119 protein-coding genes and 5 pseudogenes (1 of these 124 running past the window's edge) are annotated in these 173536 nt (G+C 46.4%); 99 read left to right on the top strand and 25 right to left on the bottom strand.

The genetic code is table 11. From position 1 onward, the window contains the following. The first annotated feature begins 485 nt into the window (after nucleotides 1-485). The 7 genes from J2Z66_RS02350 to J2Z66_RS02320 all read left to right on the top strand — a co-directional run bounded on the left by J2Z66_RS02350 (nucleotide 486) and on the right by J2Z66_RS02320 (nucleotide 3875). Entirely contained in the window at nucleotides 486-806 is a 321-nt protein-coding gene (locus tag J2Z66_RS02350) for a PadR family transcriptional regulator (protein WP_209969569.1), read from the top strand. A 2-nt stretch (nucleotides 807-808) separates the two neighbouring features. After that, nucleotides 809-1156: a DUF1048 domain-containing protein gene (locus J2Z66_RS02345; RefSeq protein WP_209969458.1), complete on the top strand. Its 348-nt coding sequence runs from the start codon at nucleotides 809-811 to the stop codon at nucleotides 1154-1156. A 9-nt stretch (nucleotides 1157-1165) separates the two neighbouring features. Next, nucleotides 1166-1543, top strand: coding sequence for a DUF1048 domain-containing protein (locus tag J2Z66_RS02340; protein ID WP_209969455.1), 378 nt, complete (start codon nucleotides 1166-1168; stop codon nucleotides 1541-1543). After that, nucleotides 1527-2285: an ABC transporter ATP-binding protein gene (locus J2Z66_RS02335; RefSeq protein WP_209969453.1), complete on the top strand. Its 759-nt coding sequence runs from the start codon at nucleotides 1527-1529 to the stop codon at nucleotides 2283-2285. The genes J2Z66_RS02340 and J2Z66_RS02335 overlap by 17 nt, the downstream gene beginning before the upstream one ends. After that, nucleotides 2286-3053, top strand: coding sequence for an ABC transporter permease (locus J2Z66_RS02330; RefSeq protein WP_209969450.1), 768 nt, complete (start codon nucleotides 2286-2288; stop codon nucleotides 3051-3053). Nucleotides 3054-3477: 424 nt separating this feature from the next. Next, a complete protein-coding gene (locus tag J2Z66_RS42400) occupies nucleotides 3478-3675 on the top strand; it encodes a hypothetical protein (RefSeq protein WP_245375197.1) in 198 nt (65 codons plus the stop codon). Between the two features lie 8 nt (nucleotides 3676-3683). Beyond that, the gene (locus J2Z66_RS02320) at nucleotides 3684-3875 is read left to right on the top strand and encodes a hypothetical protein (protein ID WP_209969447.1); all 192 of its coding nucleotides are present in this window, start codon (nucleotides 3684-3686) and stop codon (nucleotides 3873-3875) included. A gap of 459 nt (nucleotides 3876-4334) precedes the next feature. Here J2Z66_RS02320 and J2Z66_RS02315 read toward each other — a convergent pair. Together J2Z66_RS02315 and J2Z66_RS02310 are read right to left on the bottom strand one after the other, a co-directional pair. After that, a pseudogene (locus J2Z66_RS02315) lies at nucleotides 4335-5325 on the bottom strand (IS110 family RNA-guided transposase). Nucleotides 5326-5904: 579 nt separating this feature from the next. Then, a complete protein-coding gene (locus J2Z66_RS02310) occupies nucleotides 5905-6606 on the bottom strand; it encodes a hypothetical protein (RefSeq protein ID WP_209969444.1) in 702 nt (233 codons plus the stop codon). Nucleotides 6607-6839: 233 nt separating this feature from the next. On the opposite strand from J2Z66_RS02310, the gene J2Z66_RS02305 reads away from it, so the two are divergent. The 3 genes from J2Z66_RS02305 to J2Z66_RS02295 all read left to right on the top strand — a co-directional run bounded on the left by J2Z66_RS02305 (nucleotide 6840) and on the right by J2Z66_RS02295 (nucleotide 9154). Next, nucleotides 6840-7208 (top strand): BlaI/MecI/CopY family transcriptional regulator, encoded by a 369-nt coding sequence (locus tag J2Z66_RS02305; protein ID WP_209969442.1) that lies wholly within the window; start codon nucleotides 6840-6842, stop codon nucleotides 7206-7208. A gap of 1 nt (nucleotide 7209) precedes the next feature. Further along, complete coding sequence (locus J2Z66_RS02300) at nucleotides 7210-8286, top strand: M56 family metallopeptidase (protein WP_209969440.1); 1077 nt, start codon at nucleotides 7210-7212, stop codon at nucleotides 8284-8286. A 292-nt stretch (nucleotides 8287-8578) separates the two neighbouring features. Further along, nucleotides 8579-9154: an RNA polymerase sigma factor gene (locus J2Z66_RS02295; RefSeq protein WP_209969438.1), complete on the top strand. Its 576-nt coding sequence runs from the start codon at nucleotides 8579-8581 to the stop codon at nucleotides 9152-9154. 629 nt (nucleotides 9155-9783) lie between these two features. On the opposite strand, the gene J2Z66_RS02290 is transcribed toward J2Z66_RS02295, so the two are convergent. After that, complete coding sequence (locus tag J2Z66_RS02290) at nucleotides 9784-9948, bottom strand: hypothetical protein (RefSeq protein WP_209969435.1); 165 nt, start codon at nucleotides 9946-9948, stop codon at nucleotides 9784-9786. Between the two features lie 157 nt (nucleotides 9949-10105). On the opposite strand from J2Z66_RS02290, the gene J2Z66_RS02285 reads away from it, so the two are divergent. Then, nucleotides 10106-11221 (top strand): sialidase family protein, encoded by a 1116-nt coding sequence (locus tag J2Z66_RS02285; protein ID WP_209969432.1) that lies wholly within the window; start codon nucleotides 10106-10108, stop codon nucleotides 11219-11221. 541 nt (nucleotides 11222-11762) lie between these two features. On the opposite strand, the gene J2Z66_RS02280 is transcribed toward J2Z66_RS02285, so the two are convergent. From J2Z66_RS02280 to J2Z66_RS02265, 4 genes and pseudogenes are all read right to left on the bottom strand, one after another. Next, nucleotides 11763-13601 (bottom strand): DUF8034 domain-containing protein, encoded by a 1839-nt coding sequence (locus J2Z66_RS02280; protein ID WP_209969429.1) that lies wholly within the window; start codon nucleotides 13599-13601, stop codon nucleotides 11763-11765. 26 nt (nucleotides 13602-13627) lie between these two features. Beyond that, nucleotides 13628-14314 (bottom strand): GntR family transcriptional regulator, encoded by a 687-nt coding sequence (locus J2Z66_RS02275; RefSeq protein WP_209969427.1) that lies wholly within the window; start codon nucleotides 14312-14314, stop codon nucleotides 13628-13630. A gap of 36 nt (nucleotides 14315-14350) precedes the next feature. Further along, entirely contained in the window at nucleotides 14351-15106 is a 756-nt protein-coding gene (locus J2Z66_RS02270; RefSeq protein WP_209969424.1) for an SDR family NAD(P)-dependent oxidoreductase, read from the bottom strand. Between the two features lie 329 nt (nucleotides 15107-15435). Beyond that, nucleotides 15436-15861 (bottom strand): annotated as a pseudogene (locus J2Z66_RS02265) (M48 family metallopeptidase); the annotation flags it as partial. Between the two features lie 533 nt (nucleotides 15862-16394). Between J2Z66_RS02265 and J2Z66_RS02260 the strand changes: the two are divergent. The 3 genes from J2Z66_RS02260 to J2Z66_RS02250 are packed head-to-tail and all read left to right on the top strand — an operon-like array spanning nucleotide 16395 to nucleotide 18071. Continuing rightward, nucleotides 16395-16748 (top strand): MmcQ/YjbR family DNA-binding protein, encoded by a 354-nt coding sequence (locus J2Z66_RS02260; RefSeq protein ID WP_209969418.1) that lies wholly within the window; start codon nucleotides 16395-16397, stop codon nucleotides 16746-16748. Then, entirely contained in the window at nucleotides 16745-17716 is a 972-nt protein-coding gene (locus tag J2Z66_RS02255) for a 3'-5' exoribonuclease YhaM family protein (protein WP_209969414.1), read from the top strand. Before J2Z66_RS02260 ends, J2Z66_RS02255 begins: the two co-directional genes overlap by 4 nt. 4 nt (nucleotides 17717-17720) lie before the next feature. Next, nucleotides 17721-18071, top strand: coding sequence for a VOC family protein (locus J2Z66_RS02250; protein WP_209969411.1), 351 nt, complete (start codon nucleotides 17721-17723; stop codon nucleotides 18069-18071). A gap of 4 nt (nucleotides 18072-18075) precedes the next feature. On the opposite strand, the gene J2Z66_RS02245 is transcribed toward J2Z66_RS02250, so the two are convergent. After that, the gene (locus J2Z66_RS02245; protein ID WP_209969408.1) at nucleotides 18076-19641 is read right to left on the bottom strand and encodes a M56 family metallopeptidase; all 1566 of its coding nucleotides are present in this window, start codon (nucleotides 19639-19641) and stop codon (nucleotides 18076-18078) included. A gap of 2 nt (nucleotides 19642-19643) precedes the next feature. After that, nucleotides 19644-20018 carry a BlaI/MecI/CopY family transcriptional regulator gene (locus tag J2Z66_RS02240; protein WP_209969405.1) on the bottom strand — a complete coding sequence of 125 codons (375 nt, stop codon included), beginning with the start codon at nucleotides 20016-20018 and terminating at the stop codon, nucleotides 19644-19646. Between the two features lie 318 nt (nucleotides 20019-20336). Between J2Z66_RS02240 and J2Z66_RS02235 the strand changes: the two genes are divergently transcribed. From J2Z66_RS02235 to J2Z66_RS02215, 5 genes are read left to right on the top strand one after another with little or no spacing between them, the layout of a single operon-like run. Next, nucleotides 20337-21260, top strand: a complete 924-nt coding sequence (locus tag J2Z66_RS02235) for an ABC transporter permease (protein WP_312894337.1) — start codon at nucleotides 20337-20339, stop codon at nucleotides 21258-21260. Between the two features lie 23 nt (nucleotides 21261-21283). Continuing rightward, the gene (locus J2Z66_RS02230; RefSeq protein ID WP_209969402.1) at nucleotides 21284-22165 is read left to right on the top strand and encodes a carbohydrate ABC transporter permease; all 882 of its coding nucleotides are present in this window, start codon (nucleotides 21284-21286) and stop codon (nucleotides 22163-22165) included. A 19-nt stretch (nucleotides 22166-22184) separates the two neighbouring features. Beyond that, the gene (locus J2Z66_RS02225) at nucleotides 22185-22937 is read left to right on the top strand and encodes an SDR family NAD(P)-dependent oxidoreductase (RefSeq protein WP_209969399.1); all 753 of its coding nucleotides are present in this window, start codon (nucleotides 22185-22187) and stop codon (nucleotides 22935-22937) included. Between the two features lie 22 nt (nucleotides 22938-22959). Then, complete coding sequence (locus J2Z66_RS02220; protein ID WP_209969397.1) at nucleotides 22960-24849, top strand: beta-N-acetylhexosaminidase; 1890 nt, start codon at nucleotides 22960-22962, stop codon at nucleotides 24847-24849. 40 nt (nucleotides 24850-24889) lie between these two features. Beyond that, nucleotides 24890-26434 carry a N,N-dimethylformamidase beta subunit family domain-containing protein gene (locus J2Z66_RS02215; protein WP_209969393.1) on the top strand — a complete coding sequence of 515 codons (1545 nt, stop codon included), beginning with the start codon at nucleotides 24890-24892 and terminating at the stop codon, nucleotides 26432-26434. On the opposite strand, the gene J2Z66_RS02210 is transcribed toward J2Z66_RS02215, so the two are convergent. Continuing rightward, nucleotides 26435-28708 (bottom strand): helix-turn-helix domain-containing protein, encoded by a 2274-nt coding sequence (locus tag J2Z66_RS02210; RefSeq protein ID WP_209969390.1) that lies wholly within the window; start codon nucleotides 28706-28708, stop codon nucleotides 26435-26437. It abuts the gene before it with no gap. A gap of 311 nt (nucleotides 28709-29019) precedes the next feature. Between J2Z66_RS02210 and J2Z66_RS02205 the strand changes: the two genes are divergently transcribed. The 3 genes from J2Z66_RS02205 (at nucleotide 29020) to J2Z66_RS02195 (ending at nucleotide 39382) form a co-directional block, all read left to right on the top strand. Next, on the top strand, nucleotides 29020-30558 hold the full coding sequence (locus J2Z66_RS02205) for an ABC transporter substrate-binding protein (RefSeq protein WP_209969387.1): 1539 nt from the start codon (nucleotides 29020-29022) through the stop codon (nucleotides 30556-30558). Nucleotides 30559-30713: 155 nt separating this feature from the next. Continuing rightward, nucleotides 30714-36659, top strand: a complete 5946-nt coding sequence (locus J2Z66_RS02200) for an S-layer homology domain-containing protein (protein WP_209969385.1) — start codon at nucleotides 30714-30716, stop codon at nucleotides 36657-36659. Between the two features lie 32 nt (nucleotides 36660-36691). Then, a complete protein-coding gene (locus J2Z66_RS02195; RefSeq protein ID WP_209969382.1) occupies nucleotides 36692-39382 on the top strand; it encodes a discoidin domain-containing protein in 2691 nt (896 codons plus the stop codon). Nucleotides 39383-40346: 964 nt separating this feature from the next. Here the strand turns inward: J2Z66_RS02195 and J2Z66_RS02190 are convergent. After that, nucleotides 40347-41114 carry a phytanoyl-CoA dioxygenase family protein gene (locus J2Z66_RS02190; protein WP_376774354.1) on the bottom strand — a complete coding sequence of 256 codons (768 nt, stop codon included), beginning with the start codon at nucleotides 41112-41114 and terminating at the stop codon, nucleotides 40347-40349. A gap of 181 nt (nucleotides 41115-41295) precedes the next feature. Between J2Z66_RS02190 and J2Z66_RS02185 the strand changes: the two genes are divergently transcribed. From J2Z66_RS02185 to J2Z66_RS02165, 5 genes are all read left to right on the top strand, one after another. Then, the gene (locus tag J2Z66_RS02185) at nucleotides 41296-42207 is read left to right on the top strand and encodes an AraC family transcriptional regulator (protein ID WP_245375239.1); all 912 of its coding nucleotides are present in this window, start codon (nucleotides 41296-41298) and stop codon (nucleotides 42205-42207) included. A gap of 1164 nt (nucleotides 42208-43371) precedes the next feature. Then, the gene (locus tag J2Z66_RS02180) at nucleotides 43372-45174 is read left to right on the top strand and encodes a putative phage tail protein (RefSeq protein ID WP_209969376.1); all 1803 of its coding nucleotides are present in this window, start codon (nucleotides 43372-43374) and stop codon (nucleotides 45172-45174) included. A gap of 83 nt (nucleotides 45175-45257) precedes the next feature. Beyond that, the gene (locus J2Z66_RS02175) at nucleotides 45258-46136 is read left to right on the top strand and encodes an AraC family transcriptional regulator (RefSeq protein WP_209969373.1); all 879 of its coding nucleotides are present in this window, start codon (nucleotides 45258-45260) and stop codon (nucleotides 46134-46136) included. A gap of 44 nt (nucleotides 46137-46180) precedes the next feature. After that, a complete protein-coding gene (locus J2Z66_RS02170; RefSeq protein WP_209969371.1) occupies nucleotides 46181-48949 on the top strand; it encodes an S-layer homology domain-containing protein in 2769 nt (922 codons plus the stop codon). A gap of 414 nt (nucleotides 48950-49363) precedes the next feature. Next, the gene (locus J2Z66_RS02165; protein WP_209969369.1) at nucleotides 49364-50281 is read left to right on the top strand and encodes a VanZ family protein; all 918 of its coding nucleotides are present in this window, start codon (nucleotides 49364-49366) and stop codon (nucleotides 50279-50281) included. Between the two features lie 47 nt (nucleotides 50282-50328). Here the strand turns inward: J2Z66_RS02165 and J2Z66_RS02160 are convergent, their stop codons facing one another. Together J2Z66_RS02160 and J2Z66_RS02155 are read right to left on the bottom strand one after the other, a co-directional pair. Further along, a complete protein-coding gene (locus J2Z66_RS02160; protein ID WP_209969366.1) occupies nucleotides 50329-51750 on the bottom strand; it encodes an MFS transporter in 1422 nt (473 codons plus the stop codon). Nucleotides 51751-51868: 118 nt separating this feature from the next. Then, a complete protein-coding gene (locus J2Z66_RS02155) occupies nucleotides 51869-52324 on the bottom strand; it encodes a MarR family winged helix-turn-helix transcriptional regulator (protein WP_209969363.1) in 456 nt (151 codons plus the stop codon). Between the two features lie 209 nt (nucleotides 52325-52533). Between J2Z66_RS02155 and J2Z66_RS02150 the strand changes: the two genes are divergently transcribed. After that, on the top strand, nucleotides 52534-53649 hold the full coding sequence (locus J2Z66_RS02150; RefSeq protein ID WP_245375238.1) for a GGDEF domain-containing protein: 1116 nt from the start codon (nucleotides 52534-52536) through the stop codon (nucleotides 53647-53649). On the opposite strand, the gene J2Z66_RS02145 is transcribed toward J2Z66_RS02150, so the two are convergent. After that, nucleotides 53646-54035 (bottom strand): hypothetical protein, encoded by a 390-nt coding sequence (locus J2Z66_RS02145; RefSeq protein WP_209969360.1) that lies wholly within the window; start codon nucleotides 54033-54035, stop codon nucleotides 53646-53648. The genes J2Z66_RS02150 and J2Z66_RS02145 overlap by 4 nt on opposite strands. 269 nt (nucleotides 54036-54304) lie before the next feature. On the opposite strand from J2Z66_RS02145, the gene J2Z66_RS02140 reads away from it, so the two are divergent. Further along, the gene (locus J2Z66_RS02140; RefSeq protein ID WP_209969358.1) at nucleotides 54305-54991 is read left to right on the top strand and encodes an SGNH/GDSL hydrolase family protein; all 687 of its coding nucleotides are present in this window, start codon (nucleotides 54305-54307) and stop codon (nucleotides 54989-54991) included. A gap of 69 nt (nucleotides 54992-55060) precedes the next feature. Here the strand turns inward: J2Z66_RS02140 and J2Z66_RS02135 are convergent, their stop codons facing one another. Further along, entirely contained in the window at nucleotides 55061-55954 is an 894-nt protein-coding gene (locus J2Z66_RS02135) for a helix-turn-helix domain-containing protein (RefSeq protein WP_209969354.1), read from the bottom strand. Between the two features lie 119 nt (nucleotides 55955-56073). On the opposite strand from J2Z66_RS02135, the gene J2Z66_RS02130 reads away from it, so the two are divergent. From J2Z66_RS02130 to J2Z66_RS02055, 17 genes are all read left to right on the top strand, one after another. Further along, the gene (locus J2Z66_RS02130) at nucleotides 56074-58020 is read left to right on the top strand and encodes an ADP-ribosylglycohydrolase family protein (protein WP_209969352.1); all 1947 of its coding nucleotides are present in this window, start codon (nucleotides 56074-56076) and stop codon (nucleotides 58018-58020) included. 590 nt (nucleotides 58021-58610) lie between these two features. Beyond that, nucleotides 58611-58748: a hypothetical protein gene (locus tag J2Z66_RS02125; protein ID WP_209969349.1), complete on the top strand. Its 138-nt coding sequence runs from the start codon at nucleotides 58611-58613 to the stop codon at nucleotides 58746-58748. A 181-nt stretch (nucleotides 58749-58929) separates the two neighbouring features. After that, nucleotides 58930-60531: a LamG-like jellyroll fold domain-containing protein gene (locus tag J2Z66_RS02120; protein ID WP_209969347.1), complete on the top strand. Its 1602-nt coding sequence runs from the start codon at nucleotides 58930-58932 to the stop codon at nucleotides 60529-60531. Nucleotides 60532-60573: 42 nt separating this feature from the next. Next, complete coding sequence (locus J2Z66_RS02115) at nucleotides 60574-61995, top strand: neutral/alkaline non-lysosomal ceramidase N-terminal domain-containing protein (RefSeq protein ID WP_312894336.1); 1422 nt, start codon at nucleotides 60574-60576, stop codon at nucleotides 61993-61995. Nucleotides 61996-62193: 198 nt separating this feature from the next. Next, nucleotides 62194-65022 (top strand): heparinase II/III domain-containing protein, encoded by a 2829-nt coding sequence (locus J2Z66_RS43735; protein ID WP_209969341.1) that lies wholly within the window; start codon nucleotides 62194-62196, stop codon nucleotides 65020-65022. Between the two features lie 251 nt (nucleotides 65023-65273). Next, the gene (locus tag J2Z66_RS02105; RefSeq protein ID WP_209969338.1) at nucleotides 65274-66926 is read left to right on the top strand and encodes an extracellular solute-binding protein; all 1653 of its coding nucleotides are present in this window, start codon (nucleotides 65274-65276) and stop codon (nucleotides 66924-66926) included. A 93-nt stretch (nucleotides 66927-67019) separates the two neighbouring features. Then, entirely contained in the window at nucleotides 67020-67931 is a 912-nt protein-coding gene (locus tag J2Z66_RS02100; RefSeq protein ID WP_209969335.1) for an ABC transporter permease, read from the top strand. 15 nt (nucleotides 67932-67946) lie between these two features. Next, entirely contained in the window at nucleotides 67947-68822 is an 876-nt protein-coding gene (locus J2Z66_RS02095) for a carbohydrate ABC transporter permease (protein ID WP_209969332.1), read from the top strand. 113 nt (nucleotides 68823-68935) lie between these two features. Beyond that, on the top strand, nucleotides 68936-75016 hold the full coding sequence (locus J2Z66_RS02090) for an S-layer homology domain-containing protein (protein WP_209969329.1): 6081 nt from the start codon (nucleotides 68936-68938) through the stop codon (nucleotides 75014-75016). A gap of 52 nt (nucleotides 75017-75068) precedes the next feature. Beyond that, nucleotides 75069-75467, top strand: a complete 399-nt coding sequence (locus J2Z66_RS02085; protein ID WP_209969326.1) for an ABC transporter permease family protein — start codon at nucleotides 75069-75071, stop codon at nucleotides 75465-75467. A 14-nt stretch (nucleotides 75468-75481) separates the two neighbouring features. Further along, entirely contained in the window at nucleotides 75482-76006 is a 525-nt protein-coding gene (locus J2Z66_RS02080) for a DUF2179 domain-containing protein (RefSeq protein ID WP_209969323.1), read from the top strand. Nucleotides 76007-76298: 292 nt separating this feature from the next. After that, complete coding sequence (locus tag J2Z66_RS02075) at nucleotides 76299-77924, top strand: LamG-like jellyroll fold domain-containing protein (protein WP_209969321.1); 1626 nt, start codon at nucleotides 76299-76301, stop codon at nucleotides 77922-77924. 62 nt (nucleotides 77925-77986) lie between these two features. After that, complete coding sequence (locus tag J2Z66_RS02070; protein ID WP_209969318.1) at nucleotides 77987-78259, top strand: HIT family protein; 273 nt, start codon at nucleotides 77987-77989, stop codon at nucleotides 78257-78259. 77 nt (nucleotides 78260-78336) lie between these two features. Next, nucleotides 78337-79971 (top strand): response regulator, encoded by a 1635-nt coding sequence (locus J2Z66_RS02065; RefSeq protein ID WP_209969315.1) that lies wholly within the window; start codon nucleotides 78337-78339, stop codon nucleotides 79969-79971. Next, nucleotides 79952-81751, top strand: a complete 1800-nt coding sequence (locus J2Z66_RS02060; RefSeq protein ID WP_209969313.1) for a sensor histidine kinase — start codon at nucleotides 79952-79954, stop codon at nucleotides 81749-81751. The genes J2Z66_RS02065 and J2Z66_RS02060 overlap by 20 nt, the downstream gene beginning before the upstream one ends. 128 nt (nucleotides 81752-81879) lie before the next feature. Continuing rightward, nucleotides 81880-82011, top strand: a complete 132-nt coding sequence (locus J2Z66_RS43315) for a hypothetical protein (protein WP_281068773.1) — start codon at nucleotides 81880-81882, stop codon at nucleotides 82009-82011. 93 nt (nucleotides 82012-82104) lie between these two features. Continuing rightward, nucleotides 82105-83160 carry an S-layer homology domain-containing protein gene (locus J2Z66_RS02055; RefSeq protein WP_209969308.1) on the top strand — a complete coding sequence of 352 codons (1056 nt, stop codon included), beginning with the start codon at nucleotides 82105-82107 and terminating at the stop codon, nucleotides 83158-83160. 439 nt (nucleotides 83161-83599) lie between these two features. On the opposite strand, the pseudogene J2Z66_RS43970 reads toward J2Z66_RS02055, so the two are convergent. Next, a pseudogene (locus J2Z66_RS43970) lies at nucleotides 83600-83976 on the bottom strand (HIT domain-containing protein). Between the two features lie 115 nt (nucleotides 83977-84091). On the opposite strand from J2Z66_RS43970, the gene J2Z66_RS02040 reads away from it, so the two are divergent. After that, nucleotides 84092-85201 (top strand): DUF418 domain-containing protein, encoded by a 1110-nt coding sequence (locus J2Z66_RS02040; RefSeq protein WP_209969305.1) that lies wholly within the window; start codon nucleotides 84092-84094, stop codon nucleotides 85199-85201. A gap of 86 nt (nucleotides 85202-85287) precedes the next feature. On the opposite strand, the gene J2Z66_RS02035 is transcribed toward J2Z66_RS02040, so the two are convergent. Together J2Z66_RS02035 and J2Z66_RS02030 are read right to left on the bottom strand one after the other, a co-directional pair. Next, nucleotides 85288-85956 (bottom strand): HAD family hydrolase, encoded by a 669-nt coding sequence (locus J2Z66_RS02035; protein WP_209969303.1) that lies wholly within the window; start codon nucleotides 85954-85956, stop codon nucleotides 85288-85290. Between the two features lie 31 nt (nucleotides 85957-85987). Beyond that, nucleotides 85988-86974, bottom strand: a complete 987-nt coding sequence (locus J2Z66_RS02030; protein WP_209969300.1) for a ribose-phosphate diphosphokinase — start codon at nucleotides 86972-86974, stop codon at nucleotides 85988-85990. Nucleotides 86975-87185: 211 nt separating this feature from the next. On the opposite strand from J2Z66_RS02030, the gene J2Z66_RS02025 reads away from it, so the two are divergent. The 30 genes and pseudogenes from J2Z66_RS02025 (at nucleotide 87186) to J2Z66_RS01885 (ending at nucleotide 127809) form a co-directional block, all read left to right on the top strand. Then, complete coding sequence (locus J2Z66_RS02025) at nucleotides 87186-87917, top strand: DUF6081 family protein (protein ID WP_209969297.1); 732 nt, start codon at nucleotides 87186-87188, stop codon at nucleotides 87915-87917. 315 nt (nucleotides 87918-88232) lie between these two features. Next, nucleotides 88233-89384 (top strand): Gfo/Idh/MocA family protein, encoded by a 1152-nt coding sequence (locus J2Z66_RS02020; protein WP_209969295.1) that lies wholly within the window; start codon nucleotides 88233-88235, stop codon nucleotides 89382-89384. Nucleotides 89385-89575: 191 nt separating this feature from the next. Further along, the gene (locus tag J2Z66_RS02015) at nucleotides 89576-92173 is read left to right on the top strand and encodes a carbohydrate binding domain-containing protein (protein ID WP_209969292.1); all 2598 of its coding nucleotides are present in this window, start codon (nucleotides 89576-89578) and stop codon (nucleotides 92171-92173) included. Nucleotides 92174-92326: 153 nt separating this feature from the next. Further along, nucleotides 92327-94666, top strand: coding sequence for a carbohydrate binding domain-containing protein (locus J2Z66_RS02010; RefSeq protein WP_209969289.1), 2340 nt, complete (start codon nucleotides 92327-92329; stop codon nucleotides 94664-94666). A gap of 216 nt (nucleotides 94667-94882) precedes the next feature. Continuing rightward, complete coding sequence (locus tag J2Z66_RS02005) at nucleotides 94883-96025, top strand: S-layer homology domain-containing protein (protein WP_209969286.1); 1143 nt, start codon at nucleotides 94883-94885, stop codon at nucleotides 96023-96025. A gap of 160 nt (nucleotides 96026-96185) precedes the next feature. Then, a complete protein-coding gene (locus J2Z66_RS02000; RefSeq protein WP_209969283.1) occupies nucleotides 96186-96455 on the top strand; it encodes a hypothetical protein in 270 nt (89 codons plus the stop codon). 886 nt (nucleotides 96456-97341) lie between these two features. Further along, complete coding sequence (locus J2Z66_RS01995; protein ID WP_209969281.1) at nucleotides 97342-99090, top strand: sensor histidine kinase; 1749 nt, start codon at nucleotides 97342-97344, stop codon at nucleotides 99088-99090. 4 nt (nucleotides 99091-99094) lie between these two features. Beyond that, nucleotides 99095-100564, top strand: a complete 1470-nt coding sequence (locus J2Z66_RS01990; protein ID WP_209969278.1) for a response regulator transcription factor — start codon at nucleotides 99095-99097, stop codon at nucleotides 100562-100564. Between the two features lie 110 nt (nucleotides 100565-100674). Continuing rightward, nucleotides 100675-102405, top strand: coding sequence for an extracellular solute-binding protein (locus J2Z66_RS01985; protein ID WP_209969276.1), 1731 nt, complete (start codon nucleotides 100675-100677; stop codon nucleotides 102403-102405). 166 nt (nucleotides 102406-102571) lie between these two features. Next, nucleotides 102572-103477 carry an ABC transporter permease gene (locus J2Z66_RS01980; protein ID WP_209969272.1) on the top strand — a complete coding sequence of 302 codons (906 nt, stop codon included), beginning with the start codon at nucleotides 102572-102574 and terminating at the stop codon, nucleotides 103475-103477. A 49-nt stretch (nucleotides 103478-103526) separates the two neighbouring features. Further along, nucleotides 103527-104405 (top strand): carbohydrate ABC transporter permease, encoded by an 879-nt coding sequence (locus tag J2Z66_RS01975; RefSeq protein WP_209969270.1) that lies wholly within the window; start codon nucleotides 103527-103529, stop codon nucleotides 104403-104405. Nucleotides 104406-104674: 269 nt separating this feature from the next. Further along, on the top strand, nucleotides 104675-105706 hold the full coding sequence (locus tag J2Z66_RS01970) for a Gfo/Idh/MocA family protein (protein ID WP_209969266.1): 1032 nt from the start codon (nucleotides 104675-104677) through the stop codon (nucleotides 105704-105706). A gap of 132 nt (nucleotides 105707-105838) precedes the next feature. Then, on the top strand, nucleotides 105839-107575 hold the full coding sequence (locus J2Z66_RS01965; RefSeq protein WP_209969263.1) for an extracellular solute-binding protein: 1737 nt from the start codon (nucleotides 105839-105841) through the stop codon (nucleotides 107573-107575). Between the two features lie 228 nt (nucleotides 107576-107803). Beyond that, nucleotides 107804-108349 (top strand): DUF1003 domain-containing protein, encoded by a 546-nt coding sequence (locus J2Z66_RS01960; RefSeq protein WP_209969260.1) that lies wholly within the window; start codon nucleotides 107804-107806, stop codon nucleotides 108347-108349. 129 nt (nucleotides 108350-108478) lie between these two features. Further along, nucleotides 108479-109183, top strand: a pseudogene (locus tag J2Z66_RS42390) (DUF3900 domain-containing protein); the annotation flags it as partial. Then, a complete protein-coding gene (locus tag J2Z66_RS43730; RefSeq protein ID WP_312894348.1) occupies nucleotides 109163-109942 on the top strand; it encodes a DUF3900 domain-containing protein in 780 nt (259 codons plus the stop codon). The pseudogene J2Z66_RS42390 and the gene J2Z66_RS43730, both read left to right, overlap by 21 nt. Before the next feature lie 43 nt (nucleotides 109943-109985). Further along, nucleotides 109986-110645 (top strand): YdeI/OmpD-associated family protein, encoded by a 660-nt coding sequence (locus J2Z66_RS01950; protein ID WP_209969252.1) that lies wholly within the window; start codon nucleotides 109986-109988, stop codon nucleotides 110643-110645. 918 nt (nucleotides 110646-111563) lie between these two features. Continuing rightward, on the top strand, nucleotides 111564-112913 hold the full coding sequence (locus J2Z66_RS01945) for an extracellular solute-binding protein (protein WP_209969247.1): 1350 nt from the start codon (nucleotides 111564-111566) through the stop codon (nucleotides 112911-112913). A gap of 56 nt (nucleotides 112914-112969) precedes the next feature. After that, entirely contained in the window at nucleotides 112970-113860 is an 891-nt protein-coding gene (locus tag J2Z66_RS01940; protein WP_209969243.1) for a carbohydrate ABC transporter permease, read from the top strand. Between the two features lie 39 nt (nucleotides 113861-113899). Beyond that, nucleotides 113900-114727 carry a carbohydrate ABC transporter permease gene (locus J2Z66_RS01935; RefSeq protein ID WP_376774353.1) on the top strand — a complete coding sequence of 276 codons (828 nt, stop codon included), beginning with the start codon at nucleotides 113900-113902 and terminating at the stop codon, nucleotides 114725-114727. 82 nt (nucleotides 114728-114809) lie between these two features. After that, entirely contained in the window at nucleotides 114810-116606 is a 1797-nt protein-coding gene (locus J2Z66_RS01930; protein ID WP_209969240.1) for a cache domain-containing sensor histidine kinase, read from the top strand. Between the two features lie 4 nt (nucleotides 116607-116610). After that, nucleotides 116611-117798: a response regulator transcription factor gene (locus tag J2Z66_RS01925; RefSeq protein ID WP_209969237.1), complete on the top strand. Its 1188-nt coding sequence runs from the start codon at nucleotides 116611-116613 to the stop codon at nucleotides 117796-117798. 132 nt (nucleotides 117799-117930) lie between these two features. After that, nucleotides 117931-119670 carry an S-layer homology domain-containing protein gene (locus J2Z66_RS01920; protein WP_209969234.1) on the top strand — a complete coding sequence of 580 codons (1740 nt, stop codon included), beginning with the start codon at nucleotides 117931-117933 and terminating at the stop codon, nucleotides 119668-119670. A gap of 32 nt (nucleotides 119671-119702) precedes the next feature. Beyond that, nucleotides 119703-121979, top strand: a complete 2277-nt coding sequence (locus tag J2Z66_RS01915; protein ID WP_209969231.1) for a hypothetical protein — start codon at nucleotides 119703-119705, stop codon at nucleotides 121977-121979. A gap of 175 nt (nucleotides 121980-122154) precedes the next feature. Continuing rightward, nucleotides 122155-123150 carry an N-acetylglucosamine kinase gene (locus J2Z66_RS01910; RefSeq protein ID WP_209969228.1) on the top strand — a complete coding sequence of 332 codons (996 nt, stop codon included), beginning with the start codon at nucleotides 122155-122157 and terminating at the stop codon, nucleotides 123148-123150. Next, on the top strand, nucleotides 123150-124469 hold the full coding sequence (locus J2Z66_RS01905; protein WP_209969549.1) for a 6-phospho-beta-glucosidase: 1320 nt from the start codon (nucleotides 123150-123152) through the stop codon (nucleotides 124467-124469). The genes J2Z66_RS01910 and J2Z66_RS01905 overlap by 1 nt, the downstream gene beginning before the upstream one ends. A 149-nt stretch (nucleotides 124470-124618) precedes the next feature. Continuing rightward, nucleotides 124619-125173 carry a UbiX family flavin prenyltransferase gene (locus tag J2Z66_RS01900; RefSeq protein ID WP_281068782.1) on the top strand — a complete coding sequence of 185 codons (555 nt, stop codon included), beginning with the start codon at nucleotides 124619-124621 and terminating at the stop codon, nucleotides 125171-125173. Continuing rightward, nucleotides 125161-125925, top strand: a complete 765-nt coding sequence (gene pxpB / locus J2Z66_RS01895) for a 5-oxoprolinase subunit PxpB (protein ID WP_312894346.1) — start codon at nucleotides 125161-125163, stop codon at nucleotides 125923-125925. Before J2Z66_RS01900 ends, pxpB begins: the two co-directional genes overlap by 13 nt. After that, the gene (locus tag J2Z66_RS01890) at nucleotides 125922-126932 is read left to right on the top strand and encodes a 5-oxoprolinase subunit C family protein (RefSeq protein ID WP_209969221.1); all 1011 of its coding nucleotides are present in this window, start codon (nucleotides 125922-125924) and stop codon (nucleotides 126930-126932) included. Before pxpB ends, J2Z66_RS01890 begins: the two co-directional genes overlap by 4 nt. 40 nt (nucleotides 126933-126972) lie before the next feature. Further along, nucleotides 126973-127809 carry a LamB/YcsF family protein gene (locus tag J2Z66_RS01885; RefSeq protein ID WP_209969217.1) on the top strand — a complete coding sequence of 279 codons (837 nt, stop codon included), beginning with the start codon at nucleotides 126973-126975 and terminating at the stop codon, nucleotides 127807-127809. 383 nt (nucleotides 127810-128192) lie between these two features. Here J2Z66_RS01885 and J2Z66_RS01880 read toward each other — a convergent pair whose 3' ends face one another. Further along, a complete protein-coding gene (locus tag J2Z66_RS01880) occupies nucleotides 128193-128357 on the bottom strand; it encodes a hypothetical protein (RefSeq protein ID WP_209969214.1) in 165 nt (54 codons plus the stop codon). Between the two features lie 232 nt (nucleotides 128358-128589). Here J2Z66_RS01880 and J2Z66_RS01875 point away from each other — a divergent pair, with 232 nt between their 5' ends. The 11 genes from J2Z66_RS01875 (at nucleotide 128590) to J2Z66_RS43725 (ending at nucleotide 151192) form a co-directional block, all read left to right on the top strand. After that, nucleotides 128590-129390 carry a response regulator transcription factor gene (locus tag J2Z66_RS01875; RefSeq protein ID WP_209969212.1) on the top strand — a complete coding sequence of 267 codons (801 nt, stop codon included), beginning with the start codon at nucleotides 128590-128592 and terminating at the stop codon, nucleotides 129388-129390. Continuing rightward, the gene (locus tag J2Z66_RS43305; protein ID WP_209969209.1) at nucleotides 129387-131201 is read left to right on the top strand and encodes a sensor histidine kinase; all 1815 of its coding nucleotides are present in this window, start codon (nucleotides 129387-129389) and stop codon (nucleotides 131199-131201) included. The genes J2Z66_RS01875 and J2Z66_RS43305 overlap by 4 nt, the downstream gene beginning before the upstream one ends. Nucleotides 131202-131412: 211 nt before the next feature. Next, nucleotides 131413-132363 (top strand): ABC transporter permease, encoded by a 951-nt coding sequence (locus J2Z66_RS01865; protein ID WP_209969207.1) that lies wholly within the window; start codon nucleotides 131413-131415, stop codon nucleotides 132361-132363. A 23-nt stretch (nucleotides 132364-132386) separates the two neighbouring features. Next, nucleotides 132387-133274, top strand: coding sequence for a carbohydrate ABC transporter permease (locus J2Z66_RS01860; protein WP_312894335.1), 888 nt, complete (start codon nucleotides 132387-132389; stop codon nucleotides 133272-133274). Nucleotides 133275-133327: 53 nt separating this feature from the next. Next, nucleotides 133328-134932: an extracellular solute-binding protein gene (locus J2Z66_RS01855; protein ID WP_209969204.1), complete on the top strand. Its 1605-nt coding sequence runs from the start codon at nucleotides 133328-133330 to the stop codon at nucleotides 134930-134932. A gap of 74 nt (nucleotides 134933-135006) precedes the next feature. Beyond that, a complete protein-coding gene (locus J2Z66_RS01850; RefSeq protein WP_209969201.1) occupies nucleotides 135007-136710 on the top strand; it encodes a glycoside hydrolase family protein in 1704 nt (567 codons plus the stop codon). Between the two features lie 116 nt (nucleotides 136711-136826). After that, nucleotides 136827-139943: a cadherin-like beta sandwich domain-containing protein gene (locus tag J2Z66_RS01845; RefSeq protein ID WP_209969198.1), complete on the top strand. Its 3117-nt coding sequence runs from the start codon at nucleotides 136827-136829 to the stop codon at nucleotides 139941-139943. A 58-nt stretch (nucleotides 139944-140001) separates the two neighbouring features. Further along, nucleotides 140002-142002 carry a glycosyl hydrolase family 28-related protein gene (locus J2Z66_RS01840; RefSeq protein ID WP_209969195.1) on the top strand — a complete coding sequence of 667 codons (2001 nt, stop codon included), beginning with the start codon at nucleotides 140002-140004 and terminating at the stop codon, nucleotides 142000-142002. Between the two features lie 395 nt (nucleotides 142003-142397). Continuing rightward, complete coding sequence (locus J2Z66_RS01835) at nucleotides 142398-142910, top strand: DUF1003 domain-containing protein (protein WP_209969191.1); 513 nt, start codon at nucleotides 142398-142400, stop codon at nucleotides 142908-142910. Nucleotides 142911-142940: 30 nt separating this feature from the next. Further along, nucleotides 142941-143447, top strand: a complete 507-nt coding sequence (locus tag J2Z66_RS01830) for an RDD family protein (protein ID WP_209969188.1) — start codon at nucleotides 142941-142943, stop codon at nucleotides 143445-143447. 845 nt (nucleotides 143448-144292) lie between these two features. After that, the gene (locus J2Z66_RS43725) at nucleotides 144293-151192 is read left to right on the top strand and encodes a DUF8202 domain-containing protein (RefSeq protein ID WP_209969185.1); all 6900 of its coding nucleotides are present in this window, start codon (nucleotides 144293-144295) and stop codon (nucleotides 151190-151192) included. Nucleotides 151193-151403: 211 nt separating this feature from the next. Here J2Z66_RS43725 and J2Z66_RS01820 read toward each other — a convergent pair whose 3' ends face one another. From J2Z66_RS01820 to J2Z66_RS01810, 3 genes are all read right to left on the bottom strand, one after another. Next, a complete protein-coding gene (locus J2Z66_RS01820; protein ID WP_209969183.1) occupies nucleotides 151404-152951 on the bottom strand; it encodes a histidine kinase N-terminal 7TM domain-containing diguanylate cyclase in 1548 nt (515 codons plus the stop codon). Nucleotides 152952-153075: 124 nt separating this feature from the next. Continuing rightward, nucleotides 153076-154791: an ABC transporter ATP-binding protein gene (locus J2Z66_RS01815; RefSeq protein ID WP_281068781.1), complete on the bottom strand. Its 1716-nt coding sequence runs from the start codon at nucleotides 154789-154791 to the stop codon at nucleotides 153076-153078. Next, nucleotides 154778-156559, bottom strand: coding sequence for an ABC transporter ATP-binding protein (locus J2Z66_RS01810; protein WP_209969176.1), 1782 nt, complete (start codon nucleotides 156557-156559; stop codon nucleotides 154778-154780). The genes J2Z66_RS01815 and J2Z66_RS01810 overlap by 14 nt, the downstream gene beginning before the upstream one ends. 448 nt (nucleotides 156560-157007) lie before the next feature. On the opposite strand from J2Z66_RS01810, the gene J2Z66_RS01805 reads away from it, so the two are divergent. Next, complete coding sequence (locus tag J2Z66_RS01805) at nucleotides 157008-158039, top strand: NAD(P)/FAD-dependent oxidoreductase (RefSeq protein WP_209969173.1); 1032 nt, start codon at nucleotides 157008-157010, stop codon at nucleotides 158037-158039. Nucleotides 158040-158186: 147 nt separating this feature from the next. On the opposite strand, the gene plsY is transcribed toward J2Z66_RS01805, so the two are convergent. Further along, entirely contained in the window at nucleotides 158187-158810 is a 624-nt protein-coding gene (gene plsY / locus J2Z66_RS01800) for a glycerol-3-phosphate 1-O-acyltransferase PlsY (protein WP_209969170.1), read from the bottom strand. Nucleotides 158811-159162: 352 nt separating this feature from the next. Here plsY and J2Z66_RS01795 point away from each other — a divergent pair, with 352 nt between their 5' ends. The 4 genes from J2Z66_RS01795 to abc-f all read left to right on the top strand — a co-directional run bounded on the left by J2Z66_RS01795 (nucleotide 159163) and on the right by abc-f (nucleotide 166493). Next, nucleotides 159163-163647: an AAA family ATPase gene (locus J2Z66_RS01795; RefSeq protein WP_209969165.1), complete on the top strand. Its 4485-nt coding sequence runs from the start codon at nucleotides 159163-159165 to the stop codon at nucleotides 163645-163647. Between the two features lie 150 nt (nucleotides 163648-163797). Further along, on the top strand, nucleotides 163798-163962 hold the full coding sequence (locus J2Z66_RS01790; protein WP_209969163.1) for a hypothetical protein: 165 nt from the start codon (nucleotides 163798-163800) through the stop codon (nucleotides 163960-163962). Nucleotides 163963-164329: 367 nt separating this feature from the next. Beyond that, nucleotides 164330-164473, top strand: a complete 144-nt coding sequence (locus J2Z66_RS01785) for an RAxF-45 family protein (protein WP_209969160.1) — start codon at nucleotides 164330-164332, stop codon at nucleotides 164471-164473. A gap of 100 nt (nucleotides 164474-164573) precedes the next feature. Next, a complete protein-coding gene (gene abc-f / locus J2Z66_RS01780; RefSeq protein WP_209969157.1) occupies nucleotides 164574-166493 on the top strand; it encodes a ribosomal protection-like ABC-F family protein in 1920 nt (639 codons plus the stop codon). Nucleotides 166494-166611: 118 nt separating this feature from the next. On the opposite strand, the gene J2Z66_RS01775 is transcribed toward abc-f, so the two are convergent. Both J2Z66_RS01775 and J2Z66_RS01770 read right to left on the bottom strand, forming a co-directional pair. Then, nucleotides 166612-167220 carry a transglutaminase-like domain-containing protein gene (locus tag J2Z66_RS01775; protein WP_209969154.1) on the bottom strand — a complete coding sequence of 203 codons (609 nt, stop codon included), beginning with the start codon at nucleotides 167218-167220 and terminating at the stop codon, nucleotides 166612-166614. Between the two features lie 38 nt (nucleotides 167221-167258). Continuing rightward, on the bottom strand, nucleotides 167259-167513 hold the full coding sequence (locus J2Z66_RS01770; RefSeq protein WP_209969151.1) for a hypothetical protein: 255 nt from the start codon (nucleotides 167511-167513) through the stop codon (nucleotides 167259-167261). 430 nt (nucleotides 167514-167943) lie between these two features. On the opposite strand from J2Z66_RS01770, the pseudogene cas2 reads away from it, so the two are divergent. The 6 genes and pseudogenes from cas2 to J2Z66_RS01740 form a co-directional block, all read left to right on the top strand. After that, nucleotides 167944-168227 (top strand): annotated as a pseudogene (gene cas2, locus J2Z66_RS01765) (CRISPR-associated endonuclease Cas2). A gap of 340 nt (nucleotides 168228-168567) precedes the next feature. Next, the gene (locus J2Z66_RS01760) at nucleotides 168568-168825 is read left to right on the top strand and encodes a YqkE family protein (protein WP_209969148.1); all 258 of its coding nucleotides are present in this window, start codon (nucleotides 168568-168570) and stop codon (nucleotides 168823-168825) included. Between the two features lie 154 nt (nucleotides 168826-168979). Continuing rightward, entirely contained in the window at nucleotides 168980-171088 is a 2109-nt protein-coding gene (locus J2Z66_RS01755; RefSeq protein WP_209969145.1) for a methyl-accepting chemotaxis protein, read from the top strand. Between the two features lie 50 nt (nucleotides 171089-171138). Further along, a complete protein-coding gene (locus J2Z66_RS01750) occupies nucleotides 171139-171927 on the top strand; it encodes a TIM barrel protein (RefSeq protein ID WP_209969143.1) in 789 nt (262 codons plus the stop codon). Nucleotides 171928-172144: 217 nt separating this feature from the next. Continuing rightward, nucleotides 172145-173023: an ABC transporter ATP-binding protein gene (locus tag J2Z66_RS01745; protein WP_209969139.1), complete on the top strand. Its 879-nt coding sequence runs from the start codon at nucleotides 172145-172147 to the stop codon at nucleotides 173021-173023. Continuing rightward, nucleotides 173020-173536, top strand: partial view of an ABC-2 transporter permease gene (locus tag J2Z66_RS01740; RefSeq protein ID WP_209969136.1) — the 5' end (the start) only. Its footprint extends 1859 nt past the window's final position; 517 of the gene's 2376 nt are visible here — the first part of the coding sequence; the start codon lies at nucleotides 173020-173022; its stop codon lies off the right edge, out of view. Before J2Z66_RS01745 ends, J2Z66_RS01740 begins: the two co-directional genes overlap by 4 nt.

The raw sequence follows: 173536 nt of genomic DNA, 5'->3' as shown, positions 1-173536 counted from the left end.
CAAATTCGATGCACGATTCAAAAGCTACTTTAATCAATATGGCAATGAGGATTTAGCAGATTTTCTTTACAGCGCAATTATGCAAAATATCAATCGGTAATCATCTCAATGAATGGTAAATGCTCAACAATCACTCCCCAAGGTAGCTTGGACCATGACGATCGTCTATGTGGCCTACAAATGCATGACTCCGATAGTTATTGTAAGTTTGTAGGTCAGTGGGGGCGTGCTACACTGAAAGAAATGAGCCCACTTGTTATGAAAATTAATGATTAAGCTAACGGGTACATTAGTTGAACTATACAAGGAGCAGTTGCCGCGGCAGTTGCTCCTTGTTTTTATTACGCTAACGGGCAGGATAGTTGAACATGTAAAATCCGTGTCAGAGCAAAACGCTATTGACAAACCATCTACTACGTGTTACTTTATAGCAGTAGTAAGTAACACTGCATACCAGTCATACAGAATAGCAAGGGGTGATTGTGCTGGAAAACCTAACGGAAATGCTCAAAGGCGCGCTTGAGGGCTGCGTCCTTGAAATTATAAGCCGCAAAGAAACCTACGGCTACGAAATCACGCGGCGGCTGAACGCCCTCGGCTTCACGGACGTTGTTGATGGAACGGTCTACACCATCTTGGTGCGACTTGAGAAAAATAAGCTCGTGGACATAGAAAAAAAGCCGTCCGATGTGGGACCGCCGCGTAAGTTTTACGCGCTCAACGACGCAGGGCGCGAAGAACTGCGCCGATTCTGGGCAAAATGGGAGTTTGTTTCATCAAAAATTAACGAGTTAAAGGAGGAGTAATAATGAATTTTTGGGAAAAAATTACGGGCAGCGACATGACTAAAGAATTGAAAACTTTTGAATCGCGAGTCAAAAAGCTGCCGGCTGATTATCAAGTGGCATGGAAAAAAATTAATGCCAATCTTTGGCCGCACTCAGATTTCACCGGTCGCAACCTCATGCCAATTCTTGACGGTGTGCTTGGCCTGCTCGAAGAAACGGCGGCGGACGGTCAGAGTGTCCAAGAGGTTTTGGGTGACGATATCAAAGGCTTCTGTTCAGCGCTGGCCGGCGAAGAAGGGGCAAAGTCTTATCGCGACAAGTGGCGCAAGCAACTCAACAATAATATCGCAAAAAAATTAGGTAAATAGGAGGATAAAATGAGCATACAAGATATCATCGAAGGCAAAAAAAAGTGGCGAGCGCACGTGGCGCGTGTCAAAGCGCTCCCGCAAGATTATCAGATTGTTTATAAAGAGATTCAAAAATATCTCTTTAAGGTCGGCCCTGTTGAGCTAACCGACGGGACGGGTTTGCTCTCGGGGATTATCGATCTTTTTGAAGAGGGCGTGGCCTTGGGAAAAGGTGTGCTCGAAGTGACGGGCAGTGACGTAGCGGCTTTCTGCGACGATCTAATCAAAGATTCAAAAACTTACGCTGACATCTATCAAGAATCTGTTGACCAAGAAGTTAACAAGGCCATGAAAAAGGTTACGGATATAACAAAGGGGGGATATCGGGATGGAAAAAGCAATTGAAATGAAAGGTCTGCGAAAGTCTTTCAAGGACACAGATGTCTTAAAGGGCGTCGATTTTGAAGTGAAGCGAGGTGAGATTTTCGCCCTGCTCGGCTCCAATGGGGCAGGCAAGACGACGGTTGTCAAAATCCTCACCACGCTGCTCAAACAAGACAGCGGAACCGCCATTGTAAACGGATTCGATGTCGCGTCAAAACCCGAGAATGTGCGGCAAGCGATCAGTCTGACCGGGCAATTTGCCGCCGTGGACGAAATATTGACCGGACGGGAAAATCTGATCATGATTGCCAAGCTACGATACCTCAAAAATCCGCGTCAGGTTGCGGACGACTTGCTTAAACGCTTCGGCTTGACAGACGCCGCCGACCGCAGGGCGTCTACTTATTCGGGTGGTATGCGCCGCAGGCTCGACATCGCCTTGAGCATTGTGGGAAAACCGCAGATCATTTTCCTTGACGAGCCGACCACTGGGCTTGACCCCGAGGCGCGCATCGAGGTTTGGAAGATTGTCAAGGAGCTTGCCGACGGCGGCACGACGGTACTCCTAACCACGCAGTATCTGGATGAGGCCGAGCAGCTTGCCGACCGAATTGCCATTCTGCACGAGGGTAGGATTATCGCCAGCGGCACGCTCTCGGAGCTAAAAAAGCTGTTCCCACCCGCAAAGGTGGAGTATGTTGAAAAACAGCTGACATTGGAAGAGATATTCCTCGCAATCGTCGGCAAAAAGGAGGAAAAGTAAATGGAGGCGGCAAAGAATCATTTCTTCACCGATATTAGCGTTATGCTTGGACGTTCCATGCGCCATATTTTCCGCAGTATGGACACCATCATCACGGTCTGCATCACTCCGATTGCGATGATGCTGCTGTTTGTCTATGTGTTAGGCGGTGCCATTCAAACCGGAACGGATAACTATGTGAATTACCTGTTGCCAGGCATACTGCTTATGGCTATCGCAAGCGGAATAGCCTATACGGCTTACCGCCTATTTATGGATAAGCAGCGGGGCATATTCGAGCGGTTTCACACCATGCCGATTTCACGTTCCGCCTTGCTTTGGGGGCATGTGCTGACCTCTCTGGTGTCCAACGCCATAACGGTGATCGTCATCATTCTCGCAGCGTTGATTATGGGTTTTCGTTCGTCCGCGGGAATACTGCCATGGCTTGCCGTAGCAGGCATACTCGCATTGTTTACGCTGGCCTTAACTTGGGTCGCGGCGATTGCCGGACTGTCCGCAAAAACGGTGGAAGGTGCAAGTTCGTTTTCCTATCCACTTATCTTCCTGCCGTTTATCAGTTCGGCGTTTGTGCCGACCGAGTCGATGCCGTCGGTCGTTCGCGCCTTTGCCGAAAACCAGCCGGTGACCTCGATCGTGAACGCCATCCGTGCGCTACTGTCAGGTCAGCCGGTGGGCAATGAGATATGGGTCGCTCTTGTGTGGTGCGTCGGGATTTTGCTCGTAGCCTATTTCTTTGCAATGAGGGTATATAAAAAGCGGGTGTGAAAAAACATCATTGTCCGAATGAAGTCCGCGCAAACCGCGGACTTTTTGTTCTGTGTTTATATTTACTTAAAAGTGATAAGATCACTGAGGGATTGTTTATATTCAACTATCGACCGATTTATGCTAATAAGTTTAACAGTTTCTGGGCGTAGATTACGCTAACGAGGAACTTTAGCGCAATAAATACGAAAAGTCGGCAGCCGGTGTTACGGCTGTCGTCTTCTCAACTAACGGGCAGGGGAGTGGAGTAACTCAGTATAGAAATCAGAAGTCATCAGATGATTGTCTATTTTTTGCGAACACGTTGTGTTGACAATGTATTTACGAGTAAGCATTCACGTTATTTTTTCTTTGGTGATAGATTTATCGTATTCATTTCGTATTACATTGTAGGTACCAATAATCATGTAAGGAGGTGGACAAATTGAAAATCACAGAGAACAATGTTGTACAACAAATACAAAACAAAAATGAGAATGCGATTCCTTTCATTATCAAGCAATATGGCGTTGGGCAATCTATAGAAATAAATAATTCTATGTATACAATTTACAATGATGTTGAAATTACAGAGATACCTATCGGGGAAAATATCAATTCCATATTGAGTACAATCATTTAGACCAAGAGATGCCGATTAATAATCCTTGGGTTTTTGATATTGCTGTTCCAACTGAACAGTTAGCAACAACAAGTGAAACTATTCATTTTAATCAAGAAGTACAGCTTGGCAATGGACAATCTATTCGTTTAGATAAAATAATCGTGACACCAATTTCAACGATACTTTATTATGACTGGCCAGAACATTTAAAATTGTAAATGAATCTGGGGCTGAAAGACTACCAAACTCTTCCACTATTTCTCCTGAACTATTTTATAATCGATATGAACCAATTGACTTACAATCAGAGAAATACTATTTAGTGCCGTTTGTGTCGTCAGATAACTATCATGCAACTGATCCAGGTGAAGTGTTGGAGCAAGAGCAATCTATACTGATCAATCCATAATAAGAATAGGTGGCGAATTGGAGATACTATTGATTATTGCATTAACGGAAACAATAGTGAAAAACACCGTTTTTTTGCTTCTCAGCTAACGGGACACGATAGTTGAGGAGCTTGCATTGCCGCAGCTCATTTTTCATTTATTTAAACTACTATGAAGATTCATTGCACCAAAGTATGGAAAAAGGCAGCACTAAAGAAGACGCAGCTCGTTCATTTTTTTTAAAGGGGAGAGCGCCTGAATATCTTTTTATTACAGCTTTATATAGATTCAAGAGGCTTCTGGTTCAGTGATGGTAACGGAGTAGCCTAGTCCTTCAAGTCTGCGTAAAGCATGCCGCACAATGGACTGTCGCCTTTGCTTATCAAAGTAGTCTTCCCCTAGATCAACATACATTTCTTTACGAGTTAGTAGGTAATAGGAGATTCTTAACATGGCATGAGCGACTACAATTCCTGCTCGTTTCCTTCCTTTTCGCGCTGCTGTACGTCTATACAGTGCGCCAAGGTAATTGGTTTTTAATATCTGCACCGATTTCCGTTAAGATTTGTTCAGCCATGCGTGTCGATATGCCGGGGAATTGAATCCAGTCGCTCGATGTCCTCTTGGTATGAACTTACACGCCGCGCAACTTCTTGATCCAGCATATCCATTTGTTCCGTTAGAAAATCGATGTGGGCTTGTGTAACCTTGAAGGGCTAGTTCGAGTTCAGACTTCTTCCGTTTCAGCGTACGTTGGGCCATGCCGGCAAGTTCTTCAGGATCGTCAATGCCTTCAGCAATCGCGCGAAGCATGTTTTTGGATGAAACGCCCATAATATCTGAAACAACAGAGCCCAGCTTGATATTGGCTCTTTCCAGAACTTTTTGGATCCGATTATGCTGCCGGGGACGTTCTTCGATAATGCTCCTGCGATACCGAACAAGCTCTCTTAGCTCCCGTTGAGCACGGTCTGGAATGAAACTGGCTTTAATCAATCCATGACGAAGGAGCTGGCAAATCCATTCTGCATCTTTAACATCGGTTTTACGCCCAGGTACTGCTTTCATATGCTGAGCGTTGACAACTAAAAATTTAGGTGTCTTCTGCTTCGATTAAGTTCACAATTGGCTTCCAGTATACACTCGTACTCTCCATGGCCACATGAGTACATCCGTGCAGCTTTATCCAATCCACTAGCTTAAGCAGGAAAACAGTTTTAGTCGAGAATGTTTGAATCTCCTTTCCTTCAGATGTCATAAAGACGCAAAGAAACAGAATTTTTCTTTATGAATTACGACCCGAGTTCCCTTGGGTGATTAATACAAATGAAGATCGGCCAGCTCAATTGCTGCGCCGGTTTTTTTTTACTAATCAGAAAGTATAGAATTTAAGGGGTACCCTATTTCAGAAAAGTTGTTAGAACAAAGAGATGGAGACGAATGTACTTAAACGAATCTGTCATGAGAATTGGGATGTATTCTACAGTAAGCATATGGAACGAATATGTCAGGTGATTACAAAGGAAGTAGAGAAGTTCCTAGGCGGGGCGGAATATGTACAGGAGGGGAGACATATCACGCTTGGTTTGAGTCTGTCTACAATATCGTTTTGGCTAAGCATTTCGGGTTAAAATGGGAGGGAGAGTTGTGCATTCAGCCAAGCGAGACCATAGAAAGCAAGCTGGATTTACATCGTTAATCGTTATTCTGAAAAGCAAAAAAACGTAAGTTCCAGGACCTCCTTCAGTCCCGGTACTTACGCTTTTTTTTAATGAAAGAGGTAGAGTGTGGTTCAACATAACTGTTCCTTAGAAATAACTACTTTTGGGATAACCTCTTCCCGACCAGCGAAGGCAGATTATGTTGGGTCATCAACTACACTCATTTGCGCATATCCGGTTGTGCTGTACGTACTCACCCGAGCCCCATAGGCTGTGCTGGAATTTGGGTTAGTAAGATATATTTTTCCACCTAACGACATGTTGTTATAATAACCCACGTCCGCACCAGTGTCGATATTCGTGTAACCGCCATTCCAACTTGTACCTGGTAAAGAGTCAGCTTCCATTGTAACTCTGTTGACGCTTGAGAAAAAGGTGTAGAACGGCAGTGTCGCCGAAGTATTCGATGGCTCAAATAGGTAGACAAAACCTACATAATTTGCCACTGGGATCTTCTTGAATTCTTGATTCTCCACCTGAGCTAATCCTTCATTGCGCACATCCTCATTCAATTTAGGAACATCCCAACCCGGAAACAGATCCGAAAATTCAGGAAGCTCTTCATTCGTTCCATCTGGAAGTTCAGCCGAAACCTGACCATCAACAGTCCAAGAAGTGCTGTAAATGATAGTCTTCCTAGCATCCAAGATGGCGTCTTTCCATTCCTCGGGCGCTGCGTCAAGATCGGAATACGCGAGTTGTTCCGATGACAGGGAAGCGTAGGAGTTCTGTTGATCACTCGCAAGCGCAAAGCTTGGAGCCATGAGGACGACGAGTAGAGCGAGAATCGAAAATACCGAGAGAGCCATTTTTTTCATAACCAGTTGCCTCCATTTCATTTAGTATTAAACTCTTGGTTTACCACTTCATTACATATATGTATTAATATATCGATTTGGGGACAAGTTTCTTCAACTATTTTTAAATAGTGCTTCTTTTATAACAATCCAGATTTTATGTTGGATTAAATTTTCAGCAATTATCAAATTTTTTTAAGAGGTTTGACATTTGTTTAAGGCAAATGTAGAATATATTTAAGACAAACGTCTTAAAGGAGTTGATGGGTTGAACAATGAAAAAACTGCCGGATGCGGAGTTTGACATTATGAAAGTGGTGTGGGCCAAAGATACGCCATTAACGACAAATATCATTATGCAACAGCTTGGAAATGAAAGGGGATGGAAAGCGCAGACGGTCATTTCGCTTATGTTTCGGCTAGCGGAACGTGGCTTCATTCGAATTGAAAAAAATGGAAAGATGTCCAATTATTTTCCCCTTATTAGCAAGGAGGAGTACTTGAAATTTGAAACCGGCGACTTTATGGAGCGTTTTCATGCAAATTCCTTCGTCAGCTTGGTTTCTACGTTGTATGCCGGGGAGGAGTTAAAGAACAGTGACCTAGACCAACTGGCAAAGTGGCTGAAAGAAAAGAGGGATTGATATGCAGGGATTTTTAACTAACCTGCTCCAAAGCTCTGTTTCTATGTCGTTGATCACGCTTGTTTATGCGGCAATACTGCCTCTTCTATCAAAACGATATGCAGCAAAGTGGAATTATATGGTTTGGTTACTGGTTGCGGCAGGCTGGGTATTTCCCTTTCGTCCACGGATTGACCTATTGTTTCTCCCTGTGCAAATGCGAGATATCCCTCTAACGCAATCAATTATTAATGACATGCCGTTTATGGACGTAGGCGATAATGTAAGCACTCGAGCGACAATCCCTTTTTGGTGGGTGCTTGCAGTGATTTGGGGGTTAGGTTTTGTAAGTATCGTATTGTATCATGTTCTGCGGCATGGTCGCTTTATGAAGATGGTTCGCCGATGGAGTGAGCCTGTAACCGATTTGAAGGTTTTGGGGATTTTGGACAATTTAAGCTCGGAACTGGGAATTAAAAAACATATTGGGATAAGCGTGTGTGAGAGCGTTTCAAGCCCTATGCTCGTTGGTTTATTCCGTCCTGTCATTTTACTACCTCCTTTTAAAATTTCAATTGATGAATTATCTCTGATTCTAAAGCACGAGTTGATTCATTTCAAACGGCATGACCTCTGGTACAAGGCAATGATTCTGACGGCAACCGCGTTTCATTGGTTCAATCCGGTAGTTTATCTTATGGCAAAAGCGGCAGCGGAACAATGTGAAATCTCCTGTGATTCATTGGTTTTACAGAACGCAGATTTTCATCAGCGAATTCAATATGGTGAATCCATTATTGGTGTTGTCAGGAATGGAGCAAAGCTCCAAACAGCAATATCAACTAATTTTTATGGAGGGAAAAAAGGTATGAAAAATCGTATTTCTTCAATCATGGACTTAAAGCGGAAGAAGGCTGGCGTTTTAATCCTTTGTATGGCGCTGATTGGAATTTTATTAACCGGGACCGCGCTAGCTTCAACTAACACAGATCAAGAATCTATTACTACTGTTGTTTCTGGGACTAATAACAGCGATAGCAATATTAGTAACGAAGTAATCCGCCTCAAGGAGTCGTTGCGAAACCTCTACATCGATTAATTATAATTGCACCAAAATAGTCTATCCGGCAAACCCGTTCTAACTTTAAGTGGGAGATAAGGCATAAGGGAAAGACAACCTTTGTCGGATTACTTTTTTGCTATATAATGGTTATGTTTTCCTTTTAAGTTGTTTATAGGATGAAGGCAAACACCAACACTTAAGGCCCAATCTGTGGGGCCCCTCCAATGCTGTGTTCAATTTGTCAGCGTTCCCAAACAATGGAGCAGACATAGCAGGATTCCACAGCGGCCCATATTGCCCGTATGCAGTAAGCTCCCGCCGGAGGTCGATGATTTCGCCATCAAAAGAGGCCATACTACATAATGATGCCGAAAATAGAAAGGAATACTGTAAAAGAGAAGGTGGTGAGAAGATAGCGCTAAATAATAACCAAAGTCGCGCCATTAAAGCATTATATATGGAAATGTATTATTTATTGTTGGCATATGCACAAAGCCCGCTGAGCGACCGCTTACTGGCCGAAGAAGCTGTTCAGGAGACATTCAGAATTGCGTGTGCTAAAGCCGACAAATTATTATCTAGCCCCAATCCGAATGGTTGGCTATTAATTACGCTAAAGAATGTTATTACTAACAAAGTTCGTAGTCGGGCATATCACAACAGTAAAGTATTTTCTTCCTTGTACTTCGATGAAAACTTCATCCCTGGAGATACTCACGTCCCGAATGTCGATTTTATGTACTCTGACTTGGCCAATAGTGAAGACTATAAATTGCTTAAAATGATTGTTCTGGATAGGTATTCAATGTTGGAGGCGGCCCAAGAAGTTGGAATATCCGTGGAGGCTTGTAAAAAACGAGTTCAGCGAGCGAAGAAGAAGTTGAAAGAACGTTTGAAGGTTTAACCTAGAATTCAGTGCTTGACTTTCAGATCAGTGGCTGGTTGAGGGATACCATAATCTCCTCGACGAATTTTGAAGCGTCTTTTGTAGATTGAGGCGGGGCGTAGGCGTTTTCGAAGAAAGTGCCCCCCATTACGCTAACCGGGTCGATAGTTTGATGCCGATAAGGCTGCCAAGTGGCAGCCTTTTTTTCATTTATTGGAAAGTATAAGTTGTTGGTAAAGATCTGGGTAAATACTTTTAGAATGAGTTAAACGGACAGTCAAAAAAAATAAATTACAACGCCTCTTAATAAGAGACAACGTATAGACTTTAAACACCGGACATAGTATACTTTCTTCAGATTTAGGCCGATAAGCTGGGAGTCGACAAAATTGAATACCCTTATGGGGGATAGCATGTACAAGTATAAGGTGCTAGTTGTTGATGACGAACACAATATAAGAGAGCGTGTAGTGAATAAGATGCCTTGGGCTGATATCGGGTCAAAGAATATATTAACAAAAATTATGATGAATTAATCCGTGTTGAGGAGGTGGTCGGCAGCCTGCATTTGAATCCGAATTATTTCAGTTTGCTTTTTAGGTGTGAAACCAGTTAGAAGTTTGTTGATTATGTGAATGAAATTCTCATCAAAAAAGAATAATGGCCTGATAGACAGGATTACAGTCCTGACGAAGAAGAAGCAGTACAGCTCTAGCCAATTGCTTTTCGAGTATTCGGTTGATGACCGGGTCCTGGCTGGGACTTATCAACGTGCGCTCTGCAATCACCATCCTATCCATTTGTCCGATCATTCTGGCTTATCCTTGGGAACAACGTTACTTTATTAAAGGCATCATGCTGGGATCATTAAAAGGATAAAGGTAAAGCGCAGTAAAGTGATAAACTACTTATAGCAGGGCCAGCTATCATCCAGCTATCATTTTGAACATGAAAAGGAGCAAAATAAGTATGAATCGATTGCAAGTAATCAAACACGTTGAGATTTGCCAGGATCAGCATTACAACTGTTTCCCCAGCGCTATTAAACAAGGTGATGGCACCATCGTTGTAGGCTTCAGACAAGCTACCGATCAGCGGCGTAACTTTGGGCACAACACGCATGTCGATCCGACATCAAAAGCGGTGTATGTGACATCCCTTAATGGAGAGACCTGGGAGCGGCCGCAAATTATTTATGACGATTTTTTTTACGGGGTTCAAGATCCGTGTCTGAATTTGCTGAAGGACGGGACGATATTCGCTACCTTTTTCATGTGGAAAGTGTTTGATGCTGCTGATGTTGCACAGTTAGAACCTAGTGATCATCAATTATTCGGCAAATGGGTTGGCCGGCTGGATCGCGTATACTCGATTCGTTCGACGGATGGGGGAGCTACGTGGGATGAACCGATTCCGTTTCCTTACCAACTCGTTGCGCTGCGGGGCTGCTGCGTGGAAATGGACGATGGATCGATTTTGGCACCGCTTTATGGTGCCGCAGAAGCAGAGAGAACCGAGGGAGTAGAAGGAGCAGGCACGTCAAAAGTAGTTATTGTACGAACAGAGGATCAGGGTAAAACGTGGACGAACTGGTCGACGATTGATGGATGCGATGGCTATGATTTTCAGGAGCCGCATCTGTACCAGACGGAATCGGGCAAGCTGGTCGCGTTTATCCGAACCCATAAGAAGGAGATTGAACCTGGTCAGGAAGCGGACAGAGGTCCCTTGTACACTTCTGAATCCCTGGATAACGGGAAAACCTGGAGTCGTCCACAGGCAAGGCCTTTCTATTCGGAAAGCCCGTTTCAAGCGGTACGTCTGCAAAGCGGCAATGTGCTGTTGACCTACGGCTATCGGCACGAGCCTTATGGCATACGGGCAGCTATCCTTGATGCTGAATGCAACGAGATTAATGAGGCTGAAGACATCATCCTCCGTGAAGACGGAATCAGCACTGACATTGGTTATACGAGTGCTGTTCAATTCGACGATGGCCGAATTTTAATTACGTATTACTACTATGATACCGAAAATAGCTTGAGATATATTGCTGGTACTATTTGTGAGGAAGTAGTTAAGTAGATAGAAGAGAGTTTTATTGATCAGAGTGTCAAGTGCCCAATCCCAAGCGGCAGCATATATGCGAAAAACCGCCCACAAATGTGCTTGAGTGTGCCTGACAACATTGGTGAGTAGCCCGGACTCTCCCGAATTGAGCATATGTTTCAATTAGCGTGTTTTTCATCGTTAAAGTAAGGATGTAGAGAGAAACTGGTGCTCTTAACGATGAGAAAAATCGTTAAAGTAGTAGTTCCTCTCGGTTGTGAACACTGGCGAGGCCATTCTTCATACCCAGCCTATTTGCTCCAGGAAATCTCCTCTAATCAAGAGAAAAACCTTTGCTGGCTGTCCGTTTGAGCTTGGTGTTCGTGCGGTTGTAGTTGGAAGAGGGAAGGGGGGCTGATGAGCGTCAGCGTCAGCCTTTAAAGATTTGTCCCAACCCCCTCATCCATTCCATTCAAGGGAACAAATCTTTAACAGCGGCTGGAGCCCACATCCATTCCCTCCGCAACGCACCCGAGTGTCAAACACGCTCCTCAAAGGACGCCGTCAGGCCTCTTTCTCAAGGATTTCGACCTTGAAGAGTCAAAGCATAACTGGCCTGCTCATTCCATGGCGTGTCATAGGTTGGCTGATTTACGTATCTGCTCGTGCCAAGCTTTAGCTGTACGCCGGCTCCTGGGGCCAGCTCAACTTGCAGCCATTTGCTGTTCACGTCAACAACCTGCAGAACCTCCTGCTTCTGGTTCATGATGACGGCCTGGGTAAAGCTGTGCTCGCCGAACCCGCCGGCCTGAATGATGACCTGCTTTTCTGCGGATAAGTCCAGATTGATCAGGGTTAGTGTGGTCGAGTCGCTTTCCAGCTTTTCCACTAATGCAGCTACCTGCTCAGGAAGTCCTGGACGCTTCAGCTGACCATCAAAATAACGAACGCGGGTATGAAGCAGTCCGCCGTGGTAAATATGCATGGGTGCTCCTAGTGTAGTTTGCACTAAGCCCTCTACGATCATTGGAGTCATAAGCTGCCAGTGGTGCACGTCCCAGGTACTTGGGTCGCCTTGCTCGGAACGAATTTTTTCCAATTGACTTAGAATAACCTCATAATTTGCGCGTAAAATTTGCTCGGGATAGTCCGCGTTATTGCCACGAATATATTCATACCAGGGGCCATGATTGCCAATAAAGCCTTTAGAAACATTAGCTGTAGCCTCGCTCCAGGCTTCTCCGCTGCGAATTCGCTCCATCCGTTCCAAGTCACGGTCATCCATGGATATTGTCCAGCAATAAAGCGGATACCACGGATTCATCGGCCGATAATCACTCCATCCGCTATCCAGATGCTTGTGCGGAATCACGGATTGACCGTCCTGCTCCTGACGCAGCTCCCAGAGCATATCCAGCTGTGATCTGACCAGATCGAGATGATGCATCTGCTGATTCATAAGGACAGCGTTGCACCCGGCAATAGTGAGCGGTTCGATGATCGTAAAAGCCCCATGCGGCCAGCGCCATCCATAATAGCCACCCCACCATTTGCCATCCATATGTTCTCCGATTTCTCCGGATAGTCCGATATTGTCTGGCGTAATGCCACCATTTTGCTCCGTACGTTCCTTCCAGGCATTTAAGTATTCAAGTACCCAGTTGAGGTATTTCTGATCTCCTGTGTACATGTAAGCATTGGTTATCAGGCTCGTAGAGGTTAGATTAAGCGGTACATCGCCCTTGGCCATACGGCTGTTGATTCGTTCCAGAACTTCGGTATAAATGCCGTCATCCGTCCACTGGCACTTGGGGCCGGGCACGCCGGGTATGTCCTCAAAGGGAGGGGGATAATTATCCAAAACCTCGCGGTGTGTGCTCCAATCTTCGGCGGTTTGAAGAAACCGGGGCCCACGACTGCCATTGATGGGGGAACGAATAAGCTTTTTCTCTTTATCGTAGTTAAGCGACTCCGGGTCGTCTCCGGTGTACATGTCGGCGAAACGAATGGCTCTTTGGCGGTCCTTCAAAATAGTAGGATCAGCCAAGCCAAAAAAGTAAATATACAGGGAAGCTTCACCATGATGCATCCAATCGTAATAAGCGTCAAATTCCCGATGAATTTGGCCGTATTCCGTCCACTGCCAGGTGAAGGCATCCCAAAGCTTGCGTGAAACCTGATTTAACTCTTCTTTGCCTCCTAGGGCATAGAGCAGCGGGAAATTCATGAAGCCCTCGTAGGGATCATCCGAACCATCCATTCCCGGCCATTCATCCCGCCAAATTAACGTCCCGTCCGGACGGGTGTAGGTGTCTACGAACTCATCCGAAACTTGATTCAAAATATCAAAAATTTTCCGCTGCCAAAGCGCCCAATGGGGAGGAAGCCATTTCTCCGAGCTGCTTACTGTTTTCATAACGAGATCATCCTTTCGTGATCATGCTAAATTTGTCCGCCGCTTTGCTTAATAATTTCAAGCAGATTTTGTTTGGAATATTCAAGGTGTGCAGAAATCGCCTTCTTGGCGTCATCAAAGGAACCGGCCTGTATGCATTCATAAATATGCAGATGCTGCTGGAAGGAGCGATTTAGCATTTCACGTGTTAATTTGGATCCGGCAATATTCAAAAAGCGATGATGCATCAAGCTTCTATAAATATCAATATTTTTCTTATTGCCCCCAAGCTCTACGAAAATAAGATGGAAATCCAAATCAAAGCTGGACTGCAGGTATACATTCGGATCGGTGTCCTCCAGAGCTCTACGCGCTTCTTCCACATTTAGTTGTAATTTCTGCAGCGTGCCCGCATACTGCTCCTTAGGTGCCTGAGTCAACTGCCCGACTACCCAATAATCGATCATAAGCCTGCTGTCCAAAGTATCCAGAATGTTATCTTCTTCAATTGCAACAACGAATGTGCCTACTTTGGAAACTGTTTTTACAAGCCCCTCCATTTCCAGCCGATTTAAGGCATCGCGGATAGGCGTCCGGCTAATACCAAGCTGCTCCGCAAGCTCAGGTATCGACAATTTCTGATTCGCACCAAACTCCCGTCTTAAAATAAGCTCTTTAATCAGGGTATAAGCCTGATCCCAGACTTGGGTGACATTCAATTTTTGAAGCTGCATCTTATGTATCTCCTTTCATTCATTAATGACATTTATTTAGCCAATAAAATAACCGCCATCAATTGGAATCTCGGCCCCGTTAATCCAGGAAGACTGTTCACTACATAGAAAAGCGATGCCGTCAGCGATTTGCTGAGGTGTGGCGATATTTTTCTTGCCTTGAATTAAGCTTTGGGTTTCTTCGGGGCTGTAATTTTGCTGCTCAAACCATTTATTTAGTAATGGAGTGGTGGTTCCCCCGGGCATTAAAGCATTCACACGAATATCGCTGCTGCGCAGATCCAAAGATAAGCCGCGTGTCATATGATTCAGAGCTGCCTTCATAGCATCATAGACCAAGTTGTTAGGACAATTAACAAGCCGGTTGATCGAACTAACGTTAACCACGGTACCCTTGCTTGTCTTCAACAAATCTAATGCCGCCTGAACAATGAAAAAAGGTGCTTTAACATTCACAGCAAACAAGCGGTCCCAATCTGTGTGCTCTATATTCTCCAGAGGTTTACTGCAAACGAGCGCTGCGTTGTTGACTATAATGTCCAGCTTTCCAAATTGCTCACGAATACGTCCGATAATCCGGGCTGGAGCTTCCGGCTCCAAAAGATTTTGCGAAATGAATATGGAATCCGGCTGTAGAAGCCGCACCTCATTCAAAGCATCGGCTCCACGCGCTTCATCCACTCCATGCAAGGCAAGCCTTACTCCATGCTGAGCTAAAGTCACAGCGGCAGCTCTGCCGATCCCGGTCGTCGATCCTGTTACTAAAGCCACTTTTCCATTAAGGTCCTGCACAGGAAAACTCACTCCATTCCAGATTCATATATGTTGTATACAACATATATGAAATAGTAAGGGAACTGATGCTATAAGTCAATAGGTTTTTTAGCATTTTGGATACAATCATTTTTTGTGAATATAGATGGTGATGAAACGCTTAGGGGAGCTATTCAATTGGCGCAGATATGTAGGTGTATGTAGGTGTAAATAGGTGGATGGTAAGAGTGAGAGCTAAGGGAGAGCTAAGGGAGAGCAAGGGGAGTGCTAGGGAAGTGCAAGTTTATAATAGAGATAGGAAGAGATAAACCGAACTAAACAAAAAGCCAAGCCTATCCCGGCCCTGATTAAAAGGTCAGAGCATATCCATAAAGCTCCAAAAATTTCTGCTTTTCTTTATAATCCGGCATAATACTTCCCAGCCGACGCCAGAATGAGCGGTCATGATTCATATGCAGCAGATGGCACAGCTCATGAATGATTACATAATCGATAACCTCAATCGGGGCCATAGCCAGACGATAATTAAAGGATACCTTCTTGGCGGAGCTGCAGCTTCCCCATTTGTTTTCTGACTCTATGACTTCAATCACCTTGGGTTTTACTTTTAATTGTGTCTGATAGATGGGGATTCTTGCAGCTACAATCTTTTTGCAGCTTGAGAAATAAAACTTCTTCAGACTCGTATAGAGCTCCGCTTCATTCAGCTCCCCCGTCTCTATTAGCTCATGAAGGAAATACACCTTCCCCAGATGAAGAAACTTCTGCTCTTCGATGCCATGTTTAAGCTTATTTTTCATTACAACCATCGTTTCTATAAGTTATTTGTACATACGGACATAGGAGACCTTATTTGCAACAAAAATCCCTATTTAAGAATGCTTACGGACATCAGATCTCTTATTCGTACAAAAAGGATCCCATAAACCCATAGATAAGAGGAATAGCGTACCTCATGTCCGTAACGATCCAAAATGACATTAAAATTCACGAATAGCGGATCTGATGTCCGTAAGCATATAAATTCTACGCAAAAATACAACAAATATCAATAATTGGACTAGCCGGGTGGAGCTAATTTGGATTCATTTGGGTTGGATATGCGCACCTTACTGCTAGCATTTTTCATTAATTTCCTATACTTAAGAACTGGCGTTTGCTATACTGGAAGTGGTTAAACGTATAGTCAATATAGCGATTTTCGGCAGCAAAATCAACTATTCATGCTTGGCTAATAAGCTTTTCCCAGAAGCGTGAAATTGAAAAGAACCACATTATACAGCATACAAGGGAGGAGGCATGTATCTTGAATCCAAACAACTTACAGCTCGTTCGTAAGCTGGCACATTCCTTTCCAGGGACAGAAGAGGGGACAGCCTACGGGACGCCCGCGTTCCGGGTTCGTGGCAAAATACTTTGCCGGATCCAGGATGATGAAGAAACTCTGGTTTTGAAGATGGATTTCGAGATGCGTGACTTTTTGCTGCAGGCAGACCTTGAAACATATTACATAACGGACCACTACCAAGGTTACCCCTATATACTTGTGCGCCTATCCTTAGTAAAAGCAGAGGAACTGCGGCAGCACATGGAACAGGCTTGGCGTCATCTCGCGCTGAAGCGGGTTGTGGCTGAATATGACAGGGAGCGATTAAGATGACTCTTATTAAAACATTCTCAGCAGGCGATGAAATCGTAGGCTTCTATTTGCTGAAAAGCGCGGATGTTAAGCAAACGAATACGACTCCGCCTAAGGATTATTTTGATTTTGTGTTTATGGATCAGAGTGGGGAAATTGGAGGGAAGCTGTGGGACGTATCTGCAGTGGATAAAGAAACTTATTTTCCGATGATGCTGGTCAAAATTCAAGGGCTTGTGCAGCTGTATAAAGAGAAGCCTCAGTTAAAAATTATGCGTATCCGCAAGGCGGAGGATGAAGATGGCGTTGCTTTGGCAGATTTTATTCGTTCTGCGCCAATTCAACCGGTAGATCTTTTATATGTGATCAAGCAGACTATTTCAAGCATTCAAGACGCCGAAATCAAAGCTATTGTGGAGTACATACATGCCAGGGCCGAGGACAAGCTCATGCACTACCCCGCGGCAAAAGGAATTCACCATGCCTACTATGCAGGATTAGCTTATCATATTGTCCGGATGCTGGAGCTAGGAGAATTTATTATTAAGCAGCGGCCGTTTCTTCAGCCGGATCTTATTCGCGCAGGGATTATCCTGCATGATATAGCCAAAACCGAAGAAATGAACGCTGAATTAGGGGTAGCTACGGATTACAGCCTTACAGGCAGGCTGCTCGGGCACATTTCCATTGCTTCCAACTGGATTGTGGAGGCAGCGATCCAATTAGGGATCGGGACATCGAATCTGAATATAGTCGCCTTGCAGCATTTGATTTTATCGCATCATAATTTGGGGGAATGGGGCAGCCCTGTGCAGCCGCAGCTGCCCGAGGCCGTGGCGCTGCATTATATCGATCAGCTGGATGCCAAGCTGCAGGCCGTAGAGGATGCGATTGACATTACACCTGAATCCGAAGAATGGACAGCGCCTGTCCGGGCGGTCGAATACAAGCAAATCTATTTAATGAAGCGGAAAGAGAATGGAGGTTGAACCTGTGACAGTTAAACGAATCGTTACCAATATAAAGACTCCGGATGTGGCAGCGGCAAAGCGCTTTTATCAAGACGTGCTTGGCCTTGATTTGTTGATGGACCATGGCTGGATTGCCACTTATGGCTCGGCGGAACAAATGAGCGTCCAAATTAGTTTTGCCTCGCAGGGAGGTTCGGATACCGCCGTGCCGGATTTATCGATTGAAGTCGATGATGTGGACACGGTGCTGGAGCTAATGAAAGCTGCAGGTTTTCCAATTGAATATGGTCCTGCTGATGAGCCTTGGGGTGTTCGCAGATTTTACGTCCGTGACCCCTTTGGCAAGCTTGTGAATGTTCTTGCTCATGTTTAAGCTATTATTGAGGAATTGCCTTCATGAGCAATAACTCTTCTATTTCTTCCAAGAGCTCTGGAATGGTTTTCGTTTTCTTCTGGTACTCGTTCTCAATCTTTGCAAGCCGTTCTTTTTTATATTCGCTCAGTTTAAGAAAAACTTCGTATTGCGGGCTGTTGCTTTTCTTGTAGGAAAGTAGCAGCTTACTGCTGTCTCCCAGTACCGCATTCGCCCCCGCAATTTTGCTTTCCAGCTCCTGTCTTGGATAGTCGGGGTCAACTTCTTTTGCAAGCAATCCCACCTCCCCAGCGATTTCTTTCACCTTCTGCTCTTGCGCAGCCGTTTTTTCAATTTCCTCTTGGGTTTGAGAAGGCATGGCTGCTAATTTTGCTTTTTCCGTTTCGAACGCTGCCTGGAGCTGGGTATAGCGTTCTTTTTTTGCGGCAGAGTGGCTAATGGGCGTAATAGTGTCAGTGATGTTAGTTTTAGTGTTGCCGTTGCTGTTGCTATCAATTGTCTTATTCTGAGGCAATTCCTTGGCATTCGTTAAAGCCAGGACGGCAAGGAATACAAGTACCACCAGTCCGGGAAGTGACCATTTCGACGAGCTTTTTTTAAATAGTTTAATCATCATGATTCTCCTCTTAAGTTGTGACCGGTCAGATGAAAAATTTGTGACAGCAGGTGTTTTCAGAGTCTGTGTGGTTCTTTCGATCAATTTAATAATGGTGTTTCCATATTCCTTTACTTCATCAGCTGGCAGCTGGGAGATCGCTATTTCGTCGCATGATAATTCCTGGTCTTCGCGCAATCGTTTGTAGGCATACCATAGTAATGGATTAAACCAATGCAAGATCAACAGGCCTGTCATTAACCAATTTATACATATATCCTTACGCTTGTAATGAACCAATTCATGAAGGAGGATATGTCTGATTTCATTGACACTAAATGGATCTGGATCAGGTAGTAATAATTGTGGACGTAAAAATCCATGCAGCGTAGGTCCTTCGACTTCATTCTGGATCCATATGGGAATGTTTCTTTTAACGCGCAGGGTTCTTTTGCATTGCTCCAGGATACTTGAAATATGATCTGGCGCAGCAATCCGATTCTTTTTCATTTTCAGGTTAAACTTCCTGTTCATCCAGAAAAGATAGGCTGCAAATGCAAGCACGCCAACTACCCATACTGCCAGTAAAGCTGCATAACCCCACGGAAGCTTACTAGTGTCACGGCCAGACTCTTCGAGAAGCTCAGTTCCTTGCCCAGTAATAAGTGTAGGTTGCTCCGGTGTTTGGATGCCCTGTATAACAGTGTCGCTTTGTCCAATGTGTAAAATGGATACCTGGCTTTGCTGGTTCGTAAACGAGAAAAAATTATACATACTAAACGAAGTTTCGGGCGTCCATGGCATTATCAATCTTGCTATACATACAAACCAGAGGGCGTACTGCCATCTTGCTGTAAGCTTGCCTTTCAACAGGAATTTAACGACGAACAGGAGTACGACCAAAATAGAAGACATTAAAGAAGTCATTAAAATCCAATTGAATAAACCGGAAAGTGCATCAATAAAGGTATTCATCTTCACTTCTTCCTCTCATCGAGTATCTGTTTCAGTTCCTCGATATCTTCAGCCGTTAATTGGTCCTGCTTTAAGAAATTAACGAGCATTGGCTTTAATGCTCCTCCATAAAGCCGCCTAAGAAATGAATGACTCTCCGCGCTCAGACATTCCTCTTCACTGACCAGCGGAAAGTAATAATAAACTTTTCCTTCCTGATTAAATCCAAGCGCTTTTTTCTTGACCAATCGGCTAATCAGTGACTTTATTGTTGCTGGCTTCCAAACCGTATTATCGCCAAGCACATCGATAGCATCATTAGCTGTCGCCGGGGATTTAGACCAGTAAATTTTCATGACCTCCCACTCGGCTTCTGAAATATGCGGCAGCTTATTCATAGTGGTCTCCTCCAACAATTACAATCGTAATCGGTTTTTCTATTTTTTTAAGATTACATGCGTAATCGTTATTTGTCAAGTGTACTATCTTACTTCAAAAAGGATGTTAAATGTCCCACAGCTAGTCCAATACCTGATTTCAGAACAAAAATCTGCTTTGAGAACTTCGTTTTTACTCCATAAAGAACTCAAACAGCGTATTAGAACTGGTTTTTCCAACAGGCAGAAACTAATATATAGCCAAGAAGCAGCAATGCCCTGCAAGGTTTGCAGAGCTAGGGTTGAATTAAATCTGGTTAAAGGAGTGTAAAAACATCAGTGAACAAGCGGCAAGGATCACCTCTCTCTCAGTCTTATAAAAAGAATATACAATTAAGTATATTAGCACTCCCGGCAATACTCCTTATATTTGTCTTCTCGTACGTTCCAATGGCAGGTATATTTATTGCTTTCAAAGACATTAATTACGCGAAAGGGCTGTTTCATAGTCCTTGGGTTGGTTTTGAAAACTTTAAATTCTTTTTTTCTTCCAGCGATGCTTGGCTAGTTGTGAGAAATACGCTCTCCTACAATATTATCTTTATTGCTGTGGGGACGTTCCTTTCTATTGTGTTCGCCATTTTGTTGAATGAGGTTTTAAGTACAAAGCTGGTTAAAGTATATCAAACTATATTTTTCTTCCCTTACTTCTTTTCATGGATCATTGTCGCTTATATGACTTATTCCTTCATTGGACCTTATGGAATGATCACTTCGTTATTAGAAAAAATGGGTATTAATTTCGATTTCTACACCCAATCCTGGGTCTGGCCCATCCTATTAACGTTAATCAATGTCTGGAAGGGTCTCGGTTATATGAGCATTATTTTCTATGCGGGAATTATGGGGATTTCACAAGAATATTTTGAAGCAGCATCCATTGATGGAGCCAGCAAATTTCAGATGATCCGCAACATCACGGTTCCGCTTCTAATGCCGTTAATTACGATTATGACTCTATTATCGATTGGGAAAATCTTTTATTCGGATTTCGGTTTGTTCTTCTTCGTTCCGAGGGAGATTGGACAGCTGTTTCCAGTGACACAGGTCATTGATACTTATGTTTACCGCATGTTAAAGGTTTCCGGTGATTTGGGCATGTCCTCGGCCGTGGGATTATTTCAGTCAACGATGGGCTTTATCGTAGTTTTGCTTAGCAATTTTATCGTGAAAAAAGTAAATGATGATAATAAATTATTTTAAAAAAACGCAAAGGAGGCAGGCCCATGGTGTTCAGGAAAATAGGACCACAGGTATTGATCAATCTCTTGTTCATTTTATTTAGTCTCGCTTGTTTGTTTCCGCTGGTCGCTGTTCTTTCCGTTTCTTTAAGTAATGAAACAGATATTCTTAAAAACGGTTATCGGCTGTTTCCAAAAATGTTTGATATGTCGGCATACGCCTACATCTTATATAAGCCCTTGCAGATTTTAAATGCTTTCAAAGTTTCGCTGTTTGTCAGTTTTTTTGGGACGTTTGTTTCTTTATTAGTCATTGCCGGAATAGCTTATCCTTTGTCGCGTGAAGATTTTAAACTGAAAAACAAGCTCAGCTTCTACGTTTTTTTTACGATGCTGTTTAATGGGGGACTGGTTCCTACCTACATGCTAATTAGCAACTATCTGCATTTGAAAAACACCATTTGGGTGTTGATTCTTCCTTATTTGGCGGTTCCCTGGTTTATTCTGCTCCTAAGGTCTTTCATGCAGAAAATACCACACAGCATTATTGAATCCTGCATGATGGATGGAGCGAGTGAGTTCAGAATCTTTTTTCAAATGATTCTCCCGCTTGCCAAGCCCGGGCTTGCTACGGTTGCCTTATTTACACTGCTGCAGTATTGGAATGATTGGTGGTTAAGCCTGCTCTATATAGAGAAGGAAAGTCTGGTGCCGTTGCAATTTATGCTGTACAGGATGATGAATAACATTGCGTTTCTGACTAACTCAAGCAATATGATGCCCCCAGCAATGAAAAATGTGATATTACCATCAGAATCTGCCCGTATGGCGATGGCGATTCTGGCAGCAGGACCTATGCTGCTGGTATTCCCTTTTTTCCAGAAACACTTTGTTCGGGGGCTTACGGTTGGTGCAGTAAAAGGTTAACTTGAAAGGAATGAACAGGATGTCGCGATTTAGCAACAAGATAGCTTTAGTGACCGGAGCAAGCCGCGGTATTGGCAAGGCCATTGCCGGGCGTTTCGCTGCCGAAGGTGCAAAGGTGGCGCTAGTTTCCCACAGTATGGAGGAATTAAATCAAGTGGAGCAGCAATTTATTGCTGCGGGTTATGAAATACTGCCCTTATTGGCCGATGTTTCCGATGCCGATCAAATCGAAAGGGCTGTTGAACAGGTCATTTCTGTATGGGGCCGTATCGATATTCTCGCTAATAATGCCGGAATTGCTTGGGAAGAAGACTTTCTGGAGCTTAAGCACAGTAATTGGCGCAAAATGCTCGACGTCAATTTAAACGGAATGTTCTATACGGCACAGCAGGTATCCCGGCAGATGGTCAAACAAGGTGGGGGTATCATTATTAATATGTCTTCAACCAATGGGATTGTAGGTGAGGCCAAATACGCACACTACAATGCATCGAAGGGCGGCATTGTTTTATTGACGAAAACGATGGCGTTAGAGCTGGGAAGCTATAACATTAGAGTGAATGCGGTTTGTCCAGGCTATATTCAAACTCCGATGTCTGAAGTGATCGACGACGCTGAATTTGTTGAAGCCTACATTCGCAACAAAATACCGCTTGGAAGAGTGGGCATGCCGGAAGATGTAGCTGGGGTATTCGCCTTTCTGGCTTCCAATGATGCGGCTTTTATAACGGGTACAACGATTGTAGTCGATGGTGGGCAGTTGGCCTTTTAATATTTGAACGGGAGGAATAGAAGTGAATTTGCATTTTATTTTGGAGGATTCAGAGCTGGAGGCTGGCATACAAATATTCGCAGCAGAATTTCAATTCACCGTAAGCGAAGACGGCATGCCCGTTCAAGTGACACAGAAAAACGAAAACAAAATTGTAGTCGTGTATGAGGGAGATAAGGCCCATATTCACTACGAGCATAAGCATCAGTTTTTTCGGGCGCTGGGACTGCTGCTGGAAAGTTTGCAGCATGAACAAGAATGCGACATAACCGAAGTGCCTCAGTTCAGCATGAACGGTCCGATGATCGATATCTCTCAGGGCAATGCTGTGCTGCAAGCAGACACGCTAAGACGGCTCATTACCAAGATGGCTGCTATGGGTCTAAATATGCTGATGCTGTATGCTGAAGACAGTTTTGAGGTCGTGGAGCAGCCCTATTTCGGATATATGAGGGGCCGGTATACGCAAGAGGAGATTCGGGCATGCGACGATTATGCCGATCAATTCGGCATTGAGCTGATTCCCTGCATTCAAACCTTAAGCCATTTGAGCGATGTACTGAAATGGAACGACTTCAACGACATCAAGGAGGATCGGGAGACGCTGCTCGTGGGAGAAGAGAAAACCTACGCATTTATCGAGCAGATGATCGTTGCGGCGACGAACCCGGTCCGGACGAAGCGAATCCATATTGGCATGGATGAAGCCTTAAAGCTGGGGCAAGGGAATTACCTGCTCAAAAATGGACTGCGCTCCAAATTCGAGATCATGAACGAGCATCTTGCCAAAGTGCTGCAGATCACGGAAAAGTACGGCTTGAAGCCGATGATATGGAGTGATATGTATTTCCGTGCAGGGGCGGGAATGAGTGATAATTATGACCGGGATATGGTTCTGCCTGCGTCTATTTTGGAGGAAATGCCCAAGGGCATCCAGCATATTTACTGGGATTATTATCATTACGATGTGGATTTCTACATCGATTTTATCCGCAAGCATAAGCAATTTGGCTCAACCCCTATTTTTGCCGGCGGTATTTGGAATTGGAAGGGCTTCTGCTTGAATTATGGTGCAACCTTTGCAGCTACCGATGCAGCGATGACGGCCTGTAAAAAAGAAGGTATAAAGGAGATCATCGCTACCTTATGGGGGGATGACGGGACGGAATGCCATATTTATTCCGCGCTCCTTGGGCTGCAGCTGTTCGCGGAGCATGGTTATGCTGAACAACTGGATGAAGGAAAACTGAAGCGGAGATTCGAATTTTGCACCGGAGGTCATTACGATGATTTCATGGATATCCGGTTTGTCGACGAAATTCCCGGAACTTCCGAAGGGAATCTCGAAACGGCAAATCCGTCCCGCTATTTGCTGTGGCAGCAGGTCTTAATGGGCATGTTCGATAAAAATATCGACGGGCTGCCGATAGCTGAGCATTACGCCAAGCTAGCTCTTCACTATGCGCAGGCTGTGCAGCGGAATGGAGAATGGGGGCAAGTATTTGAAATTTTACAAAGGTTATGCCACGTACTTGCTGTCAAATCGGAGATTGGTCTGAGAATCACCCGCGATTACAGGGCTGGAGATGTAACGTCCCTGCAGCATTATGCACAAGTGGAACTGGTTGATTTGATTGCCAGGGTGGAAGATCTGCGGGAATGCCACCTGAGTCAGTGGCATCAGTTGTATAAGCCCTTTGGCTGGGAGGTCATTGACTTCCGTTACGGCGGGCTTCTGGCCAGCTTAAAAACGACGATCCGCCGGTTGGACGATTATGCGGGCGGAAGGACTGGGCGCTTGGAAGAGCTTGAGCAGGAGCGCCTGCTGTACCAAGGACAGGAAGGCATCGTAGACTGCTATTGGTATAAAGGAATGCCAACAGCGAGCAGACTTGCTCAGTCGGCAGACTAGGCGAAGGCTAATAACAAATAGCTAACTGGAGTGAACGATCATGGCAAATCAAACAGCCAATGAAACAGCCAATGAAACAGCCAATGAAACAGCCAATGAAACAGCCAACGAAACAGTGAAGGAAAATCTGATGCCAGGAACGTTGGACTGGCAGCTAACCCGGTATCAGTTCGATGATCCGCAGATCTCTCAAGGAGGTGTAGAAGGAAGTGCCTCTGACAGCAATTTAAGCGATTTGCTCCACGGCGCCCGCTCCTCGGCGATTGAGGGCTATGCTTCCCGCACCAGTGTCTACCCTGGCGAAGGCATCGACCTTATGGTCAGCACGTCTCCGGCATGCCCGTTCACCGTGGATATTTACCGGCTGGGGCATTATGGTGGCACTGGAGGCCGGCATATGCTGCACCTCGGCCCATTCGGCGGAGAAGAACAGCCAACGCCCCTGGAGACGGTAGAACGGCTCAGAGAATGTAATTGGCGGCCGAGTGTGACTCTGCAAATTCCCGATGATTGGGTCAGCGGTGTTTATCTGGCAAAGCTGACCAGGGATGTACCGATGGGTGCCCAGAGCTACATCATTTTTGTAGTGAAGCAGCAGCGTAAGACGGAGGTTCTCGTCCAAGTGAGCGATCTGACCTGGCAGGCGTATAACAAATGGCCAGCGACCAGCTCCATTTACGACAACGGGCTTGGGCCTTGGTATACGGGTCCTAATGTTCGTGTCAGTTTTGACCGGCCGTATTCTAAATATTTCCAGGTTGTTGACTCGCCTTTATCCAGCGGCTCAGGAGAGTTTCTCTTATGGGAGTTTCCCTTGGAATACTGGCTTGAGGCAGAGGGTTATGATGTCACGTATTGTTCCAATCTTGATCTTCACAGTGACCCCAGCCTCTTGGAAACCTGTCAGGTTTTTATTTCCTCGGGACACGATGAATATTGGACTAGAGATATGTATCAGCATGCAGCTGCAGCTCGGGATAGGGGGGTCAGCCTGCTCTTTCTTTCCGGGAACGCGGTCTATCATGAGATCATTCCTTATGAAAGCAACGCCACAGGAGGGCCGCTCCGGTCATTTGCCCGTAAACAGCGGTTCTTGGATGAACATGAGCTTATGGGGGCGGCTTCGCATGCTGCGGGATACGGAGACTGGACGGTGGCTAAGCCGGAGCACTGGGTATTTACAGGCACTGGCATGAAGGCGGGCGACAGCATACCGGGGTTGATCGGCTGGGAATATCACGGCGTGCCGTTCAAGGAAATAGAAGGCCTGGACATACTGGCCCATAGTGATTTGATAGGAACTCAGCCGGAAGAAGCGCTCGTAGGCTTGGATGGCGAGACGAGGATGGACGATGGCAGGCATGCAGCTGTCATCTACCCGGGTCCGCACAACAACTGGGTGTTTAGTGCCGGGACGATTTGGTGGGCGCAGGGATTAAGCAGCCCGCCGGGTCACATTCCGGCATCGGGAACGTTTGGGCGGGTGCAGGGACCCGATCCAAGGGTCAAGCGAATTACCCGAAATTTGATTGACCGCTGTCTGGGCATATCCGTGCCCGGCATGGATAGGCCTGACACGGATTAATCAGGGCTGCGTGGAGGTGGGGTCATCCTCACCTTTGAGCGCCTTGGATTGACTTCTGTATTGAATAGGCGTCACGCCATAAACCTTTTTAAACAGGGTGAAAAAGTGGCTCCGGCTTAAAAAACCGCAGCTTTCCATAATCACATTAATGGCCTCATCTGAGGTTGCGATTAAATCCCGCGCAGATAAAAGCCGAATGTTGTTGATGTAATCGGTGATAGAAATAAGCCGGTGTTTCTTGAAAAGCTTTCCTACATAGGAGGGAGATAAATTGACCTTCTCGGCAATAGTAACCAATGACAAGGCTGGATTAGGGTAATCCTGCTGAATAATTTGAGCGACCTCTTCCACCAGCTTGATATATTTATTTTCTTTTTTGGCTTCCAGCTCCATAGATAAATGTTCGAACAGATCCAGAAAGTCGGATTGTATGTTTGCTAAGGTTTCAATCTTCTGCACCTTGGCCAAATAAATATTCAAGTTGAAATTGACTTGGATGGCATAATTGGCTTCCAGCACTTCAATCGCTTGGCGAATGGACAAAAGCAAGCGAATGATGACGGAGTTTATAAGGGTAAAGCTGTATGTTGACGCATATTCGATGATGCCGGACAGTTCTTTCTTGGCATCGGTTAATTGACCTTGAATTAAGGCATCTGTCATTCTTTTATCCTGGTCCAGGGGGTATTTGAAATCGTCGGTAAGAATATTTAAGTTTTCATGGAAAATCAACGAATTATGACCACAAATAAATCTGTAAAAGGATAGATCCAATGTTTTTAAATAGTGATGATTCAGACCGGCTAACGATTCAAAAGCTTCGCTAAAAGTAATGGAGATTGAAAGGTTCAGGTATTGCCTTGTATTAGCTTGAATTTCTTGGAACTGGGCAATCAGCTGTTCATTTCTGGAAGGAAGCTCTGCTGAGCTGTAGCTGATCAGTACAACAATTTGATCTTCTTCCATATCAATACATTCATGCTTATAGACACCGGCAAGCAGCTCGGAGACGATATTTATGACACCATATTTGAGCAGTCCGCGATCCGTAAGGTTGAATTTGGAGCAAAATTCCGCATAGTGATCCAGCTTTATGAGTATGATCAGCAAGGAATCGGCAGGCTTGAGCGCAATATTGTAGGCGGTGAGCTGCTTTTCCAAAGAATCCGTAGAAGCAGGCTCATCCAAATAAACCATTTTTCGCAAAAAGTCTTGCTTCTTGTTGTAAGTATTGTTGCGCTCAAACACGTTATAGTTTTGAATAACCAATTTGATCGGGATATACAGCTTTCGTGAAAAATACAACGATAAAGCAATGCTCCCTATAAGGAAGAAAAGTACCAGAAGATATGTTTTTTGCTTCATCTTGACTATATCCTGCACAATGTGCGAGTAGGGCGTAATGCTGATTAGTTTCCAGTCGAAGACATCGGTAGCTGCATAGGTTACAAATGAATCGACACCATCCACATCAGTTCGAAGATGTCCAGTGGGCTCAGCAGAAGCGTTGATGGTTTGAATAAATTCATTTTCTTTTAAATCGCTTAGCAATGGATGTATGGAATCACTGGACAACAGAATCCCATTGCGATCGATCATAAAAATCCGACTTTTTGACTGATCCGAGGAGCTGAAGCTTTTTCTAAGCCATTCCTCAGAAATATTCAGGATGATGGCTTCACTTACTTTTCCACTCTGCACTTGAGAATCAAAAAACAGATAGGAATACACATAAATGAATGCGTCCGGATCATCCGAACCTGGTTCTGATAACGGGCTAGGAATCTTGCGCAGTATGATGCTATGCGTTTTATTGTTTCGAATGTCATCCAAAATAGGAAAAATGCCTTGATCGTTAAACGAGCTGCGGTCATAAATAAAGTTCATGCTCGGTACAGCTTGAATATTGTGACCATTATAAATATAAATGGATTGCAGGAATGGATAAATATTTTTATAGAATTGCAGCTTTCTTTCATATTTAATGTAATCCTCAGAATGTATATCGGTATACAAGAGGTCTTTAATCGTATCATCAAAAAAAGCTGTGGTTGCTACTGAATTGGCGGTTTTTTCCATGAGGCTGACGTTGCTGCTTGTGTGTTGCAGGTCCGTTTTTTGCTGATTATAGACCATTTCCAGAGCAAATTTTTCGAAAATTCGTCCCTGGAATGAGGATTGTACAAAAATCACCAGCAGTGTGCTCAATAAAAAGGGCAGTAGTATAGTTAAAAAAAGCTGGAATGGATTTTTAACAATAAACTTTTTAATCATATCGCAACCTCCTATACCTAAAGACTAACCTGAAAGGCGAAGATAAATCAATCGAATAATGAGCTCAAGTAGTAAAATACTAAAATCAGAACAAAAAGTGACTCTGAGAACTTCATTTTTACTCATTTTTACTCTAAAGAGAACTTGGGCAGCGTTTAAGAACTGGCATTTTTCAAATGAAAAAACTAATATTTATATTATCATAATTATCGCAGACGGGAAATTACTTTCCCCTCGCCACCAGGCTCGCTTAGATATGGGCTGCAGCCCATTTTAAGATATAGTACACATACGAAAGAGGAGGATACAAAATGTTGAGAAGTTTTAAAATTTCAAAAGTGGGGATCTTCGCAACAATTATGGTACTTGTTCTAAGCATGCTGCTTGCTGCTTGTGGAACGCAGAAAGAAAGTGTAAGCGCTGTAAGCGAAAAGCCGGCAGAGACACCAGCAGGCTTGCCGGAAGTTAAGCTGACGTGGTATTTCCCGGGGGCCTTTCCACAAGCGGATCAAGATTTGATTTTTGCTGAAGTTAATAAAGTGCTGAAGGCAAAAATCAATGCGACCGTAGATTTCAAACCATTTGGTTTTGGTGAATATGACCAGAAGATGCAGGTGGTTATTGCTTCAGGAGAACCGTATGATATCGCCTTTACTTCGAACTGGATGAACAATTACAGCCAGAATGTAGCGAAAGGGGCCTTTTTGCCACTGGATGATTTGCTTGCTGAGTATGCGCCGAAAACATTTGCTGCAGTTCCGAAATCATTTTGGGATGCTGCCAAAGTAAAAGGGCAAATTTACGGCTTTATTAATGAGCAGATCGCTGCCAGAACTCCCGCTGTCGTCGTTTCGAAAGAAGAAGCTGAGAAGTATAAGCTCGACATTCCTGCTTTGAGCGGTAAGCTTAATCCCGATAACTTGAATCAGCTGGAGCCTTTTATTGAAAGTGTAAAGAAAGATTTTCCGCAAAAGGGTTTTTACACTTCGTTGGTTCAATTGGACGGCTTGTTCTTCAATCTTGAGCCTATTGCCGGAATCCAGATTCCAGGAGCGGTTGATTTCTCAGATTCAACACTCACTGTAGTCAATCAGTATGAAACTGAGGGCGTGAAAAAGTATGCAGCGCTGATGAGAGACTGGAATGCCAAAGGATATTTAAACTCGAAGGATCGTATTTCCAAAAAAACGGAAGATGGCACAGAAGCCAAGACAGGAAAAGTTTCAGTAGGTATTGGCGGCTCTTATAAACCAAGCGGTGATGTCGAGTCCACTGCTGAGGCAGGGTACGAAAGAATCCAGTTTCCTTCCGGAACGGCCCACTTGACAACTAATGGCATCATTGCCACCATGCAAGCCATCAATAGAAATTCGCAAAATCCGGAAAGAGCGATGATGCTGCTTGAATTACTGAATTCAGATAAAGAGCTGTACAATCTATTGAACTTCGGAATCAAAGATAAGCACTTCAAGCTGGATGCGGATGGATTCATGATCAAAGAAGGCGATGAGGCTAAAGCCTATGTTCCCAATGTACCTTGGATGTTTGCTACCAATTTCCTTGCTTATGTGGAAAAAGGAATGCCTGCGAATGTGTGGGAGGATACGAAGAAATTGAATGCGGACGCATTGCCGTCCCAGCTGTTAGGTTTCAGCTTCGATGCTGAGCCTGTGAAGGCTGAAATCGGAAAAGTAAGTGCGATCTTTGACGAGTACTCCAGAGCGATCGATTTGGGTGTAAGCACAGAAGCGAAATACAATGAGTTTCTGGCCAAGCAAAAGGCTGCAGGGGCTGACAAGATCATAGCTGAGATGCAAAAACAAATTGATGCCTGGAAGACCACCAAATAATTGCAGACTTGCGGCAGCAATGACCCTCGTATAGGTTAGCGAATTCATAGCGATTTCGTTGTCGTCCCAGCCCGATTCATGATCGGGTTGGGCGTATATGTGGGTGATAGGGTTTGTCTATGCGTATAATCAAATGAATGGAGGAATTGCAAACGATGAAGGGTTTAGCCGGAAAATGGATGAAGGTATTGCTCAGCGTGGTGCTTTTTTGTTCAACATTAGTTATGTTCGTCTCCACGTTACCGCAAAGCGCTTATGCTGCAGCACCGGTATACCTTTACGCATCACCCGCTGGTAGTGGAATGGCATGCTCCATTGAATCCCCTTGTTCTCTTACGGATGCGCAGGCAATGGTCCGTACGATGAATACAAGCATGACAGGAGATATTATCGTTTATTTACGCGAAGGGACCTACAGTTTATCTTCCACCTTTGAACTAACTTCACTAGACTCCGGGACAGGGGACTATCAGGTGATTTATCAAGCCTATCCGGGAGAAACTCCTGTGCTAAGCGGCGGGCAAACTATCACGGACTGGAGCTTGTTTGATGATGGGAATAACATTTATCGTTCTTATGTCGGCACTGAATTAAACACGCGTCAGTTGTATGTGAATGAGGCTCGGGCAACAAGAGCACGCGGTGCTCAAAACCCGGCTGGCTTCACCAAAACCTCCACGGGTTTTACGGCTCCAGATGCCAGTATGTCTGGCTGGGGAAATCAAAGCCATATAGAGATCGTGGGCCTTAACGCATGGAAAAGCTTCCGCTGCCCGGTTTCATCGATTTCAGGGACGGTTGTTACGATGCAGAACCACTGCTGGAACAATTCGCAGCTGGCGAATACGCCCGGACTAAACTCGATAGCCTGGATTGAAAATGCCTACGAGCTTCTGAATGCAGAAGGTGAGTGGTATTTAGACCGGACAGAGGGATACTTATACTACAAGCCTCTTGCTGGAGAAAATATGGCTTCTGCGGTTGTTGTGGCACCGGTTCTAGAAACATTGGTTCGTGGAGCGGGGACGCTGGATGCGCCGATTCAGAATGTGCAAATGAAAGGCCTTACTTTTGCCTATGCGACTTGGCTGCAGCCAAGTACAAACGATGGCTATGTTCCGCTTCAAGCGGGGTTTACCTACACCGGGTTTCATGATGTGGCTTCCCAGAAATTAACGAAGCCGCTCGGTAATATTGCTTTTCATGCGGCCAAATCCATCAAACTTGAGAACAATACATTCACCCATTTAGGTGGGGCTGGTGTAGTTTTCGAATATGGAAGCCAGCACAACACGATTGCCGGAAATGTGTTTAAGGATATTTCATCAAGCTCCATCATGATTGGTGACGTTATCGCAAGCGCTATCAACCCGGCTGATATCAGGGAGCGCAATAGCCATAACACGATTGCCAACAATTATATCACGAATGTGAGCGCAGAATACGTGGATATGCCGGGCATTTTTGGCGGTTATACCAGTTATTCAACGATCACGCACAATGAGCTGTCAGACCTGCCCTATACAGGCATTTCTCAAGGCTGGGGCTGGGGAACCAATTCCTACGCTCAGAACAATCAAATTACTAACAATTACATTCACGATGTGATGAGAGTATTAGGCGATGGCGGAGGCATCTATACCTTAAGTGCTCAGCCGGATTCAACGATAAGCGGGAATTATTTGCAAAATATGTATGGCTCTTATGGAGGCTGGGGCATTTATCCGGATGAAGGCAGCGCCTATTTTCATATTAACAACAACGTGATCAAACAAACGGGAAGATGGATCTCCATGTGGACAGGGACGATTCATGACAATATCGTTGAGCATAACTATTCGGATACAGCGAATATGGCTAATGCCTGTACGAATTGCACACTTACCAATAATATGATCATCACGGATGGTAACTGGCCTGTTAGGGCTCAGAACATCATCAGCCAGGCAGGACTGGAACCGGACTATTGGAAGCTTTCACCTTTTACCAGCCATCTGGACAGCACTTGGCCCCCATTGAATCAGGATGGGTATGCAAGTAAGGTATGGACTGCGCCAACGCGGGGCTATGTGAAGCTATCCGATACAGTAAGCAGTGAAAACATTACAGTATTTGGAAGCGTATACAATAATGACGGGGTTATATGGGGACCTCAGGAAATATCGCAGGGAGAAGAGCAAAGCTACCAGCTTTACACGAAGGTGCTTAAGGGTGATCAGATCCGTTTTGTTGTTCAAGCCGAGGGGAATCCTGATTTGAACCATGTTAGCTGGAATCCTAACGTTAAATTCGAAGCCGTACCTGCAGCCTGTGAATTTACCCAATTTAATGTTCCAGGACAGTTGAAATCCAAAATTAATACGGGTACGAAAGAAATTCTGATAAGTGTACAAGAGGATGTAGATATTACAAATTTGACGCCCGATGCCATTATATCGGAGGACTGTCATAGTACCCCGAGCACTGCAGAGCCTAAGGACTTCAGCCAGATGGTATCTTATCAACTGCAGGATGCTGAAGGAGCTGTCAGTAAAACATGGAAAGTATATGTGACTAAAGAGTCAGCTGGCTCCGTCGTACGGGGTTATAACATCCACCAGGAAATAGCCGATTTGGACAATTGGTATGTGGATAGTGCTTCCTTAAAAGAAGGTGGAGAAAACAGTATTTCCATCAGCAATGGCTCATCGGTCTATATGGGAAAAACGTTCAAGAATGAACTGCTGGAGTTCGAGATGAAATCGGCTTCTGCCGGCGGAGTCGAATGGCCAGCGATCAGTATCCGGCAGAAATTAGCAGATAAAGTGCTATGGGATCCGGCCAATGAGGGGTATATCCTGGTTTTTAAAGCGGATGAGATTGAGCTGCAGCGCTTCAATGGCGGTGTGCGCACCGTATTTTACGGCAATGTAGATGGGATTGTTGGTAGTGAAGGCACGATGCCTAATCATGTGTTCGAGATGGATAAGAAGCATCTGGTGCAGTTCGGCGCCACGAACACAGATGAGGGGATCAAGCTTGTTGTGTACGTAGACGGCAAGAAGGTGATCGATTATGTCGATAGCGGGGACGGCAAAATTAGTGCTGCAGGATATATGGGCGTATATGCCTATTCAGCGCCTGTAACCATAGGATCGGCACCTGTTATTTATAAACTCAATCGTGAAATTGATGATGTGGATAACTGGTATGTGGATGGAAGCACGGTCAAGGATGGGGAAGAAGGAAGTATTCTTATCAGCAACGGCTCTTCCGCTTACAGTGGAAGAACGTTTGAGAATGAACTGCTGGAGTTCGAGATGAAATCGGCCTCCGCAGGGGGAGTTGAATGGCCGGCCATCAGCCTCCGGCAGAAATTAGCGGATAAAGTTTTATGGGATCCGGCCAATGAGGGGTATATCCTGGTGTTTAAACCAGACGAAATTGAGCTGCAGCGCTTCAATGGCGGTGCACGTACCGTATTTTACGGTAATGTGGACGGCGTAATTGGAAGTGAGGGCACGCTGCCGAATCATGTATTTGAGATGGATAAGAAACATCTGGTGCAGTTCGGTGCGATAAACACGGAAGCGGGCGTAAAGCTTACCGTTCATGTGGATGGCAAGAAGGTGATCGATTATCTCGACAGCGGAGACAGCAAAATTAGCGCTGCGGGGTATATGGCTGTGTATGCGTATTCGGCCCCTGTAATGATAAGCAGGCTGGTTGATGACCATCCGGATCCTGAAGATCCGACACCAAGGCCAGGTGAGAATTTGGCATTAAATCGCAAGGCAACGGCTTACTTCGCAGATGGAAACAGGGCCAGCATGCACGCAGGCTTTGAAGCGGCAAAGGCCGTTGATGGTAAAGAGAACACCTTTGCATTGGCAGAAGGCCAGCACTTATGGCAGCTGCAGGTAGATTTAGGAGCCAGGCACACTATCGACAGAATTGTTGTGAAAATGCCGGAGACGCTGTATGCTACCGAGTTTGATATTCAAACCTCCACGGACGGAGCTGCTTTTACAACGGTCAAGCAAGTAACGGATTTCACTTCGGGGACGAGTGATAATAAGATCTCAGAGACGATTGCCAGATATGTCAGGATCGTTGCCGTGAAGCCGGATGGTCCTTATCAGACGGGGATCGAAATGGCCATTTCTGAATTGGAGGTATACAATCCGATACCGGACATTATAGACCCTTCGCCAAGGCCGGGTGAGAATTTGGCACTTAATCAAGCGGCAACCGCCTATTTCGCCGATGGCAGCACAGCCACTATGTATGCCGGCTTTGAGGCAGCTAAAGCCGTTGACGGAAATACCTCCACCTTTGCGTTAGCGGATGGGTATCATCTGTGGCAGCTGCAGGTAGATTTAGGAGGCAGGCACACTATCGGCAGAATTGTGGTGAAAATGCCGGAGACGTTGTATGCAACTGAGTTTGATATTCAAACGTCGACGGATGGAACTACTTTTACAACCGTTAAACAAGTAACGGATTTCACTTCAGGAGCAAGTGATAATACTATCACGGAGACAAAAGCCAGGTATGTCCGGGTCGTGGCTGTGAAGCCGGACGGACCTTATCAGACCGGGATCGAAATGGCTATATCCGAATTGGAAGTATACAATCCGGAGCCGACGACGACGCAGGTGCCGACAACAACACCGGAGCCGACAACGACGCCGGAGCCAACGAGGACACCAGATCCAACAACAACGCCGGCACCGACAACGTCGCCAGCACCGACACCGTCGCCAACAGCGACTCCCAAGCCATCACTTCCTGCGCTGGAGCCAGGCATTGCTGGTGCTGTTAAGAAAGAGCTGGATGCTGCGCTTCAAGATTTATTGAACACTAAGCCTATAGGCGAGGATGCTCAAGCCATACTCAAAAAAGCAGCAAACGCTGTTAAAGCTGCTATTGAAAAGCAAGCGGAAATCAAGCTTAACCAATTAGTCACTACAGCAGGTGATACGGCTGTATTAGATCCGGATGCAAAGCAATTCAGTGACGTATTCGCTGCAATTAAACGGCATGCAGCTGAATTAAACGCACAATTAGCCCTGCTTTTTCCAAAGGCTGAACCTGCTAAAATAACGGTAACGCTTGATTTAGGCAAACAAGCTTCTACAAATGCGAAAGTCATAATTCCAGCAGATTTAGTCCAGAAGGCTAAAGACGCTGGTATTGCGACTCTTGCAGTGAAGCTGAACGGAATTTCGCTAGCGATTGATGTTCAGCAATTGAAGGGGAACACGACCTTGCACATGTTGAGGCAAGCGCCATCCGCGGCAGCGAATACTGCAAATGTAAAAGCAGTTGCAGATGTATATGATTTTGAATTTACAAACGATGCGAACAGCAAAATTATATTTACAAAGCCTGTTATCATCAAATGGGCGATTGACCAAACGGCAAACATAAATACGGATTTACTTGTGCTCGCCAAGCTGGTTGATGGGAAACTGGAGTTTTACGGCGGCAAATATAATCCGGCAACGAAAAACTTTGAAGCTGAGAGCAAATCGTTCTCCACCTATGTGATTGTTGAGAACAAAGTGGATTTTAACGATATTGCCAGCGTGCAAGCCTGGGCAGGCAAGGAGATTGGGATTGCAGCCGCCAAGGGAATTGTGCAGGGCCGGGGCAGCGGTACATTTGCGCCGAATGATAAAGTAACCCGGGCAGAGTTTGCAGCCATGATCGTCAAAGCATTCCACCTGGAAGATGACGAAGCTGTTTCAGCCTTCAGTGATGTTAAAGCGGATGACTGGTTTCAAGCCTCAGTAGCTGCGGCGGCCAAATCGGGAATTATCAACGGGCGTACCGATGATACATTCGCCCCGATCGCGACGATAAGCCGTGCTGAAATGGCAGCCATTGCCGCCAGAGCTCTTGTGCTTGTCCAAGGCTATACGTATACAACAGAATCACAAATGGCACTGCTGAAATTTGGTGATGCGAAGGCCATTCATCCCTCGTTAACCGATGGAGTCGCCCTAGCCTTGAGTCAAGGCATCATGATTGGAAGCTGTGATAACAGCTTTAATCCTAACGGTTCGTCTACACGTGCTGAAGCTGCCGTAGTTATTTCAAGATTGTTAAATCAATAAAGCGATAACTATATTTTTTGGAGGTATGGTATATGAGGAAGGGATTATCCGGAAAATGTATCAAAGCATTACTCAGCATGGTGCTTGGGTGTTCAGCTTTACTATTAACCGTGTCCTCGTGGCCGCAGAGTGTTCATGCGGCTGCAACCTATCTATACGCATCACCTACAGGCAGCGGCAGTGTATGTACTATTGGATCTCCTTGTTCTCTTAGCGGTGCTCAAGCTAAGGTTCGCACTTTAAATACGAGTATGACTGGAGACATTATCGTTTATTTACGTGGCGGGACTTACAGCTTATCCTCAACCCTCCAGCTGACTCAGCTGGATTCCGGGACAGGAGGCTATCAAGTCATTTATCAAGCCTATCCAGGAGAAAAACCTGTACTAAGCGGCGGGCAAACCATCACAGGCTGGAGCCTGTTCGATAGCGGGAAAAACATCTACCGTTCTAATGTCGGCACAACCTTGAATACACGGCAGTTGTATGTGAACGAGGTTCGCGCAACAAGAGCACGAGGCGCTCAAAACCCTGTAGGCTTCACGAAAACCTCTACAGGGTTTACGGCTCCAGATACCAGTATGTCTGGCTGGGGAAATAAAAGCAGTATGGAAATAGTAGGCTTTAATTCTTGGAAAAGCTTCCGCTGCCCAGTGTCCTCGATATCTGGAACAGCCATTACTATGCAAAACTATTGCTGGAACAACTCGCAGCTAAGTGATACTCCCAGCTTGGACTCGGTTGGCTGGATTGAAAATGCCTATGAGCTTCTGGATGCAGAAGGGGAATGGTATTTAGACCGGTCAGCCGGATACTTGTACTATAAGCCGCTTACTGGTGAAGATATCGCTTCAGCCATTGTCGTTGCACCGACCTTAGAGACACTGGTCAGTGGCACGGGGACGCTGGATACACCGCTTCAGAACGTGCAAATCAAAGGTCTTACCTTTGCCTATGCCACCTGGCTGCAGCCGAGTACTAGCGATGGCTATGTTCCGCTTCAAGCGGGATTTACCTTCACCGGATTAAATGATGCTGCTTCCCAATACTTAACGAAGGCGCTGGGAAATGTAACTTTTCATGCGGCAAAATCAGTCAGATTGGAGCGAAATACCTTTGTTCATTTAGGTGGAGCGGGCCTGGTATTTGAATATGGCAGCCAGAACAATACCATTGTTGGTAATGTGTTTAAGGATATTTCTTCCAGTGGAATTCTGATCGGCGATGTTACGCCAAGCCATGTCAATCCTGCGGACAGCAGGGAGCGCAACTCTTATAACACGATAGCGAATAATTACATTACGAAGGTAGGGGCGGAATATTTTGATGCGGTGGGTATTTTTGGCGGCTATACGAGCTACTCAACCATTACCCATAATGAACTGGCTAACCTGCCCTATTCAGGGATTTCCCAAGGCTGGGGCTGGGGGGCCAACTCATATGCGCAAAACAATCAAATTACCAACAATTACATTCATGATGTGATGAAAGTACTCGGCGATGGAGGAGGCATCTATACATTAAGCGCTCAGCCAAATTCAACAATAAGCGGAAATTATTTGCGGCATATGTATGGTTCTTATGGGGGCTGGGGGATTTATCCGGATGAGGGCAGCGCTTATTTGAATATCAACAACAACGTCGTTACAGAAACTGGAAAATGGATTTCGATGTGGACACTTTCGATTCATGACAACACCGTTCAATATAATTATTCAGACACTGCGAATATGACTAGCATATGTACAAATTGTACGGTCAACAATAATACAACCGTTACTAACGGAATTTGGCCAACTGCAGCACAAACGATCATGAGCAATGCTGGACTGGAGTCCGCCTATCAGGATATCAATCCACCACCGGCAGTAAGCGAAAATCTGGCGTTAAACCAGCCGGCAACTGCCTATTTCTCGGATGGAATCACAGCCACCATGTGGTCTGGATTTGAGGCAGCAAAAGCCGTTGACGGCAACGAAGCTACGCATGCACTGGCAAACGGTCAACACATCTGGAAGCTGCAGGTAGACTTAGGCTCCAGTCAAAGCATTGGCAGAATTGTTGTGAAAATGCCAGCGACGCTGTATGCCACGGCCTTTAATATTCAGACATCGACGGACGGGAACACCTTCACAACGGTCAAACAAATAACCGGATTTAATTCGGGTACAAGTGATAACATGATCACGGTGAGAAAAGCCAGATACGTCCGGGTCGTCGCTGTAACTCCGAATGGTCCCTCCCAGACTGGGTTACAAATGGCCATATCCGAATTGGAAGTGTATCATCCGGCGCCCACACAGAATTTGGCATTCAACCAGGCAGCCACCGCATATTTCTCCGATGGAAGCACAGCCACCATGTGGTCGGGATTTGACGCAGCCAAAGCGCTCGACGGAAACAGCACTACGTATGCGCTGGCGAACGGTCAGCATGTCTGGAAGCTGCGGGCCGATCTGGGATTCAGCCAAGCCATTAACAGAATTGTAGTGAAGATGCCAGCAGCTCTGTATGCTACTGCGTTCGATATTCAAACGTCGACAGACGGGTCAGCCTTTACAACCGTCAAACAAATAACGGGATTTACTTCGGGTACGAGCGATAATACCATCACGCAGACCAATGCCAGGTATGTCCAGGTGGTCGCTGTGACCCCGAATGGTCCCTCCCAGCCCGGTGTGGAAATGGCGATATCGGAATTGGAAGTATATTTGGTTCAATAGCTGTTGAGTTGAATGGAATTGAGTTAGGTTGAGTTGTGAGTCGCCATTACACGCTGTATTGGATGCATACAGGGTGCGATGGCGGCTCTTTACCATGACGACCCTGCCTCCGCAAATTTAGTGCCGGGGACAGTTGTATTAGGATTTGGGTTTTTCTGAGATATGTACATAGACAGGAATAAGAGCTCAACCTGCTATTGGGGCAGAAAGATTCATAAGTACATCTAAGCGTGCGATGCACTTAACGATGTTTTTGAGGCTGTCGATTAACTGTGTACAACTCAAAACGTTTACTGAAATCGATCAAAACTTGCCACTTAAACCTGTTTAAATCGACTTTTCGGGGTGAAAAGCGACGTTTTTCTCACAAAAAATTGATTTTTAGAGGTTCGTATTTTTAATCCACAGTTAATCGACAGCCTCTTTTTCATCGTTAAAGTAAGTGTTCCAGGTCAATCCGTCACGTTAATGATGATTTTCATCGTTAAAAGAGGGCAGATGGCCTCTCAGGGTAGTTAAAGGGATTTTTACGATGTTTTTCATCGTTAAATGAAGAATAAGGAGAGGACCCAGTGCATTTAACGATGAAAAACATCGTTAAAGTAGCAGATCCTTCTCAGCTGCGTGCTCATCATTCCTAGCGTGAATGTTTGTTTCTGCAAGGAGCAGCGGGTAATATTTTGCCTCTGGAAGGGTTTTGCGAAATGAAGGTACTGGAAGTGGAATTCGGAACAAAAGTAGCGCTAAAAAGCGATAGAGTCCATACTTAACCCAGCGGTTATACGCGATCCGCTGTTTGCTACAGCTATGGCGTTTTTCAATCTTAGACAAAAAAGGAGATCGCCCTTCCGGCCCAATATGGTCAGGTGACAGGCGATCTTCTTACGTTCTGGCAAATAAGTATAGCGTCTGTTCTTCTTATCACTCGTCTTAGAAAGAACTATCCAATGATGTTCTCCTCTGACTAGGACTTGGGCTGGTATTCCCGGAAAATGGGGTTTTCACCGCATACCATCAAACCCTGCCCCCAGTTCACATGGACATTCTGCGTTGGAGGGTCCAACGGATCTTTATATTGAAACAATATATTCCGTCTGGGCCGCTGACTCCGGTTCACATCCGATCCGTGGATGGTCAAATAGTTGAAGAACAGCACATCCCCCGCCTTAGCCGGGCAAGGAGTGCCCATGCTGATTGGATACTGCTTGTGGTTCAAAAAATGCATGCCGACATGCTCCATCGGACCGTTCTTATGCGTGCCGGGAATGACGCGGATACAGCCATTTTCAGTATCTGAATCGTCGAGATGAACGCTGGCAGCGAGCATGGTGTGATTTTTGTGGGGAAAATAAGGGTAATCCTGATGCAGCGGGAAGGCAGCTCCTTTTTCCGGCGGCTTGACGAGCATTTTGGAGTGATGCAGCTGAACGTTTGCACCTATGATATTTTGCAGCACGGCTACCATATTGGGATGGGATAGGGCCCGGGTAAAGGCGGCGTCATGGTAGTGGACATCGTGGAAGCCTTTGAGCACCAGTTTTTTGAGCTCTTCCGGGGGCAGGTAGTCTCCCTGCCAGGTTGCGCTTTTATCCAGCTTGGCTGCTGCTGCTTTGTGGATAATAGATTCCACCGCATCCTGCATTTCCTTCACTTCTTTGGCATTAAAAACCCCTTGTACCAGCAAATATCCATTTTCATTGTAAAATTCGGCCTCATGTGCTTTAATCAACATAATCATCTCCTTATGGAAAAGCTTTTATTGCTGCTTTATATGTTATATTATAAGGATGAATTGGAGATATATCTTTGCAGGATGAAGTCATAGTTTTGTAATATAAGGACATCTCAAAATAGAAGGCGAAAAAAAGACGGACAAATTGCTTGAGATTTATTTTCGGGAGGGGTGTTCAGTGATGTTCAACAAAGCGGCAAATGATTACTTGGATGCTTATGCCCGTCATCCCGCAGGCAGTTTGGCGGCGTTTCACGTCCATTATTGGGGACATGATCCTATGCATCTTGATAATCTGGTTCATAGTCATTCTTTTTTTGAGCTTTGCTATGTGCTTTATGGGGAAGGAAGCTACTGGGAGGAAGGTGCGGAATATGTGTTAATGCCTGGAACCTTGTTCTGCTCTCGACCGCAGCACAGCCACCAGATCCGCAGCCAGAAGGGGATGTATCTGCTATTCGTCGGTTTTGAATTAATAGAAGCTGAGACTTCTGAGGAAGGAAAGCGATTGTTTGATCAATTAGCGGTAACGGCGGATATCGTGATTCACCAGTCTGGTGAATCCGCTGCGGCTCATATTTGGCGGGCGCTTATGCTCCACGCAGAAGCACCGAGCCTTACGGACAAAGAGCTATTGGGCCCCTTAGCTTATAACTTGCTGCTTTCGCTGCAAGCTTTGTTTTGTAAGAGCATGCTAAGTCCCGCGAAGCTGCCATCGCGCAGTTCTGCCGCTCAAATGCTGGTGAACCGGGCTCTGATGTTTATTCACGATAATATAGGACAGCCGTTAAGCTTGGAGGAGGTAGCCCGTTATTTGCACATTTCACCCCGGCATTTATCGCGGCTTTTCGCCAGATTCGAGCAGACTTCCTTTACAGATGTTGTGAAGCAGGAGCGGGTACGGAAAGCTGCATTTTTGCTGCAGCATTCAGCATTGTCCATTAAAGAAATTGCTGACGCTTCAGGCTTTTCTTCTGTACATTATTTTACGAAGGTGTTTGCTGAGGAGAAGGCCCAAACGCCGGGCGCTTATCGCAAAATGATGGCTGGTACGGCGGGCAGCTTTCAGCTGGATGAAAGAGATTTGTCGTAGCGTGAAAAAGGACCACTAGCCTGTCAACTTGTGGAAACCCGCTCAGAAGTAACAATTAGACGCTGCTTATTCGAACGTATCGGGTGGCAGGAAATCAAGGTAAGGAGGGATTTTCCTGGTACGGGTCCAAATGTCGATGATCTATGGCCGGCAATAGCAAAGTTAGGGTTCTTCCCCTCTATTTCTCCACTTTCGGGCTTTGTGAGATCGTGGCAGGTTCGGCACTTTTTAGCTGAGAGGGGAGGGATCAGGGGCAATGTTGTCAGGATAAGCATGCCAAATGTGTGCGCTTTTCCGCTACATTTGGCCGACTTCGGCCGCGGCAAGCATATTGTGTACGATTTTTCACCTACATTTGGCCGCTTCGGCCATGCTTAGACACATTGTAGTTGGATTTTCGCTTTCATTCGGCAGTTTCGGCTCGCGCAAGCACATTGTGGGCGGTTTTCCGCCTACATTTGCCGCTTCGGATTGGGCCTGCCTACTAATTGGGGAAATCGTTAAAGTAAGGATGTGGGGGAACTTTATGCTTTTAACGATGAAAAACATCGTTAAAGTTCGCTAAAGTAGTAGAACCTCTCTGTTGTGCCCGCTGGCGGGACCGATCTTCAGTCCCAGCGGCTTGGCCCGCGGGGAAATCTCCTTCCATCCAGAGAAAAAGCCTTGCTGGCTGTTCGTTTGAGCTTGGTGTTCGTGCGATTCGTGCGATTGTAGCTAGAGAGAGGGAAGGGCTGTGGGCGGAAGAGCGGTAGCGTCCGCCTTTAAAGATTTGTTCCTACCTCTCATCTATACCAATAAAGGGAACAAATCTTTAACAGCGGCTGGAGCCCACAGCCATTCCCTCCACAATGCACCAAATTCATGAACACGCACCTCAAAGACGCCGCAAGAGACTGTTGACAAATTACCTTATTGACGAAATTGACGTTTGAGAACCCGCATAAACACTGGGTATCTAAAAGTCATTTTTCGTAAAATTGGCTTTTGTCAACAGTCCCGCAAGGCGTTTTTCTAATTTTTGTAAGTTTGTGAAAAGAAACATTCTTCCATGCATCCGTCTGTTTTGTCCATATTATTTAAAGCAGGAATTTTGTAATGTGAGAATTATCAGATGTTAGTGAGCGTTTACATTAACGCTGAGCAAAGAATCGGGAGGAATGTGAAATGTCTGAAAAATCAGGGGAAATACAGTGTAAACAGTCAGGTACGGAGGGTGCAGCAGTGGCTAGGGAGAATCTGATCAGTAGGAGGAAATTGTTGAGTACATTAAGCATAGCTGGTGCGGCACTGGCAGCAGGAAGTGTGCTTCCAGGTGCGGCTTGGGCCGAAGGTCTGGAAGGCAATGATCGGGAGAGAAACAAGTTGAAGGACCTGCTGGATGCAAGTTTTTGCTTAGCGATAACCATCGCCGAGCTAAGGGCATTAATAAACCCACTAGCCCATTCAGTGTATTTTGTCAAAGATAAAGGTAAAGAGGGGAATTTCTATTACGATACACTTGACACGACTACGGAGGACGATGCTGCATTGACCATCGTATCGGCATCAGGCGCGAGATTCAAGCGATATATCGGGGATCAACTGAACCCGAAATGGTTCGGCGCAGTTGGAGATGGAATTACGGATGATACGGACGCTTTCAATAATACTATTAAAGCTGGTTTATCCAGCGGCATACGTAAAATGTCAGTTCCGACCGCGAAATATAAAATTACAGGTACGATTTTGGTGCCCGCAAGCTATGAAATCGAGTTGAACTGGTCTGTTATCGAAGGAGCAGGCATCGGAATCAATAATATTTTTGAAACAGCTTATGCGGATAACGGCGACATTATTTCCAATATAGGAGTGCCGGGAGATAATCAGCCCTATCGGGTTATTTGCACGATAATCCGAAATGCAACGATTATGAATTGTAACAAAGCGTTTAATTTGTGGAATTTCAATGAGGCAAGCGAGTTATCTAATTTTTATTTTTATGATTGCACATGGGCCGTTTATGCAGCCCGCTGCTGGTACAGCCGGTTCGTAAACATGTTATCCCGGGGGACGGCGAATGACGCTGCCAATGCGGTCTACTATTTCGGTCAATTCGTAAACGTGCAAAAAATAGATAGCTTGTTTGCAGTCGGCAGGAAACTTGGATTTGAATTCGCTGGAGGTGCGGATGGTCTTCTTATCCAAAATTGTTCGGCTGAAGGTTGTGTGGATGGCCTGAAGTTAACCAGCGAATGCAATGTGATGACGATTGATACTTGTTATTTTGAAGCTATATCGGGAGTTGCCATTGATTTGGGCAGCTCGGCCAAAAGGGGGATGCGCATCGATAACAACTGGTTTTATGAAGTTAACGTCGCTTGTGTGAGCGCTGCCGGACTAACAAATGGATATTTCGGACCTAACAATCGTTTGGCAAGCGGGAACTGTATCGTCGATTTTGCGGAACATACAACGAATCAGGTGACGGTTGAAATCAGTCAGCTGTATTCGATGCTCGGAACGAATCAGCCTCCGGCTATTCCTGACAATTTCAAGCTCGGCAGTAAAGTGAATGTAAGATTTATTCAATATTTGAATCAAGATTCTTCAGGTCATGCTTATTCGAAAGCGGAAGTTCATAACGGTCTGATTCCTTTCCTTTATTCTGGAAACAGTGGATCGAGTGCGGGTCAAGTTCCATTCTGTACAGTGAGTAAAAGCAATGAAGAGAATTTTACGATTCATGTGGATACGAAAATTGTTTTTCAGAATAAAACGTCTCTAGTGGCATTTCATTTAACCATTGATGATAATAACGGCAGTTATAGGCTGCAGGGTATTATATTTGGGGATATGGCCAATGATTTTGGGACTTCAGGCAAATCGATTGCTGCTGTTAATAACAATGGGTATTTACGATTGTCAATCTCCGAATTCAATCATCCGAACGGGATGTATTCATGTGAAGGAATCGTCAGAATCGTGTAATGCTAAACATCCGCTGTTCCAAGGAGAACATACTCTCTTGTCGAATACATTACACATATATGTATTCTTAAGAGGTGGGTTAGATGGCGCATGTTGATCACTATTTGTCATTTAATACGTTTTCTGACGAAGGAGAGCTATCCGTGCTGTTTGCAGGAAATGGGCAGACTGGGCCGGGTCATTCATTCGGTCCGCAAATGGTGGACTATCACCTTGTTCACTATATTACTTCGGGCAAAGGGACGCTTATTCAAGGAAATCAAGTATACGAATTAAAGAAAGGCGATTGCTTTTTCATTTTTCCCGATACGGTTGTAAGCTACGCAGCCGACCATGAGGAGCCTTGGAGCTACCGCTGGATCGGATTCGACGGAACTCACGCTGATAAGCTTCTAAGCTTTGTCGGAGTTGGAGTGGAGCGTCCCGTGGTGTATTCCATTCGTTCCCGGCGCATTCCAATTATATTTCATCAGATGGAAAAGATACTTCGCCAAGGAAATACGTTCAGCGATTTGGAAGCGAATGGCATGATGCGGATATTACTGGCTAAGCTTGCTGAGGAAATGAGACATGCCGAAAATATGAATTTGGAGCAGGCAGATGTACCGCATATCATCATCAAAACCATTCGTTGGCTGACTTTGCAATGTCATAGGTCAATCTCGATCGATAGTATGGCCCAGGCTCTGTGCTATAACCGGACATATTTGTCACGTGTTTTCAAGCAATATACCGGGTTATCGCCAACCCAATATTTGCTCAAGGTCAGGATGGAGAGGTCCTCTCACTTGTTGAGTAAACAGCTCTCAATTGAGGAAATTGCTTTTACTGTCGGTTTTTCCGATCCACTATATTTCTCTAAACAATTCAAAAAATTTCATGGGTGTACACCTACAGAATTTCGTAGAGATTTAATGAAATCAATGATGGGGAGTAAGTACAAGGATCAGAATAAGGCTTAGTCCCCATGCGATTAAATTTCTAATAAAAGGAGGAGGGGCGATCAATGAAGCTTCGAACAAATTCTTGGCTGTATAGAATAGGGGTAGGGATAATCGTGATTGCTCTGTTTACAGGTGTGATTCCAAGTCCTATATTTTTGAACATAGCAAAGGCTTCCTCGACGATTCAGGCAGGAAAAGGACCGCATGCGATCGCTGTAAATCCGGTGACTGGCAGAATCTATATGGCTAATGCCTTCAGCGATAATGTGACTGTTCTGGAAGACAGTGAAGAGGGGATGTCTTTGATAGCTACGATTGAGGTAGGAACAACCCCCAACGCCATTGCGTTGAATCCTGTGACAAATAAGATTTATGTAGCGAATGCAGATAGTCATAACGTAACGGTGATCGACGGTGCAACAAATCATGTAAGTACAGTAGAAGCGGGGCAGACTCCCTTTGCGTTAGCGGTAAATGCAACAACGAATAAGGTTTATATCGCAAACTTGGGGAGCAATACGGTGACTGTTATCGACGGTGCGACGAATAGCAGTCAAACTGAGACTGTATTAGTCGGGGAAAGTCCATTTGCAGTTGCTGTTAATGAGGCCACTAATAAGATCTATGTGGCTAATGTGGATAGTGACAATGTGACGGTGATTGACGGTTCAACTGGCACAACGCTTACTGTGCCAGCAGGGACAGGTCCCAATGCCTTGGCGGTAAGTCCAATAACAGGCAGTGTGTACGTTGCCAATTTTTTTAGTAATAATGTCACTGTAATAGATGGAACAACGGGAGGGATCTCTACAGCGGAGGTTGGGATAGCGCCAGTCTCGGTGGCAATCCATGGTGTAACCGGGAGCGTCTATGTAGTCAATACGGGCAGTAATAATGTGACGATCCTTGACCGCGAAGACCTCAATCATCCCATTACCGTATCTACGGGACAAGGATCTGGTCCTACAGGATTGGCTATCAACGAACATACGAATCGGGTCTACATTGCGAATTATGATAGCAATAGTGTTACAGTGCTTGATGGAAGCAATCATGAAATATCAACGGTGTCAGCAGGAGAGAATCCGGTTGCCGTTGCAGTCAATTCGAAACTGAATAAGATCTATGTGGCAAATTTTAATGGTGACAATATGACGGTCTGGGCGGAGGGCCGTGCTTTGGATGCGGATCTAAGCAGCCTGACGGTAAGCGAAGGAACGCTCAGCCCAGCTTTTGCTCCAGAAGTATCGGTGTATGCGATGAACGTTGGCTATTCTGCAAGCAGCATAAGCGTTACGGCAGTAACCTATAATCCACTTACAACTCTGATGATCAACGACCAACCGCAAGGAAGTGGCGTACCGCTTAGGGTGGACTTGAGAGTGGGCAGTAATATTATAAACATTACTGTTATGGCTGAGGATGGGCTCAGCATTAGAAGGTATACGTTGACCGTGACCCGTAATGGGCCTAGTGCTCCTACGCCAAATGATAAAAGTGAACCGGGATTTAATCCCACAGAATCATTGGACCCGGCAGGGGTGACGGAGGAATCGGACGGTGTGCTGCTTGGTAGTGATGCCGCAACGGTTACTACACAAACGAAGGCAAATGGAAAGACAGCTGTTGAAGTTTTACTGCGGACTGATTCGCTGATGAAGGCTTTAGAAGTTATAAAAGGCAAGCAGTTGAATGCACAAACCATTAGGCTTCCAGTATCGGGAACGGATGCTATTCGTACGGTGGGAATACCGGCCAAGGTATTTGTAGCAGGAAAGACTGCGAGACCAAATGCTGTTCTGTTAATTGAGGCAATGAATGCTGTATACAACCTTCCGTTAAATTTCCCTGAACTAGTTTCATTTTTACAGCTTCTTGGGGATGATTGGGAAGACGCGATCGTCTATGTGACGATGGAAACTATTACAGGTGCTGCCGCTGAGCAGATTAGAGGGCAAGCACTGGCAGAGGGGATCACTCTTGCAGGAGATATTCTTGAATTTACGATCATGGTGAAGAAGGGCGGCAGCGAGCAATTATTTTCTGATTTTGGAAATAAGTACATAACAAGAAGCCTTGTCATTCATGATCTGCTTGATCCTGCCCAGGCAACGGCCGTACGTATCGACCCGTTAACAGGTAAGTTATCCTTCGTGCCTTCTTTATTTAAAATGAATAACGGGATAACGAAAGTTAATATCTTTCGTACTGGCAGCAGTCTATATGCGGTTGCCCAATCTAAGAAAACTTTTGCGGATTTGCAGCAGCATTGGTCGAGAGCTGATGTGGAGCTGCTTGCTTCTAAGCTTATTGTACAAGGGACTTCCGATAGTACCTTTGCACCGGAGCTTAAAATTACTCGCGCGCAGTTCGTTAGTCTGATTGTCCGCGCACTTGGGCTGGAGGAAGTATTGCTTAATGAAGAGAATTCGGGGAACTTCGGAAAGTTTACGGATGTTAGAGGATCTGACTGGTTCGCAGGAGCGGTTGAAGCAGCGGAAAAAGCACAACTTGTCAGCGGATTTGAGGATGGAACCTTCCGTCCTAATGAAACAATCACTAGAGAGCAAATGGCCGTCGTTGTCTCTCATGTGCTGACGTATGCAGGTCAGCAAGCAGCGGTAGCGGATAAGCTTAATCCCCTGCTGACAGGGTACGAGGATAAAGCGGCGATTAGCTCTTGGGCAAGAGTCGCGGTAGCGCAAGTGATTAACTCTGGCATCATGACGGGGTTAACAGACAGCACCTTTGTTCCACAGAGCATGGCAACGCGTGCTCAGGCCGTTGTTGTCATTAAGAGGATACTCCAGGGAGCAGGATATATTAACTAATTCCGATTTGAGGCAGGCGCTGGCGAACTTTCAGGATAAATAGCTGATATAGGCGGCCGCCATTACACTCTGAATCAGGGGTGCGATGGCGGCCTTTTTGCCATAATGATCGTGCTTCCGCAATTTTAGCACTTGGGAACTTGGGACAATACTTAAGGATTTGAAATTTTCTGAGATATGTACATAGACAGGAATCCCTATCCCTACATTTGCAGCTTTTTTACTGGATTGGCACTGGTCGGTTTTTCTGACATGTACAATTTTGTAGATAGATCAGAAAAAATTTTTCTGCGATACAAGTTGAGCTCTTGCTCTTTTTCAAAATTAAGGGAATTTTAAGAAAACCTTAAGAGATTTCAATAAAATTGTTGAACGGGAGCTGATATACTCAAAGGAAAAATGAGGAATTTGAGCATGAAGCAAAGAACAATTAACGGCTTGTATTTTGTTATTAGTTTAATGTTTGTGATTTATTTGTTTGTACTGCTGCGTATTATATTGTTTAAAGGCGCACCCTTGTATCATTTATTTGGCGGTGCCGGATTAGGCATCCGGTCGCTGAATTTGATTCCTTTTGCCTCCATAGTCGATATGCTGTTAGATGCTACCCTGGATTGGATGAGGCTGGCTCAAAATCTATTAGGAAATATAGTCCTATTTATGCCTCTGGGCGTATTTCTCGCACTTCTTTATAAAAAGGCCCTTAAGAGTGTTCTGCTGTGCGGGCTGGGGCTGAGCTTATTGCTTGAAATTATTCAATTTGTTTTTATTTTGGGCAGCAGTGATGTGGATGATATCATTTTGAATGCAGCTGGCACGGCTGCCGGGCTGTACCTGTACAGGTTAATGGAGAGGTACTTCCAGCATAGAATTCAGATTCTGACGGCAGCGGCCGTGATTTTTCTTATTATGGGTGTTGCGGGCTTTGGTCTATTGCTGCAAACGAATAGCGATTTATTCAAGTATAAGCCTACGGAAAGAATTGTACATAACGAACAACTTGTCAAAGACATAGAAGGGCAGGAAGCTGCTGTAATCGGTAAAATCAAAAAGCTGGATGCAGCACAATTAACCGTTGAAAGTGTTGTTGTAACGATGAACGGAAAAGCAGAGAACAAGGAGCTGAAGGTGACCCCTGACACGAGAATCATCCTGGCTGCCGGCACTCAGGAATTCTTTTTCAGTACATTAGTGAAGGAAACGACGGATTATTCCTCTATCAGCTACGACAATTTCAAAGGCAATTTTAAATCATATGCAGAAAAAGTAGTCAAAGTATGGAGCGCCGATGGCATCCAAGCTTCTTCGATCTTGATATATACTTGGCAATAACAATTACATTGTAGAAATACATATTATCTATCGAACTATCGAGGACTTCATTGGGAGCGCCTTTTACGGTCCCGATGAATAGCGTATCCGAGCAGAGTAATAACGCCGATGCATACATACAGATTGATTTCAAAAACGGACTGATATGACGCAAGCAGCTCCGCTTGCCCTGGCTGCCCGGCCCCCCTCGGAATAACACCAAGTCCTAGCGCCGCCCCAATAACCATACCTGCATTACGGGTTAATGCAATCATGCTGCCTATTGAGCCGATATGTTCTGCAGGAGCATGCTTCATAATGAAGCTGTTATTGGGGGAGGCTATGAGTCCCATTCCTAATCCGATTAATGCGAGCACTGCAAGCACCCCGATTACAGGTAACTGTCCGAGATATAGAGCCAATAGGGCAAATCCGCTTCCCATGCCGCCTAATCCCAGGAACATAAACCTTCTGGAGCCATAACGATCGGACAAATAACCGGCAACAGGGCCTGCCAAGGCTAATGTGATTGGATAAGCGGCCAGCATGTAACCAGCAGTTGACGGAGAGAGGCCAGCGGTGCCGGATAAATAGAAGGGAATGACGACGAGAAGGGTATTGGCCAGCATGAAAGAAGCACAGCTAACGATCAAGCCGTAGGACACAGCCGAAATACGGAGAGCCCTAATCGGTAAAAAAGGAAACGTTTGACGCTGCTCCCACAGCAGCAGAATCAGAAGCGTAATGAGGGCAGCGGCGAATATGAATATCGTTTGAACAGACAGCCAACCCCACGAACTTGCATTCGAAATTCCGAAGATTACGCTACTAATCCCTACCATAAACAATAACGCTCCAACTTTATCGAATGAATCAGACCTTCTTTTTTGCCCGCCGACCGGAATGTAGCGAAATGCGAGCAAAGTGGCGGCTGCGGCAGCAGGAACATGAATTAAAAATAGCCACTGCCAGCTGAACCACTCCGCAATCCATCCCCCGAGAATAGGACCGGTCATCGCGCCAAGAGCGACGGCCGTACTGACGATACCGAGAGCCCGTCCTCTATTTTCCTTGGGCACATGCAGGGTAATCAAGGCGATATTTGTAGCTTGAAACATGGCGGCACCAACTGCCTGCACCATCCTAAGCACAAGAAGTACAGAGATATGAGTGGAAAAAGTGAGCAAGATAGAGCTGATAGTAAAAAACACATAACCGAGATTATGAATGCGCCGAAACCCGTAACGATCCCCCATCTTGCCCATTACAGGAAGCAAGGCGGTGATAACAAGCAAATACCCCGTCGTAATCCACTGCACCTTTCCCAAGTCTGTCTGAAAAAACTGTGTAAATTGAGGGAGTGAAACATTGACGATGCCAGCTGTAAAATGAGAAATAAAGGCCCCCATGCATATAGCCATCATCATAAAAAAACGATGTTTACCTGTAAAAGCATGCGCCCGATGCGGCCGAATCCCGGATGTACTCATGATGGTCACAACCTTGCTTTATAGTTTAGATACTATACTAAATAATCAAAAAAAAAATTCATGGCAGATTGGACTCTTATTGGAGGTCATATATTCTTTGTCCAACTCTAAGCCAACATTATTTTTGCAAAAAGTCGTTTAGTTTTTCGATGCAGGTTTCAAAGATTTCGATCTCCTGGTCACTCAATTGAGAGCGAAGCTCATCGTAAAATTGTAAATGTACTTCTTCGTGGGCTGTGAAAGCTTCCCTTCCTTTTTCGGTTAGTGCAATCACACTTGCTCTTAAATCAGAGGGATGCGGCGAACGCGTTACTAGTGCTTTGGCTTCGAGACGTGCGACAATTTGCGTGATGGCTCCTTTAGTAACACCGAGTCGGGCGGATAGCTCGCTCATTAGCACGCCTCCGTCAAAGCCGATAGCCTCGATCGTGTGTATTTCGCTTGGCGTTAGTGAGCCGGCATTGCCAAAGGTTTGAGGCTGTCGTTCAAGGCGGCGAAGCTGCAAAATCAGTCGGCCGAGATTGCGATTTCCTCTATTTATTTGGTTAGATTGAAAGAGTGGTTTATTTTCCATGTTCTTAGTTTAGATTCTATACTACTTGTTGTCAAGGCGGATGAATTTTTAACAACTGTGAACGCCTAAATCCTTTGCTATTTGAAAGACAAGTTGATAAACTTGAAATTGAAGTTGACATATGCAAGTTGACCTATGCATCAAATTTTTTGATAAGTTTATTTTCGATGTATACACAAGAATAAGTCTGCGAGGTGAATGCATTGAAAATGAGAAGCTTTCCAAGTCCATCCTACGCTCAGCTGCAGAGACAAACCAAATGGATCAAATGGTTTATGCGCACGTATTGGATTGTAATCGCCGTGCATTTTGCCGCGCAGCTGCTGTCATTTCTTTTACTGCCGTATCCTTCGGATGCCCATAATTTTTATTATTATATTTTGCTTTATCCGACGATTCTTATGAGCGCAGTTACCGTACTTGCCCAATATATTCAGCATGTTTCCGTCAAGTATTCCTTCTATGCCTTATTTATAGCGGGTACGATTATCTCTATGTATATTATTCATTTAAATATGGATATCCGAATCATTCCGGCAACTATACTACTGCCCATTGTGGCCTCCACCGTGTTCTTCAGGATTAACCTGACTTTATTTACGGCTGGTTTGCAAATCATAGCCTTTGGTATCCTTTACAAATGGGACCACTTGTTCAGGCTTTATCTCAATGACTTTGATTTAATTGCAATTCCCATTTTTATCATAATTTGTACCCTGGTTGCCAGCATCATCATTATCAGCGGCCGCGAGCTAGTGAATGACCTGGAAGCGACGATGATAGCCAAGCAGGAATTAATAGCCCAAAATACGATGATGTCGAAGCTGGCAAAAACAGATGCCCTCACCAGCCTGTTCAATCATATTTCTTTTCATGAGTTCTATGAGAAGGCTTTGGTACACGCGGAGAAAGGAACGCCATTCCATCTTGCCCTGATTGATATCGATAATTTCAAGAAGATCAATGACACATACGGACACAGAACTGGAGATATTGTATTATCAAAGGTTGCCCAGTTAATCAGAGACAATATGTCCCCTGCCGATATCGCTGCCCGATATGGTGGTGAGGAATTCGCCGTCCTTTTGTTCGAGCAAACGTTCGAAGAAGCCTATAAGCTGATGGAAAATATGAGAAAGAAAATTGCCCAGACCTCTCATGAGGAGCTAGGCAACAGAAGTGTTACAGTAAGCATCGGACTCAAAAGCTATTCCCCAAATGATACAAAGGTAAGCTTGTTTGAGGATGTGGACGCCTTGCTCTATGCCGCCAAGCGTTCCAGCAAGAACAAGACGGTAACACCGTTTCATCCTGCTCAATATTAGCTCATTTGTTCTACTTGTATCGTTTCCTCTTGATCATTCCATTTAATATGAAGTTTAAAATGATCTTCATTGACATATGGCGTATCAGGCGTATCTGTAGAAAACTTGCCATTTATTTTCAAGCCCTTCAAAGAGGTAGCACTACTTTCTTTGCTTGCTTGAAAATTTTTGCTGTCCATAAAAGAAAAGCTAATCTGGCTGTTTTCAGGCCCTTTTTCTTGGCCGAGATACCGGATCTGATAGGACTTTACCGTACCCGATTGATTAACCGAGCAAGTAACGGACCACGTTGCGCTTTCTCCCTTAAACTCCGTGGTTTTCGTACATCCCACCAAGCCTAATAAACTTATTACGAACAAGCTTACTATAAAAGTTCTCACTCGCATTCGCATAATCTCCTTAACCCCTATGGGCTGTTATTTTCGATTTGGTCATTCCTATATTGTAAAACTTTCCGTTTTCTCACATAACAGACTTGCGCATGGTTTTAACCCTGGGCTATGGTCTAGGAACAGGAAGCATTAGGGCCGAATTCAGCATCCAGCTGTTTGGTCGCTATCGTCTTGGCATGGTATACTATGGATACTGCTAGATCGTACGGTACCATACCTGGTTATTGAACACAGTTATTAGAAGCCAAAAAAGGATGGTTAGAATGAGCGCCCAACTATTGAAATTGAAAGAAGCTATGAGCAAGCAGGAGTCTTTTACTATAATTACTTATGGGGACAGCTGGACCTTTGGCAGTGTTGCGGAGGGGTATTACCCAGAGATGAGCATTAGTGAATCAGAGGTGATTTATGGTTCGTGGGCCGAGCAATTGAAACGCTTTTTGCAAAAAAATAATCCCAATGTCGATTTTCGCAATCAGGGTGTACCAGGCTGGCAAAGCGTTCAAGGGGCAGAAGCGTTCGACGAAAGGGTGCTTGCTTTTAAACCGGACTGTATCATTTTAAACTTTGGAATTAATGATTGGAAAAACTTCGCCAAACTAGAACAGTTCCAAGTTATGATGGAACAAATGATTATGAAATCGAAGCAGAGTGGATGTATGTGTTTGTTATGGATCAGCGGGCCGTTATCGATTAGCAGTGGAGAAACTTACGGTTGGCATTCGCCGATTCAGGATCAGGATTTTCCACATGCATTTTCGGATTTCACGGAAACTTTATATCAGCTAGCGGACAAGCATAAGCTTCTAGTAGCAGATGCCCAAAGGGATATTATTGACTTATGGGAATCGGGCACGGACTTGTCCGGCTGGTTCTACGATGCCATTCATTTTACCCAGAAAGGGCATGACAGGATATTTGAAAGTCTGAAACGAACATTATCCATGTGAAATATAATATAAACTTACATAAACATAACCGCATCCTCCTTTGGATAGCGGTTATGTTTCGTTTCGAACTCATCTACTGCGGTACTCTGAGGGCGAAATGCCTACCTTTTTTTTGAACAGCTTGCTGAAGTGGAAAGGGTCCTCCATGCCGACCTCAAGGGCGATCGTTTGTATGCTTTTATCCGTGCTGTTGAGCAAATATTTGGCTCGCTGTACTCGCAGCTGCTGGATGTACGTTCCGATGGTGATGCCTGCGTATTTTTTGAAGACGTTGCAGAGGTATTCATATTTGCGGTCGAGAGCTTCCTCCATTTCCTCTGTGGTGAGATTTCTCTGGTAATTGTTGTCCGCCATGCTAATAATGCTGCGGTAAATGACGTAGGAAGCGGGGAGTGATGTATCCTGACGGACATGCCCAAGTGAATCGCTGCTTAGCAGCTCCAGCATACTCCCCAGCAGCAGGGAAAGGCGGTAGCGGTAGTAACCTTTGGAGTGCGTCAGCTCCTGCACTAACTGCTCAAACATACCTAGCAGCTGAAACCGGTTAGAGGATCGAAAATGGCGCGGAACAATGAGCATATCCTGATGGTCCTGCCCTGTGCGGAGCTCGGCCGGGCCATGCACAGCGGGGCCATACTGCAAGGGTGGCTCTGATTCAGGCTCCTGTGCAAAATCAAACACTTCAAGCCCAGGTGAAGCGGCAAACTGAACCCAGTAAAATTCCCCAGTCATATGCTCAGAGTTCCAGCCTTTATGCTGCTCCCAAGGCTTGAGCAGAAACGTATCTCCAGCATGCAAAACAAACTTCTCATTTTCCGACTGAAAATAAACAGGACCCTCTGTGACCGCAATCAGCTCATAATAAGGGTTGTAATGCTGAAATTGGGGGAATGCAGCGCTGACTTTGTGCAAATTCGCCCATTTGATATCCAGAAAGGTGGATCGGGTCATTGTATAATACATGGCTACCACTCACTTTTTTTAGGGATAAAATGCAATGTAGTCAATGGAGTATTGGAGGACTGCTGCCTATAATGGAAGAGTGATCTAATAATCATGATTATAGAACGGAGAATGAGCCAGTGCAAAATAAATCTGAGAATCAGCTTACGCTTTATGAGCAGGAATATTATACAAAGGTCTATGGAGGGTGGCTCGGCAAAAATATCGGCGGTACGCTGGGCGCCCCGCTGGAAGGACAAATGAGTCTGCTTGATCTGACATTTTACTCCAGTCTGCCGGACGGCCCGTTAGAAAATGATGATCTGGATTTGCAGCTCGTTTGGCTGCATGCCTTGGAGCAGTACGGAGCAAGGTTGACGGCCAAGGAGCTTGGCCAGGAGTGGATGGAGCATATCTTTTTTCCCTTTGATGAATATGGTTACGCACTTACGAATTTGCGTCGCGGGTTGGTTGCTCCTGTTGCGGGCTGGTTTAACAATCCCTTTACGAATTGCATGGGCTCACCTATCCGCTCTGAAATATGGGCAATGGTCGCTCCTGGCGCTCCTGGAGTTGCGGCTTATTATGCTTATCAGGATGCCATTGTAGATCATGCGGGAGGCGAGGGCGTATATGGCGAGATGTTCTTCGCAGCTATTCAAAGCGCGGCTTTTGTGGAAAGCGACCGGGGCAGGCTGATCGATATCGGCCTTAGCTACATTCCGGAGCAGTGCAGAACCGCTCAAGCCGTCAAGGATTTGCTGCGTTGGCATGAAGAGGGGAAAGACTGGATTGAAGCCAGAGAGCTGATTCTGAAGCATCATGGTCATGATAATTTTACGGATGCACCGCAAAATATTGCATTTACGATCTTGGGCTGGCTGTATGGGGAAGACTTTGGCGATGCCATCCTGAAAGCAGTCAATTGCGGCTATGATACGGATTGTACGGGTGCTACGCTTGGTGCGATTCTAGGTATCATTGGAGGTGCAGCATGTCTGCCTGGCAAATGGGTGGAGCCTGTTGGGGACCGCATCGTCGTGAGCCCGCCGATCAAAGGCTTTCCAGCACCAGCCAATCTAGACGAGCTGACGCTTAGAACAATGAAGGCTGCTCGAGAGGTACTGGCGGTCTGGGATACGGGAGTTGCCATCGAGCCAGGAAATGGAGCGGCGGTTGGCAGCTGCAGCCAATCTTACGATCCCCGCTATTTGTGGAGACTTAGCGTTACAGAGAATCGCTATTTGCTTCCGCAGGGCTCCATTAGCAAGGATGGCTTGGAGTTGGCCATCGATTATGGACAGGAGGGTCCTTCTATAGGTAAGCAAGCTTCCAGAACCTTAGGCATTCAACTGACAAACCACTCACAGGAGAAGTGGACAGGGCGGTTAAGCTTAACGCTGCCTGCCGGGTGGTCGGGTCCTGAAGGTCAGCTTTTTGAGCTGTTACCGGGAGCTGTGCTGGGATGGTCGCCTGAGATTAGCTCCGATAACAGGGTTCAGCCTGCCTATAAGCTTTCTCTCAGCGTTGAGAGGCTGCATAACGGATTTATTTGGAACCGTGAAGAAGTATCCTTTTCGCTTGTGGCCTCCACGCACTGGACGCTTGCGGGTCCTGGCGGAGAAGAGGAGCCGGTCATTTGCCCTGGCAATCGGATCGCTTTCGAGCGGCTGACTTCATTGGAAGAGAGTGGCGAGCGGCTAGCAGCCTCAATGGACAGAGGTGATAGGGCTGATCGAGGTGAGCAGCATGAGAACGGTGGTGTCTACAGGGCATCAGCACGACTAGTCGTGCCTACGGAGCGTGACCTTCGGCTGATTGTTGCCACGGCTTCACCAGTCAAGGTCTCATTAAACGGAACGGTGCTGTGCGATGATCCTAATGTGACTCAGTTTATGCCGGCGTATCACCGTGCCCCCGCGAGCAAAGCGGCTGAGCTGAGGATACCGGCTGGAGAGCATCAGCTTGTTATTGAGGTTACGAAGCTGAAGGATTTGCCACTGGAAGTGTACGTACTGCCTGTTGCTAATGGCACTCAGATTGTTCCGGGGTCGTTTTACTATTATACGGATGTTTGGTTTGCTTAATTGTTTGTGGAAGAAAGAGTGACTGGTGAGTTGCTTGGAGAGTGCTTGGAGAGTGTTTGAGGAGTGCTTGAAGAATGAATGAAGAGTGCCTGATGGCACTCTTTTTTTGGCATAGCGCGCCTAGCCAAATAAAATCGACTGGTACATTCGAAAGAGTCTGACGCTGTTTTGGAACAAGAAACGCAATTGTCGTAAGAAGCACGGGAAGTCCAGATTAGCGGGCAATGTCGCTCAGCAATGGGGTCTGAAGAAAAGTGGGTAGTTGCCAGTGGCAAGAAAGTGGAAATCTCCCAGAAAATATTGGGATTGTGCATGTTCGATTTGTCGGCCAACTGTTATCGTAAAGGAGAGCGCAGGAGGCCGAACTGCTTCATGTATTCAATTCAGTCAAACGAGGTTGGAATAGGAGAGAAGCTGATCATGACCATACATGCACAACGGATTGGTCACAAATCGCTGGAACGGATTTGAACGATACGGCGACTTATGGCCTCCACGGCGGGGGATAAGCAGATCGATGAACTGTCGACTCGAACTTATCGCAGTATCTTAGTAAGAGAAAAGAAGGGTGGATGAACAGGGGGAGAACGGTGAATGAGCATGAATACAAAATAACTGACTATCGTTTGGGGACCGGCAAGTCGGATATTACGCCTCCCTTCGCGCTTCCGTTTGCTGGCTTCGCTCACCGCAGCGGGGATTACACTGGAGTATCCCGGCGGTTATGAAAGCAAAGATTCTTTGTATGTCTTCGGTTGCCCTTCTCCGTTTGCGCTGGTGTTAGAGGAGGTTATACACAGGACAATCCATTCACTTCTGAGTCGGCTTGATCTTATAGAAACAGCTGCGGGATGAAACGATCCTGTCCTGCAGAAAACATCCAAAAATAAAAAAAAAGGAATGATTGGGATGAAAAAAACAGGAACTGAAACAAGCAATGCGACAACAAGTCGAGTAGGGTACTGGCCGTTGAGAGAGGACAGCCATGATGTCTCGTCAAATCAGAATCATGGTCAGGCAGAAGCTGTACAATTTCTGGACGGAGCTATCTTCGATGGACAGCAATCCGCGATTGTGCTGCCGGATTCGGAACTGACAAGCGGCACCCATCCCTTCACCCTGTCGATGGAATTCGAAATTAATGATGAGCGGGGAACGCTTCCTGGAGGATTAATCAGCAGGTATATGGAAGAGCAGATGACGGGATGGCATTTATCCGCGCTCACACAAGCAGGTGTAACGACCACGCAATCGAACTGGCGGAACTTGCAGTTTGGCTGGAGCTTGCCGGCAGCGGCGGAGCAATGGCGGGATCGTGGAGCCCCGGGCAACAGCCGTATGATCTGCGCCTTATGTGTGTATGACGGATCGCTGTATGCGGGGGTGTTCGATAATGCGCGTGATAACAAAGGGCATGTGTACAAGCTTGGTGAGCATGATGAATGGATAGACTGCGGCAATCCGGATGACAGCAATTCGGTATATTCGTTAGTCGAATATAAAGGCAAGTTGTATGCGAGTACGATGCGCTACAAGGCTTCCGGATCATCTCTGCCGGAGTCGCCCAATCTGGAGCCGGGCGGTAGAATCTACCGATATGAGGGGGGGCAGACGTGGTCCTTGTTCGCTGATGTGCCTGGAACGGATAGCCTGCTATCGATGACAGTTTACCAGGGCAAGCTGCTTGTGATGTCATTCTATGCCCCTGGTGTGTATGCCTTCGATGAGGATGGCACATGCCAGGATCTGGGTGCGCCAGGGCCGGAAGGAAAGACGCGGACGATGACTATGGCTCCTTATCGGGAACGGTTGTATATTGGGTGTAACGAGTTGCAAGGCGTATATAGCCGCACGTTAGAAGAAGATTGGGTATATGAAGGCAAGGTAGAGAAATGCGACCAAGTCTATTGTTTTGCAGTACACTATAACCGTCTGTTGATGGGTGTCTGGCCGGAAGCGCGCATGCATCGCTATGAGGGCGATCAAAAGTGGAGCAATTATGGATTGATGGGTTCAGAACTGGAAGTGATGGGGATCTCCCTGTTCAACGGAAAATTGTACGGCGGCACACTACCAGGCGGTCATGTATACCGTTATACCGGCGATGAGTCATGGGTGCTGTCCGGCGTTCTGGAAGAGCCGAATCCGGATATTCGCTATCGCCGCGTATGGACAATGGCTGTATATGGCGGCGAGTTGTATGCAGGTACGCTGCCAAGCGGCAAAGTGTGGAGTTTGCGGAAAGATCCGCTTGCGACACTGGATCGTTCCGTATCAGATGGGTGGCATCGTGCCGTGATCACGTATGACCTGGAACACATCTCCCTCTATCTGGATGGAGAACTTGTCTCTTCTGCACCGATCGACCCGTCGAAGCTCAGTGACTTGAGCCCTACACCGCTCGTGCTGGGCAAAGGACCACAATCTCATTTTTCCGGAAAGATTCGTGAAGTAGAGTTGTTCGACACGGTCATGTCCAAGCAAGAAATAGCAGATTTATATCACAGGTAATGTTCAATCCGTACGATAGCCATGATTTGACGGCCGCACGCAATGGCATTGAACGGCACTGAACGGGGGAGAAGCATGAGGTTTAGCTACGCAAGTGAAACGATGACGCCGGAGCAACCGTTGTTTATGCACGGCTTTGGCCATAGAACGGGGAAAAGCGTTGGCGTGCTTGATGAGCTCTATGTGAAGGTCACGCTGCTGGAGGCGAACAAGCGACTGTTGATTGTCACGCTGGATGCGCTCGGCTCGGACATCAGCTTTGTTAACGGCGTCAAGGACGCGTTGCAGGAACGGTTTGGTCTGCAGCACGAGGATGTGCTGATCAACTTTTCGCATACGCATTACTCAGTGTTTCTAACTGGAGAAGATACTTCAAGACGGCTGCCGGGATTGTACAGCATTGCTCAGAACGGTTGGTCTGACCGAAATGACGGTTTGGACTATGCGGAGGATGTCAAGCTGTTTCGCCATATTCTCGACATCATCGTCCGTCTTGTCGACGATTGCAGCCGCAATATGATCGAAGGCGAGCTGCAGGTCGGCTCGATCCAATCCGACTTTGCCGTAAGCAGGCGCAGACCGGACGGGAAAGGCGGGGTGGAGTGGAAGCCGTGGAAGCCGTATTATGAAGGTGAGATCGACAAGGAGCTGCTTGTGCTGAAGCTGACAGATAGTGGGGGAGCAGTGAAGGGCATCTTGTATAACTACGGCTGCCATCCGACCGGCATGATGGATTACATGAAATTTTCCAACGATTTTGTCGGTCATGCGTCGAGTTTTCTTGAAGCAGAGTTTCCGGGAGCGTTCGCGATGTTTCTGCAGGGCTGCGGCGGGGAACTGAAACCACGCATGGGGGCAGACGGCGACCAGTTCCGCCCGCTGAGCTATGAGGAAATCACGGAAGCAGGCCAGGGGCTGGGGCGGGAGATTGCCGACCTGCTCCGCGTGGGCGAGTTTCGCACGGTGAACTGCGCGTTTCGGACGGCGCTTCTCGAGCCGCTGCTATATACGGAGCAGACGTCGGCTTCCTTCTACGAACCGATGGCGCACAGCGAGGATTCATCGCCATTTTATAGAGGTGCAGCCAGACGCACGATTGCGGCGATTGAGGACGGGAGCATTCAGGATCGGCTGCCGCACTACATCGCGCTGTGGCATCTGGATGCCGATACGCGGCTTGTGGCGATGGAAGGCGAAGTGTCGACCGAATATTCACTCTTAATCAAGCGGCTGCTGAAGCCTTGCACAACGCTGACGCTTGGATACACGAACGGCGTTTGCAGCTACATCCCGACCCGCAAAATGATCGCCGAGGAAGGCTATGAGGCAGCGTGCAACTTCTTCTTTAATTTACGAGGAAATTTTGTCCCCGAAATCGAGGACATCATTGTCGGGCAGATCGTAAGAGGCGAGCAAGCTTTAAGCGAACTATGCTTGCTCGATCCTGGTGTTGACCCCCTTTAGCTGCAGGTAGTTTTATTATAGATCAAGCATAGCCTTAGAGGGGGGGACAACGCGCCCCTCTATATTTTTAGGTGCGATCCAAAAAATAGCGAACCTGATGTTGTCCTTGGCATACGCGTCAATACGCTTTTTTCGGGCAACCAATGGTCTATTATTTTTTTGATCGCGTCTAAGGTACAGCGCATAGGGAGAAAGGACGTGAACCGGAAGATGGAGACGAGGAATGACAATCGAGGAGTACAGGCCGACAATGTCATAGAGCCGATCGTGAAGTCAGGAGCACACGAAGATATATCGGGGGCTCGAGGCGGGAAAAGAGGGAGCGTGTTTTTTGGCGAGCAAGTGCTGCAAAGCATACGACTGCAATGTCCCCTCGGTTCAACGGATTACGAGCAGGCAGTGAGGGAAGCGGAACGATTCGCCGCATGGACGGATGAGGAACTTTGGAGTTTGATGTATGGGTCGACGCTGAAGCGTTCGTATCATGTGTTTTCCAACGGGTATTGCCCGTCATGCCGGGAGCCGGTTCCCATGTACAATTGGAAGCTTGACGTCATCCGGTATCCTTGGAAGGTGGAATGTCCGCAATGCGGGGAACATTTTCCGAAAAATGATTTTCACCGCTTTTACGAATCGGGACTTGGAGAGGACGGCGTTTTTGACAGCGATTTGGCCGACCGTCAGCTGTTGTACAATCCGGAAGCGGACAGCGAAAAATGGGTGCCATTTGGCGTGGACGACGGAAATGGTTATGCTCAAGACGGGCATCGCTGGTATTTTGTCGCCTATTATTTGCTGTTCGGACATTGGGAATTGCAAGTACTGGAAGCTATCAGAAGCTTGTCCCGGGCTTACGTGATTACTGGCAGGAAGGCGTATGCGCACAAGGCGTTCATCTTGTTGGACCGGCTGGCCGACTTGTTCCCGTCGTTCGACTTCAAACAGCAGGGGATCATTTACGAGAAGGAGCATTACGACGACGGTTACCTCTCCTATTGGTTTCGCTCCTGTACCCATATTCGCGATTTGGTGATCGCTTACGACATGGTGTTTGACGGTGTGCGCGGGGATGAGGAGCTAGTCGCGTTCATTCGGCAAAAGTCGGAGCGGGTGGCAAAGACGGCGTCGAAACGGTCGCTGGACGAGATTTGCCGACATATCGAAACGCATATATTTCGCGACGCCCAGCACCACCGCAACAAGCTCGAGTCCAACTTCCCGATGACCGACACGACGATTACCCTGATCCGAGTGGTGCTGGGATGGCAGTCGGATCGGCCGGGAATTGAACGGACAATTGCCGAACTGGTTGATCGTGCAACGGCGGTGGACGGTACTACCGGCGAGAAAGGGATGGTGGTGTACAGCGCGTATGCTTTGTTCGATCTGGCGATGTTCCTGTCCTTGTTTGAGCAGCTCGAGCCCGGCTATATAGCCGCCGTCGCCGCTGAGCATCCAGCACTGAAGGATGGTTATCGCTTTTTTGTAGACATGTGGTGTCTGGAGCGTTATTATCCCCGTATCGGCAATACCGGTTCTTTCGCCATGCCCGACCGGCAGTACGCAGTGTTTCATTATCGCCACGAATTTTTTACGACTCAGCTTGATCCGGATATCGAATACTTCTTGTGGAAATTGTATGAAATAACTAGAGATGCTGATTTTGCCCGTGTTATTTACTTGAGCAACGAACGCCATATCGAACGGTGTTTGACCAAAAGCTTGCTAACCCCGGAGCCGGCACGTTTTCGAGACCAACTGGCCGCCTTGATCGGAGAGCGCGGTTGCCGGCTGGAGCAGAGGAGCGTCAATAAGGAGCGGTGGCGGCTGGCTGTGCTGCATGCCGGCGAAGGCCGAGACAAGCGCGCCTGCTGGATGAAATACGATTCCGGCGGCGATCACGGGCATAGCGACGGCATGAGCATTGGTTTGTTTGCCAAAGGGCTGGATCTGATGCCGGACTTCGGCTATGCACCGGTACAGTACGGGTTGTTCGAGGACGGGCCGGAACGCCCTTGGTACTATTCAACGGCTGCGCATAACACCGTAGTGGTCGATGGGGGCAATCATCGTCGGCATGAGGGACTCGTCTCCGATATAGGGACATCGACGTTGTTTGCCGGCGGCGGGAAGCTGCAGGTTATAAAGGCCAGAGCGCCGGAGATGATCGCAGGTCAGCGGTTCGAACGAACGATAGCGGCGATCGAAATCTCCGCCGAGCATTCGTATTTCCTCGATATGTTTCACGTCGAAGGAGGTAGCGAGCATGTGAAATATTCGCGCAGCACGCTCAGCGAGCTGACAATCGACGGAGCTGATCTCCTTCCAGTGGGCGATTCGGCTTCGTCATTTGGCAACGACCGAACTGCGGGCGGAATGATGAAGCAGTTCGCGACAGCCGGGGTGACGGCTCCGGGTCAATGGCGAGCCATATGGGAAGTTGACGACAGTCACTTCCGGGTTAATGAGCCGGGCGAGCGGGTCGCGCTGAACTATATCGATTTAACCGAGGACGCCGAACTGCTGACCGCCCTCTCGTGGGTTGATCTGTGGGCGAACACAGGGGATAATAAGGCAACTGGGCAGCAGTCGGCCTGGATTCCGACGGTGATGATCCGAAGACAAGGGGCAGAACGACTGAAGTCGGATTTTATCGGAATCTATGAACCGATAGATGAATCGGGCTCGAGACTGCTCGCCACGAGCAGCCGGCGGCTCGGGCAGGATGGCTGGGCGATTGAGGTGAAGCTGGATCAAGAACGTGACGATCTGCTGCTTGTTGCTGACCGTGAAAGCGGGTACACGCCTATGGTCGACGGAGTAAGACGCTACGAGCTGGAGGACGGCCGGCAAGTCACGACGAATGCCGAGCTTGTGCTGATCCGGCGTCACCATGGCATCGTGCAGCATGCGGCCATCGTGAACGGCAGTTCGCTGCATGCCGATGGAATCTGTCTGGAACTGGGCAGCGTGCAGCGCTATGCGGAAGTCAGCGGCGAGGCGGCGAGCTACCTAACGCTTGAATGAGAAGCTGCCGTGGGCTTGAACATAGGAGCGTGCAGGCCGGATTAATCAGAATGGATCCGCTATTTTTTTGATCGCGCCTAAATAGGGAGATTGTGAAGGCTGAGGTGAGATTGTACATGGCCAAACAAGGATATTTGCGGGGCTGAGTGTGCGATTATGCTTGATTTTGTGGATATTCTCAATGTTGCGGGCGGAGGAATAGGCTTATACTGAAAGAGAAATAGACAAATATTAAGGGAGGCAAAGAGGCAATGAAAAAATCATTAAAACTGCTTAGCACATTGCTTGTCGGGGTTTTGGCGGTGGGCACGGTGCTAACCGCGTGCTCTTCCAAGCCGGACAAGGGCAGTAGTAGTCCTACGCCGGGGAGCGCGTCGCCAGCAGTGAGCAGCGAACCGAGCAAGGTGCCGGAGAAGAAGGTTCCGCTGAGCCTGTTCATGTATGGTGCGAGAGTAGATGGGTTAAATCCGAGTGATAACCCCATTGTCAACAAAGTCAAGGAGATGACCAATACCGATTTGAAGGTGGAAATGGTGCCGCAAGCCGATTTTGACACCAAGTTCAAATTGATGCTGGCCTCCGGAAGCTTGCCGGATATCGTTCAAAGCTCGGGTACGACCGATCAATCGTACGAGGCTGCCCGAGCCGGTGCCTTCATTGATTTGAAAGCGTATTACGACAAATCGCCAATCATTCAGAAATATGTGACACCAGAAATGATGGAATTGTCCAAAGATCCGGTGACTGGGAATTATTGGCGGATCCCGATGGCGTATGATAAAGCACCTCAAGGCAGCGGAGTCATAGCCCGCTATGATTTGGTGGAAAAGTATAATAATGGCGTATGGCCGGAGTCGGTTGAGCAATGGGTCGATCTGATGCGTGTGATCAAAAAAGCGAACCCGACAAAGTCGGTCTTCACCAATCGAAATTTGGGTGATGCGCTGTTCTCCTATGGCGGCACGCCGATCTTCGATCTGTACGGAGCCAACCCGTACGAATTTCGAATCATGAATGGAAAGGTAGTTCCCAATGTAGTCTTGCCCGAATACCGCGCGGCTGTAGCGGTCATGCGTCAGCTATATACCGAGGGGATATTGGACAAGGACTTTGCCAGCGTCACCTCCGATCAGTACTGGGCGAAAATCGAGAAAGATCTCATTTTGCTCGACAGCAATGCGACTCCTGGATTGCTGTGGAATGCGAACCATGCGGCCAACAATATTAAGGATGGGCGCAAATACATGTTCATTCCCGATCTGAAGAAACCGCCGGCCGAGTTGGCCGATATGAAATATACGTACGGATTCCGCAACTCGCCGATTCTTACAGAAGGGCTGTTTATTTCATCCAGCAGCAAGGATCCAGATCGCGCCTGGAAGGTGATCGAAGCGTTTACTTCCGACGAACTGGTGGAGGATATTTTCTGGGGTGAGGAAGGCAAAACCTTTAAGGTGGAGAACGGCAAAAAGGTACCGGGTCTGAAAGCTCTTAGCGAAGAGTGGACACGTTATTCGTACTATTACGCCTTTGTCCCCGGTTATGAAGGAGCACCTGATCTGGGTCGAGCCAAGACCGAGCTTGCGCTCGGCGAACAGTACACGAAGGAAGTCTATGATAGCATCGATCATCGTATGCAGAAGGCTATGGAGAATGGATTCGGCGATTTGAACGGCTATGTGCAGCCCGAAGCAGTAGCCCTGAAACAATCAGAATCGATGCAGCGCATTAATCAGTTTACCGTCAAGACGATTATGGGCGAGCTGTCGATTGAGCAGTTCGATCAAGAAGTAGCGAAGTGGGAGAAGGACTACCGCGGCTTGATGTATGACGAGATGCAAAAGTATCTGGATACGAACAAAGAGATGCTGAGAAACATGGGAATCAAGCGGGTGGATTGGTAATAACGGCTGTAGGCGCTGGGAGCGATAGTGCCAGTGTGCGCACTGGCACGCCGTTCTATTTGCCGCAGATTAGCTGAAGTGGGGAGAATACTGATGAAAACTAGAACGAAAAACCGGATAAGAAAGACAGTCCCGCTGTATGTGCTGCTCGCACCGGCGATGGTCGCGCTTTTTTTGTTTAATTACATGCCGATGTACGGCATTATTATCGCCTTTCAGGACTATTCGGTGTTCAAAGGCGTGCTGGGCAGCGATTGGGTCGGTTGGAAGCATTTTTCTTACTTTTTGCATGACCGAATGTTCTGGGTAGTTATGAAAAATACGCTGATCATCAATTTTTATGATTTGCTGTTCGGTTTCACGTCGCCCATCGTGTTCGCTTTGCTGGTGTCAGAGCTCTATCAGAAAAAGTTCAAAAAACTGGTGCAGACTATTTCGTATTTGCCGCATTTTCTTTCCTGGGTCGTCGTATCTGGCATCATGTATCAAATTTTGTCTCCGACGGATGGCTTGTTCAACAAGATGCTCGTAGGGTTGTTCCATATCGAACCGATTCATTTCATGATGCAGGAATCGACGTTTCGCAGCATTCTCGTCATCGCGGACATCTGGAAAGGGGTCGGCTGGTCGGCAATTTTGTATTTTGCTGTTATTGTTGGTATCGACAAGACGCTATATGAGGCGGCCTGGATCGATGGCGCGGGTCGCGTTCGGCAATTGATTCATATTACGTTGCCACACCTGGTGCCGATGATCGTGTTACTGCTACTGCTGCGCTTGTCGAGCATGTTCGGCATTGGCTTCGAACGGGTGTTTTTGCTGCAAAATGCGATGGTGTATGAGGTTTCGGATGTTATCAGCACCTATATATACCGGATTGGGCTAGTAAAGTCACAGTACAGCCTGACAACTGCGATCGGCTTGACCCAGAGTGTACTCGGCTTTCTGCTGCTGGTTTCCTCCAACAGAGCGGCGAAAAAGACAGTCGGAATGGGACTTTATTGATAAGGAGTGTGGGCGATGAACTATCGATCCCCGTCGCGAATTGTATTTGAAATAGTCAACATCATCCTGATGATCGTATTTTCACTCTCCATCCTCATTCCTTTTTTCAACGTCTTGGCCATTTCGGTCAGTGATGCCAAGGCGGTCAGACAAGGGCTGGTCGGTTTGTGGCCGGTTGGTTTCCAGTTAGACGCCTACAAGCAGTTGATTAGCAATTATACATTTATGCGTTCCATGCTAAACACGGTTTTTCTGACGGTAACGAATACATCACTGGTTATTCTGTTTTCATTATCTTCCGCTTATGCCCTATCAAGTAAAAATTTGATCGGCAGAAAGCCGATTTTCTACTATTTCATCATTACGATGTTTTTCAGTGGAGGACTAGTGCCGACGTATTTGCTGGTCAACAATTTGGGCTTATACAATACGTACGGGGCGCTTATTTTTCCTTCAGTGGTCAGTATTTTCTATATTATTGTGTTCAAAAATGTGATCGACCAGTTGCCCAAGGAGCTACTTGAATGTGCAGAAATCGATGGTGCCGGCGACTTTAAAATATTGTTCAAGCTCGTGCTGCCTCTTGTGCTGCCGATGACGATGGCGTTTGTCATCTTCAGTGCGGTCGGCTACTGGAACGAATGGTTCAGCGTGCTGATCTATACTCGCGATCAAGCGCTATGGACACTGCAATATCAGCTGCGCGACCTGCTGACTACCTCGGAGCTAAGTAAGGAGAGGATGCAATTTTTGCCCGATCTGATGGCGGTGGATCCGAGAAATCTGAAAATGGCGGCATTGATGCTGACTGTGCTGCCGATTATTGCGATTTATCCATTCGTGCAAAAATATTTCATTCATGGCCAATTAGTCGGAGCGGTGAAAGGCTAAGCCGATGATCCGCGCTCGGCGAATGGATGAAGGGATATTTACAGAAAGGCTTTGAGCATTCACGCAGGATGAATGGCCATATCAGAAATGTTAATTAAAGGAGATGGATAGTCATGGAACTAAGGAAACGCCAACTCAAGCCGGTTATGGCGCTCTTGCTCGTAATGAGTATGTTGATGAGTATGGTACATGTACCAACAACGAGCTATGCTGCAGAACCGCAAATGATTAAGTATGACTTCAGGAAGGCAGGTATTAACGATACGCCAGGCATACCGGAAGGCTTCGTTGTAGAAGGTGCAACAAGTAATTATCCCAAAGTTGAACAATGGGATTCTTTCGGGATCGCGCTTCAAACGAGTCTGGAAGTCCCTTCAAGAACGATTCAGCTTCCGATACCTGCCTCCGGTACGTATCAGGTGTACTTTAAAGGTTATCAGTCAGTAGGATCCGGCATTGGCCAGTTGGAAATAGATGGAATGAATGTGGGGAATTATGATTTTTATGCAGCTGATTATATGATGGGATCGGAATTGGAATTAGGAAAGGTTAATCTGAAGTCGGGCATCCGTAAGCTAAAGTTTACAGCAGTAGGCAAGAATGATGCTTCCACATGGTATTATATGCAGCCTAGCGAGTTAAAGCTGTTGGAGCTCGCTCCGGAGTTGGAATCCGTTTCAATAGCTGCGCCGACAAGCTTACTTGCCGTCAATGAACAGATTCAGTTGCAAGTATCAGGATTGTTGAGTAATGAGAATGCCGCCGACCTTACTGGTGCTGAAATCGTATTTGAAAGTAGCGATGACGCGGTTGTCAGTGTGGATCAAGATGGGATGGTAACCGCGCAGCAATATGGCAACGCCACAATCAAAGCCACAGTAACGCTGGATGGGATTGCGAGAGAAGGTACCGTTGCCTTGAACGTCCTGGCCGGCATGGGTCGAATTGAAATGTCTGTAGACAACACGAGTATCCATGTAGGCCGCCATTCGTATGTAACCTTGAGCGCCTTTGCAACGGATAGCACGTTGATTGATTTGAACGGCGTCAGCATTGGATTTAACAGCTCGAACCCTGCTGTCGCTTCCGTTGATAACAATGGCATTGTTGTAGCTAAATCGGCAGGGAAGACGACGATCAGCGCTTCAGTCACATGGTCTGGAATAACGACAAGCGATAGTCAAGAGGTTGAAGTTACGAATAAGCAAATAATTCCGCAAAATATTCCTGTTTATGCGGATAAATGGAGCATAATCCATGCTGCCGCAGAGACACCGCAAATCGACGGCTTATTAAATGAATCGACATGGAATGAAGCGCGAACACTATCCGGATTTGTCACGGCTTTCGAGAATCACTCGTCGGCGCTGCAGACTGAAGTTAAGGTTTTGTACGATGCGGATCATATATACTTTGGATTACAGGGAGCGCTTTCGGAAGCAACCGATTCCGATTTCGTGGAGCTGTATATCCTCAGTAAAGACAGTAAAAAAATGTACATAGCTCCGCTTTCAATCAATAATGGAAGAAGGGTTATATCCGAACATCATTATGGAGGAAGTACAGTAAAAAATCTCAGCTCCAGTGTCAAGGTGAACCAGAATAATCGTAACTGGACGGCCGAAGTCGCGATTCCGCTCAAATCCGTCAAAATGCAGGGTATTGGATCAGGGGAAGAGCTTCGGATCAACGTAGTGCGTCATCAATCATATTCTGCTCCAGTAAGCTCCTGGTTCCCCTTGAAAACGACAACATATCAGGATGTAACGGGTGACAATGGATTCCTGTACTTCATAACCAATTCGGATCAAGAAGGGCGCTTCGGCAAGCTTTACCTGGATCGGGTTCCCGAAGACCCGCAAATAAGCACCGACAAAGTATTCGTACCCTGGTATCCGAATCAACTGACCATGGCCTACCTCGGCTATATGAACAAACGGGTAGTTATACCTGACAATGAGTTCGATATAAGCAACGAGCAATTACAGCTCAAATGGATCACGCCATCCGGGGTAACCTATTTGTTGGATTCGCCATCCATTGAAAAATCGGGCAATCAGGTGTCGATTGAGTTTGTTCATCCTAGGGCATCGGAAGACGGTAGTTATCAATTACAAATGGTCGCTCATTCCCCATCGACTGCGAACACGCGAATCGCGCTCATCAGTTTCGACAGGGAAGATATGATTCAAGCGGGAGACCGGACCTTGAACGAACCAGATTATACGGCGCCTCCTGTACAGTCTGTTGATCTAACGCCTCCATCTCCAGAGGTTCAACGATTGCTCGCTTTGATTCCTTCAAATACAGGGGTATTCTGGGCAGGTCTTCCGGACCAACCGGCGCTGTCTCCGTATCAGCTATTTGACTGGAATCCGGAAAATCCTGATCAGTTGACAAGCAAGTATAGCAGTCTGGTTTATCCGAATGCGCAATACCCAGAGGATAAAATGCTGACCGCAGTCAATCGGAAAGGAGAGACAGTTGAATATCCTTATTACGAAAATAATGAAGGCAAGAAATTCTTTATTACGGCGCATCTATGGTATAAGAAGCGGGAATATGTGATGAACCAGGCGGAAATACTGGCGAAGACGGACCCGGTCGGAGCTGCCCGAATCCTGTATAAGTTAGCTCAAGCCTATGAGGGATACGTTCCGGTGTACGATGACCCTTGGAATAGCAAACCGCTAAGCAATATTTCCGGACCACCAAATCCATACTATGGTGGAATATGGGAATGGTGGTATTTCATGGATATTAAGTCGTTGAATCGCTTATCACGGGCTTACGCAACGGTCAAATCGACGAATGCCTTTGAACGACTATCGCAGGAAGCAGGCGAGAATGTTCGCGCCAAAATTGTAGAAGGGATGTTTATACCTTCGGTTGAATTTGTCCGCACATACGCAAACAGGAATACGAACATGGATTATCATGTATGGCAAGGATTATTAGAAATGGGCAGGGCTATTGACAGACCGGATTATGTTCATGATGCGATGGAACGTTTAGCCGTATCCGTCTCGAGCCAATACTTATTTGATGGCTTCTGGAATGAAGTTTCGATGTCCTATCACGATCAAAGTGCTGGTGGCAGCGCGATCGTCGCAGGCATGCTGAACGGATGGACGGATCCCGCAGGATTTGTATCTCAGCGAACAGGGGAAAGATTGCAAAACCTAAACATGGATGAGCAGCTTCCGATTTTGAAGAAATCGAAAGATCTGCTGAGATCGCTAACATATCCGAATGGGAAATACGTGCCTCTCGGGGATACATGGGCATATGGGGGACAAGCCAATCCGATCTTAGGTTCCCTATTGCAACCCGCAGCAGGAATCGCTCGCCTTGCGCTGGGGGATGGCATGAATCAATCGCAACTCTACATGACATTCAGCCCTAAATATGGCCATGATCATTATGACCCGCTCAACCTGAACCTGTATAGCAATGGCCAGGAGCTGATTCCCGATTTGGGATATACCCATACGAAATATCGGCAGTGGGCGACATCGACGATGGGACACAATACAGTCGTCGTTGACGGCAAAGATATGCAGGTGAATTCGCAGAGTCAATCGGGCGGTAGTTTGGCGTTGTTTGCCCCCGCCGACGATATCGTGAAGATTATGGAGGCCAGAGAGGAGAAAGGCTACGCTGGCGTGGATGAGTATCGAAGACAGCCATGGTATATTACCTTCCCTGGGGGCAATGGAGACGAGGGTTATGTTCTCGATATATTCAGAGTGTCGGGAGGGAGCCGCCACGAGTATACGCTGCAAGGCGATGCCAACCATGACGCGGTATTTGAAACGGACATGAATTTGACGGATTACGGCCCTTATCTGTTACCCGCCGGAACGCAAGTTGTTCCGCCGACGAATGAGTATGAGCAGGGATCAGCCGGTAACGAGTACTACGGTTATATGTACCTTCGCGATGTCAAACAGGCGGAATTGTCGGATGACACGTATTCGATGACTTTGGTAACGAAGGAAAATGAGGATAATCGCAGCAATTTGCAAATTACGGGCTTGCTGGAGCCGGGACACAATGAGTTGTTCTTGAGCCGCTCCCCGTCGATACGCAATACGCGAGTCAGCAATATTGACACGAACGATCGCGCGGACGAGTTTACCATGCCCAAGTTCGTTTTGAGACGGGAAGGCAACAATTTGAAAAGTACGTTCGTGACAGCGCTGGAGCCTTATGCTGCCGGAGTGAACGCGAAAATTCAGAAGGTGGAACGGCTGGAGCTGGATCAGGCGCAGGAGGGCGATGTTGCTGTTGCCATTACGTACGGAACGACAAAGGATATTATTCTCAGTTCGCCGCAGGGGTCCGAGACACTGCTAGTCGCCGGAAATATCAAGCTGGATGGAAAAATGGGTTTTATTCGTCTTGAAGACGGCATTGTGACGAAAATGATGTTGATGGATGGTACCAGCCTGAAATATGGAAACGTCGAAGTAAGCGGTGCCGGGGCGATTGTCGGCGATATTCAGAAAGTGCTCCGCAAGGCCGAAGGCGCACCTTATGACGCGTTCGTAACGGCTGCGGACGTTCCGGTCAATATTCAAGGCCAATATATTGTGGTTGACCATCCTGACGGTACTTCACACGGTTATTTGATCCAGAGCATCGTGAAAGACAGTGGAAAATCGGTTATTCAAATCGAGGGTGAACCCGGGTTTGAAGTATACCCTGACGGTATTTCGCAATTGAAGTTTTTCCCTGCTACGGGATGGACAGGGGCTCATACCTTCCGGATTTCGAATATTGAAACGGATATGAGCGACGATGTCCCTACTGTCGACTCCATTCATCTTGGCGCGATCCCAGCTATGAAAATCGGCGCGACGGCGCAGTTGAGCGTAACGGCCGCATATAGCGATGGAACGATAAGGGATGCGTCCGCGGACGCTCTATTCGAGAGCAGCAAGCCGGAAGTGGCAAGCGTAAACGCTAGTGGCGTGGTGAAGGCGCTGCGTTCAGGGGAAACGAGCATTACGGCAACCTTAAACGGTAAAATAGCGAATGTGCAGATCACCGTCCTGTCGTCCGACTCGGGCAATAATCAAGATGAGAATTCCGGCGGAAACACTTCGCCTAATCATGGGCAGGATGGCGTGCAGCCGGATTTGAACGGGAATGTAATAATCTTACTGGAAGAAGGGAAGCCGGAAGTATCCGTGGCAACTGATGTATTGGCCGTTGCAAAGCAACTGACCGTGATCCAAGGCGATGCCGCGGTGACGCTGTCAAAGGATGCAATCAAGCAAATCTTGCAGCAGATGGGGGCATCGGGAGTAGGCAGCGGCAATCAGGTTCAAATGTCCTTGAATGCCAACTGGGGCAATGCTGAAGAGCAGGCGCTCGCACGGGCAAGAGAACAAACCTTTGCCTCGTTAACTGCTGCCAGTAAAGTATACGATTTTCAAATGCATGCAGAACCGTCAGGAGTAAAGCTTGAATCGCCGGTTACGGTAAGATTAGCCTTCGATCCGCAGGCTGATGTCGGCTTGCTCGGTGTTTATATGCTTGGTGAGAACGGGAAACTCGTATACGTGGGCGGCAAGATTAAAGACGGCCGGATCGAGGCGGAGCTTGCTCGTCCTGGCAGATTGGTTGTTCTGGCATACGACAAAACGTTCGACGATGTACCGGCCAATCACTGGGCCAACAGGATGTTGAAGGAAATGGCTGCTCGTCATTTGATCGAAGGCGGGAGCGATACTAAATATGAGCCGTCCCGGAATGTGACCCGCGCAGAGTTCACAGTCTTGCTTGTCCGTATTCTCGGGCTGAAAGCAGGAGGAGAACAGCGTTTCGTAGACGTGGATTCGTCTGCTTGGTATGCAGATAGCGTGTCGGCCGCTGCAGCCGCAGGGCTTGTCAGAGGGCGTGGAGACATGAGCTTTGAACCTGACCAAAACATCACCCGGGAGGAAATGGTTGTCATGCTCGTTCGGGCTTACATGTTAACGCATGGCAATCCACTATCGACTGGAGCCGTGTCTCGGTTTATCGATCGCAATCAGGTAAGTACATGGGCACAAGCAGATTTAGATTTGGCCGCGCAACTGGGGTTGGTAAGCGGAAGAGGAAACAGTCAATTTGCTCCGAAGGTATTGATGAATCGGGCTGAGGCTGCCAACGCTGTCTATAATTTGCTTAAGTTACAGGTGTAAATTGGCACGCTGATTTGGCTGAACAACCGATTAACGTGGGAGGCAAGAACCGGTGAATGGCAAGGTTGTGACCGGGCCGAATCCCAACGCTCCCAATGATACCGAGGTGACAGTTGTTCCTCGTTACATTTTTCAACGTATTGGCGATTTCGGACAGCGATGCGAAGGCGATCTGACAAGGGATGGTCGGATTGTGGCCGATTGGTTTCCAGTTAGAGCCTACAATCAATTGATTAGCAATTATACATTTATGCGCTCCATGCTAAACACGGTTTTTCTGAAGGTAACGAATACATCACTGGTCATTCTGTTTTCGTTATCTTCCGCTTATGCCCTATCAAGTGAAAATTTGATCGACAGAAAGCCGATTTTCTACTACTTCATCATTACGATGTTTTTCAGTGGGGGACTGGTGCCGACTTATTTGCTGGTTAATAATTCGGAAAGATAAGGTGGAGAGACGCCATGCAGATTGTTACGCTTCTGCTCATATTTGCTATCAACATTACGTATGTGGCGATCAACACGCTTCGCGTTATTCTGGTCATCAAGCGATATCGCGTTCTTGCCTCTGTGCTCAGCACGGTCGAGGTACTCATCTACCTCGTCGGACTGAACATTGTTTTGCAAGATATTACGAATATCGTGAATTTGATCGTGTATTGTATCGGCTGGGGCAGTGGTATTTATGTCGGCAGCCGCATTGAGCAGTTACTAGCGCTCGGTTACTCTTCTTTTCAGATTATCACTTCAAGCTCCGCTAGCCCGCTGTTGGATGAACTCCGCCGGCGAGGCTTTGCTGTTACCAGCTGGATGGCAGACGGCCGCGACGGACCGCGACTTATGATGTACGCACTTGTTCGACGCAAGCGGGAGGCGGAATTGAAGAGAACGGTGGAGGAGATAGAGCCGAAGGCGTTCATCGTTTCTTACGATCCAGGTTCGATCGGCAACGGCTATCACATTGCCAATGGTTCGAAACTTCTGTAGAGTGTTTACCTTCGGTTAAAATATGGAGATTCTCCAAGAAAATCTTTGGAATGTGCATGTTCGTCTTTCCAGTCAGCCTTTATTGTAAAGGGGAGAGGGGAGCATCCCGCAAAGATATATACGGAAGAGCGAATGGAAGGCTGGCATCTCTCCGTATTGACGTAAGCCGAGGTGACATCGGCTCAGCCGAATTGGCGTATTTGCAGGCGGGTTAGAGTACTACGAAGTCGTAGGATCAGTGGCGCGTTTTGAGATTGAATGATGACAAAAGCAAATATGGGAGGAATGGCAGATGAACAAAACGGACGGGAGCATGCAGGAGGAGCGTTCCGCCAAGGGACGCCGCATCGGTTATTGGCCACTGCGAGCCGATTGTCGGGACGCTTCGGGAGAAGGCCGACATGGCGAGGCGAGCGGTCAGCTTGTATTTGACGAAGAGGGCGCAGTATTTGATGGTATTGACTCGGCGGTCGTGCTGCCAGTATCGGCAGAAACGGACGGAAGCCGTCCGTTCAGCTTGGCGCTGGAGTTTCGGGTGAAGGACGGCAAAGGCTTTTTGCCTGGCGGTTTGGCCAGCGTTTATTCGGAGGAGCGGATGGAGGGCTGGCATTTGTCAGTGTTGACGCAGGCGGGAGTGACGTCGACCCAGTCCAACTGGCGTAATCTGCAATTCGGCTGGGGCACCGCGAGCGGCGAGGATGTCTGGAAGGATTGGGGCAGCCCAGGGGACGGGCGGATGGTAAGTGCGCTTTGCGTGTACGGCGGCCATCTGTATGCGGGTACGTTCGACAACGCCGTCGACCACCGTGGGCGGGTATTCCGTCTGGACGAGGCGGCGGAGACGTGGATCGACTGCGGCCATCCGGACGAGAGCAATGCCGTTTACGCGTTGGCCGAGTTCAAGGGAGAGTTATATGCGGGCACGATGCGTTACCGCGCCAGCGGCTCGTCGATTCCGGGTTCGCCCAATGAAGAGCCGGGCGGGCGGATTTTTCGCTACAAGGGCGGTCGGGAATGGGAATTATTGGGGGAGTTGCCCGTGCCGGACAACGACAGTATTGGAGCAATGACCGTCTACGACGATCGGCTAATCGCGATGTCATTCTACCCGCACGGGGTGTTTGCTTACGACGAGCACGGCAACTGCGAGGAGCTCGGCGCACCGGGACCGGAAGGCAAGACGCGCACGTTTAATCTTGCGCCGTATCAAGGCGATCTGTATATCGGCTGCAACGAAAGCGGCGGCGTATACCGACGCAAGCTTGATGAGCCGTGGACGTATTGCGGCAACGTGCCGCAATGCTCGCAGGTATACTGCTTCTCCACGTTCCACAATCGGTTGTTGATGGGCATCTGGAACGAGGCAAGGATGCTGCGTTATGAGGGCGGGACGGAGTGGAGCGATTACGGACGGATGGACGAGGAACTGGAAGTCATGGGCGTCTCGGTATTTAACGGCAAGCTGTACGGCGGAACGCTGCCAGGCGGTTTCGTATACCGTTACAACGGCGAGCGCAGCTGGGAGAAGATCGCCGAGCTGGAGGAGCAGGATCCGAACATTCGCTACCGCCGCGTCTGGTCGATGGCGGTATGCAGCGGTAAGCTGTTTGCCGGCACGCTACCAAGCGGCAAAGTGTGGAGCTTAAGCCGCGACCCGCTGGCGACGTACGATGAGTCGCTGGCCGACGGCTGGCACCAAGCTATCGTGACGTACGATCAGCAGCGGCTGGCGCTGTACGTGGACGGTCGGCTCGTCTCCGAAGCGGCATGCGATAGCGGAACGATCGACAGCTCCGCGCTGGCGGGTCTGCCAGTTACGCTCGGTAAAGGGCCGCAATGTCATTTTTCCGGCGTGATGCGGAAGGTTGAACTGTTCGACGGCGCGTTGACGGCGGAGGAAATTGCTGCATTAGAGTAGGAGGACAGTGATATGAGCGAAACTCACAATTGTTTCTATGTACAGATGAATACAAAGGCTACATGAAAGAAATATGTAAGCTTCAAGTATCGACGGTGTATCTGAATAACGAGCAAGAGTATCAGGGCCGCTGTACAGTGGTTTTGAATGCTCATAAAACCGAACTATTCCAGTTGGAAGATGAAGAACGCAATCAATATATGAGCGATGTGGCCAAGGTTGCGGAGGCGTTAAAGGAAGAATTTGCTGCGGAGAAGATCAATTATGCGGGTGTACGGCGATCTCGATTCGCATATCCATTTTCACGTTGTACCCAAAACCAAGTAAGTCCATAATCTGCGTGCGGCGAGCATATTGCCAATGGTTCGCAACTTCTGTAAAATGCGAGTAAACGGATACGCAGGAGGCTTGGATGATGTATCGCGTAATTATTGCTGAGGACGAGCCGTTGGCGCGGCAAGCCTTGATCGCGGCGATTCAATGGGAGGATCACGGGATGACGATCGTCGCCGAGGCAACGAATGGTCAGGAGGCTTGGGACGCCTACCGTGAGCTCAACCCGGACTTGATTATCACCGATATTCGGATGCCTGTGGTGAACGGGCTGGAGTTGATTGAGCGTATTCGCAAGCATGATCGCAGCACGAAAATCGTCGTCTTGTCCTGCCTGGACGAGTTCGACCGGGTTCGAAAGGCGTTTACGCTTGGAATAAGCGATTACATTTCGAAATTGACGATGACCACTGACGAGATGCAGCATCTCCTCTCCCGTATTTCGCAGGAGATGTCGCTCGTCCCCGAGGTGAAGAAGCGTCCGGCCGATTCGCTGGAGCAACTGCAGGTGAAGGAAAACTTGCTCAAGGACTTTATGTTTCGCAGCCGGTTCACCGTTCAGGAGTTTCTATTGTTTGCGGGCGATATGGGCTGGCGTATTCATCACACGAGCCCGATACTGCTTTGCTTGATTGAGATTGACGACTATTCGAAGCTGCTGGAGCGCTATAAGGATGATTATGGGCTGCTCACGAAGATGAGCGTGCTCAACGTATTGGACGAACTGCTCAATGAGTGCGCCGTGGGTGAGGTCATCTATGATAACCATAATCGTTATATCGTCGTTTTCAGCTCACGCAGGCAGCAAGGCGATGAACAGTTTCATGACGAGCTGCGCGATGCGCTTGAGCGTATTCGGTTCGCGTTTGCCGACTATTTCGACGCGACGCTCTCGATCGGCGTCAGCGAGGTGTATACCGGATATGTCAATTTGCGTGTCATGTACCGGGAAAGCCGATCGGCGCTTCGGCGCAAATTTGTGCTGGGAGCGGCCCGAACAATCGGCGCCCAGGACGATTCGGAGGATGAGCTCAGCAGGGAAGCGGAGCGGGCGTTCACCGAGATGATGAACGGATGGCATATGGCGCATCCACAATTGGAGCAGCAACTGAAAGCCAGCGTACACGAATTTCTCAGGCGGAATGAATGGGAGCAAGGCCCGGTGATCGACTTTTTTCAGCTGCTGCTGCAAATGCCGATCCACGTGCTAAAGCTGTCGCGAGAGTATGCCTGGGATCATTTCCAGCATTATTCGTCCCGACTGCGCCAGGCGAATTCATTGCGGGAAGCGTGCGAAACATTTACCGAGTACACGCATCGGACGTTGCAACTGCGCGAGGTGAGTCCGGTGTGGAGCCGCGAAGTGATGGAGGCGATTCGTTACATGGAGCGCGAATATCGCGAAGAGGTGACGCTGAACAAGCTTTCCGCCCATGTCAAATTGAGCTCGAACTACCTCGGCGCTATGTTCAAGAAGGAAACAGGTTTCAGCCCGATCGAATATTTGATTCAGTACCGGATTGTCAAAGCGAAGGAACTGATCGCCGAAACGGATCACCGCACCTATGAAATTGCTGAACAGGTGGGCATTTCGGATTACAGCTACTTCAGTCGCATGTTCAAGAAAATGGTCGGTGTGAGTCCGAGCGAATATCGCAAAATGCACCGATACAACGATAGATGGAGTGAGGCGGATGATGAGGATCAAGCTTAAGCATCAGCTCAATCTCATGTTTATGGTTATCGGATGTTTCATTTTAACGATAAGCTCGATTGCTATTTATTATCAAATCATGAGTACATTGAAGGAAAAATCGGAGCGCTCGACGGTGTCGCAGTTTCAGCACATGGAGAGAACGCTTCTTTCTTTCCGCCAAGAAGTGGAACGGCAATCGGTCGATCTGCTGCTGAACCCGCTTGTTCGTGAGTTTCTGCGCAATCAAGATTCAGCCGTTGACCACTTATTCGCCGGTTTGGAGCTTGCCAAATTATTTAAAGCGGCCAAATTGCAAAACAGCTGGCTGGAGTCGGTTCTGTTGTTCGCGGGTGATGGCGATGTCGTCAGCGAAGCGCAGTCGAGCCCGCTGTACCAGCAAGGTCGCAAAGACATGCCGTTTTACCGTTCCAATATGCATCAGGCCAGCACCGCGCAGTCGTTCCGAATATTCTGGTACGGCGGCCGACAACTGGTCGACTTTGTGTCGCCGGATGTTATGACTGATGACAAGCATACGCCGCTGATCTCTACGGTTCGTTATATCGAAATATCCCAGACGCTGAGGAGGGGTGGCACCCTGGTTTTGAACATCAGCGAGCAGGCGCTTGCTTCGCTGTATGAAAGCTTGGCCGCTTTGCCTGATGAGACTGCATATATTGTGGATAAAGAGGGCACGGTCATTTCCAGCCTCGACAAAACCGGACTAGGCAAGCGCAGCGAGGTCGTTGACAAGTTGGATACGGAACGTCAGTTCGGTAGTATTTCGTACAAGCCGGAGCAGGCCGATGCTCGCCAGGTGGTGTACTACGAACTGGAGAGCAGCGACTGGGTGTTGATCAAGGAAATTCCGATCAAGCTGTTTAACGGGGATTTGCAGAAGCTGCAGCGTATTTTGGTCATCGCCTTGATAAGCAGTCTTGCTTTGATGATGCTATTTTCCAACTATTGGACCCAGCTCATCTTGAAGCCGCTACGCCAACTAACCGATCAGATGCAGAAGCTGCAGCACGGGCAACTGGGCGTTCAGGTCGAAGGGCTTCCGCATAATGAGATCGGATTGCTAAGCCGGCAGTTCAACCGGATGTCGCAAAGCATCGTTGATCTGATTCAGCGCAGCGAGGCGATAGAAGCGAAGAAGCACAATCACGAAATCAAGGCGCTGCAGGCGCAGATTACGCCGCATTTTCTATACAATACGTTGAATGTGATCAAGTGGATGGCCGTTGCCCGCAAAGCTGACGATATCGCGGACAGTGTGGTGGCGCTCGGCAATATGCTGATGCCGTTCTATAAATATACGTCCCCTCTCTGGAGTCTGGAGGATGAAATCGCCTACATTCATAACTATGTGAAGCTGATGAATCGCAGATACGGGGAAGGCATCCACTTATCTTGTCGAGTGCCGAATCATCTGCTTCAAGCGCAGGTGCTGAAGTTTATGCTGCAGCCAATTGTAGAAAATGCTCTTCAGCACGGGTTTGAGCTAAAGCAGTTTCAAGGGCGAATCGAGATCGATGTGTCCGAAGAGGAGGGACGGCTGCTCGTCGCCGTCGAAGACGACGGTATCGGGATGGATGAGGAGCAACTGAAACGAACAGAGCTTCACATGAAGCGGGAGTATGCCGAGGAGGACAGGCAAGAATCGATTGGGCTAAACAATACGCATTCCCGGCTGAAGCTGCATTTCGGGTCGGAATACGGCATTCAATTGAGCAGCCGACAGGGGAAAGGGACGATCGTCCTGTTGTGCTTGCCCATGCTTAAGGAGGAGTCGTGAGATCCTGTCGGCAAAAGTGTGGGATTCTCCCAGAAAATCTTGGGATTGTGCATGTTCGATTTGTCAACCAGCCGTTATTGTAAAAGGAGTACAGGACTTCGCACTTTGCGTCTATGATGGCAGCTTGTATGCCAGCACGTTCGACGACGCCAGCGATGGCAAGGGGGGTACTGCCTTGTAGCGGACGGTTCCTGGCGAAGCTGCGGCAGCAATATGGTGCATTCGATCGTGGAATACAAGGAGCGCCTCTACTGAACTGATGATGGGAATTTGGCGCGAGGCGAGAATGTACCGGTACAACGGAGTGGGATGACTGGACCGATTGCGGAATGATCGATGATGAACGGGAGGTTATGGGAGTTTCGGTTTACAACGGCAAGCTGTATGGCGATTTGTATGCGGTTACAACGGCGGAGACTCTTGGGAACGGGTCGGCATATTGGAGGAGCAGGACCCGGATATCAAATATCGCCGGGTTTGGTCTATTGCGCGACGAGGCGGCGGTCGGGAAAAATGCACGGCTTTCCATCCATATAGAAAAGCAGCCGGATGGAGGCTCGGGCGGCTTGCTGCGGCAAGAATCAGACCGGATGAAGGCCGACCTGAGGGCGGCCGGGAATACACTCGACATTAGGATGGAATGGTTGACGGACTCAGGCAATCGATTGCCGATTGTCTCCTTGAACGATTCGGTCATCCTCCGTTTCCCGCTTCCGTCCGGAGCGGAACGTGAACTGCTCGGGCTTTATTTCATCGGCAATGACGGACGCCTCGTCTATGCCGGCGGCAAGCTGAACGGAGAGTGGGTGGAAGCGGAGCTGCACCGGACCGGGCAGTATATGCTTCTGGAATACGACAAGGAATTTGTGGATGTGCCGTCTTCCCATTGGGCGAACCGGGTAATCAAAGCCTTGTCGGCGCAGCACGTGATTGAAGGGGTTAATGACACGGAGTTTAACCCGCAGTCGGCTGTAACGCGTGCGGAGTTTATCGCGCTGCTCGTGCGGCTTTTGCAGCTGAAACCGGTGGATGGTGCCGCTTTTGCGGATGTACCGTCCGGCGCTTGGTACGCGGAAGCGGTCGGAGCCGCAGCGGCGGCGGGCTTGACCGAAGGGGCTGACGGCAATCGCTTTATGCCGGAAGAAGAGGTGAGCCGGGAGCAAATGGCCGTAATGCTGTTGCGAGCCTGCGAGATCATGACAGGTCGGAAGACAGGCGGAGCAAACGGGAGCGTTGACAGATTTGCGGATCAAGCGGATATAAGCGATTGGGCTCAGCTTTACGTTCGGGCGGCCAAGGAGATGGGGCTGGTCCACGGCAGGGAAAGCAATCGATTTGAGCCCCTGCAGCCGGTCACCCGCGCGGAAAGCGCACAAGCTGTTTACAACTTGTTGGGATTGCTCCATTAACGGGAAGGGCGGCAGCGGGAAGCTGTCGTCCCTTTTCGGATAATTTCTGGAAAAAGCCTGTAAGCCGCAATTCGGCCTACGGGCTTTTTGCGTACGCCCAGCATGGGCGTCATCTATACGGTGAAAGTCCGGAATGGGGGATGGCAAGCGCCTACCATTAGCCAAGAGCAAGGGGGGATGTCGCGAGGCGGAATCCGAAGGAAGCTGGAGGCAAGGGATTTTAACGATGTTTTTCATTGTTAAAGTAAGATTGTGGGGAAGAACCCGTGCTTTAGTGATGAAAAATATCGTTAATTAGCATGCTGTTTTTTTTTGTACAAATTGAATGTATTGCGGCCAAGATATCAGGCGTAGCCTGCACGTACGCATGTTTTGTAATCATAACTTTGGCATAGGCATATAAAGGGGGAGCGACAGGCTTGCTGTAAAGATATTGTTATTAGTCTAGTGCCGACAGCAGGTCATCAAATTTTTCTCGCCATTCTGGGTGGGTCGTCCATTGTATATCCTGATTATCACCAAGGCTTCTCGGGACGATGTGGAAATGAAGGTGAAACACATCTTGTTGTGCCTCGTGTCCAGAACTGTTAATTATTTGAACATTGTTGATTCCTAGTTTTGTGTTATACAGCGTAGCTATCTTTTTAACACCTCTCATAACATGAATGAATTCATCTTCTGGTGTATCAAAAATGTTCTCATAATGATTTTGGGAATAATTAACGTGTGGTATTCATTCACTGGATTAATATCAAGAAAAGCGTAAATGTAGTCATTTTCAAAAACCTTCCAGGAGTGTGCTTCTCCTTTAACGATTTTACAACAAAAAAAACTGATTGCAAAAGAACAGCAATATCATTTATAATCAACTTACCGAACGGTAAGTAAATAGACTAAACGGGTAAAAAGTAAAGAAAGGAGAGTTACCAAAATGAGCCAATCAACATCAACACAGCGCATTACCGCTCTTGATTATGCGAGAGCTTGGGCGATTTTTGGGATGATTATCGTTAATTATAAGCTTGCGATGGAGGCAGAGGACGATGGCTCAGCTTGGTTGAGAGTAATAGCGAGTTTGTTTGAGGGGAGAGCTTCAGCGTTGTTTGTGGTACTGGCAGGCATAGGAATAGCCTTAATGACCGCTAAAGCAAGAAGTTCGCTAGATAAGAACCTCATTCGTCAGAACCGGAAAAGCTTGTACAAGCGATCTGTTTTTCTATTGGTAGCTGGTATACTTTTGTTGCTGATGGGCTGGAATGCTGATATTTTGCATTATTATGCTGTGTTTATGCTTGCTGCCTCGGTCCTGATCACTGTATCAGACAAGAAAATACTCGGTCTTTTCGTGGTAATTTTGATAGTGTCGCAAGTAGGTTTGATTGTATTTGACTACGGTAAAGGTTGGGATGCCAGTTTTCATGAATATGCGGATTTTTGGACGCTGAGCGGACTTATGCGAAATCTTTTTTTTAATGGATTCCATCCTATTTTTCCTTGGCTGTGCTTTTTTCTGATCGGTATGTGGATTGGTAGGAGGCGGTTGCTGGAGGTGGGATACCGACCAAAGGTTCTGCTCTATTCATTGTCAGGTACTGTGTTTTTTGAGGCTGTTTCCTACTTTCTGATCCGATGGACCTCAGGAACTCTAGGGACTTCAGCGACCTCAGCTGTGCTGGATCAAGAAGCCGCGTATTATTTTTTTACAACGAAACCAATGCCGCCAACGATGCTTTATGTTCTTTCAGCAACATGCTCGGCAATAGCTATCATTGCGATCAGTCAATATGTGGTCCATAAACTCGAAAATTCCCGTCTAACGCAGGCAATTATCCATACCGGACAGCTATCGTTATCCCATTATATCGGGCATGTAGTGATCGGGTTGGGTTTCCTTGAGGTGATTGGGTATTTGGAGAATGGAAGACTTTCTTTTGCAGTGGCATATGGGTGTGTCTATTTTATTTTCGCTATCATTTTTTCGTATATTTGGAGAAAGTGGATGAAAAGAGGCCCCGTCGAGCTGATTATGAGAAAACTGTGAGGAGCTTTTTGCGCGTGAGGCCTGTTCAGCCTTCTCTTCATTGAGAAGGCTGCTTTTGCCGATTGTGTGTAATGGTTGAAGGAACTCTACTGTGCCTGATGCTTAATGTGAGCTATGATTTGCTGCAAATCCATTTCTAGCATGGAGTGAATGCGAAGGGTATAGTCGTCAAATATTAAATGTTTGGTGACTTCGTTTGGAACGATGATGGTGTGCAGGTTTGCCTGTATCGCGGCTTTAGCGCCGTTGGGGGAATCTTCAAAAGCTATCGCATTCTGAGGAGAAACGCCCAAATAAGCTAATACGTTTAAATAAAGCTCCGGGTCAGGCTTCACATGTTGAACATCTTCATGAGTTCGAATGCAGTCAAAGTATCCCGCAAGATTCAATTCTTCTAAATTTGGCATGACCCAATCGTAAGGAGCACTGGATGCCAGGCCAATTTTCAAACCCAGCTTTTGAGCTGCTTCCAAATACTGTACGACACCTGGGCGTGCCTTTTCGTTTTGAATCAATATGTCATATTTTTGTCTTCTTAATGTTCTCAATTGTTCACGATTGATGGGCTTTCCAATGCATTCTTGCAGATAGAAGTAAGGGTCAAATGCATTTACATGTCCGCCTATTCTTTTGCAATATAATTCTAAGGGGAGTTCAACACCATGCTCTTTTAAAACTTCTTGAAAAGAATAAAATTCATAGGTTTCTGTATCTCTAATCAAACCATCAAAATCAAATACAACGGCTTCGATCATGAACCACACTCCAATTGTTATAGCTTCAGATCTAACGGTTTTTTATCCCAATAGAATACTGCAGCACCTTGTCCGGGACAGAGTCGAATAACGAACTGATCGATTCCCGATTATGAATTCTCATAATGGCTTCCGCAAACAAGGGGGCAACCGAGACAATTTTAATTTTCTGGGAGCTTAGCTCAGGGTGTTCGATGGAATCTGTACTGATAATAAGCTCGATTGGGCTGTTATCCACCTTTTCGGCACCAGACTTACTTAGCAGAAGATGGGATAAGCAGGCAAAAATCCGCTTCGCGCCGCGTTCCTTCAAGCCTTCCGCCAAGTCCACCAATGTACCGCCAGAGATGCTGAAATCATCCACGATCAGGGCATTTTTGCCTTCTACGTTGCCGATAATTTGTAAGACCTCGGCTCTTTCATCATGAAATTTTCTGGTTTTGTCGCCTATGGCTACAGGTGCTTTAAGGGCTGCAGCATAATTTCTTGCCTGCTTGGCAAAGCCCACATCGGGTGAAACTACTACAAAATCTTCAAAATCTAAGCTTTTCACATATTCACAAAGCAGTGGCAGAGCAAATAGATGGTCTACTGGTTTTTTAAAGAAGCCTTGAATTTGTGGGCTATGTAGATCCATGATCAGTACTCTATCTGCGCCTGCCAGTTCAATACAATCAGCACAAACTCTGGCTCTTATCGATACTCGGGGTTCATCTTTTTTATCACCTTTGGCATATCCGAAATAAGGAATTATAACAGTTACCGAATTAGCGCTTGCCCGTTTAAAGGCATCCATCCAAAACAGAATTTCCGTGAACTCATCATTCGGATTTAAACCAATAGGCTGCACCAAATATACATCCTTGTCCCTTACCGTCTCACCGGCTTTGACGAATAAATTTCCATCAGAGAACTTGATGACCTCAGAAATTCCTAGCTCAATGCCCATATATTCACACATTCTCTGAGCAAAAAGCTTCCCCGTGCTTCCACCAAATACTTTAATTTCTCCATCCATGCTTGTTGACCTCCTATACTATCTATATCATCTATACCATCCGAGATTCAATTATTCCTTATATTGTAACCTATTAGCTTCAGCGCGTACAATTGTTCCAATGATTCCCAGCCTAAGGGCTATTAAGATTGAACATCCTTCTAAACTAGCTTACAATGTGGATAGGCTTGAAAAACATTCTCAATGAATAGAAAGAATGGAGTGCTGAACGATGGCAAAAGCATGGACGGTCGGCGATTTTGATTCGATATTAGAGGAAGGGAAAGTATGGCAAATTGGTGCTTTCCCGCTGCCGGATGGCAGCTTATGGCGCTACAGGGAGCCTAATGCGGTAGTTATTGTACGCAATGGCATTTTATATGTACGAGCTCCGCTTTCGCGCAGTCACGATACGGTACAAATTCTCGATAATGCCAAGCATATGTATTTCTCTGCGCAGCCTGTCGAAGTACCGGAAGCGGGAGAAATCAGTTTTGAGGTGGATATTCGCGCCCGTGCTCAGCATACGGCACCTGGCGATTTGTACGATGGCTTCGTCTCGTTGAATTTGCTTGATTTTACGACTGGCGGGGCGCTTGATTTCTTCGTCAGCAACGACCAGTATGCCAGTGTATACGGGGTGCTGCCCTTCCCTGGGGTAGAGGTTCCGGAAACGGAGCGCACCAAATATTTTTGCATTTTCAAGGAAGCACGCGAGTTTGCTCCGCGGGAGTTTAACACGTATCGCATCACCTATAATCGGGCCAAGGATGAGGCTGTCTTCTATGTCAATGGTACCGAGGTGCGCCGCGAGCGTGATGTGCCGGTGAAGTTCAATCAGTTCCGCATCGCGCTGGGCCTTATGACCGAGAAGGATATCACGCCTGAGGGCAGCGTTTCTGTGCATGGACAAGTTATCGCAGGTGAGTGGTCACCTGTCAGAGTGGCTATTACTGAAGAGTAGGTTGCTCCCATTCATCGCAGGGGGGCTCGTAGGGGTTCATCAACAGGCCATCTAGCGCGATGCCCCTCCCTGCATATAAAAAATAAACATACACGCACTAAAATTCAGACATATGCATGCGGAAGAGGGGAGTTTATAGTTACAATGTAAAGTATGTATGCGTTATCAAAGCATCAAAAAAATTTTATCACACATCATATATAATATAGTTTATATTTAATATAAGATGTGTTTTACAAAGAATCCATTCTGGATTTATTGTTGAAAGCATCTTTCTGATTACTTAATAATCATGAAAAAACGGAGGATGGAAAAGTGACAATAAAAATTGGTATCGTAGGGGCAAGAGGTCTCAGCACGCTGCAGGGATTTAATTCGATTCCCGACACAGAAGTCGTGGCGCTTTGCGATTTGGATGAAGATTATTGTAACATGCAAGCCAAGCAATATGGAATTCCCCATACGTTTAGAGTTTATGAGGATATGCTGGAATCGGACATCGATGCTGTAATTGTTTCTACACCGATGCAGCTGCACGTGCCACAGGCCATTCAGGCGTTGGAGCATGGCAAGCATGTGATGAGTGAAGTGACCGCTGGCGTCACGATGGATGAATTGTGGTGGCTGAAAGAGGCGGTAGAAAGCTCCGGAAAAGTATATATGATGGCAGAAAACTATTGTTATATTCCGGAAAATCAATTGATTTTAAATATGGTGAAAAAGGGCTTGTTCGGTGAGGTTTATTTTGGCGAGGGTGAGTATCTTCACAATCTTAAGGATCTTGCTTACCGGTTTAATCGTGCAGGCGCAGCAGAAGGCTCTAGCCCTTCCTGGCGTAAGTATTGGCAGCTTGGCAAACGTGGTGCTTTTTATCCAACTCATAGCTTGGGTCCTGTCATGCAGTGGTTTCAAGGGGACCGGATTAAATCGGTTTCCTGCTTCGGTACTGGCTGGCATACGGATAAGCGTTTCCGTCAGGAGGACACTTCCCTAACCCTCTGCCAGATGGAGAGCGGCAAATTGATCAAGATTCGTCTGGACTGCATTTCTAACCGGCCTCATAATATGAGCTACTATACGCTTCAAGGGACTAAAGGCAGCTTCGAGGCTCCTCGTGGACTTGGGGACCAGCACAAAGTGTATTTGGCTTCGGATAACGAGCACCCGGATCAGGCAGAGTGGCGTCCGCTCACCGAGTTTTATGAGCATTTACCTGAGCGCTATAAAAATGTTACTGAAGAACAAAAATCCGCTGGACACTGGGGCGGGGACTACTTCATCGTAGAGGATTTCGTCAATGCCATGAAAGGCTTGCAGAAATCAGCGATAGATGTATATGATGCATGCGAATGGACCGCTGTAGCTCTGCTGTCTGAGCTGTCCATTATGAACGGCGGGCGGACCATCGACATGCCTGACTTTCGCAAAGGTTCCTCGTACGCAGACCAGATAATCAAGCTTCCATAAGTATTTCGTAGAGCAATCCGTAATTTGGAATTCGTTCAAAGAGTCCATCAACAGGATTCCCCAAGTATTTCATGAAAGGGGTGAGGCTTCCTACGTAATCGACAGCTTTATGAAATTCCCTTCAGCAATGAAGGGGAGCTTGTGCTGTGGAATGTATGCGTTTTCAAATAAGCGAAAGAGGAGAGTTGTTTATGACAAGCTTGAAAGGTCCAAGCAAAATTGTATCAATTGGATTCATGGTCGCACTGGGACTCATACTGAGTATGGTAGTAAATTCACTAAGGGTTTCAGCTGAAGCTGAGGATTTCAAGATAGGAGTGTTTTGGGTACCGCCAGCAGCTTATACCAATGCTACTCAGTACGATTATTTACAGGAAGCGCATGTAAACTGGATTATTAATGTGGCCTCAACAGATCTGAACTCGGTGGCAATCAATGAAACAATGCTAGATCTCGCTGCTGAAAGAGGAATGAAGGCGGTTGTTGCAGATTCGAGGTTCGATAAAGTGTATAACAATACAGCTACAGATGCAGAAATTGATGCGATGGCAAATGATTATAAAGGGCACCCTGGACTCGGGGGATATTACGTCATGGACGAACCAGAGTTTGCCAACATAAGTTATGCGGGACACGCGTACAATCGATTTTTATCAAACGATCCGGATTCATCACCTTATTTAAACTTATTGCCGTATGTTTGGAATAAGCCACAGTATGAGCAGTATGTCGATGATATTATTGATGCGGCTGACCTCAAATATTTAACTTTTGATAACTATCCGTTTAAGGTGGGCTATGACGCGTTCGATGATTACTATACAAATTTAAAAATCATTAGGGAAAAAGGCTTAACAAATAACTTGAAGATAGCTGCTTATATTCAGGCATGTGGTTATGTAGATATGAGACTTCCAGTGGAAAATGAATTAAGATACAACGTATTTACATCCCTGGCGTATGGCGCGAAATCCTTATACTGGTTTCCTTATTGGCATCCGGGTGTCCCCTTCTCAGGGGCGATTATCAATGAAGATGGGACAAAAACAAGCCTCTATGAGCCATTCAAAAACTTGAATGCACAAATGAAAGCGTGGGGCCCGACTTTAATGAAATTGACATCCATGGATGTTTATCATTCGGGTACTATGGCCGCAGGAACCATTGGTGTGCCTTCCGACTTTCAATGGCAGCCTAATGCTATAACGGATAACGTCATTTTATCTTATTTTACAGATGCAAGCGGCAGGAAATATGTAATGGCAGTAAACAGAGATTATACGAACTCGTTAACCTTGACTTTCAATCTTAATCCGAAGCCATCGACTGTAACAGAGGTTTCCAAAACTACAGGGTTAGAAGTAAGTACGAACTATAATCCTTCAACAGGCGTGATATCGGCAGCATTTGCACCCGGGGAGGGAAGGCTTTACGCTTTGCCCGCCGATGGAACAGGTGAACTTCTTACGAATCCGGGTTTTGAAGCTGGCAAGATGGGATGGAAGACTTACAACGCCAGTACGCTGACATCCGTTACCACTCCTGTGAATACGGGCTCCAAAGCCCTTGGAATCAGTGCAAGGAGCACGAATCATACAGGCCCCATGCAGGATATCAAATCTATACTGTTAAGCAGCGGGCAGGGAACCTATAATTTTGGGGCTATGCTGCGCACGGAAACGGGTACGCAAACGATGTACGTAAATATCAACATCAATGACAGCACGGGTGATCATTACTATAACGGGTCTTTTGAAAGTGTCGGTAATGGAAGCTGGGTAAGATCATCAGGCTCAGCCAACCTTACATGGACGGGCAAGCTGAATTATGCGCGGATTTATACGGAATCAGCATCAGGAACGGGTAATTATTTGGTTGATGACTTCAGTCTCAAGAAACCAGAGCTGCTTGCCAACCCAGGGTTTGAAGATCGTGCGACGGGCTGGTCAAGTTACAACAGCAGTACGCTGACCCCGGTCACATCACCTGTAAAATCTGGCTCCAAGGCACTTAAAATAAGTGACAGGGCAAACAACTACACAGGTCCAATGCAGGATATCAAATCCATTTTGCAAGGCAATGGGCAGGGAACCTATAACTTTGGGGCGAATCTGCGGACTGAAGCGGGTACACAAACCATGTATGTAAATATATTCGTCAATGACAGCACAGGCGATCATTACTATAACGGGGCTTTGGTCAGTGTGGGCAGTGGGGCCTGGGTGAACTCGGCGGGTTCGGCAAACATAACGTGGACGGGAACGCTGAATTATGCACGCATTTACACGGAATCCCAGTCGGGAACAGGCAGCTATTTTGTCGATGACTTCAGTCTTAAGAAAGCAGAATTGCTTGTTAATCAGGGGTTTGAGGAGGGGGCGACGGGGTGGTCGAGTTACAACAGCAGTATATTGACTCCGGTTACAACTCCTGTTAAATCGGGCTCCAAGGCACTCAAAATAAGCAGCAGGGGGAGTAATTATACAGGACCGATGCAGGATATCAAATCGATATTGCAAAGCAATGGTCAAGGAACATACAGCTTTGGGGCGAATTTGCGGACTGAAGCGGGTACCCAGCCTATGTATGTAAATGTATACGTCAATGACAGCGCAGGTGATCATTATTTTAACGGGGCTTTGGTCAGTGTAGGCAGTGGAGGTTGGGTAAGCTCATCGGGTTCAGCAAACATAACATGGACGGGGACGCTGAATTACGCGCGGATTTACACAGAATCGCAGTCTGGAACAGGGAATTATTTCGTGGATGATTTCAGCTTGAACAAATAAAGGAGGTGATGTTACCGATCAAGGCCGATCAAGGCCGATCAAAGCCGGTCTAAGCAGATCAGGGCTTGTACATGCATGCTAAGTTCTAAAAGTTCTACCCTGGAAAGTGAGTTCGGATTCTGAAAATGGATTGTTCAAAGGAGAGATATGCTGATGCAAAATGTAAAGGGCTTAAGAAAAATGTTATCCGTTGGTTTACTGGCCATGATCGTATTCCTGCTGAGTATGGCTGTGAATACTGCGCAGGCTTCTGCTGAAGATGATGATTTTAAAATAGGGGTATTTTGGGTGCCGCCGGCAGCTTTTACGAACGCTACTCAATACGATTATTTACAAGAGGCAAATATTAACTGGATCATCAATGTCGCATCTACAGATTTGAATTCAGTGGCCATCAACAAAAAGATGCTGGATCTGTCCGCTGAAAGAGGAATGAAGGCCATTGTTGCAGATTCAAGATTTGATAAAGTCTATAACAATACAGCTACTGATGAAGAAATTGATGAGATGGTCGCGGATTATAAAGGACACCCTGGACTCGGCGGATATTATGTTATGGACGAACCAGATTTCCACAATATCAGCTATTCGGGTCATGCGTACAATAGGTTCATATTGAAGGATCCTGATTCAGAACCGTATTTAAATTTATTGCCTTACGTGTGGAACAAGCCGGAGTATGAACGATATGTGGATGAAATTATTGCGGCAACCAACTTAAAAATATTAACTTTCGATAACTATCCGTTTCGCACAGGCTTTGACATTATGGATGATTACTATACGAATTTAAAAATTATCAGAGATAAAGGATTAGCCAATAATTTGAAAACAGGTGCTTATATCCAAGCCGCTGGTTATTTTGATATGAGAAAACCAGTGGAAAATGAGTTGAGATATAATGTATATACCTCTCTTGCATATGGCATGAAGTCCTTATATTGGTTTCCGTATTGGCATCCGGGTGTTCCCTTCATAGGGGCGATTATCGATGTAGACGGGAACAAGACAGACTTGTATGAGCCGTTTAAAAACTTGAATGCACAAATAAAAGCGTGGGGCCCGACTTTAATGAAATTGACATCCCTGGATGTTTTTCATTCAGGCACTAAGGCGGCAGGAACCATTGGTGTGCCTTCTGACTTTCAATGGCAGCCAAATGCGGCAACCGATAACGTTATTTTATCTTATTTTAAAGATGATAGTGGCAGAAAATATGTAATGGCCGTTAATAGAGACTATACGAACGCGTTAAACCTGACTTTCAAGCTTGATCCGAAGCCTTCGGTAGTAACTGAGGTTTCCAAGGTAACTGGCTTAGAAGAAGGAACGAACTATAATGCTTCAACGGGCGTGATATCGGCTGATTTTGCACCTGGAGAGGGCAGACTGTATGCATTGCCAGCGGATGGAACGGATGATGAGCTTCTTACGAATCCTGGTTTTGAAGACGATCTGACGGGATGGACGCCTTACAATCCTAGTATTTTGACGCCAGTTACAACTCCTGTGAACTCAGGTTCCAAAGCACTTGAAATCAGTACAAGAAGCATGAACTATACCGGCGCGATGCAGGATATTAAATCTATATTGCTAAGCAACGGGAAAGGAACGTATGACTTTGAATCGATGCTGCGCACAGCCTCGGATACACAAACGATGTATGTAAATGTATTTATCAATGACAGTGAAGGTGATCATTACTATAATGGATCTTTTGAAACTGTGGGCAAGGATAGCTGGGTAAGATCATCGGGCTCGGCCAAGATTGCCTGGACCGGAGAGCTGAATTATGCACGCATTTACACGGAATCGGATCCGGACTCGGGAACAGGTACATATTTCGTGGATGACTTCAGTCTCAAGAAACGGAAACCGCTGACTGTTCAAAAAAGTAAATTAACCGCTAGTGCAAGCTCCATCCTGACAGGGACTGAATTTAAAGTTAGCTATGGACTCAGCGATGTCACTGAGGAAGTATATGGGCAGGACATCAAGCTGGATTATGATCCTGCTGTCATGGAATTTGTCTCTGCCAAATCCTTAATTGACGGGATTTCTCTAGTGGAAACCGTTAAGGAGCCGGCAGGTAAGCTTCGTTTGATCTTGGCCAGTCAAGGCTCGACGCATGGCTTCAGCGGTAACGGGCAAATCGTCGAACTAACCTTCAGAGCGAAAAGTGTTACGCAAATGACTGCAGGCGTGATCGCAATTAAGAGCGCCGCACTTGGAGATGAGCTGGGGATCGAAACGCAAGCAGCGTTGTCGTCCGTCAGTGTGCTGGTAACGGTACCAAGTTCAGGCGGGGATACGAAAACAGACATCAATCAAGACGGAAAAGTGACCGTAGGTGATTTGTCCATCATTGCTGCCCATTACGGTAAAGACAGCAGCAGTCCGGATTGGCTGAAAGTGAAGAAAGCGGACATCAATGGAGACGGCATAATCGATATTCTCGATCTCGCAGCTGTTGCCAAGAAGATATTGGAATAGCGGACGATGGATAGATGAGTGACAGGGAGGGAAGTCCCCTTCCTGTTTTTTAAACATGAAAGCGGAAGGTGGGCTTTAACGATATAAAACATCGTTAACGAGCAGAGTCTGGCTAAAATTAATCCGATTGCGATGTAAAACATCGTTAAAAAAAGTTTTGAATGCGCCCACATCAAGTATGCCGCAATTCGGTTACCTTACAGGAAGGATGATTTTATGCAATTGCAACGTAATCAAATGCACCTTACTCAACCGCAACCAAATCAACTGCATCAAATTCAACCACAACCAAATCAACTGCATAGAAAAAAACGCAAAACGGTCAATTCCATGGTTACTTTTTTGACCACGTATTTATTAATTGCTTTGCTTTGCCTGTCATTACAGCCAGCAGCAACCGCCTATGCGGAGACGGCTTCCTCCTTTCTTTTAACGGCTAATAAGCCTACTGATGGGAAAATTACCATAACTATGAGTGGTACAAATATAAAAGATTTATATGGCTATGAGGCTCGGGTTACGTTTGATCCTGATCAACTTGAGCTGATGGAGGCCAAGTCCAGCTTGGACGGTTTTTCCGTATCGCCTATTATTAAGAACAAAGAGATCATCCTGGCTCACACCAAAATTGGCAATGTAACCGGTGAAAGTGGGGATATCACTATAGGCACTCTGACATTTAAGATCAAGAAGCACGGGACATCCACCGTAAAGTGGGAATCGATCAAGGCGGTAGACCACAATTTATCTGATCAAACTTATACAATAGGAAAGAGCGTGTCCGTCACTTTAGTGAAAAAAGGTTTTTTAGATCTGGAGGGTCACTGGGCCAAGGCAGATATTGAGCTGCTCGCTTCAAAAGCTATTATTGAGGGCATGGATGAAGAGCATTTTGTACCGCAAGCCAATGTATCGAGAGCACAGTTTGCCGCATTGATTTCTCGGGCATTGAAATTGAAAATAAATACGAAGCAAAGCCCCTTCACCGATGTTGCGGCTGGGTCCTGGTACGAAGAAGAAGTGAATAAGGCCTATGCGGCAGGTATTATTCAAGGTATGACAGAAACCAGCTTCGCTCCCGAAAAAGATATCACAAGGGAAGAAATGGCCGTGATGATTATGAGAGCGAGTTCTTATGCGTCTGGTGCTGCAGGAAGTGAGAAGCATGATACCTTTGCAATACAATTTGCAGATTCTGAAGCGATAAGTGTGTGGGCCCGAGAGCAGGTTCAAGCAGCTGTTCGTGCAGGTATTATTAATGGCAGAGCGGAGAATAAGTTCGTGCCTCAGGATCAGGCGACCAGAGCGGAAGCAGCTACAGTTATTAAAAGATTGCTATCAGCCTTAAGTCTTCTTTAAAGGCTCTAAAATCAACGACAGCGGTTTTCGACCCCGCTGTCGTTTGATTTCTTTTAGAAAAGTACGGCTAGCTATCTCCGGCCGAATGTAGGCGGAAAACCAACCACAATGTGCTTACACGTGGCCAAAGCAGCCAAATATAGGTGAAAAACTGACCACAATGTGCTTACGGGGGCCGAAGCAGCCGGATGTAGTCGAAAAACCGACCACAATGTGCCACAATGTGCATTCGCAAGCCGAAGCGGCAATTGTAGGCGGAAGACCGCACACATTTGGCCAGCTTAACCTGACAACATTGGAAGAGCGATATAACGTCCGGATGTCAAGATTTGTTCTCACCTCTGCATCCATTCGCCCACAGTCATTCCCTCCTCATCGCACTCAAGTCACGAACACGCACCTCAAGGAAGCCGCAAGACGTGTTTCTTAACATATTATAAGTTTTGGGATGCCTGGAGTGAAAGGAATCATTCACATGATGCAGCTTTACAATGATGATGTGCTTGGTGTGATTGTTCATTCACCAAGGGAATCAGAAAGGAAGCACAGATTTCCCTGTCGCCACTATCCCCTTCCCTCAGGAAGCAACCTCTATTGGCAGCCTTTTTGAGCGTTAGCAGCAGCCCGCCCTCCGGCGAAATATGCGTGTGCTCTACTTAACGATGTTTTTCATCGTTAAAGTAAGTGTTCCAGGTCAATCCGTCACGTTAACGATGATTTTCATCGTTAAAAGAGGACGAATGGCCTTTCAAGGTAGTTAAAAGGGATTTTAACGATGTTTTTCATCGTTAAAGTAAGGATGTGGGAGGGCCCGGTGCTTTTAACGATGAAAAACATCGTTAAAGCTGCAGGTCCTCCTCAGCTTCGCGTGCTCTCATCTCCAGCGCCTGCTCCCACTAGGAAATCTCCTCTGACCAAGAAAAAAAACCTTGCTGGCAGTCCGTTTGAGCTTGGTTTGAGCTTGCTTTGAGCATGGTTGGACTTGATTTCAGCTTGGTTTGAGCTCTGTTCGAGCTTGGTGTTCGTGCGATTCGTACGATTGTAGCTAAAGAGAGGGAATGGCTGTGGGTGGAAGAGCGTAGCGCCCGCCTTTAAAGATTTGTTCCAACCCCTACATCCATTCCATTTCAGGGAACAAATCTTTAACAGCGGCTGGATCCCACAGCCATTCCCTCCCGTAACGCTCCCAAGTCCCTAACACGATCGCACCTCAAAGGACGCCGCCACGCGTTTTTCTTAAATCAAAAGTTTTCAGTAGCTCCCCAAGAATCCAGCTGGTATTATAAGGGTGAGATGCATTTGTTAGGAGGGGAAGGATGAAGTATTTCAAAACACGCCCGATTAAGCTCCAGCTGCTGATCATGCTGTTTATGGTTGTGCTGATTATTATTTTGGTCATGGCCATGACTTATCAGCAGTCAACGAAAATCATTTATCAAAAAAATGAAGAGTATTCCGTGGAATTATTGGATAAAATCACCGAGTATGTGCAATCTCAAATGGGCCAAATCGATGGCTTGATTGAGAATACGATCTATAATGTGGATATCCATTATTATTTGAAGGCAGTCGAGCAGATGGACAAGTACGATCTTTTTCAAAAAGTAGATACACAGCTTACGACGATCAGCCAGCTCGAGCAGGGCATTATTGATATTACCATCGTCGGTGAAAACGGGAATAATGTAAACGTGATGCTGGATAGCCTCAAACGGCAGGCCGTTATGGATACAGTCGCAGAATTATCGTTGAAAGCGAATCAGCAGGCGAAGCCTTACTACACAGGGTTGATTCATACGAGCAAGTTTGAGAACCGTTTTATTATTGGCTCCAGAATTAATGATATATTTCCGACTACTACTCTGGGCTATATGGTCGTTATTCTCGATTTGAATGCTATTTTTCCTAAGTTTGATACGATGCTGGAGAATGGGTTTGGCCATTTTTATGTGTTGGACCGCAATGGTATCATTTGTGCTAGTAACGATAAAACGAAAATCGGAGAAAAGCTGGAAGCATCGTCCTATACCGGTAAGCAGAAGCAAACGATTGTACACGAGATGGATTTGCCGGATATTCAAGGGAAAGTCGTTAATGTGTATTCCAAGTCGGATCTCTTCCGCGGGATGGATGAAATTCGCCGTGTGTATGTATGGATTCTTATTCTCTTTGTACCATTCTTATGTGTCTTCTTGTGGATGATCAGCCGCAATATGATTGAACCGATTCGCAGCTTTATGAGATTTATTCAAATTATCAAAACAGGCACGATTTATCACACTCAAAAGAGGCTGAAGGTGACAGGCTACCACGAAATTATGATTATGGCGGATAAATTTAATGAAATGCTGGATGAAATCGACGGGCTGACGGATGAAGTCGTTGCATCGAAAACGAGAATTTATGCGCTGGACATGATGAAGAAGCAGGCAGAGCTTGCTTACCTGAAGCAGCAGGTGAATCCTCATTTCTTGTATAATATGCTGGAATCGCTTAAAGGGATGGCAAGCGAAATTGGCGCTAATGAAATCAGAGAAATGGTTTCTGCCTTAGGCCGTATGCTGCGCTACAACATCAAAGGTCAGGAAGAAGTCAAGCTTAGGGAAGAGCTGTCCATCGCACAGTCCTATATTATGCTGCAGCAGTTCAGATTTGAGGGCCGTTTTGAGGTTCATGTTGATTTTCAGGAAGACATTCTGAATGGCAGGGTCATTAAGATGATTTTGCAGCCGATTCTGGAAAATGCCATTACGCATGGACTGGAAAGCAGGATGGAGAAGGGAAACTTATGGCTTAGGGGATTCAGGAATGCAGACGGGGATATCGTCATTCAGGTGAAGGATGATGGGACAGGCATAAAGCCTGAACAGTTGGAAGTCTTTCTTGCTGAATTGGCAGTGGAGGGAGATTTCATCGACCGGATCAAAAACAATGAGCACTTGGGAATCATTAACGTTCATAACCGTCTAAGGACAACCTACGGTGAGCCGTATGGCCTAAAGCTCGAGAGTGTTCTGGGCAAAGGAACGGAAGTTATTTTACTATTACCGTGGAAAGAGGTGTGAGGTTATGTACAAGGTAATGCTGGTAGACGATGAAAAATGGATCATAAAGAGCTTGAAAACGAGCATTGACTGGCATGCGCACGGTTTCGAGATTATAGCTGAAGCTTCCAATGGGTTCGAAGGCTTGGAGAAGATTAAGCAGCTGTCTCCCGACCTGGTATTCACGGATATTCGCATGCCTGGCATGGATGGATTGGAGCTGATCAGGCAGACGAATGAATTAAACAAAGGCATCAGCTTTATTATTACATCAGGCTATAAGGAATTTGAATATGCCAAAAAAGCGATCCAATACGGAGCTCTGGACTATTGTCTCAAGCCGTTTGAAGAGGAAGAGATCATAGACATTTTAAACAAGTTCAGTAGTGATCAGCAGGCCAAGCATACGATGGTGCAGACAGAATTGCTCAATTTGCTTCAAGACAATGAAGAAGCCTCCCCCCTGCATGTAAAGGATTGCCTGAGAAGGCTCGGGATGACGTGGAGTGAGGAGAAGGGAGCGACGGTTATAGTCGTTGCCGGTTCGGGGGAATTTGAGTTTGAATTGCCAGCTTCTGTGGAAAGACCCTATATTACTTTAAGGACTGGCCGGAACAAAAAGGTATATGTAATCCAGGGAGAAGCTGCAGCGGCTCTTAGGGGAGCCTCCTTTAGTGAAGGATTAAGCGACAACATTCAAGGCATTGGAATAGCAGCTTGGATTCAAGATACGACAGCGATTATGAACGCCATTACAGAGGCGAATACAGCAGCACATCATTTCTTTATCGCCGGGGAGAAGGGGGTATGGACGGCCTTTTCACCGAAAGGCAGAATGGAAGAAATGACAGAGCTATTGCGGAAGCTGAGCCGTACCCAGGATGCAGCTTGCATACAGGAGATTTTCGAGAAAATAGACAGTTTCATCGCGGATGGCGATTTTACGATACATCGGGCTTTGCATGTTTATAATATGGTTTTGTTTAGCGTGTATCACCTTGCTGAAGAGCAATTCTATTCATATGAACAGTTGTTGAATAAATTTAATACGCTGGAAGAAATGAAAGCTTATTTACAAAAGCTGATTATTGAACCCAAATCCGAGCAGCTGCCCGAGAGTAATAAAAACCCCAAAAACATAACGTTTCTTAACATTCTCAGTTATATGGATGAGCATTTCAGGGAGGATATTTCGCTGCAAAGCATTTCCGAGAAGCTGCAAATCAATTTAAGCTATGTGAGTCAATTGTTCCGCAAGAATGGCTCAGAAACTTTTTTGCAGTATTTAACGAAAAAAAGAATCGCCTGTGCCTGCGAGCTGCTGAGGAATTCCTCCCTGTCTATTCAGGAAGTTTCCGAGCAGGTTGGATATGCGGACTACTTCCATTTTGCCAAAACCTTTAAGAAAAGCATGGGGCAAACCGCAACCCAATACCGGGAATCTGCAGGAAAGCCACCGGGAAGCCCGAACAGCGCGCCGATGACTAAAAAATGAACATACCAGCCCTAAATTCCTGACATACGTTTAGCTGTAACGAAAGCTTATAATAACGATGTAAACGTTTTCTGGGAACATTAAAAAAATGAAATCAGGGGGAATTGGTGTTGAAAGTTACCGGAAGAAATGTGCTTACCTTGTTTATGGTTTTCAGTCTTATCTTTGTCATGGCGTGCGGCTCAAGCAATGAGCCAGCAGCTTCTCCAGCTGCCACTAACACGCAAGGGACACCAAGTCCAAGCGGTACAGCCGAACAGAAAGAAGAGTATACGATTAAAATACTTGCTCAGGAGAACAGCCAGATTAAAAGAAGTGACGAAACCAAAATCGGAAAAATCATTAAAGAGAAATTCAATATGGTGTTCGAGTACGTGCAAACTCCAGGCAACTATGCCGACAAATTGAATCTGATGCTGGCTGGCGGAGATTACCCGGAAATCGTGCTGATTCAGGACAATCTTACGTTCGACAAGTATGTACGCGCAGGTGCGCTGCTGCCTCTTGAGGATTTTGTCAAAAACTCTCCAGAATTCGCCCAAACATACAGTGTTCAATTACCTTTGTGGAGATTATCGGCCTTTGACGGAAAGCTGTATAAATGGGAAGCTGGCGTACCTGCCGACTTCAAAAACAATGTGGAGGTTCTGGATGTAGGCATCCGGACGGATGCACTGGAGCAGCAGAGCTGGCCTAACCTGCTTTCGACAGATGATTATATTAAATTCCTTAAGCAAGCTTTAAAGGATAACCCTACGACGAATGGCCAGAAAACACTTGGCATGATCGTGCCATTCGCAGAGCCATGGGGGATGCAGGGAATTTCCGGTATGATGTATGAAAAAGGCGGCCGGTATTCCACAGCTGCAGGAAACTTAGGTGTCATTTGGAATCAGGTGGACAGCAAATTTGAAGATTATATGACAAACGAATATGTGAAAGAAAATCTGCAATTTTTCAATAAACTATACCGTGAAGGCATTCTGGATAAGGATTCCTTTACAGATAAGATGGATCAATATCAAGAGAAATTAAATAGCGGCAGAGCATTGTCTGCCTGGTATGCGGTTTGGGGAATATCTGCCGTAAACCAAGGTTTAATAGATGCCGGCCGCAAGGAACTGTATATCAATATGCCGATTCGCAGCCCGCTGCAAATCGAACGCAACGAGAAACGGCAAATACGTGTTGAAGACACTCGTCCATTCTCGATCTATGCCATCACGAAAAACGCCAAACATCCTGAGCGTATTGAGGAACTGCTGGCCTGGGCCAACACGGAAGAAGGCCGTATCCTGCTGCAATCCGGGGTAGAAGGCGATGAGTATACCATTGTAGATGGTAAACGCACGCCTACAGAAGGCTACATTAAGACACTGAAGGATGCGGATGCGGCAAGAAGCGTTGGTTTTGGATTGTTTAACTTCCTAGGCGGCGTGTACACGGATGCGCCGGATGGTGTCCCTTACTCCATGGGACTTGATCCTAAGCTGCAGGATGATTTGAATTTGATTCCAGGCATGAAAGAGGCCTATACGAAGCTCGGCTGGGAGAATTCCAAATCTTACTTTTTGGAAACGGGCGAAGCTGCCCATACAGGCATAGCGGGCACGATTGCTATTGACACGACTTCAGCGCTTGGCGCGCTGCACCAAAAAATCGTTGATTTCCGCTCGAAAAATTCGGCGAAGCTGATCATTAATCCGAAAACAGATGAAGAATTTGAGGCGCAGTACCAGTCGGTCATCAGTGAATATAAAAAGCTGAAGCCGGAAAGTGTTGTTGATGAGTACAACAGACTTTACCAAGAGAAGCAAGGGGAATTGGAAAAATTGAAATAATGATTGGCATTTTTATTCACTTGATGGGCATAGGTAGTTGAGCTTGGGGACATAGAGATGTAGAGGCATAGAGACATGACCTTACCTAGATGCAAAGATGCAAATTTAGGTCTCTATGTCCCACCAAGCTTGTTTCAAACAACATACAGAAAGGAGTCTTGCGATAATGGCAGCTAGATTATTCAGACAGCGGGATTTATATATGATGCTGCTGCCGGCTGTTTTGCTGGTATTTGTTTTTTGGTACGTTCCCATTTTGGGCTGGATTATTGCTTTCATCAATTTCAAGCCGGGCTTCAGTTTATTTCCTGCCGAGTGGACTGGGCTGCAGCAGTTTAAGGACTTTTTTATGCAGAGTACGGATTATATGTACCTGCTGCGCAATACACTTTCGATCAATATAGGGTCACTAATAACGAATTTGTTTACAGCATTCGTATTTGCCATTTTGCTCAATGAGATTCGTTCCAGATTTTTCGGGAAGCTTGTACAGACCATTACATTTTTTCCTTTCTTTGTTTCGTGGGTCATTATTTATTCACTCTCCAGCGCATTATTTGCTTCTTCCTCTGGAGCCATAAATGAAGCGCTTGTGCAGTGGGGTGTCTTGGATGAAGGCGTTAATATATTAGGGGACCCCAAGTATTCGTGGATCTTCATGATCCTTTTGAGTGCATGGAAATATCTGGGCTATAACAGCGTGATCTTTATTGCGGCCATTGCTTCGATTCCAGCAGAGCATTATGAGGCGGCAGAAATAGACGGGGCTAACCGTTTTCAGAAAATATGGCATATTACCATTCCAGGATTAATTCCCACATTAATCGTGCTGCTCATCCTGAACAGCGGTTGGATATTAAATTCGAATTTTGAGCAATTCTATCTGTTCACCAACGGAACGAACTGGGAGAAGATGGAGGTGCTTGACATGTATATCTATAAATATGGTCTGAAATTGTTGAATTATCCTTACGCGACTGCGGTCGGTATTATGAAGACGTTCATTAGTCTGATGCTCATTATTGGTGTCAATGCCATCTCCAAAAAAGCAACAGGAAAAGCTATATTCTGATAATAAGATATTCAGATATCCATATGATCTTATGAGATGGGAGAACGGTATGAGGGGAAGATCTGTAAGCGGAACGATTTTCGATAGTATCAATCACTTGTTTATGCTTCTTATTCTATTGGTTATGATGATTCCTTTTGTATATGTAATCAGTTATTCGCTCAGTACCCCCAGTATGCTGAAGGGAGGCATCGTGCTTTTTCCTGTAGGGTTTACATTCGATTCTTACAGGAAGGCTTTCGCCGATCCGGCGGTGCTGAAGGGAGTCTACATTTCGGTGGCGCGTACGACAATCGGACCTGCCGTCATGCTGCTTTTTACCTCGATGGCTGCTTATGTGCTAACCCGTGCCGAATTGGCCGGCGTCCGATTTTTTCGCAAGTTTTTTGTTTTCACGCTTTATTTCAGCAGTGGCATGATCCCGATGTATCTGTTGATGGGATATTTAAATCTTAAAGGAACCTTTCTGATTTATATTCTTCCCACAGCAATTTCAGTGTTCAATATGGTGCTGATCAAAACGTATATCGAAGGTTTGCCGAAGGAGCTGGAGGAAGCAGCTGTTGTCGATGGGGCTAACAATTTCCAGCTTTTCTTCAAAGTCATTTTCCCGCTGTGTATGCCCGTATTTGCTGCAGTAGTTTTGTTTGATTGTGTGAACCAGTGGAATGCGTTTATTGATACGCAAATTTATAACACGATGTCACCGAACCTGTATCCCCTGCAGTATGTGCTCTACAACACGCTGAATCAGATTAACTCTCTGGACCAGCTGCGAGAGCAGGGGCAAACTCAGATGACTGCAATCACGCCGCAAACTTTTAAGATGGCCATCACAGTCATTACCGTTCTGCCGATCGCTTGTGTTTATCCGTTTTTGCAAAGATTTTTTATCAAGGGTTTGTTGGTTGGTTCGATTAAGGGATGATTTAATACAATACTTCACATCAATGGGCTCTGAAAAGGGCTGGGTGTTCTACAACAGTAGGATACTCAGCCATTTGCAGGGCTTTTGGTTTTTTCAGGAAGAATGCGAAATCGCTGTTTTTTTTATATAAAAAATGAACATACGAAGGCTAAAACTCAGACATATGCTGTAAAATAATGAAAGTTTATAGTTAGGATGTATATATTGTATGCGTTCTCAAAAAATGGAGGTATAATAATGACAATAAAAATTGGTATCGTGGGTGCAAGTTGCAAGCTAAGCAGCATGGTATTCCTAATACGTTCAGAATCTACGAGGATATGCTTGAATCGGATATCGATGCAGTAATCGTTTCTACACCGATGCAGCTGCATGTACCTCAAGCCATTCTGGCATTGGAACATGGGAAGCATGTTATGAGTGAAGTGACTGCAGGCGTAACTATGGATGAATTATGGTGGCTGAAAGAAGCAGTGGAAAGTTCGGGGAAAGTATATATGATGGCAGAAAACTATTGCTATATTCCTGAAAATCAGCTAATTTTAAATATGGTTAAAAAGGGATTATTTGGTGAAGTTTATTTTGGCGAGGGGGAGTATCTTCACAATGCCCGGAATCTAGCTTATCGATTAAATCGCTCAGGCACAACAGAGGTCTCAAATCCTACCTGGCGCAAGTACTGGCAGCTTGGCAAACGTGGTGCTTTTTATCCAACGCATAGCTTGGGGCCGGTCATGCAGTGGTTTCAAGGTGATCGGATTAAATCGGTTTCTTGCTTCGCTACTGGCTGGCATACGGATAAGCGCTTTCGCCAGGAGGACACATCTTTAACGCTTTGTCAGATGGAGAGCGGTAAATTGATCAAACTCCGTCTTGATTGTATTTCTAACCGGCCGCACAACATGAGCTACTATACGCTTCAAGGGACCAAAGGAAGCTTTGAGGCTCCGCGTGGACTTGGTGATCAGCACAAAGTGTACTTGACTTCTTTTGACGAGCATGCAGAGCATGCCCAGTGGCATCCGCTCAGCGAATTTTATGAACATTTGCCTGAGCGTTATAAAAATGCTACTGAAGAGCAAAAATCTGCTGGCCACTGGGGTGGGGATTATTTCATCGTTGAGGATTTTGTCAAAGCCATGAAGGGCTTGCAGAAATCGGCGATCGATGTATATGATGCGTGCGAATGGACTGCAGTGGCACTGTTATCCGAGTTGTCAGTAATGAACGGCGGGCGAACGATGGATATGCCTGACTTTCGAAAAGGCACATCATACGCAGAACAGATTATCAAGTTCTAATATATACGTGGAAGTGGATAATAATTGAACATAGGGGTGCTAAATTTCTGACATACGCAATCATACAGCCTGAGTTTATAATCAAAATGTAAACGCTTACCATTTTACAATTTATCACTAGGGGGAAAAAATTTGAAAGCTAATGGCAGGAAACTATTAATGTTAGGCATGATTATCATTCTTGTATTTGTAATGGCCTGCAGCTCAAGTACCAAAACCCCAGACTCATCAGCGTCACCTGGAGGTAAGGATTCAACAAGCACTCCGACTGGGAGTCATTCAACTAAAAAGGAATATACGATTAAAGTACTTTCTCAAGTCAAAGGTCAAATTAAAAGAAGTGATGAAACCAAAATTGGCAGAATCATTAAAGAAAAGTTCAATATAGTGTTTGAGTTTGTGCAAACTTCCGGAAATTATGCAGATAAACTGAATTTGATGCTGGCTGGAGGTGATTATCCGGAAATTGTTTCGATTAAGGATAATGACACCTTCGACAAATATGTACGTGCTGGAGCTTTGTTAGATCTCGAAGATTTTGTTAAAAACACACCAGATTTTGCTGAGAGGTATAGTAAGCAGATTCCATTATGGAGATTATCCGCATTTGACGGGAAGTTGTATAAATGGGAGGCAGGCGTACCGGTTGATTTCAAAAACAATGTAGAGGTGCTTGATGTTGGAGTCCGGATCGATGCTCTTAAGCAGCAGGGATGGCCTAATTTACTGTCGACAGACGATTACATTAAATTCCTTAAGAAAGCGCTCGAAGATAACCCTACTACGAATGGCCAGAAAACACTTGGAATGGTTGTTCCTTTCGCAGAACCATGGGGAATGCAGGGAATAGGAGGTATCATGTATGAAAAAGGCGGCAGGTATTCTACAGCTGCAGGAAACTTGGGTGTCATTTGGAATCAAGTGGAAGGCAAATATGAAGATTATATGAAGAATGAGTATGTAAAAGAAAGTATAGAGTTTTTCAATAAGCTTTACCGCGAAGGCATTTTGGATAAAGATGCGTTTACAGATAAGGGAGATCAGGTCAGTGAAAAGCTAAACAGTGGTAGGGTCTTGTCTTTGTGGTATGTGGTGTCGGGAATAACTGAGACCAATCAAGGTCTAATTACAGCCGGCCAACCTGAGTTGCAGTACATCAATATGCCAGTGCGCAGCATGAAGCAAATGGAACGCAATGAAAAACGACAAATTCGTGTTGAAGATACTCGTCCTTTCGCTATTTTTGCTATTACAAAAAATGCCAAGCATCCAGAGCGAATTGAGGAACTGCTGGCATGGGCCGCTTCGGAAGAAGGCCGGATATTACTTCAATCCGGAGTGGAGGGTGATGAGTATACGATCGAAAACGGCAAACGCGTGCCAACAGATGCTTACAAAAAACTGCTACATGATGCTGATGCCGCAAGAAGTATTGGTTTTGGATTGTTTACCTTTCTGGGAGATGTTTACTCGAATGCACCAGATGGAGTGCCTTACTCTATGAGTCTTGACCCGATGATTCAGGATGAATTGATTCTGACTCCTGGAATGAAAGATGCTTATACTCAATTAGGATGGGCTAATTCTAAGGAATACTTCTTGGAAACTGGCGAGGCTGCTCCTACAGGCATAGCGGGTACCATTTCCATAGACACGACCTCGGCACTAGGTGCTTTGCACCAAAAAATAGTGGATTTCCGCACGAAAAACTTCGCAAAGCTGATCATAACTCCGAAGTCTGACGAGGAGTTCGAGCAGTTGTATCAATCCATCATCAGTGAATACGAAAAGCTGAAGCCGGAAACTATTGTTGATGAATACAACAGGCTTTACAAGGAAAAGCAGGCTCAACTGGATCAGCTGAAATAAAGAATGAAAAAGTAGACAAAATAAAAAAAAACAAGCTCTCAGCGCGTGCCGATACTTTATCGGGGCGCGTTGTTTTTTGCACTCATACATGAATCTGCCCTTCTCCTAGCCCGTTTGTGGCAATACTTTCCTTATGGGTTACAAGCGTTTTAAACTAATTATCATCGGGTAATAAAAATTTAGTTCATTGGCTTAATCCTATATGGATAAGGAGAGGATCATAAAGTTATGGAAGAAAATAAAGTGAAAACTACCCGAACGGATGATACATTGATCATTGAAGAAATGGATCCCGATAAACTTAGCGGCGAGCACATCAAAAGAGTCCAATATATGGTAAAGGAATATAAAGGAAGTATAAAGAGGCAGTTGGATATCGAGGATAATAAAAGAATTACATGGTCGGAACGTCTGGCAGATAAAGTGGCGTCTTTTGGCGGGAGCTGGACATTTATCGTTTGGTTCGCGATTTTTCTAGGCTCCTGGATCATCTGGAACATCGTTAGTTTTACATTCCATTTTGACCCGGCTCCATTTATTCTATTAAATCTTATTCTATCTTTTACAGCAGGTTTTCAAGCACCTATTATATTAATGAGCCAAAATAGACAGCAGAAAAAAGACAAGCAGGACGCGATCATGGATTTTGCCATTAATTTCAAAGCAGAACAAGAAAATTTAGAGTTGCAGCAGGCCATTCATCGGATGGAAGAGAAGCTTGAGCGATTAGAAGAATTAATCGTTGGTTCGGCAGGAAAATACCATAAAGGTTGAACCTTGGCGCGTGCAATTGTGATTGTAGTCGGAATGGAGTCTGCGCATTTTCGTCGTTTTATAGTATAATAGAGATTCGCTGCAAAATGGCAGGTGGGTTTAGACTATGATTCGATAAGGGGAACAAATATGGATTTTTCTGTACACTTTCTATCTTTTTTCGTTATTCAGACGGAAGGCGGCGACGCCGCTGCTTCTGGCAAAACATACAAGCACTACCGCACAATGGACGGCGATACCTATGAGCACAGTGAGATCAAGCATTTTCTAGACGGTGAATTTACTCGTATTTGCAAGCGCAAGGTGGAGAAAAATCCGAACACGGAGCAGGCTCCGACCAAGATTGGCCGGTTTATCGTGGAGCCCGGGCATGAGCTGGACAGCAATCCGAACTACAATTTATTTCAGCGCCTGCGCCTTGTGACCAAGATGGAGGATTTCAAAAATCACTGCGACGACATGATACGTATCTATATGGAAACGAGTGCGGTAAGAGGTGGAGCGTTTATCGTGGCGAGTGCCCGCCTGACCCGTTATTTCGAAGAGCCGTTTCTGTTTGTGATGAAGTGTGATTTTGAGCCGAAGGTAGCCCGGATTTCGGACGAGACCAGCTTGGTTGCACAGGTGGATATGGCCATCAGTGCCCGCAGTATGAAGTCCATTCAGTATCCGTTCATGCCCGAGGAGGGAATGCTGGAGGAGTATGAGCTGAAGGTTCATCAGGCATCACATGCGCGTTATTTCGAGGATTTTCTGAAATATGTATCTTATGAGAAATCAAAGCCGGAAATTGTAAGCGAGCAGGTCATTGCCATGGTTCAGGAATATATGGAGCAAAATCAGTTGCTGGGGACGAGCCCTGATCCGGCTTTTGCCGCCATGCAAGGGCAAGGGGAAGCAAATACCTATACCTATGGGCAGTCAGCCGGGGAATTGGGACAGCTGAGCCGAATTGACAATCCGGAAGCATCGGGACCAGGGGAGTCATATGGGCAATATGGACAAAACGATCAATATGACCAGTCGGGACAACCGGGGGAGCTTGGGCAAATGGCCCCAGGATATCAAGGGCAGCCTGATGAAGCAGGCGAATATGAGGATTTGAGGACGTCCGGTGACGGGAATATGGAACGGCAGACGGGAAACAGCGGGATTTTGCATGCAGCGCCTGCAAGAAATCAGTGGAGCCCAGAACAGGCAGGGCCCGGCAAGCGAGGGCAGGATAATGATGGATATGAAGCGTGGGAGCGGGAGCGCCAAAGCTTTGAATTGTGGGCGTACAGCGAGAAGCGGGATCTTCAGGAGAAATGGGATCATACGCAAGTTGTGGAAGCGGCAGCCAAGCTGACGGAGCACAACGAGGAATTGGAGCTTAAATTCCGCCTGGACGGCATCGCGATCAAAGGAAACCTGGCCGACTACGGTAACAGCATCCACATTGCCAGACATAACGGACGCTACGTCGTACTTATTGAAGGCGATCAGTTCCAATTCGACAAGGGCGTCTCGCCGATTGAGCTGCTCAAGCCGGAAGGACTCGACCAGGTGATTAAGAGACTAGGGGAGAAAGCGGACGACGGACTGCCGTACTAAGCTTTATGGGGTTGAACACTGAAGCTGAGGGGGACGCCGCCAAATGAATGCCGAACTGCACAAAAAAATGAGAATCGCTGCAGGACAATCTATTTTGATGCTAAATCTGCCAGTAGGATATAAGGAGCTTCTTCTTCCGCTTCCCGAGGAGACGGAGCTGTCTCATGAGCCGGTAGGTGAATACGACGTTGTGCTGTTGTTCGTAAGCAGTGTGGCCGAGTTGGAGGCATGGGGCCCTAAGGCATGCGATGCGGTAAAGCATAATGCGCTGTTCTGGATTGCTTATCCCAAGAAAAGCTCCAAAATGAAAACGGACCTGAATAGAGATTCAGGCTGGGATGTAATTTCCGGCAAAGGGTTCGAGGGAATTGCACTGATCTCAATAGATGATACCTGGTCATGCATGCGGTTTCGTCCTTCCGAGCTCGTTAACACGACAGGAACAAGACAAGAGCGGCTAACTACGGGGACGAAAGTAACGGTAGACCCGACTCGGGCGGTGGAGGTACCGGATGATTTGCGCCATGCCCTGCATGAGGTGCCGGAAATCGAAGCTTTTTTTGACGGGCTGGCCTATAGCCACCGGAAAGAATATGTCCGCTGGATCACGGAGGCCAAACGGGAAGAGACTCGCCGAAGCCGGATCGAAAAAGCGCTGGACAAGCTGGGCAAAGGCATTAAAGCGCCACAGTTGAAGGAGTAGTAAGTGAGGCATGAGTAGTTCGTATTCGTATGTTTCGTATGTTCCAGGAAAAGAAGCAATTTAAGAAAGCCATGTAAAAAGCCATGTTAGAAGCCTGTCGGTAGATCGAGAGATCCCGGATAGGCTTTTTTTGAATTTTACTGATAGCAGCAGTGGGCCTCTCCCGAATGGGGGGCGTGTGCTTGACTTAACGATGTTTTTCATCGTTAAAGCAGGTGCTCCAGGACAAATGGTCACTTTAATGATGATTTTCATCGTTAAAAGAGGACAAATGGCCACTCAGGGGGCTAAAAAGAGATTTTAACGATGTTTTTCATCGTTAAAGTAAGGTTGTGGAGAGGAACTGCTGCTTTTAGCGATGAAAAACATCGTTAAAAGTAACAGCTCCATTCTCAGCTGCGCGCTCTTCATTCCTAGCGCTACGCCAGCTAGGAAATCCCCTCTATATCAAGAGAAAACCCTTGCTGGCTGTCCGTTTGAGCTTGGTGTTCGTGTGATGCGTGCGATTGTAGCTAAGAGAGGGAATGGCTGTGGGCGGAAGAGCGGTAGCGTCCGCATTTAAAGATTTGTTCCTACCTCCTCATGTATACCATTCAAGGGAACAAATCTTTAACAGCGGCTGGAGCCCACAGCCATTCCCTCCGCAACGCACCCAAGTCACGAACACGTACATCAAAGGACGTCGCAAGGCGTTTATCTTACAACAAGCAACATCTTTAAAAAACAAACATTACATCTTGAGTTTATGCATAGTTTGTAAACGCTTTTACCCTCATAATGAGGAAGTAGCAACGAAGCATTAAAGAAACAGTCAAGCAAAGAAATTGGGAATTATTTGGTAAAAAAGCGGTTCGGAAATGGTTCGAAAATGGATTGAAAAGTGTTTTGAAAATGTACCGTACAGGGAGGGTTTCAAAAATGTTGTCAACATTCAAGCGGACGGCTTTCGTTCTGCTGAGCATTGCCCTTGTTTTCTCGCTAGCTGCTTGCGGCGGCGGGAACAGCAGCCAGGTCCCAAGTGAAGGGACTACGAAGCAAGAGGGAGGCGGCGATTCAGGAAAAGAGTCACAAAAGGAAGTTAAGCTGACCTTTCAAAACGCCTATCCCGATGAAACGAACATTCAGCACCGGGTAATGCGCAAATTGATTGATGATTACACAGCAGCCAATCCGGCTATCAAGATTGAAATCGATTCGTTAAATATGGATCAGCAGAAAATCAAGCTGAAAACACAGGCAGCGTCCGACAGCATGCCGGATATTACAGTTGTTAATGCCAGTGCGCAAATGGAACCGTTCGTTACAGGAGGCAAGCTGGCTCCGCTCGACGACATTCTTGCCCGCGAGGGGCTGGGAGACAGCTTCCAGACTGGGATTCTCGATTATTACAAATTTGATGATCACATCTACGCTTTGCCTGACGGTAATAACGTTGCTGCCGTTTACTACAATAAAGAGCTGTTCGAGCAAGCAGGGGTAGCGGTTCCTAAAACCTTCGAAGAGCTGGTGCAGGCTGCGAAAACCTTTAACGAACGTGGCATCATTCCGATGGTTGTTGGCGAAAAGGAAACGTGGACGGGCTCCTACTTTTTTATGAACATTGTTCTGCGTCTGGCAGGTCCTGGTTTCTTGAACGAAATTCTTGCGGGTAAAAAAGATTTTATGGATCCTGCTTTTGTAGAATCGATTGCCAAAATGAAGGAATTTATTCAGGTTAACGGATTTCAGGAAGGTGCTACCTCTTATGATTACGATATGGCTGAAAACTTGTTTATAACAGGGAAGACAGCGATGTATTTCATGGGCACATGGGCTACAGCGGCCATTGAGGATAGCGATATTGTCGATAAAATTGGTGTTTTTGCTTTCCCAACCGTGAATGGCAAGGGAGATCCGAATGAATTTATGCTCGGTCCCGGAACAGGCTTTGCCTTGGCAGCGAACAGTCCTCATCTGGCGGAAGCAAAGGATTTCCTGCACTATTACATGCTAAATTATCCGAAGGTTTCTTTTGAGATGAAAAATGCGGTTGGTCTTGCCCAGAAGGTGGAGGGTGACTTCCAGGCTGCTGGATACTCAAAGCTTGCTATGGATGTGCTGGATATGTTCAAAAGCGTGAATGGCGGCGATATCGCCTTCGATAACACGATGGACCCAAGTACAACTCAAGTTCATTTAAACAGCATTCAGAATTTGTTTGCTTCCAAAATCAGTCCGGAGGAAGCGGCTAAAGAGCATCAAAATGCATTCGAAGAAAATAAACAGTAAGCAAATTTATAAATGGAATTTCCGAAGGTAATTTATGGATAGGAGATAAAGAGAATGTGAATATTGCCAAAGTATCGTGGCGTGCCATTGCCATTTTCGTGCTGCCCTGCCTCTTGTTATATGTCGCGATTGTATTTGTACCTATTATCATTTCGCTGTACTACTCTTTCTTTCAATGGAATGGGATAGGTGCTGCGACGTTCGTCGGATGGTCGAATTACATAAATATGCTGACCAAGGACGCTATCTTCTGGCCGTCCGTCTACCGGACGCTGCTGTACGCAGCCTTTTCCATGGCTGAAATTCCAGTTGCCCTGCTGCTGGCCGTCTGGCTGAGCCGCTATGTGAAACGTCCGAATTTCCTTGTATCCAGCTTCTTTTTGCCCGTCATTTTATCCGTAGTCGTTATCGGGCAGCTGTGGAAATCGATTTACAGTCCCGCCTCTATGGGTGGACTCTTAAATGATGCTCTGGCCTGGCTCGGACTGGGTGAGTGGGCGCGACCGTGGCTGGCTGATCCCACCTTTGCGATTTATGCGCTGATTTTTGTCTCGCTGTGGCAGTACCTTGGCTATCACTTGCTGATTCAGTTCACCGGGGTACAGAACATTCCGCAGGAAATTTATGAAGCGGCCAAAATCGATGGTGCCGAAGGCTGGACGGTAGACCGCTACATTACTTTTCCGCTCGTGGCGCCGGTTTTCAAAATTTCCATGGTGCTGGCGGTGATCGGCTCGCTGAAAACACTCGATATCGTCATGGTGATGACGGGAGGCGGACCTGGGAACGCCACGGATGTAATTTCGAGTCATATGTACAAAAGAACATTTTCTTCGCTGGAATATGGCTATGGAAGTACAATTTCAGTCTTTCTGGTGGCAGCCTGCCTGCTGGCAACTCTGCTGCTCAACAAAATATTCAAGCGATCAGAAGATGCGATACAATAATCCGTTTCCATTGCACGGAAGAGAGGGCGTACATTCACGGTGTTGAGATATTTAGGAAAACCGGCGGTTTGGACCGTATTCATCCTGCTGTTCTTTACACAGGTATATCCGCTGCTCTGGCTGCTGCTGTATTCATTTAAGACGAAAAAGGAAATTTTGTCGGGCCGGTTTTTCTCGCTGCCGGCCGAATTCCAGTGGAGCAACTATGCTCAGGCGTATGAGTCTGGTCACTACTTGCGCTACTTGTTTAACAGCCTGTTCGTTGCCAGCATAACGGTATTCGTTACACTGCTTCTCAGCTCGATGGTGTCCTATGCGATTACACGCTTTGGATGGAGATGGGGCAAGCTGGTGATGCTGGTCTTCATGACAGGTATTATGATTCCGCTGCAGTCAACCTTGCTGCCGCTCGTTGTTCTATTTAAGAAAATGGGCATTTTAAATACACATTTGTCGCTAATTTTACCGTACATTGCCTTTGCAATTCCGATAGCTATTTTCATCTTAAGCGGTTTTTTCAATACGGTACCTCGTGAGCTGGAGGAGTCAGCGGCGATTGACGGGGCGTCGGTGTACCGGACCTTCTTCAGCATTATGCTGCCGATTATTGTTCCGCCGCTTACAACAGTAACCATTTTGACGTTTATCGACGTGTGGAATGAATATATTATGGCATCTACTTTCATTTCCAGTATTAGTCTAAAAACACTGCCGTTTGGAATTTACAGCTTTTTCAGCCAGTACTCGACGAATTATGGAGTCATAGGGGCTTACCTGATTTTGGGAATGCTGCCGGTCATGCTGGTTTACTTTGCACTCTCTGAAAAAATAACTAAAGGCATGGTCGCCGGAGCTATTAAGGGCTAAGTGGTTTCGTGATATAATGAGGCATCATTTATTTCGACATGTTTCTACATCATACAACATACGGAGAAAAAGGTGCACCATTATGAAGCTGCTTCGCCCCCGTTCGATCGGAACCCGAATTTTTCTATTATTTGCCGCCAGCTTTTTTTGCCTGCTCGTTATTTTATCACTTGTTTATTATGAGAGCTCTTCAGGCCGTGTGAAAAAAATGCTGGATGATGCGGCCGCCAAAAATGTGATGCAGGCTCGCGATCATGTCGATTTGCTGCTCAAGGGATATGACAGCTTGGGTAAATCGATTGTTACTAATCCGGATATTCAGCGTCTGCTCGGGCGCAAGCAGGAAAATCCAGCCGTACGCGCGATTAATGAACGAACGATCACGAATGCGCTGGGAGCCATCTATTATGCATGGGATGATGTGATAGGCATTCACGTGCTCGGCATGGACGGTGCGGTGTATAGCTATGGCGGACTGACACAGGTTATTGAACCGGGCTTTGCTAGCAGCGAGTGGTACCGCCGTTTAAATGAGTCTGGCGGGGAAACCGTCTGGCTCGGCATGGAACGAAATTCTGTAATCGAGAAGAACGGAAAAGGAAGCGTTTTCGCTTTTGGCCGCAAGCTCTATAATTTGAACCGTTCCGAAACGGTTGGCCTGGTTCTGATTGAGATGAAGCCGCGGGTGCTGAAGGGCATCCTGGAGAATATGAATTTTTCCGGGCAAATGGATTCCTTTCTCGTCCATGACGGACAGATCAAAGCGCATCCCGACACGGAGCTTCTGCAGACCTCCTTTGAATATCCTTTACCGGCGGCAACAGTCAGAGAGCAAAGCACGAGCTCCGAGACGGATAGCAAAAGGCTGATTGCTTCAGCGCTTGCTATTAATGATTGGCAAATGGTCAGTGTGATCAAGCTTTCTGTTTTGCAGGTAGAGCTTAGCTCGATGAAGCATTATTTTATCGGTTTTACGTTAGGGCTGATGGTGCTGTCGCTCCTGCTCACTTTTTTTCTCTCGGTTAGTGTTACTGCGCCCTTTAAGCAGATGATCCGGTATATGAAAAAAGCGAAGCGGGGCCGTTTCGAGGAAATACCGAAGGTGAAATCCTACATTGAAATTGAAGTGCTGACAGATGTATTCAATCAAATGGTGCATCAAATCGACGAATTGTTCGTCAGGGTGAAGGAAGTTTCTGAAAGCGAAAAAATTGCCCAGCTTAACGCGCTGCAGTCGCAGGTCAATCCGCATTTTCTCTACAATACGCTGGATATGATTTATTGGATGCTGGATGAGAAGGAAAATGAGCAGCTTTGTAACGTTATCTTGGCTTTGTCGGGGATATTCCGCTACAGCAGTAATTGGTCGAAAGGATCAGAAGCTACGATCCGCGAGGAGCTGGAGCAGATCCGCAACTATGCGTTGATTACTCAGATGAGGTTTGAGGACAAGCTGGTATTCGAATGGGATCTGGACCCGTCTTTGATGGATTTGCAATTGCCCAAAATGTCGCTGCAGCCTATCGTCGAGAACGCTGTAATTCATGGAATCGGCAAGAGTGGAGGGTCCATCCGAATTGGGATGCGGAGGCAGGATGATAAAGTGCTGCTTATTGTCGAGGACACGGGCTCAGGGATGTCCATTGAAGCGGTGGAAGAAATGAACAGAATTTTTAACCAGGATCGCCGTTATAAGGACAGATCGGAGCATACAGGGTCCGGTATAGGACTTCTTAATGTGCATCGTAGAATTGCTTATCGCTTTGGCGGAGAGTTCGGATTGCATCTAACATCAGGCGGCTCAGCTCGCGGTACTACAGTCAGCGTGTCTTTACCGTTAAATCATTTGGAAGGGTCCGGCAGGTCACTGCAGGGGTGAGAGCATGCGGATATTAATTGTTGATGATGAATGGACCATTCGTGAAGGTATCAGGCGAACGGTGGAGACTGCTTTTCCGGCTTGGATGGTCGGGACAGCCGAATCAGGCGAACAGGCGCTGTCCTTGCTGGAGGAAGCTGACGTAGATGTCGTGTTTCTTGATATTATGATGCCCGGGATGAGCGGCCTCGATCTGCTCCGGCAAGGCGTACAGCTGCATAAGACGATTCGATGGGTCGTTATTTCGGCATATTCTGATTTCGAATTTGCCCAACAGGCGCTTCGTTACGGAGCCAAGGACTATATACTCAAGCCGATAGGAAAGCCAAAAGTGATTGAGCTGCTGCAGACCTTGGAAGCGGAGCTGGAGTTGGAACAAGCAGCCCTCCTGCAACGCGAGCAGGTTCAGAATCAGCTTTTGGACGCGCGGGAAGCTGTGTTTCAATGTTGGGCTGCCGGGTTGGACGCGGCAGATGGCCGGTTCGATCTGGGATCGCTGGCAGCGGAATACGCAGACTGCATGCTGATTTTGTACCGTATGGAATCCGCACAGGATGAAATGCAGTGGCATGTTGATGCCAGGCAGGAAATGGCCGCGTGGATGAACAGGCACGGGAAAGGATTTGTGGTCAGCTTCGGGCGCAGCACGCTGCTGGGTGTATTCTCTCCATCAAGCTCAATGGAGCGGGTACAAAGTCAACTGCTCGAGTCGCTTCCGGGCAGTGTCCAAGGGAAATCACAGCTCCAAGTATCCCATTTACTCCATACCTTCGGAGATATTCCGGATCAAGTCGCTGCGATGCTCAAGAACGAGGCGCAAATGGGTGAAGATCCTCCCTACGAAAATCATAATGAGATTATTGAAGTGTCCATGCAATATATAAAAAATCATTTCAACGAAAATCTCTCGTTGGAGAAGGTAGCTGCTGCCGTTTACTTGAATCCGGTATATTTCAGTCATCTCTTTAAGAAATCGACTGGGACCGGTTACAAGGAGTTTGTGATGCAGCTCCGAATCGAACATGCCAAGCAGCTGCTTGGCACCAGCAGCCTCAAAGTAACGGAAGTTGCTGAAAGGGTCGGTTATCAAGATTTGCGGCACTTTACCCAAGTATTCCGCAAGCTGGTGCAAATGACACCAAGCGAATACAGGGGCGCACTGAAGGAAGAACCTGGGAAGAGTATGCGTTGAAAAAGGAAATTCCCCATGCATGTTGACTTCATGTTGGTTTAATGTTCGTTTACGTCAGGGACGGCGAGAGCCGTCGCTGTTAGTGAATATAGTCGGTTCAAAGTATATTATGCGGCAGGAGGAGCAAAAAAAATGAAAAAAATAAAGAAATCGATGGTGCTTTCATTAGCACTATGTATGGGGCTGACCTCAGCGTCCGCCGTTGCCGGAGCGCAAGAGACCTTACCCGCCTGGGCCGAGAAGCAAATGCAAAGCTGGGTGGCAAGCGGGCTTTTGCAGGGAGATGAAAGCGGCTCTCTGAGACCCGGAGCTTCCATTACAAGAGCGGAATTTATTGCTCTGGTTAACCGGGTGTTCCGGTTTGAAGCAGCAGCTGCTCAAGCCTTTCCAGATGTGGAAGCGAGCAAATGGTATGCGGTGGACATCGCAACAGCCTACCATGCGGGTGTTATTGAAGGGGATGACAAGGGCCGGATGAATCCGCTCTCTGCCATTACCCGTCAGGAAGCGGCTGTGATGCTTGCCAAGGCTTTCCGTTTGCAGTCTCAAAACGCTGGTGCGTATGAAGCATTCAGCGATGCAAAGGATATTGCGGTTTGGGCGCAGGAAGCCGTGAGCGCGATGAAGGAGCAGTCTTTTGTAACAGGCAGGGAAAATAACAGCTATGCGCCGAAGGCTTCCATTACCCGTGCTGAAGCGGTAGTTATGATGGACAATACGATCGGCAAACTGATTGGCAAAGCGGGTACATATTCAGACACTGTGGCTGGAAACATGGTAATCCATACAAGTGGCGCGAAGTTAGAGGGAGCCGGGGTCGGTAAAAATCTTTATCTTGCGCCAGGGATCGGCAGCGGTGACGCAGCTTTGAGTCATTCCAAAGTAGCGGGCAACGTTTATGTGCAGGGTGGCGGCGATCACAGTATCACGATTGCTGACAGCACCATAGGCGGCAGTCTGGAAATCGACAAGCAATCAGGTGATGTCCGCGTTGTGCTGCAGGGCACCACTGTGATCCCGGAGATTGTTGTCCGCAGCGGCGGTATACTGGTGAACGAAATGGACAGCCAGCTTGCGAATGTAGTTATCGAGGCGGGAACGGACGGCAAAACTTTCATCGTAAAAGGAAAGATTGCTCATTTGACGATTGCTTCCAATGTCAGGCTCATTCTGGATGGCGCTGTGATCGACAAGCTGGACATAACAGCGAAAGCCCAAGGTGCGCAGATTGAGCTGAATGCTTCCTCATCCGTGACTGAGGTTGATGTTAATGCCCCGGTATCCATCACTGGAAAGGGCGTAATCAAGCAAGCGGTTATCTCTGTGAACGGAGTCACCGTTGAGCAAGAGCCGCAAAAGCTACAGCTGAAAAATGGAGTGAAGGCGAAGGTTGCCGGCACGGAAAGAACCAAGGATAGTGCGACGTCAGGATCGAATCCGGGAACAGGATCGAATCCCGGCAATCCCGGCAATCCCGGCACCGATCCTGGGACAAATCCAGGAACGAATCCAGATCCGGTCGGCAGTGTGAAGACATATGGCAAGCGTGAGGTTGGCGTGCCTGGGGCACTGCAGGATTATGATCGCATTTTAAGTGGAGAAGCGGTTATCGATTTCCGGTTTACATTCCAGCATTCGATTTTCCCGGTAAGTGAAAAGGTAGTGACGTCGGCAGTCGATGCACAAGGCAAGGTTTGGTCTGCCACAGAAAATCAACTGAAATATTACGATCCTTACGGCACTAACGCAGAGGAAGTCAAAGTTTATGAAACGGGAACTTATTTCGAGGGCTCGATCAAAGCACTGCTTATTGATGGCAGCTACCTGTGGATTCTTACTGATCAATCTGTTTCCAGAGTCAAATACATGTAACTTTACCCTACGAAACACTAAGGAGGATAACGATGAACAAGTTTGGAAGTTGGATCAAATGGATCAGCCTGACCCTGATATTGTCGATGGCTTTGCCGCTTCAGGCGTTCGCGGCTGCTGCTTATAAACCTGTCGAGCTGCGCTCGACGCTGCAGAAAGAAATGGCTTACTATAACACAACAGAGTTTGCCGCACTGCCTGTTAGCCAAGAGGTTAATGAGGCATTCCAGACTTCTCTGGAAATTCCGGACAATGTGGAGCTGCTGAAATCGATTGGTGATGCTCATGTTAAGGCGTTTGCCCGTGATGGCGACACGTTATGGGCTGGAACGGACCGTGGTGTTATCCGGTTCAATTTCAAGGAGAAGGATAAAGCGGACTATGTACAGTATATGAATGGTCCGCGTTATCTCTATAACAGTACTGGCGGGAATGACAGCGATATTGTGACAGGTCTGGCTTCAGACGGGAACAACGGCATTTGGATTCGTAACGTGAACGGTGTTGTGCATGTCACGATGACGGAGAGAACGCTGAAAGGCAAAGCGGATATTTACGAAGAGATGACCCGGGCGATCATTGACCGGCGTGGTATGACCTCTGATGGTCCTTATCAAATTGTAGATGGCGCCTATGTGGGCAACCCGGGGACGAAAGATAACGACGGTCTATGGACTGCGGAATATGTGCTTGGGGAAATTTACAGGTACATGACAGCCAAGAAGGAAAACAATACTACAGAGATGGCTAAGGCCAAGGAAGCGGCAACAAGAGGGGCTAAAGCAGTGATGCTGCTATCATCAATTGCTGGACGCGGCGATGGCTTTCCTGCCCGATCTTATGTAATCAATGATCCGAACAACCCATTAAACGAGCGGAATACGATCAGCGGCGGCTTGTGGTTTGAGAAAACTGGCGTAGAGATCGATGGCAAGAAATATGCTGTTGCTGTTAAGTCAAAGGATTCCGTTAAAGCAAGCAAATATATCGTTGACGAAGCGCATGCAGAGGAAGCCAAAGCCGCTTATCTGACAGCAACAGGCAGAAGCTATGAAAGCGATTATGGCGAGCAGGTTTCCCCTGTCGTGCTGGATAAAAACAATTCGAACAATGTGGTGTGGCAGCTAAAATCGGAAATCAAGGAAGAGCTTGACCCGATGCTTTCCAAGCTGTACACAGATGAGGGCTATACGGACCAGCAAGTGATTTACAAAGCGGACACTTCATCTGACGAGGTAGTCGGACACTTCCTGTTATTTTATTATGCAGGCCGCTATCTGTTCGATGGAACCGGGGCGGAAGACGAGCACCTGAAGAAGCTTACGATTGAGTTTGCCGACCGGATGATGCACCATATCGTCACCAGCGGTTTTATTCTGAAGGATGCAACAGGACTGAGCACCTCATGGTCCAAATGGTTTGCCGAATATTATTGGGAATGGGAAGGTCATGATCCTGCCAATGGGCATGCTTACGGATATGAAGATGCCCCGCTTAATTCAATTGAGCTCATGAGCTTTTTGAAAAGCTCGATTTACCTGACCTCCCTGGATGAAACGTACAGTGAACATAATGCCTTATACCGCCAGGTTTACGATGACCTGTGGAATCGTGATTATGATCCGGAAGTCGACGGGGATGGCAAAGGCTATATTCGTATGGCTGAGGATTACATCCGCCGCCGCTTAAACATTGTCGACGTTGAGTTTGAGGGTTACGAGGGGATGCAGGGAATTCTGGATCGCAGGGACTGGCCGCTCACGATTAACTACTCCGATGAGAATCTGTTCTCCCTGTCGTTTCTGCCGCTGATCGATAATGAGCTTCAGGAAAATCCGGATTCGCAGCGGGTCACCGATCTGAGAAGGATTCTGGATGACTGGTGGATCAATATGGAGCGCGAGAAAAATCCGCTGTATACGTTTATTTACCAATACACGAACCAGCATAAAGCTAATGTGGATTTGCAGGGAGCATCCTGGTTCCTGTACCGCCTTCCTCAGGTGCAGAATAATATGGCCTCCAACAATTTTTACCGGGATGATGTGCTGCTGCTGGCGGATTACAACATGAGAGACGATGATAACTATCAAACGAACCGGAGATTGGCGCCGGACGAAACACGCTTGATCAAGTTTAACAATAATCCGTTTGTTGTCTGGGAAAATGTGACTAATCAAGATATGTCTACCCCTGAACTGGTTACCTATAACGGAACTAATTACAATTCCGGGAGCATGTATTCGAGCACTTGGTTTACTCTCCCTTACTGGATGGGTCGTTACTACGGTATGATGCAGGGTGAATAAATAAGAGGCTCAGCACAGCTGAACGCCGGTTTTGCCAAGCGCCGGGTTTCCTTATGGCGGGACATTGTTCCCACGGAGGGCACCTGGCGCTTGCAGTTTGCCGGCAGCAGACTTATTCGAATTTGAATCAGGAAGATGAGAAATAAAAAGCAAGATGAAAAGGAAGAGGAAGCTGATGCGAATAGTTATGGGGGTTGACGGCGGCGGGACGAAGACACATGCCGTTATCGTTGATGAAAGCGGCAAGACGCTGGGGGCCGGTATTTCTGGCTGCGCCAACTATCAAATCAATGGAATCGAAGCTGCTCTCGGCAGCATAGACATGTCCATGCGAATGGCACTGGATGAAGCTGGACTCTGTGCGGAAGATATTGATTTTGTACAGTATGGACTTTCGGGTGCCGATCGTGAAAGTGATTTTGCCATTCTGAATCGCGCCTTATCCAGTCTGCCTTATGCAGCCTGGGATGTCGTATGCGATACGATGGAAGGACTCCGGGCTGGCGCCGGTGATTACGCGGGCGTTGTTCTCGTTTGTGGTACCGGAACGAACGCGGCAGGCAGAAGCAGCATGGGCAAAGCGATTCAAACCGGTGGCTTCGGTTATTTGTTCGGTGATGGGGCGGGGGCTGATTGTATGGCTGTAGAAACATTCCGTGCTGCGATCCGCTCCTGGGAGCTGCGGGAAATACCGAGCCGCTTAACGGCATTAGTGCCGGGGTTCTTTGGATATGCATCCATGGAAGAGACAGTAACGGCACTGCTCGATCAAGATGCGACAGAGATTCCGAATGAGCTGACGGTTGTGCTGCATGAGGCGGCTGCGGAAGGAGATGAGCTAGCCATACTGCTGCTGCAAAGAGCAGGACGCGAGCTGGGTCTGGCAGCGGGGTCAGTCGTCCGCAGGCTTGGCGGCTTGCCGGAATTGTCAGTCCTGCCAATCGTACTGGTGGGAAGCATCGTCCAAAAGGGGAGAAGCCCCTATCTTCTGGAGGCATTAAAGGAAGCCTTCAGTGAGCTGACCGGGCGTCAAGAGAATGCTTACAAGCTTGTAATTCCAGAGATGGTTCCAGTATTCGGTGCCGTGCTGCTGGCCATGGATCAGCTTGGCATCAAGGTGACAGAGGAAATGGAGCAGGCATTTATTAGTGGTGGAGGAGAGTATGTATGATGAAGCAAAAAGAATTGAAAATTGCTGTCATTGGCGGCGGATCATCCTATACGCCTGAGTTGGTGGAAGGTTTAATTAAAAGGTTCAGCGAGCTTCCTGTGAAGCAGCTGTACCTTGCAGATATCGAAGCGGGACGGGAGAAGCTGGAGATCGTTGGAGCGCTCGCAAGGCGGATGGCCGAGAAGGCCGGAGTTCCGATGGAAATCAAGCTGACGCTGGATAGGCGGGAAGCCATTGAGGGGGCGGATTTCGTAGCTACCCAGATGCGTGTCGGATTGTTGGAGGCAAGATCGCGGGATGAGCGTATTCCTGCCCGCTATGGCTTGATCGGTCAGGAGACGACCGGGGCAGGCGGTTTCGCCAAAGCTTTGCGGACCGTTCCCGTTATTTTGGACATATGCCGTGATATTCGGGAGCTGGCTCCAGACGCTTTTATGCTAAATTTCACTAATCCTGCGGGTATCGTTACAGAAGCTGTGCTCAAGTATGGAGGCGGTGTGAAGACGATCGGGCTTTGCAATCTGCCAATTGGCATTCGTATGCAGGTGGCTGAGCTCTATGGGGTGGACGATTCTCTTGTCGATATTGAAACGGTTGGCATAAATCACTTGAATTGGACGACGCGCGTCCATTTGGACGGAGTGGATATCACCACTGACTTTCTTGAGAAGGCAGCCGGGTCCAGCGGACTTACGATGAAGAATATCCCGGATCTGGATTGGGACGCAGGGCTGCTGAAAGCATTGAAGGCTCTGCCATGCGCTTATCACCGCTATTATTATATGAGGGACGAAATGCTTAGCGAGCAGTTGGAGAAGCTGCATACGGTCGGAACACGGGCTGATGTTGTGAAGCAGGTAGAAGAGGAGCTGTTTGAGCTTTATAAAGATCCGGATTTGAATGTCAAGCCATCTCAATTGGAGCAGCGCGGCGGGGCTTATTATTCGGAGGTAGCTGTCCGCCTGATGACCTCGATTTACACGAATAAAAAAGATATCCAAACCGTTAACGTGCGAAATAATGGCATCATTTCGTTCCTTCCCGATGAGGTATCCATAGAAGTGAACGCGGTTATCGATGCGGACGGCGCTCACCCGCTGCAGTTGACCCGCACACCGGGAGCCCATATCCGCGGCATGCTTCAGGTAGTGAAGGCTTACGAAGAACTGACTGTGGAAGCGGCAGTACATGGTGATTATGATACAGCGCTGCAAGCGTTGACGATTCATCCATTAGTGGGGACTGCTGCTGCTGCCAAAGCGATCCTGGATGATATTTTAACTGAAAACCGAAGCTATTTACCGCAATTTTTTCAGTAAAGCATTTTGACCAGACTTTACTTCGTTCTCTTGAGAAGAATGAAGGCAAGTCTGGTCAATTTTGTTTCAGGGATTTATTCGTATGTCTTCATGTTTTATAGTATGATAATGCTGATAGCTGTGTCTTAAAAGTAAAAAGGGGTTAGATGATGAAGCTAATAGTAGGATTGTCTGGAGCAACGGGCGCCATTTATGGAATCCGGCTGCTTGAGGTGCTGAAGGAGCTTGGTGTGGAAACGCATTTGATCATAAGCTCATGGGCCCAGAAAACGATCGCGATTGAAACCAAATATACGCTTGATGAGGTCAAGAAACTGGCTGCTTTTGTTCATCAGGAGGGCAATCAGGCGGCTATAGTATCCAGCGGTTCATTCAAAACGGACGGGATGGTTATTTTACCGTGCAGTATGAAAACCCTTGCTGCGGTCAGCCATGGATTTGCCGATAATCTGTTAGCCCGCTCTGCGGATGTAATCCTGAAGGAGAGGCGGAAGCTGGTCATTGTACCACGGGAAGCACCTTTAAGCGAAATTCATTTGGAAAATATGCTGCGTTTGGCCCGGATGGGCGTCGTTATTTTGCCACCGATGCCGGCCTTTTACAATAAGCCGGAAACGATTGATGATATCGTGCTGCACACCGTTTCACGAATATTGGATCAATTTGGAATCGATAATTCCGTCAGCAAACGCTGGCTCCATTAAAAAAAGGGGATGTTCCTATCCGTTATCTGGACATATCCCCCTTCGGGGATAGCGCCACTATAGTTAAGCTTGGCAAGCATGCAGATATAGAAACAAATACGAAGATCAGAGCTTTTTCAGCTTATTTGGCTGAGCATCCTTTTGAGGGACTGATTGAGCTTGTGCCTGCTTTTACTTCGGTCACTGTGTACTATGATCCTATGCGCATTCATCTTGTGTATAACAGGAGCATGCAGGCGGAGCGTTCGCGGTATCCATTTGAAATTGTAGAGGAATTATTGAAAAATAGTCTGGAGCTAATGAACGATTACGCAGTTCCAGAGCCGCAGGTTGTTCAGATTCCCGTGTGCTACGATGAGGAATTTGGTGTCGATTTGGCCCATGTGGCGAAGTACAATGGATTAAGCAAGGATGAAGTGATTGCTATCCATACTTCAGGTGAATATTTGGTGCATATGCTCGGATTCGCCCCGGGTTTTCCTTATTTGGGTGGCATGGATAAACGGATAGCAGCTCCGCGGAGACAAACTCCCCGCTTATCGGTTCCGCCTGGAACCGTTGGAATTGCAGGAGAGCAGACGGGCGTATATTCCGTTGAAACTCCAGGCGGCTGGCAGCTGATTGGCCGGACGCCGCTTACGCTGTTTGTTCCGGGCGAGCAGCCTCCAACCTTGCTGGAAGCAGGGAATGTAATTCGCTTTTACCCCATTTCCCGCGAGGAATACGGGTATATGAAGGGACTAGGGATATGACGATTGTTGTGCAAAAGCCGGGTCTGCTGACCACCTTGCAGGATGCAGGGAGATTCGGGTATCAGAAGTATGGTGTTATAGCCAGCGGTGCCATGGATGCCTTTGCCCATACGACAGCCAACCTGTTGGTTGGCAATGAGCAGTCAGAGGCTTCATTGGAAATGACGGTGATCGGGCCTACGCTCTATTTTGAGGCTTCCGTCGTTATTGCTGTATGCGGGAGCCCTATGTCGCCCACCGTGGATGGAATTCCGGTGCCGATGTGGAGGCCTATTTATATGCGTCCGGGCAGTTCCCTTCAGTTTGGTGCTGCGAGTCAGGGAAGCCGCTGTTATTTAGCCGTTGCAGGCGGTTTCGATGTGCCGCGGCAGATGAATAGTTATGCTACCTATTTAAGAGCAGGCATTGGCGGCTTCGAGGGGCGCGCGTTGGATGTAGAGGACCGCTTGCAGTTCAAGCCGGCGTCTGTGCTGGGAGCGAAAATTGCTGCTCATTTGGAAAATAAAGGGATTGGGAGTGAGTCGCCCTTTATTGCTGCTGCATGGCGCGTCTCCAACACGATTATGCCCGATTATCGGCCAGACCCTGTCGTTAGAGTGATACCCGGTGCGCAGTATGATTTATTCGAGCCTGAAAGTCTTTACGAATTAACGAATTCGAGCTTTCGCGTACAGCCTAAGTCCGATCGGATGGGTTACCGATTGGAAGGGAAGCCGCTGCAAATGCTTGTGAATAAGGAGATGCTGTCTGAGCCCGTTACATTTGGAACTGTGCAAGTTCCTCCGGACGGCCAGCCCATCGTCTTAATGGCAGATCGTCAGACCACAGGCGGGTATCCGAAAATAGCGCAGGTAATCACCGTGGACCTCCCCCTGATGGCTCAAGCCCAGATTGGCAGTAAAATCCGCTTCCAGCTAACCGATCTTCGAGATGCACAGGAATTGCATTTGCTCGCCCAATATAATGTGCAATTATTGAAAGCAAGCATAGATATGAAAATAAGATGAAATCGTTTGGAATCTGTTGATGGGAAGCAGGGGTGCAAATATGAAAAAGGAAATAAAAAGGACCTATGTGGACCTTAATTGTGACATGGGGGAAAGCTTCGGGGCGTACACACTTGGCAGAGACGCCGACATCTTGCCTTATGTGACCTCGGCCAACATCGCCTGTGGCTTTCATGCCGGTGATCCGGGAACGATGCGGAGAACAGTGAAGCTGGCTCTTGAGCAGAACGTGGCTATCGGAGCTCACCCGGGCTTGCAGGATTTGATCGGCTTTGGCCGGAGAAAGATGGAGATATCTCCCCAGGAAGCCTATGATTTGGTTGTTTACCAGATCGGATCGCTCTGGGGCTTTGTCCGTGCTGAAGGCGGTACGCTGCAGCATGTGAAGGCGCATGGAGAGCTGTACAATATGTCTTCAGGAAATAGTGCTTTGGCGGAAGCTGTTGTAGAAGCGGTTTACAAGGTAGATCCTGAGCTAATATTGTTCGGACTAGCGGGGAGCGAGCTTATTAAAGCTGGCGAGAAGGCGGGGCTTCGCACGGCTAGTGAGGTATTCGCTGATCGTACCTATCAATCCGATGGCTCATTAACACCAAGACGCCAGCCTGATGCTGTCCTGACAGATGAGCAGGAAGCGCTGCAGCAGGTCATTCGCATGGTCAAAGAAGGACGAATTGTATCAAGACAAGGTATTGAAATTCCTATTAAGGCAGATACGATATGTATCCACGGTGATGGTACTCATGCGCTGGAATTTGCTCAGACTATCAACGATTCATTGTCCAAAGCGGGGGTTATCCTGCAACCGATAGGGAGGACTGTGAGGACTGCGAGGACTGCGAGGACTGTGTCTGACGCAAGGCAAGAAAAGTTTTGAATATAACTTAGGGTTGCTTATGATTGCTGGCGGTATGAGCAGTATTAAGAATAGAGAGCAGCCCCTCCTAAGGTCGGAATTCCGATTTAAGGAGGGGCTGCTCTCTATTCTCATTAACAATTCAAATTGCTTTAATACTTTATAGTGATGAAATATCGATAAGGGGTGCTTAATGGGGAAGAGCGATCGGCCAATCCCGCACCAGGTTTATACTTTCACTTAACGATGTTTTTCATCGTTAAAGTTAGTGTTCGAGGTCAATCCGTCACGTTAATGATGTTTTTCATCGTTAAAAGAGGGGGATGACCTCACTTGGGGTATTAAAAGGGATTTTAACGATGTTTATCATCGTTAAAGTAAGGATGAGGAGAGAGCTGGTGCTTTTAACGATGAAAAACATCGTTAAAGTAGCAAATCCTTCTCAGCTGCGTGCGCTCTTCACTGCCAGCGTCTGCGCCCGCTAGGAAATCACATTGAATCAAGAGAAAAACCCTTGCTGGTTGTCCGTTTGAGCTTGGTGTTCGTGTGATTCGTGCGATTGTAGCCATTCCCTTCCTCCACGGGCCAACGTCACAAGTACGCTCCTCAAAGGACACCACAACGGGGCTTGGGCCTACTAAGGAGGGGGAAATTCCAAGCTGCTGAGAGGCAAGTTTTGATTGATTTCGGATGTCCTATATAAAACGATTGACTTTTCTGGTTATCTTAGGAATAATTTGGACATAAGACCGTTGGTTCAGCGATTTTTACGAATGAAGGGTTAGGGGAGGTCTGACAAAGATGTATAACATTTTGGTTGTTGATGATGAGAAAATCGAACGGGAAGGCATCAAATTTTTGATCAAAAAGCATGGGCTGCCCTTAAATGTGGAGGAAGCCGAAAACGGGAAGAAAGCGCTCTCGATCCTGCAAAGCAGAAAGGTAGATATTCTCCTCACAGATATTAAAATGCCGTTTATGGATGGGCTGCAGCTGGCTGCGAGCGTAAGGGAGAGCAACCGTTCGATCAAGATTATTATTTTAAGCGCTTACGGTGAATTCGATTATGCGAAACGCGCGATTCCTCTGCATATTGCCCATTATATTCTTAAACCAGTGGAGGTCAGAGAGTTTTTAGATGCTATGAATCAAGTCATAGGATTTTGTGAGGAAGAAGAGGTGGGTAGACTTGGGCAGGGAAAGCTGCAGGAGATTGGTCCAGGAGAAAGCCGCCTAGAGAGGAAAGAAGCGGACGACTTCTTGTTGGACACCTATGCTGCCCGCAAAGTGATTGAAGAAGTGTTGAAGCTCATTCATCAGGAGTATCGCGATGATCTTGGACTTCAATCCTTGGCCGATAAAGTGTATCTCACCCCCAATTATTTAAGCCGGCTGTTCAAGAAAGAAACTGGGACGAGCATCGTGAAATATATGACCACTTACCGGTTAGAAAAGGCGTGCGAGCTGCTTCGTCATACGAATATGAAAATAGTGGATATTTCCAATGAGGTAGGTTATCCTAATTTTTCTTATTTTTGCTCTATCTTTCGAAATTATTATGGCACAACGCCAGCCAAATACCGGGAGGGTGATGGAGCATGAACCGCTGGCTGAGCGCATTTAAGAACCTACGGTTCCGGCAAAAGCTGGTGCTGTCCTATTTGATTGTCATTCTGATTCCGCTAATGACACTTGGCCTGTATTCTTTTAATCAGTCCAAGCTTTTTTTGCGTATGCAGGCGGAGCAGGGGCTTCGGGCAACGGTCAGTACGATGGCGGAAAGTTTGAATTCCAAGATGGTGTGGTATGACGGAATTATTAAATCGATTGTGTCCAATGCAGGATTTCACAAGATTTTTAGTAATCATTATCTTGATTTGACTGTTATGGCTGAGGACATCCGCAATGTTTTGGAGCCTTACTTTAATACGGTGCTGTACCTGAATAAAGAGATTGAACAGATGACGGTATATTCGAAGGGGATGCCTGAATTCGGGGATTATATGAAGGATAAGGAGCGTGTTCTGGAGGAGGCCTGGTTTAACGAGGCGCTTAAATCTAAACAAACAGAATGGTCTTCCACCGGACAAGCCATAATTGCGGCGCGGGCTTTCCCGGATATATATGTGAACAAGAATATTTCCGTATTGTATATCAGGCTGAGTCAAAATCAGGTGCTGGCAGAAATCGGGAAAAGCAATCTGGACCAATACGGCATTGTTATTTCCGATGATCAGCAGCGAATTGTATTTGCCAACCGGGATACAGCCCATTCGGCGGCAGCCGATCGAGTTGCTTCAGATGCTTCAGATGCTTCAGATACTCCAAATGCTTCGAATGCTTCGAATGCTTCGAATGCTCCGAATTCCCCGAATGCGGCCAGTCGGGATCAATCGCTGCGGCCGGAAGAGGTCGTCAAGCTAAAAGACGGGCTCGTTAAAATAGCAGGTGTTTCGTACATCGTTATTCAAAAGCCCATTGCGCTTCCTGGATGGACGCTTCATTGTTATATTCCTGTCAATATGATTGCTGCTGATGCCGGTTCGATCATGAAGGCTACATTGGTTGTAGTTTTAATCTGCTTGCTCACCTTGCTGGTGCTCATATGGATTTTTTCGCATACGATGCTCAAGCCTATTCGTCACTTGAATAAAAAAATGATCCAGGTCGAAGACGGTAACCTGCACGTGGTGGTCCATAGCTCGGCCAAGGATGAAATCGGTGAGCTGACGAACCGCTTCGGACACATGCTGAACCGGATCAATGAACTGATTCAGGAGATGTATCAGAACAAAATTATCCAAAAAGAAGCAGAACTAAAGGCGCTTCAATCACAAATTAATCCACATTTTCTGTACAATTCACTGTCGATTATTCACTGGAAAGCGATTCAAATAGAAGCGGATGACATCGGGCACATCGTGACCTCGTTATCCCGGTTTTACCGGACGGCGCTGAACAAGGGCTCCAATGTGATATCGATCCGTAATGAGATGGACAATATTCGCTCGTATCTTGACATACAGTTGATCATGCACGACCATAGCTTCGATGCGGTTTTCTCAATTGACGAACAGATTTATGAATATGACATGATTAATTTGGTGCTTCAGCCCATTGTGGAGAATGCGATCGATCATGGGATAGACCTCAAAACCGAGGGACGGGGCTGCCTGACCATCCGCGGAACGATCAATGGGGATTACATCGCCATTGACATCGAGGACAACGGTCCTGGCATTGAACCCGGCTTAATGGAACAGCTGTTGTCTGCTCATTCCGATGGATATGGGTTGAAAAATGTCCATGAGCGTATTCGTTTATTTTTTGGGGAGCAGTATGGCATTACGATAGAGTCGGAGCCAGGAGCGGGAACCTGTATGAAGCTGCTTTTTCCAAAGTTTAAGGGTTAACGGATGACGGAGAATGGGTCTGATGCGGCATTTTGAAAAGGATAAGAAATTGATATATTTCAAAGAAATCTGATGCTTACAGCTGGTTTGCCGGTTGGTATAGTAAAGGAAGGCAAAGCAATAACTAAATCGTATGGAACAGCCTGACAAAGGACGGACAGCAGCCGTCCAATCATGCGAAACACATCTAGAGAAGGAGGAGAAAAAACGTATGGAGAGCACTGTGCCGCATTTTAGCGGTAAGACTGGAGTATCAGCCATACGGCGCAAGAAACGGAACAAATATAGTGCCCTGCTGTGGATGCTTATTCCTGGTCTGATTTACTTTTTTGTATTTCACTATGTTCCTATGTACGGGGTCGTAATCGCCTTCAAGGATTTTAAAATTACGCAAGGCATCATGGGCAGCGGTTGGGCGGGCTTTAAGTATTTCGCAAAAGCGTTTGACGATCCCCATTTTCTTGTCGTTATCCGCAATACCCTAATTATCAGCCTGTACAAGCTTATTTTTGGCTTTCCCGCGCCTATCGTATTTGCCCTGCTGCTGAATGAGGTGACAAGAGCGCCTTTCAAGAAAGTCGTGCAAACGGTTTCGTATTTGCCGCATTTTATTTCCTGGATTGTGCTTGGTGGTATAGTAATCAGTTTTTTTTCCATGGATGGTCCGGTAAATTGGGGAATGAAGCTGCTGGGATTCGAACCGGTTCTGATGCTGGCGGATGATCGCTACTTCCGTAGTGTATTGGTTGTAACCGATATTTTTCAGTCCTTTGGCTGGGGCTCGATCATCTATTTTGCGGCTATTGCCGGGATTGATTATCAGCTGTATGAAGCTTCTATTATTGATGGGGCCAACCGGTTGCAGCGGGCCGTTTACATTACGATTCCGATGCTGGTGCCCGTTATCGTCATTATGCTGATCCTGCGGATGTCCCATATTCTTGATGCTGGTTTTGACCAAATTTTCAACTTGTATAATCCAAATGTGTACAATGTTTCCGATATTATTGACACTTACGCTTACCGGAAAGGGTTAACGGAGATGGAGTACAGCTATTCAACCGCTATAGGGCTTTTCAAGTCGGTCGTTGCTTTGGTGCTTGTCGTGTCGACTAACTACATCGTCAAATGGATCGGCGGCAAGGAGCATACCTTGTGGTGAAATCCGGGAGAGGAGGAATTCGGGTGAGTACCATCCGTAAAAGGACTGGCGAGAAAGTGTTTGACGTTTTACTTTATTTACTGCTGCTGCTGATCATGTTCATTACTTTGTACCCTTTCTGGAATCAGGTTGCACTTTCGATCAGTGACGATGTATCCGCTTATTCGACGGGGATGCTGCTTTTCCCCTCAAAGATATCGCTGGACAGCTATGGGCTTGTCCTTCAATACAAACTGCTCTGGATTGGTTACGGCAATACGATCTTGCGTACAATTCTCGGTGTTTCGCTAAGTATTGTATTCACCTCACTCACAGCCTATCCGTTGTCCAAGGAAGGGCTGCCCTGGAACAAGCTGTTCACCACGTTTATTTTAATCACTATGCTGTTTAACGGTGGACTGATACCGAATTATTTTCTGATCAAAAATTTGGGTCTGTACGATACGATTTGGGCTCTGGTGCTGCCCGGAATGATTGGCGCTTTCAATGTGTTTATCATGAGAAACTTTTTTCGGTCGATCCCGGAGAGCCTGGAAGAATCCGCTAAAATGGATGGCGCCGGTTATATCCTTATTTTTTGGAAAATTGTTATTCCGTTATCGAAGCCTGTGCTGGCGACTGTTGCCATGTGGGTGGCTGTCTATCATTGGAACGCCTGGTTTGACAGTATGATTTACATTTCGGATACAAGCAAGCAGGTGCTGCAAGTGGTGCTGCGCAAAATCATTGTCGAGAACAATGTGGAAGATCTCAACGCAGTCCTCTATCAGATGGGAGAAAAATCGCGGTTTTCCGGCAGGCAGCTGCAGGCTACCATGATTATGTGCTCGCTTATTCCGATGCTGATTGTGTATCCCTTCGTGCAGAGACATTTTGTAAAAGGGATTATGTTAGGTGCTATTAAAGGGTAACTCCCTCCTAATAGAATATGATTGAATTTAAAATAGAAGAGAGGGTGTCAACATTGAAAAGCCAAAAAAGAAAAGTTCTTCAAAGCTTAAGCACTGTGCTGCTGGTTGCAGCTATTGCAGGATGCTCCAGCAATCCGAGCAGTAGTCCGAATGTAAGTACTACACCGACTGCTGCGGCAACGAAAGCTCCAGAGAAACAAATGATGATGCAATTCTATTCCGTTACACCGGAAAAAGTCGTGACTGACGGTTATGCTGGCAAATTGATCAGGGAGCACTTTAACATCGATTTTGAAGTCCAGCCGCGGAAAGGGGAAACGTACGTTCAAAATACACAGCTCAGCATCGCTTCGGGCGAAGTACCTGATACTTTTGAAGGATTGGACGTCATTAATTTCGATAAATTGGTTGATCAGGACGTATTGGCGGAAATTCCACCTGAGCTGTTGGAGAAACACGCGCCAAAATATATGGAATGGCTGAAGAAGGCGCTCGGGGATGATCCGTTACGGTATTCGATGAGAAATGGTAAAAACTATGCCATGCCGATTTTATGGACAATCGGTTCAAAGCGAATGGTCTTCGGTATGCGGGAAGATTGGCTGAATAAGGTTGGGATCACGAAGGTGCCGGAAACCCTGGATGAGCTTGAAGCTGCGATGATCAAATTCCGCAATGAGGATCCAGACAATAATGGAAAGAAGGATACTTACGGCCTTACGGGTGGGGCGGATAGTGTGGAAGGCTTCTTCAGTCCCGTCTTTGGTGCTTTTGGCCTGTATCCCGGCCTTTTCACCGAAAAGGCCGGAAAAGTGGTGCTTGGTGAAGTCCAGCCTGGAGCCAAGGACGCGCTGGAGGTTTTACACAAATGGTACAAGCAAGATCTGATTGATCCGGAATTCATCATTAACAAAGGCACTAACATCACCGATAAAGTGGTTTCCGAGAAGATAGGTGTCGCTTGGAACTCCTGGTGGGCCTTTATTCCTGCCGAAGCTTTCTCTGGAGGCGATTTCTACGACAAGCTGCTTGAGAAAAATCCGAATGCGAAATGGGCAATAACAAGTGGACCTGTAGGACCAAACGGTGAATTCGGAATTAACCAAACAAATCCAGTTGTCGGTAGTGGCAGACAATACGCTAAGAAATTGGAGCAAGATCCGGATAAAATGATCAAGTACATTGAAATCATCGAAGCGACTAATTTTGCCGACCTTGAGCTGTACGAGAAATTAAGATATGGGGAAGAAAACAAGACATACAAAAAGGTCAACGGTGATATCGAGTGGATACCTCCCTATGACAAAGAAGAAGAACGGATTAAATTCGGGCTTTCCTTCTTCAGCGTTCCGGGTGGCTTTAATGACTACGATCTACTGGCACCTTACATGACAAAGAACAAATACATGACAACACGCAAAGATATCGAAGCTAAGGTCAAGGGCAAATACGATCTGCTTTCTCCGATTCAACGGCCGGTATTCGCCGAATACAAAGACAGACTGGATCAATTCACGAAGAAAAATTTAGTGGATTTCGTGACCGGTAAACGACCGGTTGGCGAGTTCGACAAGTATGTAGAGGAATGGAAGCAAATGGGCGGCGATAAAGTGATGGCGGAAGCACAGCAAAAGTACGATGAGCTCTTTAAGAAATAGTTGATTTTAAATGATTTTAAACAGGTTCGCCCTCCCCTGACTGAGTAGTGGAAAGGCTAGCAGCATGGAAGGCATTGCTGCTAGCTGATGAGGAAGCTGATGATGATAAGGATGAGGAAGCTGATGATGATAAGGATGAGAAGAGGATGGATGATATAAAGATGGATGATATGGATTCCATGGTTTGCATGCATGAAGGAAATATAGGGTTGAAATTAGCCCAAAGCCACGTGGATGCCGTTAACCGCCGCAGAAGAATTCTTGTACAATTCGATGTGATGGGTGAAGTAACGGAATTATTCGGCATCGATATTCATAAGTTGATTCATTTCACCTTTCATTTTACAGATGAGAAGGGCAGTCAAATTGACACGCTCATATGGGATATTGATTATTTTATCCCGAAGGAAGGAAGCGCAAATAATCCGGGCATAAAGAAGTGGCATGAAGCGGGAATTGATGTTGTGAACATTCTTTTGGAAGAATCCAAGAAACGTGGCCTGGAAAATATCTGGAATCATCGTATATCTGAAGTCGACTTTGGTTCTAATGGGCTGGGACTTGGTATGGAAAGAAAAAACCGAATAAAGGCCGACCATCCGGACTGGGTTGTCAAGAGCTGGTGGTGGCAGGGCCTGTGGAATCTGGCTTCATCAGATTTACGTGCATACAAGCTTGATTATTTGAGGAAACTGGCAAGCATGTATCAGTTAGACGGTATTCAGCTCGATTTCTCAAGACATGTTCCATGTCTGCCAGTTGGACATCAGTGGGAAAACAGAGGCCATGCAACTGAATTCGTAAGCATGGTCAGGTCTATGTTGCTGGAAATAGGCGAAAAGCGCAGCAGTCCGATGCTGCTGGCTGCTAAAGTACCCGAAAATCTTGAAGGGTGCCATGTGGATGGATTGGATGTTGAAGCATGGGCAAAGCAAAATCTTGTAGATATGTTTACGTTAGGCTCAAGGACCATAAATGTGGATATAGCGTCATTCAGGAAAATTACAGAGGCCAAAAATATTAAGCTGTATCCAAGTCATGATGATCATCATGCAACAGATGGATACCGCTATCCGCCTATTGAATTTTTCCGGGGGGTATTCGGCAATTGGCGTCAACAGGGAGCAGATGGAGTTGGCACGTTCAATTGGTCTAGTGCAACAGCTGAAGTTTACGCGCAAAATGGTTCGACGAACTACTTGGGAGGACCGATTTCACAGCAGGAGGCCTACCATGAGATAGGCAGCTTGGAGACAATGAAATTCAAGGACAAAATGTTTGTTGTTGAACGCCGGGGTGGTTACCCATGGTCAGAAGGCTACTTTAATCGTAACGATGATGCCCCTCTTCCTGCGGTCCTGTACAATGACGGACGAATCACAGAGCTGCCGGTATATGTCTGTGACGACCTAACGTGTTATTTAGATAAAGTAGAAAAGGTACATATGCGGTTGATCCTTTTTGGAGCAAAAATTGAGGATAAAATGGATATTGTTGTAAATGGCGTGATAACCGAAATTGAATCCTATGACGTCGAATGGAAGGACCCACAGATCTTTTCTCCCCAACCTCAGCCTGCTTCGGGAGGGAGCGGTCACTATAAAATAAATCCAGAACAACGCCTATTAATGGTTGCCGTGCCGTTGACACCCTCATTGTTCAAAGTGGGTAGAAACTGGATAGGTTTGAGCGTTATCGACCGGCTTCCACACTACCCTGGAAATGATATTGTAGTTGAAAAGCTTGAAATTCTGGTGATGTACAAGGCTGAACTATAGAGATGATTATAGATGAGAAAGGAGGTGAGCATCTGCAACGGAGAAATGGGGACAAAATATTGACTCTAATCCCCTAAATGAAAGCGTTATCTATTTGTGGGAAGGATGGGTGGTACATGAAATTCCGAACAAATCCTCTGCTGCATCAAATCTTCGTTGGAATGATCATCGCCATATTACTTGCTGCCGGAATACCGGATTCGCGAGTGAGTGCGGCAGCTTCGTCCTCGAATGTAGCTGCGGGGAGAGGACCGCATGAACTAGCCGTAAACCCGATGACAAACAGGGTCTATGTCGCTAATGTCAGCAGTGACAGCGTAACTGTATTGGAAGACACCTATGGCAGTATCACTGAAGTGGCCACGATTGCCGTGGGAACAACTCCTTATGCCGTAGCGGTCAATCCGGCGACGAATAAAATTTACGTCGCTAATGTGGACAGCAATAACGTCACGGTAATTGACGGTGCGACGAACAGCACGTCCACCGTCACCGTGGGGACGAATCCTTTTGCCATAGCTGTGAATCCGGTTACAAATAAGATTTACGTGGCTAACGCTGGAAGTAACGATATTACGGTTATCAACGGGGATACACTAGGCGTAATGACTACATCAGCAGGGGAAAGCCCGTTTGCAGTGGCCGTTAACCAGGCTAGCAATAAAATCTATGTTGCTAATGTGGATAGTGACAATGTGACGGTCATTGATGGTGCGAGCAACACGACGGTTACAGTTCCGGCCGGTGCAGGACCGAATGCCTTGGCTGTTCATCCGCTAACAGGCAGCGTATATGTAGCGAACTTCTATAGCAACAATATTACGGTGATTGATGGTGCAAGTGGCACCACTTCGACCCTGCCTGCTGGCATAACCCCAAATGCAGTTGAGATTAATGAACTAACTGGAAAGATTTATGTGGTTAATGACAGTAGTAACAACGTGACAGTCATTGACGGCAGCGATCACAGCATCTCCACAGTATCTGTTGGATCAGGCCCTGATGCCCTGGCGATCAATACGGATACGAATAAGATTTATGTGGCGAATTATGATAGCAACAACGTGACTGTTATCGATGGAACAACGCTGTTGACTTCTACGGTAGCAGCGGGAACAAATCCGATTGCAGTAGCAGTCAATGCGGGGCTGAACAAAGTCTATGTAGCTAACTTCAATAGCGATGAAGTCAGTGTCATCGCGGAGGAGCCCGTAACAGATGCTGATTTGAACAGCCTTTCGGTAGATCAAGGAACGCTCAGCCCAGCTTTTGATCCAAGCATCAACAGCTATACGGTTCATGTGAGCAACGAGATTGCGAGTGTGACTGTTACGGCGGGAACCTATGATTCGGCTGCGAACATTTCAGTAACGGGAGAGGTATATGGGAATCATGCGGAGATCCCAGTGAGTTTGCAGGTAGGTGCGAATGTGCTGCCGATTGTCGTACATGCTGCAAATGAGCAGTCGAGCAAGACGTATACGGTAACCATCTATCGCGCTGGAGATACAGAGCCGAATGCTGATTTAAGTGAATTAAGCATTAGTGCGGGGAATTTGCAGCCTTCGTTTACTCCAGATATGCTTACTTACTCTGTTGAAGTTGGACATACCATTACGAGTATTAGTGTGACGGCGGTTACGTACAATCCTGCGACTACAATGAGCCTCAATGGTCAATCGTATAGTGGTGGTTTGTCTAGTCCGCTAAGCCTGCAAGTAGGAGCTAATCAGATAGTGATTGTCACTGCTGCTGAAGATGGCTTGACAAGCAAGACTTATACCTTAACTGTGAATCGGGGCGAGGCTCCAAATGAATACAGGCCACCCATTCCTACAGATACAAGCACAACGGGCACTTCGAATAACATGAAGGAAGATCTTGTTGATGTAACGGAGAGTCCAATTGGGGTAACGCTTGAAGGCGGTGCTGCAGTGGTGACTGTAACGCCAGCTGAAGGAACGAACGGAAAAGCATCGGTCACAGCCATGCTGCATGCTGACTCACTCACGAAAGCGTTTAGGATGCTGAGAGAGAAAGCACCCGAGGCGCAAACGATTATGTTTGAAATACCCGGAGCGGAGGCTATCCGTAACGTGGGCATCCCTGCCAAAGTGTTTATTATGGCTGCAAGTGAAAATTCCAATGCCCAAATTAAGTTGAAGGCGAACAATGCCAGTTACACAATACCGGTAAACTTTCCATCTTTAATCTCGTTCTTGAAGCAGCTTGGCGGCAAGCTGAAGAATGCCATTATCTACGTTACGATGGACACGATTGAAGGAGCTGCCAAGGAAAAGACGGTTGAGCAAGCGAGAGCAACTGGTATCACGATTGTTGGCGACATCATCGATTTCAATTTTACCGTAGAGGTGGATGGCAGTAAACAAGTATTCACTGACTTCGGACGTACGTATGTGAGTAGAAGTATTGTTGTCGCTGGGCCCGATACAGCAATGACAAAAGCTGTTGATCCAGCGCGGGCAACGGCAGTTAGGATCGATTCGCAAACCGGCGAACTATCTTTTGTTCCTTCTGTCTTTACAACAACGAATGGATTGACGGAAGTAAATATTTTTCGTGCTGGAAACAGCCTGTTCACGATTGCCGAGTCAAGGAAATCTTTTGCCGATCTGCAGGGTCACTGGTCGCAAACCGATGTGGAACTGCTAGCCTCCAAGTTAATTGTAAACGGGCAGACAGAAACAGGCTTTGTTCCAGAAGGTAACATTACTCGTGCTGAGTTCGTGAGTTTAATTATTCGCGCATTAGGGCTTGAGGGAGGCACCGTAACAACGCATGGTGATATCCAGACGAATATCCAGACCGATACCCCAATATTTACGGATGTCCGGGAACCGGACTGGTTTGCGGGTGCAGTTGGTGCAGCAACGAAGGCGCAAATCGTCAGCGGGTTCGAGGATGGGACCTTCCGGCCTAACGACACAATTACGAGAGAGCAGATGGCTGTGATTGTATCTAATGCACTCATGTTTGCTGATAAATCCATTGCTGTTGCAGGGAAGCTGAATCCTTTACTGGACGTTTTTGAAGACAAGGCATCGATTACCTCATGGGCAAAGGTCGCTGCAGCACAAATGCTTGAATCCGGTATCATGACAGGCATCACGGATCATCAGTTTGCCCCTCAAAAATTATCCACTCGCGCTCAAGCTGCTGTCGTCATCAAACGGCTGCTGCAGACAGCTGGATTTATGAATGTTTCCTTTTAACCATGAATTCAGAGATAGCTGCCTTATATCCAATTCACAATAACAGGAGGAATGAATCATGTTAGACGAAAAGGAACTAACAGGTGAGCAACGCCTGGCAAATGAACAAGAGTATGAACTGGAACAAGGGAAAGAGAAAAGTATTATCAGCAGAAGGAAGCTGCTCGCATCGTTAGGAATAGCCGGGGCTGCGCTTGCCTCAACGGGGCTTATTGGGGGAGCGCTTACCAAAGCTTATGCTGATCCTGTCGAGGGTCGTACGAAAGTGAAAGATTTAATGATGATGAATCTAGTGGTGTCAACGACAATAGCAGAATTAAGAGCGAACACCAATCCTGATGCCAACCTTGTCTATTTTGTTCGCGATCGCGAGCAAGAAGGGCCATTTTATTATGATGCAGCAGACTCATCCTCACCCGATAATATAGGAACTGTCCTTGTTTCAACATCTGGAGCCAGATTTAAACGATCATTTGATGGTCTGCTCAACGTTAGATGGTTTGGAGCGAAGGGGGATGGGATACATGACGATGCGGATGCGATTCAAAAAGCGATAGATCAAGCTCAAGCGATATTTATTCCGGATGGAACGTATATCATAAAAAAAACAATTCAAATTAGTAAAAGTAATACCATTATCTCAGGAGCAGGCAGGTCAACGACGACATTGAAGGCAGGGGTCGCCATTGATTACGTGTTTTTCTTGAAGCCAGCAAATGAGGCAAATAATTTTCCGCTCCAAAATATAACTATGAGCAAGTTTGCGATTCATGGAGCGAACCTGGCGAAAAATGGAATAGGCGGTTTTGCGTGTCAGAGTATGTATTCAGAGCTTTTTGTGATGCGGACACTGGAAAATGGTATATTTTTACATAAAGGATGGACAAGTTGGTTCGACAATGTTGCATGTATTTACAACGCAGGTAATGGTCTTACCCTTATTCCCGAGGCAAACGCTGTTATCATTCGAGACAGCAGCTTTATGAGTAATGAGAAAGCCGGAATTTATTACAGCAGCGGGGCAATCGTTGAGATAAAAAATTGTACAATCGAGAACAATGGCACGTATGGTATTTTAATTGAAACGACAAGTCCCACATCTGAATATGCTGGCCCGAAATACGATAAACAGCATGCTCTGAATGTAGCTATAACTGGCTGCTATTTAGAACATAACTGCCGTAATTTACCACCCACATCCGACTCAGCTGAAATTTATACCCTGTCCAATAGCTCTAATCTAAGAGTTGAAAATGTGCTTATCGAAAACTGCTATATCGCGACCCATTACAGCAGATATGCCTTTGTGCAAAACGATAGAGTACACATAGTTAGATGGAGAAACAATCATGTCAGAGGTACATTCCATAAAGTGATAAAGGTTGCGATGCAGGAAACAGTCAATGGAGGCGCAGTAGCAACGGTTTATGAAAATGTTCCCTTATCACAAATCGAAAGCGCCTACCCGATTACATCGGAAATGTTCAGCGTTACCGACTTTTCCGAAAGCGGAGCCAAACGAATGAGCGGTATTAATGTCGGTGAGCATCACAATAGCAAATCAGCGGTTGGAGATATTACTTTTGACCGCGAAAGTCTGAAATTTGGTATAGCCTCCAAAACGGATTCTGGTCGGGTTTTCAATAGTATTGCTTACTTGCATGAAGTGAAAAGAGCAGATTTATCGGCAGGACAAATATATGAGGGTAAAATCGTTTTGGATACAGAGAATGGTACCCCTTATGTATATGTGGGTGGAAGTTGGCTCGAATTGGCACATCAAACCCGCAAGGCCAGTAAAACGATTAGCGGCATCACATTTTCCATTACCAAATGGGGAAACATCATACAACTCTATGTATCAGGAACTGCTACAGCTGCCATCACACAGGATATAGCATTTACGGAATTCGATATTAAAACTGCGCAGATTATGAACCTGGCCATACTTGCGAGAGATGCATACACCATCCAGACAAAAGTAAGTTCAGCCATATATGCCAATATACCATCTGGTACAGTTATCGATAAAAATGAGTTTTCGTATATTTCTGAATAACATGCAGCCCAATTAAACACTCTTGAAAAAACATCGCCGATTCAGGCGATGTTTTTTCTATAAATTCAGCAAATGATAAATTTTTGCGAAGATGATGGTATCATCTCGCGTTAAAGCGATAAAGCTTTTTATCGATGAAACAAGCCTACATGATACATTTTGAATTTCCCGGGAAATTTTTTGGCACTAGTAAGTGTTACCTTTGCAGATTGAAGGAGGGGAAGTTGGTTGTGAATAGAGAAATAGTTATTGCTGCCAATTTGATCTTGAATATGGTGCATTAGCTTTTACTTGCTACTTCTTTTTCAAGCTCTGTGGTATAATTTTACTATCCAAAAATATACAGTTAACTCACTTATACCAACAGCCCAATAATCCAGAAAACGGTGAAAACAATGGATAATGAAAACAAAAAGGACATAGAGGATTATGCAGGTAGAATCCAGCAATTGGTACATCATTTCCAAAGCAATATACATGATCATTTAGATGAAGATTATATAAAATCAACCAAATGGTCCGATAAATTAGCTGATAATGTGGCGCAGTTTGTTGGAAGCTGGAGATTCATTAATATTTTCATCCTATTTTTGGCTGCATGGGTGATCTTAAATACGTTGGCATTTACTAAGGTTATTCATTTTGATGAACCTCCTTTTATTTTGTTAAATCTGCTCTTATCCTTTCTAGCTGGATTCCAAGCTCCAATTATTATGATGAGTCAGAATAGACAGTCAGCAAAAGACAAACAAGAAGCTATTATTGATTTTGCTATCAATTACAAAGCAGAGCAGGAGATTGATGATATGCAGGGACATTTGCACAGGCTTGAGGCAGATTTCGCTGAATTTAGGAATGAAGTGAAGGAAGAGCTGGCGGAGATTAAAAAGCTTCTGCAGGGGAAATGACAGGATTCTAAAAAGTTAGGTGGTTGGGACTTGGAGATCACACAAAATGGACCGCATTTAGGAAATGCTGAAATCATAGAAAAGCAGTCTTATGTATTGGTTGGAAAAAGGCTGCTCGCTCAAGTAGTAGATACTCTACTTCTCTATGTAATCGCTTTAATAATGGTCGCTTTTCTAGGAATTCTAATATTATTTGGTGCTGTTCCAGATCATATTACTGAATCAAGGCCATTCAATATGGTCACAAGTGTTGGTTACAGTATCGTTTATGTGTTGTATTTCTCTTATTTTGAAAGTCGTAAACAGCAAGCTACTTTTGGGAAACGTTTATTTAAATTAAGGGTAACAGATATTGAGGGGAATAGACTAAATTTTAGCCACGCACTACGAAGAAATTTTTTGAAAATCATTTCAGGACTTTCAACTTTATACATTGGTTATATTATGGTTTTATGTACAAGGAAAAAGCAAGGATTTCACGATATTATTACTAAATCTTTGGTAGTTGCTTCTCCGGTGGATTTAAATAAAAGATAGTGATGGATAATTTGATTGGCTTCTGGGCAAATGATGAAAATTATTCATTCACCAAGGGAATCAGAAAGGAAGCACAGATTTCCCTATCACCACTATCCCTTTCCTCAGAAAAAAACTCTATTGGGACTGTTGACAAAAGCCTATTTTACGAAAAATGCCTTTTAGATACCCAGTGTTTATGCGGGTTCTCAAACGTCAATTTCGTCAAAAAGGTAATCTGTCAACAGTCCCTATTGGCAGTCCTTTTGAGCGCGTGATTCACTTGGGCGATGTTTTCATCGTTAAAGTAGCAGATCCTTCCCAGCTGCGTGCTCTTCATTCCTAGCGCTGCGCCCGCTAGGAAATCCCCTCTTAATCAAGAGAAAAACCCTTGCTGGCTGTCCGTTTGAGCTTGGTGTTCGTACGATTGTAGCTAAAGAGAGGGAATGGCTGTGGGCGGAAGAGCGTTAGCGGACGCCTTTAAAGATTTGTTCCTACCTCTCATCTATACCATTCAAGGGAACAAATCTTTAACAGTGGCTGGAGCCCACAGCTATTCCCTCCCTCCATGCACCAACGTCACCGAACACACTCCTCAAAGGACGCCACAAGGCTTTTTCTCATTTTCTATTTTCGTCTGAACAGAGATCTGTATATGTTTGGTATAGGTGCCAGTGTTAGAATGCGAGTAGCTGATAAAAAGCAAGTTGAATGCTGTCGATTTCTGTCAAATGCTGCAAGGGAGCAGGTAGATTTGATGCTATTATAGGAGGTTTTGAATGCAGACACGTTCGAAACTACCAAGCATTAGTCATTTGCAGACAATCGCAGCATAAACATCAAAACGATTTGGAGGATGAGAAGTAGTGTTAAGACATTATTATGCTTGGAAGCAGAAACTTGCTGTAATTCTTGTTGTGGCATTGGTGCTGGGGAGTTTTACCAACATGGTGGCACCACGAAAAGCGGCTGCGGCAGATGCCTTGAGTTTAATCGCAAGTTATGACTTTGACAACACGGGTGGACTTGGTTTTACGGATGCTCGTGGTGGGTCTGTGCTTACAGAAGTAGAAGCCACAACTACACATGGCAACGACAATCAAAGCTTTGGTGCCACTTCCACAGGAGCAACATACTGGCAATGGGATACAGCAAAGCCGAGAGGCGGCGGGTTCACAGTTGACGTGAATTCGGATATCAGCACGAATTATTCCATTGGTGTACGTTTTTCTTATGATTCAATTTCAACTGGCTACACCAAAATCATGGATTACAAGGATAAAACAGCTGATACAGGTTTTTATTTTCTTAATGGAAAATTAAAGTTTTATAATCAAGGTGCTACAGGAAGTACAACCATTCATGATGGAGACATCGTGGATATTGTTGCGACCAGAAATTCAGCTGATAAAAAGTTTATTGCGTATGTGGTCGTTAATGGAGAACTTAAAGAAGAGATCAATGTAACGGATTCTGGCAATCAAGCTGTCCCTGCTCTTAAGGATGGCAAGCCCCGTTTTGGCTTCTTTTTTGACGACACTGCTTCAGCCGGAGCTGAGGCTGCTACGGGCGGTAAAGTGTATTCAGTCAAAGTTTGGAATGGTCCGATTTCACAGCAGCAAGTTCAGGTCGCTATGAATACGGGAGATCCAGATTTGAAACTAATGGAGCCTGTGACCAGGGAATACCGTCAAGGGGACGGAGAGGTCAGATTAGCACCTAACACTACCATTACGGGTGGAGGCACTTATTCCGATGGTAATTTAACATTTGCTATTGAAAATGGAAACGATCCAAGCAAAAAAGGAAGCACAACAAGCGAGAAGCTGTCGCTTGTACAAAGCCCGGCTGCTTTGACTGCACCAGCGGGAGCAGTATCAATCGTCGGCGACAAGGTTTACTTGGCCGATGGAACAGCTGCCAAGCAGATTGGCTCCATCAATAAAACGAAGAACGGCGTTGGCAAGGATTTGCAAATTGACTTTGCGACACCGTTGAACAATGGTGATTTCTCATCCGGCACAACCGGCTGGACGATCAATAACAAGGCCGTAACCTTGGGAGCTGCGTTAGCGCCAAAAACACAAGGCAAGACTGTTACAGTTACGGGAAGCAGCAAGCCGTATACGGTGAGCGGAACTTATACCGTTGCAGGTACGACTTACAATTATTCTTTCCCTACGGATATTAAATACAGTGGTGCATATGGGCTGAATGAAGGCCAAGAAAGAGTGGGTACTACCTCAGGCAGCTTCGTATCCGGTATTGATGCTGGTGCGCTTAAGCTTGAGTCCAAATCGATCAGTCTGAAAAGCGGATCGAACAAAAATAACGCCTATGGTTCTATCTTCGGTCCGGAGGCGATCAGCAGTCCGTTTACGGCCAAGCAAGGAGAACAGCTGGCGTTTGACTGGAAAGCGCAGGGCGGTGCGGATAACTATGAAATTTACGGCTATCTGGTAGATGTAAATGGCAACCATACCGAATTGATGTATGGCCGTGGCGGAACACAAGCCTGGACGAAGGCTTCTGGGGAAATTCCGGCTGATGGCACTTACCGCTTCCGCTTTGTAGCCGGATCTTATGACCAGTCAGGTGGATATGCACTTGGTGCAGCGTTATTTATCGACAATGTCAGGGTACTCAACAATGATGTGACGGCTGCTGTTGTAGCAGACATTGCGAAGCTCGTGACCTACGAGAATTCACCGCTGCCGAAGCCGATAAACGAGTCGAATAACTTACGGAAAATCACGGCAACTATTGTGAATGCCCAAGGTCAAACAGATAGTGACTTTATGCATGTAAAGCTGCTAGCTGATGCAATCTCCGGAGCTCCCGGTGGTGTAACTGGCGCTGCAGTATGGTTGAAAGCTGACGATGGAGCAACAGCTACAGGACAAGGACAACTGAGTGGCTGGGCGGATAAGACTGGCAACCATGTGTTTACCTTGGAAACCGCTAATAAACTTGTTGTTGATCCTGATGGCGCCAACTTCTATCCCGCTGTAGTATTTAGCGGTGGCATGCTGCAAAGCCAATATGGCGTAGCCATTAAAGAAGCCTTTGCCGTAGGCAAGCATAGCAATATGACTGGTGATGCTGCATTAGCAGCTCCAAAGAACAGTGGCACATGGAATTCACTTTTCAGAGGAAATAGCGGTGGAACCTTCTCGCAATTTATTAAGTCCAATGGACAGGTCGGGCTATCGCTTTCTAATGGGACGCTGAATTCAGATAACAGTTTGAACCTTTTATCGGCATCAGCGCCTGTAGGCAAAGCTTGGGCGAATGGCGTATTGGGAGAGCGTAAGGTACCAGGCTTCGATGATGTGGATTCCCGGCAGTTGCTGGTCGGCGCCCGCAGTGATGGCAATGCCAGAATGCAGGGACCTGTTGCTGAGTTAATCATCTATGAAAATGCGCTTGAGAACTGGGATCGTCTTAAAGTGAACAGTTACTTGGCACTGAAATATGGACTTACCTTGAAGACTGAAGATGGAAATGCAACAAATTATGCCGCTAGTGACGCCACGAATCTCACCAATGGCACACAGATGTGGACAGCTGGCAAAAATATCGGCTACGGCGATCGCATTACCGGAATTGGCCGTGACGACAATGGCTCGCTTCATCAAAAGCAATCCAAGTCTCAGGAGAACGGCGGATTGGTCGCCATTGCACTGGGAAATGACGTGAAAACGACAGCTCAGGACAATACATTCTCGGTTTCCCGCAATATGTCATTCTTCACGTTCAGTGATGATAATGCAAGTGCAGATTACAACAAACTCATTTCCACTCCACAAGCTGGTAACAATCTGAAGCTTATGGATCGTGTGTTCAAAGCAGATAAAACGAATTGGCCTAATACAGAGATTACCTTACAATTGGGTAATGGAGGACAATCCGATCTCACTTATCTCGTCATTGGCAGCGAACCTACATTTAAGAATGCTCCAGCGGCATTTATTCCGCTTGATGCAGATGGTAAAGTAACGATTAATACAGTGAATTTGGGAGATGGGGAGTACTTCTCATTCGCCCATGTGAATAGGGATGTTTTACAAGAGAAGGTTGCTGCAGTTGCAGAACTAAATCCGGCTGATTACACAGCTACCAGCTGGCTGGCTATGCAAAATGCGTTGAACAACGCGAATACTGTATTAAGCAACCCTGCTTCCACACAAGCTGAAATTGATGCAGCACTAGCTGCGCTGGAAGTGGCAAGACTTGGGCTGCTTTCGACATCCGCTACAGTCAATCCGGGAGGCGTCAGTGGCGCATCACTGTGGTTGAAGGGAGATGGCGGTGCGACTGCCGACTCGGGAGTTTTGACCGGTTGGGCTGATCAGACAGGCAAAAATGTTTTTACAGTCCATGGAACACCGGACTACAAGCAGGGCAATGCCAACTTTAATCCTGCAATTACTTTTGAGAATACAAGCAGCAATACCCAGAACCCGAACGAATACTTGAAGGGCAATACAGCGATTACTTACAAAAGCGGATATGCTGTATTTAAGCAGCGGGCTGGTACAGTCGTAGGCTCTGCACAACCGGCAAGCAATTATGGAACAGCGTTGTTCTCACAGTGGGCCGGGAAGCTTTGGACGGGTAATGGAGCGAACTCTACTTACCATGGTTTCGCCTTTAATGGGGCATCCAAGTATAACTTGGCCGGATTCGACAGCAGCAATTCCGCCTCGCCTCTGGGCCGGCTAAACGGAGCAGGACAGACCGTTCAAAAGAACAACGCATTTGGCCAAATCAACTTTACGCCAGTGATTGGCGGCACCTTTGGTGGCGGAAACTCTATGAATTGGGATCATTATAAAGGAGAAATTGCGGAAGTTATTCTATTCCCGAATAGTACGACAGCGAAGGATCAGCAAAAAGTAGAAAGCTACCTGGCGCTGAAATACGGCATGACCTTGAATAATGGCGGGACAGATTACTTAGCCAGCAATGGGATCAGCACGATGTGGACTACAGCTGCTAACCAAGGCTATGGCAAACGTATTACAGGTATTGGCCGGGATGACGGCAGTGCTCTTTTGCAGAAGCAATCCAAGTCTCAGGATGCGGGTGCATTGGTTACAATTGCACAGGGCGGCGTGATTGCCCAGTCTGTACAAGACAATACGAGTACAATTGACAGCAATTTATCCTTCCTTACATTCAGCGATAATGGAGCAAACGCGGCTTTCACTCATACAGTCTCCGAAGCTGTTTATTATGGACTGAATATGAATTCAATGGATCGTACGTTTAAGGTAGAGAAAACGAACTGGCAGGATAGTACGGTGACATTGAAGCTGGATGGCGCTGATGCTGCAAATAACTCCTTACTGGAGCAGTACTACTTGTTGGTGGGCACGGATGCCAGTTTCTCAGCTCCACAGTTCTTTGATCTAAATGCTGATGGTGAAGTAAATATCGACAGCAGTGTGCTGGCTAATGGCAGCTACTTTACATTTGCTAAGACGCACAAGGATGTGCTTAAGGCCAAAACAGGCTCAATAGCTTCCTTGAATAATAATGATGGCAGGTACACAACAGCGACATGGAATGCATTGCAAGATGCATTAAACGCAGCGCAGTCGGTATTAAATAATCCGCAGGCTACCCAATACCAAATTGATGATGCTCTGGATTATCTGTTGACTGCATGGGGAGAGCTGGATTCTACCAAGCCTCCACTTAAGAACAAAATTGATGATATCGCAGCAAAAACAGCACCTGGAACAGGAAATCTCAATGAACCTGATTATACCGCACGCAGCTGGAGTGTTCTGGCGGCGACATACGGGGTAGCTCAGGCTGTATATGGCGATATTCCGCAAAATCCAGCTGTCACTTATGGTGCAGCATTGTCCGCATTGGAACTTGCAGAGCTGGGTCTGATAGATTTACGTCCGTTAAAAGCTGAGAGAACATTGGCTGATAACACTCTAACAGCGGCTAATGCGGCCTCAACACCAGGACCGTACACGGCTGCAAGCTGGCAGACTTTACAGGATGCATTAGCAAAAGCGAATACAGTATTGGCGAATGCTACTAATCCTAATATAGAAGTGACCCAAGCAGAAGTAGATGCTGCTAAGGCAGCTGTGGCTGCTGCAAGAGCAGGCTTGCAATTTATCGATAAGGCGCCTCTGCAGGAAGCAAAAAACCGCATTTTGGCAGAAGGTTTAGTAGAACGAAATTTCACTCCAGCTAGCTGGGCAGCACTGCAAACTGCATTAACAAATGCGACTGCAGTACTGGCTGATCCGAATGCGACAGAAGCACAGGTAAGTGCAGCATTGGATGCGTTGATTGCGGCAAGAGACGCTCTTATTGCAGTAAGTAACGGTGGCGATGGTGGAAATGTAAACCCAGGTCCGGGTTCGGGTATCGGCAGCGGAGGAGCGGAAGCTTCTACCAAGAAGGAAAAGATTACAGTTGATATCGAAAGCGGTGGGGATAAGCCTGCTGCTGTTACGAAACTGGACATTGAACGCACCACTTATAGCGATGGCCGAATCATCGATCACGCGATCTTGAACAAAGAAAAAGCGCAGGAAGCTGCAGATAAAGCTATACAGAACGGCGAACATCTGGCCCGTATCGTAATTCCGGATCCAGCCGACAAAGTAAGTGAAGTAAAAGTTGATGTGCCTCAGGATGCACTGGCTGTCCTGCAGAAAAATGCGATTGACTGGGAGCTGAGCACAGCGAATGCAAGCATCCGTGTACCTGCGGAATCGCTTAAAGGATTAACTGAATCCTTCTACTTCCGCCTTGTGCCAGTCAAAAATGGTGATGAGCGCAAGAAAGTGGAAGAAAGAGCGCAGCAGGACGCTAAAGTTCGTCAATTCGCAGGCAAAGATAAAATCGAAGCGGTGGCTCGTCCACTAACAGTAGACACGAACTTAACGAATCGAAGTGCAATTTTGACTCTGCCATTAAAAGATGTGAAATTGCCAAGCGATCCTCAAGAACGTGAAGCGTTCCTGAAAAATCTGGCGGTATTCGTCGAGCATGGCGATGGAAACAACGAAGTCGTCACTGGGAAAGTGGTTACTTTAGCTGACAATACCCTTGGACTGCAAATAGAAGTAGACAAGTTCAGCAAGCTCAGCACCTTCACGATTATACACAAGGTGAAAGAAGCTCAAACCCACATCCATTACATTAATGGCTATCCGGATGGTCTGATCCGTCCTGATGGAAGTGCAAGTCGTGCAGAAATAGCTACCATGCTGATCAATCTTGGAGCGGCCAAAGATGCAACGGCCAAAGACGGCTTCACTGATGTGAAGGATAACCATTGGGCAGCGCAAGCGATCAAACTGGCGAAAGCTGCTGGCTTGATGAGCGGCTATCCAGATGGAAATTTCCAGCCGGGCGGCACCATTACCCGTGCTGAAATGTCAGCTATTGTTTTCAATTACTTGGCGTTAAGCAAGACGAATCATGCAAGCTTCACTGATGTGGGTACTGGACACTGGGCGAGCCAGATGATTGCAGCCGTACAAGCGGCAGGACTAATATCAGGTTATCCAGACGGAACATTCCAGCCGGAAAAAGAAATAACCCGTGCGGAAGTCGTAACGATTCTGAATCGTTTGTTCCACAGAGGACCGCTCTACAATATAACAGCACCAAGCTGGCCGGATCTGAATGAGAAGCATTGGGCTTTCCATGAGATGGAGGAAGCATCACGGGACCACAGCTCTACGGTTCGTGAAGAAGGTGGAGAAGCGTTAGTATCTCATTAATAACAGCAAGAAGGTGACTAACTGCCTGCCCTGTGTTTTATCATAGGGTGGGTAGTTTTTTGTTGTATTTAAATAGTAATATTTACTAATAATAACAGTGATGAAGTGAAAAATCGTTTTATCCATCGTGTTAAATGTGAAGAGGAGAACCACCTCTATATGGAAAGAGCCATATGGAAATAGCTATATGGAAAATAGAGGTGTTCTCCTCTTACTTAAACAAGCGGACGCTATTGCGGCCTTCTTTCTTGGCCTCATACAAGGCTGCGTCAGCATCCCTAAGCAACGATTCGAGCGTATCGCTGTCTTCTTTGGATTGGGCAATGCCGAAGCTGGATGTCACTGTGATGGGTCCATGCCGTGTAATCAAGGGAGTGTTTTCCAGCTTTGTGCGGATAATCTCTGCAAACTTTCCTGCTTCATTTAGCGTGGTAGAGGGTAGGGCAAGGACAAATTCTTCACCGCCGTAGCGGGCGAACAAAATGTCAGGTGTAATAACCTGTTGACAAATAGATACCACATGAATGATCACCTGATCTCCGGTTTCGTGACCATAGGTATCGTTGACGCTCTTAAAATGATCAATATCGAACAAAATAAATGAGACAAGGTCATTCCGGAGATGGGCTTCTTGTAACAGCTCTTTGCTACGATGAATGAATTGGGTCCTGTTATAAATCTTGGTAAGTCCATCGTAATAGGCTAGCTCCTTCAGTTGATCCTGGAGCTGTTTTTGCTCCGTCACATCAATTAGCATAAGGAGGCTACCAGCTGGCTCGCCGCTTCTGCTCTTTACAAGGGAGGAACGGATCTGATAGTAAGCTGCTGCGCCGTCTGCAGTCCCAATCATTTCTTCATGTGTTCCGTCTAAGCGTTCAATTACAGGAAAAGGCGATCCTATAAGCTGCTTCCATACTTCGTCCAGCTTCTTGCCGATCATCCTGATATCCAGGCCAGGAAGCATCCTGCTTACCGCTCCATTGAAATCGATAAGCCGATCCGCTGAATCGAGGACGATAACGCCTTCCCTCATGCTTTCAAATATACTTTCCTTGGCGATAGGCACAATAGTCAGCATTCGTGTCGTTACAATCGCCCAAACATACATCGTGGAGGTAATACTCATGACGAAAGGAACCGGATCTATTCCACCTGGGGTCAAACCCACCAAATAAATAAAAGCCGAAATCATGGGAAGAAATTGCCCACAGATGAGCGTTATCAATTGTTTGCGGTAGGCTCTCTTGGTCTTCTTCCATTGTCTGGACAGCAGGACTACGCCTGCCAGCAAACAACTGAACGTGAAAGCACCGTGAACAATGTACCATTCTCCGATGACCATTTCGGTTAAGGGCAGCTCCGTGTTTTCCCTTAATGCCATGGACTTATAGAACAGATGATGGAATTCATTCGTGGACACCATAATCATCGTAATCGTGGGGATGACGAAGAGGAGGGTGGAAACCGTCCGTGAAACCGGCTTATCGATATATCGCAGGATGACCTTCAACCCCAGTACAGGAGCGAACGAGATGCCAATATATTCTATAACGGTCCATCTTTTGATTTCTTCAAGCGAGTCGCTTGAAAGCTCGAAGGCAAAAGCAAAAATATAAGTGACCTGCGCCGCAATATAGATAATAAAAGTGCGGGCCCCTGATATTTCCTTTCTTCGGAAATAAGCATAAAAGCCGAGAAAAATGCTGAGAACACCTGATACTGCGACAAGAGAAATATACATGGTAGTCTGTGATCCCATAATCTTCGGTCTCCAATGTCATAGATGATTGTTTACTACACATTGATGGTAACATATTGAGCGCTTAAACTGTAGATAGCTTTCAAAAGCTTAAGATAGTTTAAGTTCTAGTTTAAGTTCAAGCTTAAGTTCTCTGATTAGCTAGTTCCCGGTATAGTCCATTTTTCGCTGCTAACTCTCCGTAATGCCCTTCCTCGACGATACAGCCTTCTCTTAATACATATATGCGATGGGAATGTTTGGTTACAGCCATTCTATGCGTAATGAAAATCAATGTGGTTTGTGGCAAGCGGTCTATTAATTTGTCTAATAGTCTTTGTTCCGTATTGGTATCCAAGGCGGAGGTGCACTCGTCCAAAATAAGCAGGGAGGGCCTGCGAATCAGTGCTCTGGCAATACTGATTCTTTGTCTTTCTCCACCAGAAATAGACAGCCCATGTTCGCCTACCTCGGTCAGCAGGCCGTTAGGAAGGCTAGCTGCCCACACATCTAATTCAGCACAAGTTAAAGCCTGCTTAAGTGCTTCGGGATCAACATCTGAACATCCAAATGTAAGGTTGTCAAGCAAAGTACCACTTCGTAAAACGATATCCTGCGTTACACACAGGATGTGCCGGCGAATCCAGGACTCATCAAGCTGTTCCATTGGAATGCCGTTGATATAAATACTTCCAGAGGTAGGTGCTTGAAGCCTGAGCAGGATATCAGCGAGGGTTGATTTACCACTCCCGCGAGGTCCTACTAATGAAATGGCGGATCCTGCGGTGAGCTGCAAGCTAATCTGATTCAGGATTGCTTTTTCCTCATAATGAAAGGAGACCTTATCCAAAACCAAGGTGTTCAAACCACCCTTTGGCTCTACTCCTGTGATGGATTTGGCAGGATAAGCAATCTCTGCCACCCTTTCTATGGAAGGACTGGTTCTTTTAGCGGTCAAATACATCCCGTATAACGCAATGCCAAATGGCCTCAACCAAGTATAAACAGCAATAAATGAAACCAATGAACCTATGGTCATGCTTCCATCTGTAACCAGGCGTCCACCCAAATAATACATAAAAGCGAGAAAGCAGGACTGGAGCAAGACATCAGTAATTTGCACAACATTATCCGCAAGCAGCCCGCGTCGTGTAATGCTCCATTCCCGATGGAAGCAGTTCTTCATCGTTTCCAGTGCTTTGGCTTCCTGACCGGATAAAGTAATCCACTCAGCGCCGTACAGCATTTCTCTTGCTGTCTCTGTTACATCGGAGGTTTGCTGTTGCAGCTCTGCCGCTTTTTGCTTTACTCTACCTCCGAGTCTAGAGATGATAATTGCATGTAATACCCATAAAGCAATCATGGCAGCACCTAATTGGATATGAAGAAACAGCAGGACTATGGCTCCAATTACAATAGTAATGAAGAGAAAAAGCATGAAAAATATAGTGCCGTCAAATAACTGGTTAATCGTCCGTGTATCATCTAAAACTCGGGTAATCAAGTCGCCCATTCTTTTTTTCTGAAGCCATGCCAAGGATTGATGCTGTATGCCGTTATATAAGTCAGCCTGCCCCCGTCCGTACAAGCTGTATAGGAATCTGGTAGTATAAGTTTCTACCACTATCATTGCGCTGCCTATTATCGGAACAAGCATGATACACACGGCAACAATTAAGAGAAGATTCCAATTCTTCTGGGGCAGCACCCATTCGAGTATATATTTGGTCATTACGGGAGGCACCATAAAAATTACACTTCGAATAAGCACATTACAAATATTCAAAAGAATTTTTCCTCTATGAGGATAAAGTAATTGCTTTGCGTAAGAAAAAATGGCTTCTCTACTATAGGATTGCATCAACCATTGAAGCCTCCTCGTCAATCTCCTTCGCACCTGAAATCTCGTTATTCCATAATCTTGCATATAAGCTGTATGGGGCAGCTAGCAGTTGTTCATGAGTTCCCTGCTCAACAATTTCTCCGTGTTCCAGGACGAGAATGTGATCCGCATGCTTAGCACCAATAAGCCTATGCGTGACCGTAATTCTTGTTATATGGCTTGAATAGTCATTAAGTGCTTTATAAACTAGTGATTCACTGATATTATCAAGCGCCGCGGTAGCTTCGTCGAGAAGCAGTAAATCAGGCTGCTTTACCATAGTACGGACCAAGCCGATTAATTGCCGCTGCCCTCCAGAAAGCTGACTGCCTTTATCACCAATTACCGACTCATATCCATGAGGAAGCATAGTGACAATATCCTCGGCCCCAAGTGCCTGCATCCACATATCAAGGACAGAAAGGTCAACTTGGTCAACTTGTTTAAAATAAGTAAGATTGTACAAGAGGGTATTGCTAAACAAAAATCCTTCCTGTGTCATATAGCCAATCCGGCTGCGCAAATGGGTTGCATCTAAATCTGCCAGGGAATATGGACCTATGGATATATTTCCTCCTGTAGGCTCCAGTTGTCTGGTTAGAATCTTAAGCAGAGTGCTTTTTCCAGATCCGCTAGGACCAACTATCGCCACATGCTTTCCAGGATCGATGCGAAAGGTGACATTCTTTAATATGTCGCCTCTTTCTCCCGTGACACATACACGTTCTAAGGTGATTGGCAGCGATCTGAGATGGGACGGTTTATGTAATCCTTCAATGTTTCCGGGCTCTACTGGCAGGTTTAAGTAGGCAAGCACTCCATTCAGACGTACTCGGATGTCTGCTAATGTGACGTAAAGAGCGAAGAAAGAACGTACTGGAGAATTGATTGCTGGAATAAATGCAATAACGGTCATAAGCTCCCCGATAGTTGCACGTCCATGCACAACCTGCCATCCTATAAACAAAAATACCAATGCTGGAGCCAGGGCATCAGGGATACGCGGCAAGCCTTTATACAAACCTGTAAGGATGTCGTGTTGAAAGGCTAGGTCAGCAGCAATCTCCTGATTGTGCCGGAACTTTTCATACTCATGTTTTTCAATACCGAATATTTTAATTTGCCTGATGGATTCCAGCTTTTCAAGTAAGCTATGCCTCAGCTTTGCATCCTGTTTGCTTTGCTTTTGTCTTGCTCCTCCTCTTTTTTTACCGATAAAATGAACAGGGATAAATAAAGCAATGTAACAGCCAGCCACCATAATGGCTACGGGCCAATATATTCCGCTAATCACAACGATTGCAACACTGGCTAAAACCAGATCCTGTATAAATCCAGGAATGGTAAACAAGCCGAACTGCTGGATGACTCTCGTGTCCTGGATGCATCGCTGGAGCAGCTCACCTCTTGGCGTTTTGGTGAAAAAATCGATTTTCGTGCGAAATACCGAAGCAAGGGAATCTTGAGCCAGCTCATAAGTTAAACGAACCATCACCTTGTTCGAAATATATTTTCGCAAAACTACTAAAAATTCCGCAGCAAACAAGATAGCCAACAAAAGAAAAGAAAGCTGCCATAAACGAATATCTTGACCGGAAACTACACCGTCTATTATTTTACCTATCAGAATGGGGGAGACGGCACTACATACAACAACAGCTGTCGTTAAAAGAAGAACAAGACCAAAGGCCCCTTTATATCGCATCATTTGCCTAATAAAAAAGACATGCCAATCTGGATACTTCACTAGCAAAAACCCCCCTTGCCAACACATGAATACGTCTTTATCTTAGTCTTCTGCAGCAAAAATAGTCAAACAGCAAAAACACACGTTCGCACGCGGACCAGATTCCGGTTTTTCCCATAATTATGATATTCATCTAGCTTTTTTTGAACATGAGATCTTTATTTATCTCTATCATTCTCTAATTTTCGTAGAAATTCAATTTTAAGCTAAAAGGTTAATCTAATCGTGTATTGACAAATGGAATGGAAATTATCATACTAAATAAGTATATATGTTTCATAAGTGTGGGAGCGAGAGAGCGGCAGCTATTTTTTTTCATCAGTTATTGATAATGATTATTATTGTCGGCTTAAGTACATAGACTGTAGTTAGTCTACCTGCGAATTGCACGTAACGTTTCAACCGTTTTTAGTAAGTCTAAGTACTATTCATATGAGGTGAGCACATAATGACGGAAAAGCTGGAACTTTTTGATGTGACTATTATAGGCGGCGGCCCTGCGGGGTTGTATGCTGCCTTTTACAGCGGAATGCGTGAAATGAAGACGAAAATAGTTGATGCGCAGAGCGAACTCGGGGGCACAATGTTATTTTTTCTAGATAAGATGGTGTGGGACGTTGGGGGAATACCTCCGATTACAGGCAGAGAGCTGACTGATCAGCTGGTTCGCCAGGCGGGCACATTTGAGCCTACAGTGGCGTTGAGTCAGGAGATTGAAGGGTTGGAGCGTCTGGATGACGGTACATTTATGCTCACCTCCACTGCTGGCGATCGGCATTGGACTAAAACGGTTATTATGGCGATTGGATACGGCGGATTACGCAAAGTGAGGAAGCTGGAAATCGAGGAGGCCAAGGGCTATGAAAACTCGAACTTGTACTACACAGTAGAGAACTTGGAAGATTTCCGGGGCAAACGGGTGGTAATCTCTGGAGGCGGCGATTCGGCAGTAGATTGGGCCAATGAGCTGGAGCCGATTGCAGCCAGCGTGACGGTGGTTCACCGGACTGATAAGTTCAAGGGACTTGAACGCAACATTTCGCGAATGAAAGCTTCTTCTGACGTTCTCACGCACTATCAGGTAGAAATGCTTCATAGTGAAGACGGAAAGTCGATCGATAAGATCACCATCTGCCATGTAGAATCGGGGCAGCGCGAGCAGCTCGAATTGGATGCACTGATTGTCAGTCATGGCGCAACCTATGAGTATGGACGGCTTAGGGATTGGGGACTTGGCATCGGGAAAGACAATCTTGCCGTAACCGATAAAATGGAATCGCAAGTTCCTGGCATCTTCGCGGCGGGCGACTTTGTAAGCTACGGGGTCAAAGTTATGCTGATTACCGGAGCGTTCAACGATGCTGTGCTTGCTGTGAATAGTGCTAAACAGTATATCGAGCCAAAAGCGGCAAAAATGGCCAGAATCTCGACGGAAAATGTCCGCTTTGATGAATTGAATAAACAATTCGTCAAAAATTAATTTTTTAAAAACTGCAGCAATTTCTCCAATGGAGAGAATGCGCAGTTTTTTATGTTTTAACACTAGGATTTGGCGGCGATCGGTTGAAATTTATAAGATCTCATCATCGCTACGTCCAGGTTGTTGCCCCTTAACGCCGCGAAAAAATCAAAAATTAAGCTTATTTTCTGTTCCTGAAAGCAGCCTTTGTATATTTTCCATATGCCTGAAAATAACCATAAACGCCATTAGGAACGCAAATATATATAAATATAAGGTATTCGCAAAAACAGGAATAAATGAAATAGCCGCAAAAAGCAATGTAGCACATATTGTGCCTAAAGAAACATAACGGGTTAAAACTACTATTATTACAAAAAAGCCAAGGCATAAAAGGGCCATAACCCAGTCAACCATAAAGAGCACAGCCACTGCTGTAAGTGCTCCTTTGCCCCCTTTAAACCCAAAATATACCGGCCAGTTATGCCCTACAACCGCTCCTACTCCTGCCGCTAAAAGGCTTACGCAGTCTGCAGCCTCTCCCGAATAAAAGTAAACGCCAAGGAACAAGCCTATTAAACAGGCAATTATCCCTTTTAATATATCTCCCGCAAGAACAAACACTGCAGCAGATTTCCCAAGTACCCTCATAGTATTGGTAAGCCCGGCACTTTTGCTTCCATGGCTTCTTATGTCTTTGCCGTATATTTTCCCTACAATCACCGCTGTATTAAGGCTGCCTAAAAGGTACCCCAAAGCTAAGGCCGCAAAAAGCTTTAAAATATCAATCATCACTCTCCCCCCTTTCCTCAGCATTACAATAATATTCGGTGAATAGGGTGTTTTTACCTTCTATATTTCATAATTCTTCCAGTTAATTCAAATGAAAAAGGATGCTCCGGGCTACGTCCTCCTCATTATATTCCACTTCCAATTAATAATTAAAGAACATACGCGGGTAGTATGTAGTACTTTAAAAAGTGCCTTATCTTAATCTAAGCATTAAGAAAATGGAAGGGTGGTTCCCGGTTCACCTAACTGCAATAACAATATCTTCTACGCACTATTAAATAATGATAGAATAAGAAGAAGCTGCTTTTCTGAAAGAGTAGATGTGCACGGATCAGATGGAGGATTGGACAACATGTCTCTAACAGAGGGGACCAAGTTAAAGGAATTGCTGAATGGGACTGCAATGGAAGCTGCCCCATTTGTACATATAGCTATAGCGCTGGCGGAATTAGTTCAAACGACCCATAATCGAAAAACGATGATTGGTGATTTGAATCCATCTGGTGTTCGAATATTTGGTGGTCGAATTCAAGCAGAAAAGATTAGAGCAGTTTTGGAAGAAAAGCGTGAGCTGGATTACGCCTATATTTCTCCTGAACAAACAGGCAGGATCAACCGTGCGTCTGACGTGCGCAGCGATTTGTACGCGCTAGGTTTGATATATTATGAAATGCTTGCAGGGTGTCTGCCATTTCAAGCACAGAGTGCTGAAGAGTGGGTGCATGCTCATCTGGCTATTGTACCGAAGCCTCTGCAAGAACTGCGTCCGGAGACGGCGGGCTCACTTGCTGACATTATCATGAAGCTGTTGTCGAAGACGGCTGAGGAGCGTTATCAGAGTGCTTATGGTCTTTTAGCTGATTTGAAAAGGTGTGACTCTTCTCTGGAAGAATGGGGAGAGATCGTCCCCTTCGAGATTGCTCGTGCGGATGAGGCCAGCCGGTTCCGCCTTCCACGGACTCTCTTCGGTCGTGAAAAGGAAAAAGAAAAGCTTCGCGAGGCTTTCGAGCAGGCTCGTGGCGGCGCATCTGCGTTCGTAGTCGTTACGGGTCAGGCGGGCAGCGGTAAAACCGCTTTGGTTCGAGAGCTTCAGATGCTGGTGACCAGGGATGGTGGTCAATTCATTGCGGGTAAGTGTGATCTGATGAATCAGGATATGCCGTTTTCGCCAATCCTGCAGGCGCTTCGCAGATTGATTCGGCAAATCTGGGGCGAATCGCCAGAAAAAGTTGCGAAATGGAAGGAACAGTTAACGGAGACGTTAGGCCAAGGGGCTGGCGTAATCGCACAGCTGCTGCCGGAAGCTGGCAAGCTTCTCGGTGAATTTCCTGCTGTGGAGCCATTGCCTCCTTCTGAAGCGGCTGTCCGTTTTCGCCGTCTATTGCCTATTTTTATAAACACATTTGCTGGCAGAGAGCATCCTCTCGTTATGTTTCTCGACGATCTCCAATGGGCAGATCCTGCTACGATGGATGTCCTTCGTACGGTTGCGAATGACAGGGACCTTCATGGTTTATTACTTATAGGTTCGTTCCGGGAGGAAGCGGCGCCAGATTGTATGGAAAACGGAGGAACCCAAGGCGCGGCTGCTTTATGGATCAAAGATTCATTTTCTCTGCATAAGACTGGAAAGCCATTATCACTGCAGCATATCACGCTCGACCCTCTATCCTACATCGAAGTGAGACAGTTTATATCACATATTTTAAACGAAAATACGGCGCGCATCCGCCTGCTTGCGGAGTCTCTTTACCATCGAACAGGTGGTAATCCGCTGTACTTACACCGTTTTGTGGATAGCCTCTATCGCGAGAACAAGCTTTATTTTGATGAGGAACAAGCTATTTGGAGCTGGGAGGCAGCGGCAGTTACTCAAATGCCCGAGGATCCTGACATTCTTCATTTGATTGGGACACGCATTCGTATGCTGCCGCATGAAACAATTGAGCTTCTAGCCATAGCGGCAGCCATTGGGCACCGTTTCCGTCTGTCAATGGTAGCTCTAGTAAGCGGCCGCTCCTTGAGTCATACACGTAAGCTTTTACGTTCAGTTGAGGATGAGGGCTTACTAAGTCGAGAAAATGAAGCTGGTGAGGTTGATGAAGCTGATGCAATTGATGCGGCTGATGAAGTGGAAACGGATGATGGTTATTATACCTTTTTACATGACCGGGTGCAGCAGGCTGCTTATAGATCCGTCCTCGAACCTGAACAAGCAGGCCTGCATCTGAAGATCGGACGCGTGATGCGCACGGGCAGGTGCGAACAGCAGGAAGAATCGATTTTTGACATGGTGTATCATTTGAATTTGGGCAGCAGTGAGATGACGGATGAGACGGAGAAAAGAGAGCTGGCCGCCTATAATCTTCAGGCAGGTTTGAAATCGAAAGCAACAACGGCATTTGCGGCTGCACTGCACTTTTTGGAAACGGGGCTGCGTTTTGTTCAGGAGGATGAAAGTGGGACGGATTCGCTGGCCTATCGTTTGATGCTGGAGCTGCCCGAGTGTGAATATATGTGTGGACGCGTGGATAGAGCGAAAGATCTGCTTGAACGGTTAATGACCCGTACCACTGACTTGGTTGAGCGTTCCCAAATTTATTTGATAAGTATCGGAATGAATGCTTATTTAAAAAGAGACGATATAGCGGTGAATATCGGGTGGCAGGCTCTTGCCGAATTTGGCTGGAAGCTGCCGATGAAGCCTTCGAAAGCGCTTGTTGCAAAAGAAGTCGTCATGACACAAATGGCATTGTCCAAGATGCGAAATGAGCTGCCGCGTTTGCCATTAAATTATGATCCCCATTATAAAGCTTTGTCGGATCTGGTCATGGCGATGTCGACCTCGGTTTTTATAATAAGTTTGGAGTTGTCTGCGGTACTATTTTCGAGGTTCGTTCGCTATGGTTTGAAGCATGGGAACAACGAAGCATTCACGTGTGTACTTGCGGGTTACGGCTTGGTGATTTTCAGAAATAATATTTCCAGCTTCCATACAGGGCTCCAGCATATCGAAACGGCTTGTACCCTGTCATCCTCTTTTGAAAGTACGGATTTGCAATGCCGATTGCTGTACATTAAGGGTCTAGCCAAGCTGCTGCAGAATCCGGAAGAAGGAATGAGGTGCTTTGAGCAATCTATGCGCTATGGGATGGAATCGGCCAATTTGGCATTCGTTAGTATTGCGATGCTGACTTGTACGACCAATCATACTGGAGACTTACATACGTTGACTGCACGGATTGTGAACTTCGAGACCATGTCACAGAAGCTTGTAGATGAAGTAACACTCAACATATTTCGTATCGCGAGATGGTATGTGGCACAATTACAGGGTGAAGTTGAAAGTGATGAAGTCGTAATGCCATTGCAGAATAGTCGCCTCAAGGAGAGATTGAATAACGAAGTTTATTATACCTGTACCTGTCAGATCGAAATCGCTTATTTGTCCGGCCGGTATCGCGAAGCCCTCGAATGGGTAGAGAAAGGCAAATTCAACACTTTTCGACAGACTCGGCTGCAAGTACGCAAACAGCATGTGTACCATTCGCTAACGCTTGCTGCCATGTATACGGAGGCGCCACCGGAAGAACGCAAAGGTATTCGTGCCATGCTTAGTAAGCAATTGCGTTCTATGAAGCAATGGTCCGGCTATTTCGGACAGCAGTCTTCGGCTTACTTGCTCATCGCGGCTGAATTGCTTGGGATCGATGGAAACCGTTTGGCAGCTGCCAAAGGTTACGAAGCTGCTGCCCAGGAGGCGCGCAGAGAAAGATACGGGTTAATAGAAGCGATAGCCTATGAGCGGGCGTCGATGTACTATAGGGAAGCAGGCAGCATTACTGGTGCGAATGTTTTATTGGTGGATGCCTTCTCTGCTTATGCAAGGTGGGGGGCTTTTGCCAAAGCAAGAAAGTTGAGAGATGCATACCCCGAAGCGGCATATCCCGAGCTGGAATTAACGGCTGCCGCGCGGCAAGAGGGTCTTATGACAGCTGAGGAAGAGATGGGGCAAAGTGAAGCTGCGCGCGAAGTGATGCCTCATCTCGTTGACGAACAGGTTCTTATTCAGCAAATTATGGGGTGGTCGGGTAAGGCAGTCAGCCAAGATCACAGTCATGAGGTTAGCCAAAATGTCAACGAATACGTCAGCAAAGATGTGATGAAACGTTTCCTGGAATCGGCTCTACGATATTCGGGTGCTGAAAAGGGATATGTGCTTAGCAGTCACGGTGAAGGCTTTATCATGGAGGAGCAGGTGGGTGCAGATGATACCCAGGAAGAGGCTTCGTACGCTGAAGCTATCGTTCGTTATGTTATCAAGACTGGCGAACCGGTCGTGCTAGCAGATGCTTCGCGCAGCTCTTATGGAGCTGATCCTAATATACGTCGCAGCCAGCCGCAGTCTGTACTTTGTATGCCTATTCTTTTTCCAGGGAAGTTATTGCCATCCGTGCTTTACTTGGAAAATAACCTCATCTCTGGTGTTTTCACCAAAGAGAGGCTGGGCGTGCTGGATCTAATGATTATGCGGATGGTTTACCTGAAATCGTTGGAGGATTCCCGTGCTCAAATTAGTGTGTCAAGCGATTCGGGGCAGAGTCTTCAAGCTATTTCCTCAGAAGTTTCACAGCCGCTCATCGAACCGCTGACGAACCGTGAAACGGAGATTTTGTATGCGTTGACGGACGGTTTGTCCAATAAGGAAATCGCTTATCGTTTTGGGTTAACAGAAGGAACGGTCAAAAGTTATGTTTTCCATTTATACGGAAAATTAGGGGTTAAACGGCGTGCCCAGGCGATTGCACGAGCAAGGGAACTGCAATTATTGGGATAGTCTTACCTGTGTAGATATACTGCAAGCCAATAACGGAACCGTAAGACGTTCTGTTGTTGGCTTTTTTTATTTTTTTGCTCAGTCATAATTTTTAGGATCTGTACTGAAGCCCATGTGAAGAGGTGTTATTTAAGAGGAGTAAGAGGGCGTATGGATGAAGGTGTTATTTCGGGTGAAACGCTTGTTCATAGGAGATGCTCTGATTCCAAAATTCAGCCGCTGGCTGTGCCATTGACCAATCGTGAAACGGAAAGGCTGCAAGCGTTGGCGGAAGGCTTATCTAATGTTGAAGGTGCGTATGTGAAGCTCCCATGAAAATCCCGGGACATTCGCACCTCGAAATTTGTCGAAAACCATAATATTTATTGTGCCTAGACAAAAGTCAACTACTAATCTATAGTTTTAGGTAGCATATATATTGGAAAAGTGCTTAAATGATGCCCTTATGTGATTAATTGTGCGCATTTCCGCTGTCGCACCCCGTATGGGGTGTGTGAATTTAGGCTTATCTCATGGAGCAAGTCATAGGCAAATGCCATACCAGTATTAAGTTTCAAAAGTTCAGAAACTGGAAATAAACATCAGAAGTTCTGCATCACGGAACTGTTATGGACGCATTGCATTGTCATGACACCACGCTTTATGTTATATTAAAAACATTAATGTGAAGGAGGTGAGGTAGGTGAATCACCAAATGGTCAACAACCGTATTAGCCAGCTGCCGATTGCTATGGCTGGCATTGTTCATGCCTTTTCCGCGAATGGGATAAGTATGTCCAGTTTCAATAATACGTTTGAACCATTCGTGAGAAGACGCCTACCTTAACCACAACGGATAGTTTTACCATCCTGAGGGTCGCGGGCTTGTTGCTGCGGCTCTTTTTGTGCATCAAGTTAGGGTTTTCATCTAATAGGAGGCTCTTAAAATGATAATAGTTAACGTTCAACAGATAAAGAAATACCATGCAGCAAACCTTATTTTGGACGGGGTGACGCTTCAACTCCAAGAGGGCGAGAAGGTTGGCCTGATCGGCCGCAATGGTAGTGGGAAATCAACTTTGCTTCGATTAATTGCGGGTCTTGAGCAGATAGATGAAGGTATGCTAACGATTAAGAAGGATTTGCAAATTGGGTATTTGCCACAAATCCCTGCCGAGTTCGATGAACTGACCGTATATGAAGTTCTGGCGTATGGTTATCGGGAGCTGATGGTCATCAAACAGGAAATGTCAGTGATGGAACAGCAGATGTCCAGTCCTGAGGCGGCGGGTAATCCGAAAAAGATGGAGCGGCTGCTCACGGCATATGCGCTGGTTCAAGAGCGGTTTGAGCAAAGTGGCGGCTATGAGATGGATACGGCTATTGATCAAGTCGCGAGCGGCTTGCAAATGGAGCGAAGCCTTTATCAGCGGAATTTCGGTGGCTTGTCAGGTGGAGAGAAGACACGTATTGTTTTGGCGTCCCAATTGGTTACCCGTCCAGCTTTGCTGCTTTTGGATGAGCCGACGAATCATCTGGATCTCAAAGGTATAGAGTGGCTGGAGCAGTTTCTGCGGCGATATGATGGCGCGTGTATCATAGTGTCGCACGACCGTTATTTTCTCGATGCCGTCGGCACGAAAATGATCGAATTGGAGGACGGTGAGGCTCATACGTATTTTACCAACTACAGCGGATATATGAAGGAGAAGGAAGAGCGTCTTCTTCAGCAGTTCGCGCAGTTCCAAGAGCAGCAGAAGGTGATAAAAAAAATGAAAGAAACGATCCGCCAGCTGGAAGAATGGGGGCGTATTGCAGGAAATGAGAAATTTTTCAAACGGGCAGCTTCGATTCGAAAAGCTCTGGAGAGGATGGAGGCGGTAAAGCGTCCAGTCCTGGAGCGGAAAACAGCAGATTTCGACCTGTCCCCACTTGATCGGTCTGGCCGTAAGGTCATCGCTTTTGAAGCCGTGACGAAGCAATATGCGGATCGTGCGATTTTGGACGGAGCTGAGGGAAGTTTGTTGTATGGCGAGAAGGTCGTGCTGCTCGGGGAAAATGGTTCAGGGAAAACGACGCTTTTCAAGCTGCTTTTGGGTGATGACGTGCCAGATGCAGGTGTAGTGGAGCAAGGGGCGCGTGTGGAAATCGGTTATTTGGCTCAGCAGGAGCCAGTAAGAGATAACAAGCTGACTGTACTGGAATTTTTCCGCAAGGAGGGTGGTTTGGAGGAGGGCGAAGCGCGGAACGTGCTGGCCAAATATTTGTTCTATGGCGCTGATGTTTTCAAGCCCTTACAGATGCTCTCCGGCGGAGAATGGTCTCGTCTGAGGCTAGCTTTACTGGTGAGACGCAAGCCGAACCTGCTTCTGCTGGATGAACCGACGAATCATCTTGACGTAGCTTCTCGCGAAGCCTTGGAGGAGGGGCTGGAGGATTATCCGGGAACGGTGCTGGCGATTTCCCATGATAGATATTTTATTAATCGCCTGGCGAAAAGCGTATGGGAGCTCAAGCAAGGCAGGATTACCAAGTATCTCGGCAATTATGATAATTATAAGGAGAAGCATGGTGAATCTTCGTCGCAAGCACCGCTCTTGAATGAAGGGAAGACTTCCGCGGCAGCAGTACCGGGAACAAAAGTGATTGGAAGCAGCAGCCTAGAACGCACAAACGAGCGGAGACGTGAACAGCTAGAGCATGAGATTGCTGTGCTTGAAGCAGAGCTAGCTCGAGCAGATGAAGAGCTGCACCATTTAGATCGTATTGGCGATACTGCTCAGCTTGAGATAAGTTGGCAAGAACGGGAGAAAAAGCAATCGCAGCTGGATGCACTTTTGGAATTGTGGATGGAACTGTCGAGTTGAGGGTATGACCAAATGATTTTAGATTAATAAGAGGACAGATTAATAAGAGGACAAATTAAGAGGATGGAACATAAGAGAGGAGCGCCGCTCCCCTCTTTCTTTTTGAACAAACTTACAGCTATAACTCTGAAGGTAAGCCATGAAGATACATCATCTTACAATCTGTATTTTGAAGCAAGACCGCCGTTGTTTTTTTATTTGGTGTCTTGTAAATTACAGGATAATCCTGCTCTTCGTATACTTCTCGGATAGGAAAAGCCAATTTCTCTTCTTCTAGTGAGAACTGGGCATCCACCCCCGCTTTATTTCCACGTGCATCTAAACGAATCCATTTCCCAATTGATCTAAGATAAACGGCATTTAACGCATGGATAACGTAACCTGTATCAGGAGTATCGCCTAATGTTAGACGCTGGTAACAGAAACCAGTGGGTATGCCTTGGCACCTTAATAAGGCACATAATAAGTTTGATTTTGCATAACAGATACCTTCTTGGTAAAAAAGGACTTCTGAGGCACTGCATGTAATGCGCGAGCTTTGAATATCCCAGGAATGAGGTATGAAATCACGAACAAATTCAAAAGCGGACTTAATAAATCCAATTTCATCCAAGGATTGGCTGTACAATTCCTTTGCTTTATTTTTAATTAAGTAATGACTATGGTTAACATCTTCGGTTTCAACTAAATAATCATCCAAAGAATTGGATTCACATATCAAGTTCATTTTTCTCTTCCTGAGTTGTTTATTAGCATCACATTCATTTAATCAACGCCCATTTCTTGTACACGGGTAAGTTGCTGCAGAATTTCGAGCAGCTGGCCGCGCCCCTCTGGAGGTAAAGATGCCAGGACGATCTCAGCCGATTCGCTCATTGCGGCCCGGGCTTTTAAGATAAGGGGAGGGGCATCATCGAATTGGGTTACGGTACGCGGCTTAATGCCCAATTTAGTGGAAATATCACTCATACGTATTTTTTCGGCTTCCGACATCAGGCCTAGATGATCGGGTCGCAGCATGAAGCCGACAATGATCACGACAAACCATTAGAACGTGGCTTGTCTAGTGAAACAAGAATCTGGAGTGAGAACCAAAGGATACCATACTATTTCCTGAGTTGGTTATTTTTCTACCCTAGAACTTTTCACTGTCCAAATAATGTGTATTCTCGTATTAGTTGTTTATAATTTTAAATAACTTCAAGATAAGAAAATGGTGGATCAAAATATTAAGAGGACATTGATATTTAGGGAATAAATCTCGTACATATACCGATAAATGATAAAATGGAAGGGTTCAACTCCGATAAATGTTATAAAAGAGAAATTGAAAAAATCTATAAAATGACACAGCAGAGATTGATGTTCCCTATGCGCAAGCATTTCTCCTCAGGCATATTCGGGGCGATCTGGCTGAGTATCCTCCATTCTTGTGGAAGTAGGTCTTGTCATGTTAATCCGGATTACTTATGATATAGGTACAACAAGTAAAGAAGGCAAAAGACGACTGATTCAAATATCCAAAAAATGTATGGGTCATGGCCAAAGAGTTCAGAAATTTGTGTTTGATTGTATTCCCGATTCGACGCAGTTCCGCCGCTTAAAGCATGAATTAGAAGAACTGATAAAACAGACAGCTTGCGATTTTATAAACTTGGGGATAAATACAAAACAAAAGCTGAGCAAGTTGGCGTAAAAACCTCCTATGGTATGGAAATTCCACTATTTCTCTAAGGTACATTTAGAGGTGCGAATGTGAAGCTCCCATGAAATCCTTGAGTCCTTCGCACCTCGAAATTTGTCGAAAACCATGAATGAGCTTGTTTCGATAAAAGTCAATCATGGATTCATAGTTTTTTAGTATTATTTTTTGGAAATGTACTTGATTTATGCCTTTCTTGGATTAATTGTGCGCATTTCCGCTGTCGCACCCTGTATGGGGTGCGTGGATTGAAATATGTAACAACACCCCCTATTTTCTTGGGAAATATGTCACACCCCGAGTGCGTAAAGCTGAGTATAGAATGTGCGCTTGAAAATTGCTATAATGGGGGCAGAAACCGAGGTGAATGCTATGGCGAAGAGAAAAAATCCTCCTGCTCCAAAACCTGCTTCCCAAGACCAACCTGCCACTTTAAAGGATCTATTAAGTCCTGAAATTCTAGGCAAACTGAAAGCTCAAGCCGATGAATTAAAGGCTGTTGAAAATAAGAAGACAGAGCTGATAAGGACCCAGGCGGAAGAAGCCCGAAAGGCGGAACAGAAAAGGCTGGAGAATGATTTTGAGCATCTCCTGAACAACAGTAATCTGGACTGGCGAAAAAATAAGTAGGTTTAAACTAATAATCAGGATTATTCTCTCCCAAGCGGCCTCTCATTACGGGAGGTTTTTTTAATTCGGATATTTAAGCATTTACTCAATGTCGCTTCATTTATTGACGAATTATGTCGATATATACAGCAAGAACAACAGGGGGTGCAATTACATGAAAAACAAAAATGGGATTTCTTTGACACTTAAAATGATATCATCTCTAGCAGCACTTCTAGTAGTTATTTTTATTGTTCTTGTGCTTGTAAATCTCAATCAGCTTAAGACCGTAAGTGTTAGTATGGGAGAGGTCGAGGCGAAGCATGCGGCTCAAAGCTTTTCAGAGGAATTTAGTCAAAAGCTGGCAGGGCTTAAACAGGAAATGGATATGCTGGCTTTGGTTCTACGTAATGCCAAGGTTGCACAATCTTATTCCCGTGCTGAAGTGGTAGATCTGTTGAAGCAAATGCTGGAGGCTCATCCTGACATTCTTGCAACGTATACGTTATGGGAGCCTAATGCTTTCGACGGCAAGGATGCGGAGCATAAGAATAAATCTCCATACGATGATGAGACTGGACGATTGATTCCCTACGTTTTCAGAAGTGGTGACTCGATCCAGGTTGAGCAGCTTAAGGGCTATGAGGCTCAGGGAATTGGAGATTTTTATTTAATCCCAAAGAAGAGCAAGAAAGTAACGTTGATGGAGCCCTATACGTATGAAGTTGGCGGGCAAACGGTTCCGATGACATCGCTGCTCGTACCTATCCTCGATAAGAATGATAGCTTTCTGGGTATGGTGGGAGTAGACATTGCGCTGGATTCGCTGCAGAAGGAAGCGGCGGAGCAGGATCCGTTAGGCGGGTACGTGACTGTGATTTCCGAAGCAGGAAACTATGTCGTCAATCCGGTGCAGCCCGAGCGCATTTTTCAGCCTTACGGAGACGCTCCGGAGAAGGCAGCGTTGTTCACCAATTTGACTTCCGGGAACGCGGAGCAAGGCTATATTTTCGACGCACATGGTGATAAAGCCCTGAGTGTGTTCATACCTGTTCGGATAGAGGGCAGTGACAATGTCATGTATGTGGAAACTGTTGTTCCGGAGAAGGAAATTCTTAAATCCTACAATGAAAGTAAAGTAACATCGCTGATTATTAGCATTGTTTCTATGATCGTACTGGGCATTGTACTCGCATTTCTAATCCGGATGATGATCATTCGCCATGTGCATACGTTAGTCAGGAGCGTGCAAAAAATGGCGGAAGGGGATCTGACGCAAAAGGTGGAGATGAGAAGCAGGGATGAATTCGGTCAGCTTGCAGACAGTTTTAATCACATGACTGAAGAACTGCGGGGGATGTTTCATCATGTTTCCGATCTATCCATGTCGGTTGGAGCTACTTCCGAGCAGCTGACCGCAAGCGCAGAGCAGACGTCTCAAGCATCGGAGATGATCGCCCGTGCCAGCGAAGAGGTGGCTGCAGGCTCGGAAACGCAAAATCGGTACGCTGGAGAAACAGCTAAAGCAATGGCCGAAATGTCAATTGGCATCGAGAGAATCGCTGCATCTTCATCTGCAGTTTCTTCATCTGTGCAAGATGTACGGCATCATACGGAGCTGGGAAATACCCGCATGCGTGAAGCCGGGGAAGAGATGACGAGGGTGAGAAGCACGGTCGCTGAAGCGGAACAGGTTATCGAGAACCTGGGGAAACGTTCGAAGGAAATCGGAGGCATTGTCAGCCTGATTTCCCAGATTAGCAATCAGACCAATCTTCTGGCATTGAACGCCAATATTGAAGCGGCCAGGGCAGGAGAACATGGACGGGGCTTCGCCGTCGTTGCTGCTGAAGTTCGCAAGCTTGCCGATCAGACTTCTAGGGCGGCTGAAGAGATTACGGGACTGATCGATCAAGTACAGGACGATACGGAGAATGCTTCCCGAATGATGAAGCTGGGTACGAGCGAAGTGAGAGCGGGTGAGCAATACGTCGTTGAAAGTGCGGCTTTGTTCCAGACGGTAGCAGAAGAAATGCTTCGAGTTGGCGATCAGATACAAGAGGTGTCCGCGGCATCGGAACAGATGAATGCCAGCTCCGAGCAAGTGAACGCTGCAGTAGAAGAGTTGTCCCGCCTCGCAAGCGAAGCCTCCGGTAATTCGCAAAGTGTGGCGTCAGCATCCGAAGAACAGCTGGCTTCTATGGAAGAGATAGCTTCATCCTCAGCGGCGCTTAGCAATATGGTTCAAGAGCTGCTTGAGAAGCTGACCCGCTTCAAAATTTAACACGTTCCTATGCGCGAGGCATATTGAAACCTTAAAGGAGACGCTTAACGATGAAATTCTCACTATGTATTGGAGCTTATTCCGGGAAAGATGAAATTTACCATTTGGAGAAAATTAAAGAGCACGGCTTTCAAGGACTGGAGTACTACGCATGGTGGAACCTTGAGGATTTGAAGAGAGTGGCTAAGGAGCAGGAGAGAATCGGCGTTGGAATTAGTGCAACCTGCACGAAGTTCATGAACCTGGTAGATGCATCCTTGCGAGAGTCTTATCTGGAAGGGGCCCGACAGACGATTGAAGCTTGTCGAATCTTGAATGTGAAGTCCGTTATTTCTCAGACGGGCAACGTATTGGAGGGGATTCCGCGGGAAGTCCAGCGGCAGAGCATGGTCGAGACGTTGAAGCGATGCGCTCCTCTCTTCGAGGAGGCTGGTATCATACTTGAGGTAGAGCCGCTGAACGGGCTCATTGATCATCAAGGGCATTTCCTTCAGCGTTCGGATGAGTCCGTTGAGGTCATTGATCAAGTGGGCAGCCCTTACGTAAAGCTTGTTTTTGATGTATATCACCAGCAGGTTACTGAAGGCAACGTTATTCGTAACGCCATAGGCTACAAGGATCGAATTAATCACTATCACATAGCGGACAATCCGGGACGTAAGCAGCCAGGCACGGGAGAGCTCAACTACTTCAATATTCTAAAAGCAATCAAGGAGACAGGCTTTAATGGCTTCATTGGCCTTGAGTGCGGCTACACGATCGACACGGACACGGCGCTTGATCAGTTCAAGAAAGAAATTCTAGAACCAGTTCTAGCTCAGCTAGAAACATTAAATTAACACGGGCTGCCTTATGGGCTAGTGTAAAATCTTGAACCTTCGAAACTGCTGCAATGCGGTTTTGGAGGTTTTTTCTTTATATACCTCTTCTTTATGGACTGAAAAAAGAAGCTGCAATACGAAATCTTTTTGGCTGCATGCTCGTTATATTAACTGAAGCCTGCTTCAACGCGCGCGAACATTGAGCAAGCTTGTCATTTTGGGGAGGCTGCAGCCTGTGCAAATTCAAATTACGAACCTGGGGAAAACATACGGATCCTTTCAAGCGATGAGCGGGGTCACCCTGACGATACAAAAAGGCATATTCGGTTTACTCGGTCCGAATGGTGCCGGGAAATCAACACTTATGCAAATTCTCTCTACCCTACAGCCGGCCACAGAAGGAAGTGTGGCGATCGGCGATTACAAGTTGGGCAGGGACGATCAGGCGATTCGGGCGATGTTGGGGTACTTGCCGCAGGAGTTCGGTTTATATAACAAACTATCCGGTTACGAGTATCTCGACTATGTAGCGATGATGAAAGGAATGACGAATTCCCGTAAGCGGAAAGAAGCCGTTGTTTCGATGCTGGAGCAAGTGAATATGAGCGAAAAAGCGAAGAAACGAGTGGGGAGTTATTCCGGCGGCATGAAACAGCGGATCGGGATCGCTCAAGCACTGTTGGGATCGCCGCAGCTGATTATCGTCGATGAACCGACAGCAGGACTCGATCTGGAGGAGCGGATACGTTTCCGACATGTTCTTCGTGACTTAAGTACGGATCGTATCGTGATCCTGTCCACGCACATTGTAGCTGACATCGAGAACGCCTGCAATCAGCTCGCCATGATGAAACAAGGCCGCATTGTTTACCAAGGAACGCAGGAATCGCTGCTTGATCAGGTAAAAGGCCGGGTGTGGACGGGAAATGTCGGGGAGTCGCAGTTCGACGCGATTAAGCAGCAAATGAAAGTAATTTCTGCCCGGAAAGCGGCGTACGGTCAGGAAATACGCGTGTTGTCGGACATTAAGCCATTCGAAGGCGCCGAACCGGCTCGCATTGGTTTGGAAGACGCTTATGTAAATGTCATAAGAGGGGAGGAGCTGCAGCCATGACTGCACTTTGGAAATATATGATTGTGGAATGTAAGCTTTTGTTACGGGGAGTGTTTATTGGGGTCCTGCTTGCTATAGTAGTTGGAGCGTTTTTGATACCCTTGATAAACAACCATTATGCCGATGATATAGGATGGTACGCAACATCAAGTGCTTACAGGTTTATGTGGTTTATGTTTCTTTTGGCGCAATTTTTGGCCGTTTCGGCGGCTCGAAGAGACGCTGCGGCGAAATCCGATCGCGTGCTGAACGCATTGCCTTATCATTCGGGGCAATTGATATTGGCCAGACTGATTGCTTTGATCCTTCCGTTCGGTATAGTCGCGCTTTTACCTGCCTGTTTTTACGCTTATCAATCCTGGCAAGCGGGGATGGCTTTTTCTTCGATGACCGCTGGGCTGCAAATGCTCAGCTCCTATGTTATTCCGATGACGTTCACAATCTTGCTTGGCTTTTGGATTGGCACATGGACCCGCCATCGTATCGTTTACTTGTACAGTTTGGGGATTGTGG

Origin of the sequence: Paenibacillus eucommiae (assembly GCF_017874215.1) — a bacterium.
Taxonomy (GTDB): domain Bacteria; phylum Bacillota; class Bacilli; order Paenibacillales; family NBRC-103111; genus Paenibacillus_AI; species Paenibacillus_AI eucommiae.
Note: the sequence above shows the minus strand (reverse complement) of the source record. Positions and strands in the feature narration are given on the sequence as shown.

Bases quoted from the DNA above. Each gene is read 5' to 3' on its own strand.
- J2Z66_RS02345 (WP_209969458.1), top strand. From the start codon at position 809: ATGAATTTTTGGGAAAAAATTACGGGCAGCGACATGACTAAAGAATTG.
- J2Z66_RS02340 (WP_209969455.1), top strand. From the start codon at position 1,166: ATGAGCATACAAGATATCATCGAAGGCAAAAAAAAGTGGCGAGCGCAC.
- J2Z66_RS02335 (WP_209969453.1), top strand. From the start codon at position 1,527: ATGGAAAAAGCAATTGAAATGAAAGGTCTGCGAAAGTCTTTCAAGGAC.
- J2Z66_RS02330 (WP_209969450.1), top strand. From the start codon at position 2,286: ATGGAGGCGGCAAAGAATCATTTCTTCACCGATATTAGCGTTATGCTT.
- J2Z66_RS02320 (WP_209969447.1), top strand. From the start codon at position 3,684: ATGCCGATTAATAATCCTTGGGTTTTTGATATTGCTGTTCCAACTGAA.
- J2Z66_RS02310 (WP_209969444.1), bottom strand. From the start codon at position 6,606: ATGAAATGGAGGCAACTGGTTATGAAAAAAATGGCTCTCTCGGTATTT.
- J2Z66_RS02305 (WP_209969442.1), top strand. From the start codon at position 6,840: ATGAAAAAACTGCCGGATGCGGAGTTTGACATTATGAAAGTGGTGTGG.
- J2Z66_RS02300 (WP_209969440.1), top strand. From the start codon at position 7,210: ATGCAGGGATTTTTAACTAACCTGCTCCAAAGCTCTGTTTCTATGTCG.
- J2Z66_RS02295 (WP_209969438.1), top strand. From the start codon at position 8,579: ATGATTTCGCCATCAAAAGAGGCCATACTACATAATGATGCCGAAAAT.
- J2Z66_RS02290 (WP_209969435.1), bottom strand. From the start codon at position 9,948: ATGATCGGACAAATGGATAGGATGGTGATTGCAGAGCGCACGTTGATA.
- J2Z66_RS02285 (WP_209969432.1), top strand. From the start codon at position 10,106: ATGAATCGATTGCAAGTAATCAAACACGTTGAGATTTGCCAGGATCAG.
- J2Z66_RS02280 (WP_209969429.1), bottom strand. From the start codon at position 13,601: ATGAAAACAGTAAGCAGCTCGGAGAAATGGCTTCCTCCCCATTGGGCG.
- J2Z66_RS02275 (WP_209969427.1), bottom strand. From the start codon at position 14,314: ATGCAGCTTCAAAAATTGAATGTCACCCAAGTCTGGGATCAGGCTTAT.
- J2Z66_RS02255 (WP_209969414.1), top strand. From the start codon at position 16,745: ATGACTCTTATTAAAACATTCTCAGCAGGCGATGAAATCGTAGGCTTC.
- J2Z66_RS02245 (WP_209969408.1), bottom strand. From the start codon at position 19,641: ATGAATACCTTTATTGATGCACTTTCCGGTTTATTCAATTGGATTTTA.
- J2Z66_RS02240 (WP_209969405.1), bottom strand. From the start codon at position 20,018: ATGAATAAGCTGCCGCATATTTCAGAAGCCGAGTGGGAGGTCATGAAA.
- J2Z66_RS02230 (WP_209969402.1), top strand. From the start codon at position 21,284: ATGGTGTTCAGGAAAATAGGACCACAGGTATTGATCAATCTCTTGTTC.
- J2Z66_RS02225 (WP_209969399.1), top strand. From the start codon at position 22,185: ATGTCGCGATTTAGCAACAAGATAGCTTTAGTGACCGGAGCAAGCCGC.
- J2Z66_RS02215 (WP_209969393.1), top strand. From the start codon at position 24,890: ATGGCAAATCAAACAGCCAATGAAACAGCCAATGAAACAGCCAATGAA.
- J2Z66_RS02210 (WP_209969390.1), bottom strand. From the start codon at position 28,708: ATGATTAAAAAGTTTATTGTTAAAAATCCATTCCAGCTTTTTTTAACT.
- J2Z66_RS02205 (WP_209969387.1), top strand. From the start codon at position 29,020: ATGTTGAGAAGTTTTAAAATTTCAAAAGTGGGGATCTTCGCAACAATT.
- J2Z66_RS02200 (WP_209969385.1), top strand. From the start codon at position 30,714: ATGAAGGGTTTAGCCGGAAAATGGATGAAGGTATTGCTCAGCGTGGTG.
- J2Z66_RS02195 (WP_209969382.1), top strand. From the start codon at position 36,692: ATGAGGAAGGGATTATCCGGAAAATGTATCAAAGCATTACTCAGCATG.
- J2Z66_RS02190 (WP_376774354.1), bottom strand. From the start codon at position 41,114: ATGTTGATTAAAGCACATGAGGCCGAATTTTACAATGAAAATGGATAT.
- J2Z66_RS02185 (WP_245375239.1), top strand. From the start codon at position 41,296: ATGTTCAACAAAGCGGCAAATGATTACTTGGATGCTTATGCCCGTCAT.
- J2Z66_RS02180 (WP_209969376.1), top strand. From the start codon at position 43,372: ATGTCTGAAAAATCAGGGGAAATACAGTGTAAACAGTCAGGTACGGAG.
- J2Z66_RS02175 (WP_209969373.1), top strand. From the start codon at position 45,258: ATGGCGCATGTTGATCACTATTTGTCATTTAATACGTTTTCTGACGAA.
- J2Z66_RS02170 (WP_209969371.1), top strand. From the start codon at position 46,181: ATGAAGCTTCGAACAAATTCTTGGCTGTATAGAATAGGGGTAGGGATA.
- J2Z66_RS02165 (WP_209969369.1), top strand. From the start codon at position 49,364: ATGAAGCAAAGAACAATTAACGGCTTGTATTTTGTTATTAGTTTAATG.
- J2Z66_RS02160 (WP_209969366.1), bottom strand. From the start codon at position 51,750: ATGAGTACATCCGGGATTCGGCCGCATCGGGCGCATGCTTTTACAGGT.
- J2Z66_RS02155 (WP_209969363.1), bottom strand. From the start codon at position 52,324: ATGGAAAATAAACCACTCTTTCAATCTAACCAAATAAATAGAGGAAAT.
- J2Z66_RS02150 (WP_245375238.1), top strand. From the start codon at position 52,534: ATGAGAAGCTTTCCAAGTCCATCCTACGCTCAGCTGCAGAGACAAACC.
- J2Z66_RS02145 (WP_209969360.1), bottom strand. From the start codon at position 54,035: ATGCGAGTGAGAACTTTTATAGTAAGCTTGTTCGTAATAAGTTTATTA.
- J2Z66_RS02140 (WP_209969358.1), top strand. From the start codon at position 54,305: ATGAGCGCCCAACTATTGAAATTGAAAGAAGCTATGAGCAAGCAGGAG.
- J2Z66_RS02135 (WP_209969354.1), bottom strand. From the start codon at position 55,954: ATGTATTATACAATGACCCGATCCACCTTTCTGGATATCAAATGGGCG.
- J2Z66_RS02120 (WP_209969347.1), top strand. From the start codon at position 58,930: ATGAAAAAAACAGGAACTGAAACAAGCAATGCGACAACAAGTCGAGTA.
- J2Z66_RS02115 (WP_312894336.1), top strand. From the start codon at position 60,574: ATGGCATTGAACGGCACTGAACGGGGGAGAAGCATGAGGTTTAGCTAC.
- J2Z66_RS02105 (WP_209969338.1), top strand. From the start codon at position 65,274: ATGAAAAAATCATTAAAACTGCTTAGCACATTGCTTGTCGGGGTTTTG.
- J2Z66_RS02100 (WP_209969335.1), top strand. From the start codon at position 67,020: ATGAAAACTAGAACGAAAAACCGGATAAGAAAGACAGTCCCGCTGTAT.
- J2Z66_RS02095 (WP_209969332.1), top strand. From the start codon at position 67,947: ATGAACTATCGATCCCCGTCGCGAATTGTATTTGAAATAGTCAACATC.
- J2Z66_RS02090 (WP_209969329.1), top strand. From the start codon at position 68,936: ATGGAACTAAGGAAACGCCAACTCAAGCCGGTTATGGCGCTCTTGCTC.
- J2Z66_RS02080 (WP_209969323.1), top strand. From the start codon at position 75,482: ATGCAGATTGTTACGCTTCTGCTCATATTTGCTATCAACATTACGTAT.
- J2Z66_RS02075 (WP_209969321.1), top strand. From the start codon at position 76,299: ATGAACAAAACGGACGGGAGCATGCAGGAGGAGCGTTCCGCCAAGGGA.
- J2Z66_RS02070 (WP_209969318.1), top strand. From the start codon at position 77,987: ATGAAAGAAATATGTAAGCTTCAAGTATCGACGGTGTATCTGAATAAC.
- J2Z66_RS02065 (WP_209969315.1), top strand. From the start codon at position 78,337: ATGATGTATCGCGTAATTATTGCTGAGGACGAGCCGTTGGCGCGGCAA.
- J2Z66_RS02060 (WP_209969313.1), top strand. From the start codon at position 79,952: ATGATGAGGATCAAGCTTAAGCATCAGCTCAATCTCATGTTTATGGTT.
- J2Z66_RS43315 (WP_281068773.1), top strand. From the start codon at position 81,880: ATGCCAGCACGTTCGACGACGCCAGCGATGGCAAGGGGGGTACTGCCT.
- J2Z66_RS02055 (WP_209969308.1), top strand. From the start codon at position 82,105: ATGGGAGTTTCGGTTTACAACGGCAAGCTGTATGGCGATTTGTATGCG.
- J2Z66_RS02040 (WP_209969305.1), top strand. From the start codon at position 84,092: ATGAGCCAATCAACATCAACACAGCGCATTACCGCTCTTGATTATGCG.
- J2Z66_RS02035 (WP_209969303.1), bottom strand. From the start codon at position 85,956: ATGATCGAAGCCGTTGTATTTGATTTTGATGGTTTGATTAGAGATACA.
- J2Z66_RS02030 (WP_209969300.1), bottom strand. From the start codon at position 86,974: ATGGATGGAGAAATTAAAGTATTTGGTGGAAGCACGGGGAAGCTTTTT.
- J2Z66_RS02025 (WP_209969297.1), top strand. From the start codon at position 87,186: ATGGCAAAAGCATGGACGGTCGGCGATTTTGATTCGATATTAGAGGAA.
- J2Z66_RS02015 (WP_209969292.1), top strand. From the start codon at position 89,576: ATGACAAGCTTGAAAGGTCCAAGCAAAATTGTATCAATTGGATTCATG.
- J2Z66_RS02010 (WP_209969289.1), top strand. From the start codon at position 92,327: ATGCAAAATGTAAAGGGCTTAAGAAAAATGTTATCCGTTGGTTTACTG.
- J2Z66_RS02005 (WP_209969286.1), top strand. From the start codon at position 94,883: ATGCAATTGCAACGTAATCAAATGCACCTTACTCAACCGCAACCAAAT.
- J2Z66_RS02000 (WP_209969283.1), top strand. From the start codon at position 96,186: ATGTGCTTACGGGGGCCGAAGCAGCCGGATGTAGTCGAAAAACCGACC.
- J2Z66_RS01995 (WP_209969281.1), top strand. From the start codon at position 97,342: ATGAAGTATTTCAAAACACGCCCGATTAAGCTCCAGCTGCTGATCATG.
- J2Z66_RS01990 (WP_209969278.1), top strand. From the start codon at position 99,095: ATGTACAAGGTAATGCTGGTAGACGATGAAAAATGGATCATAAAGAGC.
- J2Z66_RS01980 (WP_209969272.1), top strand. From the start codon at position 102,572: ATGGCAGCTAGATTATTCAGACAGCGGGATTTATATATGATGCTGCTG.
- J2Z66_RS01975 (WP_209969270.1), top strand. From the start codon at position 103,527: ATGAGGGGAAGATCTGTAAGCGGAACGATTTTCGATAGTATCAATCAC.
- J2Z66_RS01960 (WP_209969260.1), top strand. From the start codon at position 107,804: ATGGAAGAAAATAAAGTGAAAACTACCCGAACGGATGATACATTGATC.
- J2Z66_RS43730 (WP_312894348.1), top strand. From the start codon at position 109,163: ATGGTTCAGGAATATATGGAGCAAAATCAGTTGCTGGGGACGAGCCCT.
- J2Z66_RS01950 (WP_209969252.1), top strand. From the start codon at position 109,986: ATGAATGCCGAACTGCACAAAAAAATGAGAATCGCTGCAGGACAATCT.
- J2Z66_RS01945 (WP_209969247.1), top strand. From the start codon at position 111,564: ATGTTGTCAACATTCAAGCGGACGGCTTTCGTTCTGCTGAGCATTGCC.
- J2Z66_RS01930 (WP_209969240.1), top strand. From the start codon at position 114,810: ATGAAGCTGCTTCGCCCCCGTTCGATCGGAACCCGAATTTTTCTATTA.
- J2Z66_RS01925 (WP_209969237.1), top strand. From the start codon at position 116,611: ATGCGGATATTAATTGTTGATGATGAATGGACCATTCGTGAAGGTATC.
- J2Z66_RS01920 (WP_209969234.1), top strand. From the start codon at position 117,931: ATGAAAAAAATAAAGAAATCGATGGTGCTTTCATTAGCACTATGTATG.
- J2Z66_RS01915 (WP_209969231.1), top strand. From the start codon at position 119,703: ATGAACAAGTTTGGAAGTTGGATCAAATGGATCAGCCTGACCCTGATA.
- J2Z66_RS01910 (WP_209969228.1), top strand. From the start codon at position 122,155: ATGCGAATAGTTATGGGGGTTGACGGCGGCGGGACGAAGACACATGCC.
- J2Z66_RS01905 (WP_209969549.1), top strand. From the start codon at position 123,150: ATGAAGCAAAAAGAATTGAAAATTGCTGTCATTGGCGGCGGATCATCC.
- J2Z66_RS01900 (WP_281068782.1), top strand. From the start codon at position 124,619: ATGAAGCTAATAGTAGGATTGTCTGGAGCAACGGGCGCCATTTATGGA.
- J2Z66_RS01890 (WP_209969221.1), top strand. From the start codon at position 125,922: ATGACGATTGTTGTGCAAAAGCCGGGTCTGCTGACCACCTTGCAGGAT.
- J2Z66_RS01885 (WP_209969217.1), top strand. From the start codon at position 126,973: ATGAAAAAGGAAATAAAAAGGACCTATGTGGACCTTAATTGTGACATG.
- J2Z66_RS01880 (WP_209969214.1), bottom strand. From the start codon at position 128,357: ATGGCTACAATCGCACGAATCACACGAACACCAAGCTCAAACGGACAA.
- J2Z66_RS01875 (WP_209969212.1), top strand. From the start codon at position 128,590: ATGTATAACATTTTGGTTGTTGATGATGAGAAAATCGAACGGGAAGGC.
- J2Z66_RS43305 (WP_209969209.1), top strand. From the start codon at position 129,387: ATGAACCGCTGGCTGAGCGCATTTAAGAACCTACGGTTCCGGCAAAAG.
- J2Z66_RS01865 (WP_209969207.1), top strand. From the start codon at position 131,413: ATGGAGAGCACTGTGCCGCATTTTAGCGGTAAGACTGGAGTATCAGCC.
- J2Z66_RS01845 (WP_209969198.1), top strand. From the start codon at position 136,827: ATGAAATTCCGAACAAATCCTCTGCTGCATCAAATCTTCGTTGGAATG.
- J2Z66_RS01840 (WP_209969195.1), top strand. From the start codon at position 140,002: ATGTTAGACGAAAAGGAACTAACAGGTGAGCAACGCCTGGCAAATGAA.
- J2Z66_RS01835 (WP_209969191.1), top strand. From the start codon at position 142,398: ATGGATAATGAAAACAAAAAGGACATAGAGGATTATGCAGGTAGAATC.
- J2Z66_RS01820 (WP_209969183.1), bottom strand. From the start codon at position 152,951: ATGGGATCACAGACTACCATGTATATTTCTCTTGTCGCAGTATCAGGT.
- J2Z66_RS01815 (WP_281068781.1), bottom strand. From the start codon at position 154,791: ATGCAATCCTATAGTAGAGAAGCCATTTTTTCTTACGCAAAGCAATTA.
- J2Z66_RS01805 (WP_209969173.1), top strand. From the start codon at position 157,008: ATGACGGAAAAGCTGGAACTTTTTGATGTGACTATTATAGGCGGCGGC.
- plsY (WP_209969170.1), bottom strand. From the start codon at position 158,810: ATGATTGATATTTTAAAGCTTTTTGCGGCCTTAGCTTTGGGGTACCTT.
- J2Z66_RS01795 (WP_209969165.1), top strand. From the start codon at position 159,163: ATGTCTCTAACAGAGGGGACCAAGTTAAAGGAATTGCTGAATGGGACT.
- J2Z66_RS01790 (WP_209969163.1), top strand. From the start codon at position 163,798: ATGGATGAAGGTGTTATTTCGGGTGAAACGCTTGTTCATAGGAGATGC.
- abc-f (WP_209969157.1), top strand. From the start codon at position 164,574: ATGATAATAGTTAACGTTCAACAGATAAAGAAATACCATGCAGCAAAC.
- J2Z66_RS01775 (WP_209969154.1), bottom strand. From the start codon at position 167,220: ATGAACTTGATATGTGAATCCAATTCTTTGGATGATTATTTAGTTGAA.
- J2Z66_RS01770 (WP_209969151.1), bottom strand. From the start codon at position 167,513: ATGCTGCGACCCGATCATCTAGGCCTGATGTCGGAAGCCGAAAAAATA.
- J2Z66_RS01760 (WP_209969148.1), top strand. From the start codon at position 168,568: ATGGCGAAGAGAAAAAATCCTCCTGCTCCAAAACCTGCTTCCCAAGAC.
- J2Z66_RS01755 (WP_209969145.1), top strand. From the start codon at position 168,980: ATGAAAAACAAAAATGGGATTTCTTTGACACTTAAAATGATATCATCT.
- J2Z66_RS01750 (WP_209969143.1), top strand. From the start codon at position 171,139: ATGAAATTCTCACTATGTATTGGAGCTTATTCCGGGAAAGATGAAATT.